This is a genomic window from Pseudomonas juntendi (assembly GCF_021560075.1).
GTDB lineage: Bacteria > Pseudomonadota > Gammaproteobacteria > Pseudomonadales > Pseudomonadaceae > Aquipseudomonas > Aquipseudomonas juntendi.
Map to the genome: position 1 here is coordinate 3,912,614 of NZ_CP091088.1, position 229,671 is coordinate 4,142,284.

192 protein-coding genes, 17 tRNA genes and 14 pseudogenes (2 of these 223 only partly in view) are annotated in these 229,671 nt (G+C 61.8%); 96 read left to right on the forward strand and 127 right to left on the reverse strand.

All coding sequences use genetic code 11. From position 1 onward, the window contains the following. Together L1P09_RS18185 and L1P09_RS18190 are read right to left on the reverse strand one after the other, a co-directional pair. Window positions 1–86 (reverse strand): annotated as a pseudogene (locus L1P09_RS18185) (aldehyde dehydrogenase family protein) (its annotated part extends 103 nt beyond the left edge of the window); the annotation flags it as partial. Next, a pseudogene (locus tag L1P09_RS18190) lies at window positions 77–304 on the reverse strand (GntR family transcriptional regulator); the annotation flags it as partial. The pseudogenes L1P09_RS18185 and L1P09_RS18190, both read right to left, overlap by 10 nt. A gap of 200 nt (window positions 305–504) precedes the next feature. Here L1P09_RS18190 and L1P09_RS18195 point away from each other — a divergent pair. Continuing rightward, entirely contained in the window at window positions 505–843 is a 339-nt protein-coding gene (locus L1P09_RS18195) for a YgaP-like transmembrane domain (protein ID WP_009686802.1), read from the forward strand. 120 nt (window positions 844–963) lie between these two features. Here the strand turns inward: L1P09_RS18195 and L1P09_RS18200 are convergent, their stop codons facing one another. Together L1P09_RS18200 and L1P09_RS18205 are read right to left on the reverse strand one after the other, a co-directional pair. Next, window positions 964–2,172, reverse strand: coding sequence for a hypothetical protein (locus tag L1P09_RS18200; RefSeq protein WP_235767960.1), 1,209 nt, complete (start codon window positions 2,170–2,172; stop codon window positions 964–966). Window positions 2,173–2,212: 40 nt separating this feature from the next. After that, the gene (locus tag L1P09_RS18205; RefSeq protein ID WP_009686804.1) at window positions 2,213–2,662 is read right to left on the reverse strand and encodes a YcgN family cysteine cluster protein; all 450 of its coding nucleotides are present in this window, start codon (window positions 2,660–2,662) and stop codon (window positions 2,213–2,215) included. Between the two features lie 143 nt (window positions 2,663–2,805). Here L1P09_RS18205 and L1P09_RS18210 point away from each other — a divergent pair, with 143 nt between their 5' ends. Beyond that, complete coding sequence (locus L1P09_RS18210) at window positions 2,806–3,399, forward strand: nitroreductase family protein (RefSeq protein WP_235767961.1); 594 nt, start codon at window positions 2,806–2,808, stop codon at window positions 3,397–3,399. 104 nt (window positions 3,400–3,503) lie between these two features. On the opposite strand, the gene L1P09_RS18215 is transcribed toward L1P09_RS18210, so the two are convergent. The 4 genes from L1P09_RS18215 to L1P09_RS18230 form a co-directional block, all read right to left on the reverse strand. Next, complete coding sequence (locus tag L1P09_RS18215; protein ID WP_054881636.1) at window positions 3,504–4,436, reverse strand: D-2-hydroxyacid dehydrogenase; 933 nt, start codon at window positions 4,434–4,436, stop codon at window positions 3,504–3,506. Between the two features lie 2 nt (window positions 4,437–4,438). Further along, window positions 4,439–4,732, reverse strand: a complete 294-nt coding sequence (locus tag L1P09_RS18220) for a YcgL domain-containing protein (protein ID WP_009686808.1) — start codon at window positions 4,730–4,732, stop codon at window positions 4,439–4,441. Continuing rightward, the gene (rnd, locus tag L1P09_RS18225) at window positions 4,729–5,862 is read right to left on the reverse strand and encodes a ribonuclease D (RefSeq protein WP_009686809.1); all 1,134 of its coding nucleotides are present in this window, start codon (window positions 5,860–5,862) and stop codon (window positions 4,729–4,731) included. Before rnd ends, L1P09_RS18220 begins: the two co-directional genes overlap by 4 nt. A 112-nt stretch (window positions 5,863–5,974) precedes the next feature. After that, window positions 5,975–7,612 carry a phosphoethanolamine transferase gene (locus L1P09_RS18230; protein ID WP_009686810.1) on the reverse strand — a complete coding sequence of 546 codons (1,638 nt, stop codon included), beginning with the start codon at window positions 7,610–7,612 and terminating at the stop codon, window positions 5,975–5,977. 252 nt (window positions 7,613–7,864) lie between these two features. On the opposite strand from L1P09_RS18230, the gene L1P09_RS18235 reads away from it, so the two are divergent. Beyond that, window positions 7,865–8,101 (forward strand): YdcH family protein, encoded by a 237-nt coding sequence (locus L1P09_RS18235; protein WP_054905130.1) that lies wholly within the window; start codon window positions 7,865–7,867, stop codon window positions 8,099–8,101. Between the two features lie 126 nt (window positions 8,102–8,227). On the opposite strand, the gene L1P09_RS18240 is transcribed toward L1P09_RS18235, so the two are convergent. Further along, window positions 8,228–9,409, reverse strand: coding sequence for a trans-sulfuration enzyme family protein (locus tag L1P09_RS18240; RefSeq protein ID WP_029886179.1), 1,182 nt, complete (start codon window positions 9,407–9,409; stop codon window positions 8,228–8,230). 92 nt (window positions 9,410–9,501) lie between these two features. Here L1P09_RS18240 and L1P09_RS18245 point away from each other — a divergent pair, with 92 nt between their 5' ends. Then, window positions 9,502–9,963 (forward strand): Lrp/AsnC family transcriptional regulator, encoded by a 462-nt coding sequence (locus L1P09_RS18245; RefSeq protein ID WP_009686813.1) that lies wholly within the window; start codon window positions 9,502–9,504, stop codon window positions 9,961–9,963. A 367-nt stretch (window positions 9,964–10,330) separates the two neighbouring features. Here the strand turns inward: L1P09_RS18245 and L1P09_RS18250 are convergent, their stop codons facing one another. After that, on the reverse strand, window positions 10,331–12,661 hold the full coding sequence (locus tag L1P09_RS18250; protein WP_235767962.1) for an FdhF/YdeP family oxidoreductase: 2,331 nt from the start codon (window positions 12,659–12,661) through the stop codon (window positions 10,331–10,333). Window positions 12,662–12,897: 236 nt separating this feature from the next. Here L1P09_RS18250 and moaA point away from each other — a divergent pair, with 236 nt between their 5' ends. Together moaA and L1P09_RS18260 are read left to right on the forward strand one after the other, a co-directional pair. Beyond that, window positions 12,898–13,902, forward strand: coding sequence for a GTP 3',8-cyclase MoaA (gene moaA, locus L1P09_RS18255; protein WP_009686815.1), 1,005 nt, complete (start codon window positions 12,898–12,900; stop codon window positions 13,900–13,902). Window positions 13,903–13,922: 20 nt separating this feature from the next. Next, complete coding sequence (locus L1P09_RS18260; RefSeq protein ID WP_235767963.1) at window positions 13,923–14,822, forward strand: bestrophin family protein; 900 nt, start codon at window positions 13,923–13,925, stop codon at window positions 14,820–14,822. Window positions 14,823–15,266: 444 nt separating this feature from the next. Here the strand turns inward: L1P09_RS18260 and moaB are convergent, their stop codons facing one another. Continuing rightward, complete coding sequence (gene moaB, locus L1P09_RS18265) at window positions 15,267–15,806, reverse strand: molybdenum cofactor biosynthesis protein B (protein ID WP_009681692.1); 540 nt, start codon at window positions 15,804–15,806, stop codon at window positions 15,267–15,269. 519 nt (window positions 15,807–16,325) lie between these two features. Here moaB and L1P09_RS18270 point away from each other — a divergent pair. After that, window positions 16,326–17,213, forward strand: coding sequence for a LysR family transcriptional regulator (locus tag L1P09_RS18270; RefSeq protein ID WP_047150280.1), 888 nt, complete (start codon window positions 16,326–16,328; stop codon window positions 17,211–17,213). Here L1P09_RS18270 and L1P09_RS18275 read toward each other — a convergent pair. Next, window positions 17,201–17,983, reverse strand: coding sequence for an AraC family transcriptional regulator (locus tag L1P09_RS18275; RefSeq protein ID WP_047150279.1), 783 nt, complete (start codon window positions 17,981–17,983; stop codon window positions 17,201–17,203). The two genes, L1P09_RS18270 and L1P09_RS18275, sit on opposite strands and share 13 nt — an antisense overlap. Before the next feature lie 376 nt (window positions 17,984–18,359). Between L1P09_RS18275 and L1P09_RS18280 the strand changes: the two genes are divergently transcribed. The 5 genes from L1P09_RS18280 (at window position 18,360) to L1P09_RS18300 (ending at window position 25,005) form a co-directional block, all read left to right on the forward strand. After that, complete coding sequence (locus tag L1P09_RS18280; protein ID WP_235767964.1) at window positions 18,360–19,976, forward strand: APC family permease; 1,617 nt, start codon at window positions 18,360–18,362, stop codon at window positions 19,974–19,976. Between the two features lie 86 nt (window positions 19,977–20,062). Next, on the forward strand, window positions 20,063–20,989 hold the full coding sequence (locus L1P09_RS18285; protein WP_235767965.1) for a 4-hydroxyproline epimerase: 927 nt from the start codon (window positions 20,063–20,065) through the stop codon (window positions 20,987–20,989). A 44-nt stretch (window positions 20,990–21,033) separates the two neighbouring features. Continuing rightward, window positions 21,034–21,981, forward strand: a complete 948-nt coding sequence (locus L1P09_RS18290) for a dihydrodipicolinate synthase family protein (protein ID WP_235767966.1) — start codon at window positions 21,034–21,036, stop codon at window positions 21,979–21,981. A gap of 187 nt (window positions 21,982–22,168) precedes the next feature. Next, window positions 22,169–23,746: an aldehyde dehydrogenase (NADP(+)) gene (locus L1P09_RS18295; RefSeq protein ID WP_235767967.1), complete on the forward strand. Its 1,578-nt coding sequence runs from the start codon at window positions 22,169–22,171 to the stop codon at window positions 23,744–23,746. Between the two features lie 2 nt (window positions 23,747–23,748). Then, the gene (locus L1P09_RS18300) at window positions 23,749–25,005 is read left to right on the forward strand and encodes an NAD(P)/FAD-dependent oxidoreductase (protein WP_235767968.1); all 1,257 of its coding nucleotides are present in this window, start codon (window positions 23,749–23,751) and stop codon (window positions 25,003–25,005) included. Window positions 25,006–25,276: 271 nt separating this feature from the next. On the opposite strand, the gene xenA is transcribed toward L1P09_RS18300, so the two are convergent. Further along, window positions 25,277–26,368 carry a xenobiotic reductase XenA gene (xenA, locus tag L1P09_RS18305; protein WP_009681758.1) on the reverse strand — a complete coding sequence of 364 codons (1,092 nt, stop codon included), beginning with the start codon at window positions 26,366–26,368 and terminating at the stop codon, window positions 25,277–25,279. Between the two features lie 49 nt (window positions 26,369–26,417). Here xenA and L1P09_RS18310 point away from each other — a divergent pair, with 49 nt between their 5' ends. Next, window positions 26,418–26,753 (forward strand): ArsR/SmtB family transcription factor, encoded by a 336-nt coding sequence (locus tag L1P09_RS18310; RefSeq protein WP_029886571.1) that lies wholly within the window; start codon window positions 26,418–26,420, stop codon window positions 26,751–26,753. A gap of 90 nt (window positions 26,754–26,843) precedes the next feature. Here the strand turns inward: L1P09_RS18310 and mqo are convergent, their stop codons facing one another. Beyond that, on the reverse strand, window positions 26,844–28,481 hold the full coding sequence (gene mqo / locus L1P09_RS18315) for a malate dehydrogenase (quinone) (RefSeq protein WP_009681756.1): 1,638 nt from the start codon (window positions 28,479–28,481) through the stop codon (window positions 26,844–26,846). A 259-nt stretch (window positions 28,482–28,740) separates the two neighbouring features. Between mqo and L1P09_RS18320 the strand changes: the two are divergent. Next, window positions 28,741–28,968 (forward strand): annotated as a pseudogene (locus tag L1P09_RS18320) (iron dicitrate transport regulator FecR); the annotation flags it as partial. A gap of 247 nt (window positions 28,969–29,215) precedes the next feature. Continuing rightward, a pseudogene (locus L1P09_RS18325) lies at window positions 29,216–31,164 on the forward strand (TonB-dependent siderophore receptor). An 84-nt stretch (window positions 31,165–31,248) separates the two neighbouring features. Here the strand turns inward: L1P09_RS18325 and ltrA (L1P09_RS18330) are convergent. The 8 genes from ltrA (L1P09_RS18330) to gltX all read right to left on the reverse strand — a co-directional run bounded on the left by ltrA (L1P09_RS18330) (window position 31,249) and on the right by gltX (window position 35,647). Beyond that, window positions 31,249–32,670 (reverse strand): group II intron reverse transcriptase/maturase, encoded by a 1,422-nt coding sequence (gene ltrA, locus L1P09_RS18330; protein ID WP_222186725.1) that lies wholly within the window; start codon window positions 32,668–32,670, stop codon window positions 31,249–31,251. Between the two features lie 490 nt (window positions 32,671–33,160). Further along, window positions 33,161–33,236: transfer RNA gene (locus L1P09_RS18335), tRNA-Glu, on the reverse strand. Window positions 33,237–33,278: 42 nt separating this feature from the next. Next, window positions 33,279–33,354: transfer RNA gene (locus tag L1P09_RS18340), tRNA-Ala, on the reverse strand. A gap of 61 nt (window positions 33,355–33,415) precedes the next feature. Further along, window positions 33,416–33,491, reverse strand: a tRNA-Glu gene (locus tag L1P09_RS18345). A 42-nt stretch (window positions 33,492–33,533) separates the two neighbouring features. Beyond that, window positions 33,534–33,609, reverse strand: a tRNA-Ala gene (locus L1P09_RS18350). Window positions 33,610–33,661: 52 nt separating this feature from the next. After that, window positions 33,662–33,737 (reverse strand) — tRNA-Glu (locus tag L1P09_RS18355). Between the two features lie 72 nt (window positions 33,738–33,809). Then, window positions 33,810–33,885, reverse strand: a tRNA-Ala gene (locus L1P09_RS18360). Window positions 33,886–34,165: 280 nt separating this feature from the next. Next, window positions 34,166–35,647 (reverse strand): glutamate--tRNA ligase, encoded by a 1,482-nt coding sequence (gene gltX / locus L1P09_RS18365; RefSeq protein ID WP_029887104.1) that lies wholly within the window; start codon window positions 35,645–35,647, stop codon window positions 34,166–34,168. A 143-nt stretch (window positions 35,648–35,790) separates the two neighbouring features. Between gltX and L1P09_RS18370 the strand changes: the two genes are divergently transcribed. Both L1P09_RS18370 and L1P09_RS18375 read left to right on the forward strand, forming a co-directional pair. Beyond that, window positions 35,791–36,846, forward strand: coding sequence for an HlyD family secretion protein (locus L1P09_RS18370; RefSeq protein ID WP_009685049.1), 1,056 nt, complete (start codon window positions 35,791–35,793; stop codon window positions 36,844–36,846). Window positions 36,847–36,895: 49 nt separating this feature from the next. Further along, a complete protein-coding gene (locus L1P09_RS18375) occupies window positions 36,896–38,386 on the forward strand; it encodes an MDR family MFS transporter (RefSeq protein ID WP_172828417.1) in 1,491 nt (496 codons plus the stop codon). A gap of 37 nt (window positions 38,387–38,423) precedes the next feature. Here the strand turns inward: L1P09_RS18375 and uvrB are convergent, their stop codons facing one another. Further along, window positions 38,424–40,439 (reverse strand): excinuclease ABC subunit UvrB, encoded by a 2,016-nt coding sequence (uvrB, locus tag L1P09_RS18380; protein ID WP_009685051.1) that lies wholly within the window; start codon window positions 40,437–40,439, stop codon window positions 38,424–38,426. Between the two features lie 287 nt (window positions 40,440–40,726). Here uvrB and L1P09_RS18385 point away from each other — a divergent pair, with 287 nt between their 5' ends. Both L1P09_RS18385 and L1P09_RS18390 read left to right on the forward strand, forming a co-directional pair. Beyond that, the gene (locus tag L1P09_RS18385; protein WP_029887102.1) at window positions 40,727–41,923 is read left to right on the forward strand and encodes an amino acid aminotransferase; all 1,197 of its coding nucleotides are present in this window, start codon (window positions 40,727–40,729) and stop codon (window positions 41,921–41,923) included. 62 nt (window positions 41,924–41,985) lie between these two features. After that, window positions 41,986–42,061: transfer RNA gene (locus tag L1P09_RS18390), tRNA-Asn, on the forward strand. Window positions 42,062–42,143: 82 nt separating this feature from the next. Here L1P09_RS18390 and L1P09_RS18395 read toward each other — a convergent pair. From L1P09_RS18395 to L1P09_RS18470, 16 genes are all read right to left on the reverse strand, one after another. Continuing rightward, window positions 42,144–42,704: a DUF1285 domain-containing protein gene (locus L1P09_RS18395; RefSeq protein WP_009685053.1), complete on the reverse strand. Its 561-nt coding sequence runs from the start codon at window positions 42,702–42,704 to the stop codon at window positions 42,144–42,146. 10 nt (window positions 42,705–42,714) lie between these two features. Further along, the gene (locus L1P09_RS18400) at window positions 42,715–43,320 is read right to left on the reverse strand and encodes a DUF4823 domain-containing protein (RefSeq protein ID WP_009685054.1); all 606 of its coding nucleotides are present in this window, start codon (window positions 43,318–43,320) and stop codon (window positions 42,715–42,717) included. Window positions 43,321–43,386: 66 nt separating this feature from the next. Further along, a complete protein-coding gene (locus L1P09_RS18405; protein WP_235767969.1) occupies window positions 43,387–44,355 on the reverse strand; it encodes a GTP 3',8-cyclase MoaA in 969 nt (322 codons plus the stop codon). 93 nt (window positions 44,356–44,448) lie between these two features. Then, on the reverse strand, window positions 44,449–45,084 hold the full coding sequence (locus tag L1P09_RS18410) for a TetR/AcrR family transcriptional regulator (RefSeq protein ID WP_009685056.1): 636 nt from the start codon (window positions 45,082–45,084) through the stop codon (window positions 44,449–44,451). A gap of 455 nt (window positions 45,085–45,539) precedes the next feature. Next, window positions 45,540–46,322, reverse strand: coding sequence for a TatD family hydrolase (locus L1P09_RS18415; protein WP_009685057.1), 783 nt, complete (start codon window positions 46,320–46,322; stop codon window positions 45,540–45,542). Window positions 46,323–46,352: 30 nt separating this feature from the next. Next, the gene (locus L1P09_RS18420) at window positions 46,353–47,339 is read right to left on the reverse strand and encodes a DNA polymerase III subunit delta' (protein ID WP_192440702.1); all 987 of its coding nucleotides are present in this window, start codon (window positions 47,337–47,339) and stop codon (window positions 46,353–46,355) included. Beyond that, window positions 47,332–47,964: a dTMP kinase gene (gene tmk / locus L1P09_RS18425; protein ID WP_110679707.1), complete on the reverse strand. Its 633-nt coding sequence runs from the start codon at window positions 47,962–47,964 to the stop codon at window positions 47,332–47,334. Before tmk ends, L1P09_RS18420 begins: the two co-directional genes overlap by 8 nt. Window positions 47,965–47,973: 9 nt before the next feature. Then, complete coding sequence (gene mltG / locus L1P09_RS18430) at window positions 47,974–49,158, reverse strand: endolytic transglycosylase MltG (RefSeq protein WP_047149967.1); 1,185 nt, start codon at window positions 49,156–49,158, stop codon at window positions 47,974–47,976. A 4-nt stretch (window positions 49,159–49,162) separates the two neighbouring features. Further along, complete coding sequence (gene pabC / locus L1P09_RS18435) at window positions 49,163–49,978, reverse strand: aminodeoxychorismate lyase (protein WP_029887082.1); 816 nt, start codon at window positions 49,976–49,978, stop codon at window positions 49,163–49,165. After that, window positions 49,978–51,222: a beta-ketoacyl-ACP synthase II gene (gene fabF, locus L1P09_RS18440; protein WP_192440704.1), complete on the reverse strand. Its 1,245-nt coding sequence runs from the start codon at window positions 51,220–51,222 to the stop codon at window positions 49,978–49,980. Before fabF ends, pabC begins: the two co-directional genes overlap by 1 nt. A gap of 187 nt (window positions 51,223–51,409) precedes the next feature. Continuing rightward, entirely contained in the window at window positions 51,410–51,646 is a 237-nt protein-coding gene (acpP, locus tag L1P09_RS18445; RefSeq protein ID WP_054905790.1) for an acyl carrier protein, read from the reverse strand. Between the two features lie 202 nt (window positions 51,647–51,848). Beyond that, on the reverse strand, window positions 51,849–52,589 hold the full coding sequence (gene fabG, locus L1P09_RS18450; RefSeq protein ID WP_009685066.1) for a 3-oxoacyl-ACP reductase FabG: 741 nt from the start codon (window positions 52,587–52,589) through the stop codon (window positions 51,849–51,851). 15 nt (window positions 52,590–52,604) lie between these two features. Further along, on the reverse strand, window positions 52,605–53,543 hold the full coding sequence (fabD, locus tag L1P09_RS18455; RefSeq protein WP_082414728.1) for an ACP S-malonyltransferase: 939 nt from the start codon (window positions 53,541–53,543) through the stop codon (window positions 52,605–52,607). A gap of 165 nt (window positions 53,544–53,708) precedes the next feature. Next, the gene (gene plsX / locus L1P09_RS18460) at window positions 53,709–54,719 is read right to left on the reverse strand and encodes a phosphate acyltransferase PlsX (protein ID WP_260777094.1); all 1,011 of its coding nucleotides are present in this window, start codon (window positions 54,717–54,719) and stop codon (window positions 53,709–53,711) included. Window positions 54,720–54,722: 3 nt separating this feature from the next. Next, complete coding sequence (gene rpmF / locus L1P09_RS18465; protein ID WP_029887079.1) at window positions 54,723–54,905, reverse strand: 50S ribosomal protein L32; 183 nt, start codon at window positions 54,903–54,905, stop codon at window positions 54,723–54,725. Between the two features lie 13 nt (window positions 54,906–54,918). Next, the gene (locus L1P09_RS18470; RefSeq protein WP_080709253.1) at window positions 54,919–55,446 is read right to left on the reverse strand and encodes a YceD family protein; all 528 of its coding nucleotides are present in this window, start codon (window positions 55,444–55,446) and stop codon (window positions 54,919–54,921) included. Window positions 55,447–55,542: 96 nt separating this feature from the next. Between L1P09_RS18470 and L1P09_RS18475 the strand changes: the two genes are divergently transcribed. Next, window positions 55,543–56,121: a Maf family protein gene (locus L1P09_RS18475; RefSeq protein ID WP_054905787.1), complete on the forward strand. Its 579-nt coding sequence runs from the start codon at window positions 55,543–55,545 to the stop codon at window positions 56,119–56,121. Window positions 56,122–56,244: 123 nt separating this feature from the next. Here the strand turns inward: L1P09_RS18475 and L1P09_RS18480 are convergent, their stop codons facing one another. From L1P09_RS18480 to rluC, 3 genes are read right to left on the reverse strand one after another with little or no spacing between them, the layout of a single operon-like run. Beyond that, complete coding sequence (locus L1P09_RS18480) at window positions 56,245–57,234, reverse strand: S49 family peptidase (RefSeq protein ID WP_009685073.1); 990 nt, start codon at window positions 57,232–57,234, stop codon at window positions 56,245–56,247. 6 nt (window positions 57,235–57,240) lie between these two features. Further along, window positions 57,241–57,915 (reverse strand): HAD family hydrolase, encoded by a 675-nt coding sequence (locus L1P09_RS18485; RefSeq protein WP_054905786.1) that lies wholly within the window; start codon window positions 57,913–57,915, stop codon window positions 57,241–57,243. Window positions 57,916–57,918: 3 nt separating this feature from the next. After that, entirely contained in the window at window positions 57,919–58,875 is a 957-nt protein-coding gene (gene rluC / locus L1P09_RS18490) for a 23S rRNA pseudouridine(955/2504/2580) synthase RluC (RefSeq protein WP_009685075.1), read from the reverse strand. A gap of 801 nt (window positions 58,876–59,676) precedes the next feature. Here rluC and rne point away from each other — a divergent pair. Then, entirely contained in the window at window positions 59,677–62,928 is a 3,252-nt protein-coding gene (gene rne / locus L1P09_RS18495; RefSeq protein ID WP_235767970.1) for a ribonuclease E, read from the forward strand. Between the two features lie 226 nt (window positions 62,929–63,154). Here the strand turns inward: rne and murB are convergent, their stop codons facing one another. The 8 genes from murB to L1P09_RS18535 form a co-directional block, all read right to left on the reverse strand. Beyond that, complete coding sequence (murB, locus tag L1P09_RS18500; RefSeq protein ID WP_235767971.1) at window positions 63,155–64,174, reverse strand: UDP-N-acetylmuramate dehydrogenase; 1,020 nt, start codon at window positions 64,172–64,174, stop codon at window positions 63,155–63,157. Next, on the reverse strand, window positions 64,171–64,635 hold the full coding sequence (locus L1P09_RS18505; RefSeq protein ID WP_054905783.1) for a low molecular weight protein-tyrosine-phosphatase: 465 nt from the start codon (window positions 64,633–64,635) through the stop codon (window positions 64,171–64,173). The genes murB and L1P09_RS18505 overlap by 4 nt, the downstream gene beginning before the upstream one ends. Continuing rightward, window positions 64,635–65,399: a 3-deoxy-manno-octulosonate cytidylyltransferase gene (gene kdsB / locus L1P09_RS18510; protein WP_054905782.1), complete on the reverse strand. Its 765-nt coding sequence runs from the start codon at window positions 65,397–65,399 to the stop codon at window positions 64,635–64,637. Before kdsB ends, L1P09_RS18505 begins: the two co-directional genes overlap by 1 nt. Further along, window positions 65,396–65,581, reverse strand: a complete 186-nt coding sequence (locus L1P09_RS18515; RefSeq protein ID WP_003247142.1) for a Trm112 family protein — start codon at window positions 65,579–65,581, stop codon at window positions 65,396–65,398. The genes kdsB and L1P09_RS18515 overlap by 4 nt, the downstream gene beginning before the upstream one ends. A gap of 43 nt (window positions 65,582–65,624) precedes the next feature. Continuing rightward, window positions 65,625–66,626, reverse strand: coding sequence for a tetraacyldisaccharide 4'-kinase (gene lpxK / locus L1P09_RS18520; RefSeq protein ID WP_054905781.1), 1,002 nt, complete (start codon window positions 66,624–66,626; stop codon window positions 65,625–65,627). Beyond that, a complete protein-coding gene (locus L1P09_RS18525; protein ID WP_012271149.1) occupies window positions 66,626–67,060 on the reverse strand; it encodes an ExbD/TolR family protein in 435 nt (144 codons plus the stop codon). Before L1P09_RS18525 ends, lpxK begins: the two co-directional genes overlap by 1 nt. Next, complete coding sequence (locus L1P09_RS18530; RefSeq protein WP_009685211.1) at window positions 67,057–67,692, reverse strand: MotA/TolQ/ExbB proton channel family protein; 636 nt, start codon at window positions 67,690–67,692, stop codon at window positions 67,057–67,059. Before L1P09_RS18530 ends, L1P09_RS18525 begins: the two co-directional genes overlap by 4 nt. 177 nt (window positions 67,693–67,869) lie before the next feature. Continuing rightward, entirely contained in the window at window positions 67,870–70,083 is a 2,214-nt protein-coding gene (locus L1P09_RS18535; RefSeq protein ID WP_235767972.1) for a DNA internalization-related competence protein ComEC/Rec2, read from the reverse strand. Between the two features lie 142 nt (window positions 70,084–70,225). Here L1P09_RS18535 and L1P09_RS18540 point away from each other — a divergent pair. Next, window positions 70,226–70,732: pseudogene (locus tag L1P09_RS18540) on the forward strand (DUF2062 domain-containing protein); the annotation flags it as partial. A 9-nt stretch (window positions 70,733–70,741) separates the two neighbouring features. On the opposite strand, the gene L1P09_RS18545 reads toward L1P09_RS18540, so the two are convergent. The 3 genes from L1P09_RS18545 to L1P09_RS18555 all read right to left on the reverse strand — a co-directional run bounded on the left by L1P09_RS18545 (window position 70,742) and on the right by L1P09_RS18555 (window position 73,220). After that, window positions 70,742–71,521, reverse strand: coding sequence for an ABC transporter permease (locus L1P09_RS18545; RefSeq protein ID WP_009681883.1), 780 nt, complete (start codon window positions 71,519–71,521; stop codon window positions 70,742–70,744). Then, window positions 71,518–72,450 carry an ABC transporter ATP-binding protein gene (locus L1P09_RS18550; RefSeq protein WP_009681882.1) on the reverse strand — a complete coding sequence of 311 codons (933 nt, stop codon included), beginning with the start codon at window positions 72,448–72,450 and terminating at the stop codon, window positions 71,518–71,520. The genes L1P09_RS18545 and L1P09_RS18550 overlap by 4 nt, the downstream gene beginning before the upstream one ends. A gap of 146 nt (window positions 72,451–72,596) precedes the next feature. Beyond that, window positions 72,597–73,220 (reverse strand): glutathione S-transferase, encoded by a 624-nt coding sequence (locus tag L1P09_RS18555; RefSeq protein ID WP_054906176.1) that lies wholly within the window; start codon window positions 73,218–73,220, stop codon window positions 72,597–72,599. A 286-nt stretch (window positions 73,221–73,506) separates the two neighbouring features. Here L1P09_RS18555 and L1P09_RS18560 point away from each other — a divergent pair, with 286 nt between their 5' ends. Together L1P09_RS18560 and L1P09_RS18565 are read left to right on the forward strand one after the other, a co-directional pair. Further along, window positions 73,507–75,954 (forward strand): acyl-CoA dehydrogenase, encoded by a 2,448-nt coding sequence (locus tag L1P09_RS18560; protein ID WP_054906175.1) that lies wholly within the window; start codon window positions 73,507–73,509, stop codon window positions 75,952–75,954. Window positions 75,955–76,032: 78 nt separating this feature from the next. Beyond that, window positions 76,033–76,443 carry a PA2817 family protein gene (locus L1P09_RS18565; RefSeq protein ID WP_054906174.1) on the forward strand — a complete coding sequence of 137 codons (411 nt, stop codon included), beginning with the start codon at window positions 76,033–76,035 and terminating at the stop codon, window positions 76,441–76,443. 12 nt (window positions 76,444–76,455) lie between these two features. On the opposite strand, the gene L1P09_RS18570 is transcribed toward L1P09_RS18565, so the two are convergent. Then, entirely contained in the window at window positions 76,456–77,991 is a 1,536-nt protein-coding gene (locus L1P09_RS18570; protein WP_235767973.1) for a hypothetical protein, read from the reverse strand. Between the two features lie 266 nt (window positions 77,992–78,257). Here L1P09_RS18570 and L1P09_RS18575 point away from each other — a divergent pair, with 266 nt between their 5' ends. The 3 genes from L1P09_RS18575 (at window position 78,258) to L1P09_RS18585 (ending at window position 80,208) form a co-directional block, all read left to right on the forward strand. Further along, entirely contained in the window at window positions 78,258–78,803 is a 546-nt protein-coding gene (locus L1P09_RS18575) for a fimbrial protein (RefSeq protein WP_054906172.1), read from the forward strand. Between the two features lie 65 nt (window positions 78,804–78,868). After that, on the forward strand, window positions 78,869–79,594 hold the full coding sequence (locus L1P09_RS18580; protein ID WP_009681876.1) for a fimbrial biogenesis chaperone: 726 nt from the start codon (window positions 78,869–78,871) through the stop codon (window positions 79,592–79,594). 74 nt (window positions 79,595–79,668) lie between these two features. Then, window positions 79,669–80,208, forward strand: coding sequence for a fimbrial protein (locus tag L1P09_RS18585; protein WP_054906171.1), 540 nt, complete (start codon window positions 79,669–79,671; stop codon window positions 80,206–80,208). 389 nt (window positions 80,209–80,597) lie between these two features. Here L1P09_RS18585 and L1P09_RS18590 read toward each other — a convergent pair whose 3' ends face one another. The 4 genes from L1P09_RS18590 to L1P09_RS18605 form a co-directional block, all read right to left on the reverse strand. Beyond that, entirely contained in the window at window positions 80,598–84,446 is a 3,849-nt protein-coding gene (locus L1P09_RS18590) for an RHS repeat domain-containing protein (RefSeq protein ID WP_054905933.1), read from the reverse strand. Between the two features lie 72 nt (window positions 84,447–84,518). After that, window positions 84,519–87,401, reverse strand: coding sequence for a hypothetical protein (locus L1P09_RS18595; RefSeq protein ID WP_154211375.1), 2,883 nt, complete (start codon window positions 87,399–87,401; stop codon window positions 84,519–84,521). Window position 87,402: 1 nt separating this feature from the next. After that, entirely contained in the window at window positions 87,403–89,877 is a 2,475-nt protein-coding gene (locus L1P09_RS18600) for a hypothetical protein (protein WP_235767974.1), read from the reverse strand. Between the two features lie 88 nt (window positions 89,878–89,965). Continuing rightward, complete coding sequence (locus L1P09_RS18605; protein ID WP_232892510.1) at window positions 89,966–91,792, reverse strand: hypothetical protein; 1,827 nt, start codon at window positions 91,790–91,792, stop codon at window positions 89,966–89,968. 320 nt (window positions 91,793–92,112) lie between these two features. Here L1P09_RS18605 and L1P09_RS18610 point away from each other — a divergent pair, with 320 nt between their 5' ends. From L1P09_RS18610 to L1P09_RS18625, 4 genes are all read left to right on the forward strand, one after another. Further along, window positions 92,113–92,691, forward strand: coding sequence for a hypothetical protein (locus L1P09_RS18610; protein ID WP_125855286.1), 579 nt, complete (start codon window positions 92,113–92,115; stop codon window positions 92,689–92,691). A gap of 53 nt (window positions 92,692–92,744) precedes the next feature. Continuing rightward, a complete protein-coding gene (locus L1P09_RS18615; RefSeq protein ID WP_235767975.1) occupies window positions 92,745–97,799 on the forward strand; it encodes an RHS repeat-associated core domain-containing protein in 5,055 nt (1,684 codons plus the stop codon). Window positions 97,800–98,111: 312 nt separating this feature from the next. Then, window positions 98,112–100,526 (forward strand): fimbria/pilus outer membrane usher protein, encoded by a 2,415-nt coding sequence (locus L1P09_RS18620; protein ID WP_232892508.1) that lies wholly within the window; start codon window positions 98,112–98,114, stop codon window positions 100,524–100,526. Window positions 100,527–100,570: 44 nt separating this feature from the next. Beyond that, the gene (locus tag L1P09_RS18625; protein WP_235767976.1) at window positions 100,571–101,650 is read left to right on the forward strand and encodes a fimbrial protein; all 1,080 of its coding nucleotides are present in this window, start codon (window positions 100,571–100,573) and stop codon (window positions 101,648–101,650) included. 97 nt (window positions 101,651–101,747) lie between these two features. Here the strand turns inward: L1P09_RS18625 and L1P09_RS18630 are convergent. From L1P09_RS18630 to L1P09_RS18650, 5 genes are all read right to left on the reverse strand, one after another. Then, a tRNA-Gly gene (locus tag L1P09_RS18630) sits at window positions 101,748–101,823 on the reverse strand. A 54-nt stretch (window positions 101,824–101,877) separates the two neighbouring features. Beyond that, window positions 101,878–101,953: transfer RNA gene (locus tag L1P09_RS18635), tRNA-Gly, on the reverse strand. A 3-nt stretch (window positions 101,954–101,956) separates the two neighbouring features. Then, window positions 101,957–102,032: transfer RNA gene (locus tag L1P09_RS18640), tRNA-Glu, on the reverse strand. Window positions 102,033–102,123: 91 nt separating this feature from the next. Next, a tRNA-Gly gene (locus L1P09_RS18645) sits at window positions 102,124–102,199 on the reverse strand. A gap of 4 nt (window positions 102,200–102,203) precedes the next feature. Continuing rightward, window positions 102,204–102,279, reverse strand: a tRNA-Glu gene (locus tag L1P09_RS18650). A 267-nt stretch (window positions 102,280–102,546) separates the two neighbouring features. Here L1P09_RS18650 and L1P09_RS18655 point away from each other — a divergent pair. Continuing rightward, window positions 102,547–103,314, forward strand: a complete 768-nt coding sequence (locus L1P09_RS18655; RefSeq protein ID WP_235767977.1) for a hypothetical protein — start codon at window positions 102,547–102,549, stop codon at window positions 103,312–103,314. Between the two features lie 138 nt (window positions 103,315–103,452). On the opposite strand, the gene L1P09_RS18660 is transcribed toward L1P09_RS18655, so the two are convergent. Continuing rightward, window positions 103,453–103,935 carry a GAF domain-containing protein gene (locus L1P09_RS18660; protein WP_054906258.1) on the reverse strand — a complete coding sequence of 161 codons (483 nt, stop codon included), beginning with the start codon at window positions 103,933–103,935 and terminating at the stop codon, window positions 103,453–103,455. After that, the gene (locus L1P09_RS18665) at window positions 103,936–104,823 is read right to left on the reverse strand and encodes an ATP-binding protein (protein ID WP_029887959.1); all 888 of its coding nucleotides are present in this window, start codon (window positions 104,821–104,823) and stop codon (window positions 103,936–103,938) included. 175 nt (window positions 104,824–104,998) lie between these two features. On the opposite strand from L1P09_RS18665, the gene L1P09_RS18670 reads away from it, so the two are divergent. Further along, window positions 104,999–107,356 carry a hybrid sensor histidine kinase/response regulator gene (locus L1P09_RS18670; RefSeq protein WP_054906257.1) on the forward strand — a complete coding sequence of 786 codons (2,358 nt, stop codon included), beginning with the start codon at window positions 104,999–105,001 and terminating at the stop codon, window positions 107,354–107,356. Here L1P09_RS18670 and L1P09_RS18675 read toward each other — a convergent pair. Together L1P09_RS18675 and msrB are read right to left on the reverse strand one after the other, a co-directional pair. Then, window positions 107,346–107,834, reverse strand: coding sequence for a glutathione peroxidase (locus L1P09_RS18675; protein ID WP_009682840.1), 489 nt, complete (start codon window positions 107,832–107,834; stop codon window positions 107,346–107,348). The two genes, L1P09_RS18670 and L1P09_RS18675, sit on opposite strands and share 11 nt — an antisense overlap. Window positions 107,835–107,847: 13 nt before the next feature. Then, window positions 107,848–108,243, reverse strand: a complete 396-nt coding sequence (msrB, locus tag L1P09_RS18680; protein ID WP_009682839.1) for a peptide-methionine (R)-S-oxide reductase MsrB — start codon at window positions 108,241–108,243, stop codon at window positions 107,848–107,850. A gap of 167 nt (window positions 108,244–108,410) precedes the next feature. Between msrB and L1P09_RS18685 the strand changes: the two genes are divergently transcribed. Then, window positions 108,411–109,622 (forward strand): pyridoxal phosphate-dependent aminotransferase, encoded by a 1,212-nt coding sequence (locus L1P09_RS18685; RefSeq protein ID WP_009682838.1) that lies wholly within the window; start codon window positions 108,411–108,413, stop codon window positions 109,620–109,622. A 674-nt stretch (window positions 109,623–110,296) separates the two neighbouring features. Further along, a complete protein-coding gene (gene htpX / locus L1P09_RS18690) occupies window positions 110,297–111,184 on the forward strand; it encodes a protease HtpX (RefSeq protein ID WP_047150248.1) in 888 nt (295 codons plus the stop codon). A gap of 67 nt (window positions 111,185–111,251) precedes the next feature. On the opposite strand, the gene L1P09_RS18695 is transcribed toward htpX, so the two are convergent. After that, window positions 111,252–111,905, reverse strand: a complete 654-nt coding sequence (locus L1P09_RS18695; RefSeq protein WP_232892542.1) for a thiopurine S-methyltransferase — start codon at window positions 111,903–111,905, stop codon at window positions 111,252–111,254. Window positions 111,906–112,006: 101 nt separating this feature from the next. On the opposite strand from L1P09_RS18695, the gene L1P09_RS18700 reads away from it, so the two are divergent. Beyond that, window positions 112,007–112,774, forward strand: coding sequence for a DODA-type extradiol aromatic ring-opening family dioxygenase (locus L1P09_RS18700; protein WP_192440726.1), 768 nt, complete (start codon window positions 112,007–112,009; stop codon window positions 112,772–112,774). 87 nt (window positions 112,775–112,861) lie between these two features. On the opposite strand, the pseudogene L1P09_RS18705 reads toward L1P09_RS18700, so the two are convergent. Both L1P09_RS18705 and L1P09_RS18710 read right to left on the reverse strand, forming a co-directional pair. Then, window positions 112,862–114,575, reverse strand: a pseudogene (locus tag L1P09_RS18705) (DEAD/DEAH box helicase). A 409-nt stretch (window positions 114,576–114,984) separates the two neighbouring features. Then, a complete protein-coding gene (locus L1P09_RS18710) occupies window positions 114,985–115,740 on the reverse strand; it encodes a spermidine synthase (protein ID WP_054905500.1) in 756 nt (251 codons plus the stop codon). A gap of 115 nt (window positions 115,741–115,855) precedes the next feature. On the opposite strand from L1P09_RS18710, the gene L1P09_RS18715 reads away from it, so the two are divergent. Then, window positions 115,856–117,202 (forward strand): class II 3-deoxy-7-phosphoheptulonate synthase, encoded by a 1,347-nt coding sequence (locus tag L1P09_RS18715; protein ID WP_235767978.1) that lies wholly within the window; start codon window positions 115,856–115,858, stop codon window positions 117,200–117,202. 81 nt (window positions 117,203–117,283) lie between these two features. Here the strand turns inward: L1P09_RS18715 and L1P09_RS18720 are convergent. Then, window positions 117,284–118,032, reverse strand: a pseudogene (locus L1P09_RS18720) (sulfite exporter TauE/SafE family protein). Between the two features lie 113 nt (window positions 118,033–118,145). Between L1P09_RS18720 and L1P09_RS18725 the strand changes: the two are divergent. The 3 genes from L1P09_RS18725 (at window position 118,146) to L1P09_RS18735 (ending at window position 120,182) form a co-directional block, all read left to right on the forward strand. Continuing rightward, on the forward strand, window positions 118,146–119,099 hold the full coding sequence (locus L1P09_RS18725; RefSeq protein WP_235767979.1) for a LysR family transcriptional regulator: 954 nt from the start codon (window positions 118,146–118,148) through the stop codon (window positions 119,097–119,099). A 58-nt stretch (window positions 119,100–119,157) separates the two neighbouring features. After that, entirely contained in the window at window positions 119,158–119,613 is a 456-nt protein-coding gene (locus L1P09_RS18730) for a MarR family winged helix-turn-helix transcriptional regulator (protein ID WP_009685225.1), read from the forward strand. Window positions 119,614–119,753: 140 nt separating this feature from the next. Then, the gene (locus L1P09_RS18735) at window positions 119,754–120,182 is read left to right on the forward strand and encodes an organic hydroperoxide resistance protein (protein WP_009685224.1); all 429 of its coding nucleotides are present in this window, start codon (window positions 119,754–119,756) and stop codon (window positions 120,180–120,182) included. Window positions 120,183–120,267: 85 nt separating this feature from the next. On the opposite strand, the gene efp is transcribed toward L1P09_RS18735, so the two are convergent. Then, window positions 120,268–120,837 (reverse strand): elongation factor P, encoded by a 570-nt coding sequence (efp, locus tag L1P09_RS18740; protein ID WP_054905497.1) that lies wholly within the window; start codon window positions 120,835–120,837, stop codon window positions 120,268–120,270. A gap of 48 nt (window positions 120,838–120,885) precedes the next feature. Further along, entirely contained in the window at window positions 120,886–122,019 is a 1,134-nt protein-coding gene (gene earP / locus L1P09_RS18745) for an elongation factor P maturation arginine rhamnosyltransferase EarP (RefSeq protein WP_054905496.1), read from the reverse strand. A gap of 89 nt (window positions 122,020–122,108) precedes the next feature. Between earP and L1P09_RS18750 the strand changes: the two genes are divergently transcribed. Continuing rightward, entirely contained in the window at window positions 122,109–122,486 is a 378-nt protein-coding gene (locus L1P09_RS18750) for a hypothetical protein (RefSeq protein ID WP_054905495.1), read from the forward strand. Next, on the forward strand, window positions 122,483–122,959 hold the full coding sequence (locus L1P09_RS18755; protein ID WP_235767980.1) for a GreA/GreB family elongation factor: 477 nt from the start codon (window positions 122,483–122,485) through the stop codon (window positions 122,957–122,959). The genes L1P09_RS18750 and L1P09_RS18755 overlap by 4 nt, the downstream gene beginning before the upstream one ends. A 15-nt stretch (window positions 122,960–122,974) precedes the next feature. Here L1P09_RS18755 and L1P09_RS18760 read toward each other — a convergent pair whose 3' ends face one another. After that, a complete protein-coding gene (locus tag L1P09_RS18760) occupies window positions 122,975–123,913 on the reverse strand; it encodes a LysR family transcriptional regulator (protein WP_235767981.1) in 939 nt (312 codons plus the stop codon). A gap of 118 nt (window positions 123,914–124,031) precedes the next feature. On the opposite strand from L1P09_RS18760, the gene L1P09_RS18765 reads away from it, so the two are divergent. The 3 genes from L1P09_RS18765 (at window position 124,032) to L1P09_RS18775 (ending at window position 128,411) form a co-directional block, all read left to right on the forward strand. Further along, entirely contained in the window at window positions 124,032–124,781 is a 750-nt protein-coding gene (locus tag L1P09_RS18765; RefSeq protein ID WP_009685217.1) for a 3-oxoacyl-ACP reductase family protein, read from the forward strand. A gap of 129 nt (window positions 124,782–124,910) precedes the next feature. After that, on the forward strand, window positions 124,911–126,104 hold the full coding sequence (locus tag L1P09_RS18770; protein WP_192440734.1) for an MFS transporter: 1,194 nt from the start codon (window positions 124,911–124,913) through the stop codon (window positions 126,102–126,104). A gap of 174 nt (window positions 126,105–126,278) precedes the next feature. Next, on the forward strand, window positions 126,279–128,411 hold the full coding sequence (locus L1P09_RS18775; protein ID WP_192440736.1) for a TonB-dependent siderophore receptor: 2,133 nt from the start codon (window positions 126,279–126,281) through the stop codon (window positions 128,409–128,411). Between the two features lie 146 nt (window positions 128,412–128,557). Here L1P09_RS18775 and ltrA (L1P09_RS18780) read toward each other — a convergent pair whose 3' ends face one another. Further along, on the reverse strand, window positions 128,558–129,979 hold the full coding sequence (gene ltrA / locus L1P09_RS18780; RefSeq protein WP_222186725.1) for a group II intron reverse transcriptase/maturase: 1,422 nt from the start codon (window positions 129,977–129,979) through the stop codon (window positions 128,558–128,560). A 608-nt stretch (window positions 129,980–130,587) separates the two neighbouring features. Here ltrA (L1P09_RS18780) and L1P09_RS18785 point away from each other — a divergent pair. Beyond that, window positions 130,588–131,970 (forward strand): site-specific integrase, encoded by a 1,383-nt coding sequence (locus L1P09_RS18785; protein WP_235767982.1) that lies wholly within the window; start codon window positions 130,588–130,590, stop codon window positions 131,968–131,970. Between the two features lie 341 nt (window positions 131,971–132,311). Here the strand turns inward: L1P09_RS18785 and L1P09_RS18790 are convergent, their stop codons facing one another. Together L1P09_RS18790 and L1P09_RS18795 are read right to left on the reverse strand one after the other, a co-directional pair. Next, window positions 132,312–133,040 (reverse strand): recombinase family protein, encoded by a 729-nt coding sequence (locus L1P09_RS18790; RefSeq protein WP_235767983.1) that lies wholly within the window; start codon window positions 133,038–133,040, stop codon window positions 132,312–132,314. Between the two features lie 717 nt (window positions 133,041–133,757). After that, entirely contained in the window at window positions 133,758–133,985 is a 228-nt protein-coding gene (locus L1P09_RS18795) for a helix-turn-helix domain-containing protein (RefSeq protein ID WP_235767984.1), read from the reverse strand. Between the two features lie 142 nt (window positions 133,986–134,127). Here L1P09_RS18795 and L1P09_RS18800 point away from each other — a divergent pair, with 142 nt between their 5' ends. The 3 genes from L1P09_RS18800 to L1P09_RS18810 all read left to right on the forward strand — a co-directional run bounded on the left by L1P09_RS18800 (window position 134,128) and on the right by L1P09_RS18810 (window position 135,487). Next, entirely contained in the window at window positions 134,128–134,403 is a 276-nt protein-coding gene (locus tag L1P09_RS18800) for a hypothetical protein (RefSeq protein ID WP_235767985.1), read from the forward strand. Next, window positions 134,403–134,948, forward strand: coding sequence for a hypothetical protein (locus tag L1P09_RS18805; RefSeq protein ID WP_235767986.1), 546 nt, complete (start codon window positions 134,403–134,405; stop codon window positions 134,946–134,948). Before L1P09_RS18800 ends, L1P09_RS18805 begins: the two co-directional genes overlap by 1 nt. A gap of 152 nt (window positions 134,949–135,100) precedes the next feature. Then, window positions 135,101–135,487 (forward strand): hypothetical protein, encoded by a 387-nt coding sequence (locus L1P09_RS18810; protein WP_235767987.1) that lies wholly within the window; start codon window positions 135,101–135,103, stop codon window positions 135,485–135,487. A gap of 145 nt (window positions 135,488–135,632) precedes the next feature. On the opposite strand, the gene L1P09_RS18815 is transcribed toward L1P09_RS18810, so the two are convergent. The 3 genes from L1P09_RS18815 to L1P09_RS18825 all read right to left on the reverse strand — a co-directional run bounded on the left by L1P09_RS18815 (window position 135,633) and on the right by L1P09_RS18825 (window position 137,968). After that, entirely contained in the window at window positions 135,633–137,114 is a 1,482-nt protein-coding gene (locus L1P09_RS18815; protein WP_235767988.1) for a hypothetical protein, read from the reverse strand. A gap of 25 nt (window positions 137,115–137,139) precedes the next feature. Next, window positions 137,140–137,319 (reverse strand): hypothetical protein, encoded by a 180-nt coding sequence (locus tag L1P09_RS18820; RefSeq protein WP_235767989.1) that lies wholly within the window; start codon window positions 137,317–137,319, stop codon window positions 137,140–137,142. Between the two features lie 559 nt (window positions 137,320–137,878). Beyond that, a tRNA-Ser gene (locus L1P09_RS18825) sits at window positions 137,879–137,968 on the reverse strand. Between the two features lie 198 nt (window positions 137,969–138,166). Here L1P09_RS18825 and L1P09_RS18830 point away from each other — a divergent pair. The 3 genes from L1P09_RS18830 (at window position 138,167) to L1P09_RS18840 (ending at window position 140,762) form a co-directional block, all read left to right on the forward strand. Then, complete coding sequence (locus L1P09_RS18830) at window positions 138,167–138,856, forward strand: crotonase/enoyl-CoA hydratase family protein (protein WP_009684093.1); 690 nt, start codon at window positions 138,167–138,169, stop codon at window positions 138,854–138,856. Window positions 138,857–139,006: 150 nt separating this feature from the next. Next, the gene (locus tag L1P09_RS18835) at window positions 139,007–139,726 is read left to right on the forward strand and encodes a lysophospholipid acyltransferase family protein (RefSeq protein ID WP_125854571.1); all 720 of its coding nucleotides are present in this window, start codon (window positions 139,007–139,009) and stop codon (window positions 139,724–139,726) included. 64 nt (window positions 139,727–139,790) lie between these two features. Next, window positions 139,791–140,762 carry a magnesium and cobalt transport protein CorA gene (locus L1P09_RS18840; RefSeq protein WP_009684091.1) on the forward strand — a complete coding sequence of 324 codons (972 nt, stop codon included), beginning with the start codon at window positions 139,791–139,793 and terminating at the stop codon, window positions 140,760–140,762. A 220-nt stretch (window positions 140,763–140,982) separates the two neighbouring features. Here L1P09_RS18840 and nadA read toward each other — a convergent pair whose 3' ends face one another. Both nadA and L1P09_RS18850 read right to left on the reverse strand, forming a co-directional pair. Next, window positions 140,983–142,041, reverse strand: a complete 1,059-nt coding sequence (nadA, locus tag L1P09_RS18845; RefSeq protein ID WP_235767990.1) for a quinolinate synthase NadA — start codon at window positions 142,039–142,041, stop codon at window positions 140,983–140,985. Between the two features lie 231 nt (window positions 142,042–142,272). Beyond that, window positions 142,273–143,781, reverse strand: a complete 1,509-nt coding sequence (locus L1P09_RS18850; protein ID WP_235767991.1) for a YdgA family protein — start codon at window positions 143,779–143,781, stop codon at window positions 142,273–142,275. Window positions 143,782–144,227: 446 nt separating this feature from the next. Between L1P09_RS18850 and L1P09_RS18855 the strand changes: the two genes are divergently transcribed. From L1P09_RS18855 to L1P09_RS18870, 5 genes and pseudogenes are all read left to right on the forward strand, one after another. Next, window positions 144,228–145,580 carry an APC family permease gene (locus tag L1P09_RS18855; protein WP_110679189.1) on the forward strand — a complete coding sequence of 451 codons (1,353 nt, stop codon included), beginning with the start codon at window positions 144,228–144,230 and terminating at the stop codon, window positions 145,578–145,580. A gap of 409 nt (window positions 145,581–145,989) precedes the next feature. Next, window positions 145,990–146,853 (forward strand): annotated as a pseudogene (locus L1P09_RS26395) (PDC sensor domain-containing protein); the annotation flags it as partial. A 348-nt stretch (window positions 146,854–147,201) separates the two neighbouring features. Next, window positions 147,202–147,711 (forward strand): annotated as a pseudogene (locus L1P09_RS26400) (methyl-accepting chemotaxis protein); the annotation flags it as partial. 133 nt (window positions 147,712–147,844) lie between these two features. Further along, complete coding sequence (locus tag L1P09_RS18865) at window positions 147,845–148,804, forward strand: cation diffusion facilitator family transporter (protein ID WP_029887423.1); 960 nt, start codon at window positions 147,845–147,847, stop codon at window positions 148,802–148,804. A gap of 60 nt (window positions 148,805–148,864) precedes the next feature. Next, window positions 148,865–149,563 carry a CatB-related O-acetyltransferase gene (locus L1P09_RS18870; protein ID WP_235767993.1) on the forward strand — a complete coding sequence of 233 codons (699 nt, stop codon included), beginning with the start codon at window positions 148,865–148,867 and terminating at the stop codon, window positions 149,561–149,563. Window positions 149,564–149,616: 53 nt separating this feature from the next. Here L1P09_RS18870 and L1P09_RS18875 read toward each other — a convergent pair whose 3' ends face one another. Genes L1P09_RS18875 through L1P09_RS18880 form a run of 3 tightly spaced genes read right to left on the reverse strand, consistent with a single transcriptional unit; the run spans window position 149,617 to window position 151,293 of the window. After that, on the reverse strand, window positions 149,617–150,894 hold the full coding sequence (locus L1P09_RS18875) for a DUF2254 domain-containing protein (protein WP_235767994.1): 1,278 nt from the start codon (window positions 150,892–150,894) through the stop codon (window positions 149,617–149,619). Between the two features lie 53 nt (window positions 150,895–150,947). Then, window positions 150,948–151,127: a helix-turn-helix domain-containing protein gene (locus L1P09_RS26405; protein ID WP_353957108.1), complete on the reverse strand. Its 180-nt coding sequence runs from the start codon at window positions 151,125–151,127 to the stop codon at window positions 150,948–150,950. After that, a complete protein-coding gene (locus tag L1P09_RS18880; protein WP_154211370.1) occupies window positions 151,117–151,293 on the reverse strand; it encodes a hypothetical protein in 177 nt (58 codons plus the stop codon). The genes L1P09_RS26405 and L1P09_RS18880 overlap by 11 nt, the downstream gene beginning before the upstream one ends. Here L1P09_RS18880 and L1P09_RS18885 point away from each other — a divergent pair. From L1P09_RS18885 to L1P09_RS18905, 5 genes and pseudogenes are all read left to right on the forward strand, one after another. Next, window positions 151,269–152,068 (forward strand): annotated as a pseudogene (locus L1P09_RS18885) (TonB-dependent siderophore receptor); the annotation flags it as partial. The gene L1P09_RS18880 and the pseudogene L1P09_RS18885 overlap by 25 nt on opposite strands. A 362-nt stretch (window positions 152,069–152,430) precedes the next feature. Beyond that, on the forward strand, window positions 152,431–152,694 hold the full coding sequence (locus L1P09_RS18890) for a methylated-DNA--[protein]-cysteine S-methyltransferase (protein ID WP_290129270.1): 264 nt from the start codon (window positions 152,431–152,433) through the stop codon (window positions 152,692–152,694). Window positions 152,695–152,771: 77 nt separating this feature from the next. Next, entirely contained in the window at window positions 152,772–153,698 is a 927-nt protein-coding gene (locus L1P09_RS18895) for a hypothetical protein (RefSeq protein WP_235767995.1), read from the forward strand. Then, window positions 153,695–154,060 (forward strand): hypothetical protein, encoded by a 366-nt coding sequence (locus L1P09_RS18900; RefSeq protein ID WP_235767996.1) that lies wholly within the window; start codon window positions 153,695–153,697, stop codon window positions 154,058–154,060. Before L1P09_RS18895 ends, L1P09_RS18900 begins: the two co-directional genes overlap by 4 nt. A gap of 211 nt (window positions 154,061–154,271) precedes the next feature. Further along, window positions 154,272–155,594, forward strand: coding sequence for an APC family permease (locus L1P09_RS18905; RefSeq protein ID WP_235767997.1), 1,323 nt, complete (start codon window positions 154,272–154,274; stop codon window positions 155,592–155,594). Window positions 155,595–155,730: 136 nt separating this feature from the next. On the opposite strand, the gene L1P09_RS18910 is transcribed toward L1P09_RS18905, so the two are convergent. Then, window positions 155,731–156,090, reverse strand: a complete 360-nt coding sequence (locus L1P09_RS18910; protein ID WP_082414681.1) for a winged helix-turn-helix transcriptional regulator — start codon at window positions 156,088–156,090, stop codon at window positions 155,731–155,733. 151 nt (window positions 156,091–156,241) lie between these two features. Between L1P09_RS18910 and L1P09_RS18915 the strand changes: the two genes are divergently transcribed. Continuing rightward, window positions 156,242–156,910: an isochorismatase family protein gene (locus L1P09_RS18915; RefSeq protein WP_235767998.1), complete on the forward strand. Its 669-nt coding sequence runs from the start codon at window positions 156,242–156,244 to the stop codon at window positions 156,908–156,910. Window positions 156,911–157,223: 313 nt separating this feature from the next. On the opposite strand, the gene L1P09_RS18920 is transcribed toward L1P09_RS18915, so the two are convergent. The 3 genes from L1P09_RS18920 to L1P09_RS18930 form a co-directional block, all read right to left on the reverse strand. Next, window positions 157,224–157,421: a hypothetical protein gene (locus L1P09_RS18920; RefSeq protein WP_054905480.1), complete on the reverse strand. Its 198-nt coding sequence runs from the start codon at window positions 157,419–157,421 to the stop codon at window positions 157,224–157,226. A gap of 464 nt (window positions 157,422–157,885) precedes the next feature. Continuing rightward, on the reverse strand, window positions 157,886–158,128 hold the full coding sequence (locus L1P09_RS18925; protein WP_235767999.1) for a hypothetical protein: 243 nt from the start codon (window positions 158,126–158,128) through the stop codon (window positions 157,886–157,888). 42 nt (window positions 158,129–158,170) lie between these two features. Next, entirely contained in the window at window positions 158,171–158,431 is a 261-nt protein-coding gene (locus L1P09_RS18930; RefSeq protein WP_235768000.1) for a hypothetical protein, read from the reverse strand. 141 nt (window positions 158,432–158,572) lie between these two features. Between L1P09_RS18930 and L1P09_RS26185 the strand changes: the two genes are divergently transcribed. From L1P09_RS26185 to tnpC, 4 genes and pseudogenes are all read left to right on the forward strand, one after another. Further along, window positions 158,573–158,707 (forward strand): hypothetical protein, encoded by a 135-nt coding sequence (locus L1P09_RS26185; protein WP_268944713.1) that lies wholly within the window; start codon window positions 158,573–158,575, stop codon window positions 158,705–158,707. 644 nt (window positions 158,708–159,351) lie between these two features. Then, complete coding sequence (tnpA, locus tag L1P09_RS18935) at window positions 159,352–159,678, forward strand: IS66-like element accessory protein TnpA (RefSeq protein WP_054906283.1); 327 nt, start codon at window positions 159,352–159,354, stop codon at window positions 159,676–159,678. Then, entirely contained in the window at window positions 159,675–160,010 is a 336-nt protein-coding gene (gene tnpB, locus L1P09_RS18940; RefSeq protein ID WP_054906282.1) for an IS66 family insertion sequence element accessory protein TnpB, read from the forward strand. Before tnpA ends, tnpB begins: the two co-directional genes overlap by 4 nt. 51 nt (window positions 160,011–160,061) lie before the next feature. Next, window positions 160,062–161,588 (forward strand): annotated as a pseudogene (tnpC, locus tag L1P09_RS18945) (IS66 family transposase). A gap of 109 nt (window positions 161,589–161,697) precedes the next feature. Here the strand turns inward: tnpC and L1P09_RS18950 are convergent. From L1P09_RS18950 to L1P09_RS19040, 19 genes are all read right to left on the reverse strand, one after another. Beyond that, entirely contained in the window at window positions 161,698–162,228 is a 531-nt protein-coding gene (locus L1P09_RS18950) for a glyoxalase superfamily protein (protein ID WP_054905834.1), read from the reverse strand. 929 nt (window positions 162,229–163,157) lie between these two features. Next, a tRNA-Lys gene (locus tag L1P09_RS18955) sits at window positions 163,158–163,233 on the reverse strand. Between the two features lie 57 nt (window positions 163,234–163,290). Next, entirely contained in the window at window positions 163,291–163,965 is a 675-nt protein-coding gene (queC, locus tag L1P09_RS18960; RefSeq protein WP_009684061.1) for a 7-cyano-7-deazaguanine synthase QueC, read from the reverse strand. Window positions 163,966–163,982: 17 nt separating this feature from the next. After that, on the reverse strand, window positions 163,983–164,630 hold the full coding sequence (gene queE, locus L1P09_RS18965) for a 7-carboxy-7-deazaguanine synthase QueE (protein ID WP_009684060.1): 648 nt from the start codon (window positions 164,628–164,630) through the stop codon (window positions 163,983–163,985). Window positions 164,631–164,798: 168 nt separating this feature from the next. Next, window positions 164,799–165,602 carry a tol-pal system protein YbgF gene (gene ybgF / locus L1P09_RS18970; RefSeq protein WP_054905833.1) on the reverse strand — a complete coding sequence of 268 codons (804 nt, stop codon included), beginning with the start codon at window positions 165,600–165,602 and terminating at the stop codon, window positions 164,799–164,801. A 6-nt stretch (window positions 165,603–165,608) separates the two neighbouring features. Continuing rightward, window positions 165,609–166,109 carry a peptidoglycan-associated lipoprotein Pal gene (pal, locus tag L1P09_RS18975; RefSeq protein WP_029887416.1) on the reverse strand — a complete coding sequence of 167 codons (501 nt, stop codon included), beginning with the start codon at window positions 166,107–166,109 and terminating at the stop codon, window positions 165,609–165,611. A 54-nt stretch (window positions 166,110–166,163) separates the two neighbouring features. Then, the gene (tolB, locus tag L1P09_RS18980) at window positions 166,164–167,465 is read right to left on the reverse strand and encodes a Tol-Pal system beta propeller repeat protein TolB (RefSeq protein ID WP_009684057.1); all 1,302 of its coding nucleotides are present in this window, start codon (window positions 167,463–167,465) and stop codon (window positions 166,164–166,166) included. Then, entirely contained in the window at window positions 167,462–168,571 is a 1,110-nt protein-coding gene (tolA, locus tag L1P09_RS18985; RefSeq protein ID WP_054905832.1) for a cell envelope integrity protein TolA, read from the reverse strand. The genes tolB and tolA overlap by 4 nt, the downstream gene beginning before the upstream one ends. Continuing rightward, window positions 168,571–169,023 carry a protein TolR gene (tolR, locus tag L1P09_RS18990; protein ID WP_003254760.1) on the reverse strand — a complete coding sequence of 151 codons (453 nt, stop codon included), beginning with the start codon at window positions 169,021–169,023 and terminating at the stop codon, window positions 168,571–168,573. The genes tolA and tolR overlap by 1 nt, the downstream gene beginning before the upstream one ends. Window positions 169,024–169,037: 14 nt before the next feature. Further along, a complete protein-coding gene (tolQ, locus tag L1P09_RS18995) occupies window positions 169,038–169,733 on the reverse strand; it encodes a protein TolQ (RefSeq protein ID WP_009684054.1) in 696 nt (231 codons plus the stop codon). Between the two features lie 2 nt (window positions 169,734–169,735). Next, window positions 169,736–170,188, reverse strand: coding sequence for a tol-pal system-associated acyl-CoA thioesterase (ybgC, locus tag L1P09_RS19000; RefSeq protein ID WP_009684053.1), 453 nt, complete (start codon window positions 170,186–170,188; stop codon window positions 169,736–169,738). A gap of 125 nt (window positions 170,189–170,313) precedes the next feature. Then, the gene (gene ruvB, locus L1P09_RS19005) at window positions 170,314–171,360 is read right to left on the reverse strand and encodes a Holliday junction branch migration DNA helicase RuvB (RefSeq protein WP_029887414.1); all 1,047 of its coding nucleotides are present in this window, start codon (window positions 171,358–171,360) and stop codon (window positions 170,314–170,316) included. Next, the gene (gene ruvA, locus L1P09_RS19010; RefSeq protein WP_235768001.1) at window positions 171,357–171,974 is read right to left on the reverse strand and encodes a Holliday junction branch migration protein RuvA; all 618 of its coding nucleotides are present in this window, start codon (window positions 171,972–171,974) and stop codon (window positions 171,357–171,359) included. The genes ruvB and ruvA overlap by 4 nt, the downstream gene beginning before the upstream one ends. A gap of 109 nt (window positions 171,975–172,083) precedes the next feature. Next, window positions 172,084–172,608, reverse strand: a complete 525-nt coding sequence (ruvC, locus tag L1P09_RS19015; protein ID WP_054905830.1) for a crossover junction endodeoxyribonuclease RuvC — start codon at window positions 172,606–172,608, stop codon at window positions 172,084–172,086. 188 nt (window positions 172,609–172,796) lie between these two features. Continuing rightward, window positions 172,797–173,543, reverse strand: a complete 747-nt coding sequence (locus L1P09_RS19020; RefSeq protein ID WP_235768002.1) for a YebC/PmpR family DNA-binding transcriptional regulator — start codon at window positions 173,541–173,543, stop codon at window positions 172,797–172,799. Window positions 173,544–173,656: 113 nt separating this feature from the next. Next, complete coding sequence (gene aspS / locus L1P09_RS19025; RefSeq protein ID WP_029888030.1) at window positions 173,657–175,432, reverse strand: aspartate--tRNA ligase; 1,776 nt, start codon at window positions 175,430–175,432, stop codon at window positions 173,657–173,659. 93 nt (window positions 175,433–175,525) lie between these two features. Further along, window positions 175,526–175,747 (reverse strand): FmdB family zinc ribbon protein, encoded by a 222-nt coding sequence (locus tag L1P09_RS19030; protein ID WP_054905827.1) that lies wholly within the window; start codon window positions 175,745–175,747, stop codon window positions 175,526–175,528. A 92-nt stretch (window positions 175,748–175,839) separates the two neighbouring features. Beyond that, on the reverse strand, window positions 175,840–176,169 hold the full coding sequence (locus L1P09_RS19035) for a ribbon-helix-helix domain-containing protein (protein ID WP_009684046.1): 330 nt from the start codon (window positions 176,167–176,169) through the stop codon (window positions 175,840–175,842). A 297-nt stretch (window positions 176,170–176,466) separates the two neighbouring features. Further along, window positions 176,467–176,940, reverse strand: a complete 474-nt coding sequence (locus tag L1P09_RS19040; RefSeq protein ID WP_009684045.1) for a Dps family protein — start codon at window positions 176,938–176,940, stop codon at window positions 176,467–176,469. Window positions 176,941–177,221: 281 nt separating this feature from the next. Between L1P09_RS19040 and L1P09_RS26240 the strand changes: the two genes are divergently transcribed. Continuing rightward, on the forward strand, window positions 177,222–177,815 hold the full coding sequence (locus L1P09_RS26240; RefSeq protein WP_054905826.1) for a cold-shock protein: 594 nt from the start codon (window positions 177,222–177,224) through the stop codon (window positions 177,813–177,815). 87 nt (window positions 177,816–177,902) lie between these two features. On the opposite strand, the gene L1P09_RS19050 is transcribed toward L1P09_RS26240, so the two are convergent. Continuing rightward, window positions 177,903–178,109: a SlyX family protein gene (locus tag L1P09_RS19050; protein WP_009684043.1), complete on the reverse strand. Its 207-nt coding sequence runs from the start codon at window positions 178,107–178,109 to the stop codon at window positions 177,903–177,905. 1 nt (window position 178,110) lies between these two features. Beyond that, the gene (locus tag L1P09_RS19055; protein WP_054905825.1) at window positions 178,111–178,530 is read right to left on the reverse strand and encodes an HIT family protein; all 420 of its coding nucleotides are present in this window, start codon (window positions 178,528–178,530) and stop codon (window positions 178,111–178,113) included. 690 nt (window positions 178,531–179,220) lie between these two features. Here L1P09_RS19055 and L1P09_RS19060 point away from each other — a divergent pair. The 3 genes from L1P09_RS19060 to L1P09_RS19070 all read left to right on the forward strand — a co-directional run bounded on the left by L1P09_RS19060 (window position 179,221) and on the right by L1P09_RS19070 (window position 183,353). After that, a complete protein-coding gene (locus L1P09_RS19060; RefSeq protein ID WP_054905824.1) occupies window positions 179,221–180,504 on the forward strand; it encodes an OprD family porin in 1,284 nt (427 codons plus the stop codon). Between the two features lie 159 nt (window positions 180,505–180,663). Beyond that, the gene (locus L1P09_RS19065; protein WP_009684040.1) at window positions 180,664–182,379 is read left to right on the forward strand and encodes a proline--tRNA ligase; all 1,716 of its coding nucleotides are present in this window, start codon (window positions 180,664–180,666) and stop codon (window positions 182,377–182,379) included. A gap of 20 nt (window positions 182,380–182,399) precedes the next feature. Further along, a complete protein-coding gene (locus tag L1P09_RS19070; RefSeq protein ID WP_009684039.1) occupies window positions 182,400–183,353 on the forward strand; it encodes a hypothetical protein in 954 nt (317 codons plus the stop codon). A 165-nt stretch (window positions 183,354–183,518) separates the two neighbouring features. Here the strand turns inward: L1P09_RS19070 and dinB are convergent, their stop codons facing one another. After that, complete coding sequence (dinB, locus tag L1P09_RS19075) at window positions 183,519–184,577, reverse strand: DNA polymerase IV (protein ID WP_161892868.1); 1,059 nt, start codon at window positions 184,575–184,577, stop codon at window positions 183,519–183,521. Window positions 184,578–184,798: 221 nt separating this feature from the next. On the opposite strand from dinB, the gene L1P09_RS19080 reads away from it, so the two are divergent. The 5 genes from L1P09_RS19080 to L1P09_RS19100 all read left to right on the forward strand — a co-directional run bounded on the left by L1P09_RS19080 (window position 184,799) and on the right by L1P09_RS19100 (window position 189,473). Next, window positions 184,799–184,875, forward strand: a tRNA-Met gene (locus L1P09_RS19080). 135 nt (window positions 184,876–185,010) lie between these two features. Beyond that, window positions 185,011–185,087: transfer RNA gene (locus L1P09_RS19085), tRNA-Met, on the forward strand. A 121-nt stretch (window positions 185,088–185,208) separates the two neighbouring features. Further along, window positions 185,209–185,285: transfer RNA gene (locus L1P09_RS19090), tRNA-Met, on the forward strand. Window positions 185,286–185,538: 253 nt separating this feature from the next. After that, entirely contained in the window at window positions 185,539–188,181 is a 2,643-nt protein-coding gene (gene mprF / locus L1P09_RS19095; protein ID WP_235768003.1) for a bifunctional lysylphosphatidylglycerol flippase/synthetase MprF, read from the forward strand. Then, complete coding sequence (locus L1P09_RS19100; protein WP_232892529.1) at window positions 188,181–189,473, forward strand: virulence factor family protein; 1,293 nt, start codon at window positions 188,181–188,183, stop codon at window positions 189,471–189,473. The genes mprF and L1P09_RS19100 overlap by 1 nt, the downstream gene beginning before the upstream one ends. 265 nt (window positions 189,474–189,738) lie before the next feature. On the opposite strand, the gene L1P09_RS19105 is transcribed toward L1P09_RS19100, so the two are convergent. Continuing rightward, window positions 189,739–191,649: a potassium transporter Kup gene (locus L1P09_RS19105; protein ID WP_054905944.1), complete on the reverse strand. Its 1,911-nt coding sequence runs from the start codon at window positions 191,647–191,649 to the stop codon at window positions 189,739–189,741. A 235-nt stretch (window positions 191,650–191,884) separates the two neighbouring features. Here L1P09_RS19105 and rimO point away from each other — a divergent pair, with 235 nt between their 5' ends. The 8 genes and pseudogenes from rimO to L1P09_RS19145 form a co-directional block, all read left to right on the forward strand. Continuing rightward, window positions 191,885–193,216, forward strand: coding sequence for a 30S ribosomal protein S12 methylthiotransferase RimO (gene rimO / locus L1P09_RS19110; protein ID WP_192440748.1), 1,332 nt, complete (start codon window positions 191,885–191,887; stop codon window positions 193,214–193,216). 156 nt (window positions 193,217–193,372) lie between these two features. After that, a complete protein-coding gene (locus tag L1P09_RS19115; RefSeq protein ID WP_235768004.1) occupies window positions 193,373–193,840 on the forward strand; it encodes a GNAT family N-acetyltransferase in 468 nt (155 codons plus the stop codon). A gap of 108 nt (window positions 193,841–193,948) precedes the next feature. Beyond that, complete coding sequence (locus tag L1P09_RS19120; RefSeq protein WP_235768005.1) at window positions 193,949–194,659, forward strand: rRNA pseudouridine synthase; 711 nt, start codon at window positions 193,949–193,951, stop codon at window positions 194,657–194,659. A gap of 49 nt (window positions 194,660–194,708) precedes the next feature. Then, window positions 194,709–195,170: a YehS family protein gene (locus L1P09_RS19125; RefSeq protein ID WP_029887591.1), complete on the forward strand. Its 462-nt coding sequence runs from the start codon at window positions 194,709–194,711 to the stop codon at window positions 195,168–195,170. Window positions 195,171–195,176: 6 nt separating this feature from the next. Then, window positions 195,177–195,869: a tRNA (N6-threonylcarbamoyladenosine(37)-N6)-methyltransferase TrmO gene (tsaA, locus tag L1P09_RS19130; RefSeq protein WP_009682558.1), complete on the forward strand. Its 693-nt coding sequence runs from the start codon at window positions 195,177–195,179 to the stop codon at window positions 195,867–195,869. Window positions 195,870–196,026: 157 nt separating this feature from the next. Then, window positions 196,027–196,119: pseudogene (locus L1P09_RS19135) on the forward strand (hypothetical protein); the annotation flags it as partial. Window positions 196,120–196,300: 181 nt separating this feature from the next. Next, window positions 196,301–196,393: pseudogene (locus tag L1P09_RS19140) on the forward strand (hypothetical protein); the annotation flags it as partial. A 181-nt stretch (window positions 196,394–196,574) separates the two neighbouring features. Continuing rightward, a pseudogene (locus L1P09_RS19145) lies at window positions 196,575–196,667 on the forward strand (hypothetical protein); the annotation flags it as partial. 197 nt (window positions 196,668–196,864) lie between these two features. On the opposite strand, the gene L1P09_RS19150 reads toward L1P09_RS19145, so the two are convergent. The 4 genes from L1P09_RS19150 to L1P09_RS19165 all read right to left on the reverse strand — a co-directional run bounded on the left by L1P09_RS19150 (window position 196,865) and on the right by L1P09_RS19165 (window position 201,258). Beyond that, entirely contained in the window at window positions 196,865–198,187 is a 1,323-nt protein-coding gene (locus L1P09_RS19150; protein WP_054911991.1) for a dicarboxylate/amino acid:cation symporter, read from the reverse strand. Between the two features lie 295 nt (window positions 198,188–198,482). Then, window positions 198,483–199,829, reverse strand: a complete 1,347-nt coding sequence (locus L1P09_RS19155) for an ATP-binding protein (protein ID WP_235768006.1) — start codon at window positions 199,827–199,829, stop codon at window positions 198,483–198,485. Beyond that, window positions 199,826–200,503 (reverse strand): response regulator, encoded by a 678-nt coding sequence (locus tag L1P09_RS19160; protein ID WP_054905938.1) that lies wholly within the window; start codon window positions 200,501–200,503, stop codon window positions 199,826–199,828. The genes L1P09_RS19155 and L1P09_RS19160 overlap by 4 nt, the downstream gene beginning before the upstream one ends. A 149-nt stretch (window positions 200,504–200,652) precedes the next feature. Continuing rightward, complete coding sequence (locus L1P09_RS19165) at window positions 200,653–201,258, reverse strand: outer membrane protein (RefSeq protein WP_192440756.1); 606 nt, start codon at window positions 201,256–201,258, stop codon at window positions 200,653–200,655. 129 nt (window positions 201,259–201,387) lie between these two features. Here L1P09_RS19165 and L1P09_RS19170 point away from each other — a divergent pair, with 129 nt between their 5' ends. Together L1P09_RS19170 and L1P09_RS19175 are read left to right on the forward strand one after the other, a co-directional pair. Further along, window positions 201,388–202,179, forward strand: a complete 792-nt coding sequence (locus L1P09_RS19170; protein ID WP_054905937.1) for a dienelactone hydrolase family protein — start codon at window positions 201,388–201,390, stop codon at window positions 202,177–202,179. Window positions 202,180–202,336: 157 nt separating this feature from the next. Further along, window positions 202,337–203,038 (forward strand): 4'-phosphopantetheinyl transferase family protein, encoded by a 702-nt coding sequence (locus tag L1P09_RS19175; protein WP_232892526.1) that lies wholly within the window; start codon window positions 202,337–202,339, stop codon window positions 203,036–203,038. A gap of 3 nt (window positions 203,039–203,041) precedes the next feature. On the opposite strand, the gene L1P09_RS19180 is transcribed toward L1P09_RS19175, so the two are convergent. Together L1P09_RS19180 and L1P09_RS19185 are read right to left on the reverse strand one after the other, a co-directional pair. After that, a complete protein-coding gene (locus L1P09_RS19180) occupies window positions 203,042–204,649 on the reverse strand; it encodes an ATP-binding protein (RefSeq protein ID WP_235768007.1) in 1,608 nt (535 codons plus the stop codon). After that, a complete protein-coding gene (locus L1P09_RS19185) occupies window positions 204,646–205,344 on the reverse strand; it encodes a response regulator (protein ID WP_009682568.1) in 699 nt (232 codons plus the stop codon). The genes L1P09_RS19180 and L1P09_RS19185 overlap by 4 nt, the downstream gene beginning before the upstream one ends. Before the next feature lie 747 nt (window positions 205,345–206,091). Here L1P09_RS19185 and L1P09_RS19190 point away from each other — a divergent pair. Together L1P09_RS19190 and L1P09_RS19195 are read left to right on the forward strand one after the other, a co-directional pair. Then, window positions 206,092–208,971 carry a ribonucleoside-diphosphate reductase subunit alpha gene (locus L1P09_RS19190; RefSeq protein ID WP_054905934.1) on the forward strand — a complete coding sequence of 960 codons (2,880 nt, stop codon included), beginning with the start codon at window positions 206,092–206,094 and terminating at the stop codon, window positions 208,969–208,971. Between the two features lie 649 nt (window positions 208,972–209,620). Next, the gene (locus L1P09_RS19195; RefSeq protein WP_029885549.1) at window positions 209,621–210,871 is read left to right on the forward strand and encodes a ribonucleotide-diphosphate reductase subunit beta; all 1,251 of its coding nucleotides are present in this window, start codon (window positions 209,621–209,623) and stop codon (window positions 210,869–210,871) included. Between the two features lie 677 nt (window positions 210,872–211,548). Here L1P09_RS19195 and L1P09_RS19200 read toward each other — a convergent pair. The 9 genes from L1P09_RS19200 to L1P09_RS19240 form a co-directional block, all read right to left on the reverse strand. Further along, on the reverse strand, window positions 211,549–212,808 hold the full coding sequence (locus tag L1P09_RS19200) for a type II toxin-antitoxin system HipA family toxin (protein WP_154211817.1): 1,260 nt from the start codon (window positions 212,806–212,808) through the stop codon (window positions 211,549–211,551). Then, window positions 212,801–213,118, reverse strand: coding sequence for a helix-turn-helix domain-containing protein (locus tag L1P09_RS19205; RefSeq protein ID WP_029885558.1), 318 nt, complete (start codon window positions 213,116–213,118; stop codon window positions 212,801–212,803). Before L1P09_RS19205 ends, L1P09_RS19200 begins: the two co-directional genes overlap by 8 nt. Before the next feature lie 166 nt (window positions 213,119–213,284). After that, on the reverse strand, window positions 213,285–214,127 hold the full coding sequence (locus L1P09_RS19210) for a hypothetical protein (protein WP_009682572.1): 843 nt from the start codon (window positions 214,125–214,127) through the stop codon (window positions 213,285–213,287). 95 nt (window positions 214,128–214,222) lie between these two features. Further along, window positions 214,223–215,014 (reverse strand): IclR family transcriptional regulator, encoded by a 792-nt coding sequence (locus tag L1P09_RS19215; protein ID WP_154211818.1) that lies wholly within the window; start codon window positions 215,012–215,014, stop codon window positions 214,223–214,225. A gap of 60 nt (window positions 215,015–215,074) precedes the next feature. Further along, window positions 215,075–216,385: an MFS transporter gene (locus L1P09_RS19220; protein WP_054913804.1), complete on the reverse strand. Its 1,311-nt coding sequence runs from the start codon at window positions 216,383–216,385 to the stop codon at window positions 215,075–215,077. Between the two features lie 58 nt (window positions 216,386–216,443). Further along, window positions 216,444–217,592 carry a galactonate dehydratase gene (dgoD, locus tag L1P09_RS19225; RefSeq protein ID WP_154211819.1) on the reverse strand — a complete coding sequence of 383 codons (1,149 nt, stop codon included), beginning with the start codon at window positions 217,590–217,592 and terminating at the stop codon, window positions 216,444–216,446. Between the two features lie 38 nt (window positions 217,593–217,630). Then, window positions 217,631–218,251, reverse strand: coding sequence for a 2-dehydro-3-deoxy-6-phosphogalactonate aldolase (locus L1P09_RS19230; RefSeq protein WP_154211820.1), 621 nt, complete (start codon window positions 218,249–218,251; stop codon window positions 217,631–217,633). A 12-nt stretch (window positions 218,252–218,263) separates the two neighbouring features. Next, window positions 218,264–219,238, reverse strand: coding sequence for a 2-dehydro-3-deoxygalactonokinase (locus L1P09_RS19235; protein WP_154211821.1), 975 nt, complete (start codon window positions 219,236–219,238; stop codon window positions 218,264–218,266). A 215-nt stretch (window positions 219,239–219,453) separates the two neighbouring features. Then, a complete protein-coding gene (locus L1P09_RS19240; protein ID WP_054905979.1) occupies window positions 219,454–221,835 on the reverse strand; it encodes a glucose/quinate/shikimate family membrane-bound PQQ-dependent dehydrogenase in 2,382 nt (793 codons plus the stop codon). A 312-nt stretch (window positions 221,836–222,147) separates the two neighbouring features. On the opposite strand from L1P09_RS19240, the gene L1P09_RS19245 reads away from it, so the two are divergent. The 8 genes from L1P09_RS19245 to L1P09_RS19280 all read left to right on the forward strand — a co-directional run. Further along, window positions 222,148–223,392, forward strand: coding sequence for an OprD family porin (locus L1P09_RS19245; RefSeq protein ID WP_235768008.1), 1,245 nt, complete (start codon window positions 222,148–222,150; stop codon window positions 223,390–223,392). Between the two features lie 158 nt (window positions 223,393–223,550). Further along, complete coding sequence (locus L1P09_RS19250) at window positions 223,551–224,357, forward strand: NAD-dependent epimerase/dehydratase family protein (protein ID WP_009682575.1); 807 nt, start codon at window positions 223,551–223,553, stop codon at window positions 224,355–224,357. A 24-nt stretch (window positions 224,358–224,381) separates the two neighbouring features. Then, window positions 224,382–225,263, forward strand: a complete 882-nt coding sequence (locus L1P09_RS19255) for a glucurono-1,5-lactonase (RefSeq protein ID WP_235768009.1) — start codon at window positions 224,382–224,384, stop codon at window positions 225,261–225,263. A gap of 67 nt (window positions 225,264–225,330) precedes the next feature. Continuing rightward, entirely contained in the window at window positions 225,331–226,302 is a 972-nt protein-coding gene (locus tag L1P09_RS19260; protein WP_029885563.1) for a TRAP transporter substrate-binding protein, read from the forward strand. Window positions 226,303–226,366: 64 nt separating this feature from the next. After that, window positions 226,367–226,894, forward strand: a complete 528-nt coding sequence (locus L1P09_RS19265; RefSeq protein WP_009682578.1) for a TRAP transporter small permease — start codon at window positions 226,367–226,369, stop codon at window positions 226,892–226,894. Continuing rightward, window positions 226,895–228,175 carry a TRAP transporter large permease gene (locus tag L1P09_RS19270; protein ID WP_009682579.1) on the forward strand — a complete coding sequence of 427 codons (1,281 nt, stop codon included), beginning with the start codon at window positions 226,895–226,897 and terminating at the stop codon, window positions 228,173–228,175. Between the two features lie 175 nt (window positions 228,176–228,350). Continuing rightward, complete coding sequence (locus tag L1P09_RS19275) at window positions 228,351–229,274, forward strand: EamA family transporter (RefSeq protein ID WP_235768010.1); 924 nt, start codon at window positions 228,351–228,353, stop codon at window positions 229,272–229,274. 25 nt (window positions 229,275–229,299) lie between these two features. After that, window positions 229,300–229,671: the 5' end (the start) of an aldose 1-epimerase gene (locus L1P09_RS19280; RefSeq protein WP_054905984.1), read on the forward strand. Its footprint extends 498 nt past the window's final position; 372 of the gene's 870 nt are visible here — the first part of the coding sequence; its start codon is at window positions 229,300–229,302; its stop codon lies off the right edge, out of view.

Below are 229,671 nucleotides of genomic sequence, written 5' to 3' on the forward strand. Positions count from 1 at the left end.
GGCGTGGTCACGTCACCTTCGCCGAAGCAGTTGACCGTGACCACCCCGGCGCGGATTTCACGCGACAGGCGCAGCGCAGTTCGATGTAGCCCTCGGCGGCGATCTGCCGCAGCAGTTCGCGCACGGGTGGGCGCGACAGGCCGAATTCGTCGCACAGGGCCAGTTCGTCCACTACCGCCCCCGGGGCCAGTTCCATGCTCAGGATCCGGCGGCGCAGCGCCTCGGCCAACACCGCCTTGCGGTCCGGTGGCACTTGCGCTTCGAGGGGCTGAACGGCTGAATCTGTCTGAGCCTTTGTTTTCAAGGCCTCCAGCGGTTTCGACAGCGGTGATTAAACACCCTTGAAGCTGCATTGCCAAACCGGACAGGGTATTCGCCATATACGACACAGCCAGCTGCTTTTCACCGTTTAAACCCCACCCAGGGCTCGCCGCCGGGCGATGCAACTGAACGCTGGCGTTGCCGTGCAGGTCAGCTGCTTACATTCCACAAGGAGGGTTTGCCATGCTCGATAGCCATTCCGCTGCGTCATCGCAGCACAATGTTCATGGCCTGGAACGTGCCAGCTCACTGGCCGGTGGGGCGCTGATGTTCAGCAAAGGGCTGCGCCGTGGCGGCCTGGTTGGCTTGCTGCAGATGGCGGTGGGCGGCCTGGCCGTGGCGCGTGGGGTCAGCGGGCACTGCGCCACCAAGGCCTGGTGGCAGCGGCACCGGCAGGAGTATCAGCGCTTGCGCTCGGATATCGAGCGTAGCGCGGCGGACCTGGAGGCGTTGAAGGCCAGCGCCGAGGCGGCGACGCGCGGGGTGACGGTGACCGGGAAGGATCCGTTGGCTGGCGGTTGATTGATGCATTGCCTGTGCCGGCCTCTTCGCGGGCTTGCCCGCTCCCACAGGTGTTGCGCATGCCTTAACTTGTAGGAGCGGGCAAGCCCGCGAAAAGGCCGGCACAGGCAAGAAGAATTTCTAGCGCAACGCCTTGCTCTGCAACACCTCAGACCGCCGCCCCAGCACATTCTCGCTGATCTGCACGAACTCTTCGGTACTTACGCTCGGCAAGCGCATCAACCCGCGCACCACATCATCCAGCGAACGCTTGGCCTGGGTATGGATGCGGATTTCCTTGTCCAGCGCCTGCAGCAGCATTACCCCACGGGCGACCTGCGCAGGGGTGGCCTGTTCGCCACGCAGCCGGGTCACCTTCGCGCCCTGCTTGCTCAGGCGCGCCTGCCAGGCCTGGTAGCGGTCGTCGCTCACCCCGCCAGAGCGGCGCAGCAACTCGCTGGCGTAGTAATCGGTCAGGCTTTCCACCAACCAGTCATTGCCATCACGGGCGCGGATCTGGGCAAACAACTGCACCACCTCACGCAATAACGGGCTGCTGCCGTTCTCGCTGACCATCGGCCTGCCACTGTGCAGGTACACCGACCCCTGCGCCGCCATCGCCCCACGCCACATCCCGTCACGCGCGCCCACCAGCAACAGCTTCGGCGGGTTGCGCGGGAACACTGCCTGCAGTTGCGGCCAGACGAAGGTGAGCAAGGTCAGGCTGTCCATACGCCGCATGCCCTGCCCCACCGGCGCGGCCACGGTCACGTCGGTATCGCCCAGACGGGCGCGGCGGCTGCCCAGGTCACCGGCGAGCATCCAGCCAGTAGGGCGGTCGAACAGGCGCGATAAATTGTCGATGCGGAACTTGTCCTGGCCGACGCGCGGCCAGGGCGTTTCGATGCTCTTCCAGCCCGCTGGCAGGTCGAAGGCCAGGCGCGCCACCAGCTCTGTTCCATCCTGCTGGTCGAGGCGCGCTGGCGGCACCAGCTGGTCGCCCAGGAACAACGCCCAGTGCGGGGTGATACGCGACGAAAACGCGCCACTGGCAAGCTTCTGGTCCAGCAGCACGCGGTAGCTGAGGCTAGTCTTGCCGGCCGCAGGCTGCCATACCCCCCGCTGCCCGTTCAGTTGCCATTGGCCATCGGCCTGGAAGCCGCTGTAGGCCCCGGCCTTGCCCAGGTCGAAGTCAAGGCTGCGCACCGCGCTGCCGTCCGCCAGGGTCAGGCGAACTTCTGCCTGGCCGCTGGCGGGCAACAGGCGCACTTCGTAATCGAGATTGACCTTTTTCGCCCAGGCGGGCGCACTGGCCATCAGGCCCAACAGCAACAACAGCTGGCAACGCATACAGAAACTCCTTGTTCCCCGTGGCAGCGGGCCGCGCTGCTCAGCTGGCGCGGAAAATCAGGTGGTCTTCCCAGTCGTCTTCGTGCACATCCTGCTCCCTGAGCATACGCCCCGCCTGGGAAATGCGCTGCTCATGGACCTGTTGGCGGTCGCCACAGACCAGGTGGTGCCAGGCGGGCAAGTCCTTGCCCTCGCTGACCAGGCGGTAACCACAGGTACTGGGCAGCCAGGTGAACTGGTCGGCCTTGCCCGGGGTGAGCTGGATGCAATCCGGCACCTGGGCGAAGCGGTTGGGGTAGTCGCTGCACTGGCAGGTTTGCAGGTCCAGCAGCTTGCACGCGATACGCGTGTAATAGACGCTGTTGTCGTCCTCGTCCTCGAGCTTTTGCAGGCAGCACAGGCCGCACCCGTCGCACAGCGACTCCCACTCCTGGGCATTGAGTTGTTCGAGGGTCTTGCGCCGCCAGAACGGCGCGTTGTCAGCGATCATTACACGGTTACCTGCATTCATCTTGTGGTCGCGGCGCGCAGCGGCGCCAGTCTAGAGCCTGGCCTTGAGCAAAGCCAGGCCGCTTGTCAGTCGCTACGCGAAGCAGTAGCGTGCGCGTTTTCCGTCCGTTTGCAGGAGCCGCCATGAGCGCCAACCCCCGCGTTGCCGATTACGCCATCAACGAGCAATTCATCAACCGCTGGTCGCCCCGCGCCTTCACCGCCGAACCGATCAGCGAAGAGACCCTGCTGAGTTTCCTCGAAGCTGCCCGCTGGGCACCGTCGGCGTACAACTCGCAGCCTTGGCGCTTCCTGTATGCCCGCCGTGACACCCCGAACTGGGAGCGCTACCTGAGCCTGCTGGTACCGTTCAACCGTAGCTGGGCGCAACAGGCGTCGGCGCTGGTGCTGGTGATGTCCAAGACCACTTTCGCCGCCCCGGGTGCCACCGAAGAAAAACCGGCACTGTGGCACACCTTCGACACCGGCTCCGCCTGGGGCCACCTGGCCCTGCAGGCCAGCATCAGTGGTTGGCATACCCACGGCATGGCCGGTTTCGACCAGGCGCTGGCGCGTCAGGAGCTGAAGATCCCTGAAGGCTACGAGCTGCATGCCATGGCGGCGATCGGCAAGCTCGGCGACAAGGCCAGCCTGGACGAAGCGTTGCAGGCGCGTGAAGTGCCCAGCCCGCGCAAGCCGCTGAGCGAGCTGGCGGCTGAGGGGGATTTCAGCCTGTAAGTTTTGGGTTGGCAGTACTGGCCCATTCGCGGGTAAACCCGCTCCTACGCCACCCATTGTAGGAGCGGGTTCACCCGCGAACAGGCCGGCACAGGCCAAAGCAGTCAATAGCCCCTGGCGAAGTCCACTTCACCGCGCAACCCCTGCCCGGCTTCATACGCCCGCATATTCTCGACAAACAACCGCACCATCGCCGCCGGCGAGGTGGGCGCCGAGCTGTGCCCGGTCAGCAGCAAGCCCCAGGCCGTCCAGAACGGGTGCTGCCTGGGCAACGGCTCCTGGCGGCACACATCGATCACCGCCCCGGCCAGATGCCCCTCCTTCAACGCCGCTACCAGGTCGGCATCGACCACCGCCGCACCCCGCCCGGCATTAATGAACAGCGCCGTGGGCTGGAAGCACTTGAACAGTGCGGCGTTGTACAGGTCGTGGGTAGCCGGGGTATCCGGCAGCAGGTTGAGCACGTAGTCGACCTGGCCAACCATGCGCGGCAGGTCGGCCAGCGCCGCCACTTCGACGAACGGTGCCTGCTCGCGGGCGCTGCTGGCAACGCCGTACAGCACCACGCCAAACGGCTGCAGGAACTCGGCCACGCGCTGGCCGATGTCGCCGGTGCCCACGATCAGCACCCTGCGCCCTTCCAGCGTGCGCCCCGGGCGGTCGTCCCAGCGCCGCTCGACCTGGCTGACCAGGCGCGACAGCACCTCGCGCTCATGGCCAAGCATGTAGGTGAGCATGTACTCGGCCATTACCTGGCCGAAAATGCCCACCGCTCGGGTCAGGCGATAGTCACGCGGCAAGCCGTCGGCCAGCAACGGTGTGATGCCGGCCCAGGTCGACTGCAGCCAGCGCGGTTGGTGGCCCTGGCGCAGCAAGCTCGCCAGCAGGTCGGGCTGGCCCAGCCACACCGGGCAACGCGGCGCCTGGCGGGCCAGTTCGGCCGAGTCGCCACTGGTCAGGATTTCCAGTTCAGGCGCGGCTGCGCGCAAAAGCGCGGCGTAGCGGGCATGGTCATGCTCGGCAATCAGTACGCGCATGTTCAGGCCGGGTCGTTGCGGCGCAGTAGCTCTTCGGGCAGGTGCTCGATGTACTCGTCATCCGGCGGTGGCATCTGCAGGTGGTAGCCCTGGTTATCGAGGTTCTCCAACACCTTGGTGATGTCTTCGCGGGCCAGCTTGCGTTCCGGGCTGAGCACCAGGTCGAAGGCATGCACGGGGGTGCCGAAGAACGGCAGCAGGCCTTCTGGCACGCGCTCAAGGCCGTCAGCCTTGAGCACGTACAGGTACATTTCGTTCTTGCGGGGGCTCTTGTAGATGGAGCAAATGCGTTTCATCGGGTCTCTCCGGCGCCTGCAAGGCTGTCCAGCAGGGCCTGGCCCATACGCTCACGGCGCCAGCCGCGCAGCGAATCGGGCAATTGATAAGGGCCATTGGGGTAACCGCTCTTGAGCAGTGCCTCCAGGGCTTTTTTACGCAGCATCAGCTCAGGGGCAATGCCCAGGCGCTCGCCTTCGGCCTGGCCGATGGCGCGCAGCTGCTTGAGGATGCCGCTGGCTTCGATCGGCAGCGGTTCGGGCAAGGGCGCTGGCCACTGCTCGGCAGGCAGGCTGGCGGCGCGCTTGATCAGCTGGATAAGAAACTCACCGTCCTGACGAATGGTGCGCGGGTGCATCTCTTCAACCTTGGCCAGTGCCGACAGGTTGCTCGGCTGGTTCTTGGCAATGGGCCACAGCGAGTGTTCCTTGAGCACGCGGTTGCGGGGTACATCGCGGCTGCGGGCAGTACGCTCGCGCCAGGCGCACAGCTCACGCAGCACGGCCAACTGCTGGGGCGCCAGCTTCCAGGCCAGCTTGACGTCGCGGTACAAGGTGGCTGGCTCGACTTCGCGACGCAAGGCGGCGACCAGCTCGGCGCCATCCTCCAGCACCCAGGCGTATTTGTCGTCGCTAAGGCGCGGGCGCAGCACGGTAAACAGCTCGGCCAGGTGCACGGCATCTTCGGCCGCGTAGCTGACCTGGGTGTCCGACAGCGGGCGCTGCAGCCAGTCGGAGCGGGTTTCGCCCTTGGGCAGGTCGATGCCCAGCACTTCCTGCACCAGGCGCGAGTAGCCCATGGAAAAGCCAAGGTTCAGGTAACCGGCGGCCAGCTGGGTGTCGAACAACGGTTGTGGCAACTTGCCGGTCAGGCGCAACAGCACTTCGAGGTCTTCGCTGCAGGCATGCAGCACCTTGACCACACCACTGTTTTCCAGCAGCTCGGCCAGGGGTTGCCAGTTGCCGATCAGCAGCGGGTCGATCAGGAAGGCCCGTTGGCCGTCGCCAATCTGGATCAGCCCGGCCTTCGGGTAAAAGGTGTCGACCCGCATGAACTCGGTATCGACGGCGACAAACGGCAGTTGCTGCCAGTCGCGGCAGTGTTCAGCCAGGCTCTGGTCGTCACATATCCAGTGAATTTCGATGGCCACAAGGCTCTCCCACTAACATTGGCGCGCAGTATATACGGCGCGGGCACTGCTGGTGAAACCCGGGCCATCCTTGATATCGATCAATGGTGCGTTTGCACACAGGGTGTAGGCGTCAGCGCTTGGCCGTCAGCCACGGGCGGCAACTGGCGAACATGTCCAGCGACCGTTGGTAGACCTCGGTGTGTACCTGCAGCAGGCCAAGCATCGAGTGGAACAGGTTGTCTTGCGACAGCGGGGCGTCGCTGAGCTTGGCCAAGCAGTCGGTATCGAGGCCGAAGTCCTCTTTGTAGCTGTCGGAGAACCAGGTCAGCAGCGGAACGTGCTTCTGCTGCTCGGGGGCGATGGCGTACGGTGTGCCGTGCAGGAACAGGTTGTACTCACCCAGCGACTCGCCATGGTCGGACAGGTAGATCATCGCCGTGTCCACCTTGTCCTGCTTGCTGCGCAGGGTGTCGATCAACGAGGCCAGGACCTTGTCGGTGTAGGCCAGGGTGTTGTCGTAGCCGTTGATGATTTGCTGTTCGCTGCACTGGTTCAGGGCGTTGCTCTGGCACACCGGGCTGAAACGCTCGCCGCCTTCGGGGTAGCGCTTGAAGTACTCGGGGCCATGGCTGCCCATCTGGTGCAGCACCAGCACGGTGTCCTTGTCGAGGTTGTCGATCAGCGCATCCAGGCCTTGCAGCAGGATCTGGTCATGGCATTCACCGCCGGCGCACAGTTGCGGGTCCTTGAGGTTGCTGACATCGATGAACTGCACGCGATCGCAAGTGCCCTTGCAACCCGACTGGTTGTCCCGCCACTGCACGGCAAGGCCGGCACGCTGGAGGATGTCCAGCAGCCCTTCGCGGTTCTTGGCGACACTGGCGTCGTAGTCCTTGCGCTGCATGCCAGAGAACATGCACGGTACCGAAACCGCCGTTTCCGTGCCGCACGAATGCACGTCGGAGAACGCCAGCAGGCCCTGCTCCTTGGCCAGGTTCGGCGTGGTATCGCGGCCATAGCCCAAGACACCGAAGTGGTCTGCCCGGGCACTTTCCCCGACCACCAGCACGGTCAGCGATTTGCGCTCATGTTTCTGCCAGGCCACATCACGCTTGGCATCTTCGCCGTAAGGCTGGAACGGCCGCGCTGCGGTACCAACCCGTTCGCCGACATAACCAATGGAGGCGCCCACGATATTGCTTGGGGTCAGCATCAGGCGCAGTTCGTGGTGGTTGCGAAACAGCGACGACAGCCCTTGGTAGTTAACCAGCGCCACCGAACCCAGCGCCACCACGCAGGCACCACTCACCAGCAGCTTGCCAAGCAGTTCGCGCTGCCAGCGGCGGTAGGCGATCTGCGCCTTGCACACCAGCACCGAAGGCAACACCCCCAGCAGCAGGATGTAAGCGGCAAACTTGAACGACATCAGGTCGCGCACTTCCGCCACATTGGTTTCGGCCATGTTGCGGAACATGCCCGCATCAATAAGTACGCCGTACTGGTTCATGAAGTAAGCCACGCCGGCGCCACTGATGAACAAGACCACAAGTAACGGCTTCAACACATAACGGAAGGCAAATAAAGTGAGTACCAGGTTGAACGCGAACAGCATCAGCACGGCGAACGCCAGAATCAGCCACAACCCCGACAGGCCGGGGGGCACGACCGCTTGCAGATGCTCCCAAAGGAACATGTTGAAGCCGATCAGCAGGTACAGGCTGGCCAGCAGCGTGACCCATTCAGTCCGCAGGGATTTGAAATTGAGCATCAGTGTTCGCAATCAAGAGTGGTTATCAACCCCACGGCCCGACGGCACTGTGGGAAAGTTGGGCGAACTCTAGAAAGCGCACCATCAATTTTTTGTGAAAAAGTCGGTAACAATTTAGTGATGGCGAGGCTTTTGCCCGTTAATGCGGTTTTCTTCAGCTGCCGTTCAGCCTGCAGCCCGTGAACGGCTTGCGCAAAGACGGCTATCCTCAGTGGTCAGGACCCAATCGACAAACCTGACAGAGGTGAAGAAATGCCAGTTCCGCATGATCTGCTCGCTGACCTGCACATTACCGCTGAGAAGTTCCAGGCACTGATGGACAACGACCAGGCGCTGCATGCACTGCACAAGGAATACAACGCCAAGGACAAGGAGGTGGTGGCCGCCGAAGGCAACGGCACCAACGACGACGCCGTCAACCGCCTGCGCAAGGAGCGGTTGCTGATCAAGGACAAGATCGAACGGATCATTCATTCGCCCAAATCCTGACCGAGCATTTTCTTTGAATTCACCGGCCCTATCGCCGGCAAGCCGGCTCCCACAGGGGTCCCACAGTACTGCGAACTTGTGATGCACCTGTGGGAGCCGGCTTGCCGGCGATAGGGCCGCAAGCCCTCACACAGCAACCAGCGCTTTCAACGCCCCATCCAGGTCCTCGATCAGGTCGCGGTAATCCTCGATCCCCACCGACAGCCGCAGCAGGTTCTCGCTGATGCCCATCACGCCCTTCTGCTCCGGGCTCAGCGAGCAGTGGGACATGCTCCACGAGTGGTTGATCATGCTCTCCACCCCGCCCAGCGAGTCGGCCAATACAAAGATCTGCAGCGCCTCGACCAGGCGGTTGAGCGCGGCGCGGTCGCCCTTGACCTTCATCGCCACCACCGCCCCGCCACTGCGCATCTGGCGCTTGCACAGTTCATGCTGCGGGTGGCTTTCCAGCCCGGGGTAATACACCTGCTCCACCTGCGCGTGGTTTTCCAGAAAGCGCGCCACCTGCAAGGCATTGGCGCACTGGCGCTCCATGCGCACATCCAGGGTCTTCAGGCCACGCAGGGCCAGGTAGCAGTCGAACGGCCCCTGCACCGCGCCGATGGCCATGCTGATGCGGCGCAGGCGCGCCAGCAGCGCGTCATTGGCCGCGACCACCACCCCGCCAGTCAGGTCGGAGTGGCCACCAATGTATTTACTGGCCGAGTGCATCACCAGGTCCACCCCCAGGTTGATCGGGCGCTGGTTCCACGGCGAGCAGAAGGTGTTGTCGATGCAGGTGAGGATGCCCTTGGCCCGCGCCAGGTCGCACACCGCCTTGATGTCGACCAGGTGCAACAACGGGTTGGTCGGCGACTCGATCCAGATCAATTGGGTTTCGGGCTTGATCGCCGCGGCCACCGCGCCCAGGTCGTTGAGGTCGACATAGGTGGTGGTCAGGCCTGAAGTACGGCTGCGGTAGTCTTCGAGGATACGGAAGGTGCCCCCGTACACGCCGTTCATCACGACCACGTGGGCATCCTTGGGCAGCAGCTCCAGGACCGTGGCGGTGGCATTCACCCCCGAGGCGCAGGCCACGGCACCCACGCCCTCTTCCAGCGCGGCTACGCAGGTTTCGTAGGCATGCCGGGTGGGGTTGCCCACGCGGCTGTAGGAGTACTCCGGCTTGTCGTCGAGGCTGCGTTTGGTGAACGAGCTGGCGGTGACGATGGCCGGGAAAATGGCATTGTCGGCAACACTGAACTGCTCGCCAGCGTGAATGGCACGGGTGGCGAAATTGCGCGGCTTGTCGGACATGGTCAGGCCCATTGGCAGAATGAAAGCTGCCACTATGGCACAAGCCAAATCGCCTGGCCTTGGGGTAACCTGTGAAATATTTTCCGGCACGGCCAGCGCGCGATATGGACAGCTTCGACCAGCACATTCTTACCCTGCTTCAGCGCGACGCCTCGATGTCGCTCAAGGACCTGGCCGAAGCCGTCAACCTGTCCACCACCCCGTGCTGGAAGCGAGTCAAGCGCCTGGAAGAAGAAGGCTACATACTCGGCCGTGTCGCCCTGCTGGCCCCCGAACGGCTAGGGCTGGGGCTGACGGTGTTCGTCCAGCTCAAGACCCAGCGCCACGACAGCGCCTGGCTGGCGCAGTTTGCCGCGACCGTTACCGGGTTCGAGGAGGTGATGGAGTGCTACCGCATGTCTGGCGACTGGGACTACATGTTGCGGGTGGTGGTGGGAGATATTGCGGCGTATGACCGGTTTTACAAAAAGCTGATTACCAGCACCGAGGGGTTGTCGAACATTACCTCCAGTTTTGCCATGGAGCAGATGAAGTACACCACGGCTTTCCCGGTGAACCGTGGCTGATGGCTGCGGGGCATATTGCCGGCAAGGCGCACAGGGATTGCATCAGGGCTGACAGGTGGTTGCCAGGCGATATGCAGCGCCTGGGAGATCGAGCGCCGCCCGCGCGGCGCATCGCGAGCTTTGCTCGCTCCTACGTTTGTTTCGGGCCAATTATGCCTGGGGGATTGGCGCGCGAACGCTTTGGCGCATGCCTCAATATTGGGCCGGACAAACAAGGCGGTCGCGCGCACCTGGCACATGGGTTACTGGCCCGAAACAAACGGAGCGAGCAAAGCTCGCGATGCGCCGCGCGGGCGGCGCTCGATCTCACAGGCGCTGAAGATCCTGCGCCTACCCCCGCCCGCGACAGGGCCCTTGCAGGCGCCCGTCAATCCGAAGCCAGCACCGCCGCAATCCGGTTCCCGGCCTTGGCCTTCTCCAGCTTGATCGCCACAAACTTCGAGGTCGGGGTGTACGTCCCCTCGCCATAACTCTCCAGCGGCACCAGCGGGTTGGTCTCGGGGTAGTAAGCCGCCGCCTGCCCTTGCGGCACGTCATACGCCACCAGGCGGAACCCCGACACCCGCCGCTCCACACCATCCTCCCACAGCGACACCAGGTCCACGTGCTCACCCGGCTCGAAGCCCAGGCGGCGGATGTCGGACTCGTTGACGAACACCACTTCGCGCAGGCCGAACACCCCACGGTAGCGGTCGTCCAGGCCATACAGGGTGGTGTTGTACTGGTCGTGCGAACGCAGGGTCTGCAAGATCAGGTCGGGCTTGTCCCCGCGGGCCAGCACCTTGGCGTTGACCAATGCCTCGGGCAGCGTGTGGGGCATGAAGCGCGCCTTGCCGGTGGCCGTGCGGAAGTTGCGCTCGGCAGCGTGGTTACCCAGGTGGAACCCGCCAGGGCTGTTCAAGCGCTCATTGAAACGCGCGAAGCCGGGGATGACGTCGGCAATCATGTCGCGGATGCGGTTGTAGTCGGCCACCGCATAGGCCCAGTCGATCGGCTGGTTGCCCAGCGTGGCCTTGGCCATGCCGGCGATGATCCATGGCTCCGAACGCATGTGCGGCGAGCGCGGGCGCAACTGGCCATGGGAGAGGTGCACCATGCTGAAGGTGTCTTCCACGGTCACGCCCTGGGGCCCTGCGGCCTGCAGGTCGATTTCGGTACGGCCCAGGCATGGCAGGATCAGCGCGTCGCGGCCGGTGACCAGGTGCGAGCGGTTGAGCTTGGTGGAAATCTGCACGGTCAGCGCACACTTCTGCAGCGCGGCATGGGTACGCGGTGTATCCGGGGTGGCTTGGGCAAAGTTGCCGCCCAGGGCGACAAACACCTTGGCCCGCCCCTCCTCCATGGCCTTGATCGCCAGCACCGCATTGTGCCCGTGGGCACGCGGCACACGGAAGCGGAAGCGTTTTTCCAGGGCGTCGAGCAGTGCTGCCCGGGGCTTCTCGTCGATGCCCATGGTGCGGTCGCCCTGCACGTTGCTGTGGCCGCGCACCGGCGACAGGCCAGCGCCGGGCTTGCCGACGTTGCCGCGCAGAAGCTGCAGGTTGACGATTTCCTGCACGGTGGCCACCGAATGGCGGTGCTGCGTCACGCCCATGGCCCAGCACATGATGACCCGCTCGGCCTTGCGGTACATACGCGCGGCCAGTTCGATCTCGGCCAAGGTCAGGCCAGACTGCTCAACGATGTGTTCCCAAGCCGTGGCGTCGACCGCCGCCAGGTAGCCATCGATACCGCTGGTGTGCTCGGCGATGAAGGCGTGGTCGAACACCGGCGGTTCGCCCTTGGCCTGGGCCTCGCGTTCCCACTGCAACAGGAACTTGGCAATACCGCGCATGGCCGCCATGTCGCCCCCCAAGGCTGGGCGGAAGTACGCGCTGGAAGTCGGCTCGGAGCCATTGCTGAGCATTTCGAACGGGTGCTGCGGGTGCTGGAAACGCTCCAGGCCACGCTCTTTGAGCGGGTTGAAGCACACCACCTGGGCACCGCGCTTGACCGCTTCACGCAGCGGTTCGAGCATGCGCGGGTGGTTGGTGCCAGGGTTCTGGCCAATCACGAAAATGGCATCGGCCAGTTCCAGGTCGTGAAACACCACGGTGCCTTTGCCCACCCCCAGGGTTTCCGACATGCCCGAGCCGCTGGCTTCGTGGCACATGTTGGAGCAGTCCGGGAAATTGTTGGTGCCATAGGCACGCACGAACAGCTGGTAGAGAAACGCCGCTTCATTGCTGGCCCGGCCCGAGGTGTAGAACTCGGCTTCGTCCGGCGATTGCAGTGCGCGCAGGTGCCGGGCAACCAGCTCGAACGCTTCTGCCCAGGTGGTTTCCACGTAATGGTCGGTGGCTGCGTCATAGCGCATCGGGTGCGTCAGGCGGCCTTGGTACTCAAGCCAGTAGTCGGTCTGCTGCTTCAACGCGCTGACGCTGTACTTGGCAAAGAAGGCCGGGTCCACCGAGCGGCCGGTGGCTTCCCAGTTGACCGCCTTGGCGCCGTTTTCGCAGAACTTGACCATGTCGCTTTCCGGCGACTCGCCCCAGGCACAGCCAGGGCAGTCGAAGCCGCCGTTCTGGTTGGTCTTGAGCATGGCACGCAGGTTCTTGAAGGCGTTGTCACTGCCCAGCCAGCTCTTGGTCACGCTTTTCAGCGCCCCCCAGCCGGCGGCGGCGCCTTTGTAGTCCCTGATGTGTTCGTCCTGGCTCATGCGGTGAATCCTCACGCTTCGGTGCTTTGTTTCAGCCTATGGAGCGTGGGGCGGGGCGTCCAATCGAAAGATCTTACGGCGTGATAAGCGCTTTCGATCACGGCAGCCAGGCGAGGAGCTGCCAGGCCGCATGATAGAGACCGTCGATCATGCAGTCGGACAAAGCAATTTGACGGCCCTGCGCCCAGGTTATAGCTTGGACAGAAATGCCCCCCTTCCCAGACGCGAGCGCGAACGTGGAACAGAACAGCCGGGCCCTGATCGACGGCTTCAACCGGAAAATCGACTACCTGCGGATGTCGGTCACCGACCGCTGCGACTTCCGTTGCGTGTACTGCATGGCCGAAGACATGCAGTTCCTGCCGCGCCAACAGATTCTCAGCCTGGAGGAACTGTTCCAGGTGGCCGAGCGCTTCGTCGCCCTCGGCACCCGCAAAATCCGCCTGACCGGCGGCGAACCCCTGGTGCGCCAGGGCATCGTCGACTTGTGCGGGCGCATCGCCGCCCTGCCCGGTCTGCGCGAACTGTGCCTGACCAGCAACGGCTCGCAGCTTGGCCGCTTGGCCCAGCCGCTGTTCGACGCGGGCGTTACACGCCTGAACATCAGCCTCGACAGCCTGGACGCCGACCGCTTCAAGCAACTGACCCGTACCGGCGACCTGCACCAGGTGATTGCCGGCATCGACGCAGCCCGGCAGGCCGGTTTCAAGCGCACCAAGCTCAACTGCGTGGTGCTCAAGGGCCGCAACGACCATGAGCTGGTCGACCTGGTGCGCTTTGCCATCGACCGCGAGCTGGACATCACCTTCATCGAAGAAATGCCCCTGGGGGTGATCAGCGAGCATGAACGTGGCGAGTCGTTCTGCTCCAGCGATGAAGTACGGGCGCTGCTGGCTGAACAGTTCACCCTGGTGGAGTCCACCGAAACGTCGCAGGGGCCGGCCCGTTACTGGCGCCTGGCCGAGGCGGCCAACACCCGGGTCGGCTTCATTTCGCCGCACAGCCACAACTTCTGCGCCACCTGCAACCGCGTGCGCCTGACCGTCGAGGGCCGCTTGCTGCTGTGCCTGGGCAACGAGCATTCGGTAGACCTCAAGCACGTGCTGCGGGCCCACCCGGGCGACCCCGACCGCCTGGAAAAGGCCATCCGCGATTCGCTGCACCTGAAGCCCTACCGCCATCACTTCGAAGTCGGTGGCGACGTGCAGATCCTGCGCTTCATGAACATGACCGGCGGCTGAGCAGCTGCCTCTGGATTGCCATGATCGTCCACCCCGCACCCGATGTGTTGCGCGTGTTGTTCACCCTCAAGGGTTCGATCATCAAGCGCATTGCCCTGCGCTGCCTGATGGTCACCCTGCTGGCGGCACTGATTGTGCTGGTCGAGCGCCATTACCCGGCGTTTTTCTACCCGGTCAGCGCCACCCCATTCACCTTGCTGGGCCTGTCGCTGTCGATCTTCATGAGCTTTCGCAACAACGCCTGCTATGACCGTTGGTGGGAGGGGCGCAAGGCCTGGGGCAAGCTGATCATCGAGACCCGCTCGTTCGTGCGTGAGAGCGTGGTGATCGGCGATGAAGCACTACGCCGTGAGCTGCTGCGCAGCCTGTGCGGGTTTGCCCATGCGCTGAATGCGCGGTTGCGCAACGAAGACGACCTGGCTGCCGCCCGCCCATGGTTGCCCCGGCCCGAGTCGCTCAACCCGCACAACGTGTGCGACAGCATCCTGCGTGAGGTGGGCAGCCAATGCTCGCGGCTGGCCGAGCGACAACAGATCAGTGACTGGCGTTACAGCCTGCTGGAGCAGCGGCTGGTGGGGCTGACCGAGGTGCAGGCCACCTGCGAGCGGATCAAGGGCACGCCACTGCCGTTTCCCTACACGCTGTTGTTGCACCGCACCATCTACATCTTCTGCCTGTTGTTGCCGTTTGCCCTGGCCGAGCCGCTGGGCTGGCTGGCGCCGCTGTTCACCACCATCGTGGGGTACACGTTCTTCGGGCTGGATGCGATTGGCAACGAACTGGAAGACCCGTTCGGGCGGGATGAGAATGACCTGCCTACCGATGCCATGGTGCGGACGGTGGAGCGGGATGTACTGGCAGGGTTGGGGGACCAGCAGTTGCCGCCGGCGTTGTTGCCGGTGGGGCATGTGTTGAGCTAAGGGCCCTATCGCCGGCAAGCCAGCCCACAGGGATCGCCTTAGGGCTGACAGGTGTTTGCCACAAGGTATGGCAGCGCCTGTTAGAGCGAGCGCCGCCCGCGCGGCGCAATCGCGAGCTGCGCTCGCTCCTACGTTTGTTTCGGGCCAATTATTCCTGTGGGATTCGCGCGCGAACGCCTTGGTGCATGCCTCAATATCGCGCCGTACAAACAAGGCGGCCGCGCGCGCCTGTCACAGGCGTTACTGGCCCGAAACAAACGTAGGAGCGAGCGCAGCTCGCGATTGCGCCGCGCGGGCGGCGCTCGATCTCACAGGCGCTGAAGATGCTCCGGCTACCCTTGCCAGGAACCATAGAATCTCCCACAGGGACCACACAGATTTCAGAACCTGTGCAATACCTGTGGGAGCCGGCTTGCCGGCGATAGGGCCGGTACAGGCGAACGATCAGCCCCGGCTTGCACAGGCCTCGATGGGCAGCAGGTGCTTGACGAAGTTGCACGGCCGGTGCCGGGCATCCAGCTGCTCGGCCAGGATCCCCTCCCACGCAGTACGGCAAGCCCCGGTAGACCCCGGCAGGCAGCACACCAGCGTGCGGTTGGCCAGCCCGGCCAGCGCCCGGCTCTGCACGGTCGAGCTGCCGATATCCAGAATCGACAACGCGCGGAACAGCTCGCCAAAGCCATCGACATGTTTGTCCAGCAGGCACCCGACCGCCTCTGGCGTGCTGTCGCGGCCGGTAAAACCGGTACCGCCGGTGATCAGCACCACCTGCACCTGGTCATCGGCAATCCAGGTGGCCACCTGGGCGCGGATCTTGTACAGGTCGTCCTTGAGCAGCGCCCGTGCCACCAGGCGGTGGCCGACCTCTACCGAACGGCTGGCCAGCAGCTGCCCAGAGGTGTCGTTGTCATAGGAACGGGTGTCGCTGACGGTCAGTACGGCGATGTTCAGCGGGACGAAGACTGCATCGGGTTGGACGCGCACAACAGGAACTCCTTGAATGGCCTTGTCGCCACGCTAAGGGGATGCTCCGAGGGCGTCCAATCGATATGGCGAACTGTTCCATCGACAGGCTCTATCGCTGCCTGGAGGTAGCCTCAGCATCTTCAGCGCCTGTGAGACCGAGCGCCGCCCGCGCGGCGCATCGCGAGCTGCGCTCGCTCCTACGTTTGTTTCGGGCCAATTATGCCTGTGGGATTTGCGCGCGAACCCTTTGGCGCATGCCTCAATGTCGCGCCGTATGAACCAGGCGGTCGCGCGCACCTGGCACAGGGGTTACTGGCCCGAAACAAACGTAGGAGCGAGCGCAGCTCGCGATGCGCCGCGCGGGCGGCGCTCGATCTCACAGGCCCTGCATTTCTTTTGACAAACACCTGTCAGCCCTGACGCGATCCCAGCGGAAGCTGGCTTGCCAGCGACAGGGCCCGCCCAGGCAACATCTAACAATGGCCAGCCACCGCAGAGTTGGTTAAGGTCAACACACCCCGCATCCCAGGCACTTCCATGGACATCAAGCAGCTCAAGTTCCTCATCGCCCTCGACCAGACCCGCCACTTCGGCCAGGCGGCGGCGCTCTGCCATATCACCCAGCCGACGCTGTCCATGCGCCTGCGCAACCTGGAGGACGAACTGGACCTGGTGCTGGTCAAACGTGGCCAGCGCTTCGAGGGCTTCACCGAAGCCGGCGAGCGCATTCTGGCCTGGGCCCGCACCCTGCTCGCCGCCCACGACGGCCTGCAGGCCGAAGCCGCCAGCTGCCGTGGCCAGGTGGTCGGCAGCCTGCGCCTGGGCACGGTGCCGCTGGCCAGTTTCAACCCCATGCACCTGCTGCTGCCGCTGCGGGAAAAATACCCGGAGCTGCACTTCCAGCTCAGTTCGCTGAGCTCGGAACAGGTCATCGACGGCCTTAGCCGCAACCAGCTCGATCTGGGCATCTGCTACCTGGACCAGGTCAACACCAGCTTCTTCGAAGTGATCGAGCTCGGCATCACCACCATGGGCCTGCTGCATGACACCCGGCACTTCCGGTTTGCCAGCGACAGCTTGCGCTGGGACGAACTCGGCGACATTCCGCTGGGCCTGCTGAGCAAAGGCATGCACTACCGCCAGTCACTGGACCTGAGCTTTCGCAGCCGTGGCCTGGAGCCCAATGCGGTGCTGGAAAGCGATTCGAGCTTCCAACTGATTCAGGCCATCAACACCGGCATGTGCTGCGCGATCATGCCACTGGACTGCGGCCTGGAAGACCTCAGCGAGCACTTGCGCATCCTGCCGGTGGCCGACGCCGCCATCCATAGCCCGGTCGGCCTGCTGCTGCGCCGCAGCGAGCCACGTTCGGCCATTGCCGAGCAGTGCTTTGCCGAGGCGCAGGCACTGTTTCAGGCGGGCTGATCGCTGGTCGCCTGGCGGTATTGGCGCGGCGTGAAGCCGGTCAGTTGCTTGAACTGGCGGCTGAAGGCGCTGTGGTCGGTGTAGCCGCAGCACATGGCCACCTCGGTGATCGGCAATTCTGAATGCAGCAAGCGATGGGCGTGCTCCAGGCGCGCCTTGTGGATCATCTGCCGTGGCGTGAGGTGGAACACCCGCTTGCAATAGCGCTCCAGCTGGGCCACCGAAATGCCCGCGATGCGGGTCAGCTCGCGCATGCTTATGGGCTGGTGAAAATGCTGGCGGATATGTTCGTCCACCGCGGCCAGGCGCTGGTACGCAGGGTGGCTGTCGGCCGCTGACTGCAGGTCGACCGAGATGCCGACCAGGCCAATGATCTCGCCCGCCTGGCTGTACAACGGGCGCTTGTGGGTCAGGCACCAGCCTGGCTCGCGGCTGCCGTACAGGTGCAGCTCCAGCTGGTCTTCCAGCACCAGGCCCTCCTTGAGCACGCGGCGGTCCTGTTCGGTGTAGCCGGGGCCGAGCTGCGCCGGAAACACTTCGGCGCTGGTCTTGCCCAGCAACGGTTGCAGGCGCTTCAGGCCACAGCGCTGGACCAAGGTGTTGTTGGCCAGCACGTAGCGGGCGGCCGGGTCCTTGATGAAAATCGCAGCGTTGGGGATGGCGTCGAGGATCGGCAGCAGCAGCGAGACACCGGCCAGCAGGGCCTCGAGGGAGGCGGGACGGTGCTGGTCCAGGGAGTGGTAGAGGGCTGCCAGGGGGGTGTCGGTCATCTGCTCAATCTCTGTTGGCTTTGTCGGCCCTTTCGCGGGCATGCCCGCTGCCACAGGTACCTCACAAATCCCGAATCCTGTGCTGTACCTGTGGGAGCGGGCGAGCCCGCGAAGAGGCCGGCACTACTCACACATACCTACAGCCCTTATACGGTATGGCCTACAGCCTATTCCCCACCCTTGTGGCTGGCCACTGCTTTTTCCCAACTGTGCCGATTTCGTCATGCCCCTTGCAGAAAACCATCAAGAACCCTCGCCCTGATCGGCCCATTCTATGCCCCACGCAAGCCGCCCAAGCCCTACAACAACGCGGCCCGAGAGCCGCACCTGGTGACATCAGACCTGCCTATCCAATAACCAACAAAAAGGCGAACCCATGTCAGGCAAATTCAAGAAACAGTTATCGCTGCTGGACCTCACCTTCATCGGCCTCGGCGCCATTTTCGGCTCCGGTTGGCTGTTCGCCGCCAGCCACGTTGCGGCCATCGCCGGCCCGGCCGGCATTCTCTCCTGGTTCCTCGGCGGCTTCGCCGTGCTGCTGCTGGGCATCGTGTACTGCGAACTGGGCGCCGCCCTGCCCCGCGCCGGTGGCGTGGTGCGCTACCCGGTGTACTCGCACGGCCCGCTGCTGGGCTACCTGATGGGCTTCATCACCCTGATCGCCTTCTCCAGCCTGATCGCCATCGAGGTGGTCGCCTCGCGCCAATATGCTGCCGCCTGGTTTCCCGAACTGACCAAGGCCGGCTCCAGTGACCCCACCGTGCTTGGCTGGCTGGTGCAGTTCGCCTTGCTGGGGCTGTTCTTCTTCCTCAACTACCGCAGCGTGAAAACCTTTGCCAAGGCCAACAACCTGATCAGCGTGTTCAAGTTCATCGTGCCGCTGCTGGTGATCGGCGTGCTGTTCACCTTCTTCAAGCCGCAGAACTTCACCGTGCAAGGCTTTGCCCCCTTCGGTTTGTCTGGCGTGGAGATGGCCGTATCGGCCGGTGGCATCATCTTCGCCTACCTGGGCCTGACACCGATCATTTCGGTGGCCAGCGAAGTGAAGAACCCACAGCGCACCATCCCGATCGCACTGATCCTGTCGGTGCTGCTGTCCACCGCCATCTACGCCCTGCTGCAACTGGCCTTCCTCGGCAGCGTACCCACCGAAATGCTGGCCAACGGCTGGGCCAGCGTAACCAAGGAACTGGCCCTGCCCTACCGTGATATCGCCCTGGCACTGGGGGTGGGCTGGCTGGCCTACCTGGTGGTGGCCGACGCCGTGATCTCGCCCAGTGGCTGCGGCAACATCTACATGAACGCCACCCCACGGGTGATCTATGGCTGGGCGCAAACCGGCACCTTCTTCCGCTACTTCACCCGTATCGACGCCGAGTCCGGCATCCCGCGCCCGGCGCTGTGGCTGACCTTCGCGCTGTCGGTGTTCTGGACCCTGCCCTTCCCGTCGTGGGAGGCGCTGATCAACGTGGTGTCCGCAGCCCTGGTGCTGAGCTATGCCGTGGCCCCGGTCAGTGTCGCCGCGCTGCGCCGCAACGCCCCCGAGATGCCGCGCCCGTTCCGGGTCAAGGGCATGGCGGTGCTGGGCCCCCTGTCGTTCATCATCGCCGCACTGATCGTGTACTGGTCGGGCTGGAACACCGTCTCCTGGCTGCTGGCCCTGCAAATCGTGATGTTCGTGCTGTACCTGGTGTGCAAACGCTTCGTACCGACCCAGCACCTGCCCCTGGCCCAGCAAGTGCGCAGCTCGGCGTGGCTGATCGGCTTCTACGCGGTGACCATCCTGTTGTCCTGGCTGGGCAGCTTCGGCGGCCTGGGCGTGCTTGGCCACCCATTCGACACGGTGGCGGTGGCTGTAAGTGCGCTGGGCATCTACTACTGGGGTGCCGCTACCGGCGTGCCTGCCCACCTGGTACGCCTTGAAGGCGAGGACGAAAGCGAAGCCATCCAAGAGCCGCTGGCAGGCCAACGCCCGGCCGCGCTGGCTCGGTGAAGGGCTTTACCTGCGAGAGCTGGCTTGCCAGCGATGAGGCCCGCACCAGCAGCACATGACCATACAGATCAAACAGGGACAGGCCCATGAAACAGATACACGTCATCGACTCCCACACTGGCGGCGAACCTACCCGCCTGGTGATGCAGGGCTTCCCGCAACTGCATGGCCGCAGCATGGCCGAGCAGCGCGACGAACTGCGCGAGCTGCACGACCCGTGGCGCCGCGCCTGCCTGCTGGAGCCACGCGGCAACGATGTGCTGGTGGGCGCGCTGTACTGCCCGCCAGTGTCTGCCGACGCCACCTGCGGGGTGATCTTCTTCAACAACGCCGGTTACCTGAACATGTGCGGCCACGGCACCATCGGCCTGGTCGCTTCGCTGCAGCACTTGGGCCTGATCGCACCCGGCGTGCACAAGATCGACACCCCGGTCGGCCAGGTCAGCGCCACCTTGCATGAAGACGGCGCCGTCACTGTCGCCAACGTGCCCGCCTACCGCTACCGCCACCACGTGGCGGTGGACGTACCCGGGCATGGCGTGGTGCATGGCGACATCGCCTGGGGTGGCAACTGGTTCTTCCTGGTTGCCGAACACGGCCAGCGCATTGAACTGGATAACCGCGAGGCCCTGACCGCGTACACCTGGGCCATGCTCAACGCCCTGCAAGCGCAAGGCATTACCGGCGAGCATGGCGCGCCCATCGACCACGTCGAGCTGTTTGCCGACGACGCCAACGCCGACAGCCGCAACTTCGTGATGTGCCCCGGCAAGGCCTACGACCGCTCGCCCTGCGGCACCGGCACCAGCGCCAAGCTGGCCTGCCTGGCGGCCGACGGCAAGCTGGCCGAGGGCCAGACCTGGGTGCAGGCCAGCATCACCGGCAGCCAGTTCCAGGGCCACTACCAGCGCGACGGCGAGCGGATTCGCCCGTTCATCACCGGCCGCGCCTACATGACCGCCGACAGCACCCTGCTGATCGACGAACAGGACCCATTCGCCTGGGGCATCTGAACCCCGCCTTTTGACCCACCCGAATTTCGCCAGGAGTAACTTGCATGAACAACAACATCTTCACCGGCACCATGCCCGCCCTGATGACCCCGTGCACCGCCGAGCGCAAGCCGGACTTCGACGCGCTGGTGCGCAAAGGCCGTGAACTGATCGATGCCGGCATGAGCGCCGTGGTGTACTGCGGCTCGATGGGCGACTGGCCGCTGCTGACCGAGGCCCAGCGCCAGGAAGGCGTGGCACGCCTGGTGGGCGCCGGCATCCCGACCATCGTCGGCACTGGCGCGGTGAACACCCACGAGGCGGTGGCGCATGCCGCCCACGCGGCCAAGGTTGGCGCCGCCGGGCTGATGGTCATCCCCCGCGTGCTTAGCCGCGGCGCCTCGCTGATCGCGCAAAAACACCACTTCTCGGCCATTCTCGCCGCGGCACCGAAGCTGCCGGCCGTGATCTACAACAGCCCCTACTACGGCTTTGCCACCCGCGCCGACCTGTTCTTCGAACTGCGCAGCGCATACCCCAACCTGATCGGTTTCAAGGAGTTCGGCGGTGGCGCCGACCTGCGCTACGCCGCCGAACACATCACCTCCAAGGACGATGACGTGACCCTGATGGTCGGCGTCGATACCCAGGTGGTGCATGGCTTCGTCAACTGCAACGCCACCGGTGCCATCACAGGCATCGGCAACGCCCTGCCGCGTGAAGTGCTGCAACTGGTAAGCCTGAGCAAGCAGGCGGCCAAGGGCGACGCCCGAGCCCGCCGCCTGGCGCGTGAGCTGGAAGCGGCGTTGGCGGTGCTGTCGTCGTTCGATGAGGGCTGCGACCTGGTGCTGTACTACAAGCATTTGATGGTGCTCAACGGCGATCGCGAGTACAGCCTGCATTTCAACGAGACCGACGCGCTGACCGACGCCCAGCGCAACTATGCCGAGCAGCAGTACGCCCTGTTCCGCACCTGGTACGCCAGCTGGTCGGCCGAGCAGAACCTGGCCTGACGTATGGCCTGCGCGGTCTCTTGTAGGAGCGGCCTTGTGTCGCGATCGGGCTGCACAGCAGCCCCGGCAATTCATGCGTCTGCGCGCAACCCTTGGGGCTGCTGCGCAGCCCAATCGCGACACAAGGCCGCTCCTACAGGGGCACGTTTTGCCTTGCTACATGCACCTGATTCCCCAAGGAGGCTCCATGACCCTTACAGGCAACCTGCTGATCGGCCACACCCCGGTAACCGGCAGCCGCGCGGCGATCCACGCCGTCAACCCGGCAACCGGCCTGGCGCTGGAACCACCCTACTTCGGCGGTAGCGGCGAACAGGTGGCCCAAGCGTGCGCCCTGGCCTGGGCGGCGTTCGATGCCTACCGCGAAACCTCGCTCGAACAACGGGCCCACTTTCTCGAAACCATCGCCGCGCAGATCGAAGCGCTGGGTGATGCCCTGATCGACCGGGCCGTGGCCGAAACCGGCCTGCCCAAGGCGCGCATCCAGGGCGAACGCGGCCGTACCTGCACCCAGCTGCGCACCTTCGCCCGTGTGGTGCGCGCCGGTGAATGGCTGGATGTGCGCATCGACCAAGCCCTGCCCGAACGCCAGCCGCTGCCGCGCAGCGACCTGCGCCAGCGCCAGGTGGCCTTGGGGCCGGTGGCCGTGTTCGGCGCCAGCAACTTCCCCTTGGCCTTCTCGGTGGCCGGCGGTGACACCGCCTCGGCATTGGCTGCAGGCTGCCCGGTCGTGGTCAAGGCCCACAGCGCGCACCCCGGCACCAGCGAACTGGTCGGCCAGGCCCTGGCGCAGGCGGCGCAACAGTGCGGCTTGCCAGAAGGCGTGTTCTCGCTGCTGTACGGCGCCGGCCATGAAGTCGGCATCGCGCTGGTCAGCGACCCGCGCATCCAGGCGGTTGGCTTCACCGGCTCGCGCAGCGGTGGCATGGCGCTGCGCCAGGCTGCCCAGGCACGCCCGCAGCCGATCCCGGTGTATGCCGAAATGAGTTCGATCAACCCGGTGTTCCTGTGCAACGCGGCCCTGCAAGCCCGCGGCGAAGCACTGGCGCAAGGCTTTGTCGCGTCGCTGACCCAGGGCGCCGGCCAGTTCTGCACCAACCCGGGCCTGGTGATCGCCCGCCAAGGCCCGGCCTTGCAGCGTTTCATCAGTGAGGCCAGCCACCACCTGCAACAGGCGGCCGCGCAAACCATGCTCACCCCGGGCATTTTCAGTGCGTACCAGGCCGGCGTCGCGGCCCTGGCGGAAAACGCCAATGCCCAGCCCGTGGCCAGCGGCCAGGGCGGCACCGGCCCTAACCAGTGCCAGGCGCAACTGTTCGTCACCCAGGCCGAGGCCTTCCTTGCCGACCCGGCGTTGCAGGGCGAGGTATTCGGCGCGGCCTCGTTGCTGGTCGCCTGCAGCAGCGATGAGCAAATGCGCCAGGTTGCCGAGCACCTGGAGGGCCAATTGACCGCCACCCTGCACCTGGACGAAGCCGACATCGACAGCGCCCGCGCCCTGCTGCCCACCCTGGAACGCAAGGCCGGGCGGCTGTTGGTCAACGGCTGGCCGACCGGGGTCGAGGTGTGTGATGCCATGGTGCATGGCGGCCCGTTCCCGGCCACCACCGATGCGCGCACCACTTCGGTGGGTACAGCGGCGATCCTGCGTTTCCTACGCCCGGTGTGCTACCAGGACTTCCCCGATGCGCTGCTGCCACAGGCCCTGCAACAGGCCAACCCGCTGCAACTGCGGCGCCTACTGGACGGTAAACGGGAAGGCTGAGCATGCACGAAACCGCTGAAACCGATATCGCCGTGGTGGGCGCCGGCATCGTCGGCGTCGCCTGCGCCCTGCAACTGGCCCGTCAGGGCCGCCGGGTCACCCTACTCGACCGCCAGGCGCCCGGCCATGGCGCCTCGTTCGGCAATGCCGGGCACCTGGCGACCGAGCAAGTGTTCCCGATTGCCGACCTGTCGATCCTCAAGCGCCTGCCACGCATGCTGCTCGACCCCATGGGCCCGCTGCGGCTGGACTGGAAGTACCTGCCCAAGGCCATGCCGTGGTTCACCCGGCTGCTGCTGAACCTGCGCCCGGCGCCGTTCCAGCGCAGCGTGGCTGGCATTCGCCGGTTGAACGAAGCCAGCCTGGAGGCCTGGCAACAGCTGCTGGGCTCGATCGGGCGCAGCGAGCTGTTTCACGCAGCGGGCTCGCTGCTGGTGTTCGAGCGCCCCGAATCACGGCAGGCGCTGGCGGCGTTGCAGGCGCGCCTGCAACAGCAGGCCGTGCCCGTGGATTACTGGTCGGCACACGCCGTACGCGCAGCCGCGCCCCAGCTGAGCGAGTCGTTGCTTGGCGGGTTGTTTTTCCCCAGGACCGGGCATTTCATCGACCCCTACCGGGTGGTCTGCGCGTTGTTCGAGGCGGCCAAGGCCAGCGGCGTGCGCTTTGTACAAGCGCAGGTGGAGGGTGGCCACCTGCACAGCGGCGGGGTCAGCCTGGCCAGCGCCCAGGGCACGTTCAACGCCCGCCAGGTGCTGCTCAGTTGCGGTGCGCATTCGGCACGGCTCACCGCGGCCCTGACCGGCAAACGGGTGCCGCTGGACACCGAGCGTGGCTACCACCTGATGCTGCCTGGCGAACACCAGCGCCTGCCCTTTGCGGTCACTTCGCTGGAGCGCAAGTTCATCATGACCCCCATGGCCGAAGGCCTGCGCCTGGCGGGCACGGTGGAGTTCGCCGGGCTGGAGGCGCCGCCGAGCATGCAGCGGGCGTGGCAGTTGCACCGCTTGAGCAAAGGCTTGTTTCAGCAAGAGCTGAGTGTTGAAGGCGCCACGCCGTGGATGGGCTTTCGGCCTTCGCTGCCCGATTCACTGCCGGTGATCGACCGTGTGTGTGACGGGCGGGTGCTGTTGGCATTCGGGCACCAACACCTGGGGTTGACCCAGGCCGCGGTCACGGCGCAATGGGTGGGGCGTTTGGCCGAGCGGGCTGGCGGGGCCGAGCTGGCGGCTTACCGGCTGGGCCGTTTTGGGAGATTCTAGGGGCTTGCCGATGGCATCACTCGGCGCGGCATCTTCAGGGTTTGGGAGATCGAGCGCCGCCCGCGCGGCGCATCGCGAGCTGGCGCTCGCTCCTACGTTTGTTTCTGGCCAATTATGCCTGTGGGTGTTGCGCGCGAACGCCTTGGTGTATGGCGCGATATCGCGTCGTACGAAAAGGCGGTCGCGTGCGCCTGACACAGGATGGACTGGCCCGAAACAAACGCAGGAGAGAGCGCCAGCTCGCGATGCGCCGCGCGGGCGGCGCTCGATATCAGCGGTAACGCTCAAGCCAGTGCGCATAAGGCGCCGGCAAGGTCCAGGAGGCTTTTTCCACCCCCAGCTCCTTGGCCGCAAAGTAGGCCCAGTGCGGGTCGGCCAGGTGCGCGCGGCCTACCGACACCAGGTCCAGCTGGTTGGCCTGCAATGCCGCTTCGGCCAGCTGCGGGGTACCGAAACCCCACGCCGACGTCACCGGCAGCTTGGCTTCACGGCGCACACGCTCGGCAATCGGTCCCATGAACGCCGGGCCCCATGGGATGTTGGTATCAGGGATGGTAAAGCCGACACTCACGCTCAGCAGGTCCAGGCCGCCAGCCTTGAACCGCCGCGCCAACTCGATCGACTCTTCCAGGGTCTGCTCATCACGGCCGTCGTATTCCAGCACGCCAAAACGCGCCGTCAGCGGTAGGTTTTCTGGCCACACTTCACGTACTGCCGCCAGGGTTTCCAGCAGGAAGCGGCTGCGGTTGTCGAAACTGCCACCGTAGGCATCGGTACGCTTGTTGGAGTGCTCGGAGAAGAAGCTCTGCCCCAGGTAGCCGTGGGCAAAGTGCAGCTCGATCCACTCGAAGCCGGCATCGCGTGCACGGCGGGCGGCATCGACGAAGTCCTGCTTGACCCGGGCGATGTCCTCCAGGGTCATGGCACGCGGCACTTTTGGCAGGTGTGCACCAAAGGCAATGGCCGACGGGGCAATGGTTTCCCAGCCGCGGGCATCGTCGGCGGCAATATGGTCGTCACCTTCCCAGGGCCGGTTGGCGCTGGCCTTGCGCCCGGCGTGGGCGATCTGGATGCCCGGTACCGAACCTGCTGCCTTGATCGCCTGTACCACCGGTACGAACGCCTGGGCATGGGCGTCGCTCCAGATGCCGGCGCAGCCGGGGGTAATGCGCCCCTCCGGTGCCACCGCCGTGGCTTCGACCACCAGCAAGCCGGCACCGCCACGGGCCATGCCGGCCAGGTGCACATGGTGCCAGTCGTTGATCATGCCGTCCTCGGCCATGTACTGGCACATCGGCGGAATGGCGATGCGGTTGCGCAGGGTGACGTCCTTGAGGGTGTAAGGTTGGAACAACGCGGACATGGGAAACTCCCGGGCTATGTGGATACGATTGTTCGATCATAATCGAACTATGGCAATAATGGAAACCCCCGGTATCATGTGCAGCATGCGAGCCTATAAACATCCCAACCCTGAAGACCTGGTGCTGGAGCGCCTGCTGTACGCCCTGAGCGACCCCGTGCGCATGGGCATCGTGCGCCAGCTGGCCGGTGTGGCCGAAGCCACGTGCGGCGAACTGGACGGCGGCCGGCCCAAGTCGAGCATGTCCCACCACTTTCGCGTCTTGCGTGATGCGGGGTTGGTGCATACCCGCAATGTGGGCACAACCCATATGAATTCGCTGCGCAGCGAAATGCTGGAGGCCCGCTTCCCGGGGTTGCTGGCGTGCATTCTGCGCCAGCAGTAATACCTGCCCTGCGCCGCAAACAGCCCCGAACAGGCAACAAAAAAGCCACGAGGTCACCCCCGTGGCTTTCGATCACAACCTGGCGGCCAATTACAGCGCCATGTCGTTCTCTGGCTTGCTTTCAACCGGTTGGCTTGGCGCAACGGTGGTACCGACGCTGGCGTCGATCACCGGTGGCTTCTCCAGTTGCAGTACTTCAGCGGTGTAGTTCCACTCTTTCTGGGTGGCCGCTGCCGAATCATTGAGCTTGGTACCGTAGCTCGGAACGATCTGCTTGATCTTGGCCTGCCACTCTGGGGTAGCGACCTTCTCCTTGAACACGGTTTCCAGCACGTTGAGCATGATCGGCGCAGCGGTCGAAGCACCTGGCGAGGCGCCCAGCAGGCCTGCGATGGTGCGGTCTTCGGAGGCCACCACTTCGGTACCCAGCTTCAGCACACCGCCCTTCTCGGCATCACGCTTGATGATCTGCACGCGCTGGCCGGCCTGCCACAGTTTCCAGTCTTCCTTCTTGGCGTTCGGGAAGTAGGTGCGCAGGGCTTCGAAGCGGTCGTCGTCAGACAGCATCAGCTGGCCAGCGAGGTACTCCACCAGCGGGTACTGCTCGATACCGACCTTGGTCATCGGCCACACGTTGTGGGGGGTGGTGGTGCTCAGCAGGTCCAGGTAAGAACCGTTCTTCAGGAACTTGGTGGAGAAGGTGGCGAACGGGCCAAACAGGACCACGCGCTTGCCGTCCAGCACACGGGTGTCCAGGTGCGGTACCGACATGGGTGGCGCGCCGGTCGAAGCAATACCGTAGGCCTTGGCCATGTGCTGCATGGCCACGGTCGGGTTCTCGGTGACCAGGAACGAGCCACCCACCGGGAAACCTGCGTATTCCTTGGCTTCTGGAATGCCCGACTTCTGCAGCAGCTTCAGGGCACCACCGCCGGCACCGATGAACAGGAACTTGGCGTCGGTGGCCGACTCGGTACCGTCCTTCAGGTTCTTGTACTCGACGTGCCAGGAGCCGTCCTTGTTGCGGGTGATGTCCTGCACTTCGCTGGACAGCTTCAGGTCGAAGCCTTTCTGGGTTTGCAGGTGGCCAACGAACTGGCGGGTGATCTCGCCGAAGTTCACGTCGGTGCCGATTGGCGTCCAGGTCACGGCCAGCTTCTGGTTCGGGTCGCGGCCTTCCATCATCAGCGGGACCCACTTGGCGATCTGCGCGTGGTCCTCGGAGTACTGCATCGGGCGGAACAGCGGGCTGGCCTGCAGCGCGTCGTAACGCTTCTTCAGGAACTTGATGTTGTCATCGCCCCAGACGAAGCTCATGTGCGGGGTGGTGTTGATGAACGAATGCGGGTTCTTCAGCACGCCCTGGCGGACCTGCCACGACCAGAACTGACGGGAAATCTGGAAGGCCTCGTTGATTTCGATGGCCTTGGAGATATTGATGTTGCCGTCTTTGTCTTCCGGGGTGTAGTTCAGCTCGGCCAGCGCCGAGTGGCCGGTACCGGCGTTGTTCCAGCCGTTGGAGCTTTCTTCGGCCACGCCGTCCAGGCGCTCGACCATTTCCATCGACCAGCTTGGCTCCAGCTCGTGCAGCCACACGGCCAGGGTGGAGCTCATGATGCCGCCGCCGACCAGCAGTACGTCGACTTTCTTGGTTTCTGCGGCGTGCGCTTGCATGCAGCTTGCAGCGACAGCCAGACCCAGCAAGGTCTTGCCAGCTTTCTTGAACATTGATCAATTCCAGTCATAAGAACAGAGGGAGGGCCTGTGGCTGGCCCAAGTAAAGCGTGTTCTTCAGCGCAGGCTTGTTATTGATCATTGTTCAGCAGCTAGAGAACGAAAAAACGACCCTGCCTTTGTCGCATTGACTGACATGGCTGAATCGTTTTGCCGATTGTACTTGAAATGCCTGCACAAACAAATTGCAGCCCTTTGCGTCAAGGCGGCAGGTTGTCCCATGGCGCGCAGGCAAAACATCTTGCCGATTGCAGTTCAGCACAGACTGAACGCCGAAGGCATGCCCTTGGCGCATTTGCTGCAAACGCTCGGGCGCTATTGCCATGGGCACCTGGGCTGGCACCCGGAGGTGGCGACGTTGTCGGTGATGGGGGCGTTTCCGCTCAACGACACCGACCGGGCGCTGGAATTGCTGCAAGCGGCACTGCCGGTGCGGGTGCAGCGGCTGACGCCGTGGTGGGTCACAGTCGAGCCGGCTTGATACCTGAACACCTTTGAACCCAGCGCCTTGCATCGCGCTGGATTCTTCGCGGGCATGCCCGCTCCCACACAGACAGCGTGAACTCGAAGCCGGCGCAGTACCTGTGGGAGCGGGCGAGCCCGCGAAGCAGGCGACGCGGTGTTCATCAGTTATGAAAATCAATGCCAAGCCAGTTCCCTTTTTCCAATCGCGTTCGGTTAACCCGGCATAGCCCGTCCAACTCACCTTACCGACTCCAGAGACCCGCATGCCGACGCCCTTCCAACCCATGCTTCGCCTGGCGCTTGCCGCGCCGCTTTCGCTGTGTGCCGCCGCACCGCGCCCCCGGCTCGCTGGCCAGCGCCCTCAACCAGTTCAGCAGCCAGGCCGGCATCTACCTGGCCGGCAGCAACGAGCTGGCCGCCGGCAAGCTCAGCCAGGGCCTGCAAGGCCGCTACAGCGTGGCGCAGGGCCTGGCCCGCCTGCTACAGGGCAGCGGCTTGCAAGCGGTTGCGCAAGGCAACGCCGGCTATGTGCTGCAACCGCTGGCCGAGGGCAACGCCCTGCAACTGGACGCTACCGCGATCAATGCAGCCACCCTGCTGGTCAGCAACGGCCAGAGCGGCACGGGTTACCGTGGGGTCGCCAGCAGCACGGCCAGCAAGACCAGCAGCGCCCTGGCCGATAGCCCACGCTCTGTCTCGGTGGTGACCCGCCAGCGCCTGGACGACCAGCAGTCACAAACCCTCACCGAAGTGCTGGGCTATGTGCCGGGCATTTTCTCGCCGCCCTTCGCCGGCGGCGATGGCCAGGCCGGCGACCTGTTCTTCATTCGCGGCTTCAACGCTACCGATTACGGTTATGGCCTGCTGCGCGACGGCCTGCGGGTACAGGGCAACCGCTACGACACCAGCAGCGAACCCTATGGCCTGGAGCGGGTGGAAGTGTTCCGCGGGCCGACTTCGATCCTGTACGGTGAAAACGCCCCCGGCGGCGTGGTCAACCTGGTCAGCAAGCAGCCCACCGCCGAGCCCCGCGGGGAAGTGCAACTGAGCTACGGCTCGCACAACTGCCGCCAGCTGGGCGTGGACATTTCCGGGCCATTGACCGATGCGGACAATGTACTGGGCCGCCTGGTGATGCTGGGCCGCAACGCCGATACCCAGGTCGACCACCAGCCCGACGACCGCCTGTACCTTGCCCCCTCGCTGACGCTGAATTTCGATGATGACAACAGCCTGACCGTGCTGGCCACCTATCAGCGCGACCGCACCCTGATGGAGCTGGGCTTCCCCGCCGCCGGTACCCTGCTGCACAACCCCAACGGCAAGATCGACAAGGACCAGTTGTCCGGCAACCCGGACTGGGACAACTTCGAGCGGGAAACCTGGACCCTGGGTTACGCGTTCAGCCACCGCTTCAACGACACCTGGCAGTTCCGCCAGAACTCGCGCTACCTGCAGTCGCGCATCGACCGCCAAGAAATGTGGCCAGGCAACCTGAACGACAACGGCTTCGGCAGTACCCTCGGCAACACGGCCTACGACCGCTATAACAAGTCCATCGCCTACTCGCTGGACAACCAGTTCGAAGGCCACTTCACCCCCGGCGCCTTCGACCACACCGTGCTGGCAGGGCTGAGCCTGGACCGGGTCAACAGCCAATACCGCAACAAGGCAGGCACCCTCAACGCCGCGGCCGACATGAACAGCTGGGACAGCAAGTTCACCTGGCAAACCGGCGTGATGTACCAGTTCGACAATGGCCTGTCACCGTACGCCAGCTATGCCACCGCCTTCGCCCCGACCCAGCAGACCGAAAGCAGAAGCGGCCCACTCGACCCCACCACCAGCGAGCAGTACGAACTCGGAATCAAGTACGAACCCAAAGGCTGGAACACCGCCTTTACCGCATCGGTGTTCGACCTGCGCAAAAAGGACGATGTGCTCTACGACGCGGCCGTGGGTGACTACCGTCAGATCGGCGCCAGCCGCGCCAAGGGTGTGGAGCTTGAACTGAACAGCGACCTCAGCGAGCACGGGTGACGTAACCTTGGTCGACGCCAAGGTAGGCTACGCGATAGACGACAACTGGTCGGTAGAGGTGAACGCGCGCAACCTGTTCGACAAAGAATACGTGGCCGGCTGCAATAACGCCGGGCGCTGCTACTGGGGTGAAGAGCGCACCTTGCTCGGCACCGTTTCGCTGCGCTGGTAACCCTTGCCGGGAAATCGAGTAGGAGGCGGGTTCACACCCGCCGTCCTCTCACACCACCGTGCGTACGGTTCCGTACACGGCGGTTCAGGCTATGCGGCTAAGCCGGTTGATCGTATCCAGTATCGAGACCAGTCCGAGTCGATCCCATAGCTTCTTCGGCAGCGCCTGATTCATATGAGATGCTCCCGAGTTCCACCATGGGCCTCGACCATTAGAGGCTGATTTGCAGGCACGCTCTTCACTTAGACCCAGGCGCATCAGGTTGCGCACCCTCGTAGAGGGCTGCTTCCATTGGCGCCAGATGGCACAGCGGAGTTTGTGCCTGAGCCAGCCATCCAGTTCCTCAAGTGGCCGTTTGCTCTGGCTGAGCTTGAAGTAACCCGCCCAGCCTCGTAATACAGGGTTTATCCGCTCGATGGTATTTGCCATCTTGCGACCCCGTGCACCGCGTAGCAGCTCTGCGAGCCGGTCGCGCAGGCGACCCAGGCTCATCGTTGCCACCCGCAGCCTTGGCTGCTGATGCCAGCTCATCCCATAGCCCAAGTAGTCACACTTCCAGGCTCTCGCGACTCGACTCTTCTTCTGATTCACCGTCAGTTTCAAACGTTGGTTCAGGAAGCGCTCGACACTGACCAGTACTCGCTCGCCAGCCCGAGGACTGCGCACATAAATGTTCGCGTCATCGGCATAGCGCACGAAGCGATGGCCCCGCCGCTCCAGTTCGCGGTCAAATTCATCGAGCAGGATATTCGACAGCAGCGGCGAGAGCGGGCCGCCTTGCGGCGTCCCTTCCTGCCGTGGGCTAACGACACCACCTGACATGACTCCCGCTTCAAGGTAGCGACGGATAAGCCTAAGTACGCACTTATCTTTGACCCGGCACTCGATACAGGCCATGAGGATGTCGTGGTTGACTCGATCGAAGAACTTTTCCAGATCGATTTCCACGCACCACCGATGTCCCGATGCCACATGGGCACGGGCCATCTCGACAGCTTGATGTGTGCTTCTGCCCGGACGGAAGCCATAACTGTAGTCCGAGAACAGTGGGTCGAAGATGAGCGTGAGCTGTTGCTGCAAGGCTTGCTGGATCAAGCGATCCACGACGCTGGGGATTCCCAGTTGCCGTGTGCCGCCCTGCGGCTTGGGAATTTCAACCGCTCGCACTGCTTGTGGATGGTATTCACCGGCCAGTAGCCTGGCCTTGAGGGTTGGCCAATACTGTTTCATGTAGCCCGCCAAGTCAGCGACCGTCATGCCATCGGCACCCGGCGCTCCCTTGTTGCTGACCACGCGTTGATACGCACGTCTGAGGTTGGCCGGTGCAAGCACCCGCTCCATCAGCGTGTCCGGCTCCGCGTTCGTCCACGTCGCTGACGCCGCCGGCACCTTTGCACTGTCAGGCATCACCCTCGGCTTCTGGCCGGGATTCGGGATGACAGTTTCCGCTGTGGGAAATTTCTGCATTACGGCTACCAACGAGACAGTGACGCCTACTAGCGGCATAACCTGTTCGGCCCTTGGTGGCGCGGTTATCCGCCACTTACTACGGCTTCGGCTGACTTCTGCACGCTCATCCCGTCGCCTTTCGACGCGCGGTAGCACAATGGCAAACGTACAGATCTCCCAGGGTAATTCGCGTGACCTTCCTGCTTATGCCTGTCGGATTTACGTCACAGCGTTCCGTGCAAGTATTGGGCTTTGGCGATTGTTGCCGCCTAACCCCGCTGTGCCGCCTGATCCGCTTCCTGTTCGTCAGGCCAGCATTTTGCCTCGGGCTTCCTTCAGATTCGCAGTCGCCCGCGACACCCTTGCCTCCGGCTAACACTTCCCCTTGCCGGGTGTGTAGAGGACTTTCACCTCCAAGTCACCCGCTTGGCCACCACAGCCAAGCAGGTTGCGCTTACGCGCAACGCGCCATGCCTGGCGCACAACAAAAGGCTCATTCAATAATCGAATGAGCCTTCAAAGTCCCGCAAAACGCGGGTAAAAAAATTGGCGTCCCCTAGGGGACTCGAACCCCTGTTACCGCCGTGAAAGGGCGGTGTCCTAGGCCACTAGACGAAGGGGACATAACCTTCGCAAAGATTCATTTGCATGAACCCTGGCATAAATGGTGGAGCTAAGCGGGATCGAACCGCTGACCTCCTGCATGCCATGCAGGCGCTCTCCCAGCTGAGCTATAGCCCCGAAACAAAAGGCTCATCAATAATCGACGAGCCTTTTTAAGCCCTGCAAAACGCAGGAAAAGTGGCGTCCCCTAGGGGACTCGAACCCCTGTTACCGCCGTGAAAGGGCGGTGTCCTAGGCCACTAGACGAAGGGGACGTAACCTTCGCAAAGATTCACTCGCGTGAACCCTGGCAGAATTGGTGGAGCTAAGCGGGATCGAACCGCTGACCTCCTGCATGCCATGCAGGCGCTCTCCCAGCTGAGCTATAGCCCCGGATTTTTAGCCTCGCGGCCCAGCGACATCTACAACATCGCTTGTGCAAAACTGGCGTCCCCTAGGGGACTCGAACCCCTGTTACCGCCGTGAAAGGGCGGTGTCCTAGGCCACTAGACGAAGGGGACGAACCTTCTTACCTTCAAGACCCGGTTGCTGGACCCGGTCTTGCTTACCAGCCTGGGCTGTTAAGCGGAATTTGGTGGAGCTAAGCGGGATCGAACCGCTGACCTCCTGCATGCCATGCAGGCGCTCTCCCAGCTGAGCTATAGCCCCACAATGTCGCTTTGAACCGAACCGCTGGCTGGGTGCCTGGCGCTTCGTTTACGTTCATCGCTGTGGACGGGGCGCATATTAAGATCGGATTGCAGGGCTGTCAAACGAATTTTCAAAAATAATCAAAAATTTTTTCACAGATAACAATCACTTACCGCCCTGCCCCGGTTTTTTGGCTTCAGCTGGGCCTGTGGGAGCGGGCGTGCCCGCGAATGCGATCGTAGATCAAACACCGCATTCGCGGGCGCGCCCGCTCCCACAGGTTAGGTGTAATACTGAATCAGGCGATGGAAGCCAGCAGCTTTTCCCACTCTTTGTTTTCCTTCTTCGACACACCACCCAGCAGGTCCAGGGCCTGGCGCAGGCGGTAGCGGGTCAGGTCCGGGCCAAGGATTTCCATGGCGTCCAGCACCGACACCGAGCTGGCCTGGCCGGTGATGGCCGCGAACATCAGCGGCATGGCATCGCGCAGCTTCAGCTCCAGCGCCTCGACCACAGCCTGGATACAGCCGGTGATACGCTCTTTTTCCCACTGGCGCAGGCTTTCGAGCTTCCACAGGATCAGCTGGATGACCTGGCGCACCTGGTCGGCCGACAACTTCTTGCTTTCGAACAGCTTGGCGTCCAGCTTCAACGCGCCTTCGAAGAAGAAACCGCCCAGCGGGGCGACCTGGCTGAAGGTTTCCACCCGGCCCTGCACATGCGGAGCGATCTTCATCATGTAATCGCTGTTGAACGCCCACTTCTGCAGGCGCGCCGCGAACTCCTCGACCGGCAGCTCGCGCAACCACTGGCCGTTGAGCCAGGACAGCTTCTCGATATCGAAGATCGGGCCGCCCAGCGAGATGCGCGACAGGTCGAAGTGCTCGACCATCTCGGCCAGCGAGAACTTCTCGCGCTCGTCCGGCATCGACCAGCCCATGCGGCCCAGGTAGTTGAGCATGGCTTCGGGCATGAAGCCCATGCGCTCGTAGAAGGTGACCGAAGTCGGGTTCTTGCGCTTGGACAACTTGGACTTGTCGGGGTTACGCAGCAGCGGCATGTAGCACAGCTTGGGCTGCTCCCAGCCGAAATACTCGTACAGTTTGATCAGCTTGGGTGCCGATGGCAGCCATTCTTCGCCGCGCAGCACGTGGGTAATGCCCATCAGGTGGTCGTCCACCACGTTGGCCAGGAAGTACGTGGGCAGGCCGTCGTTCTTCATCAGCACCTGCATGTCCATGCGATCCCACGGGATTTCGACATCGCCACGCAGCATGTCCGGCACCACGCACACGCCTTCGCTGGGCACCTTCATGCGGATCACGTGCGGTTCGCCAGCGGCCAGGCGGCGCTGCACTTCCTCGTCGCTCAGCAGCAAGGCACGGCCGTCATAGCGCGGGGTTTCGCCGCGGGCTTGCTGTTCGGCACGCATCTGTTCCAGCTCTTCGGCGGTGCAGAAGCAGTAGAAAGCGTGGCCGGCGTCGACCAGTTGCTTGGCGTACTGGGCGTAGATCTCGCCACGCTCGCTCTGCCGGTACGGGCCGTGCGGGCCGCCAACGTCCGGGCCTTCGTTCCATTCGATGCCGAGCCAGCGCAGGGCATCGAAGATCTGCTGCTCCGACTCGCGCGTGGAGCGCAACTGGTCGGTGTCTTCGATGCGCAGGATGAACTCACCGCCGTGCTGCTTGGCGAAGCAGTAGTTGAACAGGGCGATGTAGGCAGTGCCAACATGAGGGTCGCCGGTAGGCGATGGCGCGATACGCGTGCGTACGGTGGTCATGGAGAGTCTCGAACGAAAGATGAAACAAAGGCGGGATGTTAGCAGGTGGCGGGCACCGGGCTCCAGCAATGGCGCGAACGTCACTTGCCGAGTGGCCATCTGCCGCTGTTAAATTTATTTACATTTCTGCAACGACAATCCCCATGCCTGCCCAACTCAAACGCCGCCTGGCGATATTCTTCACCCTGGTGGCCATCATTGCTTTGGCTTTCCTGGCCCATTGGTATTTCAAGGGGCGCTTCTACGAAAGCACCGACAACGCCTACGTACAGGGCGAGATCACCCGTGTCTCCAGCCAGTTGGGCGCGCGCATCGACAGCGTGCCGGTCGAAGACAACCAGCATGTCAACCAGGGCGACCTGCTGGTGCGCCTGGAGGCGGCCGATTTCGAGCTGGCCCTTGAGCGCGCCCGTGCGGCACTGGCCACCCGCGAAGCCGAGTACGCCCAGGCGCAAAGCCGCCTTACCCAGCAAAGCAGCCTGATTGCCGCCGGCCAGGCCCAGGTGGCCGCCAACCAGGCCACGTTCGACCGCTCGCGGCTGGACCTGAGCCGCGCCGAGAAGCTGCGCAAGCCAGGGTTTGTGTCGGAAGAACGGGTCACCACCCTGTCGGCCGACAGCCATGTTGCCGGGTCGCAAGTGGACAAGGCCCGTGCCGACCTGCAAAGCCAGCGCCAGCAGGTCAGCGCACTGAATGCCGAGCTCAAGCGCCTCGATGCGCAGATCGCCAATGCCCGCGCCGACCTGGCCCAGGCCGAGTTGAACCTCACCCGCTGCGAGATCCGCGCGCCCATCAGCGGCACCATCGGCCAGCGCAGTGCCCGTAATGGCCAGGTGGTGCAGGCCGGGGCTTACTTGCTGTCAATCGTGCCTGACGAAGACATCTGGGTGCAGGCCAACTTCAAGGAAACCCAGATCGGCCATATGCAGCCAGGCCAGCGCGCCGAACTGCTGTTCGACAGCTACCCCGATACGCCGATCGAAGGCCGGGTCGACAGCCTGTTCGCAGCCTCGGGTGCGCAATTCAGCCTGCTGCCACCGGACAACGCCACTGGCAACTTCACCAAGGTGGTCCAGCGCATCCCGGTAAAACTCACCTTCCGCGCCGACAACCCTCTGCACGGGCGTATTCGCCCGGGCATGTCGGTCACTGCCACCGTGGACCTGCGCAACGAAGACGAAGGCCACGATGGCCGCTGAACAACTGCTGCGCCCAACGGGGGAACCCAGCCGCCGCGACTGGATCGCCGTGATGAGCGTGATGCTCGGCGCCTTCATGGCGGTGCTGGACATCCAGATCACCAACTCTTCGCTCAAGGACATCCAGGGCGCGCTGTCGGCCACCCTGGAAGAAGGCTCGTGGATTTCCACCTCGTACCTGGTCGCGGAAATCATCATGATCCCGCTGACGGCCTGGCTGGTGCAGCTGCTGTCGGCGCGGCGCCTGGCGGTGTGGGTTTCGGCCGGGTTCCTGCTGTCTTCGTTGCTGTGCTCGATGGCCTGGAACCTGGAAAGCATGATCCTGTTCCGCGCCCTGCAAGGCTTTACCGGCGGCGCGCTGATCCCGCTGGCATTCACCCTGACCTTGACCAAACTGCCGGAGCACCACCGTGCCAAGGGCATGGCCATGTTCGCCATGACCGCCACCTTCGCGCCGTCGATCGGCCCCACCCTGGGCGGCTGGCTGACCGAGAACTGGGGCTGGGAATACATCTTCTACATCAACATCCCGCCGGGCCTGGTGATGATCGCTGGCCTGCTGTACGGGCTGGAGAAAAAGGAGGCGCACTGGGACCTGCTGAAAAGCACCGACTATGCCGGCATCCTCACACTCGGCCTGGGCCTGGGCTGCCTGCAGGTATTTCTCGAAGAAGGCCACCGCAAGGACTGGCTGGAATCGCACTTGATCGTGGCCCTGGGCAGCGTCGCCCTGGTCAGCCTCATCACCTTCGTCATCCTGCAGTTTTCCAGGCCGCACCCACTGATCAACCTGCGCATACTCGGCAACCGTAACTTCGGCCTGTCGAGCATCGCCAGCCTGGGCATGGGCGTGGGGTTGTACGGCTCGATCTACCTGCTGCCGCTGTACCTGACCCAGGTGCAGGGCTACAACGCCCTGCAGATTGGCGAAGTGATCATGTGGATGGGTATTCCGCAGCTGTTCCTGATTCCGCTGGTGCCGCAGCTGATGAAGGTGGTATCGCCCAAGGTGCTGTGTGCGCTGGGCTTCTGCCTGTTCGGCGCTGCCAGTTTCGGCTCGGGGGTACTGAACCCTGACTTTGCCGGGCCGCAGTTCAACCATGTGCAGATCATTCGCGCACTGGGCCAGCCGATGATCATGGTCACCATCTCGCTTATCGCCACCGCCTATATTCAGCCGCAGGACGCAGGGTCTGCGTCGAGCCTGTTCAATATCCTGCGCAACCTCGGCGGCGCCATTGGCATTGCCTTGCTGGCAACACTCCTGGACGCCCGCACCAAGGTGTATTTCGATTACCTGCGTGAGGCCGTGGTGCCCACCAACCCCCAAGTGGCCGAGCGCCTGGCGCAACTGACGGAGCGCCTGGGGAGTGACAACGCGGCGCTGGGCAAGCTGAGCGAGATCACCCACCAGCAGGCGCTGATCATGGCTTACAACGACGCTTTCCACTTCGTCGGGATTGGTTTGGCGGTAAGCATGGTGGCGGTGCTGCTGACGCGCAAATTGCCCCAGGGCTTGAAAGCTGGCGAGGCCCATTGAGCGTGTTACGATGCACCCACAGGGCCGGCGCCAGCCTTCAGCTGGTGATCAACCGCTCGCGCAGCTTGGTGATCTCGTCACGCAACTGCGCCGCGGCTTCGAACTCCAGGTCGCGGGCGAACTGCATCATTTTCTCCTCCAACTGCTTGATACGCTTGGTGATCTCCCCAGGCGTGCGCAGTTCGGCCTCGTAACGGGCGCTTTCCTCCGCGGCCTTGGCCATGCCCTTGCGCTTCTTGCTGCGCGCACCCGGTACGGTGGCGCCCTCCATGATGTCGGTAATGTCCTTGATCACGCCCTTGGGCACGATGCCGTTGGCTTCGTTGAAGGCGATCTGCTTCTCGCGGCGGCGCTCGGTTTCATCGATCGCCCGCTGCATCGAGCCGGTGATGTTGTCGGCGTACAGGATGGCCCGGCCATTGAGGTTACGCGCCGCACGGCCAATGGTCTGGATCAGAGACCGCTCCGAGCGCAGGAAACCTTCCTTGTCAGCATCGAGGATCGCCACCAGGGACACCTCGGGCATGTCCAGGCCCTCACGCAGCAGGTTGATCCCCACCAGCACGTCAAAGGTACCCAGGCGCAAGTCACGGATGATCTCCACCCGCTCCACCGTGTCGATGTCCGAGTGCAGGTAGCGCACCCGCACATCGTGATCGGCCAGGTAGTCGCTGAGGTCTTCTGCCATGCGCTTGGTCAAGGTGGTGGCCAGCACCCGTTCGCCGGCAGCCACCCGCTTGCGGATCTCCGACAGCAGGTCGTCGACCTGGGTCAGTGCCGGGCGAATTTCGACCTGCGGGTCGACCAGCCCGGTGGGGCGCACCACCTGCTCCACCACCCGCCCGGCATGCTCGGCCTCGTAAGGCCCCGGAGTGGCGGAAACGAAGATGGTCTGTGGGCTGACACTCTCCCATTCATCGAAGCGCATGGGCCGGTTGTCCAGTGCCGACGGCAGGCGGAAGCCATACTCGACCAGGGTTTCCTTGCGCGAACGGTCGCCTTTGTACATGGCCCCCACCTGCGGCACGCTGACGTGGGATTCGTCGATCACCAGCAGCGCATCGGGCGGCAGGTAGTCGTACAGCGTTGGCGGCGGTGCACCCGCCGGGCGGCCAGACAAGTAACGCGAGTAGTTTTCGATGCCATTGCAGTAGCCCAGCTCCAGGATCATCTCCAGGTCGAACCGGGTGCGCTGCTCCAGGCGCTGGGCTTCGACCAGCTTGTTGGCCTTGTGCAGGTACTCCAGGCGGTCCTTGAGCTCTGCCTTGATGCCCTCCACGGCGTCCAGCAGGGTTTCCCGCGGGGTGACGTAGTGGCTTTTGGGGTAGAAGGTGAACCGCGGCAGCTTGCGGAAGACCTCGCCGGTCAGCGGGTCGAACGCCGCGATGTTCTCCACCTCGTCGTCGAACAGCTCGACGCGGATGGCCTCCAGGTCCGATTCTGCGGGGAAAATGTCGATCACATCCCCCCTTACACGGAAGGTGGCGCGGGCAAAGTCCATCTCGTTGCGGGTGTACTGCAGGTCGGCCAGGCGGCGCAGCAGCGCGCGCTGGTCGAGCTTGTCGCCGCGGTCCACGTGCAGGACCATTTTCAGGTAGGTCTCGGGGCTGCCCAGGCCGTAGATGCACGACACGGTGGTGACGATGATCGCATCGCGGCGCTCCAGCAGCGCCTTGGTCGCCGAGAGGCGCATCTGCTCGATATGGTCGTTGATCGATGCATCCTTCTCGATGAAGGTGTCCGACGACGGTACATAGGCTTCCGGCTGGTAATAGTCGTAGTAGGAGACGAAGTACTCCACCGCGTTATTGGGGAAAAACGCCTTGAACTCACCGTACAGCTGCGCGGCCAGGGTCTTGTTCGGCGCCAGCACCAGGGTCGGGCGCTGAACCTGCTGGATCACATTGGCAATGCTGAACGTCTTGCCCGAACCCGTCACCCCCAGCAGCGTCTGGTGCGACAGCCCGGCCTCGATGCCCTCGACCATCTGGCGGATCGCCTCGGGCTGGTCGCCGGCAGGCTGGAAACGGGTAACGAGCTGGAACTCGGACATGACGGACCTCGCGGTGCTGCAGCAACTGTAAATTTAGCCAGTAGTCTATACCCAAATGCGCCCGCACGGGGCGGCTTTCAAGGCACAGCCACAACCAGGTATTACGGTTGACCGGGCAATCAGACCGATGGTCAAAAAATATTTGCGCAAATACCCGGAAAAGCCGCGCCAGAGTGTCGCGGTCACCGGTCGGTATCACTATACTGACTCCCCGTTTGTGCACCGCTTCAGTGCATTCGGCTGGAGCGTGTACGCCCTATCACTCTCCAATCAGAGCCGAAGTAACAATGAGCCTGTTTTCCGCTGTCGAGCTGGCACCCCGCGACCCTATCCTGGGCCTCAACGAAGCATTCAATGCCGACCCACGTACCGACAAGGTCAACCTGGGTGTTGGCGTGTACTGCAATGAGGAAGGCCGCATTCCGCTGCTGCGCGCCGTGATCGAAGCCGAGACCCAGCGTGCAGCCCAGCATGCCTCGCGCGGCTACCTGCCGATCGATGGTATCGCCACCTACGACCAGGCCGTGCAAAAGCTGCTGTTCGGTGCCGAATCGCCACTGCTGGCCGCCGGCCGCGTGGTCACCGTGCAGGCCGTCGGTGGTACTGGCGCACTGAAAATCGGTGCCGACTTCCTCAAGCGGATTTCGCCAAACGCCGTGGTGGCCATCAGCGACCCGAGCTGGGAAAACCACCGCGCCCTGTTCGAGTCGGCCGGTTTCCCGGTGCAGACCTACCGCTACTACGACGCCCCGAGCAACGACGTCAACCGCGCCGGCATGCTCGAAGACCTCAACGCCCTGCCCTCCGGCTCGATCGTGGTGCTGCACGCCTGCTGCCACAACCCGACGGGCGTCGACCTGAGCCTGGACGACTGGAAAAACGTGCTGGAAGTGGTCAAGGCCAAAGGCCACGTGCCGTTCCTCGACATGGCCTACCAAGGCTTTGGCGACGGTATTGCCGAAGACGCCTTCGCGGTCCGCCTGTTCGCCGAGTCGGGCCTGGAGTTCTTCGTATCCAGCTCATTCTCCAAGTCGTTCTCGCTGTACGGCGAGCGCGTGGGTGCGCTGTCGGTGGTTACCGCCTCCAAAGACGAAAGCACCCGCGTGCTGTCGCAGGTCAAGCGCGTGATCCGCACCACCTATTCCAACCCGCCCACCCACGGCGCAACCATCGTCGCTACCGTGCTGAACAGCGCCGAGCTGCGCCAGATGTGGGAAACCGAACTGGCCGAAATGCGCGAACGCATCCACGGCATGCGCAAGCAGATGGTCGCGCTGTTGGCCGAATACGGTGCCAATCGCGATTTCAGCTTCGTCGGTCGCCAGGTCGGCATGTTCTCCTACTCGGGCCTGAGCGTAGAGCAGGTGGCCCGGTTGAAGAACGACTTTGGCATCTACGCGCTGGACACTGGCCGCATCGCTGTGGCTGCGCTGAACCAGAGCAACATCCATGTCGTCACCAAGGCGATCGTGCAAGTGTTGTAACTGCTTGATTTGGCAGGGGGTGGCTTGACTTCCCCCTGGCGATCGGTATGATGTGCGCAGATTCCGCGATAGCTCAGTCGGTAGAGCAAATGACTGTTAATCATTGGGTCCCTGGTTCGAGTCCAGGTCGCGGAGCCAAACATTGGAAAAGCCCCCGGCTGTGAAAGCAGCCGGGGGCTTTTTCGTTTGCTGCGAAGCCGGCGACGCACGCACAATGCAATCAGCTGCTGCGCCCAATCGGGTAGAACTCGCCACCGCTCCAAACGCCCAGCCATTGCTCACCATCGATCTCGCGCGGCACCGCCAACTCCACCATCTGGTAGAACACATTGCGGTGTATCAATGCCTCGAGGTTGCTGCGCATCAGCACGTACGGCGACGGCGCTTGCGTCACCGGATCGGTGACTACCCGTAGCGGATTGGCCGGGCCGGCCTCGACCTGATCCTCGACATTGCTGGTAAAGCGCAGCACCTGCTGCTCGCCCTGCCCTTGCACCTCCAGCGCCACCGCCACGAACGGCGCATCGTCTACCTGGATGCCCACCTTTTCCACCGGGGTAATCAGGAAGTAATCGTCACCATCGCGGCGCAGGATGGTCGAGAACAGCCGCACCATCGGTTTGCGGCCGATGGGCGTGCCCAGGTAATACCAGGTGCCATCGCGGGCGATACGCATGTCGATGTCACCGCAGAAATCGGGGTTCCACAGGTGGACCGGTGGCAGGCCCTTGGCCTTGGGGATCTGCGCCAGCAGGTCGTTGGCCTTACCGGTGTCGCTCATCACACTCGCCTCACTCACTCATGCCCAGAAGGCTACGAGCGTACTCGCGCATCGGTGCGGCAAGCAAATCCTCGGGGGTTTTATCGTGGAACGTCAACAAACCGCCACGGCTCTTGATGCGAGCGGTATCGATCAGGTAGCGGGTATTGGTTTCGATCAGCATCATCTGCACCACACCGCTGTCCCAGCCCAGGCGGTCGACGGCTTGCTCATCGTACCACTCGTCACCATTGCCGATGCGGTCGTCGGTGCGGGCGAAGCGGGTATACAGCACATAGTCGGCACCGACCGAACGGGCCTGCGCAATGGCCTCTTCCAGGCCCAGCGGGCCTTGGGCGCGGCGCACCAGCGGGAAATACTCGACGAAACTCTTGAACGCCTGCTCGGCCACTGCATTCTGCCGGGGTACCGGGCCCTTGCCAGGCGGCACGAATGCGCCCTGCCCTATGAAGATGAACGAGTCGGGCTGCAGGCGAATCGACAGCGTGCGCCGGGTTTCGCTATGGTCCAGCAGCCCTGCGTCGCTCATGTGATAGCGGACGCCCTCGCCCATATCGCTGACATTCATGCAACCGCCCAACGCCATCAGCGCCAGCAGCAAGACCAGGCTACGCATCTTTCCTCCAGTGACCGGCGACGAAAAACCGGCGAATAGCCGGCGGATGCAGCTTTTGCGCCAGCTTCAGCCGCCGATTACCTTCATCACCGTCACGCCGCCGGAAAACGCCAATGCCTGTTTGTCCGCCAGCGCCTTGACCAGTAACCGCTGCAACGCCGGCAAGGCTTGGTGACGTGGTTTCTCCAGAAGGTCGCCAACGAAATGACGATTACCCGACGACAGGCAGCCATGCAGCCAACCTGTGGACGACAGCCGTAGCCGCGAGCAGGTCCGGCAGAACGGCACGCTCTCATTGGCGATGACGCCGAAGTGCCCCTTGCCGGGGATCTGATAGCGCATGGCGGTGGCGTCCACCGGCGCAGCGACACGGGCGAAGGCGTGCTGACCGCCGATCAGCGTGAGCAGGTCATCGAGGCTGACAAATTGCCGCAGGAAAGCAGAGTGATCACGCGCCAGGTGGCCCATGCGCATCAGTTCGATGAAACGCAACTCAAAGCCGCGCGCCATGCAGTAATCCAGCAACGGCAGCACCTGGTCGAGGTTCTGCCCGCGCATCGGCACCATGTTCACTTTGATCTGCATGCCCATGGCGCGGGCCCGCTCCATCGCCGCCAACACCGTGGCCAGGTCGCCGCCGCGGGCGATCTGGCGAAACGCCAACGGGTCCAGGGTGTCGAGCGAAACGTTCAGCCGACGAATTCCGGCTGCCTGCAATTGCGGCAACTTACGGCCCAGCAGCTGACCATTGGTGGTCAGCGAAATATCCTCGAGGCCGAGTTTGGCCACCGCGGCGAGAAAGGCATCCAGGCGCGGACTGACCAGCGGTTCCCCACCGGTGATACGCAAGCGCTCGATGCCGGCTGCTTCAATCAGGTAGGCCACGCCACGCGCCAGTGCGTCTGCCGAAAGCTCGTCCTGCGCCGCCACCAGGCGCTTGCCGTCGGGCACGCAATAGGTACAGGCGTAATTGCAGGCAGCCGTCAGGCTGACACGCAGGTTGCGAAACCGCCTGCCTTGACGATCGACGATCATGGATGACTCCGGCATGGGTAAAAGGGGCCGGCAAAAGCTGACTCATAAATCAGGTTTTTGCAAGCCCTGTACGCATAGCCGGTGGGGCGTAGCTCAGTGGGACGGTTCCGGGTCGCGCTTGCGCTTGTTGCCCATGCGCACGCCAATGTCCATCAGGAACTGGAAGAAGCCTTCCTGATCTTCCAGCACATTGCTCCAGAACGGTGAGTGGTACAGCGCAACGGCGCCATGCACCAGTGCCCAGGCGGCGCAGTAATGGAAGTAAGGAGGCACGTCTTCGAGCTTGCCTTCGCTGATGCGGCCCTTGATCAGCTGGGTGAGGCGGTCGAAGTTGGAAGCGCGGATGCTGTGCAACTGTTCGACCATTTCCGGCACCTGGTTGCCCTTGACCACCTTTTCTTCCAGGCGGTCGAACAGCCGGTAACGCTGAGGGTCACGCATGCGGAATTCGAAATAGGCACGCGACAGGGCCTCTTTGTCACGGTCGACGTCGGCCGAGTGCAGCAACCCGTTCAGGTCGCGCTCGTAGTCGAGCATCAGGCGCAGGTAGATCTCGGCCTTGGACTTGAAGTGCTTGTAGATCGTGCCTTTGCCGATGCCCACGGCGTCGGCGATCATCTCGACGGTGACGCTGTCTTCACCTTGCTCGAGAAACAGCTTGAGCGCGGTATCGAGGATTTCCTGTTCGCGACGGCGAAACTCACGGACCTTACGAGGTTCTTTCTGCATGGGAAGGACTGGATGACAATCGAAGCGGTTTATTATGCCTAACTTGCGGGAAATTGCACGGATCTTCCGAGCATGGCTGTGTTTCAGGATGCTCTCGACCATACGATGCGGGAGGAACCAGACGCGGCCGTATTCCAAATCTGTTTAAAAAACGACCAATAGCCACTGGCAGGCCGCCAAACCTGGCCAATACTAGAAGTGTTGGCGCGGCGCATCCCCCCTAGCAGCGCGCCGATAAAGGTGCTCAGGGACCGCGTACCTTTGTTTTACTCCTAATGGTCTTAACCCGGATTCCTCCCCCAGAACCCGGGTTTTTTTTGTGTGTTTGCGGGGGATATGCGTTGGAGGTGGGGTTTTGGGGATGGTATGAGGGGCGAAGGTGTTCGAGCCCACAGGCGCTGAATTTATTGTGGCAGGCACCTCATGGCCCTCACACAACCTTCAACTCCAATGAATCAACCCACCCGCGCCAACGGAAACAACCGCTTGAAGTTAGCCGTTGTCTGCTCCGCCAATTGCCCATAACTGGCCCCGCGCAGCGAAGCCACATACTCCGCCACTTCCCGCACATATTGCGGCAAGTTCGGCTTGCCGCGATACGGAATCGGCGCCAGGTACGGCGAATCGGTTTCCACCAACAAGCGGTCGACCGGCACTTGCCGCGCCACTTCCCGCAGGGCATCGGCATTGCGGAAGGTAACGATGCCAGACAGCGATATGTAATAGCCCAGGTCCAGCGCCGCCTTGGCCATGTCCCAGTCTTCGGTAAAGCAGTGCAGCACGCCAGCCTGCGGCAGATTGGCCTCGCGCAGCAGTGCCAGGGTATCGGCACGCGCCGCCCGGGTATGCACGATCACTGGCTTGCCGGTCTGCCGCGAAGCCTCCAGGTGCAGGCGGAACGAGGCCTGCTGCAATTCAGCGGCTTCAGGCTCGTAGTGGTAATCCAGCCCGGTTTCGCCAATGGCCACCACATGCGGGTGGGCCAGTTCGCGCAGTAGCCATTCCAGCGCCGGGGTTTCGCCCGGCGCCAGGTCCAGCGGGTGTACACCGACCGAGCAGTCGACATCCGCGTACTGCTCGCTCAACGCCTTTACCGCGCCGGCGTTTTCGGCACTGACGCCGATGCACAGGAAATGCCCCACCCCGCGATCACGCGCCGCCTGCAGCGCAGCATCGAGCGAGCCCTGATGGGCACTGAGGTCAAGACGGTCAAGGTGGCAATGGGAGTCTACGAGCATGGGATAGCGGCACACATGGAAAATGGGAAATCAGCGGACGCCCGGCAGTTGCAGCCAATGGGCCAGCAGCGATTCGAGCAACAGGGTTTGATTGAGATTGGCCTTACCCAGCACCTTCTGGCGCTGTTCGAGGATCCACGCCTGCACCTCCAGCACCTTGGCCTGGCGGCTTTTCTGCGCCAGGTACTGCACCACCTTGCGCATATCGGCCAAGCCTAACCCCTCCTCGTCCTGGGTCAACTGGTAGCGCAGAATGAGGTGCGCCCAATCGCAGAACCAGTCGAATACCCTCAACATCGGCACAGCCTTCCAGGCTTCAGCCAGCTGGCTGGGCGATTGCTGTTGCTTGAGCAACTTCTTCACCCCGTCAGTAACCAGCGCACGCTGCTCGCGCACACACTGCGCCTGCAGGCTGATCGCCATCAGCGGCGAGCCGGCGGCCAAACTCAGCAATTCGTCGCGCTCGGCCTCGTCCATATCAGGCAACGCCGCGGCCAGCCAGGCCTGGCTCTGGGCCAGGTTTGGCTGGGGGCAGGCTACCTGCTGACAACGGCTCTTGATGGTCGGCAGCAGCCGGCTGGGCTGGTGCGTGACCAGCAGCAACACGGTGTCGCCGGAGGGCTCCTCAAGGCTTTTCAACAGTGCGTTGGCAGCATTGACGTTCATGGCTTCGACCGGCTCGATCAACACCACCTTGCGCCCACCCAACTGCGCCGTCTGCACCACGAAGGCCACCAGCTCACGGACCTGGTCGACCTTGATCGGCTTATCGGCCTCTTCGGGCTCAAGGATGTAGTTGTCAGGGTGGCTACCGGCCTTCAGCAGCAGGCAGGACTTGCAGGTGCCGCAGGCATCAAGGCCTTGCGGCTGCTGGCACAACAGGCGGGCCATCAGACGCTCGGCCATGGCCCGCTTGCCAATGCCCTGCGGCCCGTGCAGCAGGTAGGCATGGGCATGCTGACTGCGCCCGGCCAATTGCTGCCAGAGCGCCTGCTGCCATGGGTAGGCCTCAGCCACGGCAACGCTCCACGATGGCCGGCAACAGCGCATCGATAGCACGCTGCACGGCTGCGAGCGGCTGTGCGGCATCCAGCAGGCTGTAACGCTGCGGTTCGCGCTGGGCGCGCTGCAGGTAGGCCTGGCGCACAGCCTGGAAAAACGCCTGGCCTTCCTGCTCGAAGCGGTCGAGGCGGCCGCGCGCAGCGGCACGGGCCAAACCGACTTCGACCGGCAGGTCGAACACCAGGGTCAGCTGCGGGCGAAGGTCGCCCTGGACGAATTGCTCCAGGGTGGCGATACGCTCGACCGACAGGCCGCGCCCGCCGCCCTGGTAGGCATATGTGGCATCGGTAAACCGGTCGCACAACACCACAGCGCCACGGGCCAGCGCCGGGCGGATCACCTGGGCCAGGTGCTGGGCGCGGGCAGCGAACACCAGCAGCAGTTCGGTGTCGGCGGCCATGGGTTCATCGCTGGGGGCCAGTAGCAGCTCACGCACCTTCTCGGCCAGCGGCGTGCCACCAGGCTCACGGGTCAGCACCACATCCAGGCCGTGCTCGCGCAAGCGCGCCGCCAGGTAGTCGCGGTTGGTGCTTTTGCCCGCGCCTTCGGGGCCTTCCAAAGTAATAAACAAGCCGCTCACAGGCAGTCCTTAATGTTGTTCGTCAGGCGTTGCCGGCTCGGCCGCCTGGGCATCACCGGCGGGAGCGGCCGGCGCCGGCTGCGCAGCCGGCTCATCGGGTACCGGCTGCTCTTCGCCGGCGGCTGGCGCAGCGTCATCGGCGCCCGGCTTTGCCGGCTGCTGCGGCGCGGGGCTGGAGCGATAGTCTGCCCGCCGCTTGAGCTGAAACTCCCGCACCGCCGAGTTGTGATCGTTGAGGTCGTCGGAGAACACATGGCTGCCGTCGCCACGGGCGACGAAGTACAGGCTGGTGCCATCGGCCGGGTTAAGCGCCGCGTGAATCGCCTCGCGGCCGACCATGGCAATCGGCGTGGGCGGCAGGCCAGTGATGGTGTAGGTATTGTAGGGCGTAGGCTCACGCAGGTCGGCACGGGTGATCTTGCCGTTATAGCGTTCACCCATCCCGTAGATAACCGTCGGATCGGTCTGCAGCATCATGCCCAGGCGCAAACGCCGCACGAACACCCCGGCGATCTGCCCGCGCTCTTGGGGGATGCCGGTTTCCTTCTCCACCAGCGAAGCCATGATCAGCGCCTGGTAGGGATCGCGGTACGGCAGGTCGGTGGCGCGCTCGGCCCATTCCTTGGCCAGCACCTCTTCCAGACGCATGTAGGCCTGCTGCAGCAATTCGACGTCGCTCATGCCGCGCACGAAGCGGTAGGTATCGGGGAAGAACCTGCCCTCAGGGAACACACCGGTATGGCCGAGTTTGTCCATGACCTCGGCGTCCGACAGGCCATCCAGGGTGTGCTTGAGCTTTTCATGCTTGGCCACGGCCGCGCGCAGCTGGCGGAAGGTCCAGCCCTCGACCAGGGTCAGGTTGTATTGAACTACGTCGCCCCGGCGCCAGGCGTCGAACAGCTGCTCGACGGTCATGCCAGGGGTGAGGCGATATTCGCCGGTGTGCAACGGGGTACCGGCCATGTTGAAGCGCCAGTACAGGCGCAACCAGACGGCGTCGTCGAGCAGCCCTTCGGTTTGCATGCGGTAGAACATGCGGTTGGGCGTGGTGCCATTGGGCACGTCGAGCAGGCGTTCCTGCGTGACGTGCAGTGGCTGCTCCAGGACCGAGTTGATTTTCCAGGCCGACCAGCCTAGCGCCAGACCGGCGAGGATCAGACCCATTTCCAGCAGCAGCAGGAATTTACGTCTCACGAATTCAGGTTTCCAGTAACGTACGGGCAACGGCCTGCAGTTTTCGGGTAAGCGGGCCCGGCGACCAGTTTAACGCGGCAAGCCCGCGCACGGGCCACACGCCATAGACGCTGTTGCAAACAAATACTTCATCGGCCTGCTCCAGCGCACCATACGGCAGGTCGCAGACGTTGGCCGTAATACCCTGCAAGCGCGCCTGTTCGAGCAAGGCACCGCGCATGACCCCGGCCACGCCACAACGGCTGAGGTCGGCAGTAAAAAGCACGCCGTCGCGCACCAGGAACAGATTGCTGTATACCCCTTCGATCACCCGGCCTTGCCCGTCACACATCAGGCCCTCGGCATGGTCACTGTCCTGCCATTCGGCACGGGCCAGCACCTGCTCCAGGCGGTTGAGGTGTTTGAGCCCGGCCAGCAACGGTTGTTCCCCAAGCCGTGTCTGGCAGGGGAACAAGCGTACGCCCTGCTCGGCATGGGCAACAGGATAGCTGGGTAATGGGCCGCCCTGCAGGATACGCCGGGGCACGGCATCGGCAACCGGCGCGTAACCACGCTGGCTGTCGCCACGGGTGAGGATGAGTTTGGCTACCCCGTCGCCGAGCTGGCTGGCGTAGCGCAGCAATTCCTCACGCACCTGCGCCAGGTCGGCGCCAATCGCCAGCCGCTGGCAACCCAGCGCCAGGCGAGCGAGATGGCCATCCAGGAGGCTGGGCCGGCCATGCCGAACGGCGATGGTTTCGAAAAGACCATCGCCGTAAGCCAGCCCGCGGTTCTGCAGATTGAGCGCAGTCGCAGGCTGGCCGTCGATCCAGCTGAGCATCAACCGGCGAACCGGCGGAACACCAGCGAGCCGTTGGTGCCACCAAAGCCGAACGAGTTGGACAACACCACATCGATCGGCATGCTGCGCGCCTGGTGCGGCACGAAGTCCAGGTCGCAACCCTCGTCCGGTTCGTCCAGGTTGATGGTCGGCGGCGCCATCTGGCTGTTGATCGCCAGCACACTGAAGATCGCCTCTACCGCGCCGGCTGCCCCCAGCAGGTGGCCGGTCATCGACTTGGTCGAGCTGACTGCCAGCTTGTAGGCGTGGTCGCCGAATACGCGCTTGATCGCCGCCACCTCGGCGATATCGCCCGCGGGGGTCGAAGTGCCATGGGCGTTGATGTAGCTCACGTGCTCCGGCTGGATGCCAGCATCGCGCAGGGCGTTGGCCATGCAGCGCGCAGCGCCTTCACCGGAGTCTGGTGGCGAGGTCATGTGGTAGGCGTCGCCGCTCATGCCAAAACCGATCAACTCGGCATAGATGGTCGCCCCACGGGCCTGGGCATGCTCCAGTTCTTCGAGCACCAAGGCACCGGCACCGTCGGACAGCACGAAACCGTCGCGGCCTTTGTCCCATGGGCGGCTGGCGCGGGCAGGCTCGTCGTTGCGGGTGGACAGCGCGCGCGAAGCACCGAAGCCACCCATGCCCAGCCCGCAAGCGGCCATTTCGGCGCCGCCGGCAATCATTACGTCGGCTTCACCGTAGGCGATATTGCGCGCGGCCATGCCGATGCAATGGGTGCCGGTGGTGCAGGCCGTGGCAATGGCGTAGTTGGGGCCCTGCAGGCCCAGGTGGATCGACAGGAAACCCGAGATCATGTTGATGATCGAGCCCGGCACGAAGAATGGCGAAATGCGACGCGGCCCCGAGTCATGCAGGATGCGGCTGGTTTCTTCGATGTTGGTCAGGCCACCGATCCCCGACCCCATGGCCACGCCGATGCGCTCGCGGTTGGCGTCGGTGACTTCCAGGCCGGCATTACGCACCGCCTGGAACCCGGCCGCCAGGCCGTACTGGATGAACAGGTCGAGTTTGCGGGCCTCTTTGGCCGACAGGTACTGCTCCACCTCGAAGCCTTTCACCGAGCCGCCAAAACGGGTGGAGTAGGCAGACAGGTCCGTGTGTTCGATCGGACCGATGCCACTGCGGCCAGCCAGAATGCCCTGCCAGGTGCTCGGTACATCGGTACCCAGTGGCGACAGCATACCCATACCGGTGACCACGACGCGTCTACGCGACACAGTACTCTCCTTTTCTAATAACAGAGTCTCTTGGCATTGCATTCAAGCGCTGGAATGAAATGGCAACAGGCTCTTGGTGCGCGGTGAACGAGGCGGCCTGGACAATACGCGGCGCTCGCAAAGAAAAAACCGCACGCCAGCGAAGGCAGTGCGGTTTTCCCCGACAAGTAGCGTCGACGGTAACGTCTTAAGCCTGGTGGTTCTTGACGTAGTCGATAGCAGCTTGAACGGTAGTGATCTTCTCGGCTTCTTCGTCAGGGATTTCGGTCTCGAATTCCTCTTCCAGAGCCATCACCAGTTCAACGGTGTCAAGCGAATCGGCACCCAGGTCATCGACGAAGGACTTCTCAACAGTCACTTCTTCTGCCTTGACGCCCAGTTGCTCGGCGACGATATTCTTGACGCGTTCTTCGATGGTGCTCATACCTAGTTTTCACTCCTAATGGATATATGCAGGCAGCTGGCCGGTGGCTAATTTTATAGAAAGACGTTCGCTTTTCAAGCTGAACCTGCCTTCAGGCTAGTCACCGCACCCGCTGTCTGGAATCTGATTGCAGCTTTATAACGGATTTTAGGCTCGCAGTATGACTCTTTTTTTACGAAATCCGTCACATTGAGTTGCAGGGTTACATGTACATCCCGCCGTTGACCGGCACGGTTGCACCGGTTACATAGGCTGCACCGTCCGAAGCCAGGAACGAAACCACCTTGGCAATTTCGTCGGCCTGCCCCAGGCGGCCCAGTGGAATCTGGGTTTGCAGGGCTTCGCGCTGCGCTTCAGGCAGTTCGCGGGTCATGTCGGTATCGATGAAACCAGGGGTCACCGAGTTGACGGTAATGCCACGCGAACCGACTTCACGCGCCAGGGCGCGGCTGAAGCCTTCCAGCCCGGCCTTGGCAGCCGCATAGTTGGCCTGGCCAGCGTTACCCATGGCACCGACGACCGAGCCGATGCTGATGATACGACCCCAACGGGCCTTGGTCATGCCACGCAGCACGCCCTTGGACAGACGGTAGAGGCTGTTCAGGTTGGTGTCGATCACGTCGAACCATTCGTCGTCTTTCATGCGCAGCATGAGGTTGTCCCGGGTGATGCCGGCGTTGTTGACCAGAATGGCCGGGGCGCCGAACTGCTCGCCAATGGCAGCCAGTACCGCGTCAACCGACTCGGCGCTGGTCACGTTCAGTTCCATGCCGGTGCCGGTGATACCGTGCTCTTTCAGGGTGGCGGCGATACGCTCGGCGCCGGAGGCCGAAGTGGCGGTACCAATCACGGTTGCGCCCTGGCGGCCCAGTTCCAGGGCAATGGCCTGGCCAATGCCACGGCTGGCGCCAGTGACCAGTGCAACTTTACCTTGCAGGCTCATGCAAGCTTCTCCAAATCAGGCCAGTGCCGCGCGGGTGGCGGCAACGGCGTCAGGGGTATTGAGGTTGTAAGTGGTCACGCCATCGGCGCAACGCTTGTTCAGGCCAGCCAGGACTTTGCCCGGGCCGCACTCGACCAGATTGACTGCACCATTGGCCGCCAGGGCCTGCACGCACTCAACCCAGCGTACCGGCTGGTACAGCTGCGCCAGCAGGTCCTGCTTGAGGGCATCGAGGTCGGCCGCGATGGCGGCGGTGACGTTCTGCACCACCGGAATCTGCGGGGCCTTCCACTCGATGGCGTTGACCGCATCGGCAAAGCGCTCGGCAGCTGGCTTCATCAGGGCGCAGTGCGAAGGCACGCTGACGGCCAGCGGCAGGGCGCGCTTGGCGCCTTTGGCCTTGCACAGCTCCATGGCGCGGTCGACCGCCGCCTTGTTGCCGGCGATGACCACCTGCCCTGGCGAGTTGAAGTTGACGGCACTGACCACTTCATCTTCAGCCGCTTCGGCGCACAGCTCCACGACCACAGCGTCGTCCAGGCCGAGGATGGCGGCCATGGCCCCGTGCCCGGCAGGTACCGCTTCCTGCATCAGCTGGCCACGGCGCTCGACCAGGCGCACAGCGTCTTTCAGGCTGATGCTGCCGGCAGCGACCAGGGCGCTGTATTCACCCAGGCTATGACCGGACACGAAAGCTGGCGTGGCACCGCCCTCTTCCAGCCACAGACGCCACAGCGCGATGGACGCGGCGAGGATCGCCGGCTGCGTCTTGTCAGTCTGGTTGAGTTGCTCTTCCGGACCTTCCTGAACCAGCTTCCACAGGTCGTAACCGAGAGCTTCAGAAGCTTCCTTGAAGGTTTCGATGATCACTGGCTTCTCGGCGCCGAGCTCGGCGAGCATGCCCAGCGACTGGGAACCTTGACCGGGAAAGACGAATGCGAGAGATGCAGACATTGAACAAGCCCTTATGATCTTGTCGTCGGATAGGGTACGCCAGGCCTTGGGCCAGGCGCGGAATCTGAAAGCTTGGATGAAGACGCAGACCAAGCGGTCACATTTAAGCACTTCATCGGGGATATGCCTAAGGTCTTTGTTTGCCTGCCCGGGCCCCGTCGCAGGCTAAAGCAGCAGGTCCTCCAAACGCCCGTGCAAACGCTGCGGCAGATTCTCCTGAATCTCGATCAACGCCCGCTGGATGGCACTCTGGAACCCCTGAACGCCCGCAGAGCCATGGCTCTTGATGACGATACCCTGCAAACCCAGGAAACTCGCGCCATTGTGCCGCGCCGGCGCCAGGTCGGCCTGCAGGCGCTTGAGCAGGGGCATGGCCACGGCTCCAGCGGCCCGCGCCAGCAACCCGCCCTTGAACAATTGCTCGATCCGCGCACCGATCATGGTGGCCAGGCCCTCGCTGGATTTGAGCAGGATATTGCCAACGAAGCCGTCGCACACCACCACATCCGCCTCGCCACGGTACAGCCCGTCACCTTCGACAAAGCCCACATAGTTGAGCCCGCGGGCATTGTGCAACAGGCTTGCCGCCAACTTGACCTGCTGGTTGCCCTTGATGTCCTCGGTACCGATGTTCAGCAACGCCACCCGCGGGCGGTGAACACCCAGGGCCTGGGCGGCCACCGACCCCATCACGGCGAACTGGTACAGGTTTTCGGCACTGCAATCGACATTGGCGCCCAGGTCGAGCAACTGGCAGTAACCGGCCTGGGTCGGGATCGCCGCCACCATGGCCGGGCGGTCGATACCCGGCAGGGTCTTGAGCACGAAGCGTGACAATGCCATCAGCGCGCCAGTGTTGCCGGCACTGACGCAGGCCTGGGCCTTGCCATCACGCACCAGTTCCAGGGCGATGCGCATGGACGAGTCCGGCTTGCCACGCAGCACCTGGGATGGCCGCTCGTCCATGCCGACCACTTCACTGGCGGCGACGATTTGCAGGCGCGCGCGATCCGCAGCCGCAATGCCGCTGACAAGATCTTCCAGGAGGGAGGGTTGACCGACGAGGGTCAGGTGCAACGAGGGGGTAGCGGAAAGGCAGGCAATGCTAGCCTGAACAATGCTGCGGGGACCGAAGTCCCCGCCCATTGCGTCGATCGCGATGACCTGAGCGGACAAGGATTACTCGTCAGCGCCCTTGTCGACCACTTTGCGACCACGGTATACGCCTTCTGGCGAAACGTGGTGGCGCAGGTGGACTTCACCGGTGGACTTGTCTACCGACAGCGCGTTTTCCGACAGGGCGTCGTGCGAGCGGCGCATGTCACGGGCAGAGCGGGATTTTTTGTTCTGCTGAACAGCCATAATTGATTAACTCCTAAACGTTTGGGTCACGCTTTAACTGCGCCAAAACACTGAACGGGTTGGACCGCGATACCTCGTCCTTGCTCGATTCGGGCTCGTCTGCGCCCGCCGGCTGCTGGCATTCTTCCGGATGATGAGCAGGCACGATTGGCAGGGCGAGCAGAAGCTCCTCCTCGATCAATGCCTGCAGATCCAAAGGATCTTCGCCCAGTTCCAGCACGTCATAGCCTTTCGGCAACGACTGGGTATTCGCACCCTCCTTCACCACAGCGTAAGTGCATTCGCTATGGATCGGCAGGGTGACCAGCTCAAGACAACGCTGGCAAACCATTTTGACTTCGACGTCCAGCTCGCTGTGGATAACCACCACGTGCTGTTCATCTCGTTCAAAATCGAACTTCGCCTGCACCGTACCGACATTGTCGGAAAGCGGGTCGCAGAGTCTTTCCAAATCAGCGAGCGGCAGCGAACCGTTAAGGGTTACGCCACGATCGGCTAATTTGCGCGGGTCAACGTGAGGTGGAATCGGGTCATTCAACATAGGCGCAGCATAATAGGGATGCCCCCCGCCCCTGTCAAAGGAAATTAGGCGGCATCGTGCGTGATAGAATTTGTTCAACTGAATCAGGAGTCTACCATGCTTCCTCTGTTACTGGCTTCCAGCTCTGCCTATCGCCGCGAACTGCTCGCCCGCCTGCAACTGCCTTTCACCTGGGCAAGCCCCGACATAGACGAGCAGCGCCAGGCCGGCGAGCCAGCGCCAGAGCTGGTGCAGCGCCTGGCCAGGCAGAAGGCCGAGGCACTGGCGGGCAACCACCCCGGGCACCTGATCATCGGCTCGGACCAGGTGGCGGTGCTGGGCGAACAGGTGCTGGGCAAGCCGCAGACCTTCGAGCGCGCGTGCGAACAACTGCTGGCGTGCAGCGGGCAGCAGGTGTGCTTCCTGACCGGGCTGGCACTGCTTAACAGCGCCACCGGGCAATGCCAGGTCGATTGCATAGCGTTTACCGTGACCTTGCGCGAACTGAGCCGCGAGCAGGTGGAGCGCTATGTCGCGGCGGAGCAGCCGCTGGACTGCGCTGGCAGCTTCAAGGCGGAGGGGTTGGGGGTGAGTTTGTTTCAGAGCACCCATGGCTGCGACGCCACCAGCCTGATCGGGCTACCGTTGATTCGGCTGGTGGACATGCTGACCAAGGAAGGGGTGGTGATTCCTTGAGGGCCTGGGGCCGCTCTGCGGCACATCGCCGGCAAGCCGGCTCCCACGGGTACTGCACAAGTTTTGAGAACTGTGGGATGCCTGTGGGAGCCGGCTTGCCGGCGATGGGGCCAGAACAGGCAATCAGCGCAGCTGTGGCCCCTGGAAGCCCATCCACATGGCCAGGTGCTCAGCCACACTGGCCCCGACCCGCTTGGAGAAGCGGTCAAACGGCGATTCCTGCACGGTGAAGTCCACCAACTCCTTCTCACCCACGATCTCACGCGCCACATAACTGGCACTGCCCAGCCCATCCACCAGCCCCAGCGCCTTGGCTTGCTCACCCGACCACACCAGGCCACTGAACAGCTCCGGGTGCTCCTTGTCTTTCAGGCGCTCGCCGCGGCCCTGCTTGACCATGGCGATGAACTGGTTGTGCGTGGTGTCCAGCACCCCTTGCCAGAACCGCGTCTCCTCGGGCTTTTCCGGCGAGAACGGGTCAAGGAACGCCTTGTGCTCACCCGAGGTGTAGGCGCGGCGCTCGACACCCAGCTTTTCCATGGTGCCGACGAAGCCGTAGCCGGCCGCCGTTACCCCGATGGACCCGACCAGGCTGGCCTTGTCGGCGTAGATCTCGTCTGCGGCACTGGCAATGTAGTAGGCACCGGACGCCCCCAGGTCGGCGATTACCGCGTACAGCTTGATGGCCGGGTATTCGGCACGCAGGCGGCGGATTTCGTCGTACACGTAACCGGCCTGCACCGGGCTGCCACCCGGGCTGTTGATGCGCATTACCACAGCTTTGGTCTTGCTGTCTTTGAAGGCCTCACGCAGGCTCTTCACGATATTGTCTGCGCTGGCCGCCTCCTGGTCGGCAATCACGCCACGCACCTCGACCAGTGCGGTATGGCTGGCACCGCGCGAGGCCGCCTTGTCCATATCCATCAGCGGCGAGAACAGCGCCAGGATGCCGAACAGGTAAACGAAGGTCAGCAGCTTGAAAAAAATCCCCCAGCGCCGTGAGCGGCGCTGCTCCTGCACACTGGCCAACAGGGTCTTTTCCAGCAGTTGCCAGCTCTTGCGCTCTTCGCGCTCCCCGGGCTCGGCCTCGGGGGCTTTCCATTCGTCTGCCATGCTCACCTACCTTGGAAGTGGAATTGCGGCCCCAGCCAACCACTCGCGCAGCTGGGAAAAATGCTCGATGCACACCTGCGGGCCAAACTCGGCCAGCGCCTGTAACGACATGGCACCATAGCCCACGGCCACCGAATGCATGCCGGCATTGCTGGCCATTTGCAGGTCGAATGCCGAATCTCCGACCATCAGCGCACGCTGCGGTTCTACACCACAATGGCCGAGAATTTCCTCGAGCATCAGCGGGTGTGGCTTACCACGGGTTTCATCAGCGGCGCGGGTAATGTCGAAAAACGCCTGCCAGCCATTGGCCTTGAGCACCCGATCGAGGCCGCGACGGGCCTTGCCGGTGGCCACCGCCAGGCGGTAACCCTCGGCGCGGAAGGCGTCCAGCGACTCGCTCACACCCTCGAACAGCGGCGAAGGCTGCTGATCCAGGGCGGTGTAGATATCAGCGTAGTGCTGACGGAAGCTTTCGACCTGAACGGGCTCCAGGTGCGGGTACAGGGTATGGATGGCCTCGTCCAGGGCCAGGCCGATGATGCCCTTGATCGCATCATCACTGCGTTGCGCCTCACCGGCACGCACGGCAGCCGCGTTCATGGACTCGACGATGCGCCCGATGGAGTCGGCCAGCGTGCCGTCCCAGTCGAAGATCAGCAGTTCATAAGCTTTTTTCATAGGTCACGGCGCACTCAGCCGCTCCACCGTCTTGGCCCAGACTTCGTCCACCGGCGCTTCAAGCTTGAGCTCGCCACCGTCCGGCAGCGGCACGGTCAGCGCGTAGGCGTGCAGGAACAGGCGCTTGCCACCCAACTCGCGAATTTCGCGGCTGAAATCTTCGTCGCCGTATTTGTTGTCGCCGGCGATCATGTGCCCGGCATGCAGGGTATGCACGCGAATCTGGTGGGTACGCCCGGTGATCGGCCGCGCCTCGACAATGGTGGCGAAATCGCCGAAGCGACGCAGCACGCGGAACAGGGTCAGCGCCTCCTTGCCCTCATCGTTCACCTCGACCATACGCTCGCCCGAGCGCAGGTTGCTTTTGAGCAGGGGCGCGTTGACCTGTTTCTTGGCCGTGGGCCAGTGGCCCCGCACCAATGCCATGTAGCGCTTGTCCACGCCATCACCGCGCAGCGCCGCATGCAGGTGGCGCAACATGCTGCGCTTCTTGGCGATCATCAGCAGACCGGAGGTGTCGCGGTCCAGGCGGTGCACCAGCTCCAGCTCCTTGGCGTCAGGGCGCAGCTGGCGCAGCGCCTCGATCACGCCGAAGCTCAGGCCACTACCGCCATGCACGGCGATGCCGGCCGGCTTGTTCATCACGATCAGCGCCTTGTCTTCATAGACGATGGCCGCCTCCAGGCGCTGCAACAGCCCCTGGGCGACCGGTGCCGGCTCGTCGCGCTCCGGCAGGCGGACGGGCGGCACCCGCACGATATCGCCGGCCTGGATCTTGTACTCGGGTTTCACGCGGCCCTTGTTGACCCGCACCTCACCCTTGCGCAGGATGCGGTAGACCAGGGTCTTGGGTACGCCCTTGAGCGCCGTGATGAGGAAATTGTCGATGCGTTGGCCGGCAAGCTCCGGCGCGACTTCGATCAGCTGTACGCCGGAAGTCGGAGGGGTATTGGTCGTCATGGCGGGAATCATAACAATTTTTTATGGAATTGAAGCACTTAATCATTGCTGCTATAGTCGCGAACGCCGCCAAAAGTGGCAGGCCAGCAAAAACAGGCCCCGAGCCGGTTGCTGACCTACGCAATTCTCCAGGACGCGAGGCCGTCCTACGGGGTTTTCGCCAGTTTACCGAATTGCCTGGAATCGCCACCAGCGCTGTGTAGAGAAGACCGAAAAAAAACGACAAGTGTGGTTGTTCACCTGCTTACCCGATTCTTTTCGTTGTAGCTCTGCCCGCCCCCGTCGCTTCCACGCAACGCAAGGCGAATGCTCCGGAAACAACAGCCTTGGACATGTAATGGCGTCAGCTTCCCATTCGAAGCTGGCGAAAAATGCAACCCGTTGCGGATTCAGCGCGCGGCAGCACCCGAATTATCAGGGATACGTGCAGGGTGGAGATGCACAGCCCTCGGACCGTGTAGCACCGCGTCCGGCCAGCAGCCGATTGAAGGCTGGTGAGCGGATAAGGTCCTGAACAGATGCCCCCGGGCGTCCACGGCTGACGGTTGATTCCTCCTCCTGACTGAGTGCACAAGGCCCGCTTGGTTGATTCGGATACCCATTCGAAGCCACCGGGGCCTTGTTGGCACCGCAGCAAACAGGACGCGTCGTCGCGACAACGGCAGGCTGGGCAACCGGCTGGTGCCGAACGTTGCTCGACACGGGGGTGGCCCGGCCACCCTTTGCGCACCTTGGCACCGACCATGAGACGTCGTGTGTGCCGAACGCCGTTTCCGGCAGCCCGGAAACCGACGGTACAACATGAAAAGAATGCTGATTAACGCAACTCAACCCGAAGAGTTGCGTGTAGCCCTGGTGGACGGCCAACGTCTCTACGACCTGGACATCGAGTCCGGCGCGCGTGAGCAGAAAAAGGCCAACATCTACAAAGGCAAGATCACCCGCATCGAACCCAGCCTCGAAGCCGCTTTCGTCGACTTCGGTTCCGAACGTCACGGCTTCCTGCCGCTGAAAGAAATCTCCCGCGAATACTTCAAGAAAACCCCGGAAGGCCGGGTGAACATCAAGGAAGTGCTCAGCGAAGGCCAGGAAGTCATCGTTCAGGTCGAGAAGGAAGAGCGTGGCAACAAAGGTGCCGCCCTCACCACCTTCATCAGCCTGGCCGGCCGCTACCTGGTACTGATGCCCAACAACCCGCGCGCCGGTGGCATCTCGCGCCGCATCGAAGGCGAAGAGCGCAACGAACTGCGCGAAGCCCTGAACGGCCTGACCGTACCGGGCGACATGGGCCTGATCGTGCGCACCGCCGGCCTGGGCCGCAGCAGCGAAGAAATGCAGTGGGACCTGGACTACCTGCTGCAACTGTGGACCGCCATCAAGGAAGCGTCCCTGGACCGCGCCGCGCCGTTCCTGATCTACCAGGAAAGCAACGTCATCATCCGCGCCATCCGCGACTACCTGCGCCAGGACATCGGCGAAGTATTGATCGACAGCATCGACGCCCAGGAAGAAGCCCTGACCTTCATCCGCCAGGTGATGCCGCAGTACGCCAGCAAGGTCAAGCTCTACGAAGACAGCGTGCCGCTGTTCAACCGCTTCCAGATCGAAAGCCAGATCGAAACCGCCTTCCAGCGCGTGGTCGACCTGCCGTCCGGTGGCTCGATCGTGATCGACCCGACCGAAGCCCTGGTGTCCATCGACATCAACTCGGCGCGCGCCACCAAAGGCAGCGACATCGAAGAAACCGCCCTGCAGACCAACCTGGAAGCGGCCGAGGAAATCGCCCGCCAGCTGCGCCTGCGTGACATCGGCGGCCTGATCGTCATCGACTTCATCGACATGACCCCGGCCAAGAACCAGCGCGCCGTCGAAGAGCGCGTGCGTGAGTGCCTGGAAGCCGACCGCGCCCGCGTGCAGGTTGGCCGCATCTCCCGCTTTGGCCTGCTGGAAATGTCCCGTCAGCGCCTGCGCCCATCGCTGGGTGAAAGCAGCGGCATCGTCTGCCCACGTTGCTCCGGCACCGGCATCATCCGTGACGTCGAGTCGCTGTCGCTGGCCATCCTGCGCCTGATCGAAGAAGAAGCCCTGAAAGACCGCACCGCCGAAGTGCGTGCCCAGGTGCCAATCCCGGTAGCAGCGTTCCTGCTCAACGAAAAGCGTAATTCCATCACCAAGATCGAGCTGCGCACCCGTGCGCGCATCATCATCCTGCCGAACGATCACCTGGAAACCCCGCACTTCGAAGTCCAGCGCCTGCGCGACGACAACCCGGAAGTGCTGAACAACCAGTCCAGCTACGAAATCGCCGCCAGCGAAACCGAAGAAGCACCACAACCGACTGCTACCCGTACCCTGGTTCGCCAGGAAGCGGCCGTGAAAACCGCCCCGGCCCGCGCCAATGCACCGGTACCGGCCGCCGCCGAAGTGCAGCAGCCTGCACCGGCCGCCGCCGCCGCGCCGAGCGCGCCGGAGCCAAGCCTGTTCAAGGGCCTGGTCAAGTCGCTGGTCAGCCTGTTCGCCGGCAAGGACGAGCCTGCCGCTGCCCCGGTCGCCCCTGCCGCCGAGAAACCGGCCGCCGAGCGCAGCCCACGCAACGAAGAACGCCGCAACGGCCGTCAGCAAAGCCGCAACCGCAATGGCCGCCGCGACGAAGAGCGTAAACCACGTGAAGAGCGTGCCGAACGCGCACCACGCGAAGAGCGTCAGCCACGCGAGGAACGCGCTGCGCGTGAAGAACGTGCGCCACGCGAAGAGCGCGCCCCGCGTGAAGAACGTGCGCCACGTGAAGAGCGCGCACCACGCGAGGAACGCGCCCCACGCCAGCCACGCGAAGACCGCCGTGGCAACCGTGGCGAAGAGCGCGTGCGCGAACTGCGCGAGCCGCTGGATGCCACTCCGCCAGCCGAGCGTGAAGAGCGGCAGCCGCGTGAAGAGCGCGTAGCCCGTGAAGAGCGTGCACCGCGTGAAGAACGCGCCCCGCGTGAAGAGCGTGCTCCGCGCGAAGAACGTGCTCCACGTGAAGAACGTGCCCCGCGCGAAGAACGTGCCCCGCGCGAAGAACGTGCTCCGCGTGAAGAGCGTGCCCCACGCCCACCCCGTGAAGAGCGTCAGCCACGCGCTGCCGAAGAAGCGGCCGAACAGGCTGCCGAGCTGGCCGAAGAGCAACTGCCGAACGAAGAACAGCTGCAAGACGAGCAGGAAGGCACGGATGGCGAGCGTCCGCGCCGCCGCTCGCGTGGCCAGCGTCGCCGCAGCAACCGTCGTGAACGTCAGCGCAATGCCAATGGCGAGCTGATCGACGGCGAAGAAGAAGGCAGCGACGAGCAGCCACAGCAGCACCAGGCCACCGAGCTGGGTGCTGAACTGGCGGCGGGCCTGGCCGTGACTGCCGCTGTCGCGACCAGCAACATCAGCAGCGATGCCGAGGCCCAGGCCAACCAACAGGCCGAGCGCGCCAACGCTGACGTCGTTGCCGCTGCAGCAACCGACAACAGCGAAGCCGCCCAGCCGGTTGAGCAGGCTGAAAAGCTCGAGCAAGTCGAAGTTGTCACCAAGGTTGAAGAAGTGGCCGTGGCCCCAGTGGTCGAGCAGCCGGTCAGCGAGCCTGTGGCCGTGGTCGAGGCAACTGCCGAGCCAGTGGTCGAAGTCGCGCCACAACCGGTCGTCGAAGAAGCGCCTGTTGTCGAGCCGGCCGTGGCTGTCGAAGCTCCGGTAGAAGCGCCAGCTGTCGAAGCCGGTGAAATCGAGCAAGCGCCGACCGTGGTCGAGGCTGCGCCGGCTGTCGAACAGCCTGCCCCGGTTGCCGAAGCCCAGCCAGAAGTAGTGGCCGAGCCTGCACCTGTGGTTGTCGAGCCTGCGCCGGTCGCGGCCCCAGCTGTGGTAGAGCCTGCCACTGTCATGCTGGCCAACGGCCGCGCGCCGAACGACCCGCGTGAAGTGCGCCGCCGCAAACGTGAGGCCGAGGCTGCCGCCAAAGCCGCGCAGGAAGCTGCTGCAGCCACTGGCGAGCCAGCCCTGGAAACCGCCGATGAGCAAAAGCCTCATCATGGTTGATAGCCAAGGCTGAATGAAAAAGCCCCGCCAGTGCGAACTGGCGGGGCTTTTTCTTGGCCTATCACTTTATGTCAGCGCCGGGGCTGCCCTTTGTAGGAGCGGCCTTGTGTCGCGATGGGGCGCAAAGCGGCCCCGGGAATATTTGCATTGACGCTGAAATCTGGGGCCGCTACGCGCCCCATCGCGACACAAGGCCGCTCCTACAGGTTCTGCACCGCCCTCTAATTCAGTACAGGTTAGGCTCCATCTCCAGCTCAACCCCGAACCGTTCGAGGATATCGGCCTGGATCCGTCGCGCCAGCGCATGCATCTGCGCCCCACTCGCCTGGCCATGGTTGACCAGCACCAGCGACTGCAAGCGATGCACCCCGGCATCACCCTCGCGATAGCCCTTCCAGCCTGCCTGCTCGATCAACCAGCCTGCGGCCAGCTTTACCTGACCGTCAGCCTGCGGATAGGCGACCACGCCGGGGTACTGCGCACGGATACGCGCCACGCATTCGGCTGAAACCACCGGGTTCTTGAAGAAGCTTCCGGCATTACCCAGCTCGGCCGGGTCTGGCAGCTTTTCGCGGCGAATGCTGCAGATCGCATCGCTGATCGCCTGCGCCGTCGGTTCGGTCACGCCCTGCTCTGCCAGGCGCTGGCGGACCGGGCCGTAGTCCAGGTGCGCGTGCAGGGTCCGGCTCAAGGCAAACCGCACCCGCAGGATCAACCACCGGCCTGGGTTACGCTTGAATACGCTGTCGCGGTAACCGAAGGCACAGTCCGCCAGCGCGAAGTCGCGCAGCTCGCCCGTCTCGCGGTCCAGGGCCGTAAGGCCGACGAACACGTCCTTGATCTCCACCCCGTAGGCACCCACGTTCTGCATGGGTGCAGCGCCCACGGTGCCAGGGATCAGGCTGAGGTTCTCCAAGCCGCAAAAACCCTGCGCCAGGGTCCACTGCACGAACGGGTGCCAGGGCTCGCCGGCCTCGGCTTCGACCACCACATGCTCGCCGTCATCACTGAGCACCCGGCGGCCCTGGCTGGCCATGTGCAAGACCAGCGCATCGATATCGCGCGTCAGCAGCAGGTTGCTGCCGCCGCCGATCACCAGCACTGGCAACGCCAGGCGCTGAGCCTGGCTCAGCGCCTGGCGCACATGCAGGTCATTGCGGGCCTGGCTGAAGTAATGCGCCTTCACGTCGATGCCGAAGGTGTTGTAAGGCTTGAGCGATACCTGCTCCTGCCATTGCCCGGTCATATCCGCCCCTTGATTTCCAGCACCAGCGCCTGGCAGGCCGATTCGATCAGGTCGAGTACCTGCTCGAAGCCATCGGCGCCGCCGTAGTACGGGTCAGGCACTTCATCCAATGCCGCACCATAGCGGCGCAGGAACAGGTCAAGCTCGCCCGTCGCCGTTGGCGGGCGCAGGGCACGCAGGTCGCGAAGGTTGCTCTCGTCCATGGCCAGCACCAGGTCGTATTCGGCGAAGTGCCGCTGCTTGACCTGCTGCGCGCGTTGCCTGGACAAGTCATAGCCACGCGCCAGCGCCGCCTTGCAGGTGCGGCTGTCGGGTGATTTGCCAACGTGCCAGTCGCCCGTACCCGCGGAGGCCACCTGCACGCGGTCGGCGAGCCCGGCAGCCTGTAGCTGGTGGCGCAGCACGCCTTCGGCAGTGGGCGAGCGGCAAATGTTGCCCAGGCACACGAACAGTACGCGCATCAGGCCTCCAGCAAGCGCCGTACGCGCTCCAGGTCTTCTGCGGTGTCTACACCCACGGCAGGCGCCTCGATCGCGTCCTCGACGTGGATGCGCACACCGTGCCACAGGGCACGCAACTGCTCCAGGGCTTCGGTCTGCTCCAGCCAGCAGGGGCCCCAGCTGACGAAGTCGTGGAGGAAGCCCACGCGGTAGGCGTACATGCCGATATGGCGGCGGTAAGGTACGCCGGCTGGCAACTGGTCCTGGCCTTTGGCGAAGGTGTCACGCGCCCACGGCAGCGGCGCCCGGCTGAAGCTCAGGGCAAGGCCGTGCTTGTCGCTGACCACCTTCACCGCATTGGGGTTGAACACGGTTTCCGGCTCATGGATCTGCTCGGCCAGGGTGGCGATGGCCGCTTGCGGGTGGGCAGCCAGGTTGGCAGCTACCTGGTCGATGATCACCGGCGGGATCAGCGGCTCGTCACCCTGCACGTTGACCACGATGGCATCGGCCGCCAGGCCTAGTTGCGTCGCCACTTCAGCCAGGCGGTCGGTACCCGACTCATGGTCGACACGGGTCATCAGCACTTCAGCGCCAAAGGCCTGGCAAGCTTCGAAGATGCTGGCATCGTCGGTAGCGATGACCACGCGGCTGGCCGCGCTCTTGCGCGCCTGCTCCCATACATGTTGCACCATCGGCTTGCCGGCGATGGCCAGCAGCGGCTTGCCTGGCAAGCGCGTGGAACGCAGGCGGGCAGGAATCACCACGGTGTAGTCCAGGCTCATTTGTCCAGGCGCTCGTCGTCGGTCAGGGTACGTGCTTCGCTCTCCAGCATGACCGGGATACCGTCGCGAATCGGGTAGGCCAGGCCGGCACCCTTGCTGATCAGCTCGGTCTTGTCGGCGCTGAGCTTGAGCGGGCCCTTGGTGATTGGGCAGGCGAGGATATCGAGCAGTTTGGTGTCCATTGAAGGCTTCCTTTAGGCCAGATGGCCAGAAATGAAAACGGGCTCAGGGCTTGTGCAGCAAACGCTGCAGCTGGCTGTCGAACCAGGCGCTGAATGCCGGCGTGGGCTGTGCTTCGACAGCCAGGTACCACCAGTCGTCGGCGGCGAAGGCGCGGCATTTCACGGCGTCCTTCTCGGTCATGACCAGCGGTAGCGGTGGGCTGAAGGCCAGGCTCCGGGCGCTGAAGTGTGCATGGTCGGCAAAAGGGTGCGGCAGCGGCTGCCAGTTTAGCCCCAGCAGGGTATTGAAGAAACGTTGCGGGTTGCCGATACCGGCCACCGCGTGCAGGCGCTGGCCGGCGGGAAAATGGTCGAGTGGGCGGCGCTCGCCACTGCGCAGGTTGACCAGTGCGGATGGCTGCAGGCGCAGGCCAAAGCCACCGACACGGTCTTCGCCGGCACCATTGAACAGCACCGCATCGGCGCCCTGCAGGCGTTCGGCAGGCTCGCGCAGCGGGCCGGCCGGCAGGCAGCGGCCGTTGCCCAGGCCACGCGCGGCATCGATCAGGACCAGCTCCAGGTCACGTGCCAGGCGGTAGTGCTGCATGCCGTCATCACACAGGATCAGGTCCAGCGGTTCACTGGCCAGCAGGGCCTGCACGGCGCGGGCGCGATCTGGGTCGATCATCAGCGGTACCCCGCTGCGCTGCACGATCAGTAGCGGTTCGTCCCCGGCCTGTTCGGCAGACTGGTCGGCCAACACCCGCCACGGCAACTGCGGCGGTTTGGCGCCATAGCCACGGCTGACCACGCCGACGTTCAGCCCCTGCTGGCGGCAATGCTCGATCAGCCAGAGAATCATCGGTGTCTTGCCGGTGCCACCCACGGTGATATTGCCCACCACGATGACCGGCACCGGTGCGCGGTAGCTGGCACTTTCACCCTTTAGAAAGCGCGCGCGCTTGCGCGTGACCACGCGGCGGTACAACGCCTCCAGCGGGCGCAGCAGCGCCAGCGCCGGGTGCCCGGCGTACCAGGCGGCGAGCAGGCGGTCGGCGATAGCCATCAGGGCGTGCCCTGGGCCGCCTCGACGGTGGTCATGCGCAATTGGCTGAAGCCGAGCTTGCCGGCAGCATCCATCGCAGTGACCACAGCCTGGTGCGGGGTCTTGCCATCGGCACTGATGGCCAGGGGCAGCTTGTTGTCACCACCCGACTCACGCTCGATGGCCTCGCTCAGTGTGGCCAGGTCGCTCTTGGGCAGCAGGTGGTTGTTCACCGAGTACACGCCTTCGGCGCTGATGGTGATTTCCACCAGCTTGCCCTGGTCGGCCGGCGCCTGCTCGGCACTAGCGGCCTCCGGCAGCTCGACCCGCAGCTGCGTTTCACGGGTGAAGGTGGTGGTGACCACGAAGAACAGCAGCAGCACGAACACCACGTCGATCAGCGACGCCAGGTTGATGTCGACGTTCTCCCGCTGGCGATTGCGCCGGAACTTCACGCCTTGCCTCCGGCCACTTCCACTTCGCGGTCGCCCTGCAGCACTTCCACCAGCTTGATCGCCTCCTGCTCCATGCCCACCACCAGTTCATCGATGCGGCGCAGCAGGAAACGGTGGAAGAACACCGCCGGAATACCGACCATCAGGCCCGCCGCCGTGGTGACCAGGGCCTTGGAAATACCACCGGCCAGTACCGCGGCGTTGGCGGTCATCTGCGTGCCCATGAAGGCACTGAAGATGTCGATCATGCCCAGCACGGTGCCCAGCAGGCCCAGCAGCGGGGCCATGGCAGCGATGGTGCCGAGGGTGCTGATGTAGCGCTCCAGCTCGTGGATAACGCGCGAAGCCGCCTCTTCGATGCACTCTTTCATGATTTCGCGGCCATGGCGCGAATTGGCCAGGCCCGCGGCGAGGATCTCACCCAGTGGCGAATCGGCGCGCAGCGCCTTGAGCTTGTCACTGGTGAGTTGCTTGTCCTTGATCCATATCCAGACCTGGCCCAGCAAGTGTGGCGGGGTGACGCGGCTGGCGCGCAGGGTCCACAGGCGCTCGATGACGATAGCCATGGCAGCGATGGAGCTCAGAATGATCGGCAGCATCATCCAACCACCGGACTTGACCAATTCCCACACAGTAAACGCCCCTTCGGATAAAGGCCGCCACTCTACCATAGGCACGGCGGAGGCTCATCTGCCGGAGATCAGGGAGCATGCCTTGGATCGGTATCAGGGCTGACAGGCGCTGCAACTGTCATGGCGAACCCCTGGGGCATAGAAAATGTCATGGCAAGCACCTGCAAGCCCCTCCCCTCACTCCACCCGAGCCCGCCAGAACCGCCGCTGTCCCCGCATCCCCTCAACCTCCCCCCACCCACCCAGCACCAACCGCAAAGCCCCCTGCACCGCCGTGTCATGCACCACCACCCCATGCCGCCGGTACCGCTCCACCACCTGCGCATGCGGGTGTCCAAAGCTATTATTGCGCCCCCGCGATATCAGCACCCCACGCGGCGCCGTGGCACGCATGAACCCCTCGCTGGAGGAACTGCGGCTGCCATGGTGCGGCGACTGCAGCCAGTCAATGCGTGGCGCGTCGGTCGCCGCCAGCCAGGCACGCTCCGCCCCTACCTCCATGTCGCCGGCCAGCAACAACCGCTCACCCTGCGCCTCGACCAGCAACACACAGGAGCGGTCATTACTGCTGCGCCCATCCGCCCAGCGCCACAGCGAAAAACCCACGCCATCCCATTCCCATTGCTCGCCACTGGCACAGGGTTGCAACTGAACATCATCCAGCGCTTCCCCACCGATAACCCGCTCGACCGGCAAACCCCGCTGTATCGCCCCAGCACCGCCGGCATGATCGGCGTGGGCATGGCTGATCAGCATCACGTCCAGGTGACTCACCCCCAACTTGCGCAAGGTCGGCAACACCACCCGCTCCCCCAGGTCGCTGTCGCCCCTCGCCGGCCCGGCGTCATACAGCAGGTTGTGATGCCGGGTGCGCAACAGCACCGCCAAGCCTTGGCCAATGTCCAGCTGCCAGACCTCCACCTGCCCGAAAGGCACCGGCTCGCGCGGCACCCAAAGGGCCAACAGCATCACCCCGCCCAACCCTCTCAGCGGCACGCCACGGGGCAGCAGCACCAGCAAAGCCCCCAGGCAGACCAGCAGCCAGGCCCATAGCGGCAGGGCCGGCGGCACCCATGCCGGGCGTTGCTGCGCAACCAGCGCCAGCACCCGAAACAGCACGTCCAGCAAGCCACCTGCCAGCCACAACAAGGCCTCCCCAGCCCCACCCAACGGCAACAACAAGGTACCCAGCAAGGCCAACGGCAGTACCGCCAGGCTCACCCATGGCACCGCCACCAGGTTGGCCAGCGGCGCACTCAGGCTCACCGGCAAGCCCACGGCCAGCAGCACCGGCAACAAACCGATGGCAATCACCCACTGCGCCCGCGTCCAGGCCTGCCATGGCCGCCATGCCCCCAAGCGGGCGCTGAAGCAAAACACCAGCGTGGCCACGGCGCCGAACGACAGCCAGAAGCCCGGAAGCAGCGCCGCCAGCGGCTCGACCAGCAACACGACCACCAGCGCCAGCAACAGTGGCAGGAACGCCCCCAGGTGCCGAAAACGCAGCCGCCAGAGCAACACCACGGCCAGCATCAGACAGGCACGCTGTACCGGCACCCCCGCGCCGGCCAGCCAGCCGTAGGCCAGTGCCGCACCCATGGCCAGCGCGCACGCCGAGGGCAGCCACGGCAGCCGTGCGGGCCACAGCCCCCAGCGGGCCAACCCGGCGACCAGGCCATAGAGCAAACCGGCAACCAGGCCAATGTGCTGGCCGGAAATGACCAACAAGTGCACCGTGCCGGTGGCCTGCAACGTCTGCCAATCTTCCCGCGCCAGGCCGGTCCCGTCGCCGAGCACCAGGGCCACCAGCGCGGCCTGCCGGCCGTTGGCATCGACCGCCAGCAAGCGCTGGCGCAGCGAGTCCCGCCACCCATAGCTGGCCGGCGCCAGCAGCTGCCCCGCCTTCACCGTACCGGTAGCGCCGACCCGCCGGGCCAGCAACTGCGCTTCACGGTCCGGCCCATGCGGGTTCAACAACCCGGCGGGGCGCTGCAAGGTCACCGCCAGCCGCCACTGCTCGCCGGCCCGTACCGGCGGCCCGTCGAACCAGCTGACTTGCAGGCGTTGTGGCAATTCGGCACGGCGCGAACGGGCGGCCTCCAGCTCGAAACGCACACCGTGCGCCGTGCGTGCCGGCAAGCCGACCACCCGCCCCTCCAGCCACAAGGTGCGGCCATCCAAAGCGGCCGCCAGCCGGTCATCCAGGGCCTGCTGGGCAGACCAGCTGGCCCAGCACAGCCCCAACAGAAAACAGCCCAATGGCCACCCGCGGGTGAACAGGCAGACGCCAGCGCAAGCCGCCAGCACCCACAACCACCCGTCCGGTGGCAATACAGGAAGAAAGCCCAGGCACAGCAGCCCGAGCGCAAGCGCCAACATCCCTGTGCGCATGAGGTAGAGCTCCAGAAGCCAAATCACCTTCTGAGGCATAGCCCAATTGCCGGCACGGCTTGCTCAACAATTGTCACAAACTCTGAACGAGGCTGAGCGGGAATAAGGGCATACTGCCCGGGTCAACGCTCCGGGAGCCTACATGCCGCGCCGACTTTTCAAACGCTACATGCCGGACCCGACCAGTATTCGGGAACACAAGTCCTTACGCTTTTTCGGCAAGTTGCTGCACGACCCGAACCTCTGGCACCTGAACCGCCATTCGGTGGCGCGGGCCATGGGCGTTGGCCTGTTCGCGGCACTGATCCCGATGCCGGCGCAGATGCTGCTGGCCGCCGCGCTGGCCATTCCGGTACGCGGCAACCTGCCGATCGCGGTCAGCCTGGTGTGGTTGACCAACCCACTGACGATGCCGCCGGTGTTCTTCGTCACCTACATGACCGGCGCCTGGCTGATGCAGGTACCACCGCGCACATTGCCTGACGAACTGACCTTCGAGTGGATCACCGACCAGCTGTCGACGCTGTGGCAACCCTTCCTGCTCGGCTCGGTGGTGTGCGGCGTGGTGCTGGGCATCCTTGGCTACTTCGGCACCATGCTGTACTGGCGCTGGTGGGTGGGCCGGCAGTGGCGGCGCCGCCAATGCCGGTGCAAGGCCTCAGGCGCGCATGCCGCGGCCGCTGACCAGCAGGCGCACACACAGCAGGTAGAGCACCGCGGTGGCCACCAGCATGAAGGTGATCGCCGTACCGATGCTGATATCCGACACCCCTAGGATGCCGTAGCGGAACGAGTTGACCATGTGCAGCACCGGGTTGGCCAGCGACACGGTCTGCCAGAATGGCGGCAGCAGGTTGATCGAATAGAACACCCCGCCCAGGTAAGTCAGTGGCGTCAGCACGAAGGTCGGGATGATCGAAATGTCATCGAAGTTGCGCGCGAACACCGCGTTGACGAAGCCCAGCAGCGAGAAAATGGTCGCGGTCAACAGCACCACGGCCACGGTCACGCCCAGGTGGTGAACCTGCAGGTCGGTGAAGAACATCGACAGGATGGTCACAATCACCCCCACCGCCAGGCCACGCAACACGCCGCCCAGCACATAGCCGACGAGAATGATGTGCGGCGATACCGGCGACACCATCAACTCTTCGATCGAGCGCTGGAACTTGCTGCCGAAGAAGCTCGACACCACGTTGCCATAAGAGTTGGTGATCACCGACATCATGATCAGCCCGGGCACGATGTACTGCATGTAGGTGAAACCACCCATGTCACCGATCTGCCGGCCGATCAGGTTACCGAAAATCACGAAGTACAGGACCATGGTGATCGCGGGCGGCAGCAGGGTCTGCGGCCAGATGCGCAGAAAACGCCGCACTTCACGGTAGACGATGGTGTTCAGGGCGACCCAGTTGGTACGCAGTTCCACACTCATACGGCCACCTTCGACAGGTTTTTTTCCACCAGGGACACGAACAGCTCCTCGAGTCGGTTGGTCTTGTTGCGCAGGCTTTGCACTTCGATGTTCTGCAGGGCCAGCTGGCCGAACAGCGCGGTAATGCCGATGTCCTTGTCCACCTGCACTTCCAGCGTGTGCGGGGTCAGCAGCCGGCAAGGGTAGCCTTGCAACACCGGCGCCGTGGCCAGGTCCTGCTTGAGGTCGAGGACGAAGGTTTCGACATGCAGCTTGCCCAGCAACTGGCGCATGCTGGTGTTCTCGACGATGGTGCCGTGGTCGATGATGCCGATGTTACGGCACAGCTGCTCAGCCTCTTCCAGGTAATGGGTGGTGAGGATGATGGTGATGCCCTTCTGGTTCAGCTCGGTGAGAAAGCTCCACATCGACCGGCGTAGCTCGATGTCCACCCCGGCGGTAGGTTCGTCCAGGATCAGCAGGCGCGGCTCGTGAATCAGCGCGCGGGCAATCATCAGGCGGCGCTTCATGCCACCAGACAACGAACGCGACTGCACGTCGCGCTTGTCCCACAGGCCCAGCTGGGTCAGGTATTGCTCGGCGCGCTCCTTGGCCAGTTTAGGCGGGATACCGTAGTAGCCGGCCTGGGTCACCACGATATCGAAGGTTTTCTCGAACTGGTTGAAGTTGAATTCCTGCGGCACCACGCCCAGGCAGCGCTTTAGCGCGGCGGGCTCGCGGTCCAGGTCATGGCCGAACACGTTGACCGTGCCGCTGGTCTTGTTCACCAGCGTGGACAGGATGCCGATGGTGGTGGACTTGCCGGCGCCGTTGGGACCGAGCAAGGCGAAGAAGTCACCTTCGGCAACGTCCAGGTCGATGCCCTTGAGGGCCTGGAAGCCGTTGCCGTAGGTTTTGGTGAGCTGTCGGATGGACAGGGCAGAACTCATAGCGGGTCACTTACCGAAGAATAAGGTGCAGGACACGCCAGATAACGTCACTGGCGCAGTGAGTGCGGCCAATGGTGCAAGGCCTGGCCGCACAAGTACAGTCATGTGTATTGATAGTGACTATCGAAACAGCCGTGGTGTTCGATTCAGGTCAGCGCCGTCATCACCGCAGCCTGGTAGGCCGGGCGTGCCTTGAGGCGTGCGTACCACGCTTCCAGATGCTGCATGGCCGGGCGCTCGATGGGCAGCTCGAACCAGGCGTAGGCGAAGCACCCCAGTGGGATGTCGCCCATGCCGATCTGGTCACCGGAAAGATACGGCTGCTGGGCCAGGGCAGCATCGGCCATCGCCAGCAGCTCGGCACAGCGCTTGTGCGCAGCGTTGATCGCCACCCAGTCGCGCTGGTCTTCCGGGGTACGCAGCAGGCCCCAGAACAGCGGGCGGAAGGGGGTTGCCAAGGCCGAGGTGGTCCAGTCCATCCACTTGTCGGCCAGGGCGCGCTGGCGCGGGTCTTCCAGGTACCAGCCTTGCTCGGCGCCGTACTCGGCGCACAGGTAGCGGACGATGGCGTTGGACTCCCACAGGACCAGGTCGCCGTCCTCCAGCAGGGGCACCAGGCCATTGGGGTTGCGCGCGCGGTAGTGCGGCTCGTTGACCACGCCGAAAGCGCCGCCGGCGTCGATGGACGCGAAGTCCAGGCCCAGTTCGTGGGCAATCCACAGCGCCTTGCGCACATTGCTCGAATTCTTGCGGCCCCAGATCTTCAGCATGGCAACGTCCTTATGAATGTGGAGGGCTGCACAGTCTACTCCAGAGTTTTCTCGCCTGTACCGGCCTCTTCGCGGGCGCGCCCGCTCCCACAGGTGCCTCACCCGTCTCGAACCCTGTGATATCCCTGTGGGAGCGGGCGTGCCCGCGAAGAGGCCGGCACAGGCTGAAAATATCCTGAAACTCCCACCGCCACACCCTGTCACTGTTCTGACCCTGCCGTTCACGGCGTTACGTCTAAGCTGTCTGGGACGGTTCAAGCTCCCCTGGTTCCAAGGAGGACCGATTATGTTGCTGTTATGGTTGGTAGTGCTGGTGATCGGCGCGGCATACCTCACGCACCGGCGCCTGGCGCCCCTGCAGATTCTCGGCATCGTGGCGGCCTACGTCCTGCTGATGAGCATTTTCAGCAACGCCCCCGGCTGGCTGCTGGCGCTGATCTGGATCGTGCTGGCGTTCAAGGTGGCCGTGGTGGCGCTGCCCGACTGGCGCCGCAGGGTATTTACCGGCCGGGTGTTCAGCTGGTTCCAGCGCACCCTGCCGCCCATGTCGCAAACCGAGCGCGAAGCGATCGACGCAGGCACCGTCTGGTGGGACGGCGAGCTGTTCAGTGGCCGCCCCGACTGGCGCACACTGCTCGCCTACCCGGCACCGACGCTGACCGAGGAGGAACAGGCCTTCATCGACGGCCCCACCGAAGCGCTCTGCGCAATGGTCAGCGACTGGCAGATCGGCCAGGACCTCGACCTGCCGCCCGAAGCGTGGGCGCATATCAAGTCGAACGGTTTCTTTGCCCTGATCATCCCCAAGGAATATGGCGGTAAAGGTTTCTCCGCCTATGCCCACTCCCAGGTGGCGATGAAGCTGGCCACCCGCAGCGGCGACCTGGCCTCGACCGTGATGGTGCCCAACTCCCTGGGGCCCGCTGAGTTGCTGCTGCACTACGGCACCGATGAGCAACGCAACCACTACCTGCCGCGCCTGGCCCGTGGCGAAGAAATCCCCTGCTTCGCCCTCACCGGCCCATTGGCCGGCTCCGACGCTGGCGCCATGCCCGACACTGGTGTCATCTGCAAAGGCCAATGGCAAGGCGAAGAAGTCCTCGGCCTGCGCCTGAACTGGGAAAAGCGCTATATCACCCTCGGCCCGGTCGCGACCTTGCTGGGCCTGGCCTTCAAGGCCTACGACCCGGACCATTTGCTGGGCGAGCAGGAAGAACTGGGCATCAGCCTGGCCCTGATCCCCACCGACACCCCCGGCGTAGAAATCGGCAAGCGCCACCTGCCGCTGGGCGCTGCCTTCATGAACGGCCCCAACAGCGGCAAGGACGTGTTCGTGCCGCTGAGCTTCCTGATCGGTGGCCAGGCCATGCTCGGCAAGGGCTGGATGATGCTGATGAACTGCCTGTCGGTGGGCCGCTCGATTTCCCTGCCCGCCGTCGGCACGGGGGCGGCCAAGTACACCAGCCTGGTCACCGGCCAGTACGCCACTATCCGTGAACAGTTCAACGTGCCGCTTGCCGCGTTCGAGGGCATCCAGGAATCCCTGGCACGCATCGGCGGCAACGCCTGGCTGATGGACAGCGCCCGCCTGCTCACCGCCAAGGCCGTGGACCTGGGCGAAAAGCCCTCGGTGCTGTCGGCGATTCTCAAGTACCACCTCACCGAGCGCGGCCGTGAATGCATCCAGCATGCCATGGACGTGCACGGCGGCAAGGGCATCATCATGGGCCCGAACAACTACCTGGGCCGGAACTGGCAGGGGGCGCCGATCTTCATCACCGTCGAGGGCGCCAATATCCTCTCGCGCAACCTGATGATCTTCGGCCAGGGCGCCATCCGTTGCCACCCGTTCGTGCTCAAGGAAATGGCCCTGGCAAGCCGTGAAGACCGCGACCAGGCCCTGAAGGAATTCGACGACCTGCTGATGAAGCACATCATGTTCGCTGCCGGCAACGCGGCAAGCACACTCGTATTCAACCTTGGGCTGGGTCGATTGGAGAATGTACCCGGTGATGCCTTGAGCCAAGGCTACTTCCGCGCCCTCAACCGCCAGGCATCAGCCTTTGCTCTGCTGGCCGACCTGTCGATGATGCTACTGGGCGGCGCGCTCAAACGTCGCGAACGCCTCAGCGCGCGGCTGGGCGACGTCCTGAGCTACCTGTACTTGGCCAGCGCCGCGCTCAAGCGCTATCACGACCTCGGCTCACCCCAGCACATGCAGCCCCTGCTGCGCTGGGCCATGGAAGAAAGCCTGGGCCAGGCGGAAACAGCCCTGGATCGGCTGCTGGACAATTTCCCCAACCGCTTCATTGGCTGCGCCCTGCGCGTGCTGGTGTTCCCCTTTGGCCGTCGTCACACCGGGCCCAGCGATGAACTGGACGCCGAAGTGGCAGCGCTGATTGGGCGTAGCAAAGGTGACCCGGCGCTGGAAGAGCTGCTTTCCGGTTGCTTCAGGCCAAAAACCGATGGAGATCCAGTGGCGGCGCTGCAACGGGCCTGCGAGTTGCTGGAGGAAGCTGCACCCTTGCACAAGGCGCTGCATCAGGCGATCAAGGGTGGCAAGGTACAGCCGACCCCTGGGCAATCGGCAATTGATGCAGCGGTAAAGGCCGGTGCGCTTCAGCCAGGTGAAGGCCTACAGCTGCATGAGGCTGAAAAAGCCCGCAGGATCGTGATTGATGTGGACGCGTTCGACAAAGCGCAGTTGCTGCCCGAGCACGGCAAGGTACGCTGAAACCAGGGGCCGTTTTGCGGCCCCCTCCCTCCCGGCGTATACTCCGCGCCCGTTTGACCTACCTCGAGGACCATGCCCATGGCCACCCCCCACCTGCAATACCACCTGCAACTGCTGAACCACCTGCGCACCATCTTGGTGGCCCTGGGTGACGCCGAGCAGGTACCGGAGGAAAGCCACGCCCTGTTTCTGGAGCGCTTCGACGAACTACTGACCCTACTGCCGCAGGACCCACTGCAAAGCCAGTATCTGGGCCAGGACCTGACCTGTCAGGTGATCCAGCGCTACCCACAGATCGCTCATCTGGTACCCCGCGATTTGCTGTGGTTCTTCGGTGGTGACTGCCTGCATTTCATGCCTGACGAAGAGTTGGACCTGTACCAGCAACTCGAGGAGCGTCGCTACGAAGCCGAGCGCAACGACGAGCCGTTCGACTGGCACCAGGAAAAGCAGTTGCTGGCCCAGACGCCTCCATCGACCCACCACTGAACGGGCCATTGCTCAACGCGAGTAGTAGTCGACCAACGTGTCAATATCGAGCATCGGCATCGCAATGATTGTCAGCCCCCAGCGCCATTCATCCACAGCGAAGGTGTCCTCCCCCATGACGACAGAGTAAGGGCTTGGGTTGCTCACATCTGGCCTGAAAACGCCAGCAATAACCGAGCCATTACCCGCAAGAACCCGCCACGATACCTGCGAGTCCGCAACCGCTTTTTCCTCTTGACGTCCGTTTAAGTAAAACAGTGAAAGTTTAAGGCCCAGGGCGTGCCGGGCAACCCGGATAAAGTGCGTGGGATATACCCAGCGAATCACAAACGTGGCATAGGCCTCCTGCCACGTGTCTGTTACTTTAATGATATCTGTCTCGGTCGGAGTAACCAGGGACGCGCGGCAGGCGGCAGGTATGAATGTGTCTCCCCCCGTATTGAAACGCACCGCTGCTGGCAGTGATTGCGGCGGTTTGTAGTAGTGCTTGCCGTTCTGCACGAGCAACTCGCCATGCAGTGTGCCCTCCGCACCCCAGACTGGTTGCGCTCCCGCTGACATCAGCTGGATCTCTTCCAGATCGCCTCCATAATCGCAAAAACTAATCAGTGGAGAGCACTTCAGCGCCTGCGCCAGGGTACTTACTTTGGATTGCGCCATCTCAGAGCCAGAAAGAGCATATACGGCAAAATAAAAATTGCCCGGCGGTATGTACCCTCCCAGGGTCCACTTCATTGACCAGCTGGGCGCGAACAGACCAACTACCCAGTCTTTGTCCACTGGCGGCAGCTGGGTCAGGGTGATTGGGAATGCCCCGACCTCAAAGGCGATAGCGACGTCTTCGGATGCCGGCACCAGAATCGGATCTGATTGGGCGGCTACCTGACCCGGGCCGTTGAAGACGTTGACCCGGATTCGTGACTGGTCACATTCGAAATAAACCCATACGTCGTCAAGAGCAACAGAAACTGGCTTTGACAAAGTCGCGACCTTCATGCGCTTCAAGGGCTCGAAGTGCTCCTTGAACCGGTCGGCGCTCAATCGGTCATTTGCTATCACGTAAGTGGCAGGTTGCTCCCAGTGCACCACCGCCTCACTGCCTTTCCATTTGTGGTATTCGATATGGCTGCTGTTGAGACCGAGGGTCACCTCAAGCACCTTGCCCGCGCTGGCGTCCGACTGCTCGATTCTCACAGCCTGGCGCGCATTCATGCCAATAGGTGTATTCAACGATAGCCGCAGGTCGGTCAGCAGGTTCTTGTCCAGTTTCAATGTTCGCGCTGACGTTTCGAACCGCAACTTTGGGTAACCCAGATGCACCAAGCTCAGCTCCCAAGTCGTTCTGTTCATCTCGCGCTCGGAAACCACCAACTCAGGCCAGTCCATATCGTGACCAATGAGTGCATGGCGCTTTGCCCATAAACCGTTCAGCTGTGTTTCATCGTTAAGGGCATAGAGGAGCAATATCGCAGACTCTGCGGCGGCCGCTGAGTCCGAGACTTCTTTAGCCACAGGCTTATTGCTTTCTTTCTCTTTGTGATTGCTCATGCCCCACTCCCATCAACAAAGCACTGATAGGCCCATAATCAGGCAGCATTGAAAACTGGCATTTTTACCAGTTGTCGGGCGGCAAGAAGCGACTCACTCTTGAAGCAGAATCACGCATTAGGCTTTTACTATGTACTTATCAGTATTTTCCTACATGCGACCATTCCCAAACGACCTAATCTTTTCTCCCCCTGCCGTCAAGTTTTTCGGCAGAAATCCATAGGCCGAAATGCCCTGCCTACAACGGGTCCACAGTGGAGTACAACATGAAGAAGAAGCTTATCCCGCTTGCCATCTTGCTTGGCCTTGCCAGCAATGCAGCACTCGCCAATACTGGCTCGATCAACTTCTACGGCCAGGTGCACGCCGGTACTTGCCCGATCGAAATCATTGACCCGTCGACCGGCCTGCCGGTAGCCCGCATCAACATGGGCAACGTCAGCGTTTCGCAGTTCGCAGCCACAGGCGATGAAGCTGCATCGCGCGCCTTCGGCATGCGCGTGACCCCAGGTAATGGCTGTACTGTAACCCCTAATACCAGTGCCCAGGTGACTTTCACTGGCGCCTATGGCGGTGCCGGTACTGGTGGTACGCTGTATGCGCTGGAGCCAGGCGGGGCAGCCGACTTGGCCTTGATTATCAAGGACAATGCCGGTACACCGATAGACAACGGCTCGCCTTCCAAGGATTACCCACTGGATGACGCGAACCCCACCACGATGATTTTCTCTGCGGCCTATAAGTCCATTGGCACCGGGGTCACCGCCGGCACCGCCAATACCGATGTGCAATTTCTTGTCAACATCCCATGAGAAAGCACCTCAGGCGAACTGACGTCGCCTGAGGTGTCTTCATACCATTCAAAAGGTATCGCCAGATGAAGATTCACCTGCGCCGCCTTGCCTTGGGTATTTGCTTCGCGAGCATGATGCAGACCGCTCAGGCAGCGCTAACCGTCAATACCACGCGAATCGTGTTCGACAGCGACAACAGCAGCACCTCTGTAGTGATCGCCAACCCCAGCCCCCGCCCCTATGCGGTGCAAACCTGGGTCAACACCGCGAAGGACGACACCGATACAGCCGTCCCTCTGGCGACTTCGCCCGGGTTGTTCCGCCTGGACCCCGGCAAGGAGCAAATGGTGCAGATCAGCCGCCTGCCCAACAAGTTGCCCAAGGATCGGGAAACGCTGTTCTACCTCAATGTTCAGGAGATCCCCGAAGCAACGCCGGGGGATGTCAACGTACTCAATATTGCGCTGCGCACGCGCCTGAAGCTTTTCTATCGCCCCAAAGAATTGAAAGACCGGCCCGCAGAGCGCATCGGTGAGCTGGAGTGGTCCGTGCGCCAACGCGCTGGGCGTGTCGAACTCGTGGTACACAACCCAACGCCCTACCATTACACATTCGGCCGCCTGGAAGTCAGCAGTGCAGGCAAAACAGAGGCAATCCAGGCCATGGCCATGGCGCGGCCATTTGATCTGCAGGTTTATGACCTGACCCAAATCAAAACGCTCACTGGCTTGCAACTGACCTTTACCACCATCAATGACTACGGGGTCGCCACCACGCCGATGCAAAAAGCACTGTCGAGCCTGCCCTGAGCCCCTTGCGTCACCTCAATCGAGCCCTTTGGGCTCGTTTGCTATTCCGACTTACCTGTAACAGGACAGCTTATATGAAGCCCTTAGTCGTAGCCTTTGGACTGGCAATTTCCAGCCAACAAGCGCTTGCAAACACGGGTTCAATCAACTTCTTTGGCCAGGTCCACAGCGGGACCTGTGCAGTTGAAATCATCGACCCTTCAACCGGCCTGCCCGCCAGCAGGATCTACATGGGCGAAGTATCCACTGCCCAGTTCAAGCAGCCAGATGATGAGGCCGCAAACCGCGCCTTCGGTTTGCGCCTTACCCCCGGTGGCGGCTGCATACTGCTCCCCGGTGCCAATACCAGCGTAACCTTCACCGGAAGTTACGGCGGCGCCGGCGCCAGCGGCACGTTGTACGCCCTGGAGCCAGGTGGCGCCACGGGGTTGGCCTTGATCATCAAGGACAATGTGGGTACACCGGTAGACAATGGAATCGCCTCCAAACAATATCCCCTGCATGACAGCAAACCTACTGACATGTTGTTTTCTGCGGCTTACAAAGCGATCGATACACAGGTAACCGCTGGTTCCGCCAACAGTGATGTGCAGTTCACGGTGGCCATACCGTAAGCGTTGAAAAATCGGGCCTCACGGCCCGATGCCGGTCAGCTAAGCCTTGGTGGCAGCCATGGGGCCGCTTTGCAGCCCATCGCCGGCAAGCCAGCTCCCACAGGGATCGCCTTAGGGCTGACAGGTGTTTGCCACAAGGTATGGCAGCGCCTGTTAGAGCGAGCGCAGCTCGCGATTGCGCCGCGCGGGCGGCGCTCGATCTCACAGGCGCTGAAGATGCTCCGGCTACCCTTGCCAGAAACCATAGAATCGCCCACAGGGGCCGGGCAAAACTTGAGGTCTGCCCTGCTCCTGTGGAAGCCCGGCTTGCCGGCGATCGGCTGCAAAGGGGTCTCAAGCGCTTGACTGCTCGACATTAGCTTCACACCCCGATCTTCACAGCAGCTGCTTCATGCCTCCTGGCCTGACAGCCTGTCCAGAGGGTCGTAGCTGTAACCGCCACCATCGTAGCTGCTCAGACGCCCCAAGGCGTCATACGTCAACACCTTGCCCCTGTCATCGACCTTCATGTTGCCGTCCTCATCATATTCCAGGGTGAAGTCGGCATAGTCTGCATGCGTGTTAGTCACACCCGTCAGCTGGGCAGGGTCGTCATTTTCAAACAGGTACGTGGCCTCATTTGAGTCTTTACTACCGTCCTCTTCTTCGAAATCAGTCAGTACCCAGGTGATATTGTCGAGCGCATCAAAATTGAAGTACTGCTGACGAATGGTTTTACCAGCCGGGTCTTTCGGGCTGTGGGAAAGCAATCCGTCACAGGCATACTCCTCGAGGCGACCACGCCGGTCATATCTGTAACTCTCCTCACGCAAGGCACTACCGTTTTCGGACAGGCGTTTGAACGTGATCTGGTCAAGCAGGCTGTATTCCTGCTCCAGCACCTGAATCCCTTGCACCAGCAGCCCCGCTGTGTCCACCAGCGCCTGCACACTATCATTGGCAAACTGGAAACCTTCGATCGGTGCCTCGACCACGGTATTCAGGAACACGAATCTGCGCAGGCACTCGCGCCCCTGGTGGTCATACTCAAGTTCCGTGGCCAACCCTTGTGTACCGTCGAGCGTGAGAATGCATTGGGTATTGCTCAGCCCATCGTAGAAGAACCGGCTGCTGGTAGACCCCAGCGCAGTCTGCTCCAGCAGGCCACTGGCGTAGTAGGCATAAGTCTGCGTCTGACCGAGAACATCTTTATAGAACAACTGCCGCCCCAACAGGCTGGTGCCATATTCCATTGACCAGGTCTCGTTTCCGATCGTGCGGGTTTCCTGCTTGATCTGGCCTGTACTGAAATAGGCCCGGGCAAGCTCTTCGCCCTCCTCTTTACACCAGGTGAGCCGCGCGTTATGCGGGTCGAATTCATAATCCGCCTGGCGGCCCGGAATGCGCCGCACTTGAGGCTCCTCACCCAACTGCGGAAGGTACTGGTACTCAATGACATTGCCGGCGGCCGTCTTCACTTTGCTTGGTTTGGTCTGGCCTGGCTCGTACTGCATGTGGCGCGCCCGCCCCCCGGTAATGGAGGTGATCATTCGGTTGAGGCCGTCGAAAACCTGCTCACCCAGCATGATGCCACCGACGCTGATACTGATCGGCAGGTCTTCACTGCTGTGCACGGCATAGTCGCGATGCACCACAGACCTGTCTGCCAGGGTCTGGTCCACCAAACGGCCGAACACGTCATAACTGGAGCGGGTGGTGGTGTCGCGTGCATCGATTTCGCGCACATTTCGCCCCAGCCCGTCATAGAAATACTCATGTTTGGCATACAGCTTGTTCGCCAGGTCGAATCGCCGAACCAGGGCAGGTTGCTCAAACAAATTCAGCCAGGTGGTGGTTTTGCCCAGGCTCATTGTGCCATCGGCAGATTCACTCCACACGGTCTGGGTAGGCAGGTTGCCATTGGGGTCCGCACCGAAAGGGTTAGACCCGATCAGGTCTTGCTCGTGGTACCGCTTGACACCATCCGGACCGATTTCGCACCGCTGCTGCCCCCAGTCGTCGTATTCATACCGGGTCGCCAACGGCATTTGCTCGGCGCCTTTCCAATCGTATTCGACTGCTTCGGTCAACTGGTCAAGCTCATCGTAGGTAAACGCATTAATCGGGCGGAAGACCTGGCGCAGAAGGGCATCCCCACCGTCGACGTCGGCATCATGACGCTCCTCCCTGGCCACTCGCCCCAGGCCATCGATGTACGAGCGGACAGCAACCCCTTTAACATCCACTCGGCTTTGCAATGCCTGGCCACCGGCCCCGCTCACAAGCCCGTATGCGTAGGTACGGGACGCCTTGTACTTATCGTCATTGGGCGACACTGTTTCCCGAATCACACGGCGCAGAGCGTCGTAGGCGTACTCGATCTCAATATCGTTGTCATCGCGATTCAGAATGGGCTCGCCAATCAGTATCGAATCCTTCAGCGTGATTACCTTGCAAACATTGCGCGGCAGGCCGGTCACTGGGTCGATCTCGCCATTATCGAAACCCGTCACCTGCTGCTCGGTCACCAATACAGGGTGCCCATCAAGGTCATCGGTGCTGTAAGTAAAAGCGGTATTGGTGCTTTTACCGCCCATGGTCAAGGTTTGCAGCAAAGGGCGCCCATGGCGCAGCAGGTCGGTGGCAACATTGACCGGGCGCGTGGTAGTGACCTGCAAAGGCGCCTGCTCTACCCCGTCAACCACTTCCAACAGGCTTTCCTGCGTCAGCACCAACCAATCGGACGCGGGCAGTTTGGCAGAGCGAGCCGGGTAGACCACGCGGGGGAGCGCTTCAAACTCGAAGTGTCGCCGCAAGATCGGTGCAGGCTCGTCGCCACCCTCTGCAGGGTATTGCGTCACGCGCTTCGGGTTACGCACGAAACCGTCCGGATCATCTTCGCCCGGGTAGTACTCGGTAACGGTACGCTGCCCGGTGGGCAAGGTCTGAGCGATCAGATTGCCGTGCAGGTCATACTCGGTTCTGGTGGCAGGCTCCTCGCGCACCCGGGAGGCATCCCCCTGCACTGACCATCTGCTGCGTTGTTCCAGCGGTAGCTGGAAGTTGCTCGGCTGATTGTCGAATTCAGTTGCCGGATTGCCGTGGTACGTGGTGCTGCTGGCGAGTTGGTTCTTGCCCTGCACAACGACCTCACTCACCTGCAAGTGGAAACGGTTGTAAGTACGCTCGGTGGTACGCAACACCTGATCCGTGCCATCCGCGCCCTTGCCCCATTGGTGGGCCGTACTTGCATACCGGTAATTGGACCTGGCGCGATAAAGGTTGTCTTCGCCATCGTCACGCCAAGTGACATCGCTGCCATTACCTACAAAATTGTGAGGGGCCTGAATCCCCTCATGCAAGATGGTATAGGTGTAGGTGGTTTTCATCGACGGCTGGGCGGCGCCAGGGTTGACTGCATGAGAGGTTACCCGCGGTATCGCTGCCCGCGTCCCTCCCCCTGGCAGCAGGTGGCCGGTATCGCCATTCTCCCCATAGCGAATATCTTCCACACTACCGTAGGGTGTCGAAACCTTGGCCAGGCAAGTCAGCCCATTGGCGAGGGTGTATTCAAAACGCCAGTTGCCACCAGCCTCACCTGGCAAGTCAACTTGGCGCAACTCCCCATCGACCAGGCTGAGCTTGTACTCTGCGACCGGCTTGCCATCATTGGCATAGGGATGCAATTTGAGGTTTACCGTGCTGCCATAGCTGATTTCCAGCAATACCAGGTCCGTGCCGTCGATAATCCGCTCCAGCCGTTGATTATTGTCATACTTCAACAGGATACGATGGCCCGATGCCGCGCGAACTTCTGAAGGCAATGCAACTAGATTATCCCTGGTACCGTACTCGCTCAGGATTTCTTCCATGTGGGATTTGTGAACCACACGATACTGTTTCTTGCCTTCTACACTCTCCTCGAAAAAGCGGAACGTTTCGAGCTTTCTTTCTTTAATGCCTGGCTCGTTGCCAGACCCAGTCACCCGGAAACTTTCGCCGGTATGAAGCCGCAACATGCGAGTTGTCGGAATGTATTGGGTAAGTTCGATATACCAACCCTGGCCAAAGCCAGTATTTTTGTCGCTGAATGGATTGAATACCAGGCGAATCGGCAGGTCTGGGCCAGCTTGATAGTTACCGACAAGGGGGGGCAGGTTGATACTCATCGCATACTGGCCAGTGCGCGGATCGACCGCATTCTGGACAAAACCCGACGCATTGAATGCATTGGAATGAACTACTGTTTCAATAGCCATATTATTAATCATCCGAAGGAGGTTGTGTCGCAGCTCACCCCAGTGCCCATGTGCGCTGAGGTGAGCCATTGCTCAACGAATCGAGAGTTTCAGGACGTCGCGATGGGTAATGCCCGCCCTTTCTTCTTCCGCCGTGACGGCAAACGTAAACTTCAATGGATGCGTATTACCCTCCACATCCAGCAGGGTAAACTCCAAGTCCCGTTCCAATGCCTTGCGATAACCTGGATCTTCAAGACCACAGGACAGCACAAACCCTGAATCCCGCTGCAGGGTGATCATCAATTGCCCGGCACCCGGCTTTGCGCCTAGCACCCTATCTGGCAATGCATAGGCCCGATTCTTGGCCATGCGGTAGAGCAGCCCGTCGAACAACAGTTCGTCCTTTATCTGGCCATTACTCGACTCGAATGAAAACCCGGTAAAGCTGACAAAGTCGTCGTCTTGGACAGGGGGGGTAGACGAGCCCGGCTGCCACGACCAACGCACAGCCGATTTTCTATCGGAATCCTTGATAAACAGTCGTGCAAACTTGGTTATCCGGCCTTCTTTGATAACGTGCTCAAGCAACCAGTTGTCTGTACTGGTGTCGATGTAAGCGAACTCATCCCCTTCAGACGGTGACGTATCCCCCGCCACACGCGTGCGCTTGAAAGAGTACAGCTCCTGGGTAAAGGACGGAATGTCCTGCCCGCGCAATTCCAGTTTACCCTTTTCGCCAAGGTTTTCAGACGTAACCACTTTCCCTGTCAGGGTGTTCTGTATCGAGGCAATCACCCCGATCACCCCCGGCTTACGTGAATGCAGGAAAAACCGGCGATTTCTGGCCCGCAAAGGCGCGCTACCTCCAACTTGCAATCCAGGTTGACGCTGGATATCGTTGGCAACCCTGTTGACCGCCCAGTCTGGCGCGTCATCATCTCCGGCAGCCAAGGCTTCCTCCAGCGGCGCCAGGAACGGCAGATCGTTGTTGTTATCAGCATTCAAGAACTTCAATGTGGCCAGATCGGCGTCGGAGATCTCGACCGGGTTACCATTGCTATCATCGGCAGCAGCAACGGTGACCTCGACTTCGACTTGCTGCCAACCATTGGCGTAGCACTGCGGTGCACCGATGGCTCTAAGTTCGAAATTGGCAATGGTCTCCCATGACAATAGACCGGCTATTTTGTCCTGCCGGCTTTGGCTGAACTCCACGATGGCGTAGCCGGTGCGCTCAATGCCGTCAAACCCAGTCACCACCGCAATCGGCAACTGCGGGCTTTGCGGGGGGATGTATACGCTGTCGTGGAATTCACCTTCCCCATGTACCGTCCAGGTCACAGCACGACCGAGGTTTTGCTCGAACTCCCGAGACATTATCGTGAACGGTGTAGGCTGCATCGACAGCCCCTGTGCGACGTGAAACGGAACCACGTTAAGGTCCGCCTCCCAGCCAATCACTACCACCGCACCTTCGGCGCTATCCCCGGTAAGCCGGTTGGTGCAACGGATCCGCTGGACCTCGAAATCGCGGCTGCTGCTAGGCGGATAGGGCGTGAAAATGGCCCGACCATTACCTTTGTCGTCCAGCTCCCCTAGCGGCTGATCGAGCGGTTGAACCCGATTAGTGCCGTTGGACAGAAGCACCGCCTCGACCAGGCTCCACTGCAGGCTACCGCCGTCGGCACTAGAGGCGCGGAGCTCGATCGGGGCGTCCCCTGTCACCCACGTGGCAACACGCGGTGCTACATGTACCGTACGGGCGCTTTCCACTACCAACGCGTGGCTAAGCACCGGATCAGGGCCATCAGGCGAAGTCGCGGTTACCAGCACCATCTGCTGGTCCTGCACAAAACTGTCTGCAGGGGTTGGGCTGTAGCTGGCGCCATTGAATGTGCCAACCGCCTTGGGGCGCATCAGGTTGGTGGCCGACCACAGTACCTGGCCCGTTGCGCCATCAGCAGTGAACGCGATGGGCTGCCCAGTTACCACATTCGCGAAGGCAGGCTCGACCGCTAACGCGCCCGCTTTTTTTTGCCAGTTTCCGGTCAAGACAAGATCTGCGTCTGAGCTTGATGCCCGCATCACGAACTCATGGCCACTGGGCAGGCTGAAGGTACTCAGCACATCCTTTACCTCCCCCGCCCCCAGCTCCGCAATGTCCGGTACAAGGATCAGCGTACCCGGCAGATCGCTCGCACCCTCGGCAATCGGGTAAGGGAAGTCGGTGCCTGGGGGTAGCTGGCCGCCTGGGCGCAAGTCGATGCCCAACTTCATGAAAACCAGCACAGCACCGTCCCCGTACCGAGGGCTGCCTTCGCTTTGCCCCCAAGGTGCGGCCATGGTATTGACCATGAACTGCTCCGGGCTCAGCGGGTAGTAGTCGTCCATGACGAAACTGCCCAGGGAATAGGTGTGCTGGTAAGCCCGCATATAGCTGATCGATTGCTGCAGGCGCCGGCCAAGCATGGCCTGGGCATAGGGGGTTGGCCCAAGGTTGGTAGAGTAGCTGTCCGCGCTGGCAAGGTTCAGTTGCAGTTGGGTATGCCGGCTCCCCTTGGGTCGGCCGACCCACACTTCCAGCGGCGCTTCGACCCGATAGCCCATGGCTTCGGTAAGGGTAAAGCTTTCCACCACGCGCTTGGGTCTGCCAGGAAGCCCCAAGACCCGCATGTACTCCCCGGCGATAATGTTCATCCGCAGCGTCAGGCCCGAGCCGACCCCTGTTGCATGTTCAAAGCTGACTTGGGGCACCCCCAGCACCAGCCCTTGCAGGGTAACGCCGATTCGCTGGCCCTCATCGAGGTAAGCCTCGAGATGGATAGGGTCCATCGCACCGAAGTTACCGAGTGCTTCCAGGTATTGTTCACGAAGTACCAGGTCAAGCAAGCTGCGGTCCAGGGCAAGCACGCCCCCCCAATCTTGCCGTACAGAGGTTTTCTGTTCTTCCGGCGAAGCAAGCCTACGTTCCATCTCACACCTCCTCCAGACCATGGGAAGTCTTGACGCCATTAAGGATATTGGTGTAAGCAGGCCCGGGGACGAACGGCAGTGGCAAGATAACGTAGTCGTGGGTGTCGAACCAATCATCGTTGACCCAGAAAGCAGATATGATTACGTACTGGTCGTTCCCATCGTTGCCAGGCGTGTACACTTGGGTATCCTGGTCGACGGACCCACCGCCGCGAAGCACAGTCCATTCGATTGGCTCAGGAACCTTGACCTTCTGCTTATGTTTGTCCAACTTGTAGAACGGAAGCGCCACCTTGCCATCGTCTCTGACTTCTGGCTCCATCCAGTAATTGGAGCTCTTGGAGCCAACGACCAGCATGTCAATCTTCGCCGAGTGGCCTCCCACAGATCGAACGGTGACCTCGTCCAAGCGCAGCTCGCCGTAGTGCTCCGGCTTGGTCCCGTCGCCAATTGGCAGTTCTAACGGTGCGGTATATTTGTAACCCCCGGGGTTCAGCGGATCGTCATCCGGGGCGACTGTGCCCAGTTCGGGAGTATCCCATGTCACTGCAGCACCGTCGGGAGTACCCGCGGACACCGCAAAGGATCTGCCTACACCCACCACCGCCACCAAGGGGCTGACCGTGATGTGGTTTGGTACAACACTAACCAGTGCTTTGCTGACCAGCTCCCCACTGGTGGCCGTTACGATCAACCGGCGTTGTCCTTCTCTCAGCAACGCGTCATCGGAGGGGGCCGTATACCGCCCTACCGAGGGGTCTTTGAACGACCCTGTGTCGCCGGTTTCGCCAGGGAGGTTACTCACGGTCCAGTTGACACTGGCCGCCGCAGGAGAAACGCTGAATTCGATGACTCCACCCCTTGCCACGATCGGCTCCGAAGGGCTTATCACCATCGTGGTGCGCTTGGGCGCCAATTTGCCCAGCAGGGTCAGGTCGGTCGGCAGGGACACGTCGCGCGGTTCGACAACGTTCTCGCCACGGAAGAGCAAATTATTGAGGCGTAAGGCGTCGATTTCAAACGTCATATCCATGAGTTCGCTGGCTTTTGCCTCGAATTCCGATGCCAGTTTGGTTTCTAACCCAACTACAATGTTTGCGGAATTTTCCCTGGCGGCTGAAGCCGCGTCGCCAGAACCGAAATCATCTTGGATGTCGATTTTCGTATTAACCTTTACATCATCCATCACAAACTTTAGGACCGGCTTAACCTCGGCATCATCAACCACAAACTTATAACTAGCATCAATAGATACAATCGCATTAATATCTAGATTTATAGTACGTCCTGCCGAATCTCCGGTCTGAATAAAATACACCACAGTTCCTGCCACAACTTCGGTGTGCCAGTGCGCCTTAAGCGATCTGCCCTCGAATACAAATTTATCGCCCGGAGAAAACAGCGGAACGTGAACTCCATTAACCGACAGCTTCCAGCGCCAAGGCTGCAGCGTTCCTCCATGACCCTCATCATAATATTCGTAACTTATCCAGTGAGCCGTCTGTCCATTCGCAACCAGTTCATAGCGTTCGCCGGGCAGCTCTCTAACGTCGAATTTACCATTTATCCATTCAAATTGATCCAAGCCACGCTTAATGGCTTGATTAGCTATAAATTTCTGCGAGAGTACCAGATTACTCGTATACGGCTCTACCGCAGCGGGCAACATGTACAGCAATGCGCTATCGTCATGGGGGTAATCACCAGGCTTACTGCCTTGCATGGCAACAAACACAACCACCGCGCCTTCACCAAAATTCTCGGAGCCGAGCAAGGCGCCTCCCGGCGCCGCGTGAGTGCGAATACCAAAAACCCCTGGGTTTATAGGCGAGTTAGCATCAACCACCATCTCGCTGAGCGGGAACTGCGTAATCTCCTTACTCCAACTGTCCAATTGTCCCTTGAAATAAATACCCAACCGTATCCTCTCAGGCCCAGTCGCCCCTCCACTGAAGACATGTTCCGTGCCGTCCTTCAAGTCAAGCAATACCTTGCCGCTATCATTGACGGAACCTTGTACTGCCCTCAGGTCAATGTCCATGTCCAGTATGCCGCGGTTAGCGGCATTATAGATAACCAAGGCGGTTACGCTCCTGACCATCTGGCCAGCGTGAGGCGTGTCAATCACTTCAAGATGCTTTCCGCCCACCAGGCGCATCTGCAACTTACCCTTGGAATACGCGATAGTTGCGTTCTCGAAAGACAGCCGAGGCTTGTCGAGTACCAGGCCATTCAGAACATGTTTGATACCGTTACCTGAGTCAACCACATCGTCCTTCAGCTTGGGGAAAAATGCTTCCTCGATATCGATACGGTCAATGTACTCTTGCGTCAGCAGGGCATTGGTCGCCGCCCTGTCAAACACCAGCAGCGCATCCCACTTGACGGTTTGCGCGCCCTGTTCCATTTTACGCAGAAATTCTTCAAGGGATTGAATACCCACGGCTTGAGCCCGCACAGGTGCTTTACTGTTCATTTATATCCAACTCCATGTGACCCGCGTTAATCAGCGCAACGGCACGCCGCCCCTAAACCTGGCCAGCGCGGCCAGTTGCACTGGCCATTTATTTAGAGTGCTTGGGAATCAGGAGCAGCGGGCGAAGCTTGTGCCAACTATCGCCCTGATCGAAACTGACTTCCCCATAAACGGTGTACTGTTTGTCTTCTTCCAACCCGTTATAGGTCGCAACACTTAACCACTGTTGTATGCGCGCATTGCTGAGTTCGCCGGCAGTGACCGGCGCTCGATCACGTAATACGGCGCCGCTTTGAATGGCCAGCGTGAACAGTTGACCGGTTGCCGCGAAAGGCCAGAGCAGCACCCCATACACCTCAAGCATTGCACCGTTGGCCGAGAGTTTGCTCCGCCAAAGTTCGCCGTTGGCCTGGGCTTGATCGCATTTGACGTTGTTGTCGATGACCAGCGGCTGGACACGCAAGTCCACCGCATCAGAGGGTGCCGAGCGCACACCGTTTTCATCGACGATGTGGTAGAACACCTTGAAACGCCTGCTGTGGTCATCGCCAGGCTGATGCATGTTCGCGGCGACTACACCAGGGTCGATCTTGAACTTGCGGCCGTCACCTACCTCCGGTGTGTCGACCACTTGCTTGCCGTTGTGCTCATAACCATCCCAGTGAACCTCGAAGCGTTCGCCTGGGCGCAGGGGCACATCCGGTACCGTTACATAGGCCCCAAGAATCGCTCTGTCCGCCGACAGCTTTTGCCTGCCGAGGCCGTCCTCTTCTGCGCGCTCGATACGTGGCGCTGCAAGGGTGCGTGCTGTTTCAAACGCTACGTCCAGGCTATGCGAAGTCAACGCGTGCCCCGCGCGGGCAACCTGGTAGAACACTTTATGATCACCCGGTTCAAGCAAAGCCGGGTCAACCCGGAATACGGTCTCATCGCTTTGCAGGCTGCTCGCATCCATGCGCGCAAACTGCACTTCAGGCTCGAGCGCCTGGGGGCTTTTCCAGTGCAGCAAATAGTGGTCACCTACTTGAACACTTGGCGCTGTAGGCACCCGAACGATCAAGCCATCGGGGAACATACCAGGGTCAAGCGGCACCCCCGTGAAGCCATCGATAGTGGCAGCAGGCAACAAGTCAGCCGGGCTGGGCGCCTCTGTTACAGTCATTTCCTGCACAGGGGATGGCACTTTTTCGTCGTTAGCGGACAGCGTAATCGTGTATTGAAACGCTACCCGGCCATTGCGCACGCGGCTGAAGTCTGACTTGGCGATCTGCCATTGCAGCGGCTCACCGACATTGGCCTCGGTCACTTCATGTCGCTCAGTTGCCGGTGGCGTAATTTCGTCCCCTGCAGCGTTGAACTTGCGCGCCACCAGCTCGATGCTGTCGCCGACCTGCATGGCCCGGTAGCTTGGCGCCAGCAGGCGCACGCCTTCAGACTCAAGGTCTGAAAGGACAATTACACGATCATGCGACTCCCGCGCCTGCGCCACCGCCAATGTTTCGGCAACCCCACCACGGTCGCGCAAACCCAGGTAACAAAAGATACGCATTGAATCCGGCGTGGACTCATCTGCGTTTTCAACCTTGTAGGATAAAAATGCCCACCCACCATCGTAAGGCTCGACAAAACGTTTGGCCACCTTGGCGGTCATGGTTCTTGTAGTGTCGTAATCCGCGGGCACCTCAACCACGGCATCAAGTTGATCAAACGGCGTACCGTCTGCGGCAATCCCGCGCCAGACCGGATAGATGCTCTGACCGAACCGGATATCCGCGTCCTTGATAAGAAATTCCAAATGGTCGCCATTCAGGTTTTTTACGTCAATTTCCCCCCACGCGTTTTGCGCCGGTATTTCAGGAGCGGGGTTTAACTGGGGCTGATCGACCCCGCCATCGAATGGGCGTCGCATCACCATGAACATTCTCCTGGTGGGTTGAAGATGCCCTTAGTTTCACGGCGCACCGCTGCGATTGGCTACTGACAGAAATAACAGGTGGCACAGGGTACGCGGGCAAAAACCAGACCTGATAAATCTGCCAGGTGACAAAACAAAAAAAACAGGTATGCCCTTGAAGCCTCCACTTATTATCCCGGCGCACCTGTTAATTCTGCCAGGTGCGGCGGTGCGGCGAGTTCAATAAGCTCCAGACAGACAAAACGCCTTGTTTGGCCCTGCAATGCAAACACCTGTCTTCTTTTATCTGTTCATACACCCTGAACAGGGAGCTTTGAGAAATGAATCAACTCAATGACCGCCGCCCCACTCTTCCGTCGGCCCTAATACAGGCGATGCTGACGATGCCGTTGTTGTTAAGCAGTGTGGCCGCCGATGCAGCCGATACCACCCGTTCGAACCTGGCGGATCCCACCCCCCTTCTCTCCCTCTACCAAACCGTGGACAACAACACCGAACCTGCTTGCGGGTTCGAGCTGCCGGAAGCGGGCAGCGGCACTACCGTGAAACTGCTCCCCAAAAAAGAGTGCCCGTCAGAAGCCAGGGAGCCTCACTCCATCCGCATTCGAAACGTGCCGATCAAATCGACGTTTCTGCTGACTGATAATGAGCGCTGTGAAAAGCTCGACAGTTCCTGGGTTGAGCTCGATACCAGCCGCGCCAATGCTTCGCTGGAAAAAATGGGCATCGACAAGATCTGGACCTACGCGGGCCGCCCGGAAAAACCGGGCTACCTGACCAACAGCGGCCTGGACAACAATGTGCCAAGCCGAGGCTTCCGAGTAATTGGTAAAGGTGACCCGATCAAGCAAGGAGATCTTACCTGCATCGTGGTCACCATCGCCCCGCGGAGCATCTGATCATGGCTGACACTCCCGGGGTACACAGCAACGCCAGCAACTTCCAGAGTTTCGTGCAAAACAATGTCGACCAACGTACGGGCCAGTACAACCTGGCCATTGACTTGCCAGTGCCGGCCGGTAACGACCTGACCGGCCCTGGGCTTCCCTTGCGCCTGTCGTACAGCCCGTTCAACAATGAAGACTCAGGTTTCGGCACCGGCTGGCGCCTGGCAATGACCCGCTACGAGCCCGCTACCCGCATGCTTACCCTGCACACGGGGGAAAGCTACAAGGTGACAGGTACCGGGGCGCAACCCACCATTCGCGAAAAGAAAATTCACAGCTTTCATTTTTACGATGACGGCACTGCCGCCGATGAAGACAAGGGCCCCTACCGCGTGGTCCACAAGTCCGGCCTGGTGGAAATACTGACCCTGCACGATAAGCTCAACCCCATCGCCCTGCCGAGTAAAGTCCGGTCGCCTTCCGGCCAGGGGTTAACGCTCCACTACATTCCCGAGAGCCGCCGACTGGCCAGGATCGTCGATGACAATGGCACGCTGCTGCTGGAGCTGCAGTACACCGATGGCGCGGTCACCGTTGATACGCATCCAGGTGCAGGGGCTAACGGCCTGCCTTTCCTGCGCTACAGGCTCGAGCTGAAAAACCGGGCTTTGGTGGAAGTCAAACTGCCAGCTGACATCGGCGGTAACTGGCGCTTCGGCTATACCCGCGCCCATGGCCTGACCTGCCTTGCGAAAGTATCCACACCCACGGGGGCTGTAGAAGAAATTCGCTACGGCGAGAACGGCGACCCGGGCCACGTACTGCCCAATATACAGCCGCAAAGAGTCTTGCCACGGGTAACCAGCCACGAAGTGAAGCCCCGGGCTGATCAGCCACCGCTGAAAACGACCTACACCTACAAGCACTTCGATGAGGACAACAACGTCGAGGTGGAGCACAGCTATGTAGGTAGCAACAGCAATGTCAGTTGGCGTGACGACGGCGAGGACAACCTGTACCGGGCAAGTGCTAACTACCGCTACAGCGTCACTGCCCATTACTGGAAAGCGGGCAAGGTCGCCCGCACCCAGACCCAGACGTTCAACCGCTATCACCTGCTGACCCGGCAAATATTGGAAGAAGACGGCCATATCGAAGAAACCGAAACCGAGTTCCACGAACGCGCCGGCGTCAGTTTCGACGATCAACCCCGCTACTTCCAGCTGCCCAAGACCATCACCAAACGCTACAAATTACGTGCTGACGCCAGCAAGCTTCGCCTGGAAACCGCGACCACCCTGTATGACGATTATGGCAACACCACCGAAGAGGTAGCCCCCACCGGCGTACGCACCACTTACGCTTACTACGACAAAGAGGGCGAAAAGCAGCCAGGCGATGAAAATGGCGATAACTGGGCCTGCCCGCCCGACCCCCAGGGTTTTGTGCGCAACCTCAAATGCAAGACCGTCTACCCCGTGCCAGGGTTGCCCGGCGGCGCCCCCATTTTTCGGAGCCGGTTGACCTACAAGGCCTACCCGGCGCTGTCCAGCCTGGGCCAGGCGAGCGAATGGCTTGCGCCTTGCGCAGAACAAACCCTGCAAGTATTCGATGTTCAACAGCCCGACGAGCGCGAAGTGCTACTGCTAAACGTGGAACGGGCTTACCTGAACATGCCAGACAATGCCTTCCTGCATGGTCGGCCGAGTTATCAGGTGACCACCCGTTACGGTGACGACAGCGCCAACCCAGTGCGCCGGGCCATCGAAAGCCGCACTTCACGTGTTGAGTGGAGCTACTGCAAGGTCACCGACAAGGAGCACGGCCTGGAATACTGGACCGATGAAACCGTGTGCGGCTTTGACCTGGTGCAGAAAACGACCCGTTCAGCCGCATCTGGCCTGCATGGTCAAACGGTGTACGAAGAGGATGACACCGGCAACAGCATTCGCCGCATCTACGACCCGCTCGCACGCCTGAAGGAAGAAATTGTTGCACCCGGCCAAGGCGAGGACGAGAGCAAGGTCATCCACCAGTACGGGTTGGTCACCCATCCCGAGGAGGGCGCAGCCGGGCTGGCCTCGCAGTCGTCCACCGGCAGCACGGGCGTGAGCACCATCGTCACCTTCGATGGCTGCAGCCGGGTGGTGACCGAGGAGCGCGAAACGCAAGTTACGGATACCCCGCCAGGCGCTAGACCCTTGCGGCAACGTAAAATCGTTGCTCGGCGCAAGTACGATGAACTTGGCCAGCTAAGCGAAGAAACCACCTTTGACTATTACGACGGCAAGACCCTGGAGCTGACCTCCACCTTCGAATACGATGCCTGGAGCCAACTGTGCAAGACCACGCTGCCCAATGGCGCGACGCAACACAGTGAGTTTTCGCCGTTTGGTGAATCGGGCGACATCATTACCCGCTGGGTCGAGACGGCAGACAAACCGGGGGTTCGTCAGCAGCAGCAGGTCACCGAAAGCAATAACTTCGACAAGCCGGCCTATCAATACCGGTTGGACGAAGCAGGCCAGATCGTTGGCCGCCAAGACTTCAGCTACGACGGCCTGGCGCGCTGCACCCGTGAAGAACACACCTTTAACCGAAACGGCAGGCCGGTCAGCCGAGTCAATCAGTACACCTACGATTCTGAAGGCCGGGTAACCCGTAACGAGCGACCCGACCAATCGGCTGTGCTCAGCCGTTTCGCGCTACACAGCGCTGACCCGCTGGCCGAGCAACTGCTGGTCGAGCGACGCAAAGGCGCCCAACCCACCCTGGCCTGGCAGCGGGAGTACGATGGTCTCGAACGCCTGAAGACGCTGGCGGCCGGTTTGCAGCAAGAAGCCTATACCTACAAGGAAAACACCTCGCTGTTAGAAAGCCGCACCACGGCGCAGCGCACGTACACCTACCACTATCGCCCCACCCGCTCAGCCCAGCCCAGCCAGATCGATGTGGGCACAGTGCCGAGCACAACGTTCGATTACGACACCAAAACCTCAGCCATCAGTACAGCCAGCGATGCACAAGGCAAGCACAGCTATAGCTACACCGATCAAGGCTACCTGCTGAAAGCCCAATGGGAAGATCAGGATGCCAAGGGCTACCACTGCGACTACCGACACTCGTTCCAAGGCTTGCCATTGGGGTACACCGAAAGTGACGGCGTTGCGGTAAACCACGCCTACAACGACCTGGGCCAACTGATACAGACCCGTCAAGGTGACCTGGTTGCCTCCTTCGAGTACGACACGCTGGGGCGGCTCTGGAAAACTACAACGCAGGACTTGATCAACAAACAGAGGCTAGTGTGCGAGCAAACTTACGACCTTCTAGGTCGCGAGCACAAACGCGAACAAACCCTCACCCGGCAGGATGGTTCCACCCTCATCCAGCACATCGTACTGACGTGGCAGGAGGATGACCAACTAAGTAGCCGCGCACTTATCCGTGATGGCGAACAACTGTTGCTGGAAACCTTCAACTACGATGCACTCGACCGGCTGGAGGAACACCGTTGCACTGGCACCGCCCTGCCGAACAACGCAGCTGGGCGCGCTATCAAGAGTCAGTTTTTCGTCTACGACGAGCTGAATAACCTCACAGAGTGCTACACCGATTTTGCCGACGGTGCAGCAGACGAAGCTTTCTATACCTACGACGGCTTCATCCTGACACGAGCGGAGCATTCCCTGCAGCCCGACTACCCGGCCAGCCAGGCGTTCGATTCCGATGCTGAAGGCAACCTGCTGAACGACGAGCAAGGCAACCGGCTGGTGTACGACGACCGTGGCCGCCTGAGTGAAGTCCAGCGGGCGAGCGACGGGCAGCCCCTGTACCGTTACCGCTATGACGGCCACAACGACCTGATCGGGGTGCGCCAGGCGCAAGAGCCGGAAGTGTCGCGCCGCTACCAGGGCTACCGGTTGAGCAGCACACGCGAAGCAGACCTGCTGACCGAGTACCTGTACGCCGGCGAGCGCCCTTTGGGCTTGCAACGCCCGGCTCAAACCGCCGACAACCGGCTATTCGTCACCGACGCGGCCAACAGCGTGCTGGGTGAATGCAGCAGTGATGAACTGCACGACAACACATACACCGCCTACGGCGATTCACCGGACAACGACCAGTTGGTAGGCTTGCTCGGCTTCAACGGGGAAGCCCGCGAACGGGCGTTGGGCTGGTCACTGCTGGGGCGTGGCTACCGTGCCTACAACCCTGGGTTGATGCGCTTCCACAGCCCGGACCTCGCGGCGCCTGAAGCTGCGGGTATCAACCCGTACGTGTACTGCGGCGGCAACCCGGTCAACTGGCACGACCCGAGTGGCCATTACGGCATGCGAAACAGCATGGAGCAGCCCTACATCCCACCCAAACCCGTGAAGCCCAAAGGCGACTGGCAATCCTGGCTTGGCGTGGCGCTGAGCGCTGTGTTTGCGGCGGTCAGCATCATGCTTCTGCCGCCGGTAGGCTGGACCCTGCGCTTCCTGCTCGGCTCAGTCAGCGCTGGCATCGACATTGGCGCACTGGAGGAGAGTATGAGGGCACTGTTGACGGGGGACGAGACGGCCTATAACACATCGTTTTGGCTCGGATTTATTGGTGGGCTACTCACGATGGGGACGATTTTCGAAAGGCTCATGAATCAGGGGGGGAGCAAGGCCGCCGTTCGCCGCACGCTGCCCGGCCCTGCACCCGCCCCCAGTGAAGGAGATGTTTTCTTCAGGCTGCGTGTCCCTAGAAAAGCTCCAACACGACAGCTAAATCTCAAACGCAAAATATGGCTGCCAGGCAATCCAGACGCTTCCACTCAAACAATGGCTACTGGCGTGGGCTTCGACGTGGCGACTCAGACGACCAAAAAAGTAACTTTCGGTGATTTAGCCACATCCACATTGCCACAAAGCTCGATCAGTAGCACGAGTTCCACTGCTTCAAGTTCTTCAATTGGCTCTTACCGCTTGGAAGAGCTTTTTGCCGAACCTGCTATTCCCGCTGTTACCCCGCCTGTATCTCCTACTACTTATAAAGCCAGTGCTGGCTCCATGCTGGGCTATAGAAAAAAAGAGGGCTCCCTTAACTGGACACCTACAGGTAGATCAACCTATATACCCTTTAGATAACAGCGAAGGGTGGCCGACTTACATACCGGCCACCCTTACATACAATAAATTATAAAGCCGGGAATTACCTGTACCTCAAATCAGGATTTTCCTACATGAATCATTCATTCAGGACCGTAATGTGCCTCCTGATTTTTCTCCCAAAGAAGCCATTAAGTTCATTCTCTAACAGAGAAAAGGGCCTTACGCTACATACACCTACGGTGCCTGAGTATGCAACAACACACACAGTATCGGCAGTTGCCGATTCGCCTTGGTGCATCCCTATTTTTCTCCATGGCAGGTTACGGCCTTTTGTTTTTGCTTACGGAAATGGCCCTTGCAGAGGACCGCCCCCTGCAATTCAACCCCAACTTCATGCGCCAAACCCCTGGGCAATCCAGCGACGCCAGCATAGCCGCCCTGAACACCCTGGCTGCTCAAGCCTCCCTGGCGCCCGGCCGCTACCAGGTTGAAGTGCTGGTCAACCTGGCCCCTGCGGGCAAGCATGAAATCGAGTTTCGTGAAGGCAGCGACGGCAAGGGCCTGGAGCCCTGCCTGAGCGCCAGCCTGCTGCGCGAGCTGGGCCTGCGTGAGCAGGCGCTGGCCGAGCCTTTGCCCACCGACGCGCGCTGTGTAGACCTACCTACGCTAGTGCCCGATGCCACCTACGACCTCAACCCTGGCCAGCTGCAACTGGCGTTGTCCATCCCGCAAGTGGCCCTGCGCCGCGATGTGGCCGGCAGCGTGGCCCCCGAGCGCTGGGACGACGGCATCAATGCCGCCTTCGTCAGCTACCAGGCCTCTGCACAGCATTTCAGCGGCCGCACCGGCACCTCCAGCAGCCAGGACCTGTACCTCAATGGCGGTATCAACCTAGGCGGCTGGCGCCTGCGCAGCAGCCAGAGCTGGCGCGACGACGGCGAAGGCCAGGATTGGGTGCATTTCAACACCTATGCCCAGCACGACCTGCCCGGGCAGTGGGGTACGCTCACCCTGGGCGAAACATTCAGCAGTGGCGACGTGTTCCGCAGCCTGCCCATCAAAGGGGTACAGCTGGCCACCGACATGGGCATGCTGCCCGACGTGATGCAAAGCTACGCACCCGTCATTCGCGGCGTAGCCCAGACCCGGGCCAAGCTCGAAGTGCTGCAGAACGGCTACCCGATCTATTCCACTTACGTTGCCCCCGGCCCATACGAAATCAACGATCTGGGCATTGGTGGCAGCAGCGGCGACCTGGAAATCGTCCTCACCGAAGCCGACGGCCAGGTGCGCCGTTTCATCCAGCCCTATTCCACCCTCAGCAACCTGCTGCGCGAAGGCGTGTGGCGCTACAACCTGGTGGCCGGGCGCTATGACGGCGCCGACGGCATCGACAACCCCGCACTCTGGCAAGCCACCCTGGCCCGTGGCGGCCAGTGGGGCACCACCCTGTATGGTGGGCTACTGGGCAGCGAGTACTACGACGCTGCCAACCTTGGCATCGCCCGCGACTTTGGTACCTTTGGCGCAGTGTCGCTGGATGTGACTCAGGCCCGTACCGATCTTGGCGAGCAAGGCGGCCAGGTACAGGGGCAGAGTTATTCAGTGCGCTATGGTAAAGCCTTCCAGACCGGCACCAGCCTGCGCTTTGCCGGTTACCGCTACTCCACCGAAGGCTATCGTGAGTTCGACGAAGCCGTGCAGCAGCGCAACGCCTCCAGCCGCTACCAGGGCAACCGCCGCAGCCGCCTGGAAAGCTCGATCTACCAGTCGTTCAACAACCGCAACTCGCTGAGCCTGACCTTGTCGCAGGACGATTACTGGCACACCAACCGCCAGCGACGCCAGTACCAGTTCCAGTTCAATACTCAGTATCGCCGGGTCAGCATCAACCTGTATGCCTCGCAGTCGTTGAGCGACGACAACGGCAGCGACCGCATCGTAGGCTTGGGGGTCACCATCCCGCTGGACTGGGGCACGTCAACGACTGCCAGTTTCGACGTGCAGGAAAGCAACGGCCACTTCAGCGAACGCGCCAGCTTGAACGGCGGCTCGCAGGACAACCGCCTGAGCTACCTGGCATCGCTGGCCAACGACGAACAGCAGCGCAAGACGGCGTCGGTATCGATGGGTTACCAGACGCAAAAGGTGAACGTAGGTGCCGGCTACACCGAAGCGGACGACTTCCGCAGTGTTTCGGTCAATGCCAGTGGCGCGGTGCTGGCACATGCCGGCGGCATCGTGCTGGGGCAATACCTGGGCGAGACCACGGCCTTGGTGCATGTGCCCAACGTGCCCGGCGTAGGTGTCGACAACGTGCCCGGTGGCAGCACCGACAACAGTGGCTACATCCTTGCCCCCCACATGCGCCCCTACAGGGTCAACCAGGTCACCCTGCAAACCGACCAGCTCGGCCCTGGTGTTGAAATCGAAAACGGCGTTACGCAGGTTGTGCCCCGCCGAGGGGCGGTCGTCCTGGCGGCATTCAAGGCGCAGCAGGTAAACCGCCTGATCCTGACCCTGCAGCATGCCGACGGCCGCCCGTTGCCCTTCGGCACCCAACTCAATGACAAGCAGGGCAAGCACCTGGCCGTAGTGGGCCAGGCGGGCCAGGCGCTGATTGCAACAGATGCCCAGGCGCAAACCCTGGAAGCGCGCTGGGGCGAGCGCGCCGGACAGCGCTGCTTGTTCAGCATCGACCCTGCAACCATGCCAGAAGAGCAAGGCTATCGCCTGCAGACTTTGCGCTGCCCCACTCCATGATCCAGCCCGTGCGCGCTGCCGCACGCTTGCAACAGGAACCGACCATGCCCCTTGTTTCGCGTTTGTTCATTGGCATCGCCGCTGCTGCGACGATGCTGACACTGCCAAACCAAGCCCATGCCCTGGGATGCGAATGGCCAACGACCACAGGCCCGATGCAGTTCACGCACAACATCTCTGGCATGAGGTGGGTGGCCCGTGATGCCCCGGTGGGTAGCAAGATCTACTCCGCGACAAGCACCGGGATAGCCGGCCCCGGTTTTGCGTTGAACTGCGACAACGACGGGAGTTTGGCACTGACGGCGAACATGGGCACGCCACTCCCTATAGCCCCGGGGACCTTCCCTCCCGTTGACGGGAAGGATGTGACGGGCAAAGTGCTGCAAACCAGTATCCCGGGTGTAGGTCTGTACCTGGAACTGGGCGGTTTCCTCAACGGCACGGCCAGCAATACGTTCCAGGCAAACGACGGAGGTATTGGCGCTGTTCCTTATGTGGGTGAAAACCAGAGAAATATGGCACCTACACCGCTGGTGATGAGGAATCTCATCATCAAGTACATGGCCTTGATCAAGACAGGCCCCATCCCGGCTGGCATCAGCTCATTCAGTCAGGAAGTCGTCAGGGGCGTGGTCAGTGATGTCGGGGATGCCGTAAGGCTTACATTGGGCGGGCAAGTCCAGCAGGCCCAGTGCACGGTCAAGGCTGACGCGGTCAGCGCCAATCCGGTACAACTCGGTACTCACGACATCGCCGACTTCACAGGCCAGGGCAGCACAACCAACCCAGTGGATTTCTTCATCACACTCAGCGACTGCGAGGACGACCCGGCCGGCAGCGTTGCCCGCGCGTTCATGCGCCTGGACGGCGTAGACGGTTCAGTGCCGGTGGACCGGGACCTGGGCCTGTTCACCCTGACCACCGACTCGACCGCCGCTGGCATTGGCATTCAAGTACTGCGTAGTGACAACACGCCAGTTAAGCTGGAAGAGTACGTGGATATGGTGGGCCTTACCCCCGGCATCACGCGCCTGGACCTTCGCGCCCGGTATTACCAGACCGCAGCAACGGTTACCCCAGGCGAGGCCAAGGGCGCATTGAACTTCACCATCGAATATCGCTAGCGGGCCCTGCCATGGCTTGATCCCCATGGCCAGGGTTTTGATCAGGTAAAAAAAAACGCACCAAAGGAACGTTAAAATTCCTTGGTGCGTTTCATATTGGAGCGGGAAACGAGACTCGAACTCGCGACCCCGACCTTGGCAAGGTCGTGCTCTACCAACTGAGCTATTCCCGCGTTTGATACTTTTACAACCTACTACACCGTCATGAACGCCATAGTTTTGGAAACTGGAGCGGGAAACGAGACTCGAACTCGCGACCCCGACCTTGGCAAGGTCGTGCTCTACCAACTGAGCTATTCCCGCAAATGGCGTCCCCTAGGGGACTCGAACCCCTGTTACCGCCGTGAAAGGGCGGTGTCCTAGGCCACTAGACGAAGGGGACACACGACACTTTTCAGTGCACCAGAACATGAACCTCACGATTCAGCCTGGATTTTCTTTTCCTGCCCCGCCATCAGCGTTGCCGGAGAAACTGGAGCGGGAAACGAGACTCGAACTCGCGACCCCGACCTTGGCAAGGTCGTGCTCTACCAACTGAGCTATTCCCGCAATTTGGCGTCCCCTAGGGGACTCGAACCCCTGTTACCGCCGTGAAAGGGCGGTGTCCTAGGCCACTAGACGAAGGGGACACGCTGCTGGCATCGCTGCCTGCTTTCACTCCCTGCCGCGTTTCACTGTGTGCTTTACGCTGCAAGTGGCGCGCATTCTATGGATGCTTGATACAGGCGTCAACCCCTTTGTAGAAATTTATTTAAATCAATGACTTCCGGGTGGGTCGGGGTGCAGATGCGGGCTGGCTTGTCGATATAGAGAACGGGTTTGCCTGTGCCGCTATTCGCTCCGAGGCAAACTCACTACACTCAACGCTGTAATTCTTCTTCAATGAGGCATTAACGGTGACACCACTTCTGATCACCCTGCTCATCGTAGCGTGTATCGCGTTGCTGATCGTGATCGGCTACCTCAACAATGTGGTCGAGAACGGCAAGCTGGAGCGCGCCCGCCTGAAGATCGAACTGGCCGACCGCCTGCGCCGCTGCGGCGAAATCACCGAGACCTTCCCAGGCCAGTTCATGACCCCGGCGCTGAAGCTGCTGCTGACCCGCCTGGAGCTCAACCTCAACCAGCGCCAGCTGGCGGTGGACAAGCACAATGCCCAGTTGAAGGCACGCATGGCCGAACTGGAAGGGCTGATCGCCCTGGGTGAAAAGATCCCGGTGAACAACCCGCCCAACCCGATCCAGACCGAGGTCAAGGCCAAGGATGTGCGCTTCTTGCTGGAAGCACTGCACAACCAGGTGACCCGGGCCGCGCATGAGGGCTTCCTGCCTGCGCCGGAGGCCAAGCACTGGGTCAAGGAGATCCGCCACATTCTGGTGCTGCTGCATATCGAGTTCTTCAACAACCTCGGCCAGCAGGCCCTGCAGAAAGGCCAGCCGGGCCAAGCCCGCCTGGCATTTGAACGGGGGGTGCAGTACCTGCGCAAGCAGCCGGAGCCGAAGGTGTATGAAGAGCAGCTGACGTACCTGGAGAAACTGCTGGGCCGGGCCAACGCCCAGGTGCTGGACCAGATGGAACCGGCTGAGGACGAACACAACGAACTGACCCAGGGCCTCAAGACCGATGAGGACGAGACCTGGAAGAAGAAGGTGATGTACGACTGATCCGGAATTTGTTGTGGATTTGATGGCCCTATCGCCGGCAAGCCAGCTCCCACAGGTTACTGCACAGGTCTTCGAGCTTGCGGTTAGCTAGTGGGAGCTGGCTTGCCGGCGATAGGGCCAGCCCAGGCAACACAACAATCAGCAGTCAGTCAGCTCCAAGAAGATCGCCGCCAGGCGCTCCAGCCCCACCTGGTCCGCCTCGCTGAATCGCGCCAGCCTCGGGCTGTCCAGGTCCAGCACACCAATCAGCCTGCCCTCCTTCACCAGCGGTATCACCAGCTCGCTGTTCGACGCACTGTCGCAGGCAATGTGCCCCGGGAACGCATGCACGTCCTCGACCCGCTGGGTCTTGCCGGTGGCAGCCGCCGCGCCGCACACGCCTTTGCCGAACGGAATGCGCACGCACGCCACCTGGCCCTGGAACGGGCCCAGCACCAGTTGCCCGTTACGGTTGAGGTAGAAGCCCGCCCAGTTCAGGTCGCCTACCTGGTGGTAGAGAAATGCCGAAAACTGCGCGGCATTGGCGATGAAATCACGTTCGTCGGCAAACAGCGCCTGCACTTGCGCCGCCAGCAGGTGGTAGCCGTCGAGGCCGGCGCCACTGGCATTGAGGTCGATCATTTACTTTTGCTCCAGCAATTGCAGCCCGACCCAGTAGCGAGCGAACTGATAGGCACAACGGCCATTACGGTTACCGCGGCCGGTAGCCCAGCGCACGGCGAGAATTTCCAGCGCTTCGTCACGCTGCCAGGCCAGCCCGGCCGGGGCCGCCAGCTGGCCGATCCAGTGCTCGACCACGTCAAGGAAGTGCGCCTGGGTGAACGGGTAGAACGACAGCCACAGGCCAAAGCGGTCGGACAGCGCGATCTTGTCCTCCACCGCTTCACTGGGGTGCAGCTCGCCGTCGACCCTTTTCCAGTTTTCGTTGTCGCTCTCCTTTTCCGGCACCAGGTGGCGGCGGTTGGAAGTGGCGTACAGCAGGACATTGTCCGGTGCCTGCTCCAGCGAGCCATCGAGCACGCTCTTGAGCACCCGATAGTCGCCCTCCCCGGCCTCGAACGACAAGTCGTCGCAGAACAGGATGAAGCGCTGCGGCAGCTTCTGCAGTTGCTCGACCACGCGCGGCAGGTCGGCCAGGTGGTCGCGTTCGATTTCGATCAGGCGCAAACCGGCGCTGGCGTGCTCGGCCAGCAGCGCACGCACCAGCGACGACTTGCCGGTGCCGCGCGAACCCCACAGCAAGGCGTGGTTGGCGGGCATGCCTTTGATGAACTGGTGCGTGTTGCGGCCCAGCTGGTCACGCTGTTTGTCGACGCCGATCAGGTCGGTGAGGCGGATGTCCAGGCTGACTTCCAGCGGCAGCAGGTAGCCGCTGCGGCCATCGCGCTGCCAGCGGGCAGCCAGGGTGGTGGCCCAGTCGATGTGCGGGCGCGGGGCCGGCAGCAGGGGTTCGAGGCGCGCCAGTACCGATTCGGCGCGGTCCAGGAAAGCGATCAAGCGAGCGTCCATGACGACTCCTAGCAATTTCAGTTTTTTGGGGCCGCTGCGCGCCCCTTCGCGGGCTTGCCCGCTCCTACAAGGATTGTGTTTGGCCTGGGGCCCGCGAAGGGGCGCAAAGCGGCCCCCGCTTGGCGATCAACTGAAATGAACAGACAGACCCACCAGCAGCCGGGGATGATCGGCTATGCTTGCGCAGCGCAAGGAATGGGAAACCAGCTCGGAACTCATGGATATCAAGTTCACCAATCGCCTGTCATACAAGCAAGCCCGGTTGACAGTCCTGGTCGGCTTCATCCTGGGAACATTGCTCAGTCTCATCCAGATCGGCATCGATTATGCCAGCGTAGACGCATCCATCAACCGTGAAGTGCGGGCCTTGCTGCAAATCAGCCACAACCCGGCCTCGCGTATCGCCTACAACATCGACTCGGAACTGGCCCTGGAACTGACCCGCGGCCTGCTGCAGTCGCCGGCGGTGATCCGCGCACGGCTGATCGACAACAACCAGACGGTCCTGGCCGATGTCGAGCGCCCACGCCTGCAAGACCGTCTACGGCCGCTGAGCGACTTCCTGTTCGGCGAACAGCGCCAGTTGAGCGAAAGCCTGTACCTTACCCATATGCCCGAGGAATACCTTGGCACCCTGTACCTGGACGTCGACACCTTCGCCTTCGGCAGCCGCTTTCTCGACCGTGCCGGCATCACCCTGCTCAACGGTTTTGCCCGCAGCCTGGTGCTGACAGGCCTGCTGCTGGCACTGTTCTACCTGATGTTGACCAAGCCACTGGTCACCGTTATCAGTGCGCTCAGCGGCAGCGACCCGCGCAAACCCCGGCAAACCCGCCTGGAATGCCCGCACGGCCACGAACTTGATGAAATCGGCGTGCTGGTGAAAGTGGCCAACCAACAGTTCGTCAGCATGGCCACCGAAATCGAGCAGCGGCGCACCGCGGAAAACCGCCTGACCCAGTACCTCAACGAGCTGGAAGACATCGTCTCGGCACGCACCAACGAGCTGAAGGCCAGCAACAGCAGCCTGAGCCTGACCAACCAGGAGCTGGAACAGGCCCGCCGGCGGGCGCTGGACATGGCCCAGGCCCGCGCCGCCTTCCTTGCCAACATGAGCCACGAAATCCGCACCCCGCTCAACGGCATGCTCGGCATGATCGCCCTGGCGCTGGATAACCCGTTGCCCAGCGAGCAACGCCAGCAGCTGGCGATTGCCCACGACTCGGGCAAGGTACTGGTCGAACTGCTGAACGATATTCTCGACCTGTCCAAGTTCGACGCCGGCCAGCTGGAACTGGAGCGCATTGCCTTCGACATGGGCTCGATGGTCGAAGACACCGCCAACCTGCTGTCGCAGAACACCGCACAGAGCGTGGAGCTGACCTGCCTGATCGCCGGCGACTTCCCCAGCAGCGTGCTGGGCGACCCCACGCGGGTGCGGCAGATCGTCAGCAACCTGCTGTCCAATGCCTTGAAGTTCACCCGCTTCGGCCGCGTCGATATACGCCTTGAGCGCATTGCCGGCGGCGTGCGCCTGCAAGTGCGTGACACGGGCATCGGCATCCCTGAAGAGGCCCAGGTGCGCATCTTCCAGCCCTTCACCCAGGCCGGCGCCGGGATCACCCGCCAGTACGGCGGCACCGGCCTTGGCCTGGCCCTGACCCGCAACCTGTGCAAAGCCATGCAGGGGCACCTGCAGATAAGCTCCGAAGCGGGCTTTGGCAGTTGCTTCACCGCCGAGCTGCCGCTGGCTGCGCACACTGAAGCCATCCCGCCACAGCCCCTGCAAGGCCGCGTGGCCGCCCTCAGTGCGGCGGGCAGCGGGCTGCACGAGCTCTTGCAGCGCGTGTTGCCCGCCTGGGGCTTGAGCTACCAGCGGCACGACAGCCGCATGGCCCTGCAGGCCACCGCGTTCGACCTGTTGATAACCGATGACGTGGACCATCTATTCGAACTGCGCCCGGCCCTGCAAGCGCCGATCCTACTGGTTACCGCCTACGGCAACTTCCTTTCCCAAGAGCAGTCGCTGGCTTTGGCACCGCTGCACCAGCTGGCCCGCCCGCTGGCGCGCAACGCCTTGTACCAGACCCTGCGCCGAACCTTGCAAGGCCATGAGCCGGAACACCCGCTGGCCACGCCGCCCGTGACCCAGGGCGAAGGCCGCGCGCGCATCTTGTTGGTAGAAGACAACCCGGTGAACCAGCTGGTGGCCAAGGGGATGCTGGCCAAGCTCGGTTGCCAGGTCGAACTGGCAACCCAGGGCGCCGAGGCCCTGGCGGCGCTGGAACGGCAACCCTTCGACCTGGTGCTGATGGACTGCAACATGCCGGTGATGGACGGCTACGAGGCCAGCCGGCGCATTCGCCAGAGCGGCCGCTGGCCGCACCTGCCCATCGTCGCCCTCACCGCCAACGCCATGCCCGAAGAGCGCGAGCGCTGCCGGGCCGCGGGCATGAACGACTACCTGGCCAAACCGTTCCGCCGCGAAGAGCTGCTGGCGCTGGTCGACCACTGGGTGCCGCTCAGCGGCTGAGCAGGCGCTCGATGTCCGCTTCCAGTGCCTGCGGCTTGGTGAAAGGCGCATAACGCGTGACCTGGCCACTGGCCGGGTCGAGCAGGAACTTGGTGAAGTTCCACTTGACCTTCTGCGAGCCAAGCAAGCCTGGGGCACGCTGCTTCAGTTCGACATACAACGGGTGGGTGCCGGGGCCGTTGACGTCCACCTTGCGGAACAGCGGGAAGCTCACGCCGAAATTGCGTTCGCAGAACTGCGCAATTTCCCGCGCCTCGCCCGGCTCCTGCTGGCCGAACTGGTTGCACGGAAAGCCCAGCACTACCAGGCCACGCCCGCGGTAGGCCTGCCACAGTTGCTCCAGCCCCTTGTACTGGGGGGTAAAGCCGCACTGGCTGGCGGTATTGACCACCAGCAACGCCTTGCCGGGGTAGTCGCCGAGGGTCTTGTGCTCGCCGCCCAGGGTCACGCAGGGAATGTCCAGTATCGATCCAGCCATGGTCGGGCTCCGGTCAGTCGCGCGGGCGCAAGTCGATGCACACCGAGTTGATGCAGTAGCGCAGGCCAGTCGGTGGCGGGCCGTCGGGGAACACGTGGCCCAGGTGCGCATCGCAGCGGGCACAGGTGACTTCGGTACGGATCATGCCATGGGAGGTGTCGCGGATCTCGATCATCGCGCTGTCTTCGATCGGCGCGTAGAAGCTCGGCCAGCCACAGCCGGAATCGAACTTGGTCTGGGCGTCGAACAACGGCAGGCTGCAGCAGATGCAATGGTAAATGCCGTCGCGGCGCTCGCTGTTGTACTTGCCGCTGAACGGCCGTTCGGTGCCCTTCAAGCGGCAAACCTGGTACTGCTCGGGGTCGAGCATCGACCGCCATTCTTCCAGGGTTTTCTCGATCTTTTTCATGCAGGAACCTCGGCAGGCTGAAATTCACCCCACGCCGTCTTTTCCAGGGCGCGGGCGGCACGTATATTAGGTGGCTTCGTGTGCCAGGCGTTCAGTCTGTCACCCGCTTCCTGCCCTTTCAAACCTTTCGGCGGGGCGTAGCGCGTATTCTCAATCGGGATCCCATCATGCAGTTCAGCAAATCGAACAAGCTCGCCAATGTCTGCTATGACATTCGCGGCCCAGTGCTCAAGCACGCCAAGCGCCTGGAAGAGGAAGGCCACCGCATCCTCAAGCTGAACATCGGCAACCCAGCGCCCTTCGGCTTCGAGGCGCCCGACGAAATTCTCCAGGATGTGATCCGCAACCTGCCCACCGCGCAGGGCTACAGCGACTCCAAGGGCCTGTTCAGTGCACGCAAGGCGGTGATGCAGTACTGCCAGCAGAAAGAGATTGAAGGTGTCACCATCGAGGATATCTACCTCGGCAACGGCGTCTCCGAGCTGATCGTGATGTCGATGCAGGCGTTGCTCAACAACGGTGACGAGGTGCTGATCCCCGCGCCCGATTACCCACTGTGGACCGCTGCCGTGAGCCTGGCCGGCGGCAAGCCGGTGCACTACCTGTGCGACGAGCAGGCCGACTGGTTCCCCGACCTGGAGGACATCAAGGCCAAGATCACCCCGAACACCAAGGCCCTGGTGATCATCAACCCGAACAACCCGACGGGCGCGGTGTATTCCAGGGAGTTGCTGCTGGGCATGCTGGCGCTGGCCCGCCAGCACAACCTGGTGGTGTTCTCCGACGAGATCTACGACAAGATCCTGTACGACGAAGCCGTGCACATCAGCACCGCCTCGCTGGCGCCAGACCTGCTGTGCCTGACCTTCAACGGCCTGTCCAAGTCGTACCGGGTGGCGGGCTTCCGCTCTGGCTGGCTGATCATTTCCGGGCCCAAGCACCATGCGCAAAGCTACATCGAAGGCATCGACATGCTGGCCAACATGCGCCTGTGTGCCAACGTGCCGGCGCAGCATGCCATCCAGACCGCGCTGGGCGGTTACCAGAGCATCAATGACCTGGTGCTGCCACCTGGGCGCCTGCTGGAGCAGCGCAACCGCACCTATGAACTGCTGAATGACATCCCTGGGGTAAGCTGCGTGAAGCCGATGGGTGCGCTGTATGCGTTCCCGCGGATCGACCCGAAGGTGTGCCCGATCCTCAATGACGAGAAGTTCGCTCTTGACCTGCTGCTGTCGGAGAAGCTGCTGATCGTTCAGGGTACCGCGTTCAACTGGCCGTGGCCGGACCACTTCCGCGTGGTGACCTTGCCGCGGGTCGATGACCTGGAAGCGGCAATTGGGCGGATCGGCAATTTCCTGCGCACTTACTCGCAGTAAGTAACGGCCTCATCGCCGGCAAGCCAGCTCCCACAGGGATCGTGTCAGGGCTAACAGGTGTTTGCCACAAGGTATGCAGCGCCTGTTGGAGCGAGCGCCGCCCGCGCGGCGCAATCGCGAGCTGCGCTCGCTCCTACGTTTGTTTCGGGCCAGTAACGCCTGTGACAGGCGCGCGCGGCCGCCTTGTTTGTACGGCGCGATATTGAGGCATGCACCAAGGCGTTCGCGCGCGAATCCCACAGGAATAATTGGCCCGAAACAAACGTAGGAGCGAGCGCAGCTCGCGATTGCGCCGCGCGGGCGGCGCTCGATCTCACAGGCGCTGAAGATGCTCCGGCTACCCTTGCCAGGAACCATAGAATCTCCCACAGGATCACCACAGGCCTGAGGATTGGGGAGTGCTTATGGGAGCCAGCCACAGGGTTATCACAGGCCTGAATTTTGTGAGGTCCCTGTGCGAGCTGGCTTGCCGGAGATGGGCTGCAAAGCAGCCCGGTTATCTGCGCCACCTGTTTCTTACATCCTGCAACGCTCTATCCCACTGCCCACGCGTCATCCTCTGCCATACTCCGCCGTACACAGTTTGAAATAGTCCCCCGATTGAAACGGCACCCCAGGCCCCTTATATACCCCGCAGTAAGCGACAATTCATCCGTCAGGAGAACGTAACAACCATGATGCGCATTCTGTTGTTTGTAGCCACCAACCTCGCGGTGGTGCTGGTTGCAAGCATTACCCTGAGCCTGTTCGGTTTCAACGGGTTCATGGCCGCCAACGGGGTCGACCTGAACCTCAGCAGCCTACTGGTGTTCTGCGCCGTGTTCGGCTTCGCCGGCTCCCTCGTCTCGCTGTTCATCTCCAAGTGGATGGCGAAGATGACCACCGGCACCCAGATCATCACCCAGCCGCGCACCCGCCACGAGCAGTGGCTGTTGCAAACGGTCGAGGAGCTGTCCCGGGAAGCGGGCATCAAAATGCCTGAAGTGGGCATTTTCCCGGCCTACGAGGCAAACGCCTTCGCCACCGGCTGGAACCGTAACGACGCACTGGTAGCGGTGTCCCAGGGCTTGCTGGAGCGTTTCTCGCCCGACGAAGTGCGTGCGGTACTGGCCCACGAAATCGGCCACGTGGCCAACGGCGACATGGTTACCCTGGCGCTGGTTCAGGGCGTGGTGAACACCTTCGTGATGTTCTTCGCCCGGATCATCGGTAATTTCGTCGACAAGGTCATCTTCAAGAACGAAGAAGGCCAGGGCATCGCCTACTACGTGGCAACCATCGTTGCCGAGTTGGTATTGGGCATCCTGGCCAGCATGATCGTCATGTGGTTCTCGCGCCGCCGCGAATACCGCGCCGACGAAGCCGGTGCACAACTGGCCGGCACTTCGGCGATGATCGGCGCCCTGCAGCGCCTGCGGGTGGAACAAGGCCTGCCGGTGCACATGCCGGACACGCTCAAGGCCTTCGGCATCAACGGCGGCCTCAAGCACGGCCTGGCCGGCTTGCTGATGAGCCACCCGCCGCTGGAAGACCGTATCGAGGCCCTGCGCCGTCGCGGTTGATCCACCGGGTAAGCAAGGGCGACTTCGGTCGCCCTTTTTTGTGCCTGCCTGTGCAGGCTTACCCGCGCTAGAGCCGGCAGACCCGGTAGACCCGCTCCAACACACTGGATGCCCCGGCCTGCAGAAACTTCGGACTTTCCCCGAGCACCTGCGCCTGCTCCAGTTCATCCACCTGCCAGCCCGCAAAGCCCTGCCTCAGCTCCTGATCCGCCACCGAAAACGGCGGCCCGGCCAGCAGCGACTGGTCGTAATCCAACGTCACCACCAAGCCAAGGCACCCGGCTGGCAACAACGCCGACAGGGCGTGCGCGTAGCGCGCACGCATGGGCGGCGGCAGGGCAATCAGCGCCGCGCGGTCGTACAGGCCCGCGCAGTCGCCGACATCTTCTGCCTGCAGGGCAAAGAAGTCCCCACACCACAGCTCCACGTCGCCACTGCGCCATACTTCAAAGTCGCCACGCTGCCGCACCTCGGCCTCAAGCCCATGCTCGCGGAAGAAACTCTCCACGGCCCGCCGCGAAAGCTCCACGCCCAATACCCGGTGCCCCTGCCCGGCCAACCAGGCCAGATCGAGGCTTTTGCCGCACAGTGGCACCAGCACGCGGCTGCCGGGCACCTGCTGCAATGTTGGCCAGTACCGCTGCAGATACGGGTTCACCTGCGCCTGGTGGAAGCCGATCTGGTTGTCGGCCCACCGTTGCTGCCAGAACGCTGGTTCCATGAACACTCCCGATTTTTAGATGGTTCGCCAGTAAAAGTTGGTTTGGATTTCGATCTTTAGTTGATCGAAGATGAGTGCATCTTAACCTTCAGGACCCCGCCATGCTGCCCAGCCTGTTCATTTCCCACGGCTCCCCCATGCTTGCCCTGCAACCCGGCGCCAGCGGCCCGGCGCTGGCAGGGCTCGCCAACGCACTGCCGCGGCCACAAGCCATTGTGCTGGTGTCGGCGCACTGGGAAAGCCGCGAGCTGCTGATCACCGGTGGCGCACACCCAGAAACCTGGCATGACTTCTACGGCTTCCCACCGGCCTTGTATGCGGTGCAGTACCCTGCGCCCGGTGACCCTGCCCTCGCCGGCCGGGTCGGCGAGCTGTTGCAGGGCGCCGGGCTGGCCGCGCGCCTCGACCCGCAGCGGCCGTTCGACCATGGCGCCTGGGTGCCGTTGTCGTTGATGTACCCCGATGCGAGCATCCCGGTGGTGCAGGTTTCGCTGCCCACCCAGATGGGCCCGGCGCTGCAAGTGAAGGTTGGCCAGGCACTGGCGGGGCTACGCCAGGAGGGCGTGCTGCTGGTGGGTTCGGGCAGCATTACCCATAACCTTGGCGAGCTGGACTGGCATGCCGGGCCCGACGTGATCGAGCCGTGGGCGTTGGCGTTTCGAGATTGGGTAGTGGAAAAACTGCGGGCTGATGACCGGGAGGGATTGCTGGCTTATCGGCAACAGGCGCCGTTTGCAGTGCGCAACCACCCGAGCGATGAGCATTTGTTGCCGCTGTTTTTTGCCCTTGGGGCGGGGGGGCAGTTTGGCGTTGTGCACCAAGGCTTTACCTTGGGGGCGCTGGGGATGGACATCTACCGGTTCGACTGACGATTGCGGGGGGCTGCCGCGCAACCCCACCATGGCACAGGCAAAAAAATCCCCAGCCAAGGCCGGGGATTTTTCATTGCGCCAGGATCAATCCTCGCGGTAGCGGCGCAGCTTCAGCTGCTTGCCGGCCACGCGGGTGTCCTTGAGCTTGGACAGCAGCTTCTCGAGGCCATCTTCCGGCAGCTCGACCAGGCTGAAGCTGTCGCGCACCTGGATACGACCGATCGCGTCACGCGCCAGGCCGCCCTCGTTGAGGATCGCGCCCAGCAGGTTCTTGGCGGCGATGCCGTCACGGGCACCCAGGGCGGTACGGCAACGCACGCGGCCTTCGGCCAGCGGCAGCGGCGCACGACGCTCGCGGTCGCCGCGGTCAGGGCGCTCGCTGCGCTCACCACGTTCGGTACGCTCACCACGCGGGGCGAAGCTCGGCACCAGCGGCTGCTCACGCTCTACCGCCGCCAGGTCCAGCGCCTGGCCGTTGGTGGCCTTGCGCAGCAGGGCCGAGGCCAGGGCACGGGCGCTGCAACCCAGGTCGTTGGTCAGGCGGTCGAACAGGTCACCATGGGTGGCTTCAGCCTCGGCAACCAGTGGCGCCAGGCTGTTGGTCAGCTTCTTGATGCGCGCATCGAGCACCGCCTGGGCGTTCGGCAGGCGCGCTTCGGCAACCTTCTGCCCGGTTACACGCTCGATCACCTGCAGCATGCGGCGCTCACGTGGCGTGACCAGCAGCAGCGCACGGCCTTCGCGACCGGCACGGCCGGTACGGCCGATACGGTGCACGTAGGACTCCGGGTCGTACGGCATGTCAACGTTGAATACGTGAGTGATGCGCGGTACGTCCAGGCCACGGGCCGCCACGTCGGTGGCGACAACGATGTCCAGGCGGCCATCCTTGAGCGAGTCGATCACGCGCTCACGCTGGTTCTGGGCGATGTCGCCGTTCAGCGCAGCAGCCTTGTAGCCCTTGGCTTCCAGCGCGGCAGCCAGGTCCAGGGTGGCTTGCTTGGTGCGCACGAAGGCGATCAGCGCGTCGAACTCTTCCACTTCCAGCAGACGCAGTACAGCCGGGATCTTCTGGTCGGCGTGGACCATCAGGTGGGCCTGATCGATCGCGGTAACGGTCTGGGTCTTGCTCTGGATCTTGACGTGCTTGGGTTCGCGCAGGTGGCGCTCGGCGATCGAACGGATCGACGACGGCAGGGTGGCGGAGAACAGCACGGTCTGGCGGGTAGCAGGGATGGCGTCGAAGATCACTTCGAGGTCGTCCATGAAGCCCAGCTTGAGCATCTCGTCGGCTTCGTCCAGTACCAGGTACTGCACGGTCGACAGGACTTTTTCGTCGCGACGCAGGTGGTCGCACAGACGGCCCGGGGTGGCGACGACGATTTGCGCGCCGTTGCGGATGGCGCGCAGCTGTGGGCCCATTGGGGCACCACCGTACACAGCAACCACGTTCACGCCTGGCATCTGCTTGGCGTAGGTTTCGAAAGCGGTAGCAACTTGCAGCGCCAACTCACGGGTTGGCGCCAGGATCAGGGCTTGCGGTTCGCGCTTGCTCACATCGATCTTGTTGAGGATCGGCAGGGCGAAGGCAGCGGTCTTGCCGGTGCCAGTCTGCGCCTGGCCGATCATGTCATGACCGGCGAGGATGATCGGGATAGATTGCTGCTGAATGGCGGACGGCTCTTCATAGCCGGTAGCCACTACGGCAGCAACGATATTCGGGTTGAGATCGAGAGCGGCGAAGCCGCCGGTTTCCTGGGTCATGGGTCTGCCTCTAGGTGCATCCGCAAAGACCCATGCTCCAAAGCTGCACATGCCTTGAAAGACCGTCAGGTCACCCAGGCAGCTTTGGCGGCGGGGATTTGCGAAAACGATTGAAAAAGAAAACTTGGGAAGGTCCGCCTAGCGGACGTGCAGCCGAAGCTGGACTCGGAGGATTTGCACCACCTGATTTTGAGGTCCGCTAAAAGACCGGCGCGTACTATACCTGAAATGTACGGTTAGGTGAGGAATATTTTCAGGGGCTGAAACGATAATCCCTGACGCTGCCACGTTCCCCGTAGGAGCGGCCTTGTGTCGCGAAAGGGGCGCAGAGCGGCCCCGGCAATATCCGCAGCGAAGCTGAAAATGTGGGGCCGCTGCGCGCCCCTTTCGCGACACAAGGCCGCTCCTACAGGGATCGCCACGGCTACGGCGGCACCTGCCATTCAGGTAGCCGGCCGAATCTCGCGGATCAAACCCTCGAGGCTGTAGCCCAATCGTGGCGCCAGCGCCTGCGCCCGGGCCCGCAAGCTTTCCATGTCCAGGGTCTGCTCCAGATCCGCCGGCACCAGCAGAATCACATTGCCCTCCTTCACCGGCAGTTCCCAGTAATGGCGGTGGTACAAGCCGCGCAGCAACGCTGCCCCCAGCGGCTTGCCATCATCGGTGGCCCACTGGTTGATCACCAGCCAGCCGCCCGGGTTGAGTTGCTGCTGGCAGCTCGCCAGGAAGTTCCACGCCAGGTGCCCTACCCCCGGCCCATGGTCGGTGTACAGGTCAACGAACAACAGGTCGGCCTTTTCTGCGCTGGGCAGCAGCTCCAGCGCATCGCCAATGCGCACGTACAGCCGCGGGTCGTCGTCCAGGCCCAGGTACTGCATGGCCAGGCGCGGGACGTCCGGGCGCAGCTCGATGGCTTCGATATCGTCCAGCGGCAGGAACTTCATGCAGGCCTGGGTCAGCGTGCCCGCGCCAAGGCCCAGGAAGAGCGCGCTTTCCGGCTGTTCATGGCACAACGCGCCGACCAGCATGGCGCGGGTGTAGTCGTACTCCAACCAGCTGGGGTCGGCAGTGAACACGCAGCTTTGCTCGATGGCATCGCCGAATTCCAGAAAGCGGTAGTCGTCCACTTCGTACACGCTGATGACGCCAAAGGCATCTTCCACCCGCGCCAGTAGCCGCTCTTGCCGTTCCGTCGCCATGCCTGCACCCGCCCGCACAAAAACGCGCATTGTCCGCCAACACCCCCGATGCAACAAGCGCAGCGCCAACTGTTACCATGGCCGCCAGCCGACAACCGATCAGAACGAGCCTGACATGAACCAACCGTGGAGCCCCGACAGCTGGCGCGCCCTGCCGATCCAGCAGCAACCGACCTACCCCGATGCCGCGCACCTGCTGAAGGTCGAACAGACCCTGGCCAGCTACCCGCCGCTGGTGTTCGCCGGGGAAGCGCGCGAACTGCGCCGGCAGTTTGCCGAAGTGACCGAAGGCCGCGCGTTCCTGCTGCAAGGCGGCGACTGCGCCGAGAGCTTCGCCGAGTTTTCAGCGGCAAAAATCCGCGACACCTTCAAGGTGCTGCTGCAAATGGCCATCGTCATGACGTTTGCCGCGGGCTGCCCGGTGGTCAAGGTCGGGCGCATGGCCGGGCAGTTCGCCAAGCCACGCTCGGCGGGCGATGAAACCATCGGCACCGTCACCCTGCCCGCTTACCGGGGCGACATCGTCAACGGCATCGGCTTCGACGCCAACAGCCGCATCCCGGACCCGGAGCGCCTGCTGCAGGCCTACCACCAGGCCACCGCCAGCCTCAACCTGTTGCGGGCCTTCGCCCAGGGCGGTTTTGCCGACCTGCACCAGGTGCACAAGTGGAACCTGGACTTCATCGCCAACTCGGCGCTGGCCGACAAGTACCACCAGTTGGCCAACCGCATCGACGAAACCCTGGCGTTCATGCGTGCCTGTGGCCTGGACAGCGCGCCGCAGCTGCGTGAAACCAGCTTCTTCACCGCCCACGAAGCGCTGCTGCTGAACTATGAAGAGGCCTTCGTGCGCCAGGACAGCCTGACCGGCGACTACTACGACTGCTCGGCGCACATGCTGTGGATCGGCGACCGCACTCGCCAGTTGGACGGCGCCCATGTCGAGTTCCTGCGTGGGGTGCACAACCCGATCGGGGTCAAGGTCGGCCCCAGCATGAACCCCGAGGAACTGCTCCGCCTGATCGACACCCTCAACCCGGCCAACGACCCAGGGCGCCTGAACCTGATCGTACGCATGGGCGCGGGCAAGGTCGGCGACCACCTGCCAGGGCTGATCCGCTGCGTAGAGCGCGAGGGGCGCAAGGTGCTGTGGAGCTCCGACCCCATGCACGGCAATACCATCAAGGCCAGCAGTGGCTACAAGACCCGTGATTTTGCGCAGATCCTCGACGAGGTGAAGCAGTTCTTCCAGGTGCACCAGGCCGAAGGCAGCCATGCCGGCGGCATTCATATCGAGATGACCGGGCAGAATGTGACCGAGTGCATCGGTGGCGCACGGCCGATCACCGAAGATGCCCTGTCAGACCGCTACCACACTCACTGCGACCCACGGATGAATGCCGACCAGTCGCTGGAGCTGGCGTTCCTGATTGCCGAAACACTGAAGCAAGTGCGGCGCTGACCCTCGGCGCCATACCCCCTCGGCCTGGTGCCGCGAAGCGCCGCCTACGCGGCGCTCGCCCCCACCGGCGCGGTCAAACGCTCAAAGCTCGAACCCGAGCATCACCGCACACACCACCAGGAACACGCAGAACATCGCCCGTAGCACCTTCTCTGGCAGCGCATGGGCCAGCTTCACCCCCAGCTGATACTGAGCAGGCCGCCCACCGCCAACGGCAACCCTACCCCCCAGTCAACACTGTGATGCACGCCATAGGTCACCAGAGTCACCAGGGTGCTCGGCGCCGCCAATGCCAGCGACAGCCCTTGGGCCACCACCTGGGTAGTGCCGAACACACTGGTCAGGATCGGTGTGGCTACCACGGCGCCACCCACCCCGAACAGCCCGCCCATGGTACCGGCAAAGCTGCCCAGCACCCCCAGCCAAGGCCAGGCATAACGCAGTTCGGCACTGGCTGGCGCCACTTTCATGAACATCCGCGCCACGTTCCACACCGCCAGCGCCACCAAAAAGCCGACAAAGCCCAGGCGCATGGAATGCGCATCCAGCCCCACGGCCCAGATCGAACCCAGCCAGGCGAACACGAAACTGCACAACGACAGCGGCACGGCGTGGCGCAACTCAATGCGGTTGCGCTGGTGATAACGCCACAACGCCAGCAACACATTCGGCACCACCATGACCAGTGCAGTACCCTGTGCCAGTTGCTGGTCCAGGCCGAACAGCACGCCCAGCGCCGGGATCGCGATCAGCCCACCGCCTATGCCGAACAGGCCCCCCATGGTGCCCAGGGCAGCGCCCAGCACGATATACAGCAACCACTCGATCATCAGGGCCTCGTTCGCCAGCAAAGTTGATAGCGGCATGCTAACCAGTGTGCGCTGGCGGGGAAACGCACAGCAGCGCACAATGGCTATGCGTTTTGTGCAAAAGCAAGGCAACCATGAGCCCCGATACCCTCACCGAGCAGCTAAGCCTGTTCCTGGACGTGCTGCAAAGCGGCAGTTTTTCTGCAGCCGCTCGCCGCTACCCGCTGACCCCGTCTGCGGTGGCGCGGCGCATTGACGCCCTGGAAAGCGCCGTTGGCAGCCGCCTCTTCACCCGCAGCACCCATGCCGTGCGCGCGACCCCGGCGGGCCACGCCTTTGCCGAGCGTGCCAGGCGCATCATCGAGGAACTGCGCCTGGCCCGTGCCGAGGCAGTGTCGCTGAGCAATGCACCGGAAGGGCTGATCCGCATCGACGCCCCCGCCGCGTTCGGCCGCCGCCACCTGGCCCCGGCCATTGCCGACTTCCTGCTGGCCTACCCGGGCCTGGACGTGCAGCTGCGCCTGATCGACAGCTTTGTCGACCTGCATGGCAGCCACCTGGGCGAAGTGGACCTGGTGTTGCGTGCCGGCCCGTTGGCCGATACCCGCCTGGTCGCCACGCCACTGGCCTACATGGTGCGCATTGCCTGCGCCAGCCCCACCTATCTGGCCAGCCACGGCATGCCCAGCTGCCCCAGCGAACTGCCCGGCCATGACGGCCTGGACTGGGACGGCCTGGCACCCCCGTACGCGTGGCGTTTCGAGGTCGCCGGGCAAACCCGCCTTTACCGCCCGGCCCGCATGCGCATGGCCGCCAATAACGCCGAAACCCTGTTGTTCGGTGCGCTGGCGGGCCTGGGCATCGCCCATTTGCCCACCTGGCTGATCAGCGAGTACCTGCTGCGCGGCGAACTGGTGCCACTGTTTTGTGACGCAGGCCTGCCCCAGGCTGAAAGCAGCGGCATTTACGCGCTACGCCTGGAACATGAAACGAACTCTCGCAGCCGTTTGCTGCTCGAATTTCTCAAGAGCCGCTTCAGTCCGATTCCACCCTGGGACCTGGCCCTGCGCAGCGGACTGCGCGAGTGATGCGTGCAGTGACGCTCAACGTGCCAGGATTTCCCATTGATTACCTTCAAGGACGTGCATGAACGCCGACACCCAAGCTTCCTGTGACGAGCTGCTGCTGGACAACCAGGTCTGTTTCGCCCTGCATTCCACCTCGTTGCTGATGACCAAGGTCTATAAACCGCTGCTGCAGGCCCTGGGCCTGACCTACCCGCAATACCTGGCCATGCTCGTGCTGTGGGAGCATGACGGCCTGACCGTGGGTGAAATCAGCCAGCACCTGCTGACCGACCCGGGCTCGCTGACCCCGCTGCTCAAGCGCCTGGAAAGCGAAGGCTTGCTACAGCGTAACCGCAGCCGCGAGGACGAACGGGTGGTGCTGGTGCAACTCACCGACAAAGGCCGCGCCCTGCAGCAGCGTGCCAAGGAAGTGCCGCAGTGCATCCTCAAGGCCAGCGGTCGCAGCCTTGAGCAGTTGCAGCAGTTGCAGGCCGAGTTGCTGGACCTGCGCGAGAACCTGCAGAAAAACCTTTAGCGGCTATGCTGGGCAATGGCCATTCGGCTGAGCGGTGAATATTTATATTGCGCGCTAACTAATTGCGCGCTAATTTAAATCCCACACCAACCCGCGTCCTCCCGCCAACGGGAGCGCACAGCGCATTAGCGAGGCTCAAGATGCAAAAGGTCACTCCGCTGTACATCGCAGAAGCTACCTCTACCGGTGGGCGCGACGGTAAATCCCGTTCCAGCGACGGCAAGCTGGACGTCAAGCTGAGCACCCCGAAAGAGCTGGGTGGGGCTGGCGGTGACGGCACCAACCCTGAGCAGATGTTTGCCGCCGGCTACTCGGCGTGCTTCATCGGCGCCTTGAAGTTCGTGGCTGGGCAAGAGAAAAAAGCCTTGCCGGCCGATGCTTCGATCACCGCCAAGGTGGGGATTGGCCAGATTCCGGGCGGTTTCGGCCTGGACATCGATCTGCACATCAACCTGCCCGGCCTGGCCCAGGCCGACGCCGAAGCGCTGGTCGAAAAGGCGCACAAGGTGTGCCCGTACTCCAATGCCACCCGTGGCAATGTGGATGTGCGTTTGCACGTAGCAGTCTAAACCTGCCCTGCAAGTGCAGTGATGCACACTTGGCGCACACAAAAAAACCCGGCCGAAGCCGGGTTTTTGCCTTACGCAAGAAGCATTACTTCTTGGAACGGCCCTTGAAGCTGTTGTCGCGGGTGTCGATGTCGATCCACTCGTCGATCTGGATGAAGTCGGCAACCTGGATCTCGGTACCGTTCTTCAGCTTGGCAGGCTTCATGACCTTGCCCGAGGTGTCGCCGCGCGCAGCGTTCTCGGTGTAGACAACCTGACGGCTGATGGTGGTCGGCAGTTCAACCGATACCAGGCGGCCTTCGAAGAACACGGCTTCGCAGACGTCTTCCATGCCTTCTTCGATGTAAGGCAGAACAGCTTCGATGTCTTCTTCGTTCAGCTCGTACATGGTGTAGTCGCTGGTGTCCATGAAGGTGTACGAATCACCGCTGATGAACGACAGGGTCGCTTCTTTGCGGTCCAGGATCACGTCGTCCAGCTTGTCGTCTGCACCGTATACGGTTTCGGTCTTGTAGCCGGTCAGCAGGTTCTTCAGCTTGGTCTTCATGATCGCGCTGTTACGGCCCGACTTGGTGAACTCAGCTTTTTGCACCAGCCACGGGTCGTTGTCGATGCGCAGCACGGTACCGGGTTTCAGTTCTTTACCAGTTTTCATTACGAAGTATCCGAATCTGGATGGATTTATAAAAATCGAGGCCGCATATCATAGCGAATTTCCATAAAAGTGTACTAGCGCCGTGGCAAGGTCCGGCTGAGCGGCCTGTTGCGCCGCCCAGCACCGGGCGTGCTGCTGCAGTTCCGGCCAATGTCGGCGGGCTGCCTGCCAGGCCTGGCCCATGTCCTGGTCCATGTTCCAGGCCCGCCACAGGCCCAGCAACGCGGCGCCGGCATCGGTTGACAAGCCGCGTCGATAAAGCGCCAGAAACGCTTCCAGCTTTTCCCAGTGTGCATTCTCGTCCTGCACGTAGATGTGCCACAGCATGGGCTGCCCGGCCCACTGCGCCCGCACGAACGAATCCTCGCCCCGCACCGCATTGAAGTCGCAGCACCACAGCAGCCGGTCGAAATCATCCTGGCTGACGAACGGCAACACCTGCACGGTCAGCGCACCACGCGTGCGCACCTGCCCGGCCTGCAGCGGCGCTTCGCCAAGCCAGTGGCTGAGGCCGGCGACCACACGGCCTTGCGGCACCAGCAGGTGGCAGGCCTGGTCACCGGTAGCCAAGGCCTCGAGCCAGTTGCCCAGTTGCGGGTTTTCATAGGCGAACAGGCTGATCAGCAGCGCCCCGGGCGCTGGGCTTACAGCCAACCCCTGCAGGAACGCCTGCCGGGCAGCAGCCGACTGTTGCAACGCGTCGCGCCGGGCCAGCAGCTCAGCCTCGCGCAGCAGGCCACCGGTGTTTTCGGTGAAGCCGGGGAAGAAGAACACTTTACGCAAGCCATTTGCCTGCGGCGACGGCAGACCATGGCAACCCGCTACCCAATCCTCGGCACTGAGGTATTCAAGGTTCAACCACAGGGGTGGCCGGGGGCAGGCCCGCATGGCCTCGACATAAGCCGCTGGCAACTGGCAGGCGAAGGCACCGATCACCACATCGGCAGGCGCTACCGGCAACCAGGCCGCCGGCCACTGGCGTACGTCCACGCCCTGCTGCCACTGCTGCGCCGCGTTGGCGTCGGCGCCGGGGCACATGGGCGTGAAGGCGTTGAGATCATCCACCCATAGGCGCACCGCCAGGCCATGCTCGGCCACCAACTGCCGAGCCAGGCGCCAGGTCACGCCAATATCGCCGTAGTTGTCGACCACGCTGCAGAAGATGTCCCAGGTGGCTTTCATGCGCCGTTCCCTTTAACTTGCGTAAAAACGCGGATTCTGCCCGACAGCATGCGACAATGCACCCCGCCCACTTTGCCAAGGAGGCCGCCATGCCCCGCCGCCGTGAACTGACCATCACCCTGAAGCCGTTGCAGTTGATACTGTGCGTGGCTTTGGGCCTATGGCTTGGCGCAATGGCAATTGCCCTTAGCCTGCTGCTGGCCCATCAACTGTGGCCTCTCCCGCCCGAGCAACAAACCGCGGCCCCGGCCGTGGCACCGGCACCGGTGCAACCGGCCGACGCGCAAGCTGAAATGTTCGAGCGCTACAAGCACATGCTGCAGCAACAGGAACAACAACAGGCCGCTGAGGCTGCGCAGGGTAACCCGCGCAACCTGAACAGCCCCAAGTGCCAGTTCTGGCTGCAACAGAATCGCACTGCACCTACCGACAAAAGCCAGGCCAACGTGCTGGAGTTCTGTTATTGACCACGCGCAAGCACCACCTGCTGGCACAGATCGTCGCCACCCTGGAACATGACCTGGACGTGCTGACCCGTGCGGCCCAAACCGCCTATGAAGCCGCCACGGCGGAAGAGAACATCGCCGAGAACAAGTACGACACCTTGGGCCTGGAGGCCTCGTACCTGGCCACCGGGCAAGCCCGACGCAGTGCGCAAATCCGCCAGGCGCTGCTGATTTACCAGCAACTGCTGCTGCGCGACTACGACCCGGCGCGCGGGGTGCAGGTGAGCAACCTGGTGACCCTGGAGGATGAGGCCGGCGAACAACGTCGGGTGTTTCTGGGGCCTGAGGCTGCCGGCCTGAAGATTGCCGCAGCAGACGGGCTGGTGACAGTGATCACCCCGCGCTCGCCGCTGGGGCAAGTGTTGCTGGGTAAGCGGGTGGATGATGAAGTGAGCCTGGGGGCGCAGGTACTGCTCGTCGTTGATGTTGCCTGAACAGGCCGCGCACGCCTACAAACGGTGCAAGGCGTCGAAACGCCCCGCCAGGCTCTGCTCGGCGAACTGCTCGACGATGAAATCGACGAACGCACGGGTCTTGCCCGGCAACAGCTTGTGCTCGGCGAAATACAGGCTGATATGCCCATCGTCCACATACCAGTCCGGCAACACCCGCTGCAACCGACCGGCCTGCAGGTAGGGCACCGCGAACGGCAAACTCACCAGCGCAATCCCCAGCCCCTGCTCGGCCACCGCGCAGGCAGCGTCCGAATCGCTCATGGTCATGGCCTGGCGCAACAGCAATGGCTGCTGTACCTGCCAGCGGCTGGTCAACGGCCACGAGCGCACCCGCCCGGTCTGCGGCGAGCGGATCAGAATGCCGTCATGGCGCTGCAACACGGGCGGCTCAGCAATCTGCGCATGCCGCTGCAGGTACGCCGGCGCGGCCACCAGCACCCGGTGCGCCGGGGTCAACTTGCGCGCCACCACCCCCGGCGGCAGTTCAAAACCACCACCAATGGCCGCGTCGAAGCCCTGGCCGATCAGGTCGACCTGGCGGTTATCGAAATGCCAGTCCGGGGTAATGGCGGGGTAGCGGCGCAGAAATTCGCCCAGCAAGGGCAGCACGTACAAACGCCCGAACACCGTGCCCATGCTGACCCGCAGCAGCCCGGCCGGTTGCCCTTCGGCACTGGCCAGGTTGGCCACCGCATACTGGATGGTGCGAAAGCTGTCGCTCACCTCGCCAAGAAAACGCTGCCCTGCTTCGGTCAAGGTCAGCTTGCGGGTACTACGCTGGAACAACCGCACCCCCAGGCGCGCCTCCAACTGCGCAACGTGCTTGCCCACGGCAGCGGGCGTAATGCGCAAGCGCCTGGCCGCTTCGGCAAAGCTGCCCACCTCGGCACTGCGGATGAAGCACTCCAACGCGTTGAACGATTCCACGGCCATGATTGGCAACCAAAGGTTTACTCTGCTTATAGTGATTGCCATCTTATCAGCAGGTAATCGAGCGCCGATACTGCGCCTATCCAAGGCATTCCAGCCTGGCTTACAGCAGGAGATCAGCATGTCCAAGCAACTTACACTCGAAGGCAAGGTGGCCCTGGTACAGGGCGGTTCCCGGGGTATTGGCGCGGCTATCGTGCGGCGCCTGGCCCGCGAGGGTGCGCAAGTGGCCTTCACCTATGTCAGCTCTGCCGGGCCTGCAGAAGACCTGGCACGGGAAATCGGCGACAACGGCGGCAAGGCCCTGGCCCTGCGCGCCGACAGCGCCGATGCCGCTGCCGTGCAACTGGCCGTGGATGACACCGTGAAGGCCTTCGGCCGGCTGGATATCCTGGTCAACAATGCCGGGGTACTGACGGTCGCGCCGCTGACCGAATTCGACCTCGCCGATTTCGACCGCACCTTGGCGGTGAACGTACGCAGTGTCTTTGTCGCCAGCCAGGCAGCGGCGCGGTACATGGGCCAGGGCGGGCGCATCATCAACATTGGCAGCACCAATGCCGAGCGCATGCCATTTGCCGGCGGCGCGCCTTATGCCATGAGCAAGTCGGCGCTGGTCGGCCTGACCCGCGGCATGGCGCGCGACCTGGGGCCGCAGGGCATTACCGTGAATAACGTGCAACCAGGGCCGGTGGACACCGACATGAACCCGGCCAGCGGCGAATTCGCCGAAAGCCTGATCCCACTGATGGCAATTGGACGATATGGCGAAGCGGACGAGATTGCCAGCTTCGTGGCCTACCTGGCCGGGCCTGAAGCGGGGTATATCACGGGGGCCAGCTTGACGGTGGACGGTGGCTTTGCCGCCTGATTGCGCCGTTGGTGTGGTGGCACCCTGTAGATCGAGCGCCACCCGCCCCCGCCCCGGCAAATGCATTGGCGCCGTGCCCTGTGCTTGCCGATAATCCCCCCTCTTGCTCCTGCCCGCTACGAGAAACACATGCCCGCCCCTACTCTCAGCCGCACCCTGATCCTGCTGATGGCCACCGCCACCGGCCTGGCCGTGGCCAGCAACTACTATGCCCAGCCGCTGTTGCACAGCATTGCCCAGCAATTCGGCCTGAGCACCGCCAGCGCCGGCAGCATCGTGATTGCCGCACAGCTCAGCTATGGCGCCGGCCTGTTGCTGCTGGCACCGCTAGGCGACCTGTTCGAGCAGCGTCGGCTGATCACCGTGATGACCGTCATCGCCACCCTCGGCCTGGTCATCAGCGCCTGTGCCCCTGGCCTGCCATGGCTGGTCCTCGGGACGGCGTTGACCGGCCTGTTCTCGGTAGTGGCACAAATTCTGGTGCCAATGGCTGCCTCGCTGAGCGAGCCGCAGCAGCGCGGCCGTGCGGTCGGCACACTGATGAGCGGGCTGCTGCTGGGCATTCTGCTGGCGCGCACCGCGGCCGGCTTCATGGCCGAACTGGGCGGCTGGCGCAGCATCTATGTGCTGGCCGCCGTGCTGATGGCGATCACCGCCGTGGCGCTGTACCGCAGCCTGCCGCAACACCACAGCCACGCCGGGCTGAAGTACCCGGCGCTGATCGGCTCGGTGTTCCGCCTGTTCCTGGAAGAGCCGGTACTGCGCCTGCGCTCGCTGCTGGGCCTGCTGGCATTCAGCCTGTTCGCCCTGTTCTGGACACCGTTGGCATTCCTGCTGGCAAACCCTCCTTACCATTATTCAGATGCGGTGATCGGCCTGTTCGGCCTGGCGGGTGCAGCCGGTGCACTGTCGGCCAACTGGGCCGGGCGCCTGGCCGACCGGGGCAAGGGCCAGCTGGGCACCACCGTGGGCCTGGTGGTACTGCTGCTGTCGTGGGTGCCGCTGGGGTTTGCCCAACAGTCACTGCTGGCCTTGCTGCTGGGCGTGCTGATGCTCGACCTGGCGGTGCAACTGGTCCACGTGAGCAACCAGAACGCCGTGATCGCCCTGCGGCCCGAAGCGCGTACCCGGCTCAACGCCGGGTATATCACCTGCTACTTCATTGGCGGGGCGCTGGGCTCTTTGTTAGGCACGCAGCTGTACCAGCGCCAAGGCTGGCTGGGCATCGTCGCGGCAGGGTTGGTCATCGGCGCCCTGGCATTGCTGGCATGGCTGCTTGCCGCGCGTAAAACCGAAGCTCGCACCTCCGCCGGGGCGGCCTAGGCGCCTGTTACAGGCAGCGATACCTGGTCGACAATCGACGGCAACTGGCGCCAGCACAACGGCCAGGCGCATCTGCCTGACAGCGTGGCGCAACGCGTGGATCGTCTTGGGGTCAAGGCGGCTGGTAAGATGCCGCCTTTTTGCCGGCCTGTCGCGCCTTCAGGAGCCCCCCGCATGCCCCCGCGTCCTCCCCGCCTGCCCCTGAGCCTGCTCGGCCTGGGCCTGGCCTTGCAGTGCCCTGCCGTGCTCGCCCAGGGCAGCGTGCTGCTGGCCCCGGTGCAGGTCGTCGATACCTACGCCAACGACGGCTACCAGGCCAGCGAGGCTGCAGTGGGTGGCTTCCAGCCCGCCCCTCTGCTCGACACCCCGGCTTCGATCAGTGTGTTCAGCCAGCCACTGCTGGAAGACCGCCAGGTGCGCATGCTCAGCCAAGTGCTGCAAAGCGACGCGTCGGTTGGCGAAAGCTATGCCCCCATCGGTTACTACGAAAACTTCAATGTGCGGGGCTTTGCGCTGAACGCGGCCAGCAGCTACCGCATCAACGGCCAGACCATCGCCGGCGAACAGAGCGTGGCCCTGGAGAACAAGCAGCAGGTGGAACTGCTCAAGGGGTTGTCCGGGCTGCAGAGCGGCGTAGCGGCCCCCGGCGGCTTGATCAACTACGTGACCAAGCGCGCTGAAGCGGTGCGCAGCCTTACGCTGTCGACCAACGAACAAGGCGAGCGCTACCTGGCCACCGACCTTGGCGGTTGGTTTGGCAGCGAACAGCAGTTCGGCCTGCGCGCCAACCTGGCCCATGAAGACCTGCGCTCGTACGTCGACCATGCCGATGGCCAGCGCGACTTCGCCTCGCTGGCGTTCGACTGGCAGATCAGCCCCGACGCCACCCTGCAGCTGGACGCTGAATACCAGCACCGGGAACAGCGCTCGGTGCCCGGTTACCAGTTGCTCGGCGGCAGCGCAGTGCCGCACGGCATCGACCCGGATGACCGGCTGGCCTACCAGCACTGGGCAAAGCCGGTGCAGAACGACTCGCTGAACCTGGGCGGGCGCTTCGAGTACCGCTTCAACGACAGCTGGACCGGCACCCTCAGCGCTTCGCGCAGCAAGGTGGTGATCGATGACTACAGCGCGTTTGCCTGGGGCTCGAGTGAAGGCGCCTACTTCGGCAGCACGGGTGATTACGACATCTACGACTACCGCAGCCCAGACGACACCCGCCGCACCGACGAGGCCCAGGCCTTGCTCACCGGGCGCTTCGATGGCCTGGGGGTGGGCCACGAACTGACCGTGGGCAGCAGCGCCCAGCGGCGCACGCTGGACCAGCGCCCGTATTACAACGCGTGGCTGGGTACCGGCAACATCGACACCGGGGCCCCGGCTTTCGAGCCGTCCGACAAGCCGCTTGGCGCCAGCCAGCGCCGCCTGGACAGCCGCCAGTACGGCCTGTTCGTCAGCGACAGCATCCGTTTCAACGACCAATGGCAAACCGTGCTGGGTGCCCGTGAGGTACGCCTGGACGAACAGACCTGGGACGAGACCGGCGTTGCCGGGCGCCATACCCGCCAATACCAGCTGCTGCCCAATGCTGCGCTCATCTACAAGCCGCAGCCGGATACCACCGTGTATGCCAGCTACGCCAAGGGGTTGTCTGCTGGCGGGACGGCGCCCTGGTTCGCCAGCAACGCCGCCGAAATCCTCGCGCCGACAACGTCGCACCAGCTGGAGCTGGGCCTCAAGCACGACTGGCAGGCGCTGAGCCTCAGCGCCGCGCTGTTTCAGATTCGCCAGGCCTACCAGTATGCGCGCCCCGACGGCGCCGGCAGCTTCACTTACGTGCAGCAAGGCCAGCAGAAGAACATCGGCCTGGAACTGGGTGCAAGCGGCTGGCTGACCCACAGGCTGCAGGTGCAAGCCAGCGCAGCGGCCATTCGGGCGCGGGTGCAGGACAGCGGCACGCCCGACTATGAAGGGCACCAGGCGATCAACGTGCCACGCTTGCGCGCAGCCCTGCACGCCGAATACACCCTGCCGGTCGCAGGCTTGGCGCTGCTGGGCGGCGCACGCTACAGCGCCAGCAAGTATGCGAGCCAGGCGGGGAATGTGGCGGTTGGTGGGTACACGATATTCGATGTAGGCAGCCGCTACCGCACGCGGGTCGGCGGGTATGACACGGTCCTGCGGCTGACGGTGGACAACCTGTTCGACAAGCGTTACTGGCGTGATGTGGGCGACTACCTGGGGGACAACTACCTGTTCCAGGGCGCGCCGCGCACTGCCCGGCTATCAGCTTCGGTCAGCTTCTGATATTCAGGGCCGCTTGCGGCCCATCGCCGGCATGCCCGCTGCCCAGGGGCTGTGCAGCCGGCCCTATGGCCCTGAATCGAGTAGGAGGCGGGTTCACACCCGCCGTCCTCTCACACCACCGTGCGTACGGTTCCGTACACGGCGGTTCAGGCTATGCGGCTAAGCCGGTTGATCGTATCCAGTATCGAGACCAGTCCGAGTCGATCCCATAGCTTCTTCGGCAGCGCCTGATTCATATGAGATGCTCCCGAGTTCCACCATGGGCCTCGACCATTAGAGGCTGATTTGCAGGCACGCTCTTCACTTAGACCCAGGCGCATCAGGTTGCGCACCCTCGTAGAGGGCTGCTTCCATTGGCGCCAGATGGCACAGCGGAGTTTGTGCCTGAGCCAGCCATCCAGTTCCTCAAGTGGCCGTTTGCTCTGGCTGAGCTTGAAGTAACCCGCCCAGCCTCGTAATACAGGGTTTATCCGCTCGATGGTATTTGCCATCTTGCGACCCCGTGCACCGCGTAGCAGCTCTGCGAGCCGGTCGCGCAGGCGACCCAGGCTCATCGTTGCCACCCGCAGCCTTGGCTGCTGATGCCAGCTCATCCCATAGCCCAAGTAGTCACACTTCCAGGCTCTCGCGACTCGACTCTTCTTCTGATTCACCGTCAGTTTCAAACGTTGGTTCAGGAAGCGCTCGACACTGACCAGTACTCGCTCGCCAGCCCGAGGACTGCGCACATAAATGTTCGCGTCATCGGCATAGCGCACGAAGCGATGGCCCCGCCGCTCCAGTTCGCGGTCAAATTCATCGAGCAGGATATTCGACAGCAGCGGCGAGAGCGGGCCGCCTTGCGGCGTCCCTTCCTGCCGTGGGCTAACGACACCACCTGACATGACTCCCGCTTCAAGGTAGCGACGGATAAGCCTAAGTACGCACTTATCTTTGACCCGGCACTCGATACAGGCCATGAGGATGTCGTGGTTGACTCGATCGAAGAACTTTTCCAGATCGATTTCCACGCACCACCGATGTCCCGATGCCACATGGGCACGGGCCATCTCGACAGCTTGATGTGTGCTTCTGCCCGGACGGAAGCCATAACTGTAGTCCGAGAACAGTGGGTCGAAGATGAGCGTGAGCTGTTGCTGCAAGGCTTGCTGGATCAAGCGATCCACGACGCTGGGGATTCCCAGTTGCCGTGTGCCGCCCTGCGGCTTGGGAATTTCAACCGCTCGCACTGCTTGTGGATGGTATTCACCGGCCAGTAGCCTGGCCTTGAGGGTTGGCCAATACTGTTTCATGTAGCCCGCCAAGTCAGCGACCGTCATGCCATCGGCACCCGGCGCTCCCTTGTTGCTGACCACGCGTTGATACGCACGTCTGAGGTTGGCCGGTGCAAGCACCCGCTCCATCAGCGTGTCCGGCTCCGCGTTCGTCCACGTCGCTGACGCCGCCGGCACCTTTGCACTGTCAGGCATCACCCTCGGCTTCTGGCCGGGATTCGGGATGACAGTTTCCGCTGTGGGAAATTTCTGCATTACGGCTACCAACGAGACAGTGACGCCTACTAGCGGCATAACCTGTTCGGCCCTTGGTGGCGCGGTTATCCGCCACTTACTACGGCTTCGGCTGACTTCTGCACGCTCATCCCGTCGCCTTTCGACGCGCGGTAGCACAATGGCAAACGTACAGATCTCCCAGGGTAATTCGCGTGACCTTCCTGCTTATGCCTGTCGGATTTACGTCACAGCGTTCCGTGCAAGTATTGGGCTTTGGCGATTGTTGCCGCCTAACCCCGCTGTGCCGCCTGATCCGCTTCCTGTTCGTCAGGCCAGCATTTTGCCTCGGGCTTCCTTCAGATTCGCAGTCGCCCGCGACACCCTTGCCTCCGGCTAACACTTCCCCTTGCCGGGTGTGTAGAGGACTTTCACCTCCAAGTCACCCGCTTGGCCACCACAGCCAAGCAGGTTGCGCTTACGCGCAACGCGCCATGCCTGGCGCACAACAAAAAGCCCCCGAGCTTTTCAGCGCGGGGGCTTTTCGTAGAATGTGGCGGTGAAGAAGGGATTTGAATTTTAAGGCCCCCAACGCCAGAAACCCCGCAGTTTAGCGGCCTACAGCGTGAATAGTAGTACAATTGAGTAGTACAATACGCCCCCGCCCACCCCACGATACGGCCGCTCCAATGCCCGACAACCTAATCCAGAAGAAAGGCGAGTCCACATGGTACGTCAGGCTGGCCATCCCTGCCGATGTACAAAAAGCACTTGACTGCAAGGTGAGGGTCCAGTCCCTGAAGACCGGGCTTCGCAAGGAGGCAATGGAAGCACGCCTGCCCTACCTTGCCCAGTGGAAAGCTGAAATTGCCGCAGCCAGAGCGCAGATACAGCACCGCAAAGAGAACTGGAGAGTCGAGGTAGCTTTAATGGGCAGAACCATGAAGAGACTAACTCAGAAGAAGCTAGACGCGCTGATGAGTGGCCCCTCCGCTGAGTTAGCAACAGCGGTAAGCGAATTCACTACAAAGCTGGAGCGTAGCCATGTTGACACTGCACTCCAAGCAACGGAAACATATGGTCTTACCGCCACAGAGGTAACAGAAGCGAAGGAACTCTTGCGGACCCCTGCCGCTTACATTGGCACCCTCAACGCAAAAGCAGTGGTGGCAATCACTCCAGCCCGCCTCAAAAGATTCCGAGAATTCCGAGAAAGCCGAGGCGGAGCACCGAAGCACGTTGACCAGCAGGTGAGTAAGCTGGAACGGCTATCCGAATTCCTGAAACAAGAGGCTCTACCGATTAACTTCGACACGGTAGACCAATGGTTGAAATCACTGAATCGTGCCCCGAAAACTTTGAGCCAGTACCTTATGGCCGGTACTGCGTTCTGGAAGTGGGCGACGAAGTACGATGAACGCTGGCGGGAAGAGTACAAGGACAAGGTGAACCCATTCACTGGCCACGAACTGCCACAAGGTGGCGGTGCTGAGACAGCAGGCCAAGACAGGGAGATGTACAGGCGGGACGACGCCCTCAAGTTGCATGAAGCGGCTTTGAAGAAGAAAGACCAACCGCTTGCGGACCTAATCCTGCTGGGCTGGTACACAGGCGGCAGGATCGAAGAACTATGCAAGCTTACCAAAGACAGTGTTATCAGCGTTGACGGCATCCCGTGCTTCGACTTCCCCCGAAGCAAGAGCAAGGCCAGCAAGCGTGTGGTGCCTGTTCACCCAAGCTTGTTGCCAACCATCAATCGGCTAATCAAAGACAGCACTGACACTTTCCTAATCCCTACCAGTTCACACGATCACTATGGCAAACGCTCACACGCTATATCCAAGGCGTTCGGTCGGTTGCGTACAGCAGCAGGCTTCAGCAAGCTCCACGTCTTTCATAGCTTCAGACACACCGTAGTCACAGAGCTTATCAGGGCAGATGTGCCAGACGCCTTGGCAAAGGAACTGGTTGGACATGAAACAGGTTCGGTAACACACGACGTATACTCGAAAGGTGCAAGTGCAGCACAGAAGCTGGAAGCGATTTCAAAGCTGCCGACCCTACCTACCTGACCGCCCCCTGGACAAGTGGAATACGCTACTGTCAATGGGGGGTCTCCCTACACCTTGGCGCCCCCTGAATTTTCAAACGCGACATTTGCCTTTCGTAAGTGGCACTGGCTTCGCTGGGTGCAAATATGGAGCGGGGCTACGGGCAATTGGCCAGAACCAGCTAAGTGTGGGGCGGTGCTTAACGCCCCTCGCTCTGGCTTCGGCCGCCGCATGCTCAAATGTAGAAATATGCCGGGCAAAGCAAAGCCCCGAACGATGGCGGGGCCGTATCGGTATCGCTACTGAACACATAGGAACGTGGCAGGGTATCAAGCCACCCGTGGCGTGAACGTAATCACTCCCTATAAGACTACAGGGGCACTGGTAGACTTGCTAAGTTCCAGGCCAAGGCGCTGCATCACTCGCATTACAGCGGTTGGCGACCACTGGCCCCCTCGGGCGGTAGGTATGTTGCGTGCAATCAGGCAATCGGCCACAGCTTGTAGGCTACCGGCCCCCTTGAGGATGCAGTTCTCTACAGCGTCCTTGAGCAGTGCTGCGCGGTCGTCTGCCTGCTGGCGCTGGGTGGCGTGGCCCCTGGACCTATTCAACATGCTACGGCCCTTGGCGAGCGCTTGTGAGCGGTTACTGATCTTTTGGACGGCCTCTGCATCGCCACCAGCAGCACGGGCTTCCAGTGAACGCAGAGCGGCCTTGGTTCGTTCGCTGATAAAGGTGCGCTCTTGTTCCGCTAGAACAGCATAGATATGTAGCTCCACCGTCGAGGCGTTGGGCATGGTCGCTACCTTGAATGTACTGCGTTTCATTAAGCCTGCTATATGCTCAACATCCCTACTTAGACGGTCGAGCTTGGCCACGATCACCGGGTGGCGGTGAGCGAAAGCAGCAGCACCTGCTGGCCGATCTAGCGGATGAAGCGAGCCAGAGACGCCCGAGTCGGTGTACTCAGCCACAATCGTCCAGCCCTGCTTCTCAGCAGCGATATGAACATACTCCCGCTGGGCTTCAATACCGAGGCCGGATTCGCCCTGCCCTTTGGTCGATACGCGGTAGTAGGCAACGACTTCCATGGCGGTGATCCCCTGTAGTGACTGATGATATCAGTTTACAACTGTTACAACGACCGATCAACAGATGTAATATCCCAAGCAGGTGCTTCTATTTTTGCCTGATGCCACTGTTTACTCCGGAGGTGTAGGTTTCACTGAAAGGGTCTGGCGGCTCACGCCAGTTGGCCTGAGCTTCATTAGCGCGATTGGTCAAGCTCTTCCACTCAAACTCATCAATCACCCCGCAATCGAGCAAGGCTTGGCAGTATCCCGTCACTAGAGCATGCAAGCGGTTGCAGCTACTACGACTCAGGGCAGTGCCGAGATCCGCGATACTCGTCTCAACACGCGCTATAGCTATCTCGTTGTAACTTCTCAAGCATGTCGCTCCGGTGGTCGAAAGAGAGGCAAGCTTACCGCATCGTGCCCAACAGCACAGCTACGACGCTGTACATACACCGGGTCGACATTCAAGCGTGTACTAGAGAGCATAAGACTGGTCGCTGTGGCTTTATGCGGAGTCGGGAGGGCTCTGCTTAACCTAATCTTGATGAAACCCGCATAAACAGGGACCCACATGACCAGGATGACCCTTAAATTTCCTGGATAGCGGTCGAGATGAGATTGTTCAAGGATAGCTAGGCAATTAGTAATTAAATGCGTGCTACAGATGCCTTTCCAGGCTTGCTACGGCCAGGATATGGGTTGACGAGAAAGCCGATGGCCCATGCTAGATTGTCAGTCGCGGATAAGATCTTCGACATCTCGGATCATGTCTGATGGCGTACAGCCGAGTGCCGCAGCTAGCTTAAAGATGATGTTGATGGTCGGCTGGTGAATACCGCGTTCAATGAGGCTTACGTAGTTCCGTTGAACGCCAGCCTCCAGCGCCAGCTTCTCCTGCGTCAGTTCCGCATGCTTCCGTCGTTCGCGGAGAACCTTGCTGAATGCCCAACCTGCGTCCAAACCGCACCCCCTCAGTATGAGGTAGCACTCTCGGGCAGGGGTGTGTGAACGTCTTCATAGGATACTGTGAATTTTGGCTCCTGCGTGGCATCATCCACTTTGAGCAATGGCATGGTGCCATTGCGTGATAGGAGTAGTGTTGGTGAAGGGACGATTGCAGGGCTTGGTGGTTGCGGGTGCTGTACTGCTGATGGCTGGTTGTGCTCAGCCGCAGTACAAGATGGTGAAGCCTGGAGCCTCTGAGGAGACGGTGATGCAGGATGACGCCAAATGCCAGAACCAAGCTGCCATGATCCAAGTGGCAGACTGGGAATACCGTGGAACGTTTGCTGAGGGCGCCAACATTCAGATCAAGCAGCAGAAGGCGTACCAGAACTGCATGGTCGGCAAAGGTTATAGCGCCATGAGGGTCAAGTGATGCCTCAAGAGCAAAAGCTGGTCACGCGGAGCGTGATTCGAGCCGTGGCGGTCACAGGGGTGCTGTGTGCCTTGACTGCATGTGCTCAGTCACGATATGAGCCAATCCTGTACACAGATGCAGCACCTACCAAGCGGTGGACATTTACACCTATTGAGGTCAAGTACGAAGACGCCCAGTCCCCGGCCTGGAACTTTGAATGGCTGCTTGGGCTATACGCTCAAATGTGCGGCCGAGAAGCTGACTCAGGCTACATCCTGTATGACCAGCTTCGTGGTTATGGATCGAGTGAACGGCCTGATGACCGTGCTCAAGCCTTAGCTGACTGCCAGCACTATGCCTACCAGCGTGGTAATGAGGCTGTTACTCGCCTTAAGCAAGCCAAGGTATCTGCGAAGACTTTGGATCTCAGCAAGGATCTGTACGCGAAGTGGTCGGCCTACGTGGCAGGAATGTCCATCTTAAGCCCGAAAGATCGGTTAGCAGCGGCGCAGTATGAGGCTAGCAGGCGTGCCCTGATGGCAGAAGAGAAGTTCGCCCAGTAGCTCGCCCAGTGCGTGAAAAGCAAGATCGTAAGTCCAGTAAGTCAGTAGTTGGTAAGGCCGAAAGTAAGAAAGCCAGTAAGACCGTAAACGTAAGGCTCGAACGACTTTAAACCTACCTTGCTCAACTGAGCTGAACTGAAGGAACTTGCATTATGAACGACCAATATGCACCAACCCAAAGCAGTGACGATGGTGAACCACCGTTCGTCTACCTAAACCAGCAAATGCTTGGCAAGCTCGCCCAAGTCGGGGCTGCAGATTCCAACTCCGCAGGAGTGCTGCTAGTCCTATCGAGGAGCCTCAATCCCGAAGGATACGTAATTGTGTCCCTGACAGAGGTAGTACAGTTGTGCAGGCTGCCGTTAAAGAAGGTTAAAGCTTCCCTCTTTGCACTTGCTGGGGGTGATCTTATAGAGTCGCTGAACCTGAGCGATTTGGCAGCAGGCACCGTGAGTTGCCGAATAAGCCCCGACCTCATCCGCTACGGTAAATCCAACAACTTTAGCGCTCCGCCTGGAACCCCCACGAAAGCTGACTGATGCTAATTACATTGGGCTGACGCCAATCGAGTGCAGCTCATGCAGCGGCCGTATCGCAGCTCTGTCGCTACAAGGTCGAAGCCTGCTGGCCAGCGCTTCGGCCTTTGCGACCCAGCTCATCTCAACCTGTAAGCAAATCCTAGCGCTATGCGGCCCTAGCAACTGCCTCAGCCATCATTGGCGGGAATTCAAGGTACGCCGGGTAGCGCTTGAACGGCACGTGCCAGCATGTGTAGCAAGGCTGGCTCGAATAGTCCTGGCGGGCCTTATCGACGGCATCTGCAAGGTTCACCAGCATAGCATCATGAGCATCAAGCACCTGTTCCTCAGTGCACAGTCCAGCATCCAGCAGCGCTTGCCATGTTGGTTCAAGCGAGGCGTACAATTTGTCGATGTAGGGAAGCCAGTTTGATCCGCTCTCTTCCCAGCTCCACTTATCAGGGGCGGTCACTAACGGGTTCAATGTCTTGACGACAAGGCGCTTCATGAGCCGATTTCCGATGTATGCGCAGTCGATATCCAGCCCCTGTAATGCAGCTTGTGCCATTGGGACGATGCCCGGCTTTAGCTCCCGGCCCTTCGCGTCATATACACCGTTGAGCAACCCGTCCAAATCGTCAGCTAGCAGGTTGGCCGGTGTACGCCACGGCTGACCCTGATACAAGTACGACAGTGGTGCCCAACTGGCATTGCCCTGGGCAAGGAATCGGCTGTGGGCTTTGCCTTCTGCACGGCCAATCTGAGCGAGGTATATGCCCATTATCCGCACCAGCTTCAGCATGAACAGGCAATTGTCTCGGTGCTGCCCTTCCAGCAACACGGTAGAGAACCGGACCAGTTCGTCATGAAGTACACCCAGCTTTGAATCAGTCTTACCGCCCTTACTAAAAAAGCCGGTAGTGCTGGTCACACCACGCTGAATAGCGTCCAAAGCCTCTAGTCGCTCTGCCGATTCCACCTCTAGCTCGGCCAGTGTGTAGCGGCGGTCCAGCGGCTCGCATAGTTCTTTGCTCTGTTGGTTGAACACTGTTTTGGCGAGACGAAGCCGGAATGTTCGCTGGGGCATCTTGTCCAGCTCATCAAGAAAAGTGTCTAGCTCAGGCCCGATGAAGTCAGCCAACTTCTGTAGCACCTGATCGCGAGTCATCTCTCTGGTAATGTTCCACTTCCGCTTGCGGGCGGTGGCAGGGAGTGAGGCGCCAGCCCAAGTGTTCACTGACTTATTGCCTTGCTTCTGATTCAGCTCTGCAATGCCGGTAAACAGGTTCTCGGCTCTGGTCAGTCCGGTGCTGCAATCACGGCCCTTCAAAGGCTGGACGTGGCAAAGGTGATATACGTCTTTACCGTGGCCACCATCCAGCCAGCCTAGCCGCATCTTGCGGTAGTTATGTTGGTCGTGTAGCCGATGAAGGCCAGTAGCAGTGATGCCCTGATAGGTCTGTACCGTTCCAGCTCGGACGGCCTGTTCAAGCAGCCAGTAGCCAAAGGCGCATTCAAGCAATCGCTGTTTACGCCGCTCTACTTTCTTTTGCTTAGCTGTGAGCTTGGGGGCCTTCTGCTTCCGCTCTGCTGCTTTAGCACAAGTGCGGGTGCATGTCTCTCGCCCACCTGGCCTGCGTTTGAACATCTTCCCGCAATGGGTGCAGGGGTACTCAAGTTGGTTGTTGCTGCTCTCTGTTGCTGCCATTAGTGTCCGCGCTTTCTGGGATCAAGTCGAGTTTGCTGGCCAGTGTGATAAGTACGTTGAGGCCGTGTGTAGGATTGGAAATACCACGCGAAGCCATAAAGGCAAGCAGGCAAGTTGCAGCGATATCATTGAGGCTGATCCTCATGATCGTTACTCCGTATAAGGGTTTGTGTAAGAGTGAAATGGCAGAGGCCGCGTGGCACAAGGGCTGCAGCCAGATATTGCGACAAATCTGTACCTACCTTGCGACCCCTGCTAATGACTAGAAGCGGGGAGTCTCACTTTCAGATCGGCCAGGCCGGTATCACTAGCCGGGGCTGATCTGTATGCGCTCGGCGAATGTCGGCCACGATATGTCGCACAATAGAGTCTTTGCGTCTCTACTTGCGTGCTTGCCGTTGGGGGGATAGGTATTGACAGCTAGGGGTTGGGCGAGGATGTCACTTAGAGCTACAGTGCCATAACCGATCATTATTGTCAAGCACATTCTTCAATTATGCGCAAGTTTTATTTGACGTGGCGACTATCGATAGTCGTGGTTCAACCACTGCTGAGACATTGGGAGCGCTATCAGGGATAGACCAAGCTTGCGGACGCTGGGAAGCGGAGAGCCAGTTAGAGGCCGTGTAAGTAGTACAATCGAGTAGTACAACCATGAAACGAAAAGCCCCGCAAACCATTGATTTGCGGGGCTTCTAAGAATGTGGCGGTGAAGAAGGGATTTGAACCCTTGATACGATTTCTCGTATACACACTTTCCAGGCGTGCTCCTTCGACCACTCGGACACTTCACCGTTTCTCTTCAAGCCTTGCGGCCCGTCGAGGTGCGCTAATTTAGTGAAAGCGCTCCCCTTTGGCAAGCATTTTTTTCAGTTTTTTCATGTATTTGCACCAGAGCCCGGCTGGGCGCTGACCGACCAGTCAGCCTTGCTGCTTTACCTTGCCCATCGCGCTGGGTAACGTCGGTGCCACGCCAACAAAAGGACTCTGCCATGAGCGAGCTGATTACCTACCACGCCGAAGACGGCATCGCCACCCTGACCCTGAACAACGGCAAGGTCAATGCCATCTCGCCGGAGGTAGTCAGCGCGTTCAATGCCGCGCTGGACCGCGCCGCCGAGGCCCGCGCAGTGGTGATCATCACCGGGCAGCCGGGCATTCTGTCGGGCGGCTACGACCTCAAGGTGATGACCCGCGGCCCACAGGAAGCCATCAGCCTGGTCACCGCCGGGTCCACCCTCGCCCGCCGCCTGCTGGCTCACCCCTTCCCGGTGGTGGTCGCCTGCCCGGGCAATGCCGTGGCCAAGGGCGCCTTCCTGCTGCTGTCGGCCGACTACCGCATTGGCGTCGAAGGGCCGTACAAGATCTGCCTGAACGAAGTGCAGATCGGCATGACCATGCACCACGCTGGCATCGAACTGGCCCGCGACCGTCTGCGCCGCTCGGCCTTCCACCGGTCGGTGATCAACGCCGAAGTGTTTGACCCGCATGCGGCGGTGGATGCCGGCTTCCTCGACAAGGTGGTGCCCGCCGAACAACTGCAGGAAGCGGCGCTGAACGTGGCGCGGGAATTGAAGAAACTGAACATGCTGGCGCACAAGAACACCAAGCTGAAGGTGCGCAAAGGGCTGCTCGAGGCCTTGGACACCGCCATACAACTGGACCAGCAGCCTATGGGTTGACCCTGCTGGCCGCTACGCGGGTCGGGCGTACCTGATCCCGCGCAGGGCCGGGCTCACCCGCGAAAAGGCCAGCACAGGCTGATACCGGTATTTGCCCCAGCCAGTGCACAGCCGTACACTGCCCAGCGACTGTCTGGTGTGAGTCGTACCATGCTTTATTCATTGCGCATGCTCCTGCTGGCGCTGCACTTTCTCGCTGTTGGCGTCCTGGGCCTGGCCATTGGCTTGTGCCGCCCCTTCAACCCCGACAACAGCCGCCTGTTCGCACGCCTTTACAGCCTGCCGGCCACCTGGCTGCTGCGCATCAAGGTCAAGGCCGAGGTCGGCCCGCTGTGGGACCAACCGCCCGGTTGCGTGATCGTGGCCAACCACCAGTCCAACTTCGATCTGTTCGTGCTGGGCCAGGTGGTGCCGCAGCGCACGGTCGCCATCGGCAAGAAAAGCCTGGGCTGGATACCGTTGTTCGGTCAGCTGTTCTGGCTGGGCGGCAACGTGTTAGTCGACCGCAACAATGCCTACCAGGCGCGCAAGGCCCTGCAGAAGACCACCCGGGTGCTGCAGAACGACACCTCTATCTGGATTTTCCCCGAAGGCACACGCAATGCCGGCGAGCAGTTGCTGGCGTTCAAGAAAGGCGCGTTTCACATGGCCATCGAGGCCGGCGTGCCGATCGTGCCAGTGTGCGTCAGCCGCTATGCCCGGCGCCTGAGCCTGAACAGCTGGCGCCGGCGCACCGTGATCGTGCGCTCGCTGCCGCCCATTGCCACCGCGGGCCTGACCCAGCAGGACCTGCCAGCACTGGTGGAGCAGTGCCGTGTGCAGATGCAACAGTGCATCGAGCGCATGGAAGGGGAACTGGGCAAGGGCTAGGTTGCTCTTCTGCCGTCTACAGCCCAAGCTATGAACCGTGTTCAACCGGAATAAGCGGGCAACCATGGGTCGAGTAGTGGCGTCAGCGGTGTACAGCGCCGGCCGGAAGGTCACCAACATCAGCATCGACGAGGGCAGCGAGTGGGCACGCAAGCCTGGGCATTTTGTCTGGATCGGCCTGGAAGAGCCCAACGCCGAGGAACTGGCCACCCTGCAATGCCAGTTCAACCTGCACGAACTGGCCATTGAGGATGCCCTGGAAAAGCACAGCCGGCCCAAGCTCGAGACATTCGGCGACGCGCTGTTCATCGTCACATACTCGCCGGTACGTCACGAAGGCAAGCTGGAGTTCATCGAAACCCACATCTTCGCCGGCAACGGCTACATCATCACCTGCCGCAACGGCCACTCCAAATCCTATGCCATGGTGCGCCAGCGCTGCGAGGCTCGGCCCTTGCTGCTGGAGCACGGTGAAGACTTCGTGCTGTACGCCCTGCTCGACTTCGTCACCGAAAACTACCAGCCGGTCAGCGAAGCCATCCATGGCGAGATCGAAGCGCTGGAGCAGAGCGTGCTGGGGGGCTCACTGCAAGAGGACGACATTCGCCGCCTGCACAGCCTGCGCCGCGATATCCTGCGCCTGCGCCGCTACGTGGCGCCCATGGTTGAGGTCAGCGAAGAGCTGCAGCGCCTGAGCTTCCCGTTCATCGACAAGAACATGCGCCCGTATTTTCGTGATGTGCAAATCCACGTCACCCGGCAGATGGAGGACTTGTCGGGCATTCGCGACATTGCCAGCCAGACCATCGAGATCGGCATGTTCCTGGAGTCGTCACGGCAAAGCATCGTGCAACGCAAGTTTGCCGCGTGGGCGGCGATCCTGGCGTTCCCCACGGCGATCGCCGGGGTGTATGGGATGAACTTCCAGAATATGCCGGAGCTGAGCTGGCATTACGGCTATTTTGCGGTGTTGGGGGTGATTGCTGCGGGGTGTACCGGGTTGTATGCCAGTTTCAAGAGGTCGGGCTGGCTATAAGCCGCTTGAGGTCCATCGCGACACAGTGCCGCTACGGGCACCGGCGGAGCCGGTGCCAGACATCGCGTCGCCTGCTTCGCGGGCAAGCCGGCTCCCACAATGAATCGCGCAGGCTTTTCAATTTTTCAGAAAGACAGTTGCGCCTACATCGGTAGCGTGAGCTTTAAGAAGCAGGCGACGCGGTGGCTGTGCTGGGGCCGCCGAGCGGCCTCCGGCAATCTCAGGCGTTACCGGAAAGCTTGAGCCGCGCCGCCTGGGTGAAGTCCAGCATGCGGTTCAATGGCTTGATCGCCTTGGGCACCAACGCGGGGTCGACAAAAATCTCATCCCCCCCATTGCGCAGGCAGTGCAGCACACGCTCGAGGGTGTTCATGGCCATCCACGGGCAGTGCGCGCAGCTGCGGCAGGCGGCGCCGTTGCCGGCAGTAGGCGCTTCGACGAATACCTTGTCCGGGCACAACTGCTGCATCTTGTAGAAGATGCCGCGGTCGGTAGCAACGATGAAGGTCTTGTTCGGCAAGCTCTGCGCGGCCTTGATCAATTGGCTGGTGGAACCCACCGCATCCGCCAACTCGATCACCGCTTCCGGTGATTCGGGGTGCACGAGGATGGCGGCGTCCGGGTACAACGCCTTCATGTCGGCCAACTGGCGCGACTTGAATTCTTCATGGACGATACAGGCACCGTCCCACAACAGCATGTCGGCACCGGTCTGCTTCTGGATGTAACGGCCCAAGTGCTGGTCCGGGCCCCAGATGATGGTTTCGCCGTTGTCCATCAGGCTTTCGACGATTTCCAGTGCGCAGCTGGAGGTCACTACCCAGTCGGCACGGGCCTTCACCGCAGCGGAGGTATTGGCATACACCACCACGGTGCGCTCCGGGTGCTGGTCGCAGAACGCCGAAAACGCTTCGACCGGGCAGCCCAGGTCGAGCGAACAGGTGGCCTCCAGGGTCGGCATCAGCACGCGCTTTTCCGGGGTGAGGATTTTTGCCGTTTCGCCCATGAAGCGCACACCGGCCACGATCACCGTTTCGGCGGGGTGGTTCTTGCCGAAGCGAGCCATTTCCAGCGAGTCGGACACGCAGCCGCCGGTTTCTTCGGCCAGCGCCTGAATGACCGGGTCGCAGTAATAATGGGCGACCAGCACAGCGTTCTGGGCCTTGAGCTCGGCAGCGATGGCCGCACGGTATTCGGCCTCCTGCTCGGCTGTCAGCGGGTTGGGCTGCTTGGCGTCGAGGTGGGCCTGAACCAACAGGCGTTCGGAAATCTGGGTCATGATCGCTGGACCTGCAGGCGCGCGTGCGCATCAAATCGAGTGTATCACCCGGCCCTGACAGATCGGCTAAGGGTGCCGGACGGCGCAGGCCGCCACGGCCCTCTGCGGGCGCGGATTATTATCGGAGGCCGAAGGCTACAGAGAATCCAGCGATTACTAAAGGGGTTTTTGTGTTGCCGGCGCTGGCCTGTTCGCGGGTGGAGCCACCAGGAGACCAGCGCCGGATAACCATCACCCCCGCGGCGACAGCGCTGCGAGGTGCGCGGCCATCAGCATGGCGAATTCTTCCACGGTCATCTTCTGCCCATTGAAATCGACCATGCCATCGGCATAGTGCAGGCTGCTGACCACATCATCGCCCTGCACGGTGGCCAGGCCGCTCTGCACGGCCATCATGCCGACCATCTCCCCGGCCTGCCCCGACTGCATGGCGATCGCCTGGGCATCGGTCTGGCCATCGAGCAGCGCTTGCAGTGTCGCCAGGTCGCCAATCATGGGTTTGGACAGCGAGAGCTTGCTCTTCACCTCGGTGACGACCTGTTTGCTCAGTTGGTCCGGCGGCAGGTCGAAGCTGGCCGGCGCGGCGAAGTCTATCGCCAGGTTGAAGCGGCTCTCGCCGTTGGCGGTCTTGAACGACAGGTTTTCGACCGCCACCTTGGGCCTGGCCGCCAGCAGTTGCCGCAGGTCGCCCTGGAAGCGGGCCTTTTCAGCGTCGTCCATCTGGATTTGCGGCACAGGCTGGCCGGCAGCAGCGGCAGCTTCGAACTCCGGCAGGTGCGACTGGTACCACTTCGACAAGGCCTGCAGCGCCGGGGCATTGACCGAGGTGATGCTTACCGCCATTTGCGCCTTGCCCACCGCGCGGCCGTCCCAACTGATGTCCCCGACCTTGTACTCCACTCGGCCGCCCACGGTGTCGGGGGTTTCAAGACTCTGCAGGGCATACTGCTCCACGCCCTTGACCAGCAGGACCTGCTGTTTTGGCCCTAGCGTGACTTTGGCCTCGGCCAGCAACAGGTCGACGTTGCCCACGTAGATATTGTCGTACGGCGTGGCCGCCAGGTTACCACCAAGCTTGAGGCCCTGAAGCTCGAATGTGGCCGGTGGCTGGTCGTCGTTCACCAGCTTCATCAGCAAACGGTCGGCATGGCCGTGGAACTTGGAGGCCTTGCCGTCCTTGTCGCCACTGACCTCCAGTTGCATCCCCGAAAAATCGAGGCGGTTGCCGTCTGCCTTGTCGAGCTTGAGCGGCGCCAGTTGAATCCGGCTGACCACATCCCCCCCGTAACCCAGGCTGGTCTGCGCGCTGAGCGGCACCTTGCCGCCGGCAGCGTCGAACCAAGGCGCGACGGCATCGTCCTTCTGCAACGTGCTGTTGCTGACGGCCATCACCGGCACCAGCTTCAGCGCCTTGACCCGCGACCAGGGGAATGGACCGTGCTCGATGTGGTCGGTCACGCCCACGTCGAAGTTGATCACCTCGCCTTCACCCACGTTGATGTCGCGGGCCTTGAGCCGGTACTGGGCAGTACTGCTGAAGAAGTGCTGCTCCAGCGACACCCGCTCGATACGCAGGCTGCCACCGGTGGTGACCAGGGCCTTTTGCAGCTCGGCGTTGCTGCGGGCAAGCGCGTTGTCCAGCTCGGCTGGCAACTGCTTGCCGGTGTACCAGGCGCCAGCGGTGGTTGCGACGGCGATGGCAACCGCCAGGCCGGAAAGAATGCCAACTGATTTCTTCATGAATTGAACCGATTGCTGTCCGTAAGGGCTGGGTAGGCGGCCACGGGCCACACAGAGTACGAAGAATATCACCCCCGCAGGCACGGGACGCAGGTCAAAGTGCCGAAATCCTGCCTTTCGGAAGCATCTGACAAACCGATTGACCCCATCGCCGAATCGTTGATTTTTTCGAACACACAAATTGATCAGAACCGCAAAAAACCGCGTAAAAACCGAACAAAATCCACTTAATATCGATAAATATTTCAATGTCGTAACGTCTTGTCATGTTTAACTTGACACCCACCTACCCATCGTTTTTTATTTTCACCACTTTGCGCGCCCCCTCGCGCCTTCCGCTGCTCCAACATAAAAGGTGAACAACATGGAGCCCACCCGCTCGCCCTTGCCGCATGCGCCATACCCTGTGCCCGCCGTTCGCGCCCAGCAACAGGAGCCATGCCAGCATGCAGCATGACCCTAGCGCTGCCGGCAACGGCCAACTTCGCAAAACCCTGCGCCTGTGGCACGTGATCATCATTGGCCTGGCCTACCTGACACCGATGACCGTATTCGACACCTTCGGCATCGTCAGCGGGATAACCGCCGGCCACGTGCCCAGCGCGTACATCCTGGCGCTGGCCGGTATCCTGTTCACCGCAGTCAGCTATGGCACCCTGGTGAAACGCTTCCCGCAGTCGGGTTCGGCCTACACGTACACCCAGCGCGCGATCAACCCGCACGTGGGTTTTCTGGTCGGCTGGTCGTCGTTACTGGATTACCTGCTGCTGCCAATGGTCAATGCCCTGCTGGCCAAGCTGTACCTCTCGGCGATGTTCCCGGAAGTACCCGCATGGGTGTGGGTGGCCGCTTTCGTGACCCTCATCAGCCTGATCAACATGCGCAGCGTGAACCTGGTGGCGCACTTCAACCTGCTGTTCGTGGGCGTGCAGGTGGCGATCATCGCCGTGTTCATCTACCTGTGCGTGCGTGGCCTGCACCACGGTGAAGGGCTTGGCACGGCCTGGAGCCTGATCCCGTTCGCCGACGGTCAGACCCAGTTCAGCGCACTGGCCGCCGGCGCGACCATCCTGTGCTTCTCGTTCCTGGGCTTTGACGCCGTCACTTGCCTGTCCGAAGAAACCCGCGACCCGGGCAAGACCATCCCGCGGGCGATCTTCCTCACCGCCCTGATCGGTGGCGTGGTATTCATCACCGTGTCGTACTTCATCCAGGCCTACTTCCCGACCATGGCGCGTTTCCATGACCACGAGGCGGCCCTGCCGGAAATCGCCCTGTATGTCGGGGGCAAACTGTTCCAGTCGGTGTTCATTGCCTGCACGGTGATCAACACCATCGCCTCGGGCCTGGCCTCGCAGACCAGCGTGTCGCGCCTGCTGTACGTGATGGGCCGCGACAACGTGATCCCGGCCCGCGTTTTCGCCCGCCTGCACGCCCGCTACAAGACACCGGTACTGAACATTGCCGTGGTCGGCATCATTTCGCTGTCGGCGATCTTCTTCGACCTGGTGACTGCTACCTCGATCATCAACTTCGGCGCGCTGGTGGCGTTCAGTTTCGTCAACCTGTCGGTGATCAACCATTGCTACCTGCGCGAGGGCAACCGCAAGGGCCTGGCCAACCAGCTGAAGTACCTGGTACTGCCCACCATCGGCTTCTGCATCATCGTTTCGCTGTGGCTGGACCTGAATGCCCACTCGCTGATCTTTGGCGGTATCTGGGCTGCGCTCGGCCTGCTGTACCTGGGCTGGCTGACCAAGGCGTTCCGCTCGGCGCCCCCCAACTACGTGCCTGAATGACCCACGCTACCCACAACGCCCGCGCCTGGCCGCGGGCGTTGCAGTGTTCGAAAAGGAAAGCTCCATGCTGCTGCGCCGCCTCTCCATCCAATGGAAGATCACCTTGCTGGCCGGCCTTTGCCTGCTGGCCATCGTCGCCTTGCTGGTGGCCACCTCGCTGACTCAGGCACAACGCAGTGCCACGCTGGTCAACCAAGCCAACACCGCCATGCTCGACAGCAGCGCGCGGCAGCGCCTGGAGGCCCATGCCGAAACCCAGGCCCTGCGCATTCAGCGCTACTTCATGGACGCTTATCAATACGGCAATGGCTTTGCCCGTTTGGTGCAAGTGCTGCAAGCCCGAGGTGGCAACGACCTGCGTGCCGAACTCACCCGCCAGGCGCGAGCCAGCCTGGCCAGCAAACCCGACATGATCGGCCTGTACCTGGTGTTCCAACCCGATGCACTGGACCAGCAAGACAGCCAGTACCGCGGCCAGGACGCGGTGGGCAGCAACGAGAGCGGGCGCTTTTCGCTGTACTGGTCGCAGCCGCGCCCGGGCACCCTGGAGCGCGAAGCCATGCCAGAAGCGCTGCTCGGCGACGCCAGCATCGGCAGCAACGGCGCGGCGAAAAACCGCTGGCTGACCTGCCCACTGGAGACCGGCAAAACCTGCCTGCTGGAACCGTATCTGGACGAGGTCAACGGCAGCCAGGTACTGATGACCAGCATCGCCCTGCCCTTGCTGGAACATGGCAAAGTGGTGGGCGTGGTCGGCCTGGATATCAGCCTGGACAACCTTCAGCAGTTGAGCACAAACGGCCGCCGCGAGCTGTTCGAGGGGCAGGGCCAGGTGAGCATCGCCAGCGCGGCCGGCCTGCTGGCAGGCAATAGCCGCGACGCCAGCATGCTCGGCAAACCCGTTGAGCCTGCAGTTGCCGCTGGCCAGTTACGGGTTGCGCACCCTTTCACGCCCATTCCCGACGCCGCCCCGTGGCAGGTATTGCTGGAAGTGCCGGAAAGCGTGCTGCAGGCGCCCGCGGTAGCCCTCAATCAGCGCCTGGATGCGCACAACCAGCGTGCCAACCTGACCAGCCTGCTGATCGGCCTGGGCGCGGCAGTGCTGGGCTTGCTGCTGGTGTGGCTCACGGCCCGCGGGGTAACCCGCCCGATCCTGGCGGTGGCTGCCCGGCTTGAAGACATCGCCAGCGGCGAAGGCGACCTTACCCGCCGCCTGGACTACGCCCGCCAGGACGAACTGGGCCAGCTCAGCGCGTGGTTCAACCGCTTCCTCGACAAACTGCAGCCGGTCATCGCCCAGGTCAAAGGCTCGCTGCAGGAGGCCCGCGGCACCGCCGACCAGTCGGCAGCCATCGCCAGCCAGACCAGCGCCGGCATGCAGCAGCAACACCGTGAAATCGAGCAAGTGGCCACCGCGGCCAACGAAATGAGCGCCACCGCGCTGGATGTCGCCCATAACGCCGCGCAGGCGGCCCAGGCGGCACGTGCCGCCGACCAGGCCAGCCAGGAAGGCCTGCAGTTAATCGACAGCACCCGCCAGGGCATCGACCGGCTGGCACTGGACATGGACACGGCCATGGCCGACGCACGCGCCCTGGAGGGCCGCAGCACTCAGATCGGCACGGTACTGGAAGTCATCCGTACCATCGCCGAGCAGACCAACCTGCTGGCACTGAATGCGGCCATTGAAGCAGCCCGTGCCGGGGAAGCCGGCCGTGGCTTTGCCGTAGTCGCCGACGAGGTGCGCGGGCTGGCACAGCGCACGCAGGTGTCGGTGGAGGAAATTCGCCAGGTCATCGAAGGTTTGCAGCAAGGCACCCAGGATGTCGTGGGCGCCATGCACGAGGGCCAACGCCAGGCGCAGGCCAGTGCTGCACGCATGGAGCAGGCCCTGCCGGCACTGCAACGCATTGGCGAGGCGGTGGCGGTGATCAGCGACATGAACCTGCAGATTGCCTCGGCCGCGGAGGAACAGAGCGCAGTGGCCGAAGAGGTGAACCGCAACGTAGCCGGCATTCGCGACGTTACCCAATCGCTGGCAGGCCAGGCAGACGAGTCGGCTCGCATCAGCCAGGCCTTGAACCGGCTGGCCAACCAGCAACAAGCGCTCATGGAGCAGTTCCGCGTCTAATCTGTGAGGGCTTCTTGGCCGGTAAACCGGCCACCACGGGGGCCCGCACTGGCCCTTGAAGCCATGCCCCCCTGTAGGAGCGAAGAGGCCCTCACAGGCACCACAGCATCATCGTTTTTGCCGAGCACACCTTATGCAAACCGCCCCCCGCTCCTCGTTCTTCGACATCACCAGCGAACAGGGCCTGCTGCGCACCTCGATCGCCGTCACCCTGTTCATCGCCAGCATCGGCATCGCTTTCGGCGTGGCCTCCGGGTCGTTCTCGATCATGTTCGATGGCGTTTACTCACTGGTCGACGCCAGCATGAGCGGCCTGTCGCTGGTGGTGGTCAAGCTGATCACCTCGCATACCACCAGCGTGCAGATGTCGCGCAAGCTGCGCGAGCGTTTCACCATGGGCTTCTGGCACCTGGAGCCGATGGTGCTGGCACTCAATGGCATCCTGCTCAGCGGCGTGGCGGTCTATGCCCTGATCAACGCCGTCAGCAGCCTGCTGCAGGGCGGCCGACACCTGGAGTTCGGCATTGCCATGGTCTACGCGGTAGTGACCGTGATCTGCTGCGTGACCATCGCCCTGGTCGAGGCCCGCGCCAACCGCCAGCTGAAGTCGGACTTCGTGGCCATGGACGTCAAGGGCTGGGTGATGTCGGCCAGCATCACCGCTGCGCTGCTGATCGCCTTCTGCTTCGGTTACGCGGTTCAGGGAACCTCATGGGAGTGGGTATCACCGTACATCGACCCGGCGGTACTGGCCCTGGTGTGCCTGGTGATTGTGCCGCTGCCGATGGCGGTGGTGCGCCAGGCCCTGGCGGACATTTTCCTGGTCACCCCAGGCGACCTCAAGCTGCACGTGGACGAAGTGGCCAAGGCCTTTGTCGCCCGCCACGGGCTGCAGTCCTACCGTGCCTATGTTGCCAAGGTCGGGCGCTCACGCGAGATCGAGCTGTACTTCATCGTACCCAAGGCCATGGCAGCGAAGACCATCGATGAATGGGACGCGTGGCGCAACGAGATTGGTGAAGCCGTGGGCGGTGAAGGGCCGAATCGCTGGTTGACGGTGGTGTTCACGGGCGACCCGGAATGGGCGGAGTAAGCGTTTGTTCATTGCAGAGGGCTTGCTAAGATCCCCAAAAAGCGTGATGCGATCAAAAATATGCTCAAAATATTCAGAGAACAACAATTCAAGAAAGCGTTCCGAAAACTGGGCGGCAAAGCCGCCGGAGGTTCTGGTTCCTTCAGCGCCCGTGCCTGCGCAACCATTGAGCAAGGTGTAAGCCTTGGACACGTCAGGGTAGAGTCGCCATCGGTAACCATCGGAGCCCACACCTACATCAGGAGTGGCAGCACGTTATCCGTGATTTCTGCGATCGGCCGTTTTTGCTCGATCGGATCCGACTGCACACTGGGCCAGGAAAAGCATACCCACCCTACCGATTGGGTAAGCACGCACCCCTTCCAGTATGAAACGGGAGGCTTGTCCTATTCTCCAGCGCTTTCCTGGGTCACCATGGGACACGATGTCTGGGTCGGGCATGGCGCGACCATTTTGGAAGGTGTAGAGGTTGGCACGGGGGCAATCATTGCCACACGGGCAGTGGTGACAAAAAACGTGCCACCCTATGCGATCGTTGGCGGAAACCCAGCCAAGTTCATTAAGTACCGGCATAGCCCTGAAATCATTGAGCGGCTGCTTGCAAGCCAATGGTGGAACCTGGATGTCGAGTACCTCAAACGCCTGCCCATGAACGATCCCGAGGCATTTCTCAAGGCGATTGAAAATGGTGCACCCGCCGCCCCAGTACACTACTCGAAACTCTCTATCGCCAAGCGTAGGGTGCAAGAAGCGCCGTAGTAGGTTCAGCTTTATCAAACTTTGTCGATGGCCTTTGCGTTTGCGCCTCGAAGCTACTGACCAAGCAACGGCGCGGCTACATCCCGGAGCCGCTGCTTTTCTTCATCCAGGTGCAACGATGTCTGCGCACGTTTGACCAGTAAAGCGGCATGGTGTCGGCAATGCTTGCCATACCGCTGTGGATCGAGTTCAGCCAGACTGATCAATGCCTTGATCAGCCGGATATCGATTTCCAACAGCCCCGCCCCGTCCCGTGCGATCAATGTGAAGAAGTCATCGAATAAATCGTGCACTTCGATGCACCGAACATGAACGCGCAGACACTTCTCATCGACGTCATCAGAGGCCGGGGATTGCATCGACCACTTGGAAAAACACCTGACTCCACGGCCGATCACATCGATCACGGTCCCGGAATCATTGGTCGCCGGAGACAAGGCGCGCGAGGCGATTTCGGTTAGAACCGCAAGGCCGAAGCGTGGATCCTGGTCAAATGAGCGGCGTACACCCACCGTGACCGCGCGCAGGATTTCAGCCGCCAGCGCCGAGCCCTGTGGAGGGGGCGAAGCTGTGGGTAGCAGCCGCGCTATGGGCGCGCCAATGTGGACAAAGGTGCCTGGCAGTACTTCCAGGTAGATCTTGAGCTGGTGCTTCTCGGCCACTGCCGCCAGGCCGCTGATATCGATGTGCTGCACGTAGCCGGTGTCGGTACTGGCAATCGTGAGCGCGCTAGAGGGCAGCACGCAGGATTCGGGGTAATGAGCACCACCCAGATAAGGCCAGCGGGCGCGATGCTCCAGGGCAGCCAGTGTCGCGGCCTCGACCCGATCAATTGTCTCGCCGACTCTTCCAAGCGTGGATAGGTGACCGATCCAGCGTAACAGCGTGTACACGATCAGGACGATCATCAACAGGGTCACTGCAAAAAGCACCACCCGCCCCTGAGCCCCATAAGCACCGGTACTCAGCGCGATGATGCCGACCAGGCTGAACAGAAACGAGCCAATGAACGTGGCCAGTGCATTCTGCGTTGTCGAATCTTCCATCACCAAGGTGGTCGCCCTGGGTGTCACGCCATTACTGGCAGCACCGTAGGCAGAAACGATGATACTCAAGGAAAACGTGGTCACCGCCAGCATGCTGGACGCGATGATGCCGAGTATCTTGTCGACCGAGTCTGCACCGATCTTCGCAGGCAGCGATGGCGGTACGAAGTCGCGCAAGGCGATGGCGAGCAAGGCAGTGACAACGCCAGCAAGCGAAAACAGCGTTGTCCGAAACCACAGGCGTTTTGTCACTTGACGCAGGACCCAGCTCAACCGAGTGATCATTGTTTCTATCCTTATGGTGGTCAACGCTTCCCGGGCCGAATGCTGTGCCCGAACTAACGATTCACGCGAGGCCGCTTTCGATACGACAACGGCGTCTCACCCGTCCATCGCTTGAAGGCTTTGATGAAACTGGTCGGATCAATGTACCCAAGGCGGGCAGAAATCTGTTCCACCGATAGCACATATTCGCGCAAGAACTCCCTATCCAGCGCATATCGCACCTCATCGCGCATAGCGATCCAGCATGGCCCGGCACTGATTTTCCGCTGCTTTCAATGTCAGTTCATTGGCCTGTGCGAGCGGTTCCATGAGCGCTTGCGTATTCAGGATGGCCAGATGGGACGGTGCATTGAATTGCGCCCGCACGCGACAGAAGCCCTCGTACCCCTGAATGGGCATCGGCTGGCAAATCCACTACCGACGAAACTCAATACGCCGCTTATCTCGCCACGCGCCTGCACGCCACCGACGACCTCGGTCTCTTGCTGGGTAGCCGCGTGATCGATTGGCATCGTGACATCGAGGATAAGCCCTACAATGCTGAGCAAACCAAGACCAAAGAGTCGGAAACCGGCGTCTACATCCCGTATGCTGGCGTGGTGTATGACGTCAACGAGACGTGTTCGCTGTATGCCAGTTACACGAAAATCTTTAACCCACAGTCGTCCTGAGTTCGCGACATTGACAACAAACCACTGGATCCGATGGAAGGCACCGGGTATGAAGTCGGCGTCAAGGGAAGCCAGTTCGACGGGAAGTTGAACTCCAGCATCGCGGTGTTCAAGATCGAGCAGGAAAACCTGGCGATCTGGATCAATACTCCAGGCGGTAACACGTATAGGTCGGAACAGGGAACCACTACCAAAGGCGCTGAGTTCACCCTGGACGGAGAGCTGAGACCTTCACCAGCTATCGCCTGCCGGGGATTCTGGACAAGCTCACCGTTGGCGGCGGTGTGAACTGGCAGAGCAAAACCGGTGCCGACCTGCACACCTTCACCCAAAGTAGCTATGCCGTGACCAACCTCCTGGCTCGCTACGACTTCAACCAGCATCTGAGTGCGTCAGTCAATCTAAACAACGTGTTCGACCGTGAATACCTGAGCTATGCCGGCGACCACGGTATGTACAGCGCTCCAAGAAATATCATGACGGGGTTCAAGTGCAACGTCTGACGCTCGCGCACTTCGTGCTGATCCCGCGCTATCGGTTTCAATCCAGTATTGACGCCCGCAAATCCAAGGGCAGTCGGCTCTGCTGGGAATCGGTGGCTCGGGAGCGCGCCTCTGTGGCGCTCGACTAATGGTTTCTCGGCGGTTTGATCCAGACAGGGGGGGCGATTATGCAGCTACCGATCGACAGCTATTGGTCAATAGCTCTCGTGGTGAAGGACCACCTATCAACTGCCGAACGAGCGTGAACGCTGGAAAGTTGGCCTCGGAGCTATCATCCAAAAGTTGCTTGAGTACCTCGGCGGGGCCCGTCGTGATTTCTCGCTAACCCTGGCACCTCGTGGCAGCCACCTTCTCGAGCAGGCATGGGCAATGCTTGCCATGGTTCCCTACGGCACCGTCACCAGCTACGGTCAACTGGCCAAGAGCATGGGCAGACTGGCGCTGCCAGAGCCATCGGCATGGCCAATGCGGTCAACCCGATTTCGATCATCGTGCCCTGCCACCGCGTGATCGCCGCCAACGGAAAGCTAAGCGGCTACAGCGGCGGTTTGGACAAGAAACGGGACCTGCTGCCCCTCGAAGCCGAGCATACCCGCGTGGACCTTCTTCAGGCCGCATTTAGCTGAGGCGCTTTCCGGGAGACCTAACTGGCCGCAGCATAGCAGGCAATTTTGCAGGCGCCGCTCGTGGGTCCTACCAGTCTTTGAAAGCCAGCACTCCGCTATCTGGGCACGCCCGAGGCAAATTCGATATCCTGAATGCGCACATTGTCAACAGCGTTGTCCTGGGCGGTGAGCTGGTGATCGTGGGCGATTCGAACACACCCTCATGTACCAGCCACGAAGCGTTCCTGATGGCCCAGGCTGCTCAGATCCACGCTGGACTACTTACCAGTGGGGTGGATGCGGATGATTTCTTCCTGGAACACTTCGACTTACTGCAAAGTGTGCTTGCCAGCGCTTCAATGGGAGTTGGTGCAGTCGGTGACGGCTGGAGCAGGCATCTGCAAAATATCAAGGACACACTTGAGGAGATCGAAAAACTCCATCGCGATTACCTCGGCTCTGGCACCTTGAGTGCCCGCGACGCGTTTTATGCCAAGCGCACCGCTTTGTTCATGAAGCTCGAAAAGCATTTGGGGAGCCTGGCCGCGTACGGTTCAGGGTTACGTAATCAGGGAAAGATCAAACAAGCATTGAATATCTCGATCCGCAGGTATCTCCACACAGGTGAGATTGCCGGCTATGCCGATAAGGTATCTGGCGTTGCCAGAGCCTCCAACCTAGTTAAGAAAGGCACGTACATCGGCACTGCGCTGGATGTGGCCGCCACAGGCTTGTCGATTCATAAAGCCTGCACAATGGGCCGGGAAGAGCAGTGCCGCCGCGCCAAATATGTTGAAAGCTCGGCGTTGATAGGTGGCCTGGGAGGCGGCAGCATCGGGGGGGCTGCGGGAGGTATGGTAGGAACTGGTGCTTGTGTAGTCGTTCTGGGGGTTAGTACAGGCGGCCCAGGAGCGCTGGCTTGTGCTGTAATAGGCGGTGCAGTAGGCGGTAAAATCGCCGGTGACTTCGGGAGCGATAGAGGCGAAAAGGTAGGTGAATTTTTATATCGTGAGATATCGGAGTGAATGCAGTAGACCCTGGATTGATTGCGCTGTTTATCCTTGCACCCATAATTCTGTTTATGATCGTGCTGTGTTACATCGCACATAAGTACACTGAGTACTTTGAGTCGTTTCTTCCGAACTGTACGTACGTGACCGGCAATAAAAAAATATTCCAGCATGCAGGCTTACTTGGCAAAGTCATGCGCACGGGATCGATCGCTCTGGTGCTGGCGATACCGACAATCTTTTTGCGCAGAGGCTTAATTGACTTAAATGAAGTTAAACGTTTCCCGCCCAAAATGAAACGATTATTGGCGAGCATGTTAGCCATCCAAATCGTGCTGGTCATTGCGCTTACCATTTCCCATTATGCAGATCGCTGAAAATAATTGACTGGCATTACCGGGACGATGGCCAGATAGATGGCCTCGTCCCAGCTGGCCAACTCCAATCATTTACAGTCCTAGTTAGAAGCGTAAAAATTCCTTTTAGATGAGCTGTCTACACTTTTAAGGCATCGCTCGTGATACCTCTGGTAGTAAGGACTGATCTTCGCCCCATCTCCCCTGCCCCCTCCCATCTGTCTAAAGCAACATGGCCCAGTTGAAGCGCACCCTCTCGTTAGGTGCGGTTACGCTTTTCGGCATAGCCTATATGACGCCGATCATCGTCTTTGGCACCTTCGGTATTCTCGCCGACACAACTGGTGGATCGGTGCCTTCCGCCTACCTTGCCGCATCCGTAGCAATGCTCTTCACAGCCTTGAGCTACGGAAAAATGGCGAAAGCGTTTCCTGTAGCTGGATCCGCTTATACGTACGTACGAAAATCTATCAGCCCCAAACTGGGGTTCCTGGCTGGCTGGGCAGTGCTACTCGATTATCTGTTCCTTCCTATGGCCATTTGGTTGATCGGCGCGGCGTATCTCCATTCAGCGTTCCCAAGCGTGCCTCACCCGGTCTGGGTGCTGGCCTTCATCGGAGTCACCACAGCGATCAACATTGTTGGCCTTCAATTGGCGAAGACGGTGAATGGTGTTCTGATGTTGCTTCAGTTCCTCGTTTTGGTAGCCTTTGTCGGTCTGGCTGCGCACTACGTTACAGGCCCTTTGAATCAGCCCTTCTGGTCGCTAGCGCCTTTCTACCAAGACAGTTTCCAGCTACCCTTGGTCATGAGCGGGGCGGCCATCGCGTGTTATTCGTTCTTGGGCTTTGACGCGGTGAGTACTTTGACCGAGGAAGCGCATGAGCCGCGTAAAACCATCCCTCGTGCGATTCTCCTGATCACCTTACTGGGCGGTGTCATCTTCATTGTCGCGAGCTACTTCGTCCAGCTAGCACACCCCTCCACAGATTTTGCGAATGCAGACTCGGCAGCTTATGAAATTGCAAAAAATATTGGCGGGGACATTTTTGTAAGCTTCTTCCTGATCGGCTTAATTGTTGGTCAGTTCACATCTGGCCTGGCAGCGCAGGCAAGCGCTTCGAGGCTTCTGTTCGCCATGGGTCGGGACGGAGTAATCCCAAAGCGCCTGTTCGGTCGTCTGAGTGAACGCTTCGGCACTCCCGTCATCAGCATCATACTGTGCGGCGTGGTTGCACTTCTGGCTTTGCGAATGGACGTGACCACCTCGACTTCCTTCATAAATTTCGGGGCATTCTTGGCCTTTAGCCTGGTGAATCTGTCAGTGATTTTCCAAAACTGGATTGCTGAACGGCAGCGTGGTGCCAAAGCGGTGATGGTTTACTTGATGCTCCCTCTAATCGGGTTGATAGCGGATATTTGGCTGATGGCGAGCTTGGATCACATGGCCATCTACCTGGGACTCGCTTGGCTGGCCATCGGGTTGGTCTATTTGGTGATCATCACCGGAGGCTTGCGACGGGAGCCACCCGAGATGGATTTCGAAGAGGCATGACCCAGAGACGCGATAATTTTACTTGTGCTGGGCTGATTTGGTCACTGCCTGGGCAAACTTTTGGCGCCTGAGGAGGGTTATTTTGTGCAAGCTCTCTTCAGAGTCCCTCCCAGCGGCGTCGAGCCGAAACTCAATTTCATTCACTTGAGGTTCGCAACGTTCTTTTGGTTGTTTTCAATCGTTTTTCAAGTGCGCCACCCCAGTCTGCCATGGCATGCAATATCGGTGACAAAGTTTCACCCAGCGTGGAAATCGAATATTCAACCTTGGGTGGGATTTCAGCAAAGTCTTTGCGTAAAATTATCCCGTCTTCTTCAAGTTCCCGTAGTTGCTGAGAGAGTGTTTTAGGTGATATGCGCCCCAAACAATTGGCTAACTCGCCAAATCTTTTTTTGTCCTCCAGAAGAAAGTGAATTATTAATACTTTCCACTTTCCACCAATGACCTTCAGGGTGGTCTCGACCGGGCAACTGGCATTTTTTTTACTGCTTGGCATGGTGAACCCTCACTATCATTTAGGAAGTTAGTACCCTTATGGTAAGTTCTTGCGGTTTGGGAAGACAAGAACTACTTTGTATTTCAACCCAGCGCTTCGACTCAGCGACGGGGCGTGTCAAAGCCAAATCATGTGACTTAGGAGGTGCAATATGGCTGCTAACAGTGGAATGCTAGACCCAGATGACGCGGTGATCCTGCTGATCGACCACCAGAGCGGACTTTTTAACACCGTCCGGGACGTGCCCATCCCAGACCTTCGTAACTACGTAATCGCGATTGCAAAAACCGCGACCTTGCTGAACATTCCGGTGATCACGACCGCATCTGTGCCCGATGGCCCAAATGGCCCGCTGATTCCGGAAATTCATCAGTATGCGCCGCACGCAGTATATGTGCCCCGCACAGGCCAGATAAACACTTGGGATAACCCTCTTTTTGTGCAAGAGGTTGAAAAGACAGGGCGCAAAACGCTGATTATCGCGGGTACGCTCACCAGCGTGTGCATGGCGTTCCCTGCCGTGAGTGCAGTGCAAGAAGGCTACAAAGCGTATTGTGTGGTTGATGCTTCAGGTAACTGGAGCAAGCTGGCAACCGATACCACGATTGCACGGGTGACACAGGCGGGGGCCATTCCAACTGACACGTTTGCGATTGTTGCTGAATTGATGCAAACCTGGAATCGGCCAGAAGGCTCGCGCTTCGCCGAAATCCTGGCCGATCATGTATGCCCAGAATACAAATGCCTGATGGAAAGTTTTGGTAAGGCGCAGGCTGTGGTTAAAGATGGTCCGGAAACCCATCTGGATAAATATCAATAACGCTGCATGGGGTGCTATTTTCCACTCTGATCGCGTCAAGGGAATACAGGGCGCTTAGGCGCCCTTGTATCAATCTGAAGCACAATCTTTAAGCGCCACCTCACTGAAAAGCCAGGCCTCCCTCAACTAGGGGTAATCGCTGAGATACTGGCAGCTGGCAATGTGCTTTGGGAGGGGGCGATCTGTTCTGTGCAGGATCAGAGGTTTCTAATGCTAAAGAATACGCTGCTGGGCCTTGTATCAGGTCAGCAGCGCATCCATATAAAAACAAACTATTTTTGATTAAGTTAGTTCTTAGTCGAGAGCTAAGACTTTAGAGGTGTTTTTTCACCTCATGATGAATGTGCTTCCCGGCTTTGTGGCGCTCATGATTCGCGTGATGAGCACCTTTATCCAACTCTCTCACATCATGACGGACGCCTTTCGCCAAGTCTCCTTCTGCATAAGCCATGGAAGTCGCCAGAATAGAAGCCAAGATAATTGCTGTAGCAGTGAGGGTTTTCTTGAACATGGTGGATACCTCATGTGGTTTGCTATCTGGTTATGAGGCTAGCTTAAGGGCTCAGAGATTACTAATGAATGAAATGTCATCGAAAGAGCGAGAGCCGTGATCGCTTTATGCACAGCAATATGAAACCTTATGCAACGCACTGATATAAATTGCGAAATAGCACTACAAACTGAATACCACCCAATTGTGTTCTCTTTCAATATTTCGAAAAGAATTAAGATTTTCAGTGCTTAGCGTCTTAAGTCAATCCTGGCGACTTGATGTTGCCCACCTCGCCTTGCATGAGTCCGGCCTATGTCCATGGAGCACAGCCCCGGGTTTGATGGGCAAGCTACGAGGGGGCTGTTTCAAAGCCCGGATAGCCGGTATCCGTGTGCAGAAAAAAATTGTCCGAGCTCAGCTCTATCCGAACGCGGCGAGCGCGGGTGCCGAGCGGCCTTCATCCTTCGGCACCCAACCTAGGGTCACTCACTCTTCTGGTGGGCAAGTGCTTTTTCTGCCTGGTCGGCGCACTTTTTGAAATCGCCATCGGCGTGCGCCTGTTTGGCTTGCTGGAACTCATGGTGCCCAGTACCAGTGAAGTCCGACTCCTTGGCCGACTTCATTTTGTCCAATGCCGCCTCGCACTCGTGATGATCATCCTTGCCCAAGGTGACGCTTGGCAAAAGCATGGCGCAGATGGGAGCGTAATGATTCGCTTCATGCAAAATCCCTCTTGTGGAAGGCCCGCTTACCGGGCCGTTACCCCTTCAAAGATGCTTTTTAGCTTCTTTGTCGAGGTGCTTGTCTTCCTTATGTCGTTCCTTGTCTAGGTGCTCGGCACCTTTGTCGATTTCCTTATCATCATGCTTGATGCCCTTGTCAATTTCTTTGGCATCGTGGTCAACGCCTTTGTCGACCTCGCGTACGTCATGCCGTACGCCGTCGGCGACGTCTCCTTCTGCGTGTACGACCGACAGAGTCAGCAGCGCCGAAAGCGCGATAACAGAGGCTACGAACAGTTTTTTCATGAACGATCTCCCTGATGTCCAAATGAGGTGCGTCAGTTGCGTGTAGAACTCTAGCAGAGGATCATGAAAGGCATGACCAAATCGCTTTGCTAAGCTAAATTTAAGCAAAATTAGCGCCCCATCCCCTTCCCGGAGGTCGTTATGAAAATTCTCGCAATTGTGGCAGTGCTGAACCTGCTCGGTGGCTGCAAATACTTCAGTTATCAGGAGAGCTGCGCGGATAACCCTAATCGCATCGATTGCGATGGCAGTCACCAGGTCGAACACAGGAAATAGCGCGTCAGGGTATGCGCTCACTCGTGATTGGCTTTGCAGAAAGCCCTTCAACAGCTTGGCGGGGCATGCTTTACAAGTTAGTCTGCGGCATGGAAATGTATCAGACAATTTGTGGGGTATGTGGCCTGATGTAAGCTCTGAAAGCCCTAGAGAAACTCCGATCAAGTCAGCACAGGCCGTCTGACCTTTGAATCCGCAAATATCTTATTTAAGCTCACCGTACTAGGAGCGAGAGCATGTATCCGAGCGATCATGGAATGCAGCTCGTCATTATTGCCGTAGTGATTGCCATAAGTGCTTTGGCTCTAGCATTTTTTTGCGCCATCGACCTTGACTTTCTGGGAGCAAGTGCTCGGGGGCTATCGATTGTCCCAACGCCCTAGGCTCCGTGATCATGTCCTGGAAGGATGGCCAGCATGGCGTTGGCCCTCCTGACTATCTCAACCAACTCCTTTGAGCTCAGCTCTCGTCGGTGCTCCAGCATTTCGGCGGCCAAGACCGCTTTGTCGTAGCACCCTTCATCTCGGAAATGGGCACCAAGAAAGTAAGCGTCTGCCGAACACACCTTCAGAATCCCCGGATTAAGGGCGATGGTGTCCACCTAAAAATACGTGGACACCATCGCCTTTAATTCAAGGAATACCATGCGTCAGCGCACCTTTTATCCCAAACCCTTCAAGGCCCAGGTTGTTCAGGAATGCCTGAACCCTGATGTTTCCATTGCCAGCGTGGCCCTGCGGCACGGTATCAACGCCAATCTGGTTCGCAAGTGGATACCTATCTACCGTGACCGGCAGGCTTGTGCCTTGCCTGCATTTGTACCGTTGAAGCTTGAGACCGCTGTGGCGACGCCAGCTCGGCAGGATGTAGCTCGCATCGAAATTTCTTCCGGGCAGCGCACAGTCACTGTGAACTGGCCGATCTCCAACCCGGACGGTTGCGCCCGCTTGATCCGCAGCCTCTCCCAATGATCCGCATCGACGCCATCTGGCTCGCCACCGAGCCCATGGACATGCGCGCCGGTACCGAAACTGCCCTTGCCCGTGTGATCGCGGTGCTCGGTGCGGCGAAGCCGCACTGCGCTTATCTGTTCGCCAATCGCCGCGCCAATCGGCTGAAAGTACTGGTGCACGACGGCGTGGGTATCTGGCTGGCCGCGCGCCGCCTGAACCAAGGTAAATTTCACTGGCCTGGCTCCAATCGAGGTTTGGAAGTTGAACTCGACGCCGAACAACTTCAAGCGCTGGTTCTGGGCCTGCCTTGGCAGCGGGTTGGCGCAAACGGCGCAATTACGTTGCTCTGAATCGGGTCGTTTAGCTGTGTCGGGTGGGGCTGCTTTGGTAAAATTCACGGCATGACTTCCTCGCCCAATCTCGACCAGATGACGCCCGATCAACTGCGCGCACTCGCGGCGCAGTTGCTGTCGAGGGTCGACACCATGGGCCAAGAGAACCGCCGCGACAAGATCGTCATCGAGCAGCTCTCTCACGAGATCGCCATCCTCAAACGTTACAAGTTTGCTAAGCGCAGTGAGCAGATCAGCCCGGCGCAAGGTAGCTTGCTGGATGACTTGCTCAACACCGACCTTGAAGCCATCGACGCCGAGTTGAAAGCCCTTCGTCCCGCCCCGGCACCGGACGAACCACGCCAACAACCCAAGCGTGCGCCGCTGCCGCCGCAGTTCCCACGTACCGTCATTCATCACGAGCCGGAGAACACCAACTTTGCCTGCGGCTGCCAGCTGCAACGCATCGGCGAAGACGTCAGCGAGAAGCTGGACTACACCCCCGGCGTGTTCACGGTCGAGCAACATGTGCGTGGCAAGTGGGCCTGCCGTCAGTGCGAAACACTGACTCAAGCGCCGGTACCGGCACAGGTGATCGACAAGGGCATCCCCACGGCTGGGCTGTTGGCTCACGTGATGTTGGCCAAGTTCGCCGACCATCTTCCGCTGTACCGGCAGCAAAAAATCTTTGGCCGTGCCGGCCTGGCAATCTCGCGTTCGACGCTGGCTCTGTAGGTCGGCCAAACCGGCGTACAACTGCAACCGCTGGTAGATGCATTGCTCGAAGCCGTGTTGGCCCAGCACGTCGTCCATGCTGATGAAACACCGGTGCAGATGTTGGCGCCGGGCGAAAAGAAAACGCACCGCGCATATGTCTGGGCCTACTGCACCACGCCGTTCTCGGCACTGAAAGCGGTGGTCTACGACTTCAGCCCCAGCCGTGCAGGCGAACATGCGCGCAACTTCCTGGGCACCTGGAACGGCAAGCTGGTGTGCGATGACTTCGCAGGCTACAAAGCCGGTTTCGAGCAGGGCATCACCGAAATCGGCTGCATGGCCCACGCCCGGCGCAAGTTTTTCGATCTGCATGTGGCGAACAAAAGCCAGTTGGCCGAATAGGCGCTGCACTCCAACGGCGGCTTGTACGAAGTCGAACGGCAGGCCAGGGACGTGAGCGGTGAAGATCGCTGGCGATTACGCCAGGAAGTTGAGGTGCCCATCGCTGAAAAGTTGCACGAGTGGATGCTGGCTCAGCGCGCGCTCATGCCTGAGGGCTCGGCCACGGCCGAGGCACTGGATTACAGCTTGAAACGCTGGGTAGCGCTGACGGGTTACCTGGAGGATGGGGCTGTTCCCATCGACAACAATGCCGTGGAAAACCAGATCAGGCCGTGGGCGCTCGGTAGGTCGAACTGGCTCTTCGCCGGATCGCTGCACAGCGGCAAACGGGCTGCGGCGATCATGAGCCTGATCCAGTCGGCGCGTATGAATGGGCACGATCCATATGCGTATCTCAAGGACGTGCTGACGCGCTTGCCGACGCAGAAGGCCAGTGAAATCGAACAACTGCTACCGTATCAATGGTCGCCAGCCTAGCTAACCGAGATCAAGTATTTGCATACAAGGAAGCCTGCTCAATCTCATTTAGTTGAACAGGCGCCTCGTTGATTCTAAGAACGGAAGCTAACGCCTGAAAGCATTCGAGTCAGCTTTGGCAGAAACGGATACGGTTACCGAACGGATCGTATACCTCCAAAAGCTTTCCCCATCCCTGCTCCACAATGTCGGGTCGCCCGAAACCGTAGCGTTTGGTGATCAACTCGTCCCGAAACAGCTCAATGTTCTGCATGGGAACAAAGATGGTCGTTCCTGGGCTTGCGTCACCATGATGCTCAGAAAGGTGGACCTGCACTCCATCCCGGCTGAGCCCTAGGTAGAGGGGAAGATCCGCTTCGAAGCGATGCTCGAATTCGACACTGAAGCCCAGAAAATCGAGGTAAAACTCCCTCGCCTTCGCTTCATCGAACATTCGCAATATCGGAATAGCTTTCTCCAGCTTGATTTCAGAGCCGGTCAGACCATGAGGGAGCGCTGCTGAAGCCGTATTCCAATCTTTGTAGCCCAGTTGCTGAGCCACCATTTCAAGAGCTACCGAATGGGTCACCTCATGATCGCGAGCTTCAAGCAAGGTGCGAAGAGACTTGGCCATACGCTTAGCGTTTTCAATTGTCGACATGATTCCTCCTGGAGTCGAAGCGTCTTGGTGCCCGCGTTACCAAACCCCGACTATCAAGAGAGATACGAATGGGTTGGAGCAGATATGCTTTCACCTTTCCTTAACGGCGCGAGCGGCAGGCAGCATAAGCCTCAACCCATGGTACACAGTCTATGTCCCGGTCGGAAGCTGACTTTAGCTGGAGGGTCAATATGACATGGCCGGACGCTTACCCAAGAAATTCTGATACCCAAGCTTCAAACGCCAGCGAGTTGGTGTTTTTCCGCTGCATAAGACTCCCCACATATCAGTTTTGCCATACGCCTACTCCCTGGCTTCACTTCGACCCATTGTAATCGGTCTGGGCCGTACAATTGCCCTATCAGAGTGGATCAATCCACTTCACCAAAGCGTGACCGGCTTAGAGAATAAATTCTACGGACCTCAGATAAGTATTTCTTGAGGCGCCCCTCCACCTGGTCTCGGCATTCTGACGCCCACAGTCAGTTGCCCCAGAGCCCAGCCGTGAACAAGCCATCCCTCATCCTCACATCTCCTCGCCAAATCCTCATTGGCGCGCTGATGGAGACAGTGGCATCAGTCAACGTCGTCGGGTCGTATAGGTGGAGCTGACACCTCACCTCTAACTGCGACTTTTTTGGCATACCGGAGCAGGTAGGGTTGTGCGTAGGCGAAAAACGATGACCTGCCTCAGCTATGAAGCTGTTTTGCATGGTTTTTCTTTGAGCAGTGGCCGCAGGTGGGCCAAGGGTTCAAGACGGATGCTTCCGCTGGCTGGGCCAACGAAAAAGCCCGCGAACCTGTGCAGGCTGCGGGCTATTTCATATCTACATCACGCTGAAGCGCGCCTAAGGGTCGCTCCAGACGGCTGCAAGACTAGACATGGCTGTGGCAAGCCCCGCTCTAGCACTCACGAACCGCTGTGAATATGGTGGGTCGTGTAGGATTCGAACCTACGACCAATTGGTTAAAAGCCAACTGCTCTACCAACTGAGCTAACGACCCGTTGGATGGCGCGTATAATACTGATTTCTAACGGGAAATCAATACCCTCTGATCAGTTCAAGCGTAGCGAGTCGGGTCGTCGACACCGGCAGCCCTGAAGCCATCGGCACGCAGGCGGCAGCTGTCGCACTTGCCGCAGGCACGCCCTTCATCGTCGGCCTGGTAGCAGGAAACAGTCAGGCTATAGTCCACGCCGCGGGCCATACCGGCCTGCACGATTTGCGCCTTGCTCATATTCTGCAGCGGCGCCTGGATCCGGAAGCCCTGCCCTTCAACCCCGGCCTTGGTCGCCAGGTTGGCCATGCGCTCGAACGCTTCGACGAACTCAGGGCGGCAATCCGGGTAGCCGGAGTAGTCCACGGCGTTCACGCCAATGAAGATATCACGCGCCTCCAGCACTTCAGCCCAACCCAGCGCCAGCGACAGGAACACGGTATTGCGCGCTGGCACATAGGTCACCGGAATACCTTCACCGGGGGTTTCCGGCACGTCGATGCTGCTGTCGGTCAAGGCCGAACCACCAATACCGTCCAGGTTCAAGCCAATGACCTTGTGCTCGACCACGCCCAAGTCGCGGGCCACGCGGGCGGCGGCGTTCAGCTCGGCGCGATGGCGCTGGCCGTAATCGAAGCTCATGGTATAGCAGCTGTAGCCGTCGGCCTTGGCCATGGCGACCACCGTGGCCGAGTCCAGGCCACCGGACAACAGGATGACTGCGCGTTTTTCTGTCATGTGTATTTACTCCTCAATCAACGCCCGGGTTCGTCGTTCCACAGCAGCTTGTGCAACTGCAGCTGGAAGCGCACGGGCAGGTTGTCGGCGACGATCCAGTCTGCCAGGTCGCTGGCGCTCACCTGATGATGGCTGGGTGAAAACAGCACTTCACCGGCACGCTCGGCCAGGTTGTACTGGATCAGCTTGGAAACTGCCCAGTCGTAATCCTCGCGGGAACAGATGACGAACTTGACCTGGTCGTTGCGGGTCAGCTGGTCGATGTTCGAATAGAGGTTACGGTGCGACTCTTCGGAACCTGGGGTCTTCAGGTCTACCACACGACTGACCCGGGTGTCGGTGCCGGCGATATCCAACGCGCCACTGGTCTCCAGCGACACCTCGTAGCCGGCATCGCACAGCCGCTGCAGCAGCGGCAGCGCATTCGGTTGGGCCAGCGGTTCGCCACCGGTGACACACACGTAGCGCGGCCTGAAGCCGGCCACTTGCTCAAGGATCGAATCGAGGGTACGAACGGTACCGCCACTGAATGCGTAGGCACTGTCGCAGTACTGGCAGCGCAGGGGGCAACCGGTGAGCCGCACGAATACCGTGGGCAGCCCAGCCGTTCGTGTTTCACCCTGCAAAGAGTAAAAGACTTCGGTGATGCGTAATGTGTCTTGCATGCTCGCCACGGGCGTGACAGCTAAACAGGCTGCCCGCCTCCGTCAGGCACTGCCGCGGACTCGACATCGCGTTATCCGCAGCAGCGTGTTTACGAAAAAAGGGCCGTGATTCTAACGAAAAAACCCGCGACTGGCGCGGGTTTATTTCAAACGCTACTGCAAAGGGCCTTAGAGCTTTTGCAGGTCACGCTGTGCCAATTGCGCGGCAGAGGTGCCGGGATACTGGGTGATGACCTGTTGCAGGATGCTCTTGACCTTGTCGGTGTGGCCCATGCGGCGCTCGACGTCGGCCAGCTTGTAAAGCGAGTCTGGCACCTTGCTGTGCTTGGGGTACTTTTGGCTGACCTGGGCAAACGCCTGGCTGGCGGCTTGCAAGTCACCCTTGGCCAGGTTCACCTCACCCAACCAGTACTGGGCATTGCCGGCGTACTGGCTGTTCGGGTATTTGCGCAGGAAGGCGGTGAACGCCTGGCTGGCCTTGTCGAAGTCTTTTTGCTTGATCAGGTCGAAAGCTGCATCGTAGTAAAGCTTCTCTTTCGCCGGATCACCGGGCTCGCTACTGGCGGCCGGTTGTTGCGCAGCAGCACCGGCTGCTGCACCGGAGGCGGCATTGGATGCACCACCGGAGGAATTGTCAGGGGTTGCGGCAGGTGCGGCACCACTGTTGATGCGACGGTCCAGGTCCTGGTATCGCTCCAGGTTTTCCTGCTTCATGCGCGACACATCGTTTTGCAGCTCTTCGATGATGCCTTGCTGGCGGGAAAGCTGGTCCTGCATCTGTTGCAGCTGCATGAACAGCTGGCCCTGTGCAGAGGCAGGGGCCGAAGCCCCCGACCCGGCATAGGCGCCGCTCGTGCCATAACCCGCGGGCGGATAACTGCCTGCGTTGTCATCTACTACAGGGACCTCAGCCCAGGCCGCGAGCGGCAGGCTGAGTGCGAGGACGGTTACTACACGGCGGCACATACGCATAAGAACTTACTTACGCAGTTCTACGCGACGGTTCTGAGCCCAGGACTGCTCGTCGTTGCCGGTAGCAACTGGACGCTCTTCGCCGTAGGAAACCACTTCCAGCTGAGCAGGGGAAACACCCTGCAGAACCAGGTAGCGCTGAACGGCTTTCGCACGACGCTCACCCAGAGCCATGTTGTACTCGCGGGTGCCGCGCTCGTCGGTGTTACCTTCCAGAACAACGCGGTTGCCGTTGGCTTTCAGGTCCTTGGCGTGAACGTCCAGAGCGCGCATGGCTTCTGGCTTCAGGTCCGAGCTGTCGTATTCGAAGTAGAAGGTGGTGATTGCGCGCAGGGCGGCTTCTTCGCTCAGGGAGCCGTCGACAGCGCCAGTGTTGGCACCGTAGCCAGCGTTAGGATCTACAGCAGCGCCTTCGCCTGCGTTGTCACCGCCCTTCGAGGAGCAACCTACAGCTACGGCCATGGCCAGAGCCAGCGCAGCAAATTTACCAAACTTCAGCATTTCCATCGTGAAACTCCTAATGAAACCCCAGTGTGTTAAGCAAAACGTATTACGCCGCAATCAGTTCAGGTAAGGGGACCAGGACGGTTCTCTGACTTCGCCTTGAGCGGTAGGAAGTGGGAGCCTCACGCGGCCATTAAGCGACACGAGCATCAAGACTCCCCGGCCCTGCTGGCGGGTGGCGTAGATTAGCATGGTGCCGTTTGGCGCAACAGTGGGAGACTCATCAAGACTTGTTTCCGAGAGAATCTTTACACTTCCGCGCTGCAAGTCCTGTGCCGCCACTTTGAAGTTGGTAAAGCCCTGCTGGCGATGAATCATCACCAGGGTTTTCTCGTCTGCCGAAAGTTTCGGGTTGGCGTTGTAGTTACCCACGAAGGTTACGCGCTCGGCCCCCCCCCCACTGACCGACTGTTTATAGATCTGCGGTTTGCCGCCCCGGTCGGAGGTGAAGTAAATGGTGTTGCCGTCTTTACCCCAGAACGGCTCGGTGTTGATACCAGGGCCGGCGGTTACGCGGCTGATCTGGCGCGAGGCCATGTTCATCACGTAGATGTCAGGGTTGCCGTCCTTGGACAGCACGAAGGCCAGGCGCGAACCGTCAGGCGACCAGGCTGGCGCGCCGTTCAGGCCCTCGAAGTTGGTCACCTGTTCGCGGCGGCCGGTATCGATGTTCTGCACGAAGATGCGCGGGCGCTTCTGTTCGAACGATACGTAGGCAATACGCTTGCCATCCGGTGCGAACCGCGGCGACAGGATAGGCTCGCGCGATTGCAGCAGGGTGACCGCACGTGCACCGTCGTAGTCCGAACGCTGCAGGGTGTAGCGGGTATTGTTGGTGGAGAAGCGCTCGGCAGTCACGTACAGCATGCGGGTCGAGAACGCACCCTTGATGCCGGTGAGCTTCTCGAACGACTGGTCTGCAATGTAGTGCGCCATGTCGCGCAACTGGTCGGTGCTGCCCGCCACGCTACCGGTCAGCACTTGCTGCTCGGTGGCGACGTTGAACAGCGCGTACTGGACCTGCAGGCGACCACCCGACGGCACGATGCTACCGACCATCACGTACTGGGCGCCCAGGGCTTTCCAGTCACGGAAGATCACTTCGCTGGCCTGCGACGGCTGGCTGATCATGTTCTGCCGCGGAATCGGTGAATAGTAGCCAGAGTTGCGCAGGTCGTTGCCGATGATGTCGGCAATGTCTTCAGGCAACACGCTACCGCCCTGCATACCGAACGGTACTACCGCGATGGGCGTGGCCCGGTCGCTGCCGCTGGTGACCAGGATGTTCTTTTCCTCTGCCACCGCCAAGCCTGCCACGCAGCAGAGCAAGACCAGCAGTCCTCTCAGACGTTTAATCACAACGCTAGATCCTCAGGTGTAAATGTCATCTTGAACGAACGATAACGGTTGAAATCGCTCGGCTTCATACCCTGCATCTCGGTCAAACGACCAATGTTCTTGACCGCAGCCACCGCCGAACTGTCGAACGGGCCGTCACCACTGGAACGGACCACGCTGACACTGGTAACGGTACCGTCCGGCAACATGCTTACCTGCAGGGTCACCGTCATGCCCTTGCGCGCGGAAGGCGGACGCGCCCAACCCTCGGCCGCGCGCATGCGGATCAGGTCGTCGAAATCGCCGGCCACCTGGTCACCTTGCTCGTCAGCCAGGGCCTGCTGCCGCTCGGTGGTATCGGACAACAGCTCGGCCAGGGCCTGGGCTTTCTTGTCTTCTGCCGCCTTGCGAGCCGCTTCCTGTGCCTTTTTCTTCTGGGCGTCTGCAGCGGCCTTCTTCTTGGCCTCTTCAGCTGCCTTCTTCTTCGCGTCCTCGGCCGCCGCTTTCTTTTTGGCGTCCTCGGCTGCTTTCTTCTTGGCCTCTTCGGCTGCCTTTTTCTTGGCGTCCTCGGCGGCTTGTTTCTTCGCCTCTTCAGCGGCCGCTTTCTTGGCCTCTTCTTCGGCTTTTTTCTTCGCTTCGTCCTCGGCCTTCTTCTTGGCGATGTCAGCCTGCTGCTTCTCGGCGGCTTTCTTCGCTTCGTCGGCCTTCTTGGCTTCGGCGGCTTGCTTGGCCTTGGCGGCTTCGGCGGCCTTGGCCGCGTCCTCGGCTTTTTTCGCCTCGGCGGCTTCGCGAGCCTCTTCGGCCTTTTGAGCGGCGTCGGCTTTCTTTTGTTCCGCAGCCTTGATGGCCTCCTGCTCGACCTTCTTCTGCTCCAGCTGCTCGACTTCAGTCTGGCGCGACGCGGTTTTCTTCGCTTCCCCGGCAATCTTCTGGTTGGTCTGGGTGGTCGCCTGGCTCTTGGACTTGAGCTGGTACAGGGTAGCCTGGACGATTGGCTTGGAAGGCGGCAGCTCAGGCGTCATGGCAAAACTGACGAACAGCAAGCCGAACACCAGCACATGCAGACCGATGGCCCAGACACTGGGCCAGAAGTAGCTTTCCGAGGCGGATGGCTCTCGCTGTTGCATCAGGGCGCCTCGGTAATCAGGCCAACGTTACCGACACCGGCCTTCTGCAACCCGCCCATGGCACCCATGACCGCGCCATAGTCGACCGCCTTGTCACCCCGAATGAATACCTGGGTCTGCTTGCCCTGGTCACGGCCGGCGGCAATGATCTTGGTCACGGCATCGGTCATGGCCGGCAGGGTCATGGCCTTGTCCATCTGCTTGTCGGTATCGACTTCGCTGCCGAGGTTCCAGTAATAGGTCTTGTCGGCCTTGATGGAGATGGTGAGGATCTGGACGTTGTTGTCCTGCGGCAAGGCTTCGCTGGAAACCTTGGGCAGGTCGACCTTCACGCCCTGGTTGAGCATGGGCGCCGTCACCATGAAGATGACCAGCAGCACCAGCATCACATCGATGTAGGGCACCACGTTCATCTCGGCAACGGGCTTGCGTTTGTGGCGAACTCGGGCCATGGGCTTCTACCTGATTACTCTTCGCTGGTGTGCACTTTACGGTGCAGGATCGCCTGGAACTCGTCGGCGAAGGTGTAGTAACGGCCGATCAGCACTTCGCTGCGCGCGGCAAAACGGTTGTAGGCAATGACCGCCGGAATGGCCGCGAACAGGCCGATGGCCGTAGCCACCAGGGCTTCGGCGATACCCGGGGCAACGGTGGCCAGGGTCGCTTGCTGGGCGCTGGCCAGGCCGCGGAAGGAGTTCATGATGCCCCATACGGTACCGAACAGGCCGATGTACGGGCTGGTGGAACCGACGGTGGCCAGGAACGGCAGGCTCTGCTCGAGCTTTTCTTCTTCGCGCGAGATGGCCACGCGCATGGCACGGCCCACGCCTTCCATGACCGCATCCGGGTCTACACCCGGCTGCTGGCGCAGGCGCGAGAACTCTTTGAAGCCAGCACGGAATACTTGCTCCACGCCTGAATCCGGGTCTGGGTTGCTGCCTGCCTGACGGTACAGCTTGGACAGGTCGATGCCCGACCAGAAGCGCTCTTCGAAGGCATCCAGCGCACGACGACCGGCGCGCAGCATGGCGCTGCGCTGGAAGATCATGATCCATGAGGTGACCGAGGCGGCCACCAGGGTCAGCATTACCAGCTGAACCACCACGCTGGCATTGCTGACCAGACTCCACATGGAGGTATGGTCGACGACGTTAGCTTCCACGCTTATTCTCCTGCGTTCGATTGATTACCCGAGCCGTCCGCCGCAAAAGCGTCGCGCAGCTGGGGGGGTATGGCTCGGGGTTTGAAAGTGTCAGCACGCACTGCGGCCACCAGGAACTGCCCCTCGCAGAGCAGCGTTTCATCGTTTTCGCGCCAAACCTGCTGGACGAAACGCAGGCTGGCGCGATTGAGTTCAAGTACTTGCGCGGTGACCCGCAGTTGGTCGTCCAGCCGCGCCGGCGCGTGGTAGCGCGCTTCGCTGGAATGGACCACGAACAGCAGATTGTCTTCGGCCAGTTGCGACTGGGAGAACCCCAGGTGCCGCAGGCGTTCGGTGCGCGCGCGCTCCATGAATTTCAGGTAGTTGACGTAATACACCACGCCACCGGCATCGGTATCCTCGTAATAGACGCGACAACGGTGTACGAACGGTTCCAGGCCATTTTGCGCGCGCATACTCTAGTGCTTACTCCTCGGCTTGCCAATCCGCTGTGGCAACTGTTTTTTCGTCATTAATGTCTTATTGCCAGCAACCATTCGGCGTGCCTGCGGTAGGACCACGAAAAGTCGGTTTCGATCTGTCATTCATCGCCCGGTTCCGAATAATCTGCGCCCTCCCCCAGGCGCCCTGGAATATTCAGACCGAAGTGCAGGTAGGCATGCCGTGTGACGACGCGGCCACGCGGCGTGCGCATGATGTAACCCTGTTGAATCAGGTAGGGCTCGAGTACGTCTTCGATGGTATGGCGCTCTTCGCTGATGGCCGCCGCCAGGTTGTCGACGCCCACCGGGCCGCCATCGAACTTCTCGATCATGGTCAGCAACAGGCGACGGTCGGAATGATCAAAACCGCGCTCGTCGACGTCCAGCAGGTTCAACGCCATGTCAGCCACGGCCTTGGTGATTTGGCCCTTGCCGCGCACCTCGGCGTAGTCACGCACGCGGCGCAGCAGGCGGTTGGCGATTCGTGGCGTGCCACGGGCGCGGCGGGCAATTTCGTAGGCACCCAGGTCCTCGATGGCCAGGCCAAGAATATTGGCCGAGCGGCTGACGATGGTGGCCAGGTCCTTGTCGCTATAGAACTCCAGGCGCTGGACGATGCCGAAGCGGTCACGCAACGGGTTGGTGAGCATCCCGGCACGGGTAGTTGCACCGACGAGGGTGAACGGCGGCAGGTCGAGCTTGATCGAACGGGCCGCTGGCCCTTCGCCGATCATGATGTCGAGCTGGAAGTCTTCCATGGCCGGGTACAGCACCTCTTCGACAACCGGCGACAACCGGTGGATCTCGTCGATGAACAGCACGTCGTGCGGTTCGAGGTTGGTCAGCATGGCCGCCAGATCACCCGGGCGCTCCAGAATCGGCCCAGAGGTGCTCTTCACCGAAACGCCCATTTCATGGGCGATGATGTTGGCCAGGGTGGTCTTGCCCAAGCCTGGGGGGCCGAAGATCAGCGTGTGGTCGAGCGACTCGCTGCGCCCGCGAGCAGCCTGGATGAACAACGACATCTGCTCGCGCACCACCGGCTGACCGATGTACTCGCTCAGGCTCAGCGGCCGGATCGCACGGTCCTGGACTTCTTCACGGTCGCGGCCACTGGCGGCGATCAGGCGGTCGGCTTCGATCACTTGGCAATCATCCCTTTCAGGCTGCGGCGGATCAGTTCTTCACTGCTCAAGCCGGCCTTGTCCTTGATTGCGGCAATCGCCTTGCTGGCTTCCTGCGGCTTGTAGCCCAGCGAGACCAGGGCACTGACTGCATCGGCCTCGGCGCTTGATGCGCTGGCGGCCGGCAACGGCCCATCCGACACCAGGGTAAACATGGCCGGCGAGGTTTCCCAGGCATTGAAGCGGTCCTTGAGTTCGACCAGCAGGCGTTCGGCGGTTTTCTTGCCGACCCCCGGCACGCGTACCAGGGCCGAAGTATCCTGGGCCTGCACGCAACGTACCAGCTCGTCGACCTCCAGCCCGGACATCAACGCCAGGGCCAGCTTGGGCCCTACGCCGTTCAGGCGGATCAACTCGCGGAACAGCTCGCGCTCGCGCTTTTCGGCAAAACCATAGAGCAGGTGGGCGTCTTCGCGCACCACCAGATGGGTATGCACAGTGACGGTTTCGCCCACTTTGGGCAGACGGTACAGCGTGGTCATGGGCACTTCGAGTTCGTAGCCCACGCCATTGACGTCGATAATCAGGTGCGGCGGCTGTTTTTCCGCCAGGGTGCCGCGCAAACGTCCAATCACGTTCCGATCCTTCCTCTCGGGGAGCCGGTCAACGACCGCTCAACCCTATCAGCAAATGCGGCGGGTGAATGCTTCACCCGGACAAATTTTGTATCTGCGCATGAAGCGCTCAAAGACGCAAGCGCCCGCCGCGTCGCCGTGCGGTGGCCAGGCCATGGGGCACCAGGCTGGAGCGGGTATGGGCATGGCACAGGGCAATGGCCAGCGCATCGGAGGCATCGATCTGCGGCTTTTGCGTCAGTTTCAGCAGGTGCATGACCATCATCATCACCTGTTCCTTGTTGGCCCCACCGGTGCCGGCCACGGCTTGCTTGACCTGAGTGGCGCTGTATTCAGCGATTTCCAGGCCGGCTTCGGCAGCGGCAACGATAGCGGCGCCGCGCGCCTGGCCGAGCTTCAGCGCCGAGTCGGCGTTGCGGGCCATGAACACCCGCTCGATGCCCATGGTTACCGGGCCGTGCTGGGTGATGATTTCACTGACACCACGAAAAACGATCTGCAGCCGCTCGTGCAGCTCGCCGCTGCCGGTGCGGATACAACCCGACGCCACGTACTGGCAACCACGGGCGGTCTGGCGGACGACGCCGTAGCCGGTGATTCGCGAGCCGGGGTCGATACCTAGAATCAGAGTCATAGTGCCTGTCGTAAAAAACTAACGTTGCAAGACCATAGGGGCCGCTGCGCGGCCCATCGCCGGCAAGCCAGCCCCCACAGGTACAGCACAAGCTTCAAGAAAAGCGCGGTACCTGTGGGAGCTGGCTTGCCGGCGATGGGCTGCACAGCAGCCCCAATAGCAGCCTTGACTCGGCGAGTCTGCAGACCTTAGCCGAGGTTTTCCATGATCTCGTCGGAAATCTGGGCGTTGGAGTAGACGTTCTGCACGTCATCCAGGTCTTCGAGCATGTCGATCAGCTTGAGCACCTTCTCGGCACCCTCGTGGTCAAGTTCGGCACTGGTGGTCGGCTGCATGACGATTTCCGCGTCAGCGGCCTTGAAGCCGGCCTCTTCGAGGGCGTTACGCACGGCATATAAACTGTTGAACGAGGTGAATACCTCGAACGAACCGTCCTCGTTGGCTACCACGTCGTCGGCATCGGCCTCCATCGCCGCTTCCATCAACGCGTCTTCGTCCACGCCCGGCGCAAAGCTGAGCTGCCCCTTGCGCTCGAACAGGTAGGCCACCGAGCCATCGGTACCGAGGTTGCCGCCACACTTGGTAAAGGCATGGCGCACGGCGGCGGCGGTCCGGTTGCGGTTGTCGGTCATGGCTTCGACCATGATCGCCACGCCACCCGGGCCATAACCTTCGTAGCTGAGCTCTTCGACGTTGTCGCTTTCGTTGGTGCCCGCACCACGGGCCACGGCGCGGTCGATGATGTCGCGGCTCATGTTGGCGCCCAGGGCCTTGTCCAGCGCCAGGCGCAGGCGCGGGTTGGATGCCGGGTCAGGGCCGCCCTGCTTGGCAGCGACCGTCAGTTCGCGGATCCACTTGGTGAAGACCTTGCCTCTCTTGGCATCCTGGCGCTCTTTGCGGTGCTTGATGTTCGCCCACTTGGAATGACCAGCCATAACGACTCCGTTTTCCTTGAATCACAAACAGCCCCGCCCCATGACGGGGCGGGACGGGAAAATGCCTGCGCCGAAACGCAAAGGCGCATCCATGTGGATGCGCCCGGGACTGCTTATTCGACCTTGGTCTGTTCACGCAGTCGGATGTGCAGCTCGCGCAGGGCCTTGGCGTCGACCAGGCCAGGGGCCTGGGTCATGACACACGCGGCGCTCTGGGTTTTCGGGAAGGCAATCACTTCACGAATCGACTGGGCGCCAGTCATCAGCATGACCAGGCGGTCCAGGCCGAAGGCCAGGCCACCGTGAGGCGGTGCACCGAACTTCAGGGCGTCGAGCAGGAAGCCGAATTTCTCTTCCTGTTCTTCGGCTTCGATACCCAGCAGGCGGAACACGGCCTGCTGCATCTCTTTGCGATGGATACGGATCGAACCGCCACCCAGCTCGGTACCGTTCAGCACCATGTCGTAGGCACGCGACAGCGCGGTAGCCGGGTTGGCCTCGAGCTCCTGCGGGGTGCACTTCGGCGCGGTGAACGGGTGGTGCAGCGCGGTGAAGCTGCCGTCTTCGTTCTCTTCGAACATCGGGAAGTCGACGACCCACATCGGTGCCCACTCGCAGGTCAGCAGCTCGAAGTCGTGGCCCAGGCGGATACGCAGCGCGCCCAGCGCTTCGCTGACCACCTTGAACTTGTCGGCACCGAAGAACACGATGTCGCCGTCTACGGCGCCAACGCGGTCGAGGATGGTGTTGAGGTTGGCCTCGGGGATGTTCTTGACGATCGGCGACTGCAGGCCTTCGACACCCTTGGCGCGCTCGTTGACCTTGATGTAGGCCAGGCCCTTGGCACCGTAGATGCCGACGAACTTGGTGTACTCGTCGATCTTGCTGCGCGGCATGCTGGCGCCGCCTGGCAGGCGCAGGGCGGTTACACGGCACTTCGGATCGTTGGCCGGGCCGGCGAACACCTTGAAGTCGACATCCTTGAGCTGGTCGGCAACGTCAACCAGTTCCAGCGGGTTACGCAGGTCTGGCTTGTCGGAACCGTAGCGGCGCATGGCTTCTTCGAAGGTCATGTGCGGGAATTCGCCGAATTCCAGGTCGAGCACTTCCTTGAACAGCTTGCGGATCATGCTTTCGGTCAGGCCCATGATCTCGTTTTCATCGAGGAAGCTGGTCTCGATGTCGATCTGGGTGAATTCCGGCTGGCGGTCGGCACGCAGGTCTTCGTCACGGAAGCACTTGGCGATCTGGTAGTAACGGTCGAAGCCGGCCACCATCAGCAACTGCTTGAACAGCTGTGGCGACTGCGGCAGGGCGAAGAAGCTACCGGCGTGGGTACGGCTAGGCACCAGGTAGTCGCGCGCGCCTTCCGGGGTTGCACGGGTGAGGATTGGGGTTTCGACGTCGAGGAAGCCATTTTCGTCAAGGAAGCGACGGATGCTGCTGGTGATGCGCGAGCGCAGGCGCAGCTTGTCGGCCATTTCCGGGCGACGCAGGTCGATGAAGCGGTAGCGCAGGCGGGTTTCTTCGCCGACGTCGGAGTACTCGTTCAGCGGGAACGGTGGCGTTTCTGCTTCGTTGAGCACGGTCAGCTGGTAGCCGAGGATTTCGATGGCACCGGACGCCATGTTGGCATTCACTGCACCCTCAGGGCGCTTGCGAACCTTACCGGTCAGCTGCACGACGTATTCGCTGCGCACGCGGTCGGCAGCGGCGAAAGTTTCGGCGCGATCCGGGTCGAACACGACCTGGGCCATGCCTTCGCGGTCACGGATGTCGAGGAAGATCACCCCGCCGTGGTCGCGGCGCCGATGGACCCAGCCGCAAAGGGTGACTTCCTGGCCGTCCAGGCTCTCGTTCAGTTGGCCGCAATAATGGCTGCGCATCATGATGGTGGTTTCGCTTCTCGTGATTCGTGTATTCGGTGGAGGCCTTGGCCGCCCGGAGGGCTAATACTGCAAGACCCGGTCACAGCATTCAACTCAGTCGGCCTTGTCGCCGCCTGCCAGATTCTTTTTCGCCCCGGTCTTGAAGTCGGTTTCGTACCAACCAGTACCGCTCAGGCGGAAGCCTGGGACCGACAGCAGCTTCTTCAGCGCTGGCGCCTGGCAGGCCGGGCAATCGGTCAGCGGCGCGGCGCTGACCTTCTGCAGCACTTCCATACGGTGCTCGCAGGATGCACATTGATAGTCATACAGGGGCATGGGTGTCTCTCGTCAACCAAAACGCTGGCTGCGGGGGCAGCAAAAAGCGGGATTATATATGGTTAGCAAGCACTGCGCAGCCCGCCAGGCGATCAGCGCGCACTTGGCGGGTTCTGCAGCCACGCCACGCAGATGACCCGGATCAGGCCGCTGAAGTTGCGCACGCCACCCTGGCGCAGGTGGATCTCACGGTCAACGTAGGACAGCACCGCACTGACCGAGCAACGGTTGGCGGCGGCAATGCGCTCGAGGATCTGCCAGTAGACGGCCTCCAGGCGCAGGCACGTGGAAAAGCCGTTGAGGCGCACGGAGCGCGACACCGGCTGGATCTGCAACATGTCGAAATCCGCCTTGAACGGATCGATGCACGGTTTCCCCGGCCAACGCCCCTGGCCATTCACACGCTTGCTCGCTTGCATCATGCGCCACACTTCCTCGTCACAGGTACCAGGTGGCCTATGAAGCGCTGATGGGCGCGGTTAAAGCAGCGGCAAAGTGTTCCTGCACAAACACTGATTGTCATGCACGACGCGACCCCTGTGGGAGCGGGCGAGCCCGCGAACACCGGCGTAGCCGGTGCCAGCCACCGCGCTGGATTCTTCGCGGGCACGCCCGCTCCCACAGGGTCCGCATCGTGCTTATGAATCGAGTTCTCTGCGCGACAGCGCAGCCCGTAGGGCTGTGTTATCTCCCACAGGGTTATGTGACAGCCTGGGTAATTATTTGCCGTCGAGCAAAACCCGCAGCATCCACGCGGTCTTCTCGTGCACCTGCATGCGCTGGGTCAGCAGGTCGGCTGTCGGCTCGTCACTGACCTTGTCGACTACCGGGAAAATACTGCGCGCCGTGCGCACCACAGCCTCCTGCCCTTGCACCAACTGGCGGATCATCTCTTCCGCAGCGGGTACCCCTTCCTCCTCCTTGATGGACGAGTGCCGGGCATAGAATGCGTACGACCCCGGCGCGGGGAAGCCCAGGGCCCGGATGCGCTCGGCGATGGAATCCACCGCCAGCGCCAATTCGTTGTACTGCTCTTCGAACATCAGGTGCAGGGTGCGGAACGACGGCCCTGTGACGTTCCAGTGAAAGTTATGGGTTTTCAGATACAGCACGTAGGTATCCGACAACAAGCGGGACAGCCCATCAACGATGGATTTGCGATCTTCTTCACTGATACCGATATCGATTGCCATGAAGTTCCCCTTTGCATAAGGCTTGAGACTCAAGCGGGCGACGACCACTGTAGCAATACTTGGCGCCTGTCGCATGTGACATGGCGCAACACATCGCCCGCCGGGCGGCCTGCGGTTTGAGTAGCCTGCGGCTTTACTGTTAAATAGGCAGCGTGCCACCCGTGCGGACTGTTATTGCCGGGTGCATAGGCTGGCCTGCCACGTGTTTGCGCTCTACACCTCATGCGCACCGTGCTGCCCGCTCTTCCTGTGATCGGCCTTATCAACTGTGAGCCAACCCCATGTTCAAGATCGTCCATCTGGTGACGGGCGTGGCAGCTTTGCTGCTATCGCTCATACCCAGCCTGAAAACCGAAGCAACCCCCTTCCTCCTGCAACCCGACGCGGTCTACCTGGCACTGCTTGGCCTGCTCAACCTGGTCCTGGCGCCAGTCGTGCCCCTGTATTACCGAGGCGCGCGCCAGCAACTGCAGCACCTGGCCTGCGCCTTGCTGGTAGTTGCCGTGGTGCTACAGACCCTGACGCTGCTGGCCCGCCCGGAAATGGGCAACCTGGCAGCACTGGTCTGCGCCACGCTGGCCGTCGCCCTGCACCTGGCCGTGGGCTTTGCGCGCAGCCCGCGCAAGCCACGCAACAGCCAGCACACCGCCCCAGATACCGTTAACCGCGATACCGGCACCGTGAAGTGGTTCAATACGTCCAAAGGCTTTGGCTTCATTTCCCGTGATTCGGGTGATGATATCTTCGTGCACTTTCGCGCCATTCGCGGGGAGGGTCACCGCATCCTCGTCGAAGGCCAGCGCGTGGAATTCTCGGTGATGCACCGCGACAAAGGCCTGCAGGCCGAGGATGTGGTGGCCGTGACCCGCCGCTGATACCGCCAGCCCCAGCACGAATGCCCCACAGGCCTGACTACCGCCCTGTGGGGGCCCCTGCACCCGATCAGAACAGTGATCAGCGCATCAATAATGCGGCGGCGGCGCCTCGTCCCCTTCGCTACCGAATTGCCCCACCATCTCTTCATGACGCTTTATCAGCTCGGTCACCTGCAGCTGCAGGCGCTCGATCACCTTCGCCTGCTCTACCACCACATCATTCAATGCCTGGAGGGTGTCATCCTGGAACGCCTGGCGGGTTTCCAGTTCGATCATGCGCATTTCCAGTGACATGTCAGGCCTCCTGATAACCGGCCAGCCCCAGGTCGCGCACACGCTGGCGTACCGCCTGCAGTTGGGCATCGGTATAGGCCACTGGCGGGCACTTGCCCCAGACCGGGGCGGGCCAGGCAGCGTCGTCACGGCGGCGCACGATCACGTGCATGTGCAACTGGCTTACCACATTGCCCAAGGTTGCCACGTTCATCTTGTCGGCGCCGTAGCTGGCCTTCAACGCTTCTGCCAACAGGGTGGTCTCCTGCCACAGTTGCTGCTGCTCGTGCACATCCAAATCGAACAACTCACTCACCTCAGCACGCTTGGGCACCAGGATGAACCACGGGTAATTGGCATCCTTGCTCAGCAGCAGCTGGCACAGCGCAAGCTCCCCCAGCACCAGGGAATCCTGCTGCAGACGCGAATCGAGGACGAACACGGCATATCTCCTTAAGACAAAACGACCCGCATGGCGCGGAAAACATGGGTGGCAAGAATACCCTGCACAATCCCGGTAACACAGCGCTACTTTTCGCACCAAAATGAGGCCATCTACCCACCCCTCCCGCACCTGCCACCCCAAAAACGACTCTGGATGAACAAATGGCGGTAACACATTGACTTTTATGAGCGCGCTTTAAATTTTAATGATTCTCGAACTCAACAATACCTAAACGGCGCTCGACCCCGTGTTTACGGCACTTTCCGACCCTCGGTAGGGGGTTTTGTGAAAATTTCATGAACTGTTGCGAATTTTGAGCACGCTTGTTGCATTCCTTTCACGCCAAGTCGGCACGGCATCTGCAATGGCAGGTGTACGCGACAAATAACAACAGCGGCATTGGTTACCAGGGAGTTTCTTCAGCTGGCGTCGGTAGTTACCGATTCATGGCGGCTAAAGAAGCAGCGCTGGGGTTATACGGCCCTAAATTGGGGCGTGATTTGCGACATGGAAATACCTGAGCGCGACATGGTGGAAAAGTTCCGTAAAGAGTCTCTATCGCCATATCGCCAAGAACAGTCAGCGTGCTATACATTTTCGCCGACATTACAAGAAAGAGCTGCTCCATATAACTAAAACACTTGGACGCAGCGGTACTCTTCCTAAAAACCAAAGGAGCAAATCACGATGCGCGTGATGAAGTGGAGCATGATCGCCCTGGCCGTTACGGCAGGGACCTCGCAGTTGGCAATGGCCTCCGCACAAGATGAGTCCAAAGGTTTCATCGAAGACAGCAAGCTGAACGTCAAGACCCGCATGCTGTATTTCAGCCGTGACTTCCGCAACAACGCGCCTGGCAGCCAGAGCCGCGTGGAAGAAACCGGCCTTGGCTTCCTGGGCACCTTCGAATCCGGCTTCACCCAAGGCACCGTAGGCTTCGGCGTCGACGCCATCGGCATGCTCGGCCTGAAGCTGGACAGCGGCCGCGGCCGCGCCGGCACCGGCCTGTTCCCGACTGGCTCGGACGGTCGCTCGCAGGATGACTACTCGGAAGCGGGCGGCGCTGTGAAAATGCGCATCTCCAACACCGTACTGAAGTGGGGCGACCAGTTCACCGCACTGCCAGTATTCGCAACCGACGACAGCCGCTTGCTGCCAGAAGTTGCCGAAGGTGGTCTGATCACCAGCAACGAAATTGCCGGCCTCACCCTGCACGCCGGTCACTTCACCGCACTGAACGCCCAGGCTCAGACCTACCACGACAGCCTGCGGCTGACCGAGGCCAATGTCTTTGGTGGCACCTACGCCCTCTCCGACAACCTCAGCACCAGCGTTTACTACTCGCGCGTCGAAGACCACTTCCGCAAGTGGTACGGCAATATCAACTGGGCGCTGCCGATCAGCGACAAGCAAGGCCTGGTGTTCGACTTCAACATCTATGACACCAAGTCCATCGGCAACAACCTGACCGGTGCATTCGTCAGCAAGTCCGACGGCAGCAACGAACTGGACAACATCGCAGCCAGCCTCTCGGCCGCGTACAACGTCGGCGCCCACACCTTCACCCTGGCCTACCAGAAGGTCACCGGTGACGGCGACTACGCCTACGGTGTAGACGGTGGCGGCACGGTCTTCCTGGCCAACTCCGTGGCCCGTTCCGACTTCAACGCCGAAGACGAAAAATCCTGGCAGGCTCGCTACGACCTGAACTTCGCTGAGTTCGGCGTACCCGGCCTGAGCTTCATGACCCGCTATGTACGTGGTACCGGTGCAACCACCCGCACCACCGACAGCGGCAAGGAATGGGAACGCGACATCGACGTCAAGTACGTGATGCAGAGCGGCCCGGCCAAAGACCTGAGCTTCCGCGTCCGTCAAGCCACCTACCGTTCGGCCGATGGCGTTTACTACGGTTCGCCTTCGATCGACGAACTGCGCCTGATCGTGGAGTACCCGCTGAGCATCCTGTAAGCCTGGCTTGCAGTGCCCCGCACCTGAAAAGCCCGGCGACCTCGCCGGGCTTTTTCTTGGCTGACAAGCGTCACGCCCTGGGGCATCCTGTACGCCTTCGTTTCACCCCCGTACAATGCGGGGCTATTTCAACGTCTTAGGCAATCGACACGGCTAACCATGCGCACCAGTCAATATTTGCTCGCCACCCAGAAAGAAACCCCTGCCGATGCAGTGGTCATCAGCCATCAGCTCATGCTGCGTGCCGGCATGATCCGCAAACTGGCCTCCGGCCTGTACACCTGGCTGCCGATGGGCCTGCGGGTAATGCGTAAGGTCGAGGCCGTGGTACGTGAGGAAATGAACGCCGCCGGTGCCCTCGAAGTGCTGATGCCAAGCATCCAGCCCGCCGAGCTGTGGCAGGAGTCCGGCCGCTGGGAACAATACGGCCCGGAACTGCTGCGCCTCAAAGACCGCCATCAGCGTGACTTCTGTGTCGGCCCAACCCACGAAGAAGTGATCACCGACCTGGCCCGTAACGAGCTGTCCAGCTATAAACAGCTGCCGCTCAACATGTACCAGATCCAGACCAAATTCCGCGATGAAATCCGCCCGCGCTTCGGCCTGATGCGTGGCCGCGAGTTCATCATGAAAGACGCCTACTCGTTCCATGCCGACCAGGCTTCCTTGCAGGAAACCTATGACCGCATGCACCAGGCCTACAGCAACATATTCACGCGCCTGGGCCTGGACTTCCGCCCTGTGCAGGCCGACACCGGCTCGATCGGCGGCAGCTACTCGCATGAATTCCACGTACTGGCCGAGTCTGGCGAAGACGACGTGATCTTCAGCGACAGCTCCGACTACGCCGCCAACATCGAAAAGGCCGAGGCCATCCCACGGGAAACCGTGCGCCCTGCGCCTACTGAAGAGCTGCGCCTGGTCGATACGCCAAACGCCAAGACCATTGCTCAGCTGGTGGAAAACTTCGGCCTGCCGATCGAGAAAACCGTCAAGACCCTGATCGTGCGCGGCGCCGAAGAGGGCAAGCTGGTGGCCCTGATCGTTCGTGGCGACCACGAGCTGAACGAAATCAAGGCCACCAAGCTGGAGCAGGTTGCCGACCCGCTGGTAATGGCCACCGAAGCCGAACTGCGCGAGGCGATCGGTGCCGGCGCCGGCTCGCTGGGCCCACTGAACCTGCCGCTGGAATGCATCATCGACCGCTCGGTGGCGCTGATGAGCGACTTCGGTATTGGTGCCAACATCGATGACAAGCACTATTTCGGCGTGAACTGGGAGCGCGACCTGCCAGTGCCACAGGTAGCCGACCTGCGCAATGTGGTTGAAGGCGACCCGAGCCCGGACGGCCAAGGCACCCTGATCATCAAGCGTGGCATCGAAGTCGGGCATATCTTCCAGCTGGGCACCAAGTACAGCGAGGCGCTGAAGTGCCAGGTGCTGGGCGAGAACGGCAAGCCGGTCGTGCTGTCGATGGGTTGCTACGGCATCGGTGTATCGCGCGTGGTGGCAGCCGCCATCGAGCAGAGCTACGACGACAAAGGCATCATCTGGAACGACGCCCTGGCCCCGTTCCAGATCGCCCTGGTACCGCTGCGCTACGAAACCGAAGCGGTTCGCGAGGCAACCGACAAGCTGTACGCCGAACTGACCGCCGCCGGCTTTGAAGTACTGCTGGACGACCGTGACAAGAAGACCAGCCCCGGCATCAAGTTCGCCGACATGGAGCTGATCGGCATCCCGCACCGCATCGTGGTCAGCGATCGCGGCCTGGCCGAAGGCAACCTGGAGTACAAGCACCGCACCGAGCAGGACGCCCAGCCGTTGCCGCTCAATGAAGTGCTGACCTTCCTGCAGGCCCGCGTTCGCCGCTGATAACCAATGCACGAGTAATCATGTTCAAGCGAAGTACCTTTACCCGGGGGGGCGCTGCACTGTGCGGCGCCCTGCTCGTCAGCGGCTGCGCCAACCAGATGTCCCAGCGCAGCGACCATGAGGAGCGCGTGGAGCGCAAGCTGCTCGCCCACACCCTGCAGATCGATGTCGGCGAGCCGAAGGTGATGGAACTGCCGCAACGGCGTGTGCGCGTGCATGAGCAAAAGCGTTTCGAAGTGACCGAGTTCGAAGTCACCCGCCGCTATGATCGCTACACGCCTTACCAGCCCTGGCGGGAGATCTACGAGATCCCGCTGGGTGCGGTGGCCGTTGTGGCGGGGGTTGGCGCCAACGTGGTCAATGTCTTCGCCTTGGGCAACCTGCCGCAAAGCATGACCCACGACTGGCTCAGCTATGGAGTGGACGGCCTCAACCCGTTCATGAACGTAGCGTCCAATGGCCGCGCCCAGCAGAACCTCGCCGGGATCAGCGAAGTGCAGAAAAGCCAGCGTGAAGAATCCACCAGCATGCCGTGGAGCGAACGCTTGGTCGAGGTCAAGGCTGGCAAAATGACTCACGAGCTGACCACCGACCGTAGCGGCGTACTGCGCCTGAACCTGCTGGACAGCCCGTTTTCGGAGCAGAACCTCAACCACGTCGGCACCCTGCACCTGCAAGTGCTCGACGAGGACAACGGGGTCCGTGGCGACGCCAGCCTGCTGGTCAGCGCCACCCTGCGCAACAAGCTGCATGAGGCCCATGAGCTGATCTTCGATGACCTCGAAGATGACGATGTCAGCCAGTGGGTACACCGGGTCAAGCGCCTGTCCGAGCTGGGCCTTGAAGAAGAAGCCAGCGAAATGGAACAGAGCCTGATCGAGCTGACCCGCAACGACCCGGAGCTGCAGCAGGAGTTTCTGCAGTCGCTGACCAAGGCTACCGGGCGATTGGTGGCTGACCCGGGGGCGCAATAACCCGGCCTCTATCGCGATTACCCTGTAGGAGCGGCCTTGCGTCGCGATTACCCTGTAGGAGCGGCCTTGCGTCGCGATGGGCTGCGCAGCAGCCCCAGGCATTCGGCCTTGCTGCTTGAATTGCCGGGGCTGCTGCGCCGACCACCGCGGCGCAAGGCCGCTTCTTTATATAGGCGCAAACAGCTCCAGCTGTTCATGCGCCCCGCGCAGATCGCGCAACCTTACCCCTACCCCCAACAAACGCACCGGCTTGCCACCGCGGGCGAACGCCTGTCCCAGCAATTGCCGGTAACTTTCCAGGTCCCTGCCCGCCCCGGCCTGTTCCAGCGTGGTTTGGCTGAAGTCATGGAACTTGACCTTGACGAAGGGTTTCTCTGGCCGGTAACTGCTGTCCATGCGGGCGATGCGTTCGTTCAGGCTTTCCAGCAGCTCCGGCAAACGCGCCAGGCAACTGGCCAAGTCCGGCAGGTCGGTGTCGTAGGTATTTTCCACGCTGACCGACTGGCGCCGGCTATCGTTGTGCACCGCACGCTCGTCAATACCTCGCGCCAGCCCCCACAACCGCTCACCGAAACTGCCGAACTCGCGCACCAGCGCCAGGCGCGACCAGTCACGCAGTTGCAGGCAGGTTTCGATACCCAGGCGCGTCAGTTTGTCTGCCGTGACTTTGCCCACGCCGTGCAGCCTGGCCACTGGCAAGGCCGCAACGAATGCCTCGACCTCATCGGGGGTAATCACGAACAGCCCGTTGGGCTTGCGCCAGTCGCTTGCGATCTTGGCCAGGAACTTGTTTGGCGCCACCCCCGCCGACACGGTGATATGCAGGGTACGCGCGACTCGCCGGCGAATATCCTCGGCAATACGGGTAGCGCTGCCCGAATACCATTGGCTGTCGCTGACATCCAGGTAGGCCTCGTCCAACGACAAGGGCTCGATCAGCTCGGTGTAGTCACGAAAGATGGCATGAATTTCCCGCGAGGCTTCGCGATAGGCCTCGAAACGCGGCTTGACGATCAACAAGTCCGGGCACAGTTTCAGCGCGTGGCGCGATGCCATGGCCGAGCGCACACCGTAGGCACGCGCTTCATAATTACAGGTGGCGATCACACCACGGCGCTCTGCCGAGCCGCCCACTGCCATGGGCCGCCCGGCCAGGCGCGGGTCGTCACGCATCTCGATCGCGGCATAGAAGCAATCGCAGTCAACGTGGATGATCTTGCGCAAAGACATGGATGACCGTCAGCACTGTAAATTCATACAGATAGTATCGCATAGGGCCGCCCGTTCAACAGCTGACCCGCATGCCCACGCGATAATCGGCCTGAAAGGCCCGCCGCGCCTGAGCCGCATGCAGGTGTGATGCGCTAAGGGTTTGAACAAAAAAGGTTTTTTCAAAACAATTGCTTGACACCAGCGCGCAAATCCGTAGAATTCGATCTCACAGGCGCGGGATGGAGCAGCCTGGTAGCTCGTCGGGCTCATAACCCGAAGGTCGTCGGTTCAAATCCGGCTCCCGCAACCAGTTTCGAGAAAAGGCCACTGTTCACGCAGTGGCCTTTTTCTTTGCCCATGAAAAAGCGATTTTTCAAAAAGTCTCGGTAAATCAAAAAGTAGCGCTTGACACACACGCTGCAAACTGTAGAATTTGCCCCACTGACGCGGGATGGAGCAGCCTGGTAGCTCGTCGGGCTCATAACCCGAAGGTCGTCGGTTCAAATCCGGCTCCCGCAACCAGATTCAAGATAAGGCCACTGTAAACACAGTGGCCTTTTTCTTTGCGCTTGAAAAAGGTCTCGAGCCGGAGCGTGAAAACACTTGACACCAGACCGGCAAACTGTAGAATGCGCACCTCTGACGCGGGATGGAGCAGCCTGGTAGCTCGTCGGGCTCATAACCCGAAGGTCGTCGGTTCAAATCCGGCTCCCGCAACCATATTCGTCAGAACAAACCCCGCCTGTGTAACAGCAGCGCGGGGTTTGTTGCGTTTGTCTCCTGCCACTCGTATGCCCGGGTCTACCGACCCAACCTGCGGTGTTGAGGGCTCATCCTCTGGATGAACTATCTTTAACGCTGCCGGACGACTGCAAGTCATGTTGTCCGGAGTAATATCCGGATACGTTTTCCAAAGGGACTTTCACTTGGCCGCACCTCTCCTCCACCTCGCGCTGCTTGCCCGGGGCAATTCATGACTACGCACAACCCCGAACCCCAGGTACCGCTCGCCACGGTGCTGCCAGGTGCGGTACAGCGCCTGCCGTTGCTCGAACGCCTGAGCCGCTACCGCCAGCCCATCGGCCTTGCGGTAACCCTGCTGCTGTTCACCATGGCCCTGATCGCTTGCCGCCACTTGCTCAGCGAGCTGGACATCTACGCCTTGCACGACGCCATGCTCAGTGTGCCGGCGCAGTCGCTGCTGGGCGCTTTTGTCGCGACGGTGGTCGGCTTCGTGATCCTGCTGGGCTATGAGTGGTCGGCCAGCCGCTATGCCGGGGTGAAGCTGCCGGCACCTACCCTGGTGCTGGGTGGTTTCAGTGCGTTCGCCATCGGCAACGCCATCGGCCTGTCGATGCTCTCGGGCGGCTCGGTGCGCTACCGCTTGTACGCCCGCCATGGGCTGGGCGCTGGCGAGGTCGCACGCATGACCGTTTTTGCCAGCCTGTCGCTGGGCTGCGCGCTTCCGCCCCTGGCCGCCCTGGCGACCTTGAGCGATCTGCGGGCTGCATCCAGCGCACTTGGCCTGGCCCAGGGCCTGTTGGCGGGCATCGCCAGTGCGGTGCTGGTGGCCTCTGCCCTGCTGGTCATCGGCTTGTACCGTCGGCGCCTTGCCGAACAGCCACTGGCCAATAACCTGCTGGTGCAACTGGGGCGCCGCACCTTGCGCCTGCCGGATGCCCGCCTGAGTGCCCTGCAACTGCTGATCACTGCACTGGATGTGGCAGCTGCCGCGACCGTGCTGTACCTGCTACTGCCCGAAGCGCCCCCGTTCGGCGCGTTCGTGCTGGTGTATCTGCTGGCCTTGGCGGCAGGTGTGCTCAGCCATGTACCGGGCGGGGTCGGGGTGTTCGAGGCGATCCTGCTGGCGGCCTTTGCCAACCAGCTGGGTGCGGCGCCGCTGGCTGCCGCATTGCTGCTGTACCGGTTGATCTACGTAGTGGTGCCGCTGCTGCTGGCCTGCGTGTTGCTGTTGGCCAACGAAGCCCGGCGCCTGCTGTTCGCCCAGCAGGCCATGAAGGCCGCCTCGGGCCTGGCTGCGCCTATCCTGTCGATCCTGGTGTTCCTGTCTGGTGTGGTGTTGCTGTTCTCCGGCGCCACCCCGGAAATCGACACGCGCCTGGAGCACATGGGCTTTCTGGTGCCACACCGGCTGATCGATGCATCGCACTTCGGCGCCAGCCTGATCGGCGTGCTGTGCCTGCTGCTGGCCCAAGGCCTGCGTCGGCGCCTGTCGGCCGCCTGGATGCTGACAATCGTATTGTTGCTGGTCGGTGCCCTGCTGTCGTTGCTCAAAGGCTTCGACTGGGAAGAGGCCAGCGTGCTGACCTTTACTGCCACCTTGCTCGCCATGTTCCGGCGCTCGTTCTACCGCCCCAGCCGGTTGATGGAGCTGCCCTTCTCGCCGGTATTTCTGGTTGCAAGTGCCTGTGTTGTCGGGGCCTCGGTGTGGCTGCTGCTGTTCGCCTACCAGGATGTGCCCTACAGCCATCAGCTGTGGTGGCAGTTCACCCTCGACGCCGACGCCCCCCGTGGCCTGCGCGCCGCCATGGGCAGCGCCTTGCTGTTGGCGGCCCTGGCACTGACCTGGCTGCTGCGCACCGCACCACCGGTGATCCACCTGCCTGACGAAGGAGAACTGCAGCGTGCCAACCGCATTCTGCTGGCTTCCGACCAGCCTGACGGCGGCCTGGCACTCACCGGCGACAAGGCCTTGCTGTTCCACCCACGGGACAATGCCTTCCTCATGTACGCCCGGCGCGGCCGTAGCCTGGTGGCACTGTACGACCCGATCGGCCCGGCCCAGGAACGGGCCGAGATGATCTGGCAGTTCCGCGACCTGTGCGACCTGCACCACGCGCGGCCGGTGTTTTACCAGGTACGCGCGGAAAACCTGCCGTTCTACATGGACATTGGCCTGACCGCGCTGAAACTGGGTGAAGAGGCCCGGGTCGACTTGCGCCGCTTCGACCTCGAAGCCAAGGGCAAGGAAATGAAAGACCTGCGTTATACCTGGAACCGCGGCGGACGCGATGGCCTGAGCCTGGAAATCCACGAGCCTGGCCAAGCCCCACTGGCAGAACTGAAGGAAATCTCCGATGCCTGGCTCGGCGGCAAGAACGTACGCGAGAAAGGCTTCTCGCTGGGGCGCTTCAGCCCGGACTACCTGCAGCACTTCCGGATTGCCCTGATTCGCTTCCAGGGCCGCCCGGTGGCCTTTGCCAACCTGCTGGAAACCCACAGCCACGAACTGGCCAGCCTGGACCTGATGCGCGCCCACCCCGAGGCCCCCAAGCTGACCATGGAGTACATGATGATCGGCTTGATCTTGCACTATAAAAGCCGTGACTACGGGCGCTTCAGCCTGGGTATGGTGCCGCTCTCCGGCCTGCAGCCACGGCGTGGCGCGCCATTGACCCAGCGCCTGGGCTCACTGGTGTTCCGCCGTGGTGAGCAGCTTTACAACTTCCAGGGGCTCCGGCGCTTCAAGGACAAGTTCCAACCGGACTGGGAACCCCGCTACATGGCCGTGCCAGCCGGGCTCGACCCGCTGGTGGCACTGGCCGACACTGCCGCCCTCATTGCTGGCGGCCTGACTGGATTGGTGAAACGTTGATGACCCGACGCTATTGGCTGTACCTGCTGGTTCCCCTGTTGCTGGCTGCCCTGGGTGGCGGGCTGGCGTTCTGGCTGTGGACGCGCCCCGCCCCAGAGGCGCACCTGGAACAAATGAGCATCAATGACACCCCCATTACCCGGGTGACGCCAGGCGTGCACCCCAAAGTCAGCGTGGCCATCGGCGTGCCTCAGGACCAGGCGCTGAGCGACAAGCAACTGCTGGACCTGGCCCAGGCTGGCGAAGCGCAGCTGGTGCAGGTGATCCTGCCACCGAACGATTGCAGCAAGCAGCAACAGGCGCTGGACCAGGCCCTGAAGCAATTGCCGGCAAAACCCGACGTGGTCGCCGGTATCGGCCCTGGTGCCGCCCAGGCCTGGCGCTGGCTGGCCGGGCAGAGCGATGACAAGGCCCGCGCCATTTCCGTAGGCTTTGCCCTCGAGCAGCCCGGCTGCCAGGCGCCGTTGCCCAAATCGGCGGCGCATGGCCACTGGAGCGTGGCCTGGAACGACAACCCGGACGACGCCAGCGCCGCCTTCGTGCGTGACCAGGCCAATGCCGAAACCAGCATCAGCGATTACGACATCCACCTGCCGCAGGTGCTCAAGGCGCAACTGACCCAGGCCTTGCTCGGCCGCGATGGCAACGCGCTGCCAGTCCCGGTAGTCGAGGTGCCGGCCGGGCAAACCACCGATACCGTCACCCTGTTCCTTTCCGGCGATGGCGGCTGGCGCGACCTGGACCGCGACGTCGCTGGCGAAATGGCCAAGCTGGGCTACCCGGTGGTCGGCATCGACACGCTGCGCTATTACTGGCAGCACAAAACCCCCGAGCAAAGCGCTGCCGACCTGTCCGAACTGATGCAGCACTACCGCCAGAAATGGGGCACCAAGCGGTTCGTGCTTGCTGGGTATTCATTCGGGGCCGATGTACTGCCGGCGATCTACAACCGCCTGCCGGCCGAAGACCAGCAGCGTATCGACGCCGTGATGCTGCTGGCCTTTGCACGCAGCGGCAGTTTCGAGATCGAAGTGGAGGGCTGGCTGGGCAAGGAGGGCCAGGAAGCGCCAACCGGGCCGGAAATGGCCAAGCTGCCTGCCTCCAAGGTGGTGTGTGTGTATGGCGTCGAGGAAGCTGACGAAAGCGGCTGCACCGATGGCACGGCTGTTGGCGAGCGCATGAAGCTGCCCGGCGGCCACCATTTCGACGAGAACTACCCGGCGCTGGCCAAGCGCTTGATTGGTGAGATCGAGACGCGCCAGGGCAAGGCAAGCGTGGCTGAGCAGAACTGACAAAAATCGGGGCCGCTTTGCGGCCCATCGCTGGCAAGCCAGGCTCCCACAGGGATCGCCTTAGGGCTGACAGGTGTTTGCCACAAGGTATGGCAGCGCCTGTTAGCGCGGGCGGCGCTCGATCTCACAGGCGCTGAAGATGCTCCGGCTACCCTTGCCAGGAACCATAGAATCTCCCACAGGGACCGCGCCATATTGAATATCAGCGCAATACTTGTGGGAGCCTGGCTTGCCAGCGATGGGCTGCAAAGCAGCCCCTTGCCAATCAGATCTCGACCTGGGTCCCCAGTTCGATCACCCGGTTCAGCGGCAGGTTGAAGAAGCGCAGGTTGCCGTTGGCATTCTTCAGCAGGAAGGCGAACAGGTTGCCACGCCAGCGCGACATCCCCTCGAGCCGTGAGGCGATCACCGTCTCACGGCTGAGGAAGTACGTGGTGCGCATTGGGGTGAAGTCCAGGCCATCCAGATGGCACAGTTTCAACGCCGCCGGTACGTCCGGCTCGTCCATGAAGCCAAAATGCAGCAGCACGCGGAAGAAGCCGTCACCATAGGCTTCCACTTCGAAGCGCTCGTGCTCCGGCACCCGCGGCCGGTCCTCGCTGACCACCGTCAACAACACCACCTGGCTATGCAGCACCTGGTTGTGCAGCATGTTGTGCAGTAGCGCGTGCGGCACGGCATCGGAACGCGCGGTCAGGAACACCGCCGTGCCTTCGACCCGGTGCGGTGGCTGAATGCGGATACTGCTGATGAACAACGGCAGCGGCAATGCCCCTTCGTCGATGCGCTCGACCAGGATCTGCTTGCCACGCTTCCAGGTGCTCATCAGCAGGTACAGCACGCCCCCGGCCAGCACCGGGAAAGCGCCACCCTGGACAATTTTCGGCACGTTGGCGGCAAAGAACAGCCCGTCGACCAGCAGGAAACCGACCAGAATCGGCACCGCCAGCAGCGGCGGCCACTTCCACAGCAGCAGCATCACCGCCGACACCAGGATCGTGGTCATCAGCATGGTCCCGGTTACCGCAACACCGTAGGCTGCCGCCAGCGCCCCGGAGGACTCGAAACCGATCACCAGCAGTACCACACCCACCATCAGGGTCCAGTTCACCGCACCGATATAGATCTGCCCTTGCTCGTCGCTGGAGGTGTGCTGGATCTGCATGCGCGGGATATAACCCAGCTGGATGGCCTGGCGGGTCAAGGAGAAGGCCCCGGAAATCACGGCCTGCGAGGCGATCACCGTGGCCAGGGTGGCCAGGCCGACCAACGGCAACAACGCCCAGCCCGGTGCCAGCAGGTAGAACGGGTTACGGGCCGCATCCGGATCCTGCAGAAGGAGCGCGCCCTGGCCAAAATAGTTGAGCACCAGCGCCGGCAGCACCAGGATGAACCAGGCACGGGCGATAGGCTTGCGGCCAAAATGGCCCATGTCGGCATACAATGCCTCGGCACCGGTCAGCGCCAGCACCACCGCCCCCAGAATGGCCACGCCCATCCCCGGGTGCACCACGAAGAAGTTGACCGCCCAGCCGGGGTTGAAGGCCTTGAGCACTTCCGGGCTTTGCGAAATGCCGTTCACGCCCAGTGCACCGAGCACCACGAACCAGGTGACCATGATCGGGCCGAACAGCTTGCCGATCTTCTCGGTACCGTGCTTCTGCACCAGGAACAGGGCCACCAGCACCACCAGCGAGATCGGCACCACCCAGTGGTCGATACCGTCGAACGCCAGGCCCATGCCCTCTACCGCCGACAGCACCGACACCGCCGGGGTGATCATGCTGTCACCATAGAACAGCGAAGCGCCGATCAGGCCACAGATCACCATCAGTGTGCGCAGCCGCGGGTAGGCCGCCGTAGCCCGCCGCGCCAGCGCAGTCAGGGCCATGGTGCCGCCCTCGCCCTGGTTGTCGGCGCGCAGGATGAACATCACGTACTTGAACGACACCACCCACAGCAGCGACCAGAGGATCAGCGACAGGATCCCCAGTACGCCGTCATGGTTGACCGGCACCCCATAACCACCGGTAAAGACTTCCTTCAGGGTATACAGCGGGCTGGTGCCGATATCGCCATAAACCACCCCGACCGCTGCCACGAGCAGGCCCAGCGACCGCGTCGCACCCTGCTTACCCTCGTGCCCGCCCTCAGCGTGACTGCTTGCCTGAACCATCGACCACTCCCGCAGACGGCCATTACGGCCTTTCAGTATTCACTCTGCGACCAAGCACTCACTGCAGCTTGGCGCAACGGCGCGAAGCATAGCGCAGCGTTCGTCGTATTTCTGCTGGTCAAGCGTCCCTGCGCTCGCTAGAATTGCGCACTTTTTGATCAGAGGCGCCAAAAGCGCCCGTCAAGATCGCCCCCGATTCCGGCCGGGCGACCTGCATTCAATACCGAGGTTAGTCATGTCCACCACGCCCGCCACCCCCAAGGTAGGTTTCGTAAGCCTGGGTTGCCCCAAAGCCCTGGTCGATTCCGAGCGCATCCTGACCCAGCTGCGCATGGAAGGCTATGAAGTCGTGCCCACCTACGAGGATGCCGACGTGGTGGTGGTCAACACCTGCGGCTTCATCGACAGTGCCAAGGCCGAATCGCTGGAAGTCATCGGCGAAGCGATCAAGGAAAACGGCAAGGTCATCGTGACCGGCTGCATGGGCGTTGAAGAAGGCAACATCCGTGACGTGCACCCAAGCGTGCTGTCGGTCACAGGCCCGCAACAGTACGAGCAGGTGGTCAACGCCGTGCACGAAGTGGTGCCACCCCGCCAGGACCACAACCCGCTGATCGACCTGGTACCGCCACAAGGGGTCAAGTTGACCCCGCGCCACTACGCCTACCTGAAAATTTCCGAAGGCTGCAACCACAGCTGCAGCTTCTGCATCATCCCGTCGATGCGCGGCAAGCTGGTCAGCCGCCCGGTGGGCGAAGTGCTGAGCGAGGCCGAGCGCCTGGTGAAGGCCGGGGTCAAGGAGATCCTGGTGATTTCCCAGGACACCAGCGCCTATGGCGTTGACGTCAAGTACAAGACCGACTTCTGGAACGGCCGCCCGGTCAAGACGCGCATGCTTGAACTGTGCGAAGCACTGAGCAGCCTGGGAGCCTGGGTGCGCCTGCACTACGTGTACCCTTACCCGAATGTCGACGATGTGATCCCGTTGATGGCGGCCGGCAAGATCCTGCCGTACCTGGACATTCCGTTCCAGCATGCCAGCCCGAAAGTGCTCAAGTCGATGAAGCGCCCGGCTTTCGAAGACCGTACCCTGGCACGCATCAAGCAATGGCGTGAACAGTGCCCCGAACTGGTGATCCGTTCCACCTTCATCGTCGGCTTCCCCGGCGAAACCGAAGAAGACTTCCAGTACCTGCTGGACTGGCTGACCGAAGCCCAGCTCGACCGCGTGGGCTGCTTCCAGTACTCGCCGGTGGAGGGCGCCCCGGCCAACGACCTGGGCCTGGCTGAAATACCGGACGACATCAAGCAGGACCGTTGGGACCGTTTCATGGCCCACCAGCAGGCCATCAGCGCTGCCCGCCTGCAACTGCGCATCGGCAAGGAGATCGAAGTGCTGATCGACGAAGTCGAGGCGCAAGGTTCGGTAGGCCGCAGCTTCTTCGATGCCCCGGAAATCGACGGCAGCGTGTTCATCGATGGCGACCATGGCTTCAAGCCAGGCGACAAGGTTCGTTGCCGGGTGGTAGACGCCGACGAATACGACATGTGGGCCGAGCCGGTCTGACACCCACACAGTACGCTGCGCACCATCGCCGGCCAGCAGCTCCTTTACCAGGGAGCTTCCTGGCCGATGATGGGCCGCGCAGGCGCACCGGCAATCCTTGGGCCTGTTGCGCTTTTAGCATCTATCGTTTCCTCAGCCCCAGAGGAACGTACCCCGATGCGCCAGCCATTGTCCCTGCAAACCCCGCACCTTAGCGACTACCCCGAACTGGCCCAGGTCTGGGAAGACTCGGTGCGCGCGACCCACGATTTTCTACCCGATGCCTATGTCCGGCTGCTGCGTGAGCATGTGTTGTACCGCTACCTCGACGCCGTGATGCTGGTCTGCTGCAAGGACCGCCAGCGTATCTGCGGGTTCGCCGGGGTCGCCAGCAGCCGGGTGGATATGCTCTTCGTTGCCCCGGCCTACCGTGGCCAGGGCATGGGCAGGCGCTTGCTGCGCTACGCCATCAACGAACTCAATGCCGAAACCCTGGACGTCAACGAGCAGAACCTGCAAGCCCTGGGCTTCTACCTGCATGAAGGTTTCGAGGTGGTCGGCCGCTCCCCTACCGACGGCCTTGGCCAACCCTACCCCCTGCTGCATATGCGCCTGCGGGGCACAGGCCAGTGCAGCGGCGACTGAATATGCCGCAGCAGGTCGCCGAAATGGCGCAAGTGACACAGATTCCCATCATCAACCGCGTAGGGGCAGGTACAATGGTCACCTTTCCCTGCCTCTGCGAATTGCGCCATGTCCGAACCCGTCCGCCTGTCCAAACGCCTCATCGAGCAGCTTGGCTGCTCTCGCCGCGAGGCCGAGCTGTACATTGAAGGAGGCTGGGTCACGGTCGATGGCGTGGTGGTCGAGCAGCCGCAGTTCAAGGTCGGGCAACAGCGCGTCGAGCTGTTGCCTGGCGCCCGCGCCGAGCCCCTGGAGCCGGTGACCCTGCTGCTGAACCAGCCTGCCGGCATGGACAGCGAAAGCGCCCGCGCCAGCATCAACATGGGCAGCCTCAGCGAAGCCCACCGCGAGGGCGTGCGTGCGCTGCACGGGCACTTTGCCCGGCAGGCTTGCGTCGCCCCACTGGAGCGCGGCGCCAGTGGCCTGCAAGTGTTCACCCAGGACTGGCGGGTGACCCGCAAGATCGAAGCCGACCTGCGCCGCCTGGAGCAGGAATTCATCATTGAAGTGCGCGGCCAGACCACGCCCCAGGCACTGGAGCGCCTGGCCCGCGGTGCTACGCGCAATGACCGTGAGCTACCCAAGGCCAAGGCCAGCTGGCAGAACGAGACCCACTTGCGCATGGCCCTGAAAAACCCGCAGCCCGGGCAGATCGCCGAATTGTGCGCTTACCTGCGCCTGGAGCTGGTCGGCATGCGGCGCATTCGCCTGGGTGGCGTGTCGATGGGCAAGGTGCCGCTGGGCCAATGGCGCTATGTGGCCAGTACCGAACGTTTCTAAGTAATAGGCCGCGCTGGAACGCGCGGCACCTGAACAGGATTCAGCAGCAATGAACCACAACGACGTCCTGCGCAGCCTGCGCTACATGCTCAAGGTGAACGACGCCAAGATGGCCGAGATCATCGGCCTCTCCGGCCTCGAAGTGCACCCGCTGGTGCTCGCCACCTACCTGAAGAAAGAAGACGAAGAAGGCTTTGTGCGTTGCCCTGAGCGGGTGATGGCGCACTTCCTCGACGGCCTGGTGTTCTACCGTCGCGGCAAGGATGACAGCCGCCCGGCGCAACCGATCGAGCTGCCGGTGACCAACAATCTGATCCTCAAGAAGCTGCGGGTGGCTTTCGAACTCAAGGAGGACGACTTGCACGCGATCCTCAAGTCCGTGAACTTCCCGGTCAGCAAGCCGGAATTGAGTGCACTGTTCCGCAAAGCTGGCCACGACAACTACCGGCCGTGCGGCGACCAGTTGCTGCGCAACTTCCTCAAGGGCCTGACTTTGCGCGTGCGCGGCTGAGTGACCATGCAGCACACCGTTGCCCCGGTCGGTATCGTCCGTTCATGCTTCAAGGAAAAGTTTGCCATTCCGCGCCAACCGCAGCTGGCTCCCGCCGCCCGCGGGGTGCTGGAGCTGCTGCCGCCGTTCGACCAGGGTGAGGCAGTCGAAGGCCTGGAGCAGGTCAGCCATGTCTGGCTGCTGTTCCTGTTCCACCAGGCGCTGGAAGACAAGCCACGCCTGAAGGTGCGGCCACCGCGCCTGGGTGGCAACAAGAGCATGGGTGTGTTCGCGACCCGCGCCACCCATCGGCCCAATGGCATCGGCCAGTCGGTGGTGCGCCTGGAGGGGGTTGAACCGGGGCGGCTGCTGCTGTCCGGGATCGACCTGTTGGATGGCACGCCGGTGCTGGACATCAAGCCCTACGTGCCTTACGCCGACAGCATTGCATGCGCCAGCAACCAGATGGCCAGCGCCGCGCCTGCAGCCATTGCCGTGCATTGGGCCGACAGCGCATTGGCGCAGGCCCGCGAGCATGCATTGCGGCTGGGTGAGCCGCTGGTGGCGCTGATCGAACAATGCCTGGCCCAGGACCCACGCCCGGCCTACCAGGTACCTGCACCGGAACGGGTGTACGGGGTGAGGTTCTGGGATGTGCAGGTGCGCTGGCATTACCCGCAGCCGGAGGCGATCCGGGTGTTGGAGGTGGTGCTGGCCTGACCCCGATTCAGGCTTGTTCGCTGGCCATTGTAGGAGCGGCCTTGCGTCGCGATGGGGCGCGTAGCGGCCCCGGGCCTTTAGCCATCCTGCAAGCTTGCCGGGGCTGCTACGCAGCCCTTTCGCGACGCGAGGCCGCTCCCACAAGGACCGCGCAGGCATGAAAAAGGCGACCCGAGGTCGCCTGGCGCTGATCGAACAGTGCCTGGCCCAGGACCCACGCCCGGCCTACCAGGTGCCTGCACCGGAACGGGTGTTGGAGGTGGTGCTGGCCTGACCCCGATTCAGGCTTGTTCGCTGGCCATTGTAGGAGCGGCCTTGCGTCGCGATGGGGCGCGTAGCGGCCCCGGGCCTTTTGCCATCCTGCAAGCTTGCCGGGGCTGCTACGCAGCCCTTTCGCGACGCGAGGCCGCTCCCACAAGGACCGCGCAGGCATGAAAAAGGCGACCCGAGGTCGCCTGGCGCTGATCGAACAGTGCCTGGCCCAGGACCCACGCCCGGCCTACCAGGTGCCTGCACCGGAACGGGTGTTGGAGGTGGTGCTGGCCTGACCCCGATTCAGGCTTGTTCGCTGGCCATTGTAGGAGCGGCCTTGCGTCGCGATGGGGCGCGTAGCGGCCCCGGGCCTTTTGCCATCCTGCAAGCTTGCCGGGGCTGCTACGCAGCCCTTTCGCGACGCGAGGCCGCTCCCACAAGGACCGCGCAGGCATGAAAAAGGCGACCCGAGGTCGCCTGGCGCTGATCGAACAGTGCCTGGCCCAGGACCCACGCCCGGCCTACCAGGTGCCTGCACCGGAACGGGTGTTGGAGGTGGTGCTGGCCTGACCGCGATTCAGGCTTGTTCGCTGGCCATTGTAGGAGCGGGCTTGCCCGCGAACACCGGCGCAGCCGGTGCCAGACACCGCGTCGCCTGCTTCGCGGGCAAGCCCGCTCCTACAAGGACCGTGCAGGCATGAAAAAGGCGACCCGAGGTCGCCTTTTTGCATTTCAAGCCGCTATCAACGAGCCGGGCCTTCAGCCACACCCAGGTCGTCGGTTGGGCGGGTATCAACCAGCGGTGCACCGCCGGACGCCAGCTCCGAGGCCAGCTTGTCGTTATCCATTTCCTTGACCCACTTGGCCACGACCACGGTGGCAACGGCGTTGCCGACCAGGTTGGTCAGGGCGCGGGCTTCGGACATGAAGCGGTCGATACCGAGGATCAGCGCCAAGCCGGCAACCGGCAGGTGGCCCACCGCCGACAGGGTGGCAGCCAGCACGATGAAGCCCGAGCCGGTGACGCCGGCAGCCCCCTTGGAAGCCACCAGCAGCACCAACAGCAAGGTGATCTGGTGGGTGATGTCCATGGTGGTGTCGGTGGCCTGGGCAATGAAGACCGCTGCCATGGTCAGGTAGATCGAGGTGCCGTCGAGGTTGAACGAGTAACCGGTCGGGATCACCAGGCCAACCACGGACTTCTTGGCACCCAGGCGTTCCATCTTGGCCAGCATGCGCGGCAGGGCCGATTCCGACGAGGAGGTGCCCAGTACGATCATCAGCTCTTCACGGATGTAGCGGATCAGTTTCAGCACGCTGAAGCCGTGGGCGCGGCAGATACCGCCCAGCACCACCAACACGAACAACAGGCAGGTGATGTAGAAGCAGGCCATCAGGTAGCCCAGTTGCACCAGCGAACCCACGCCGTACTGGCCGATGGTGAAGGCCATGGCACCGAAGGCGCCAAGCGGGGCCAGCTTCATGATCATGTTGATGATGTTGAACATGACATGGGCGAAGCGGTCGATCATGTCCAGCAGCGGCTTGCCGTAGCTACCCAGGCGGTGCAGGGCGAAGCCGAACAGGACCGAGAACATCAGCACTTGCAGGATATCGCCGTTGGCGAATGCACCGACCACGGTGTTGGGGATGACGTTGAGCAGGAAGCCGACCGTGGTCTGCTGCGCGCCGGCGGCGGCATAGGCAGCCACACTGCTGGCGTTCAGGGTGCTGACGTCGATGTGCATGCCAGCGCCTGGCTTGACCACGTTGACGACGATGAGGCCAATGATCAAGGCGATGGTGGAGACGATTTCAAAGTACAGCAGCGCGTAGCCGCCAGTCTTGCCGACCGACTTCATGCTCTGCATGCCGGCGATGCCGCTGACCACGGTACAGAAGATGATCGGGGCGATGACCATCTTGATCAGTTTGACGAAACCGTCACCGAAGGGTTTGAGCGCGACGCCCGTTTCCGGGTAGAAGTGGCCGAGCAGGATGCCGATGGTGATGGCGACCAACACCTGGACATACAGGGATTTGTAAAGCGGCTGACGTGTCGTCATGGCTAATTTTCCTCAAGTGTGCCGGCTCACCCTTCCCAGGGTGATGGGGCACCTGAATCGCTAACCCTCCTGCACCTGGAGGGATTTGTCGTTGTGTTCGAGCTGCCTGGGCAGGCCTCTGCGTAGATCAATAGCAAGGGTGGTGCCAAAGTGCCCAGCAAGGGTGCAAATGCCTTGTGTACCAAGGATTAATGCCCAACGACGGGGCGATAAAGGTGAGGAAAGCTGGCGGATTTCCGCCCGGTGGCGGGTTTTGTACAGGCATGTTGGCGGGAATCCGCCCACCCGGGCCGAATCAATCGAGGTTGAAGGTAATCCTGAACGCAGCCCCACCCAGTGGTGAGTCCCCCAGGCTGAGCACGGCGTCATAGCTGTCGACGATATCCTTGACCACCGCCAGACCGATGCCCTGCCCCGGGTGCTGGCTGTCCAGCCGCTCACCGCGCTCGAGGATGCGCTCGCGCTGGTCGACCGGTACGCCCGGCCCGTCGTCTTCGATGCACAAGCTCAGGCGCCCTGGCACTTGCTCAAGGCTTACGCGCACTTGGCCAAGGCTCAGCCGATAGGCGTTTTCCAGCAGGTTGCCGAGCATCTCCAGCAAGGCGCCCTGCTCCATCGGCACCTGGGCCGCCCCGGGTAACACCCGTTGCACCTCCACGCGTTTGTCCCGGTATACCTTGGCCAACGTGCTGCACAGGCTGTCGAGCACAGGCCGTAGCGGCACACTGTGGCGCACCAGGCCGCTCTTGCGCAGGCTGGCCCGCTGCAGCTGGTAGTCGATCTGCTGGCTCATGCGTTCGATCTGGCTTTGCAGCACCCGCGCCTGTTCGCGTTCGCCACTGCGCTGCTGCAGGCTTTCGCCCACCCCCTGCAACACCGCCAGCGGGGTTTTCAGGCTGTGTGCTAGGTCGTCCAGCGAATCCCGGTAGCGCGTACGCTGCTCGCGTTCACTGCGCAGCAAACGGTTGAGCGAGCGGGTCAGGCGCAGCAGCTCGCGGGGGTGCTCGCCGCTCAGACCATCGCGCGCCCCTGCTTCCACCTCATCCAGTTCGTGGCTGAGCCGGCGCAGCGAGCGCAAGCCCCAGGTCAAGCCGGCCCACAGCAACACCAGCAGCGCCAGCAAGGCGGCGCCGAAGCCCAGGTAGAGCTTTTCGCGCAGGCCGTCGAGGGTGGCCTTGTACTCGCTCACCGGCTGCAGGGCGACAATGCTGTAGGCTGCGCTCTGGCCACCCAGCAGCTTGATCTCGACGTCGTAGACAAAGAACTCTTCACCATCGGCCTGGTGGATGCGTGCAAATTCGTTGCCGCGCCCGTCATAGCGCGGCAGGTAGTTGATGTGCCGGTCGGCGGTGGCGCGCGACTGCCAGACCAGCTGGCCATCGCGGTCGAAGATATACCCGAGCAGGCCGGTGTACGGCAGGTTGTAACGCTCGTCCGGCAGCAGTTCGGGCATCTGCAAGTGGCCGCCTTCGATGCGCGCGGCCGATATCAGCGTGGTCACGTCCGAGGCCAAGCGCTGCTCGATCGACTCCTGCAGGGCCAGGCTGAACGCCTTCTGCAACGCGGGCAGCAACCCCAGCATGAACAGCAGCGCCAGCACGGCGGCGGCCAGCATCAGGCGCACGCGCAGGGAACGAATCATCGGCAGCGCTCGGTGAACAGGTAGCCCAGGCCACGTACGGTATCGATGGGTTTGAACCCCTGCTCGCCTTCCAGCTTGCGGCGCAGGCGGCCGACCAGCACTTCGATGACATTCGGGTCACGCTCCTCATCGCCTGGGTACAGTTGCTCCATCAGGCGGTCCTTGGCCACCACTTGCTGATGATGGCGCATGAGGTATTCGAGGATGCGGTACTCATAAGCCGTGAGCGCCAACGCCTGCGCATCGAGGCTGGCCTGCTTGCGGTTGAGGTCGAGCACCAGCGGGCCGGCAGCGATGGTCGACTGGGTGAAGCCGCTGGAGCGGCGCAGCAGCGCATTCAGGCGGGCTTCGAGCTCTTCGAACTGGAAGGGTTTGACCAGGTAGTCGTCGGCGCCTGCGGCCAGGCCTTCGACCTTGTCCTGCCAGTTGCCACGGGCCGTGAGGATGAGGATGGGGAAGGTCTTGTCCTGGCTGCGCAGGCGCGTGATCAGCTCCAGGCCACTGATACCGGGCAAGCCCAGGTCGATGATGGCCAGGTCGAAGTGGTACTGCCCGGCCTGGTACAGCGCCTCCTCGGCATCGGCGACCGCCTCGACCACGTGGCCGCTTTCGCCCAGGCGGGTGTAGAGGTGATGGCGAAGCAGGGCTTCGTCCTCGACCACCAGCAGTTTCATATGCAGCTCCTTTTCATCTATTGCCTGTACCGGCCTCTTCGCGGCTAAAGCCGCTCTCACAGGGAGCACACAGGTTTGCTGGACTGTGCGATCCCTGTGGCAGCGGCTTCAGCCGCGAAGAGGCCGGTACAGGATAACCCGGCAGGCCGTCAGAACTTGTAGGAGGCCGCCAGGTAAGTCTGCGCACTGCTGCTCAGGCGCAGGGTGCCATCCTTCGGCCCGCCATGCGCGCCCACCTCGGTTGCCGCATTGGTGCGCAGGTAACGGTAGCCCAGCTCGACCGAAGCCTTGTCGGTGATGTCCTGGATCACCCCGGCCTGCAGCCCGTAGGCATAACCGTAGTCGGTATCGCGGCGGGCGCCTGGCGAGTCCTGGGTGAGCTTGGTCATGCCCAGGCTGCCACCGCCAAACAGTTTGGTGGTATCGCCCACCGGCAGGAACAGGTCATAACTGCCCAGCAGGTTTTCCTGACGCAGTTTCAGGCCGCTGTGATCGCCCGAGACGTTGTCATAGGTCATGTAGTAACGGCCTTGGTCGTTGATCTTGCCCACACGCACACCCCAGGTGTCATCCTTGCCGATGATGCCGTCGGTGTTGAGGTTGTCGGTGTTGCGCTGCAACAGGCCGGACTTGCGAACCTTGTCGCTGGTCTGGCCGTAGGTGAAGCTGGCGAAGTTGTCATCGGCAGCCTGAGCGGTGGTGAGGCCAGCGGCGCAGACGGCCATGGCGGCAAGCAGGCTATTGAAGGTTTTCATGGCAGGTTACTCCAGTTGGGTGCGTTGTTTCGGTCTGGAAGCTAGAGTAAGCAGGGCACCCTGAACCGCGACTGAACCCTGACTGAACCTCGGCTGAACGACCCGATTGCCGAACAAGGAGTAGTACCCATGCGTGTCCTGCTGGCCCTGACCCTGATGTGCAGCGCTGCCCTTGCCCAAGCGGCAGTACAAACCCGCGAAATTCCTTACCAGGACGCCGACGGCAACCGGCTGGTCGGCTACTACGCATACGACGACGCCGTCGAGGGCAAGCGCCCAGGCATTGTCGTGGTGCATGAATGGTGGGGGCTGAACGATTATGCCAAGCGCCGCGCCCGTGACCTGGCAGCGCTGGGCTATAACGCCCTGGCCATCGACATGTACGGCGACGGCAAGCACACCGAGCACCCGCAGGATGCCCAGGCGTTCATGGCGGCCGCACTGAAAGACCCTGCCGCCGCAGCCAGGCGCTTCGATGCGGGCCTTGAGCTGCTGAAACTGCAACCGAACACCAACAAGCACGAGCTGGGTGCGGTCGGCTACTGCTTCGGCGGCAAGGTGGTGCTGGATGCTGCGCGCCGTGGCGAGAAACTCGACGGCGTAGTGAGCTTCCATGGCGCACTGGCTACCGCTACCCCGGCCAAACCGGGCGTGGTACGCGCGGATATCCTGGTCGAGCACGGCGCGGCCGACAGCATGGTCACGCCGCAACAGGTCGAGGCTTTCAAGGCCGAGATGGAGGCGGCCAAGGTGAACTATCAGTTCGTCAGCATCGAAGGGGCCAAGCACGGCTTCACCAACCCGGATGCAGACCGCTTGAGCCATGGCGAGCATGGCGGGCCGGACATTGGTTATAACAAGGCCGCGGATGAAAGCTCCTGGGCGGATATGCAGGCGTTTTTCAAGAAAGTATTCAAATAGCGATTGTACGGCCCGCTTTGCGGCCCATCGTCGGCAAGCCAGCTTCCACAGGCACGGCATAGATCTTCGGGCCTGCAGGCTTGCAGGCGATGGGCTGCACGGCAGCCTCGGCTATTGCATCTCCCACACCGTCGCCGCGGCTGGCACAATAGCCGCCATGAACACGCTCCCCGCCTGCTGCGCCCCACTTCAGTACCACTGGCCCCTGCCCCGCCCATTACCCGGTGCGGTGCTGGTCAGTTGCGCCTTCGACCCCGCCCAGCTGGGGGCCGACGACTTCCAGCGCGCGGGGGTAGTGCCAAGCGCCAGCCTGCTGCGCTCGGTGCCCAAGCGCCAGGCCGAGTACCTGGCCGGCCGTGCATGCGCACGGGCCGCGCTGCAGCGCCTGGACGGTCGCAACTACGTGCCTGGCACCCATGACGACCGCTCGCCCATCTGGCCCGCCGGCATTCATGGCTCGATCACCCATGGCCAAGGCTGGGCCGCCGCGGCGGTCGCTGGCGCCCACAGCTGCCAGGGCCTGGGCCTGGATCAGGAAGCCCTGCTCGATGACGAACGCGCCGAGCGCTTGATGGGCGAAATTCTCACCCCGGCCGAGCTGGAGCGCCTGGACCGCGCTCAGCTTGAGCTGACGGTCACCCTGACCTTCTCGCTGAAGGAAAGCCTGTTCAAGACCCTCTACCCCCTGACCCGCCAGCGTTTCTACTTCGAGCACGCCGAAGTGCTCGACTGGTCTGGCGAGGGGCTGGCGCGCCTGCGCCTGCTCACCGACCTGTCGCCACAGTGGCAACGCGGGGCAGAGCTGCACGGCCAGTTCAGCCTGCAAAACGGCCATCTGCTTAGCCTGGTGAGCGTCTGACGCCTACAGCGGTGCCTGCTGGCGCGGCCAGTTCAGGCTGAAGCAGGCGCCCCCCAACGTCGCACTGCGCCCTACCGTGGCTCGCCCGGCATGCCAGTAGATGATCCGCCGCACAATCGAAAGGCCCAGGCCATGCCCGCCCGAGGCGCGGGTGCGGCTGTCGTCCAGGCGGGTGAACGGCGTGAAAATGCGGTCCCATACCCCCTCCGGGATCCCTGGGCCATCGTCTTCCACATCGATGCGGCAGCGTTGCTGCCCCAGCTGGTAGCTCAGGCGTACCTGCGACTCGGCGTGGCGCATGGCATTGCCGACCAGGTTCTGCAGCGCCCGGTGCAGGTAGCGCGGCTCCGCCTCGACCCAGGCGCCATCGGCATCGGCCCCCTGGCACTCACCCCGCTCGACGCGCACATCGGCACGCAGCGGCGCCAACTCGTCGATCACCCGGTCGAGCAAGGCATCGATGTCAATGCGCTGGAACTGCAAGGCCGGCGCGCCTTGCTCCAGGCGCGCGTAAGTGAGCATTTCGTCGACCAGCTTGTCGAGGTCCTGGATGTCGCCGTCCATGCCAGCCAGGTGCTTGGCGCGCGCCTGCTCGGTGCTGGCACTTTCGATCATCTCCAGGCCAAAGCGCAGGCGCGCCACCGGCGTGCGCAACTCGTGGGATACCGCGCGCACCAGCTCACGCTGCATGGTCAGCGAACGCTGCAAGTGCTCGGCCATGCCATTGAATGCAGCGGCCAGGCGCCCTACCGAGTCGGTGTCGCCAGCCGGTACGCGCGTGTCCAGGCTGCCCTGGGCGATGCGTGTGGCGGCAACTTCCAGGCCCGACACGCGGCGCTCCAACTGGCGGACCAGCAAGTAGACCACCAGACCGATCAGGCACAGGCCCAGAAACGCGATCAGGACCAGCAACTGCGGCGGATACGGGTTGAGCTGGTACAGCGGGCCGATCTCCAGCACCCAGGGCGAGCCGGTCAACCCGGCGAACACCCGGATCGAATCGCCATCCTTGCCCAGCGCCATCACCGTGTCGCCCTCCTCGACCCTGTGCCGCTGGTCATCGTCCAGGCTGACGCGCTCGATCCGTTGCAATGCAACGCCAAAGCCGAAGCCTTTTTCCTGCGTCAACTGGGCCAGGCGCTGCTGTTGTTCGGTGACCGGGTAGCGCACCAGCTCATCGGCCAGCAGATAAAGCGTCGCGCGTGCCAACTGCTCGCTGATCTGGTTGATCTGCGCCACCAGCATCAGGTCTTCCTGGCCAACCTTGCGCAGCACCTGTGCCGCATGCGGGCCGGTTTTTTCCACCACCACCAGGCCACGGGCCAGGCGCGCACGCTGGGTGCCATCAAGCCGGCGGGCGCTCATCGGCTGCAGCGCCAGTGGCACGCCGAGCAGGCGCTCCCAGATCAACAGCGAGCGCTTGCGTTCGGTTGCGTTCTGCACCGCCAGGTTGTCCGCCATCAGGCTGAAGGTGCCTTGCGCCAGGCGCTCACGGTGCTGGGCGGCGAGCACCTCGTTGACCAGGTGCAGGCTGAGCACGCCCAGCAGCGCCACCAGTACCAGCACCGCCAGCATGCCGCCATAGATGCGCAGGAAAATCGAATTGTTCATGGCGCCTCGCCGACGAACAGGTAGCCCTTGCTGCGCAGGGTCTTGATCAGCCGCGGCTGCAGCGGGTCATCGCCGATCTTGGGGCGGATCCTGGAAATGCGGATGTCGATGGAACGGTCCTGGCCGTCGTAGCCAACACCACGCAGCGCAGTGAAGATCTGTTCGCGGCTAAGCACCCGCCCGGCATTGCTGGCCAGCAGCCAGAGCAAGTCGAATTCGGCGCCGGTCAGTTCGATCAGTTGCTCACCCAGGCGCGCCTCGCGCAGCCGGTTGTCGATGTGCAGGGCACCGAACGCCAGGTCCTGGCGCTTGCTGTCCAGGGCTTCGCTACGGCGCAGCAAGGCCTGGATACGCGCCAACAGCAGGCGCGGGCGCACCGGCTTGCAGACATAGTCGTCGGCGCCCAGGTCCAACCCGTGGATCTGGTCGAGTTCGTCGCTGCGTGCGGTGAGCATCAGGATCGGCCCAGGGTACTGGTTGCGCGCCCGGCGGCAGATGCTCAAGCCGTCCTCGCCCGGCAGCATCAGGTCGAGAATGACCAGATCAGGTTGGCTGTCGACGATCCGACGCACGGCACGCGCGCCATCGCCCTCGACCGCGACCTCGAAGCCGTTGGCCTGCAGGTATTCGGCGGTCAGCTCGGCCAGGCGCGGGTCGTCCTCGACGATCAGAATGCGGGGTTGGGTCTGGTCCATGGCTTTGGCCTTTTTATTCTCTGGATCGCAATCTTGGCCTTTGAGCGTATGACTGTAGATCTTTGCTGTCCATGAAATCGAGCGGGGCCCGCACGGTGCTCGATCTGACAGGCAGCAACCCGCAACAGCCACGCACCTGCCCCCCTTGGCTCGAGCGTTTTTTGTGGTAGGGTGCGCGCCCGCAAAAACTGCGACGGGGCGGCGAACGGCCGAAAAATACTGCAAACCACTTGGCACAAGGCCTACAGCGAATACTCACCTTTCACCCACAAAGTACCCACACGTTATCCACAGACGCTCGCCTTGCAAACACCCCAATACCGCATTATCTTGTATCCCGATCGCAGCGAACCACTAGATATAGGGGTTCGTGCAAAATCACACACAAAAGTCAACCCGCTAGATCAAACGATCTTCGGGTTGGAACTTCAAGTGATTTCAGCAGCCAAACCGCTCCTGCGGAGGCGACCGAGGCAAGCCCACCCAGGGCCTTGTTCGGGCATGGGTGTTGCAGGCCAGCCTGGCACTCATCAGCAACAGTTTTTGGGCCCAGCCCAGAACCTTTGACTTCGGCCAGGGAGCGGCAAGCCATTGCCCCTTATTCCTGAGTCTGTCCCGAAGTCGGTACGCCCGCGCGGGCGGGTGTGCATGCAGTGCGCATCCCCGTGAGGTTATCGAGCAAGTGGACGGAACGGTGGGCGCTCAAAAGGCGCCTGTACAATATAGAAACTGTGGAGACACCCACCCATGCAAACCGACACAACTCGCGAGAACCCGCAGGCCAAGGTGCCGCAGGCCGCAGATTCCCAGCAGGATCTGGCTGCTACCGCCCCTGGCCAACTGCGCGTGATCAAGCGTAACGGCACTGTCGTCCCGTACACCGACGACAAGATCACCGTTGCCATCACCAAGGCGTTCCTCGCAGTTGAAGGCGGCACCGCCGCCGCCTCGTCGCGCATCCACGACACCGTCGCGCGCCTGACCGAGCAGGTTACCGCCACGTTCAAGCGTCGCATGCCATCGGGTGGCACCATCCACATCGAAGAAATCCAGGACCAGGTCGAGCTGGCCCTGATGCGCGCCGGCGAGCAGAAAGTCGCCCGCGACTACGTGATCTACCGCGACCAGCGTGCCAAGGAGCGTGCGACCCGCGCCAACAACGACGCCGTGGTCGAGCCACACCCGAGCATCCGTATTACCTTGGCCGACGGCAGCCTGGCACCACTGGACATGGCCCGCCTGAACACCATCATCAGCGAAGCCTGCGAAGGCCTGGCCGAAGTCGATGGCGACCTGATCCAGCGCGAAACCCTGAAGAACCTCTACGACGGCGTAGCCATCAAGGACGTCAACACCGCCCTGGTGATGACTGCCCGTACCCTGGTAGAGCGCGAGCCGAACTACTCGTTCGTCACTGCCCGCCTGCTGATGGACACCCTGCGCGCCGAAGGCCTGGGCTTCCTGAACGTCGCCGAAAGCGCCACCCACCACGAAATGGCCGACCTGTACGCCAAGGCGCTGCCGGCCTATGTCGAGAAAGGCGTCGAATTCGAGCTGCTGGACCCTGCCCTGAAAGGCTACGACCTGGAGCGTCTGGGCAAGGCCATCGACCACGAGCGCGACCAGCAGTTCACCTACCTGGGCCTGCAAACCCTGTACGACCGCTACTTCATCCACAAGGATGGCGTGCGCTTCGAGCTGCCCCAGGTGTTCTTCATGCGTGTGGCCATGGGCCTGGCGCTGGAAGAGAAAGACAAGGAAGCCCGTGCGATCGAGTTCTACAACCTGTTGTCGTCGTTCGACTACATGGCCTCGACCCCGACCCTGTTCAACGCCGGTACCCTGCGCCCGCAGCTGTCCAGCTGCTACCTGACCACCGTGCCGGACGACCTGTCGGGCATCTACCACGCGATCCACGACAACGCCATGCTGTCGAAATTCGCCGGTGGCCTGGGCAACGACTGGACCCCGGTCCGTGCACTGGGCTCGTACATCAAGGGCACCAACGGCAAGTCCCAGGGCGTGGTGCCGTTCCTGAAAGTGGTCAACGACACGGCCGTTGCCGTGAACCAGGGTGGCAAGCGCAAAGGCGCCGTGTGTGCCTACCTGGAAACCTGGCACCTGGACATCGAAGAATTCATCGAGCTGCGCAAGAACACCGGTGATGACCGCCGTCGTACCCACGACATGAACACCGCCAACTGGATCCCTGACCTGTTCATGAAGCGTGTCTTCGATGACGGCAAGTGGACCCTGTTCTCGCCATCGGAAGTGCCCGACCTGCACGACCTGACCGGCAAGGCCTTCGAAGAGCGCTACGAGTATTACGAAGCCCTGACCGAGTACAACAAGATCAAGGTGTTCAAGACCATCCAGGCCAAAGACCTGTGGCGCAAGATGCTGTCGATGCTGTTCGAGACCGGCCACCCATGGCTGACCTTCAAGGACCCGTGCAACCTGCGTTCGCCGCAGCAGCACGTGGGCGTGGTCCACAGCTCGAACCTGTGCACCGAGATCACCCTGAACACCAACAAGGACGAGATCGCGGTCTGCAACCTGGGCTCGATCAACCTGCCGAACCACATCAATGATGGCAAGCTGGACACCGCCAAGCTGCAACGCACCGTGAACACCGCCGTGCGCATGCTCGACAACGTGATCGACATCAACTACTACTCGGTGCCGCAAGCGCGTAACTCGAACTTCAAGCACCGCCCGGTCGGCCTGGGCATCATGGGCTTCCAGGATGCGCTGTACCTGCAGCACATCCCGTACGGCTCCGACGCGGCTGTCGAGTTCGCCGACAAGTCGATGGAAGCGGTCAGCTACTTCGCCATCCAGGCTTCGTGCGACCTGGCCGACGAGCGTGGCGCCTACGAGACCTTCCAGGGCTCGCTGTGGTCCAAGGGCATCCTGCCACTGGATTCGCAACAGATCCTGATCGAGGCCCGTGGCCAGAAGTACATCGACGTCAACCTGGAAGAGTCGCTGGACTGGGCCCCGGTGCGCGAGCGCGTCAAGAAAGGTATCCGTAACTCGAACATCATGGCCATCGCGCCAACTGCAACCATTGCCAACATCACCGGCGTGTCGCAGTCGATCGAGCCGACCTACCAGAACCTGTACGTGAAATCCAACCTGTCGGGCGAATTCACCGTGATCAACCCGTACCTGGTGCGCGACCTGAAAGCCCGCGGCCTGTGGGACTCGGTCATGATCAACGACCTGAAGTACTACGACGGTTCGGTGCAGCAGATCGAGCGTATTCCGCAAGAGCTCAAAGACCTGTACGCCACCGCGTTCGAAGTCGAAACCAAGTGGATTGTCGATGCGGCCTCGCGTCGTCAGAAGTGGATCGACCAGGCGCAATCGCTGAACCTGTACATTGCCGGCGCCTCGGGCAAGAAGCTGGACGTGACCTACCGCATGGCCTGGTACCGTGGCCTGAAAACCACCTACTACCTCCGTGCCCTGGCCGCGACCAGCACCGAGAAGTCGACCATCAACACCGGCAAGCTCAATGCCGTTTCCAGCGGTGGCGACAGCGCCCCGGTCCAGGCAGCAGGCCCAGCGCCAGTGCCGAAGGCCTGCGCGATCGACGAGCCAGACTGCGAAGCCTGCCAGTAAGGCCTGAATGCCGCACGGGGTGCCCTTGGGTGCCCCGCGCGGCATTTTTGTATCTGCACCCCAGAGAAACCTTGCCCTTTGGCCAGCGCTCACGCGGCTCGGCAAAAGAACATGACTTCTCACAAAACGCGGTCACTGTGGGAGCGGCCCTGTGTCGCGATTGGGGTGCGAAGCGCCCCCAAGATTGCAGCTTCGCCGCATGATTCGCGGGGCCGCTTTGCGGCCCGTTCGCGACACAAGGCCGCTCCCACAAAAATCGCGCCAACACCACATAATGTGCCTTAAAAATAAAAAGCCACAACATGTAGTGCCATCCGCGTTTTGCCGCTACACTCCCTTCCCATAGCAAGCCACACAAACCCGGTGAACGGACGCACGCATTTCCGGTCGAAAAAGTTACCCTCGCCCGCAAGAGACGCGCCCCGATCCAAGGCGAAATCCGATATACTTCGCCCCCTCTGAAAAGAGCACCATTCAATTGTCCTGGCCCCTCCCCGAGGCCTGGCCAGGTACAAGCCAGAACACATTCAGATGTAAACGAGAGTCAGCCTCTCGAGCTGTCCATTCGCCGTTACGGCCTTGCGTCAGGCATCACATTCTTTAAATCCAAGCGGTTGCCCCAGGGCAACCCTCAAGCAGGAGCCAAACCATGCTGAGCTGGGACGAATTCGACAAAGAAGACGGCGAAGTAGCCGCCAAAGGCAACAACCCTGCGCAGGCCGCTGCCGCCGCCACCCTCGACAAGCTCGACAGCGCCGGCGGTGCCGCCGCCCTGGAAGCCCGTGCGGCCACCGCTGCTGACTCCGACGCGGTCAAACGTGCCAAGGCAGCCCTCGACGCCCTCGACGTTGCCGAAGGCCTGGCCGAACTGGAAGGCTCCTCGGCCCGTGTTGCGGTTGATGAAAAGCGCATGATCAACTGCCGCGCCGACCTGAACCAGCTGGTACCGTTCAAGTACGACTGGGCCTGGCAGAAGTACCTGGACGGCTGCGCTAACCACTGGATGCCGCAAGAGGTCAACATGACCGCCGACATCGCCCTGTGGAAGAGCCAGGACGGCCTGACCGAAGACGAGCGCCGCATCGTCATGCGCAACCTGGGCTTCTTCTCCACCGCCGACTCGCTGGTTGCCAACAACCTGGCCCTGGCTGTGTACCGCCTGATCACCAACCCCGAGTGCCGCCAGTACATTCTGCGCCAGGCCTTCGAGGAGGCGATCCATACCCACGCCTACCAGTACTGCATCGAGTCGCTGGGCATGGATGAAGGCGAGATCTTCAACATGTACCACGAGATCCCGTCGGTCGCGAAGAAAGCCGCCTGGGGCCTGAAGTACACCCGCGCCATTTCCGACCCGGAGTTCAACACCGGCACCGTCGAAACCGACAAGGAGCTGCTGCGCAACCTGATCGCCTACTACTGCGTACTGGAAGGCATCTTCTTCTACTGCGGCTTCACCCAGATCCTGTCCATGGGCCGCCGCAACAAGATGACCGGCGTTGCCGAGCAGTTCCAGTACATCCTGCGTGACGAGTCGATGCACCTGAACTTCGGTATCGACGTGATCAACCAGATCAAGATCGAGAACCCGCACCTGTGGGATGCGGCGATGAAGGAAGAAGCGACCCAGATGATCCTGCAAGGGACCCAGCTGGAGATCGAATACGCCCGCGACACCATGCCACGCGGCGTACTGGGCATGAACGCAGCGATGATGGAGGACTACCTCAAGTTCATCGCCAACCGTCGTTTGACCCAGATTGGTCTGAAGGAAGAGTACCCGGGGACTACCAACCCGTTCCCGTGGATGAGCGAGATCATGGACTTGAAGAAGGAGAAGAACTTCTTTGAGACGCGGGTGATTGAGTATCAGACTGGTGGTGCGTTGAGCTGGGATTGATCGTCCGGGCTGAGCATCGAGAAGGCTGCCGAATGGCAGCCTTTTTTGTTGCCTGGCAGAAGCAAAAGCGGAAGGCTCATACAGCTCCCGGCATTGTCCCTCTCTGTCCATCACGATAACGTTTCAGGGCACTTGAGACCGCCCATGGACAGGTGGATGGTGAAGCCGATTCGCCAGACACCGCGTCGCTTGCTTCGCGGGCACGCCCGCTCCCACAGGGCATTGCGTATTGCCAAAGCCTGGCTAATCCTGCAATGCAATCATCGATGGCAAGACCAGCTCCTGCAGGTATCACAAAAGCCTTCCGCAAACGGGGATACCCCCGTGGGAGCGGGCGTGCCCGCGAACACCGGCGAAGCCGGTGCCAGACACCGCGTCGCTTGCTTCGCGGGTACGCTCCTACAGGTATCACGAAAGTCTTCAGCAAACGGGGATCCTGTGGGAGCGGAGAGCCATGCTCAAAAAAGCCAAAGTGAAGAGACCTCGCCCACGCCGACAGGAGGGGTACGGCACACTCAGTTGCATGTGCCGGGACTGGACTTGCCAGTCTAAGTGGTCGTGAGCGAGGACGACTTCAGTATAGGGTTGATCGCAGAACATGCACCCCTTTGCAAACCTCGCCGAAGCGAGTTCCCCAGTCAAACGTCAACATTGCACAGCTATGCCCGCCTCCCCAATCAGCTAAGTAACGCGACGTTTTCATCGATACGGCGCTGCACCGTTTGCAAAGTGTCTTGAGTGATCAACCGCGCAAAGCTCAGCTGCGCTCGTTCTGTAAACTGGCGGGCGACTGCGCAAATACGGTCGATAAGCTGACTCGCCGCCACCTCCGGAATGTCCGCCTCGCGTGCCAAGGCAAGCATCTCCTGGCGCCCGATATCCAAAGCTTCCCCCATCACATCCATCTGGTGATACCCACCCGGGCCTTCACAGAACGTGACGTCGTAGGCAGGTGCCAGTGTCCACTCTCCGGTACGCGACATGAGGTAAGCGAAGTTCTTCGGGTGGTCGTCGCGATTGTTGAATGCCACGTTGAACACGGCACGCTCGAAGGCTCGCGCCTTCTCCCGCAAATCATTGGTACACATGTGGGTGGCACGCAAAAAATTGACATAATCCAGCGCGCCAGGCGACCTGAAATCCGCGCCGGTGAATGCGGCAAGGCTTTGCATCGGCACACGCAGGTCACCCTGGCGGTCGAAGCGTCTACTGGCAAAGGCCGCCTGCCCATTGGGCAAGCTGAAATGCTGGGTGTCCGGGGTCGCAATGCCACACAAGCGCAAGCATTCGGCGTACACCATTTCTATCGCGCAGACTTCCGGATGCTCTTCCTTGGCGGGAAACTTGATTAGCCAGGCTTCCAGACCTGGCTTGGCAACGGTGGTGAATGAGCCGCTCAACGGATCGCGATAGACCAGAGCCTTGGGCCTTGCACCTTGGGGAGAGCCACCCACCAGAAGCAGCCGCTGCAGAAATTCTCCCCCCTCCCCTTTAAGTACTTCATGAACTTCGGCCGCCAGCATCTCAAGGGGGATGTGTTGCGGTGGCTCGAACCCTTCAGTTGCGACCGGTTCGAACGACATGGCTCCCATGGCGCTGTCACCGATGTACGCCAACCGCTCCAGCGGACCAACGCGCGCGGCATTAAGGCCCCGGCGCTTGAACAAACGGTCCATCAATAACATGCCCCAGCCGTCCGGCAGCGCATCATAGACAGGGCTTGGAAGAAAAGACTGATGAGCAGCGAATCCTTTGCGCAGGTTTTCGCCCCGCAAAGGCAAGGTGTACGAGGACAGCTCAAACCCGCGCCGCCTGGCTTCATTGCTGTATTCGAAGACGATTTGCGGGCGACTGCCGACCACACTAGTGGAGGCAAGCGTACCCCACAGCCAGCGCTCTCCCCAGCCTTCGTAGTAGACGCGCACCTGCTCAGGCATCGCCCTGCCTCATCTTTATGCGTTGACGCTTGGCGCCTTCTTCATATCGGCGCAAGTCTTCCAGGCTGTCCAGCTTGGGCTGAAACAGGCCCTCCAGTTCACTGGCACGCCCGAGCACCATCGCAATCCGCACAAGGTTCTCGAAGCTGACGTTTCGTCCAGCCTCAAGACTCGAAACAGTACTGATGGCGACACCGGCTCGCCCCGCCACCTCTGCTTGCGTCAGCTGTTGAGACAAACGCTCGCTGCGCAAGCGCTCACACAGTCGTTTGACGACCTCAACGGGTTTGCTAAAGCTTAAATCCAGCATGGCAAATGCTACCCCCAGGCGCGAAGCGGTAGGGGAATTATAGGCTCACCCACAATCAACAGCACACGTAATTCCTGTAAAACATGTTTTAACGTCAAAAAATCGAGTTAATAACTGAAATACCGAAATTATTTAGCACCTGACACGAGTTCGTTGATGGATTGCATCAGGCTTCAGGCGTTGCTAAGGCCGACTCGGCTTCAAGCAGGTTGTGCAACGTATTGAGGAACAGGTCAAAGCTGATGATGCCGGTCGATACGGTCGACAGCACGGTCTGACCGTTTTCGTCCTTGATCACCACAAGTTCGGTCCACTGGCTGAGGTCAACATTGCGCAGGCTGCTCAACGCGACCTTGCGGCCATCCACGTCGAGCGCTTCACGAGTGATGGTCAGCGGTTTGGTGGTGACATTGAAGAAGTCGCCGCTCATGCGCTTGCCCCAAACCTGGGACGTTTCGAGGTAGTTGAACTGCACCGCCCCGCCGCTTTGCAGGGTGGCGAATACTGCTGGCAGGCGTTCGTTCAGGTACAGCTCGCGTACCTGCTCAAGAAACACATAAAGCTTTTGCAGGTGTGGATTGACCCGGCGAAACGGCTCACTGGCGTTACGGCGATAAGCGAGGTTGTTGATCAGGCCGGCAATGGCAGTCTGCCCAGAAGCGAACAGGTAGAAGTCGCCCATCTCGCTGAAGGGCACGTAATCGCGCTGGTTGCCTATGATCTGGCAGATGCCTTTCTCATAAACCTCATAACGGGCAGCGCGCAGTTTCTTCTGCCACAGCGCCAGGGCGAACATCACCCCACCGAGCACCGCCAGCAAGGCGATGGTGGAATAGAACAGGCTTTGCGGGCCGTTGAAGTTCTGGCCGCTGGTAGCACTCAGGTAGCCGACGAAAGCGGCCAGGCCCAGGAAGACACTGCCCAGGATAAGCATGCAGACGATCAGCGCCTTGCCATAACCATAACTGCCGAGCAGCTTGCCGGCGGACGTGACTGGGGTGGGTTGCATGGTGAAGCCTCCTTGCTTGGGGAAATGGACGTCATGTCATTGTTGGTGCTCAGACACCAGTTGTAGCGCGTGGTTCAGTGCCAACGCGCTTCAGGCTAGTGCTTTAGCCCAAGCTCTGCCGACAGCCGCGCGGTCACGCTTTTGACCACTGGTACCAGCTCGCGCATCTTTTCCTCGGGCATGTAAGGCACCGTACTGGCCACACTGACCGCCGCCACGATCCGCCGGCTGGCATCACGTACCGGCGCCGCCACGCAGCGGATCGACGGTTCATTGTCCTCCAAGTCGAAGGCATAACCGCCCGCCCCATACTCGACCATACGCTGCTCGAACTGCACCCAGGTTTGCTCGGCGTGGTGCGGCCAGAACGCGCTTTTGCCACCTGCCGGCAGGCTGGTTTCATACAACCTCTGCCACTCGGCCGGGGTGTCGTCGAGCATCAGCGCCTTGCCGATACCCGTGCGCGCCAGCGGCATGCGGTGGCCGACCCGGGAGCGCATCTCCGGCCCGTTGCGCCCCGGGGTCTTGTGCAGGTACAGCACCTCATCGCCTTCGCGGATCGCCAGGTGGATGGTGTCGCCGGTCAGCGCCGACAGCTCGTCGAGGTACGGCCCGGCAAGGGTGACCAACGGCAGCTCTTCTCGGGCCTGGAAGCCGAGTTCGATCAGCTTGGGGCCAAGCAGGTAACCGACCTGGGGCACCACGCGCAGGTAGCGCTCGTCCACCAGGCAACTGACCAGGCGGTGGGTGGTGCTGCGGGTGGTGCCGATGTGCTGGGCGATGTCCTTGAGATCGCGCGCGCCTGCGGCCACGGCCTGCACAACGGCCAGGCCGCGCAGCAGGGTCTGGGTGCCGGTAGGGGCGGTTTTGGTAGGGTCTTCCTGCATGTGCGGCCTTTATCGAAGTGCGAATGGGCGGGCGACATTATGTTCACCCGCAGGGCGCGGCTACAACTCGATGCGCTCGACCTTGCCGACCAGCAGGATGTACGACAACGCGCCAAGCAGGGCCAGCGCGGCGATGTAAGTGATCGCCGGGGCGAACGAAGCGCCGCTGGCAAGGAAGCCGATCACGATGGGTGTGACGATCGCCGACAAGTTGCCGATAAAGTTGAACACCCCGCCGGTCAGCCCGAGCAGACGCGCGGGGGCCAGGGTCGAAACCAGCGACCAGGTGATCGAGGCCAGGCCGTTACCGAAGAACGCCAGCGCCAGGAAAGCAATCACCAGCGGGGTGGAGTCGACGAAGTTGGCGCCAATGATGGCGGTGGAAATCAACAGGCCGCTGATGATCGGGAGCTTGCGCGCAAGGCCCACGCTGGCCCCACGGCGGATCAGCCAGTCGGAGAAAAAGCCCGAACACAGCACCCCGACAAAGGCGGCGAGAAACGGCAGCGAGGCCAACATGCCGGACTTGATGAAGTCCATGCCGCGGTACTTCACCAGGTAGGTCGGGAACCAGGTGAGGAAGAACCACAGTGTCGAATTCAGGCAGAACTGGCCGAGGTAAATGCCCCAGAGCTTGCGCTGTGTCAGCACGATGCCCAGGTCGGCCCAGCTGAACCTGGCCTTGGTCTTGGCCTGCTCCTGCTGGATATCCACCAACCCGCCACCTTCGCGGATCAGTTCGATCTCGGCCTCATTGGCACCCTTGAAATCGCGCGGTTCGCGATACACCGCGTACCAGATCACGCCCCAGAGGATGCCCACCGCGCCGGTGGCGACGAACACCATGTGCCAGCCGAACGCATGCTGCAGCCAGGCCAGCACCGGCGTCAGGAACGCCAGGCCGACGAACTGCCCGGAGGTGTAGAAGCCGATGGCCGTGGCCCGCTCCCGCTCGGGGAACCACGTAGTGACCACGCGGCTGTTGATCGGGTATGCCGGCGCCTCCAGGGCGCCGACCGCCATGCGCAGCACGAACAGCGCGATGAAGCTGGCCGCGAAACCAAGCATCACCGTGGCCAGCGACCACAGCACCAGCGCCACGGTATACAGAATGCGCGGCGGTACGCGGTCGACCAGCCAGCCGCCTGGGATTTGCATGGCAGCGTAGGTCCAGCCGAACGCCGAGAACACCAGGCCGACGTGAATCGGGTCGATGCCCAACTCGCTGGTCAAGGCCGGTGCGGCAATCGACAGATTGCTGCGGTCCAGGTAGTTGATCACCACCGTGATGAACAGCAGCACCATGATGAAAAAGCGCTTGCGGCTGGGCGCCGACAGGGTCGCCTGCCCGGTAAGGGTATGCGGGTGCATGAGCAGTGCCTCTTGTTATGGTTATTGAGGTCGTTTCAACGCAGTTGGGGCCAGGCAGTCACCACTCGGCAAAGCTGCCATCGGCGTGACGCCACACCGGGTTGCGCCAGCGGTGGCCGACAGCGGCGCGCTCGATCACGTACTCCTCGTTGATCTCGATGCCCAGACCAGGGCCGTTGGGGATCTTGACCATGCCATGCTGGTAGTCGAACACGCCGGGGTCGCGCACATAGTCGAGCAGGTCGTTGCTCTCGTTGTAATGAATGCCCAGGCTCTGCTCCTGGATGAAAGCGTTGTAGCAGGCAGCGTCAAGCTGCAGGCAGGCCGCCAGGGCGATCGGGCCCAGCGGGCAGTGCAGCGCCAGGGCGACGTCGTAGGCCTCGGCCATGTTGGCGATCTTGCGGGTTTCGGTGATGCCGCCGGCATGCGACGCATCGGGCTGGATGATGTCGACGTAGCCTTCGCTGAGCACGCGCTTGAAGTCCCAGCGCGAGAACAGCCGCTCACCCAGCGCAATCGGCGTGCTGGTCAGCGGCGCCAGTTCTTTCAACGCTTCGTAGTTTTCACTGAGCACCGGCTCTTCGATGAACATCAGCTTGTAAGGGTCGAGTTCCTTCATCAGCACCTTGGCCATGGGCTTGTGCACGCGGCCATGAAAGTCCACGCCAATGCCCACGTTCGGCCCTACCGCATCGCGCACGGCAGCGACGTTGGCCAACGCCTGGTCGACCTTGTCAAAGGTGTCGAGGAACTGCAGTTCCTCGGTGCCGTTCATCTTCACGGCGGTGAAACCACGTGCCACGGCCTCTTTTGCCGCTTGCGCGGTGTCAGCGGGTCGATCGCCGCCGATCCACGAATACACGCGGATCTTGTCGCGCACCTGGCCGCCGAGCAGGTCGCTGACCGACACACCCAGCGCCTTGCCCTTGATGTCCCACAACGCCTGGTCGATACCCGCCAGGGCGCTCATGTGGATGGCACCACCGCGGTAGAAGCCGCCGCGGTAGAGCACGGTCCAGATATCCTCGATGTTGCGCGGGTCCTTGCCGATCAGGTAATCGGACAGTTCCTCGACGGCGGCAGCCACGGTGTGGGCGCGGCCCTCGACAACAGGCTCGCCCCAGCCGGTGACGCCCTGATCGGTTTCGACCTTGAGGAAGCACCAGCGCGGCGGAACGATGAAGGTGGTCAGCTTGGTAATTTTCATCTGCTTGTCTCTCTTGTTGGATGCAGTGCAGGGCCGGCTCAGCGCAGGCTCTGCCAGGCGCTCACGTAAGCCTTGGCAGCGGCCTCGACCTGTTCAGGGGTCATGCCTGGCTTGTACAGGCCGGAGCCCAGGCCGAAGCCCCGGGCGCCAGCGGCATGGAACTGCTGCAGGTTGCCGGGGGTGATGCCGCCGACCGGCGCCAGCACGGTGCCGGCGGGCAGCACGGCAAGCCAGGCCTTGACTACCTCTGGACCCAGTTGCTCGGCCGGGAACAGCTTGAGCACATCGGCCCCTTGCGCCAAGGCGGCAAAGGCTTCGGTCGGTGTGGCGACGCCTGGTGCCAGGTACAGGCCTGCCGCCTTGGCAGCACGCAGTACAGCTGGGTCGCTGTGGGGCATGACGATCAGCTGGCCGCCCGCCTCTTTCACCTGCGCGACCTGGGCCGGCGTCAGCACGGTACCTGCACCGATCAGGCAATCGGCAGGCAGGGTGCGACGCAGCAGGCGGATACTGGCGAACGGGTCAGGCGAATTGAGCGGTACTTCGATGATGCGAAAGCCGGCGCTGTAGAGCACTTCGCCAACCGCAGCCGCTTCATGCAGTTGCAAACCGCGCAGAATCGCGATCAGGCCGTTGTGTGCCAATGCTTGTTCGAGCATGTCGAGCTCCCTTCAGGATGAATGAACCAGGCCGGCGGCAAGCGCCAGTTGCCAAAGACCGCGCTCGGTGGCCTGCTCGGCGACACTCACATGGGTGAAGCCGCATGCCTGCAGGGCCCGGCTGTAACGCGCGCACAGCGGGCCGTTGCCGATCAGCAGGATTTCCGGCAGGTGCACACTGTGGCGCCGCTGGCGCTGCAGTTTGGCCAGCGCAGAAAGTTCATGGCCGATCAGGAGACCCGACAAGTAATCGGGCTGGGCGCTGGCGCTCAGCTCACCGGTCAGGCCGAGGGTGCGGGCGCTGAACAGGGTGGACAGCGGGCCGATCTCCCCCTCGGCGGAGCAGGCGGCCTGCACACCGAGGTCGAAGGCTGGCGCATCGAACGCGGCGCCGCGCTGCTGGGTACGGCCAAGGATGCTGTGCGCGCTGAGCACGGCAAACATTTCGCCGGTCATGAAGGTATCGAAGTGGACGATGCAGCCATCGACAACCTCTACCCATTTCGAATGACTGCCGGGCAGGCCGATGAGCAGGTCATCGGTATTCACCCCAGGCAGCGCGCCCAGCACCTGCGTCTCTTCACCCCGCATGACATTGGGCAGGCGCGCGTGCTGGATCACGCCGGGCACGATATGCACCTCGACGCCGCGAAGGCTGCCGACAGTTTGCAGCGCGCCACCGAGGCTGGCGACGTTGGCCGGGGTTTCGCGGTACGCGGCCTCGCGCCAGCCCTGGGCGCTGCCGACCATGCCACAGGCAATCACGGGCAGCCCTGGCTGGGCGTCGAGCCAATCGCCACAGGCGTCGTCGAATGCCAGTTCGAAACCGTCATTGCAAAGTTGGCCGTTGATCAGGCGCGGGGCTTTTGGCAAGTGCATGATGCCGCTGGGCAGGGTGCGCACATCCAGCACCTGGCCTTGCGCGGCGAGTTTGTAAGCACGAAGGGAGGTGGTTCCCCAGTCGAGCGCGATCAATTGCGCCTGCATCGCTTCACCTGTTCTGTTTTTGGCAGTGAGTGAGGCGACTATAAACTTGGGCGGAGGAAAATTCCAATATGTAAAACATAATCCCATATATAGGGATTTTGACTTCGTCTTGTGGGAGGCCACTGGGTCGCGACATGCCCGCCATCAAAAAAGCCCGTGAAACCAAGCGCCGGCCGCGCGGTGCTCGATCTCACAGGCCTTGAACCTGCCGCCGCTTACTCCGGCAGGGCAAACGCCATCACATAGTCCCCTTGCCGGGTACCCAACGAGCCATGCCCGCCGGCCATCACCAGCACGTACTGGCGACCATCCTTGCCGGTGTAGGTCATCGGCGTGGTCTGGGCACCGGCCGGCAGGCGCCCTTCCCAAAGCACCTTGCCATCGCGCACGTCATAAGCACGCAGGTACTGGTCGAGGGTGCCGCTGAGGAACGCCAGGCCGCTGGCGGTGGTGAAGCTTCCACCCAGGCTCGGCACGCCCATGGTCAGCGGGATCGGAATGGGCGAGCTGTCACGTACGGTGCCGTTCTTGTGCTTCCAGATCACCTTGTGGGTGGTCAGGTCCACTGCGGCCACATAGCCCCAGGCCGGTGCCTGGCAAGGCAGCCCCAGCGGCGACAGGAAAGCGCCCATGATCACGCCATAAGGCGCCCCCTTGTTGGCCTGGATGCCCTCGGTTTCACTCTTGCGCGCCGGCTGCCCGGCGATTTTCGAGGCTGGCACCAACTGCGACTTGAAGGCCATGTAGCTGGGGTTGACGAAGGCGATCTGGCGCTCCGGGTCGACCGAAATGCCACCCCAGTCGAACACCCCGAAGTTGCCGGGGTAGACCAGCGAGCCCTGCAGCGATGGCGGGGTGTAGATGCCGTCATAGCGCAGCGAACGGAAGTCGATGCGGCACAGCATCTGGTCGAACGGCGTTACGCCCCACATGTCTCGCTCACGCAGGGTGGGCGGCATGAAATTGAGCTCGGACATCGGCTGGGTCGGTGCGGTGTGATCACCTTCCACGGCGCCTTGCGGTACCGGGGTTTCGTGGATGGGCACCAGCGGCTGACCGTTGCTGCGGTCCAGCACGTAGATGCTGCCCTGCTTGGTCGATGCCATTACCGCAGGCTTGATGCCTTCGGCGGTCTTGATGTCGACCAGGCTCGGCTGGCCACCGACATCCATGTCCCACAAGTCGTGATGGGTGAACTGGTAGTTCCAGCGCACCTTGCCAGTGGCGATGTCCAGGGCCACCAGGCCGGCACTGAATTTCTCCGCCTCTGGCGTGCGGTTGCCGCCCCACTGGTCGGGCATCTGGTTGCCCATGGGCAGGTACAGCAGGCCGAGCTTCTCATCGGCGCTGATCACCGACCACACGTTTGGAGAGTTGCGGGTGTAGAACTGGCCGTCACTGATCGGCGCGGTGGCGTCGGGGTTGCCGCTGTCCCAGTTCCACACCAGCTGGCCGGTGATCGCATCATAGGCGCGGACGACGCCGGACGGCTCGTCGGTGGAAACGTTGTCGGTGACATGACCGCCAAGTATCACCAGGCCGCCGGCCACGGTGGGTGGCGAAGTGGAGTAATAGCCACCAGGGGCGAAGCTGCCGATGTTGCGGGTAAGGTCGATCTGGCCGTTGTCGCCAAAGCCGGCGCACTGTTGGCCGGTATCGGCATCCAGCGCGATCAGGCGGGTGTCGGCGGTGGGTACATAGATGCGCTTGGCGCAGGCCTGCCCTTGCACGGGGCTCGCTTGCGAGCTGGCCGTGTCGAAATAGGCCACGCCGCGGCAGGTCATGTGTGCCCAGCCTTTGAAGTTGGCCGCATTCTGCGTGCTGAGCTTGGGATCGAAACGCCAGATCTCCTTGCCGCTGTCGGGGTCCAGGGCAATCACCTGGCTATGCGGGGTGCATACGTAGAGCTTGCCGTTGACTTTCAGCGGGGTGTTTTCCGCCGTGGTCTCGCCCGGGTCGTTTGGCCCGGGGATATCACCGGTGCGGTAGGTCCAGGCCAGCTTGAGCTTGCCCACATTCTGCGGGGTGATCTGCTTGAGTGGCGAGTAACGGTCGCCAAACTCGGTACGCCCGTAGGACTGCCAGTCACCGTCAGGCATTGCCGGTGCCGTGCTGGTGGTGCCTGCCGTGTCACGGTCCAGGCGGCCGACCACGGTGTCGGGCTGGGTGAACTGGCTGGCCAGCGCCATCAGGCCCGCGGCCGCCACGCCCACACTCAATACCCCTGTACCGAGGGGATAAGGCTGGCCCTGCGTCAATGGCCTGCGTAGCCAAGGCAATAACAACATCAGGCCAAGGACGAACCAGAGGGCCAGCCGGGGGACCAGTTGCCACCAGTCCAGGCCCACCTCGACCAACGACCAGAGCGAACTCAGCAACAGCACGACGCCATAAACGCTCAATGCCTCACGTCGGCCAGCCAGCAACAAGGCTGCGGTAATCGCCAAGCCAATGCCGGCCAGCAGGTAATACAGCGAACCGCCAAGGGTTGCCAGTTTGATGCCGCCGGCCAGCAAGGCAAGGCCCATCAGCAAAAAAACCACGCCTAGCAATCTGGGCAGCAAGCGTGAGGGGTGTGAAGCACGGGTGGTGCTCATCGGTGAAATCTCCGTTTACATGGGACTGAATCAGTAAGACATCCAGCAACGAAGAATAGTGTTACTAAATGATTCTGCGACAAACTGACGAACTCGAGGGAGAGCGTTGCGACAAATGCAACAATTCGCATGTGGTCATAGTATGACTAACGCTCATTGCGAACCCCGAGCTAGAGCCTGCGCTTGATCCCTCCTCGCCGAAAGTAGCTGATTTCCGGCTACCAACGCCGTTGACAGCTGGTTTTTCACTTGCTAAAAAAGCCGAAGTTGTACGACAACACATAACAAAAACAACATCAGCGGAAGCAACCCATGTCGAAAATCTGCCAGACCACCCTCCCCTGTGCGCTGCTTGGCGCCAGCCTGCTCAGCTGCCTGCCGGGCACCAGCCTTGCCCAAGGTTTCATCGAAGACAGCAAAGCCGTGCTGGGCCTGCGCAACTTCTATATCAACCGCAACTTCACCAACCCTGCCAACCCGCAAGGCAAAGCCGAAGAATGGACCCAGAGCGTGATCCTCGATGCCCGTTCCGGTTTCACCGAGGGCCCGGTGGGTTTTGGCGTAGACGTGCTGGGGCTGTGGTCGGTGAAGCTCGATGGCGGGGGCGGCACCTATGGCACCGGGCTGCTGCCACGCCACGACGATGGGCGGCCGGCGGATGACTTTGGCCGGCTTGCCGTGGCGGGCAAGGCGCGCATTTCGAAAACCGAGCTGAAAATCGGCGAATGGATGCCGGTACTGCCAATTCTGCGCGCGGACGACGGTCGCTCACTGCCGCAAACATTGCGTGGCGGGCAGGTCACGTCCAACGAGTTTGCCGGGCTGACCTTGTACGGCGGCCAGTTCCGCGCCAACAGCCCGCGCAACGACGCCAGCATGGAGGACATGAGCTACGGCGGCGCGGTGTCGGACCGCTTCAACTTCGTCGGGGGCGAGTACAGGTTCAACCAGGAGCGCACCCTGGTGGGGCTGTGGAATGCGGTGCTCAAGGACGTGTACCAGCAGCAATACCTGCAGCTGAGCCACAGCCAGCCGCTCGGCGACTGGACCCTGGGCGCCAACCTGGGCTATTTCCAGGGCGATGACGACGGTTCCAGTCGTGCTGGCGAGCTGGACAACAAGACGTACTCGGGGATGTTCTCCGCCAAATACGGCGGCAGCACCTTCTGGGTCGGGCTGCAGAAGGTCGATGGCGATACCTGGATGCGGGTCAATGGCACCAGTGGCGGAACCCTGGCCAATGACAGCTACAACGCCAGCTTCGACAACGCCAACGAACGCTCATGGCAGGTGCGCCATGACTTCAACTTCGTCACCGTCGGCGTGCCGGGGCTGACCTTGATGAACCGCTACATCAGCGGCCGCGACGTGCACAGCGGGGTGGTGACGGATGGCAAGGAATGGGTCCGTGAGACTGAACTGGCATATGTGATACAGAGCGGAGCGTTCAAGGATTTGAGTGTGAAATGGCGCAATTCGTCGATTCGGCGGGACTACAGCAATAACGAGTTCGATGAGCACCGGTTGATTTTCAACTACCCGTTGTCATTGCTGTAAGGCTTTACGCCGCTCATTTCGCGACACGAGGCCGCTCCTACAGGGCACGCGCATAACGCCAGACTGACATTGCGTTGTCATTGACAACACTGAATCGCACCGCCAATAATCACAAAAGTCATACGACAACCTACAACAATTAACAATAAGAGCCGGTCATGACCACTACCCCCCTTAAACGCCTGCTGCTCACCGGAGCCGCAGGCGGCCTGGGCAAGGTCCTTCGCGAACGCCTGCAAGGCTGCGCCGAGGTCCTGCGCCTTTCCGACATCAACCCCATGGCCCCAGCCGCTGGCCCACACGAAGAAGTGGTCACCTGCGACCTGGCCGACAAGGCAGCCGTGCATGCCCTGGTCGAAGGCGTCGATGCCATCGTGCACTTCGGCGGGGTGTCTACCGAGCATTCGTTCGAAGAGATTCTCGGCCCCAATATCTGCGGCGTGTTCCATGTCTACGAGGCGGCACGCAAGCATGGGGTGCAACGGGTGGTCTTCGCCAGCTCCAACCATACCATCGGCTTCTACCGCCAGAACGAGCGCATCGACGCGCATGCCCCGCGCCGCCCCGACAGCTACTACGGGCTGTCCAAGTGCTATGGCGAAGATGTCGCCAGCTTCTATTTCGATCGTTACGGCATCGAAACCGTCAGCATCCGCATCGGCTCTTCGTTCCCCCGGCCACAGAACCCGCGCATGCTCTGCACGTGGTTAAGTTACGACGATCTGGTGCAGTTGATTGAGCGCGGCCTGTTCACGCCGAACGTCGGCCACACCATTGTCTACGGTGCCTCGGCCAACCGCACCGTATGGTGGGACAACCGCCATGCCGCACACCTGGGCTACGTGCCCAAGGACAGCTCGGAGCCCTTCCGCGCAGCGGTGGAAGCCGAGCCGGCGCCTGCCGCCGATGACCCGAGCATGGTCTATCAGGGCGGCGCATTTGCCGTGGCCGGACCGTTCAACTGACCGCACGCGCCAGGAGGCACGGCCATGCACTGTGAACTGATCGTCGACGCCCGCAACGGCACCGGGGAAAGCCCCGTGTGGCACCCTGGCGAGCAGGCCTTGTACTGGGTCGACATACCCGCGCGCCAGTTGCACCGCTGGCAGCCGGTGGATAATACGCACCAGGTCTGGCAGGGCGACCAGATGCTGGCCTGTATCGCCCGCAGTGGCGACGGGTGGGTGGCCGGCATGGAAAGCGGCATCTTCCAGATTCAAACCAAGGCCGACGGCAGCCTGGCCAGCCGTGTGCTCAGCAAGGTGGCACATGCGCAGCCGGGCATGCGCTTCAACGATGGCCGCTGCGACCGCCAAGGGCGTTTCTGGGCCGGCAGCATGCTGCTGGACATGCAGCAAGGCGCCCAGGTAGGTGCACTGTACCGGCATGACCGCGAGGGCCATTTGCACTTGCAGCAAGCGGGCATGGTCGTGCCCAACGGCCTGGCTTTCAGCCCCGACGGCACGCGCATGTACCTGTCCGATTCGCACCCCAGCGTGCAGAAGGTCTGGGCCTTCGACTACGACACCGACACGGGCACACCCCATAACCCGCGGCTGTTCGTGGACATGCGCAATTACCCCGGCCGCCCCGACGGTGCCGCCATCGACCAGGACGGCTGCTATTGGATATGCGGCAATGACGCCGGGCAGATCCACCGTTTCACCCCTGACGGGCGCCTGGACCGCTCGCTCAGCGTACCGGTGAAGAAGCCGGCGATGTGCGCCTTCGGTGGCGCCAACCTCGACACCCTGTACGTCACCTCGATCCGCCCGGCGGGGCTCGACCTTGGCGACCAGCCGCTGGCCGGTGGGGTATTTGCCCTCAACCCAGGCACCAAGGGCCTGGAGGAGCCAGCCTGGCGGGGCTGAGCCCCGCGACGCGCACCACACCCTTTGCACGCCCGAAACCAGATAATAAAAACCACGGAGTTTCATCATGACGTTCAAACGCAAGCTGCTTCTTGCCGTACTCCCCTTCGCCTGCAGCGTGGCCATGCCCGTTTCGGCGCTGGACATCAAGTTCGCGGAAATTCACCCCGCCGGCTACCCCACGGTGGTGGCCGAGCAGAACATGGGCAAGAAACTGGAACAGGCCAGCAATGGCGACATCACCTTCAAGATGTTTGCCGGCGGTGTGCTGGGCTCGGAGAAGGAAGTGATCGAACAGGCGCAGATCGGCGCCGTGCAGATGACCCGCGTCAGCCTGGGGATCGTCGGCCCGGTGGTGCCGGATGTGAACGTGTTCAACATGCCGTTCGTGTTCCGCGACCACGACCACATGCGCAAGGTCATCGATGGCGAGATCGGCCAGGAAATCCTCGACAAGATCACCAACTCCGACTTCAACCTGGTGGCCCTGGCCTGGATGGATGGCGGCTCGCGCAGCCTCTACACGAAAAAGCCGGTGCGCAGCCTGGAAGACCTGAAGGGCATGAAGATTCGCGTGCAGGGCAACCCGCTGTTCATCGACATGATGAACGCCATGGGTGGCAACGGCATCGCCATGGACACCGGGGAAATCTTCAGCGCGCTGCAGACCGGGGTAATCGACGGCGCCGAGAACAACCCGCCGACCCTGCTCGAACACAACCACTACCAGAGTGCCAAATACTTCACCCTGACCGGCCACCTGATCCTGCCCGAGCCGGTGGTGATGTCCAAGACCACCTGGAACAAGCTCACCCCCGAACAGCAAGCGCTGGTGAAAAAGGTAGCGCGTGAGGCGCAGATGGAAGAGCGGGTGCTGTGGGATGCGAAAACGGCCAGCAGCGAAGAGAAGCTCAAGGCCGCCGGTGTCGAGTTCATCACCGTCGACAAGAAACCCTTCTACGACGCGACCGCACCGGTGCGGGAAAAATACGGCGCGCAATACGCCGACCTGATGAAACGTATCGACGCGGTGCAGTAAGCGCGACCTTTCCTACCGACCTCGGCAGGGCCGCGTCAGCCGCCCTGCCGCTTTGGTGATGCCCATGAAAAACCTCTTTCTGCGTGCCAACGACACGTTGTACCGCGCCTGTATCTGGGTCGCCGGCCTGTCGATCCTGAGCATGTCGCTGATCATCCCGTGGGGCATCTTCGCCCGCTATGTACTCGGCACCGGGGCCAGCTGGCCAGAGCCGGTGGCCATCTTGCTGATGGTGGTGTTCACCTTCGTTGGCGCCGCCGCCAGCTACCGCGCCGGGGCGCATATGGCGGTGGCGATGATCACCGACCGCCTGCCGCCGCTGCAGCGCCGGCTGGTGGCCCTGCTGGTGCAGGTGCTGATGGTCCTGGTGTGCCTGTTCATGACCGGGTACGGCACCCAGCTGTGCATCACCACCTGGAACCAGTTTCTGGCCTCCCTGCCCAGTGTGCGCGTGGGCATGACCTATGCGCCGATCCCAATCGGTGGCGTGCTGACCTTGGTGTTTGTGCTGGAAAAACTCCTGCTGGGCGACCAGAGCCACCGCAAGGTGGTGCGCTTCGACCAACTGGAAGAAAACGAAGGAGCGGCGTAAATGGATGCGTTCATTCTGTTGGGCAGTTTTATCGCGCTCATCCTGCTGGGCATGCCCGTGGCCTATGCCTTGGGCCTTTCGGCGCTGATCGGCGCCTGGTGGATCGACATACCGCTGCAGGCGATGATGATCCAGGTGGCCAGCGGGGTTAACAAGTTCTCGCTGCTGGCCATTCCGTTCTTCGTGCTGGCCGGGGCCATCATGGCCGAAGGCGGCATGTCACGGCGGCTGGTGGCCTTTGCCGGGGTGCTGGTGGGTTTCGTGCGCGGCGGCCTTTCGCTGGTCAACATCATGGCCTCGACGTTCTTTGGTGCAATTTCAGGCTCGTCGGTGGCAGACACCGCCTCGGTGGGCTCGGTGCTGATCCCGGAGATGGAGCGCAAAGGCTACCCGCGCGAGTTCTCTACCGCCGTGACGGTCAGCGGCTCGGTACAGGCGCTGCTGACCCCGCCCAGCCACAACTCGGTGTTGTACTCGCTGGCGGCGGGCGGTACGGTCTCGATCGCCTCGCTGTTCATGGCCGGGGTAATGCCGGGGTTGCTGCTGAGCGCGGTGATGATGGGCCTGTGCCTGCTGTTCGCGAAGAAGCGCAACTACCCCAAGGGTGAGGTCATCCCGCTGCGCCAGGCGCTGAAGATTGCCGGTGAGGCACTGTGGGGCCTGATGGCCATGGTGATCATCCTGGGCGGTATCCTGTCGGGCGTGTTCACTGCGACCGAGTCGGCAGCCGTGGCGGTCGTCTGGTCATTCTTCGTGACCATGTTCATCTACCGTGACTACAAGTGGCGCGACCTGCCCAAGCTGATGCATCGCACGGTGCGCACCATCTCGATCGTGATGATATTGATCGGCTTCGCGGCCAGCTTTGGCTACGTGATGACGCTGATGCAGATCCCGTCGAAGATCACCACGGCGTTCCTCACCCTGTCGGACAACCGCTATGTGATCCTGATGTGCATCAACTTCATGTTGCTGCTGCTGGGCACGGTGATGGACATGGCGCCGCTGATTCTGATCCTAACGCCGATCCTGTTGCCGGTGATCACCGGCATCGGCGTGGACCCGGTGCATTTCGGCATGATCATGCTGGTGAACCTGGGGATCGGCCTGATCACGCCGCCGGTGGGCGCCGTGTTGTTCGTCGGCTCGGCGGTGGGCAAGGTGAGTATCGAATCGACGGTCAAGGCGCTGCTGCCGTTCTACCTGGCACTGTTCCTGGTGCTGATGGCGGTGACCTACATTCCGGCCATTTCGCTGTGGCTGCCTAGCGTGGTGCTGTAACCGCACCTCAGCCTGTAGGAGCGGCCTTGTGTCGCGATGGGCCGCAAAGCGGCCCCAGGTTTTCGGCGTTGTTGCGAATATTGCTGGGGCCGCCTTGCGGCCCATCGCGACACAAGGCCGCTCCTACAACGACTGCGATAGGGCTGGAAAATCTACCTGCAAACGGATCCTGCACATGGCTGTCCCCTCCTCTGCTCCCCCGCTGCTCCCGCGCCAGCTGGCCATCGCCCTGCTGGCTCTGCTTGCCTGCTCATTCGCCGGTAACCATATCGCCGCACGCATCGCCTTCGATGACGGCACCGGTGTGCTGCTGGCCATACTCTGCCGTTCCGGCATCACCTTCCTGGTGCTGGCCGGCGTGCTGCTGTGGCAACGTCAGGCGCTGGCGCTGCCCGTTGGCACCCGCCGCTGGCAACTGCTGCTTGGCCTGCTGATCGCCACCCAGAGCCTGTGCCTGTATTCGGCGGTGGCGCGCATCCCGGTGGCCCTGGCCTTGCTGGTAGGCAATACCTTCCCGATGCTGCTGGCGCTGCTGACCTGGGCGCTGGGCGGTGCGCGCCCCACTGGCCGCACCGTGCTGTTCATGGGCTTGATCCTATGCGGCCTGGTGCTGGCGCTGGATGTGCCGGCACGCCTGGCCGACAGCGGTGCGGGCAACCCGCACTGGGCGCTGGGGGTCAGCCTGGCCTTCGGCGCCGCTTGTGCCTTTGCTTGCGCGTTGTGGATCACCGACCACAAGCTGCCTAGCGTGCGGGGCCCGGTGCGCAGCCTGCTGACCCTGCTGATCGTGTTCTCCAGCATGCTGCTCGCGGGCGCCAGCGGGGTGATGCCGGCCGGTTTGTCGCTGCCGGGCAGCAGCAGTGGCTGGGTGGCGCTGGCCAGCCTGGTACTGCTGTATGGGCTGGCGTTCAGCTTGCTGTTCGTCTGCGTACCCAGGCTGAACATGGCGCAAAACGCCCCGGTGATGAACGTCGAACCCATCGCCACTTTACTGCTGGGTTGGGCCCTGCTCGACCAGCAACTGGGCCCGCTGCAATTGCTCGGCGGCGCCGTAGTGGTATGCGGCATCGTGCTGCTGACTTACCGGCGGGCCAACTGATCGCTCTGCTCCAGAGGAACATTGCATGGCTGTGACCACACTGCACCTGCAGGACCGCCTGACCCGCCTGAGCCTGGCGCCGGAACTGGGTGCCAGCCTGGTCAACTGGCAGGTCAAGGCAACGGGGCAGGCGCTGCTGCGCCATACCGACGCGGCTGCCTTGGCCAGCGCCACGCCCAGGCGGCTGGCTTGCTACCCACTGGCGCCTTGGTCCAATCGGGTTGCCGAGGGGGGCTATGCCCGGCCGCAGGGCTGGCAGGCATTGGCGCCGAATACCGAGCACGACCCCTATCCCATCCATGGCAGCGCCTGGCAGCAGGCCTGGCACGTTGAGCATCACAGCGAACGGCGCGCACGGCTGACGCTGGACAGTGCCGTACCCTTCGCCTACCAGGCC

Excerpts from the sequence above, each read along its gene's own strand:
- L1P09_RS18550 (WP_009681882.1), bottom strand. The coding sequence starts at position 72,450 with ATGAGTTCTGCCCTGTCCATCCGACAGCTCACCAAAACCTACGGCAAC.
- L1P09_RS18260 (WP_235767963.1), top strand. The coding sequence starts at position 13,923 with ATGATCGTCCACCCCGCACCCGATGTGTTGCGCGTGTTGTTCACCCTC.
- L1P09_RS18665 (WP_029887959.1), bottom strand. The coding sequence starts at position 104,823 with ATGGACGCTCGCTTGATCGCTTTCCTGGACCGCGCCGAATCGGTACTG.
- L1P09_RS18920 (WP_054905480.1), bottom strand. The coding sequence starts at position 157,421 with ATGTTCAAGAAAACCCTCACTGCTACAGCAATTATCTTGGCTTCTATT.
- L1P09_RS18575 (WP_054906172.1), top strand. The coding sequence starts at position 78,258 with ATGAAGAAGAAGCTTATCCCGCTTGCCATCTTGCTTGGCCTTGCCAGC.
- tnpB (WP_054906282.1), top strand. The coding sequence starts at position 159,675 with ATGATCCGCATCGACGCCATCTGGCTCGCCACCGAGCCCATGGACATG.
- L1P09_RS19245 (WP_235768008.1), top strand. The coding sequence starts at position 222,148 with ATGTCGAAAATCTGCCAGACCACCCTCCCCTGTGCGCTGCTTGGCGCC.
- L1P09_RS18560 (WP_054906175.1), top strand. The coding sequence starts at position 73,507 with ATGTTGCTGTTATGGTTGGTAGTGCTGGTGATCGGCGCGGCATACCTC.
- L1P09_RS18290 (WP_235767966.1), top strand. The coding sequence starts at position 21,034 with ATGAACAACAACATCTTCACCGGCACCATGCCCGCCCTGATGACCCCG.
- L1P09_RS19215 (WP_154211818.1), bottom strand. The coding sequence starts at position 215,014 with ATGCAGGAAGACCCTACCAAAACCGCCCCTACCGGCACCCAGACCCTG.
- L1P09_RS19250 (WP_009682575.1), top strand. The coding sequence starts at position 223,551 with ATGACCACTACCCCCCTTAAACGCCTGCTGCTCACCGGAGCCGCAGGC.
- pabC (WP_029887082.1), bottom strand. The coding sequence starts at position 49,978 with ATGCTCAGCTGGATCGACGGCCAGCCTGCGACTGCGCTCAATCTGCAG.
- L1P09_RS18480 (WP_009685073.1), bottom strand. The coding sequence starts at position 57,234 with ATGGCAGACGAATGGAAAGCCCCCGAGGCCGAGCCCGGGGAGCGCGAA.
- fabG (WP_009685066.1), bottom strand. The coding sequence starts at position 52,589 with ATGAGCCTGCAAGGTAAAGTTGCACTGGTCACTGGCGCCAGCCGTGGC.
- L1P09_RS19125 (WP_029887591.1), top strand. The coding sequence starts at position 194,709 with ATGAACCACAACGACGTCCTGCGCAGCCTGCGCTACATGCTCAAGGTG.
- tnpA (WP_054906283.1), top strand. The coding sequence starts at position 159,352 with ATGCGTCAGCGCACCTTTTATCCCAAACCCTTCAAGGCCCAGGTTGTT.
- L1P09_RS18370 (WP_009685049.1), top strand. The coding sequence starts at position 35,791 with ATGCCTGCCCAACTCAAACGCCGCCTGGCGATATTCTTCACCCTGGTG.
- L1P09_RS18200 (WP_235767960.1), bottom strand. The coding sequence starts at position 2,172 with ATGCGTTGCCAGCTGTTGTTGCTGTTGGGCCTGATGGCCAGTGCGCCC.
- L1P09_RS19205 (WP_029885558.1), bottom strand. The coding sequence starts at position 213,118 with ATGCTGGATTTAAGCTTTAGCAAACCCGTTGAGGTCGTCAAACGACTG.
- L1P09_RS26240 (WP_054905826.1), top strand. The coding sequence starts at position 177,222 with ATGTTCAAGATCGTCCATCTGGTGACGGGCGTGGCAGCTTTGCTGCTA.
- L1P09_RS18195 (WP_009686802.1), top strand. The coding sequence starts at position 505 with ATGCTCGATAGCCATTCCGCTGCGTCATCGCAGCACAATGTTCATGGC.
- L1P09_RS19175 (WP_232892526.1), top strand. The coding sequence starts at position 202,337 with ATGAACACGCTCCCCGCCTGCTGCGCCCCACTTCAGTACCACTGGCCC.
- L1P09_RS19275 (WP_235768010.1), top strand. The coding sequence starts at position 228,351 with ATGGCTGTCCCCTCCTCTGCTCCCCCGCTGCTCCCGCGCCAGCTGGCC.
- L1P09_RS18790 (WP_235767983.1), bottom strand. The coding sequence starts at position 133,040 with ATGGAAGTCGTTGCCTACTACCGCGTATCGACCAAAGGGCAGGGCGAA.
- L1P09_RS19190 (WP_054905934.1), top strand. The coding sequence starts at position 206,092 with ATGCAAACCGACACAACTCGCGAGAACCCGCAGGCCAAGGTGCCGCAG.
- queE (WP_009684060.1), bottom strand. The coding sequence starts at position 164,630 with ATGCAAGACACATTACGCATCACCGAAGTCTTTTACTCTTTGCAGGGT.
- L1P09_RS19230 (WP_154211820.1), bottom strand. The coding sequence starts at position 218,251 with ATGCTCGAACAAGCATTGGCACACAACGGCCTGATCGCGATTCTGCGC.
- L1P09_RS19020 (WP_235768002.1), bottom strand. The coding sequence starts at position 173,543 with ATGGCTGGTCATTCCAAGTGGGCGAACATCAAGCACCGCAAAGAGCGC.
- L1P09_RS18910 (WP_082414681.1), bottom strand. The coding sequence starts at position 156,090 with ATGCCAAGCAGTAAAAAAAATGCCAGTTGCCCGGTCGAGACCACCCTG.
- L1P09_RS19180 (WP_235768007.1), bottom strand. The coding sequence starts at position 204,649 with ATGAACAATTCGATTTTCCTGCGCATCTATGGCGGCATGCTGGCGGTG.
- ruvC (WP_054905830.1), bottom strand. The coding sequence starts at position 172,608 with ATGACTCTGATTCTAGGTATCGACCCCGGCTCGCGAATCACCGGCTAC.
- L1P09_RS19035 (WP_009684046.1), bottom strand. The coding sequence starts at position 176,169 with ATGATGCAAGCGAGCAAGCGTGTGAATGGCCAGGGGCGTTGGCCGGGG.
- L1P09_RS18735 (WP_009685224.1), top strand. The coding sequence starts at position 119,754 with ATGCAAAAGGTCACTCCGCTGTACATCGCAGAAGCTACCTCTACCGGT.
- xenA (WP_009681758.1), bottom strand. The coding sequence starts at position 26,368 with ATGTCCGCGTTGTTCCAACCTTACACCCTCAAGGACGTCACCCTGCGC.
- L1P09_RS18250 (WP_235767962.1), bottom strand. The coding sequence starts at position 12,661 with ATGAGCCAGGACGAACACATCAGGGACTACAAAGGCGCCGCCGCCGGC.
- earP (WP_054905496.1), bottom strand. The coding sequence starts at position 122,019 with ATGAAAGCCACCTGGGACATCTTCTGCAGCGTGGTCGACAACTACGGC.
- L1P09_RS19195 (WP_029885549.1), top strand. The coding sequence starts at position 209,621 with ATGCTGAGCTGGGACGAATTCGACAAAGAAGACGGCGAAGTAGCCGCC.
- L1P09_RS18610 (WP_125855286.1), top strand. The coding sequence starts at position 92,113 with ATGAATCAACTCAATGACCGCCGCCCCACTCTTCCGTCGGCCCTAATA.
- L1P09_RS18240 (WP_029886179.1), bottom strand. The coding sequence starts at position 9,409 with ATGGGCCTGACCATGTCCGACAAGCCGCGCAATTTCGCCACCCGTGCC.
- L1P09_RS18875 (WP_235767994.1), bottom strand. The coding sequence starts at position 150,894 with ATGATCACTCGGTTGAGCTGGGTCCTGCGTCAAGTGACAAAACGCCTG.
- L1P09_RS18485 (WP_054905786.1), bottom strand. The coding sequence starts at position 57,915 with ATGAAAAAAGCTTATGAACTGCTGATCTTCGACTGGGACGGCACGCTG.
- L1P09_RS18535 (WP_235767972.1), bottom strand. The coding sequence starts at position 70,083 with ATGCGCACAGGGATGTTGGCGCTTGCGCTCGGGCTGCTGTGCCTGGGC.
- L1P09_RS18785 (WP_235767982.1), top strand. The coding sequence starts at position 130,588 with ATGCCCGACAACCTAATCCAGAAGAAAGGCGAGTCCACATGGTACGTC.
- L1P09_RS19115 (WP_235768004.1), top strand. The coding sequence starts at position 193,373 with ATGCGCCAGCCATTGTCCCTGCAAACCCCGCACCTTAGCGACTACCCC.
- L1P09_RS18395 (WP_009685053.1), bottom strand. The coding sequence starts at position 42,704 with ATGAGCGACACCGGTAAGGCCAACGACCTGCTGGCGCAGATCCCCAAG.
- L1P09_RS18890 (WP_290129270.1), top strand. The coding sequence starts at position 152,431 with ATGGGCAATGCTTGCCATGGTTCCCTACGGCACCGTCACCAGCTACGG.
- L1P09_RS19060 (WP_054905824.1), top strand. The coding sequence starts at position 179,221 with ATGCGCGTGATGAAGTGGAGCATGATCGCCCTGGCCGTTACGGCAGGG.
- L1P09_RS18230 (WP_009686810.1), bottom strand. The coding sequence starts at position 7,612 with ATGCTCAATTTCAAATCCCTGCGGACTGAATGGGTCACGCTGCTGGCC.
- L1P09_RS18410 (WP_009685056.1), bottom strand. The coding sequence starts at position 45,084 with ATGCAGAAAGAACCTCGTAAGGTCCGTGAGTTTCGCCGTCGCGAACAG.
- L1P09_RS18555 (WP_054906176.1), bottom strand. The coding sequence starts at position 73,220 with ATGCTGAAGATCTGGGGCCGCAAGAATTCGAGCAATGTGCGCAAGGCG.
- L1P09_RS19065 (WP_009684040.1), top strand. The coding sequence starts at position 180,664 with ATGCGCACCAGTCAATATTTGCTCGCCACCCAGAAAGAAACCCCTGCC.
- L1P09_RS18470 (WP_080709253.1), bottom strand. The coding sequence starts at position 55,446 with ATGTTGAATGACCCGATTCCACCTCACGTTGACCCGCGCAAATTAGCC.
- L1P09_RS19070 (WP_009684039.1), top strand. The coding sequence starts at position 182,400 with ATGTTCAAGCGAAGTACCTTTACCCGGGGGGGCGCTGCACTGTGCGGC.
- L1P09_RS19270 (WP_009682579.1), top strand. The coding sequence starts at position 226,895 with ATGGATGCGTTCATTCTGTTGGGCAGTTTTATCGCGCTCATCCTGCTG.
- L1P09_RS18820 (WP_235767989.1), bottom strand. The coding sequence starts at position 137,319 with ATGAGGATCAGCCTCAATGATATCGCTGCAACTTGCCTGCTTGCCTTT.
- L1P09_RS18585 (WP_054906171.1), top strand. The coding sequence starts at position 79,669 with ATGAAGCCCTTAGTCGTAGCCTTTGGACTGGCAATTTCCAGCCAACAA.
- L1P09_RS18730 (WP_009685225.1), top strand. The coding sequence starts at position 119,158 with ATGAACGCCGACACCCAAGCTTCCTGTGACGAGCTGCTGCTGGACAAC.
- L1P09_RS18775 (WP_192440736.1), top strand. The coding sequence starts at position 126,279 with ATGCCCCCGCGTCCTCCCCGCCTGCCCCTGAGCCTGCTCGGCCTGGGC.
- L1P09_RS18600 (WP_235767974.1), bottom strand. The coding sequence starts at position 89,877 with ATGAACAGTAAAGCACCTGTGCGGGCTCAAGCCGTGGGTATTCAATCC.
- L1P09_RS18765 (WP_009685217.1), top strand. The coding sequence starts at position 124,032 with ATGTCCAAGCAACTTACACTCGAAGGCAAGGTGGCCCTGGTACAGGGC.
- L1P09_RS18815 (WP_235767988.1), bottom strand. The coding sequence starts at position 137,114 with ATGTTCAAACGCAGGCCAGGTGGGCGAGAGACATGCACCCGCACTTGT.
- L1P09_RS18660 (WP_054906258.1), bottom strand. The coding sequence starts at position 103,935 with ATGATCGACCTCAATGCCAGTGGCGCCGGCCTCGACGGCTACCACCTG.
- L1P09_RS18400 (WP_009685054.1), bottom strand. The coding sequence starts at position 43,320 with ATGCGTAGCCTGGTCTTGCTGCTGGCGCTGATGGCGTTGGGCGGTTGC.
- L1P09_RS18840 (WP_009684091.1), top strand. The coding sequence starts at position 139,791 with ATGGGTCGAGTAGTGGCGTCAGCGGTGTACAGCGCCGGCCGGAAGGTC.
- L1P09_RS18235 (WP_054905130.1), top strand. The coding sequence starts at position 7,865 with ATGCCAGTTCCGCATGATCTGCTCGCTGACCTGCACATTACCGCTGAG.
- ltrA (WP_222186725.1), bottom strand. The coding sequence starts at position 129,979 with ATGCCGCTAGTAGGCGTCACTGTCTCGTTGGTAGCCGTAATGCAGAAA.
- queC (WP_009684061.1), bottom strand. The coding sequence starts at position 163,965 with ATGACAGAAAAACGCGCAGTCATCCTGTTGTCCGGTGGCCTGGACTCG.
- gltX (WP_029887104.1), bottom strand. The coding sequence starts at position 35,647 with ATGACCACCGTACGCACGCGTATCGCGCCATCGCCTACCGGCGACCCT.
- L1P09_RS18675 (WP_009682840.1), bottom strand. The coding sequence starts at position 107,834 with ATGGCTGGATCGATACTGGACATTCCCTGCGTGACCCTGGGCGGCGAG.
- L1P09_RS19255 (WP_235768009.1), top strand. The coding sequence starts at position 224,382 with ATGCACTGTGAACTGATCGTCGACGCCCGCAACGGCACCGGGGAAAGC.
- acpP (WP_054905790.1), bottom strand. The coding sequence starts at position 51,646 with ATGAGCACCATCGAAGAACGCGTCAAGAATATCGTCGCCGAGCAACTG.
- L1P09_RS19235 (WP_154211821.1), bottom strand. The coding sequence starts at position 219,238 with ATGCAGGCGCAATTGATCGCGCTCGACTGGGGAACCACCTCCCTTCGT.
- L1P09_RS18750 (WP_054905495.1), top strand. The coding sequence starts at position 122,109 with ATGCCCCGCCGCCGTGAACTGACCATCACCCTGAAGCCGTTGCAGTTG.
- L1P09_RS18670 (WP_054906257.1), top strand. The coding sequence starts at position 104,999 with ATGCTTGCGCAGCGCAAGGAATGGGAAACCAGCTCGGAACTCATGGAT.
- L1P09_RS18930 (WP_235768000.1), bottom strand. The coding sequence starts at position 158,431 with ATGAAAAAACTGTTCGTAGCCTCTGTTATCGCGCTTTCGGCGCTGCTG.
- L1P09_RS18280 (WP_235767964.1), top strand. The coding sequence starts at position 18,360 with ATGTCAGGCAAATTCAAGAAACAGTTATCGCTGCTGGACCTCACCTTC.
- L1P09_RS18770 (WP_192440734.1), top strand. The coding sequence starts at position 124,911 with ATGCCCGCCCCTACTCTCAGCCGCACCCTGATCCTGCTGATGGCCACC.
- L1P09_RS18850 (WP_235767991.1), bottom strand. The coding sequence starts at position 143,781 with ATGAAGAAATCAGTTGGCATTCTTTCCGGCCTGGCGGTTGCCATCGCC.
- L1P09_RS18605 (WP_232892510.1), bottom strand. The coding sequence starts at position 91,792 with ATGGTGATGCGACGCCCATTCGATGGCGGGGTCGATCAGCCCCAGTTA.
- L1P09_RS18475 (WP_054905787.1), top strand. The coding sequence starts at position 55,543 with ATGCTTCCTCTGTTACTGGCTTCCAGCTCTGCCTATCGCCGCGAACTG.
- L1P09_RS18685 (WP_009682838.1), top strand. The coding sequence starts at position 108,411 with ATGCAGTTCAGCAAATCGAACAAGCTCGCCAATGTCTGCTATGACATT.
- pal (WP_029887416.1), bottom strand. The coding sequence starts at position 166,109 with ATGGAAATGCTGAAGTTTGGTAAATTTGCTGCGCTGGCTCTGGCCATG.
- L1P09_RS18545 (WP_009681883.1), bottom strand. The coding sequence starts at position 71,521 with ATGAGTGTGGAACTGCGTACCAACTGGGTCGCCCTGAACACCATCGTC.
- tolA (WP_054905832.1), bottom strand. The coding sequence starts at position 168,571 with ATGCAACAGCGAGAGCCATCCGCCTCGGAAAGCTACTTCTGGCCCAGT.
- L1P09_RS18915 (WP_235767998.1), top strand. The coding sequence starts at position 156,242 with ATGGCTGCTAACAGTGGAATGCTAGACCCAGATGACGCGGTGATCCTG.
- murB (WP_235767971.1), bottom strand. The coding sequence starts at position 64,174 with ATGACCGGGCAATGGCAGGAGCAGGTATCGCTCAAGCCTTACAACACC.
- L1P09_RS18830 (WP_009684093.1), top strand. The coding sequence starts at position 138,167 with ATGAGCGAGCTGATTACCTACCACGCCGAAGACGGCATCGCCACCCTG.
- L1P09_RS18285 (WP_235767965.1), top strand. The coding sequence starts at position 20,063 with ATGAAACAGATACACGTCATCGACTCCCACACTGGCGGCGAACCTACC.
- L1P09_RS18700 (WP_192440726.1), top strand. The coding sequence starts at position 112,007 with ATGCTGCCCAGCCTGTTCATTTCCCACGGCTCCCCCATGCTTGCCCTG.
- L1P09_RS18220 (WP_009686808.1), bottom strand. The coding sequence starts at position 4,732 with ATGAAACGCATTTGCTCCATCTACAAGAGCCCCCGCAAGAACGAAATG.
- tolR (WP_003254760.1), bottom strand. The coding sequence starts at position 169,023 with ATGGCCCGAGTTCGCCACAAACGCAAGCCCGTTGCCGAGATGAACGTG.
- L1P09_RS18810 (WP_235767987.1), top strand. The coding sequence starts at position 135,101 with ATGAACGACCAATATGCACCAACCCAAAGCAGTGACGATGGTGAACCA.
- aspS (WP_029888030.1), bottom strand. The coding sequence starts at position 175,432 with ATGATGCGCAGCCATTATTGCGGCCAACTGAACGAGAGCCTGGACGGC.
- rpmF (WP_029887079.1), bottom strand. The coding sequence starts at position 54,905 with ATGGCTGTTCAGCAGAACAAAAAATCCCGCTCTGCCCGTGACATGCGC.
- L1P09_RS18310 (WP_029886571.1), top strand. The coding sequence starts at position 26,418 with ATGGCAATAATGGAAACCCCCGGTATCATGTGCAGCATGCGAGCCTAT.
- L1P09_RS18570 (WP_235767973.1), bottom strand. The coding sequence starts at position 77,991 with ATGAGCAATCACAAAGAGAAAGAAAGCAATAAGCCTGTGGCTAAAGAA.
- L1P09_RS18505 (WP_054905783.1), bottom strand. The coding sequence starts at position 64,635 with ATGCGCGTACTGTTCGTGTGCCTGGGCAACATTTGCCGCTCGCCCACT.
- L1P09_RS18385 (WP_029887102.1), top strand. The coding sequence starts at position 40,727 with ATGAGCCTGTTTTCCGCTGTCGAGCTGGCACCCCGCGACCCTATCCTG.
- L1P09_RS18865 (WP_029887423.1), top strand. The coding sequence starts at position 147,845 with ATGCAAACCGCCCCCCGCTCCTCGTTCTTCGACATCACCAGCGAACAG.
- lpxK (WP_054905781.1), bottom strand. The coding sequence starts at position 66,626 with ATGGCTATCGCCGACCGCCTGCTCGCCGCCTGGTACGCCGGGCACCCG.
- L1P09_RS18625 (WP_235767976.1), top strand. The coding sequence starts at position 100,571 with ATGCCCCTTGTTTCGCGTTTGTTCATTGGCATCGCCGCTGCTGCGACG.
- dgoD (WP_154211819.1), bottom strand. The coding sequence starts at position 217,592 with ATGAAAATTACCAAGCTGACCACCTTCATCGTTCCGCCGCGCTGGTGC.
- L1P09_RS26185 (WP_268944713.1), top strand. The coding sequence starts at position 158,573 with ATGAAAATTCTCGCAATTGTGGCAGTGCTGAACCTGCTCGGTGGCTGC.
- L1P09_RS18515 (WP_003247142.1), bottom strand. The coding sequence starts at position 65,581 with ATGGACACCAAACTGCTCGATATCCTCGCCTGCCCAATCACCAAGGGC.
- efp (WP_054905497.1), bottom strand. The coding sequence starts at position 120,837 with ATGAAAACTGGTAAAGAACTGAAACCCGGTACCGTGCTGCGCATCGAC.
- mprF (WP_235768003.1), top strand. The coding sequence starts at position 185,539 with ATGACTACGCACAACCCCGAACCCCAGGTACCGCTCGCCACGGTGCTG.
- L1P09_RS19220 (WP_054913804.1), bottom strand. The coding sequence starts at position 216,385 with ATGCACCCGCATACCCTTACCGGGCAGGCGACCCTGTCGGCGCCCAGC.
- L1P09_RS19265 (WP_009682578.1), top strand. The coding sequence starts at position 226,367 with ATGAAAAACCTCTTTCTGCGTGCCAACGACACGTTGTACCGCGCCTGT.
- L1P09_RS18295 (WP_235767967.1), top strand. The coding sequence starts at position 22,169 with ATGACCCTTACAGGCAACCTGCTGATCGGCCACACCCCGGTAACCGGC.
- L1P09_RS18695 (WP_232892542.1), bottom strand. The coding sequence starts at position 111,905 with ATGGAACCAGCGTTCTGGCAGCAACGGTGGGCCGACAACCAGATCGGC.
- fabD (WP_082414728.1), bottom strand. The coding sequence starts at position 53,543 with ATGTCTGCATCTCTCGCATTCGTCTTTCCCGGTCAAGGTTCCCAGTCG.
- nadA (WP_235767990.1), bottom strand. The coding sequence starts at position 142,041 with ATGACCCAGATTTCCGAACGCCTGTTGGTTCAGGCCCACCTCGACGCC.
- L1P09_RS18210 (WP_235767961.1), top strand. The coding sequence starts at position 2,806 with ATGAGCGCCAACCCCCGCGTTGCCGATTACGCCATCAACGAGCAATTC.
- L1P09_RS18760 (WP_235767981.1), bottom strand. The coding sequence starts at position 123,913 with ATGGCCGTGGAATCGTTCAACGCGTTGGAGTGCTTCATCCGCAGTGCC.
- L1P09_RS18580 (WP_009681876.1), top strand. The coding sequence starts at position 78,869 with ATGAAGATTCACCTGCGCCGCCTTGCCTTGGGTATTTGCTTCGCGAGC.
- L1P09_RS18835 (WP_125854571.1), top strand. The coding sequence starts at position 139,007 with ATGCTTTATTCATTGCGCATGCTCCTGCTGGCGCTGCACTTTCTCGCT.
- msrB (WP_009682839.1), bottom strand. The coding sequence starts at position 108,243 with ATGAAAAAGATCGAGAAAACCCTGGAAGAATGGCGGTCGATGCTCGAC.
- L1P09_RS18620 (WP_232892508.1), top strand. The coding sequence starts at position 98,112 with ATGGCCCTTGCAGAGGACCGCCCCCTGCAATTCAACCCCAACTTCATG.
- L1P09_RS18590 (WP_054905933.1), bottom strand. The coding sequence starts at position 84,446 with ATGGCTATTGAAACAGTAGTTCATTCCAATGCATTCAATGCGTCGGGT.
- L1P09_RS19030 (WP_054905827.1), bottom strand. The coding sequence starts at position 175,747 with ATGCCCCTGTATGACTATCAATGTGCATCCTGCGAGCACCGTATGGAA.
- L1P09_RS18905 (WP_235767997.1), top strand. The coding sequence starts at position 154,272 with ATGGCCCAGTTGAAGCGCACCCTCTCGTTAGGTGCGGTTACGCTTTTC.
- kdsB (WP_054905782.1), bottom strand. The coding sequence starts at position 65,399 with ATGAGCCTGGACTACACCGTGGTGATTCCTGCCCGCCTGCGTTCCACG.
- L1P09_RS18725 (WP_235767979.1), top strand. The coding sequence starts at position 118,146 with ATGAGCCCCGATACCCTCACCGAGCAGCTAAGCCTGTTCCTGGACGTG.
- L1P09_RS19150 (WP_054911991.1), bottom strand. The coding sequence starts at position 198,187 with ATGACGACACGTCAGCCGCTTTACAAATCCCTGTATGTCCAGGTGTTG.
- L1P09_RS19120 (WP_235768005.1), top strand. The coding sequence starts at position 193,949 with ATGTCCGAACCCGTCCGCCTGTCCAAACGCCTCATCGAGCAGCTTGGC.
- ybgC (WP_009684053.1), bottom strand. The coding sequence starts at position 170,188 with ATGCGCGCGCAAAATGGCCTGGAACCGTTCGTACACCGTTGTCGCGTC.
- L1P09_RS19050 (WP_009684043.1), bottom strand. The coding sequence starts at position 178,109 with ATGTCACTGGAAATGCGCATGATCGAACTGGAAACCCGCCAGGCGTTC.
- L1P09_RS19100 (WP_232892529.1), top strand. The coding sequence starts at position 188,181 with ATGACCCGACGCTATTGGCTGTACCTGCTGGTTCCCCTGTTGCTGGCT.
- L1P09_RS18415 (WP_009685057.1), bottom strand. The coding sequence starts at position 46,322 with ATGCTCGTAGACTCCCATTGCCACCTTGACCGTCTTGACCTCAGTGCC.
- L1P09_RS18715 (WP_235767978.1), top strand. The coding sequence starts at position 115,856 with ATGAACCAACCGTGGAGCCCCGACAGCTGGCGCGCCCTGCCGATCCAG.
- ltrA (WP_222186725.1), bottom strand. The coding sequence starts at position 32,670 with ATGCCGCTAGTAGGCGTCACTGTCTCGTTGGTAGCCGTAATGCAGAAA.
- L1P09_RS18270 (WP_047150280.1), top strand. The coding sequence starts at position 16,326 with ATGGACATCAAGCAGCTCAAGTTCCTCATCGCCCTCGACCAGACCCGC.
- L1P09_RS19105 (WP_054905944.1), bottom strand. The coding sequence starts at position 191,649 with ATGGTTCAGGCAAGCAGTCACGCTGAGGGCGGGCACGAGGGTAAGCAG.
- L1P09_RS18205 (WP_009686804.1), bottom strand. The coding sequence starts at position 2,662 with ATGATCGCTGACAACGCGCCGTTCTGGCGGCGCAAGACCCTCGAACAA.
- uvrB (WP_009685051.1), bottom strand. The coding sequence starts at position 40,439 with ATGTCCGAGTTCCAGCTCGTTACCCGTTTCCAGCCTGCCGGCGACCAG.
- L1P09_RS18950 (WP_054905834.1), bottom strand. The coding sequence starts at position 162,228 with ATGTCGACAATTGAAAACGCTAAGCGTATGGCCAAGTCTCTTCGCACC.
- rne (WP_235767970.1), top strand. The coding sequence starts at position 59,677 with ATGAAAAGAATGCTGATTAACGCAACTCAACCCGAAGAGTTGCGTGTA.
- L1P09_RS18595 (WP_154211375.1), bottom strand. The coding sequence starts at position 87,401 with ATGGAACGTAGGCTTGCTTCGCCGGAAGAACAGAAAACCTCTGTACGG.
- rimO (WP_192440748.1), top strand. The coding sequence starts at position 191,885 with ATGTCCACCACGCCCGCCACCCCCAAGGTAGGTTTCGTAAGCCTGGGT.
- L1P09_RS18565 (WP_054906174.1), top strand. The coding sequence starts at position 76,033 with ATGGCCACCCCCCACCTGCAATACCACCTGCAACTGCTGAACCACCTG.
- L1P09_RS18405 (WP_235767969.1), bottom strand. The coding sequence starts at position 44,355 with ATGATCGTCGATCGTCAAGGCAGGCGGTTTCGCAACCTGCGTGTCAGC.
- L1P09_RS18275 (WP_047150279.1), bottom strand. The coding sequence starts at position 17,983 with ATGACCGACACCCCCCTGGCAGCCCTCTACCACTCCCTGGACCAGCAC.
- L1P09_RS19200 (WP_154211817.1), bottom strand. The coding sequence starts at position 212,808 with ATGCCTGAGCAGGTGCGCGTCTACTACGAAGGCTGGGGAGAGCGCTGG.
- L1P09_RS18805 (WP_235767986.1), top strand. The coding sequence starts at position 134,403 with ATGCCTCAAGAGCAAAAGCTGGTCACGCGGAGCGTGATTCGAGCCGTG.
- L1P09_RS19040 (WP_009684045.1), bottom strand. The coding sequence starts at position 176,940 with ATGGCAATCGATATCGGTATCAGTGAAGAAGATCGCAAATCCATCGTT.
- L1P09_RS26405 (WP_353957108.1), bottom strand. The coding sequence starts at position 151,127 with ATGCGCGATGAGGTGCGATATGCGCTGGATAGGGAGTTCTTGCGCGAA.
- ybgF (WP_054905833.1), bottom strand. The coding sequence starts at position 165,602 with ATGCGTATGTGCCGCCGTGTAGTAACCGTCCTCGCACTCAGCCTGCCG.
- L1P09_RS18215 (WP_054881636.1), bottom strand. The coding sequence starts at position 4,436 with ATGCGCGTACTGATTGCCGAGCATGACCATGCCCGCTACGCCGCGCTT.
- L1P09_RS19165 (WP_192440756.1), bottom strand. The coding sequence starts at position 201,258 with ATGAAAACCTTCAATAGCCTGCTTGCCGCCATGGCCGTCTGCGCCGCT.
- L1P09_RS19160 (WP_054905938.1), bottom strand. The coding sequence starts at position 200,503 with ATGAAACTGCTGGTGGTCGAGGACGAAGCCCTGCTTCGCCATCACCTC.
- mqo (WP_009681756.1), bottom strand. The coding sequence starts at position 28,481 with ATGTTCAAGAAAGCTGGCAAGACCTTGCTGGGTCTGGCTGTCGCTGCA.
- L1P09_RS19260 (WP_029885563.1), top strand. The coding sequence starts at position 225,331 with ATGACGTTCAAACGCAAGCTGCTTCTTGCCGTACTCCCCTTCGCCTGC.
- L1P09_RS19155 (WP_235768006.1), bottom strand. The coding sequence starts at position 199,829 with ATGATTCGTTCCCTGCGCGTGCGCCTGATGCTGGCCGCCGCCGTGCTG.
- L1P09_RS18855 (WP_110679189.1), top strand. The coding sequence starts at position 144,228 with ATGCAGCATGACCCTAGCGCTGCCGGCAACGGCCAACTTCGCAAAACC.
- L1P09_RS19240 (WP_054905979.1), bottom strand. The coding sequence starts at position 221,835 with ATGAGCACCACCCGTGCTTCACACCCCTCACGCTTGCTGCCCAGATTG.
- L1P09_RS18300 (WP_235767968.1), top strand. The coding sequence starts at position 23,749 with ATGCACGAAACCGCTGAAACCGATATCGCCGTGGTGGGCGCCGGCATC.
- tsaA (WP_009682558.1), top strand. The coding sequence starts at position 195,177 with ATGCAGCACACCGTTGCCCCGGTCGGTATCGTCCGTTCATGCTTCAAG.
- L1P09_RS19210 (WP_009682572.1), bottom strand. The coding sequence starts at position 214,127 with ATGCAACCCACCCCAGTCACGTCCGCCGGCAAGCTGCTCGGCAGTTAT.
- L1P09_RS19170 (WP_054905937.1), top strand. The coding sequence starts at position 201,388 with ATGCGTGTCCTGCTGGCCCTGACCCTGATGTGCAGCGCTGCCCTTGCC.
- L1P09_RS19185 (WP_009682568.1), bottom strand. The coding sequence starts at position 205,344 with ATGGACCAGACCCAACCCCGCATTCTGATCGTCGAGGACGACCCGCGC.
- L1P09_RS18245 (WP_009686813.1), top strand. The coding sequence starts at position 9,502 with ATGGACAGCTTCGACCAGCACATTCTTACCCTGCTTCAGCGCGACGCC.
- htpX (WP_047150248.1), top strand. The coding sequence starts at position 110,297 with ATGATGCGCATTCTGTTGTTTGTAGCCACCAACCTCGCGGTGGTGCTG.
- L1P09_RS18870 (WP_235767993.1), top strand. The coding sequence starts at position 148,865 with ATGCTCAAAATATTCAGAGAACAACAATTCAAGAAAGCGTTCCGAAAA.
- L1P09_RS18880 (WP_154211370.1), bottom strand. The coding sequence starts at position 151,293 with ATGCCCATTCAGGGGTACGAGGGCTTCTGTCGCGTGCGGGCGCAATTC.
- L1P09_RS18710 (WP_054905500.1), bottom strand. The coding sequence starts at position 115,740 with ATGGCGACGGAACGGCAAGAGCGGCTACTGGCGCGGGTGGAAGATGCC.
- rluC (WP_009685075.1), bottom strand. The coding sequence starts at position 58,875 with ATGACGACCAATACCCCTCCGACTTCCGGCGTACAGCTGATCGAAGTC.